Origin of the sequence: Roseibium album, assembly GCF_965233825.1 — a bacterium.
Classification (GTDB): domain Bacteria; phylum Pseudomonadota; class Alphaproteobacteria; order Rhizobiales; family Stappiaceae; genus Roseibium; species Roseibium album.
This window is the reverse complement of record NZ_OZ247583.1, coordinates 611,510-838,570: the sequence shown is the minus strand read 5'-3', so window position 1 is coordinate 838,570 and position 227,061 is coordinate 611,510. Positions and strand designations below refer to the sequence as shown.

213 protein-coding genes and 3 tRNA genes (2 of these 216 only partly in view) are annotated in these 227,061 nt (G+C 56.7%); 98 read left to right on the top strand and 118 right to left on the bottom strand.

Translation table 11 applies throughout. From position 1 onward, the window contains the following. From ACO6TI_RS03880 to ACO6TI_RS03870, 3 genes are all read right to left on the bottom strand, one after another. Nucleotides 1-978: the 5' portion of a dipeptide/oligopeptide/nickel ABC transporter permease/ATP-binding protein gene (locus ACO6TI_RS03880; protein WP_422384393.1), read on the bottom strand. The gene continues 960 nt to the left of window position 1, outside the view; only the first 978 of its 1,938 coding nucleotides appear in the window; the start codon lies at nt 976-978; its stop codon lies off the left edge, out of view. Then, nucleotides 978-1,922, bottom strand: a complete 945-nt coding sequence (locus tag ACO6TI_RS03875; protein ID WP_422384392.1) for an ABC transporter permease — start codon at nt 1,920-1,922, stop codon at nt 978-980. Before ACO6TI_RS03875 ends, ACO6TI_RS03880 begins: the two co-directional genes overlap by 1 nt. An 83-nt stretch (nt 1,923-2,005) precedes the next feature. Continuing rightward, nucleotides 2,006-3,565, bottom strand: a complete 1,560-nt coding sequence (locus ACO6TI_RS03870) for an ABC transporter substrate-binding protein (protein ID WP_055115626.1) — start codon at nt 3,563-3,565, stop codon at nt 2,006-2,008. 143 nt (nt 3,566-3,708) lie between these two features. On the opposite strand from ACO6TI_RS03870, the gene ACO6TI_RS03865 reads away from it, so the two are divergent. Then, nucleotides 3,709-4,950, top strand: a complete 1,242-nt coding sequence (locus ACO6TI_RS03865) for a Zn-dependent hydrolase (protein WP_422384391.1) — start codon at nt 3,709-3,711, stop codon at nt 4,948-4,950. Nucleotides 4,951-5,090: 140 nt separating this feature from the next. On the opposite strand, the gene ACO6TI_RS03860 is transcribed toward ACO6TI_RS03865, so the two are convergent. Further along, nucleotides 5,091-5,167, bottom strand: a tRNA-Arg gene (locus ACO6TI_RS03860). Between the two features lie 417 nt (nt 5,168-5,584). On the opposite strand from ACO6TI_RS03860, the gene ACO6TI_RS03855 reads away from it, so the two are divergent. Continuing rightward, entirely contained in the window at nt 5,585-6,403 is an 819-nt protein-coding gene (locus tag ACO6TI_RS03855) for a hypothetical protein (protein ID WP_422384390.1), read from the top strand. Between the two features lie 88 nt (nt 6,404-6,491). Beyond that, nucleotides 6,492-7,901: a M48 family metalloprotease gene (locus ACO6TI_RS03850; RefSeq protein WP_422385290.1), complete on the top strand. Its 1,410-nt coding sequence runs from the start codon at nt 6,492-6,494 to the stop codon at nt 7,899-7,901. Here the strand turns inward: ACO6TI_RS03850 and ACO6TI_RS03845 are convergent. Beyond that, nucleotides 7,882-8,967 (bottom strand): helix-turn-helix domain-containing protein, encoded by a 1,086-nt coding sequence (locus ACO6TI_RS03845; protein WP_422384389.1) that lies wholly within the window; start codon nt 8,965-8,967, stop codon nt 7,882-7,884. The genes ACO6TI_RS03850 and ACO6TI_RS03845 overlap by 20 nt on opposite strands. 155 nt (nt 8,968-9,122) lie before the next feature. Here ACO6TI_RS03845 and ACO6TI_RS03840 point away from each other — a divergent pair, with 155 nt between their 5' ends. Next, entirely contained in the window at nt 9,123-10,148 is a 1,026-nt protein-coding gene (locus tag ACO6TI_RS03840; RefSeq protein WP_422384388.1) for an alpha/beta hydrolase family protein, read from the top strand. A gap of 33 nt (nt 10,149-10,181) precedes the next feature. Here ACO6TI_RS03840 and ACO6TI_RS03835 read toward each other — a convergent pair whose 3' ends face one another. From ACO6TI_RS03835 to ACO6TI_RS03815, 5 genes are all read right to left on the bottom strand, one after another. Further along, nucleotides 10,182-11,045: an RNA polymerase factor sigma-32 gene (locus tag ACO6TI_RS03835; protein WP_055114970.1), complete on the bottom strand. Its 864-nt coding sequence runs from the start codon at nt 11,043-11,045 to the stop codon at nt 10,182-10,184. Nucleotides 11,046-11,271: 226 nt separating this feature from the next. After that, on the bottom strand, nt 11,272-11,868 hold the full coding sequence (locus ACO6TI_RS03830) for a CarD family transcriptional regulator (RefSeq protein WP_055114968.1): 597 nt from the start codon (nt 11,866-11,868) through the stop codon (nt 11,272-11,274). A 456-nt stretch (nt 11,869-12,324) separates the two neighbouring features. Further along, nucleotides 12,325-12,657, bottom strand: a complete 333-nt coding sequence (fdxA, locus tag ACO6TI_RS03825) for a ferredoxin FdxA (protein WP_055114965.1) — start codon at nt 12,655-12,657, stop codon at nt 12,325-12,327. Nucleotides 12,658-12,879: 222 nt separating this feature from the next. After that, entirely contained in the window at nt 12,880-13,245 is a 366-nt protein-coding gene (locus tag ACO6TI_RS03820; protein ID WP_055114963.1) for an RNA-binding S4 domain-containing protein, read from the bottom strand. Between the two features lie 47 nt (nt 13,246-13,292). Continuing rightward, nucleotides 13,293-16,526: a helicase-related protein gene (locus ACO6TI_RS03815; protein WP_422384387.1), complete on the bottom strand. Its 3,234-nt coding sequence runs from the start codon at nt 16,524-16,526 to the stop codon at nt 13,293-13,295. A gap of 794 nt (nt 16,527-17,320) precedes the next feature. Between ACO6TI_RS03815 and pyc the strand changes: the two genes are divergently transcribed. From pyc to ACO6TI_RS03800, 3 genes are all read left to right on the top strand, one after another. After that, on the top strand, nt 17,321-20,761 hold the full coding sequence (gene pyc / locus ACO6TI_RS03810; protein ID WP_422384386.1) for a pyruvate carboxylase: 3,441 nt from the start codon (nt 17,321-17,323) through the stop codon (nt 20,759-20,761). Between the two features lie 192 nt (nt 20,762-20,953). Continuing rightward, a complete protein-coding gene (locus tag ACO6TI_RS03805; protein WP_055114957.1) occupies nt 20,954-21,550 on the top strand; it encodes a cytochrome P460 family protein in 597 nt (198 codons plus the stop codon). A 147-nt stretch (nt 21,551-21,697) separates the two neighbouring features. After that, nucleotides 21,698-23,263, top strand: coding sequence for a DUF1254 domain-containing protein (locus ACO6TI_RS03800; protein WP_422384385.1), 1,566 nt, complete (start codon nt 21,698-21,700; stop codon nt 23,261-23,263). 31 nt (nt 23,264-23,294) lie between these two features. Here the strand turns inward: ACO6TI_RS03800 and ACO6TI_RS03795 are convergent, their stop codons facing one another. Next, nucleotides 23,295-24,050: a glutamine amidotransferase gene (locus tag ACO6TI_RS03795; protein WP_422384384.1), complete on the bottom strand. Its 756-nt coding sequence runs from the start codon at nt 24,048-24,050 to the stop codon at nt 23,295-23,297. Between the two features lie 106 nt (nt 24,051-24,156). After that, entirely contained in the window at nt 24,157-24,633 is a 477-nt protein-coding gene (locus ACO6TI_RS03790; protein ID WP_055114952.1) for a TerB family tellurite resistance protein, read from the bottom strand. A 309-nt stretch (nt 24,634-24,942) separates the two neighbouring features. Here ACO6TI_RS03790 and ACO6TI_RS03785 point away from each other — a divergent pair, with 309 nt between their 5' ends. The 6 genes from ACO6TI_RS03785 (at nt 24,943) to ACO6TI_RS03760 (ending at nt 35,300) form a co-directional block, all read left to right on the top strand. Then, on the top strand, nt 24,943-26,205 hold the full coding sequence (locus tag ACO6TI_RS03785) for an imelysin family protein (protein ID WP_196999417.1): 1,263 nt from the start codon (nt 24,943-24,945) through the stop codon (nt 26,203-26,205). An 86-nt stretch (nt 26,206-26,291) separates the two neighbouring features. Next, nucleotides 26,292-27,821, top strand: a complete 1,530-nt coding sequence (locus ACO6TI_RS03780; RefSeq protein WP_422384383.1) for a di-heme oxidoredictase family protein — start codon at nt 26,292-26,294, stop codon at nt 27,819-27,821. After that, nucleotides 27,821-28,894, top strand: coding sequence for an imelysin family protein (locus ACO6TI_RS03775; protein ID WP_422384382.1), 1,074 nt, complete (start codon nt 27,821-27,823; stop codon nt 28,892-28,894). The genes ACO6TI_RS03780 and ACO6TI_RS03775 overlap by 1 nt, the downstream gene beginning before the upstream one ends. Then, nucleotides 28,875-30,038, top strand: coding sequence for a DUF1513 domain-containing protein (locus ACO6TI_RS03770; RefSeq protein ID WP_422384381.1), 1,164 nt, complete (start codon nt 28,875-28,877; stop codon nt 30,036-30,038). Before ACO6TI_RS03775 ends, ACO6TI_RS03770 begins: the two co-directional genes overlap by 20 nt. Before the next feature lie 142 nt (nt 30,039-30,180). Next, nucleotides 30,181-33,069, top strand: a complete 2,889-nt coding sequence (locus ACO6TI_RS03765) for an AsmA family protein (RefSeq protein ID WP_422384380.1) — start codon at nt 30,181-30,183, stop codon at nt 33,067-33,069. A 206-nt stretch (nt 33,070-33,275) separates the two neighbouring features. Then, nucleotides 33,276-35,300 carry a prolyl oligopeptidase family serine peptidase gene (locus ACO6TI_RS03760; protein ID WP_422384379.1) on the top strand — a complete coding sequence of 675 codons (2,025 nt, stop codon included), beginning with the start codon at nt 33,276-33,278 and terminating at the stop codon, nt 35,298-35,300. A 49-nt stretch (nt 35,301-35,349) separates the two neighbouring features. Here the strand turns inward: ACO6TI_RS03760 and ACO6TI_RS03755 are convergent, their stop codons facing one another. From ACO6TI_RS03755 to ACO6TI_RS03745, 3 genes are all read right to left on the bottom strand, one after another. Further along, a complete protein-coding gene (locus ACO6TI_RS03755) occupies nt 35,350-36,408 on the bottom strand; it encodes an adenylate/guanylate cyclase domain-containing protein (RefSeq protein ID WP_055114939.1) in 1,059 nt (352 codons plus the stop codon). Then, nucleotides 36,405-36,773, bottom strand: a complete 369-nt coding sequence (locus tag ACO6TI_RS03750; protein ID WP_055114937.1) for a group I truncated hemoglobin — start codon at nt 36,771-36,773, stop codon at nt 36,405-36,407. The genes ACO6TI_RS03755 and ACO6TI_RS03750 overlap by 4 nt, the downstream gene beginning before the upstream one ends. Before the next feature lie 208 nt (nt 36,774-36,981). Continuing rightward, the gene (locus ACO6TI_RS03745; RefSeq protein WP_422384378.1) at nt 36,982-37,791 is read right to left on the bottom strand and encodes an alpha/beta fold hydrolase; all 810 of its coding nucleotides are present in this window, start codon (nt 37,789-37,791) and stop codon (nt 36,982-36,984) included. Between the two features lie 129 nt (nt 37,792-37,920). On the opposite strand from ACO6TI_RS03745, the gene ACO6TI_RS03740 reads away from it, so the two are divergent. Beyond that, nucleotides 37,921-38,163: an ArsR/SmtB family transcription factor gene (locus ACO6TI_RS03740; RefSeq protein ID WP_408008900.1), complete on the top strand. Its 243-nt coding sequence runs from the start codon at nt 37,921-37,923 to the stop codon at nt 38,161-38,163. Between the two features lie 78 nt (nt 38,164-38,241). On the opposite strand, the gene ACO6TI_RS03735 is transcribed toward ACO6TI_RS03740, so the two are convergent. The 11 genes from ACO6TI_RS03735 to phnG all read right to left on the bottom strand — a co-directional run bounded on the left by ACO6TI_RS03735 (nt 38,242) and on the right by phnG (nt 46,979). Beyond that, nucleotides 38,242-39,075 carry a hypothetical protein gene (locus tag ACO6TI_RS03735; RefSeq protein ID WP_144435953.1) on the bottom strand — a complete coding sequence of 278 codons (834 nt, stop codon included), beginning with the start codon at nt 39,073-39,075 and terminating at the stop codon, nt 38,242-38,244. Between the two features lie 235 nt (nt 39,076-39,310). Beyond that, nucleotides 39,311-39,895 carry a phosphonate metabolism protein/1,5-bisphosphokinase (PRPP-forming) PhnN gene (phnN, locus tag ACO6TI_RS03730; RefSeq protein WP_422384377.1) on the bottom strand — a complete coding sequence of 195 codons (585 nt, stop codon included), beginning with the start codon at nt 39,893-39,895 and terminating at the stop codon, nt 39,311-39,313. After that, nucleotides 39,888-41,033: an alpha-D-ribose 1-methylphosphonate 5-triphosphate diphosphatase gene (locus ACO6TI_RS03725; RefSeq protein ID WP_422384376.1), complete on the bottom strand. Its 1,146-nt coding sequence runs from the start codon at nt 41,031-41,033 to the stop codon at nt 39,888-39,890. The genes phnN and ACO6TI_RS03725 overlap by 8 nt, the downstream gene beginning before the upstream one ends. Further along, a complete protein-coding gene (locus ACO6TI_RS03720) occupies nt 41,030-41,779 on the bottom strand; it encodes a DUF1045 domain-containing protein (RefSeq protein WP_104702607.1) in 750 nt (249 codons plus the stop codon). The genes ACO6TI_RS03725 and ACO6TI_RS03720 overlap by 4 nt, the downstream gene beginning before the upstream one ends. Before the next feature lie 111 nt (nt 41,780-41,890). After that, entirely contained in the window at nt 41,891-42,595 is a 705-nt protein-coding gene (phnL, locus tag ACO6TI_RS03715) for a phosphonate C-P lyase system protein PhnL (protein ID WP_104702606.1), read from the bottom strand. 8 nt (nt 42,596-42,603) lie between these two features. Further along, nucleotides 42,604-43,392, bottom strand: coding sequence for a phosphonate C-P lyase system protein PhnK (gene phnK, locus ACO6TI_RS03710; protein WP_422384375.1), 789 nt, complete (start codon nt 43,390-43,392; stop codon nt 42,604-42,606). Beyond that, a complete protein-coding gene (locus tag ACO6TI_RS03705) occupies nt 43,392-44,318 on the bottom strand; it encodes an alpha-D-ribose 1-methylphosphonate 5-phosphate C-P-lyase PhnJ (protein WP_422384374.1) in 927 nt (308 codons plus the stop codon). The genes phnK and ACO6TI_RS03705 overlap by 1 nt, the downstream gene beginning before the upstream one ends. Beyond that, entirely contained in the window at nt 44,315-44,743 is a 429-nt protein-coding gene (gene fosX / locus ACO6TI_RS03700) for a FosX/FosE/FosI family fosfomycin resistance hydrolase (RefSeq protein ID WP_422384373.1), read from the bottom strand. The genes ACO6TI_RS03705 and fosX overlap by 4 nt, the downstream gene beginning before the upstream one ends. Then, nucleotides 44,740-45,861: a carbon-phosphorus lyase complex subunit PhnI gene (locus tag ACO6TI_RS03695; RefSeq protein ID WP_055114914.1), complete on the bottom strand. Its 1,122-nt coding sequence runs from the start codon at nt 45,859-45,861 to the stop codon at nt 44,740-44,742. The genes fosX and ACO6TI_RS03695 overlap by 4 nt, the downstream gene beginning before the upstream one ends. Nucleotides 45,862-45,864: 3 nt before the next feature. Beyond that, nucleotides 45,865-46,506, bottom strand: coding sequence for a phosphonate C-P lyase system protein PhnH (gene phnH / locus ACO6TI_RS03690; RefSeq protein WP_104702602.1), 642 nt, complete (start codon nt 46,504-46,506; stop codon nt 45,865-45,867). Next, nucleotides 46,506-46,979: a phosphonate C-P lyase system protein PhnG gene (gene phnG / locus ACO6TI_RS03685; protein ID WP_422384372.1), complete on the bottom strand. Its 474-nt coding sequence runs from the start codon at nt 46,977-46,979 to the stop codon at nt 46,506-46,508. The genes phnH and phnG overlap by 1 nt, the downstream gene beginning before the upstream one ends. A 130-nt stretch (nt 46,980-47,109) precedes the next feature. Between phnG and phnF the strand changes: the two genes are divergently transcribed. Next, nucleotides 47,110-47,850, top strand: coding sequence for a phosphonate metabolism transcriptional regulator PhnF (gene phnF, locus ACO6TI_RS03680; RefSeq protein WP_422384371.1), 741 nt, complete (start codon nt 47,110-47,112; stop codon nt 47,848-47,850). Nucleotides 47,851-47,905: 55 nt separating this feature from the next. Here the strand turns inward: phnF and ACO6TI_RS03675 are convergent, their stop codons facing one another. After that, on the bottom strand, nt 47,906-48,385 hold the full coding sequence (locus ACO6TI_RS03675) for an Lrp/AsnC family transcriptional regulator (RefSeq protein ID WP_055114908.1): 480 nt from the start codon (nt 48,383-48,385) through the stop codon (nt 47,906-47,908). Between the two features lie 142 nt (nt 48,386-48,527). On the opposite strand from ACO6TI_RS03675, the gene ACO6TI_RS03670 reads away from it, so the two are divergent. Next, nucleotides 48,528-49,544: a 1-aminocyclopropane-1-carboxylate deaminase gene (locus ACO6TI_RS03670; protein ID WP_055114906.1), complete on the top strand. Its 1,017-nt coding sequence runs from the start codon at nt 48,528-48,530 to the stop codon at nt 49,542-49,544. A 104-nt stretch (nt 49,545-49,648) separates the two neighbouring features. On the opposite strand, the gene ACO6TI_RS03665 is transcribed toward ACO6TI_RS03670, so the two are convergent. Next, a complete protein-coding gene (locus tag ACO6TI_RS03665; RefSeq protein WP_104702600.1) occupies nt 49,649-51,259 on the bottom strand; it encodes a BCCT family transporter in 1,611 nt (536 codons plus the stop codon). Nucleotides 51,260-51,481: 222 nt separating this feature from the next. Between ACO6TI_RS03665 and ACO6TI_RS03660 the strand changes: the two genes are divergently transcribed. The 9 genes from ACO6TI_RS03660 (at nt 51,482) to ACO6TI_RS03620 (ending at nt 61,109) form a co-directional block, all read left to right on the top strand. Continuing rightward, a complete protein-coding gene (locus ACO6TI_RS03660) occupies nt 51,482-52,249 on the top strand; it encodes an SDR family oxidoreductase (RefSeq protein ID WP_055114903.1) in 768 nt (255 codons plus the stop codon). Between the two features lie 332 nt (nt 52,250-52,581). Next, nucleotides 52,582-53,607, top strand: coding sequence for a LacI family DNA-binding transcriptional regulator (locus tag ACO6TI_RS03655; protein WP_422384370.1), 1,026 nt, complete (start codon nt 52,582-52,584; stop codon nt 53,605-53,607). A 228-nt stretch (nt 53,608-53,835) separates the two neighbouring features. Continuing rightward, the gene (locus ACO6TI_RS03650; protein ID WP_055114898.1) at nt 53,836-55,155 is read left to right on the top strand and encodes an ABC transporter substrate-binding protein; all 1,320 of its coding nucleotides are present in this window, start codon (nt 53,836-53,838) and stop codon (nt 55,153-55,155) included. Between the two features lie 135 nt (nt 55,156-55,290). After that, nucleotides 55,291-56,238, top strand: a complete 948-nt coding sequence (locus ACO6TI_RS03645) for a carbohydrate ABC transporter permease (protein ID WP_029062710.1) — start codon at nt 55,291-55,293, stop codon at nt 56,236-56,238. Beyond that, nucleotides 56,235-57,176, top strand: coding sequence for a carbohydrate ABC transporter permease (locus ACO6TI_RS03640; RefSeq protein ID WP_104702597.1), 942 nt, complete (start codon nt 56,235-56,237; stop codon nt 57,174-57,176). Before ACO6TI_RS03645 ends, ACO6TI_RS03640 begins: the two co-directional genes overlap by 4 nt. Then, on the top strand, nt 57,173-57,361 hold the full coding sequence (locus ACO6TI_RS03635; RefSeq protein WP_029062708.1) for a hypothetical protein: 189 nt from the start codon (nt 57,173-57,175) through the stop codon (nt 57,359-57,361). Before ACO6TI_RS03640 ends, ACO6TI_RS03635 begins: the two co-directional genes overlap by 4 nt. A gap of 13 nt (nt 57,362-57,374) precedes the next feature. Continuing rightward, nucleotides 57,375-58,472, top strand: a complete 1,098-nt coding sequence (locus ACO6TI_RS03630; RefSeq protein ID WP_422384369.1) for an ABC transporter ATP-binding protein — start codon at nt 57,375-57,377, stop codon at nt 58,470-58,472. After that, nucleotides 58,465-59,460, top strand: a complete 996-nt coding sequence (locus ACO6TI_RS03625) for an ABC transporter ATP-binding protein (RefSeq protein ID WP_055114893.1) — start codon at nt 58,465-58,467, stop codon at nt 59,458-59,460. Before ACO6TI_RS03630 ends, ACO6TI_RS03625 begins: the two co-directional genes overlap by 8 nt. A gap of 11 nt (nt 59,461-59,471) precedes the next feature. After that, nucleotides 59,472-61,109 carry a dihydroxyacetone kinase subunit DhaK gene (locus tag ACO6TI_RS03620; RefSeq protein ID WP_104702595.1) on the top strand — a complete coding sequence of 546 codons (1,638 nt, stop codon included), beginning with the start codon at nt 59,472-59,474 and terminating at the stop codon, nt 61,107-61,109. Nucleotides 61,110-61,235: 126 nt separating this feature from the next. Here the strand turns inward: ACO6TI_RS03620 and ACO6TI_RS03615 are convergent, their stop codons facing one another. The 3 genes from ACO6TI_RS03615 to ACO6TI_RS03605 all read right to left on the bottom strand — a co-directional run bounded on the left by ACO6TI_RS03615 (nt 61,236) and on the right by ACO6TI_RS03605 (nt 63,431). Continuing rightward, a complete protein-coding gene (locus ACO6TI_RS03615; protein WP_422384368.1) occupies nt 61,236-62,273 on the bottom strand; it encodes a zinc-binding dehydrogenase in 1,038 nt (345 codons plus the stop codon). 4 nt (nt 62,274-62,277) lie between these two features. Continuing rightward, nucleotides 62,278-62,688 carry a hypothetical protein gene (locus ACO6TI_RS03610; RefSeq protein ID WP_281926738.1) on the bottom strand — a complete coding sequence of 137 codons (411 nt, stop codon included), beginning with the start codon at nt 62,686-62,688 and terminating at the stop codon, nt 62,278-62,280. 203 nt (nt 62,689-62,891) lie between these two features. Beyond that, nucleotides 62,892-63,431 carry a Crp/Fnr family transcriptional regulator gene (locus ACO6TI_RS03605; RefSeq protein ID WP_104702592.1) on the bottom strand — a complete coding sequence of 180 codons (540 nt, stop codon included), beginning with the start codon at nt 63,429-63,431 and terminating at the stop codon, nt 62,892-62,894. A 233-nt stretch (nt 63,432-63,664) separates the two neighbouring features. Between ACO6TI_RS03605 and ACO6TI_RS03600 the strand changes: the two genes are divergently transcribed. Further along, the gene (locus ACO6TI_RS03600; RefSeq protein ID WP_055114884.1) at nt 63,665-64,399 is read left to right on the top strand and encodes a LamG-like jellyroll fold domain-containing protein; all 735 of its coding nucleotides are present in this window, start codon (nt 63,665-63,667) and stop codon (nt 64,397-64,399) included. Between the two features lie 29 nt (nt 64,400-64,428). Here the strand turns inward: ACO6TI_RS03600 and ACO6TI_RS03595 are convergent, their stop codons facing one another. From ACO6TI_RS03595 to ACO6TI_RS03555, 9 genes are all read right to left on the bottom strand, one after another. Continuing rightward, nucleotides 64,429-65,844 carry a pyridoxal phosphate-dependent decarboxylase family protein gene (locus ACO6TI_RS03595; protein WP_422385289.1) on the bottom strand — a complete coding sequence of 472 codons (1,416 nt, stop codon included), beginning with the start codon at nt 65,842-65,844 and terminating at the stop codon, nt 64,429-64,431. A gap of 1 nt (nt 65,845) precedes the next feature. Continuing rightward, entirely contained in the window at nt 65,846-66,925 is a 1,080-nt protein-coding gene (locus tag ACO6TI_RS03590) for a pyridoxal-phosphate dependent enzyme (RefSeq protein ID WP_196893640.1), read from the bottom strand. A gap of 169 nt (nt 66,926-67,094) precedes the next feature. After that, on the bottom strand, nt 67,095-68,666 hold the full coding sequence (locus ACO6TI_RS03585; RefSeq protein ID WP_422384367.1) for a winged helix-turn-helix domain-containing tetratricopeptide repeat protein: 1,572 nt from the start codon (nt 68,664-68,666) through the stop codon (nt 67,095-67,097). Between the two features lie 283 nt (nt 68,667-68,949). Further along, nucleotides 68,950-69,300 (bottom strand): hypothetical protein, encoded by a 351-nt coding sequence (locus tag ACO6TI_RS03580; RefSeq protein ID WP_422384366.1) that lies wholly within the window; start codon nt 69,298-69,300, stop codon nt 68,950-68,952. Between the two features lie 637 nt (nt 69,301-69,937). Beyond that, on the bottom strand, nt 69,938-71,173 hold the full coding sequence (locus ACO6TI_RS03575; protein WP_422384365.1) for an amidohydrolase family protein: 1,236 nt from the start codon (nt 71,171-71,173) through the stop codon (nt 69,938-69,940). Nucleotides 71,174-71,374: 201 nt separating this feature from the next. Further along, complete coding sequence (locus ACO6TI_RS03570) at nt 71,375-71,725, bottom strand: antibiotic biosynthesis monooxygenase (protein WP_422384364.1); 351 nt, start codon at nt 71,723-71,725, stop codon at nt 71,375-71,377. A gap of 32 nt (nt 71,726-71,757) precedes the next feature. After that, on the bottom strand, nt 71,758-71,928 hold the full coding sequence (locus tag ACO6TI_RS03565) for a hypothetical protein (protein ID WP_281926731.1): 171 nt from the start codon (nt 71,926-71,928) through the stop codon (nt 71,758-71,760). Further along, nucleotides 71,921-73,162 (bottom strand): MFS transporter, encoded by a 1,242-nt coding sequence (locus ACO6TI_RS03560; RefSeq protein WP_422384363.1) that lies wholly within the window; start codon nt 73,160-73,162, stop codon nt 71,921-71,923. The genes ACO6TI_RS03565 and ACO6TI_RS03560 overlap by 8 nt, the downstream gene beginning before the upstream one ends. Before the next feature lie 113 nt (nt 73,163-73,275). Continuing rightward, nucleotides 73,276-73,428 carry a DUF1127 domain-containing protein gene (locus ACO6TI_RS03555; protein WP_104702762.1) on the bottom strand — a complete coding sequence of 51 codons (153 nt, stop codon included), beginning with the start codon at nt 73,426-73,428 and terminating at the stop codon, nt 73,276-73,278. A gap of 159 nt (nt 73,429-73,587) precedes the next feature. Here ACO6TI_RS03555 and ACO6TI_RS03550 point away from each other — a divergent pair, with 159 nt between their 5' ends. Beyond that, a complete protein-coding gene (locus tag ACO6TI_RS03550) occupies nt 73,588-74,493 on the top strand; it encodes a LysR family transcriptional regulator (RefSeq protein ID WP_196893650.1) in 906 nt (301 codons plus the stop codon). 66 nt (nt 74,494-74,559) lie between these two features. Here the strand turns inward: ACO6TI_RS03550 and ACO6TI_RS03545 are convergent, their stop codons facing one another. Beyond that, nucleotides 74,560-76,125 (bottom strand): CHAD domain-containing protein, encoded by a 1,566-nt coding sequence (locus tag ACO6TI_RS03545; protein WP_422384362.1) that lies wholly within the window; start codon nt 76,123-76,125, stop codon nt 74,560-74,562. 214 nt (nt 76,126-76,339) lie between these two features. Here ACO6TI_RS03545 and ACO6TI_RS03540 point away from each other — a divergent pair. Next, nucleotides 76,340-76,424: transfer RNA gene (locus ACO6TI_RS03540), tRNA-Leu, on the top strand. A 214-nt stretch (nt 76,425-76,638) separates the two neighbouring features. Next, on the top strand, nt 76,639-77,604 hold the full coding sequence (gene speB / locus ACO6TI_RS03535) for an agmatinase (RefSeq protein ID WP_196999398.1): 966 nt from the start codon (nt 76,639-76,641) through the stop codon (nt 77,602-77,604). Between the two features lie 58 nt (nt 77,605-77,662). On the opposite strand, the gene ACO6TI_RS03530 is transcribed toward speB, so the two are convergent. Beyond that, nucleotides 77,663-78,280 carry a helix-turn-helix domain-containing protein gene (locus tag ACO6TI_RS03530; protein ID WP_208992640.1) on the bottom strand — a complete coding sequence of 206 codons (618 nt, stop codon included), beginning with the start codon at nt 78,278-78,280 and terminating at the stop codon, nt 77,663-77,665. 149 nt (nt 78,281-78,429) lie between these two features. Here ACO6TI_RS03530 and glyA point away from each other — a divergent pair, with 149 nt between their 5' ends. The 8 genes from glyA to ACO6TI_RS03490 all read left to right on the top strand — a co-directional run bounded on the left by glyA (nt 78,430) and on the right by ACO6TI_RS03490 (nt 88,919). Next, on the top strand, nt 78,430-79,689 hold the full coding sequence (glyA, locus tag ACO6TI_RS03525) for a serine hydroxymethyltransferase (protein ID WP_104702759.1): 1,260 nt from the start codon (nt 78,430-78,432) through the stop codon (nt 79,687-79,689). Between the two features lie 10 nt (nt 79,690-79,699). Beyond that, the gene (gene lpdA, locus ACO6TI_RS03520) at nt 79,700-81,094 is read left to right on the top strand and encodes a dihydrolipoyl dehydrogenase (RefSeq protein WP_422384361.1); all 1,395 of its coding nucleotides are present in this window, start codon (nt 79,700-79,702) and stop codon (nt 81,092-81,094) included. Nucleotides 81,095-81,215: 121 nt separating this feature from the next. Beyond that, nucleotides 81,216-82,589: an alanine/glycine:cation symporter family protein gene (locus tag ACO6TI_RS03515; RefSeq protein WP_422384360.1), complete on the top strand. Its 1,374-nt coding sequence runs from the start codon at nt 81,216-81,218 to the stop codon at nt 82,587-82,589. 66 nt (nt 82,590-82,655) lie between these two features. Beyond that, nucleotides 82,656-83,069 (top strand): universal stress protein, encoded by a 414-nt coding sequence (locus ACO6TI_RS03510; protein WP_029062685.1) that lies wholly within the window; start codon nt 82,656-82,658, stop codon nt 83,067-83,069. Between the two features lie 31 nt (nt 83,070-83,100). Then, nucleotides 83,101-84,198 (top strand): glycine cleavage system aminomethyltransferase GcvT, encoded by a 1,098-nt coding sequence (gene gcvT / locus ACO6TI_RS03505; protein ID WP_348316617.1) that lies wholly within the window; start codon nt 83,101-83,103, stop codon nt 84,196-84,198. A gap of 16 nt (nt 84,199-84,214) precedes the next feature. Beyond that, entirely contained in the window at nt 84,215-84,580 is a 366-nt protein-coding gene (gene gcvH, locus ACO6TI_RS03500; RefSeq protein WP_029062683.1) for a glycine cleavage system protein GcvH, read from the top strand. Nucleotides 84,581-84,593: 13 nt separating this feature from the next. Beyond that, nucleotides 84,594-87,449, top strand: a complete 2,856-nt coding sequence (gcvP, locus tag ACO6TI_RS03495) for an aminomethyl-transferring glycine dehydrogenase (protein ID WP_422384359.1) — start codon at nt 84,594-84,596, stop codon at nt 87,447-87,449. A 54-nt stretch (nt 87,450-87,503) separates the two neighbouring features. Beyond that, nucleotides 87,504-88,919 carry an L-serine ammonia-lyase gene (locus ACO6TI_RS03490; RefSeq protein ID WP_196893659.1) on the top strand — a complete coding sequence of 472 codons (1,416 nt, stop codon included), beginning with the start codon at nt 87,504-87,506 and terminating at the stop codon, nt 88,917-88,919. Nucleotides 88,920-88,962: 43 nt separating this feature from the next. Here ACO6TI_RS03490 and ACO6TI_RS03485 read toward each other — a convergent pair whose 3' ends face one another. Then, on the bottom strand, nt 88,963-90,468 hold the full coding sequence (locus ACO6TI_RS03485; protein WP_422384358.1) for a cellulose binding domain-containing protein: 1,506 nt from the start codon (nt 90,466-90,468) through the stop codon (nt 88,963-88,965). Nucleotides 90,469-90,866: 398 nt separating this feature from the next. Here ACO6TI_RS03485 and ACO6TI_RS03480 point away from each other — a divergent pair, with 398 nt between their 5' ends. Genes ACO6TI_RS03480 through ACO6TI_RS03465 form a run of 4 tightly spaced genes read left to right on the top strand, consistent with a single transcriptional unit; the run spans nt 90,867 to nt 92,704 of the window. Then, on the top strand, nt 90,867-91,445 hold the full coding sequence (locus ACO6TI_RS03480; protein ID WP_055114849.1) for a YqaA family protein: 579 nt from the start codon (nt 90,867-90,869) through the stop codon (nt 91,443-91,445). A gap of 14 nt (nt 91,446-91,459) precedes the next feature. Beyond that, nucleotides 91,460-91,984 (top strand): disulfide bond formation protein B, encoded by a 525-nt coding sequence (locus tag ACO6TI_RS03475; protein ID WP_055114848.1) that lies wholly within the window; start codon nt 91,460-91,462, stop codon nt 91,982-91,984. Then, complete coding sequence (locus ACO6TI_RS03470; RefSeq protein ID WP_055114846.1) at nt 91,981-92,235, top strand: hypothetical protein; 255 nt, start codon at nt 91,981-91,983, stop codon at nt 92,233-92,235. The genes ACO6TI_RS03475 and ACO6TI_RS03470 overlap by 4 nt, the downstream gene beginning before the upstream one ends. A 34-nt stretch (nt 92,236-92,269) precedes the next feature. After that, on the top strand, nt 92,270-92,704 hold the full coding sequence (locus ACO6TI_RS03465) for a metallopeptidase family protein (RefSeq protein ID WP_055114844.1): 435 nt from the start codon (nt 92,270-92,272) through the stop codon (nt 92,702-92,704). A 39-nt stretch (nt 92,705-92,743) separates the two neighbouring features. On the opposite strand, the gene ppa is transcribed toward ACO6TI_RS03465, so the two are convergent. Continuing rightward, nucleotides 92,744-93,283 carry an inorganic diphosphatase gene (ppa, locus tag ACO6TI_RS03460; RefSeq protein WP_055115606.1) on the bottom strand — a complete coding sequence of 180 codons (540 nt, stop codon included), beginning with the start codon at nt 93,281-93,283 and terminating at the stop codon, nt 92,744-92,746. 102 nt (nt 93,284-93,385) lie between these two features. Beyond that, on the bottom strand, nt 93,386-93,919 hold the full coding sequence (locus tag ACO6TI_RS03455; protein WP_055114841.1) for a GNAT family N-acetyltransferase: 534 nt from the start codon (nt 93,917-93,919) through the stop codon (nt 93,386-93,388). 547 nt (nt 93,920-94,466) lie between these two features. On the opposite strand from ACO6TI_RS03455, the gene ACO6TI_RS03450 reads away from it, so the two are divergent. Further along, nucleotides 94,467-94,856: a DUF2794 domain-containing protein gene (locus ACO6TI_RS03450; protein ID WP_055114839.1), complete on the top strand. Its 390-nt coding sequence runs from the start codon at nt 94,467-94,469 to the stop codon at nt 94,854-94,856. A gap of 74 nt (nt 94,857-94,930) precedes the next feature. On the opposite strand, the gene ACO6TI_RS03445 is transcribed toward ACO6TI_RS03450, so the two are convergent. The 4 genes from ACO6TI_RS03445 to ACO6TI_RS03430 all read right to left on the bottom strand — a co-directional run bounded on the left by ACO6TI_RS03445 (nt 94,931) and on the right by ACO6TI_RS03430 (nt 100,059). Continuing rightward, the gene (locus tag ACO6TI_RS03445; protein WP_029062672.1) at nt 94,931-95,668 is read right to left on the bottom strand and encodes a Bax inhibitor-1/YccA family protein; all 738 of its coding nucleotides are present in this window, start codon (nt 95,666-95,668) and stop codon (nt 94,931-94,933) included. A gap of 171 nt (nt 95,669-95,839) precedes the next feature. Beyond that, nucleotides 95,840-96,613: a hypothetical protein gene (locus ACO6TI_RS03440; RefSeq protein ID WP_055114837.1), complete on the bottom strand. Its 774-nt coding sequence runs from the start codon at nt 96,611-96,613 to the stop codon at nt 95,840-95,842. A 150-nt stretch (nt 96,614-96,763) separates the two neighbouring features. Continuing rightward, entirely contained in the window at nt 96,764-99,346 is a 2,583-nt protein-coding gene (locus ACO6TI_RS03435) for an ABC transporter permease (protein ID WP_082442494.1), read from the bottom strand. Next, the gene (locus ACO6TI_RS03430) at nt 99,343-100,059 is read right to left on the bottom strand and encodes an ABC transporter ATP-binding protein (RefSeq protein WP_104702755.1); all 717 of its coding nucleotides are present in this window, start codon (nt 100,057-100,059) and stop codon (nt 99,343-99,345) included. Before ACO6TI_RS03430 ends, ACO6TI_RS03435 begins: the two co-directional genes overlap by 4 nt. Nucleotides 100,060-100,204: 145 nt before the next feature. On the opposite strand from ACO6TI_RS03430, the gene ACO6TI_RS03425 reads away from it, so the two are divergent. The 3 genes from ACO6TI_RS03425 (at nt 100,205) to thpR (ending at nt 102,664) form a co-directional block, all read left to right on the top strand. Then, a complete protein-coding gene (locus tag ACO6TI_RS03425; protein WP_209013187.1) occupies nt 100,205-100,813 on the top strand; it encodes an arylesterase in 609 nt (202 codons plus the stop codon). Nucleotides 100,814-100,882: 69 nt separating this feature from the next. Then, nucleotides 100,883-101,935: an NADP(H)-dependent aldo-keto reductase gene (locus tag ACO6TI_RS03420; RefSeq protein ID WP_422384357.1), complete on the top strand. Its 1,053-nt coding sequence runs from the start codon at nt 100,883-100,885 to the stop codon at nt 101,933-101,935. Between the two features lie 192 nt (nt 101,936-102,127). Further along, nucleotides 102,128-102,664, top strand: a complete 537-nt coding sequence (gene thpR / locus ACO6TI_RS03415) for an RNA 2',3'-cyclic phosphodiesterase (protein ID WP_029062666.1) — start codon at nt 102,128-102,130, stop codon at nt 102,662-102,664. Here the strand turns inward: thpR and ACO6TI_RS03410 are convergent. Then, complete coding sequence (locus ACO6TI_RS03410; protein ID WP_422384356.1) at nt 102,646-103,833, bottom strand: glycosyltransferase family 4 protein; 1,188 nt, start codon at nt 103,831-103,833, stop codon at nt 102,646-102,648. The genes thpR and ACO6TI_RS03410 overlap by 19 nt on opposite strands. Nucleotides 103,834-103,916: 83 nt before the next feature. Between ACO6TI_RS03410 and ACO6TI_RS03405 the strand changes: the two genes are divergently transcribed. After that, a complete protein-coding gene (locus tag ACO6TI_RS03405) occupies nt 103,917-104,690 on the top strand; it encodes an alpha/beta hydrolase (protein WP_196893965.1) in 774 nt (257 codons plus the stop codon). A 9-nt stretch (nt 104,691-104,699) separates the two neighbouring features. Here ACO6TI_RS03405 and ACO6TI_RS03400 read toward each other — a convergent pair whose 3' ends face one another. Then, nucleotides 104,700-105,341: a DNA-3-methyladenine glycosylase family protein gene (locus tag ACO6TI_RS03400; RefSeq protein WP_422384355.1), complete on the bottom strand. Its 642-nt coding sequence runs from the start codon at nt 105,339-105,341 to the stop codon at nt 104,700-104,702. 107 nt (nt 105,342-105,448) lie between these two features. On the opposite strand from ACO6TI_RS03400, the gene gluQRS reads away from it, so the two are divergent. Further along, nucleotides 105,449-106,333, top strand: a complete 885-nt coding sequence (gene gluQRS / locus ACO6TI_RS03395; RefSeq protein WP_196878045.1) for a tRNA glutamyl-Q(34) synthetase GluQRS — start codon at nt 105,449-105,451, stop codon at nt 106,331-106,333. Between the two features lie 17 nt (nt 106,334-106,350). Here the strand turns inward: gluQRS and ACO6TI_RS03390 are convergent, their stop codons facing one another. Beyond that, on the bottom strand, nt 106,351-107,325 hold the full coding sequence (locus tag ACO6TI_RS03390) for an AEC family transporter (protein WP_422384354.1): 975 nt from the start codon (nt 107,323-107,325) through the stop codon (nt 106,351-106,353). Between the two features lie 213 nt (nt 107,326-107,538). On the opposite strand from ACO6TI_RS03390, the gene ACO6TI_RS03385 reads away from it, so the two are divergent. After that, nucleotides 107,539-108,699 (top strand): hybrid sensor histidine kinase/response regulator, encoded by a 1,161-nt coding sequence (locus ACO6TI_RS03385; protein ID WP_348316612.1) that lies wholly within the window; start codon nt 107,539-107,541, stop codon nt 108,697-108,699. Between the two features lie 84 nt (nt 108,700-108,783). Here ACO6TI_RS03385 and ACO6TI_RS03380 read toward each other — a convergent pair whose 3' ends face one another. Next, nucleotides 108,784-109,440, bottom strand: a complete 657-nt coding sequence (locus ACO6TI_RS03380; RefSeq protein WP_196999390.1) for a DsbA family protein — start codon at nt 109,438-109,440, stop codon at nt 108,784-108,786. A gap of 316 nt (nt 109,441-109,756) precedes the next feature. Here ACO6TI_RS03380 and ACO6TI_RS03375 point away from each other — a divergent pair, with 316 nt between their 5' ends. Then, nucleotides 109,757-110,407 (top strand): phosphatase PAP2 family protein, encoded by a 651-nt coding sequence (locus ACO6TI_RS03375; RefSeq protein WP_422384353.1) that lies wholly within the window; start codon nt 109,757-109,759, stop codon nt 110,405-110,407. A gap of 36 nt (nt 110,408-110,443) precedes the next feature. Here the strand turns inward: ACO6TI_RS03375 and ACO6TI_RS03370 are convergent, their stop codons facing one another. Both ACO6TI_RS03370 and ACO6TI_RS03365 read right to left on the bottom strand, forming a co-directional pair. Beyond that, nucleotides 110,444-110,734, bottom strand: a complete 291-nt coding sequence (locus ACO6TI_RS03370) for a hypothetical protein (RefSeq protein WP_196999389.1) — start codon at nt 110,732-110,734, stop codon at nt 110,444-110,446. Nucleotides 110,735-110,841: 107 nt separating this feature from the next. Beyond that, nucleotides 110,842-111,291 (bottom strand): low molecular weight protein-tyrosine-phosphatase, encoded by a 450-nt coding sequence (locus ACO6TI_RS03365; protein WP_196999388.1) that lies wholly within the window; start codon nt 111,289-111,291, stop codon nt 110,842-110,844. Between the two features lie 156 nt (nt 111,292-111,447). Between ACO6TI_RS03365 and ACO6TI_RS03360 the strand changes: the two genes are divergently transcribed. Next, nucleotides 111,448-111,744, top strand: a complete 297-nt coding sequence (locus ACO6TI_RS03360) for a 4a-hydroxytetrahydrobiopterin dehydratase (RefSeq protein ID WP_196999387.1) — start codon at nt 111,448-111,450, stop codon at nt 111,742-111,744. A gap of 20 nt (nt 111,745-111,764) precedes the next feature. Here the strand turns inward: ACO6TI_RS03360 and ACO6TI_RS03355 are convergent, their stop codons facing one another. Beyond that, nucleotides 111,765-111,992: a sulfurtransferase TusA family protein gene (locus tag ACO6TI_RS03355; protein ID WP_196999386.1), complete on the bottom strand. Its 228-nt coding sequence runs from the start codon at nt 111,990-111,992 to the stop codon at nt 111,765-111,767. 189 nt (nt 111,993-112,181) lie between these two features. Between ACO6TI_RS03355 and ACO6TI_RS03350 the strand changes: the two genes are divergently transcribed. The 4 genes from ACO6TI_RS03350 to ACO6TI_RS03335 all read left to right on the top strand — a co-directional run bounded on the left by ACO6TI_RS03350 (nt 112,182) and on the right by ACO6TI_RS03335 (nt 115,791). Next, nucleotides 112,182-112,991: a substrate-binding periplasmic protein gene (locus ACO6TI_RS03350; RefSeq protein WP_055114818.1), complete on the top strand. Its 810-nt coding sequence runs from the start codon at nt 112,182-112,184 to the stop codon at nt 112,989-112,991. A 117-nt stretch (nt 112,992-113,108) separates the two neighbouring features. Then, complete coding sequence (locus tag ACO6TI_RS03345; RefSeq protein ID WP_055115590.1) at nt 113,109-113,660, top strand: DUF924 family protein; 552 nt, start codon at nt 113,109-113,111, stop codon at nt 113,658-113,660. A 434-nt stretch (nt 113,661-114,094) separates the two neighbouring features. Continuing rightward, a complete protein-coding gene (locus ACO6TI_RS03340; protein ID WP_082442488.1) occupies nt 114,095-114,433 on the top strand; it encodes a P-II family nitrogen regulator in 339 nt (112 codons plus the stop codon). Between the two features lie 20 nt (nt 114,434-114,453). After that, nucleotides 114,454-115,791, top strand: coding sequence for an ammonium transporter (locus tag ACO6TI_RS03335; RefSeq protein ID WP_055114813.1), 1,338 nt, complete (start codon nt 114,454-114,456; stop codon nt 115,789-115,791). A gap of 118 nt (nt 115,792-115,909) precedes the next feature. Here the strand turns inward: ACO6TI_RS03335 and ACO6TI_RS03330 are convergent, their stop codons facing one another. Continuing rightward, entirely contained in the window at nt 115,910-117,025 is a 1,116-nt protein-coding gene (locus ACO6TI_RS03330; protein WP_158705414.1) for a methyl-accepting chemotaxis protein, read from the bottom strand. Nucleotides 117,026-117,347: 322 nt separating this feature from the next. On the opposite strand from ACO6TI_RS03330, the gene ACO6TI_RS03325 reads away from it, so the two are divergent. Beyond that, nucleotides 117,348-118,568 carry an ammonium transporter gene (locus ACO6TI_RS03325; protein ID WP_055114809.1) on the top strand — a complete coding sequence of 407 codons (1,221 nt, stop codon included), beginning with the start codon at nt 117,348-117,350 and terminating at the stop codon, nt 118,566-118,568. Nucleotides 118,569-118,613: 45 nt separating this feature from the next. Here the strand turns inward: ACO6TI_RS03325 and ACO6TI_RS03320 are convergent, their stop codons facing one another. The 18 genes from ACO6TI_RS03320 to ACO6TI_RS03235 form a co-directional block, all read right to left on the bottom strand. Next, a complete protein-coding gene (locus ACO6TI_RS03320; RefSeq protein ID WP_422384352.1) occupies nt 118,614-119,300 on the bottom strand; it encodes an HAD family hydrolase in 687 nt (228 codons plus the stop codon). Between the two features lie 41 nt (nt 119,301-119,341). Further along, complete coding sequence (locus ACO6TI_RS03315; protein ID WP_422384351.1) at nt 119,342-120,169, bottom strand: carbohydrate ABC transporter permease; 828 nt, start codon at nt 120,167-120,169, stop codon at nt 119,342-119,344. Between the two features lie 51 nt (nt 120,170-120,220). Beyond that, the gene (locus tag ACO6TI_RS03310) at nt 120,221-121,114 is read right to left on the bottom strand and encodes a cation diffusion facilitator family transporter (protein ID WP_108874342.1); all 894 of its coding nucleotides are present in this window, start codon (nt 121,112-121,114) and stop codon (nt 120,221-120,223) included. A gap of 132 nt (nt 121,115-121,246) precedes the next feature. Further along, nucleotides 121,247-122,017: a DUF1223 domain-containing protein gene (locus tag ACO6TI_RS03305; RefSeq protein ID WP_108874341.1), complete on the bottom strand. Its 771-nt coding sequence runs from the start codon at nt 122,015-122,017 to the stop codon at nt 121,247-121,249. Between the two features lie 128 nt (nt 122,018-122,145). Further along, a complete protein-coding gene (locus ACO6TI_RS03300) occupies nt 122,146-122,772 on the bottom strand; it encodes a DsbE family thiol:disulfide interchange protein (protein ID WP_082442486.1) in 627 nt (208 codons plus the stop codon). 5 nt (nt 122,773-122,777) lie between these two features. Further along, a complete protein-coding gene (ccmD, locus tag ACO6TI_RS03295) occupies nt 122,778-122,951 on the bottom strand; it encodes a heme exporter protein CcmD (RefSeq protein WP_104702561.1) in 174 nt (57 codons plus the stop codon). Between the two features lie 4 nt (nt 122,952-122,955). Continuing rightward, entirely contained in the window at nt 122,956-123,723 is a 768-nt protein-coding gene (locus ACO6TI_RS03290) for a heme ABC transporter permease (protein ID WP_055114800.1), read from the bottom strand. Between the two features lie 251 nt (nt 123,724-123,974). Further along, the gene (gene ccmB, locus ACO6TI_RS03285) at nt 123,975-124,646 is read right to left on the bottom strand and encodes a heme exporter protein CcmB (RefSeq protein ID WP_082442485.1); all 672 of its coding nucleotides are present in this window, start codon (nt 124,644-124,646) and stop codon (nt 123,975-123,977) included. Then, nucleotides 124,643-125,305 carry a heme ABC exporter ATP-binding protein CcmA gene (gene ccmA / locus ACO6TI_RS03280; RefSeq protein WP_422385288.1) on the bottom strand — a complete coding sequence of 221 codons (663 nt, stop codon included), beginning with the start codon at nt 125,303-125,305 and terminating at the stop codon, nt 124,643-124,645. The genes ccmB and ccmA overlap by 4 nt, the downstream gene beginning before the upstream one ends. A gap of 178 nt (nt 125,306-125,483) precedes the next feature. Continuing rightward, entirely contained in the window at nt 125,484-126,185 is a 702-nt protein-coding gene (locus ACO6TI_RS03275) for a hypothetical protein (protein ID WP_159100771.1), read from the bottom strand. Between the two features lie 416 nt (nt 126,186-126,601). Next, nucleotides 126,602-127,384, bottom strand: a complete 783-nt coding sequence (locus ACO6TI_RS03270; RefSeq protein WP_055114796.1) for a hypothetical protein — start codon at nt 127,382-127,384, stop codon at nt 126,602-126,604. A 160-nt stretch (nt 127,385-127,544) separates the two neighbouring features. After that, nucleotides 127,545-128,312, bottom strand: a complete 768-nt coding sequence (locus tag ACO6TI_RS03265) for a hypothetical protein (RefSeq protein ID WP_196900262.1) — start codon at nt 128,310-128,312, stop codon at nt 127,545-127,547. 64 nt (nt 128,313-128,376) lie between these two features. After that, nucleotides 128,377-129,300 carry an RDD family protein gene (locus ACO6TI_RS03260; RefSeq protein ID WP_422384350.1) on the bottom strand — a complete coding sequence of 308 codons (924 nt, stop codon included), beginning with the start codon at nt 129,298-129,300 and terminating at the stop codon, nt 128,377-128,379. Further along, nucleotides 129,297-130,295 (bottom strand): stage II sporulation protein M, encoded by a 999-nt coding sequence (locus ACO6TI_RS03255; RefSeq protein WP_055114790.1) that lies wholly within the window; start codon nt 130,293-130,295, stop codon nt 129,297-129,299. Before ACO6TI_RS03255 ends, ACO6TI_RS03260 begins: the two co-directional genes overlap by 4 nt. Beyond that, complete coding sequence (locus ACO6TI_RS03250; protein ID WP_422384349.1) at nt 130,295-131,530, bottom strand: DUF58 domain-containing protein; 1,236 nt, start codon at nt 131,528-131,530, stop codon at nt 130,295-130,297. The genes ACO6TI_RS03255 and ACO6TI_RS03250 overlap by 1 nt, the downstream gene beginning before the upstream one ends. A gap of 59 nt (nt 131,531-131,589) precedes the next feature. Further along, nucleotides 131,590-132,546, bottom strand: a complete 957-nt coding sequence (locus ACO6TI_RS03245; RefSeq protein ID WP_055114788.1) for an AAA family ATPase — start codon at nt 132,544-132,546, stop codon at nt 131,590-131,592. Next, nucleotides 132,536-133,870 (bottom strand): hypothetical protein, encoded by a 1,335-nt coding sequence (locus ACO6TI_RS03240; protein ID WP_422384348.1) that lies wholly within the window; start codon nt 133,868-133,870, stop codon nt 132,536-132,538. Before ACO6TI_RS03240 ends, ACO6TI_RS03245 begins: the two co-directional genes overlap by 11 nt. Continuing rightward, nucleotides 133,867-134,583, bottom strand: a complete 717-nt coding sequence (locus tag ACO6TI_RS03235) for a DUF4129 domain-containing protein (protein ID WP_104702556.1) — start codon at nt 134,581-134,583, stop codon at nt 133,867-133,869. The genes ACO6TI_RS03240 and ACO6TI_RS03235 overlap by 4 nt, the downstream gene beginning before the upstream one ends. A gap of 470 nt (nt 134,584-135,053) precedes the next feature. Between ACO6TI_RS03235 and acnA the strand changes: the two genes are divergently transcribed. The 4 genes from acnA to ACO6TI_RS03215 all read left to right on the top strand — a co-directional run bounded on the left by acnA (nt 135,054) and on the right by ACO6TI_RS03215 (nt 141,398). Next, entirely contained in the window at nt 135,054-137,729 is a 2,676-nt protein-coding gene (acnA, locus tag ACO6TI_RS03230) for an aconitate hydratase AcnA (protein ID WP_422384347.1), read from the top strand. Nucleotides 137,730-138,110: 381 nt separating this feature from the next. After that, complete coding sequence (locus ACO6TI_RS03225) at nt 138,111-139,712, top strand: DUF1963 domain-containing protein (RefSeq protein ID WP_422384346.1); 1,602 nt, start codon at nt 138,111-138,113, stop codon at nt 139,710-139,712. A gap of 43 nt (nt 139,713-139,755) precedes the next feature. Then, a complete protein-coding gene (locus ACO6TI_RS03220) occupies nt 139,756-140,295 on the top strand; it encodes a bleomycin resistance protein (protein ID WP_422384345.1) in 540 nt (179 codons plus the stop codon). Nucleotides 140,296-140,420: 125 nt separating this feature from the next. After that, nucleotides 140,421-141,398 (top strand): hypothetical protein, encoded by a 978-nt coding sequence (locus ACO6TI_RS03215; RefSeq protein WP_055114774.1) that lies wholly within the window; start codon nt 140,421-140,423, stop codon nt 141,396-141,398. A 156-nt stretch (nt 141,399-141,554) separates the two neighbouring features. Here ACO6TI_RS03215 and ACO6TI_RS03210 read toward each other — a convergent pair whose 3' ends face one another. Beyond that, complete coding sequence (locus ACO6TI_RS03210; protein ID WP_196900266.1) at nt 141,555-142,694, bottom strand: sirohydrochlorin chelatase; 1,140 nt, start codon at nt 142,692-142,694, stop codon at nt 141,555-141,557. Nucleotides 142,695-143,159: 465 nt separating this feature from the next. Between ACO6TI_RS03210 and ACO6TI_RS03205 the strand changes: the two genes are divergently transcribed. Beyond that, nucleotides 143,160-144,176, top strand: coding sequence for a hypothetical protein (locus ACO6TI_RS03205; protein ID WP_422384344.1), 1,017 nt, complete (start codon nt 143,160-143,162; stop codon nt 144,174-144,176). Nucleotides 144,177-144,217: 41 nt separating this feature from the next. Here the strand turns inward: ACO6TI_RS03205 and queF are convergent, their stop codons facing one another. The 4 genes from queF to queC form a co-directional block, all read right to left on the bottom strand. Next, the gene (queF, locus tag ACO6TI_RS03200) at nt 144,218-144,685 is read right to left on the bottom strand and encodes a preQ(1) synthase (protein ID WP_055114770.1); all 468 of its coding nucleotides are present in this window, start codon (nt 144,683-144,685) and stop codon (nt 144,218-144,220) included. Between the two features lie 88 nt (nt 144,686-144,773). Next, nucleotides 144,774-145,502: a 7-carboxy-7-deazaguanine synthase QueE gene (gene queE, locus ACO6TI_RS03195; RefSeq protein WP_422384343.1), complete on the bottom strand. Its 729-nt coding sequence runs from the start codon at nt 145,500-145,502 to the stop codon at nt 144,774-144,776. Beyond that, nucleotides 145,499-145,885, bottom strand: a complete 387-nt coding sequence (queD, locus tag ACO6TI_RS03190) for a 6-carboxytetrahydropterin synthase QueD (protein WP_422384342.1) — start codon at nt 145,883-145,885, stop codon at nt 145,499-145,501. Before queD ends, queE begins: the two co-directional genes overlap by 4 nt. Further along, nucleotides 145,878-146,567: a 7-cyano-7-deazaguanine synthase QueC gene (gene queC, locus ACO6TI_RS03185; protein ID WP_422384341.1), complete on the bottom strand. Its 690-nt coding sequence runs from the start codon at nt 146,565-146,567 to the stop codon at nt 145,878-145,880. The genes queD and queC overlap by 8 nt, the downstream gene beginning before the upstream one ends. Before the next feature lie 193 nt (nt 146,568-146,760). Between queC and ACO6TI_RS03180 the strand changes: the two genes are divergently transcribed. Both ACO6TI_RS03180 and ACO6TI_RS03175 read left to right on the top strand, forming a co-directional pair. After that, entirely contained in the window at nt 146,761-147,354 is a 594-nt protein-coding gene (locus ACO6TI_RS03180; protein WP_422384340.1) for a TetR/AcrR family transcriptional regulator, read from the top strand. Then, nucleotides 147,351-147,998 (top strand): hypothetical protein, encoded by a 648-nt coding sequence (locus ACO6TI_RS03175; RefSeq protein WP_422384339.1) that lies wholly within the window; start codon nt 147,351-147,353, stop codon nt 147,996-147,998. The genes ACO6TI_RS03180 and ACO6TI_RS03175 overlap by 4 nt, the downstream gene beginning before the upstream one ends. Before the next feature lie 41 nt (nt 147,999-148,039). Here ACO6TI_RS03175 and ACO6TI_RS03170 read toward each other — a convergent pair whose 3' ends face one another. Genes ACO6TI_RS03170 through ispG form a run of 3 tightly spaced genes read right to left on the bottom strand, consistent with a single transcriptional unit; the run spans nt 148,040 to nt 150,953 of the window. Continuing rightward, nucleotides 148,040-148,777, bottom strand: coding sequence for a DUF429 domain-containing protein (locus tag ACO6TI_RS03170; RefSeq protein WP_422384338.1), 738 nt, complete (start codon nt 148,775-148,777; stop codon nt 148,040-148,042). After that, the gene (gene pdxY / locus ACO6TI_RS03165; protein WP_196893969.1) at nt 148,770-149,669 is read right to left on the bottom strand and encodes a pyridoxal kinase; all 900 of its coding nucleotides are present in this window, start codon (nt 149,667-149,669) and stop codon (nt 148,770-148,772) included. Before pdxY ends, ACO6TI_RS03170 begins: the two co-directional genes overlap by 8 nt. Nucleotides 149,670-149,693: 24 nt before the next feature. Beyond that, on the bottom strand, nt 149,694-150,953 hold the full coding sequence (gene ispG / locus ACO6TI_RS03160) for a flavodoxin-dependent (E)-4-hydroxy-3-methylbut-2-enyl-diphosphate synthase (RefSeq protein WP_348316591.1): 1,260 nt from the start codon (nt 150,951-150,953) through the stop codon (nt 149,694-149,696). Nucleotides 150,954-151,147: 194 nt separating this feature from the next. Here ispG and ACO6TI_RS03155 point away from each other — a divergent pair, with 194 nt between their 5' ends. From ACO6TI_RS03155 to ACO6TI_RS03140, 4 genes are all read left to right on the top strand, one after another. Further along, a complete protein-coding gene (locus ACO6TI_RS03155) occupies nt 151,148-152,035 on the top strand; it encodes a hypothetical protein (protein WP_055114752.1) in 888 nt (295 codons plus the stop codon). Nucleotides 152,036-152,159: 124 nt separating this feature from the next. Further along, nucleotides 152,160-152,942: a 3-hydroxybutyrate dehydrogenase gene (locus ACO6TI_RS03150; RefSeq protein ID WP_055114750.1), complete on the top strand. Its 783-nt coding sequence runs from the start codon at nt 152,160-152,162 to the stop codon at nt 152,940-152,942. Nucleotides 152,943-152,983: 41 nt separating this feature from the next. Further along, nucleotides 152,984-153,997: a patatin-like phospholipase family protein gene (locus ACO6TI_RS03145; RefSeq protein ID WP_422384337.1), complete on the top strand. Its 1,014-nt coding sequence runs from the start codon at nt 152,984-152,986 to the stop codon at nt 153,995-153,997. 422 nt (nt 153,998-154,419) lie between these two features. Next, nucleotides 154,420-155,250, top strand: coding sequence for a pentapeptide repeat-containing protein (locus ACO6TI_RS03140; RefSeq protein ID WP_055114746.1), 831 nt, complete (start codon nt 154,420-154,422; stop codon nt 155,248-155,250). Nucleotides 155,251-155,684: 434 nt separating this feature from the next. Here the strand turns inward: ACO6TI_RS03140 and ACO6TI_RS03135 are convergent, their stop codons facing one another. Continuing rightward, nucleotides 155,685-156,485 carry a MipA/OmpV family protein gene (locus tag ACO6TI_RS03135; RefSeq protein WP_055114744.1) on the bottom strand — a complete coding sequence of 267 codons (801 nt, stop codon included), beginning with the start codon at nt 156,483-156,485 and terminating at the stop codon, nt 155,685-155,687. A gap of 239 nt (nt 156,486-156,724) precedes the next feature. Between ACO6TI_RS03135 and ACO6TI_RS03130 the strand changes: the two genes are divergently transcribed. After that, on the top strand, nt 156,725-157,021 hold the full coding sequence (locus ACO6TI_RS03130) for a YggT family protein (protein WP_055114741.1): 297 nt from the start codon (nt 156,725-156,727) through the stop codon (nt 157,019-157,021). An 80-nt stretch (nt 157,022-157,101) separates the two neighbouring features. Here ACO6TI_RS03130 and ACO6TI_RS03125 read toward each other — a convergent pair whose 3' ends face one another. The 4 genes from ACO6TI_RS03125 to ACO6TI_RS03110 all read right to left on the bottom strand — a co-directional run bounded on the left by ACO6TI_RS03125 (nt 157,102) and on the right by ACO6TI_RS03110 (nt 159,759). Further along, nucleotides 157,102-157,293, bottom strand: coding sequence for a Trm112 family protein (locus tag ACO6TI_RS03125; RefSeq protein WP_029062614.1), 192 nt, complete (start codon nt 157,291-157,293; stop codon nt 157,102-157,104). 39 nt (nt 157,294-157,332) lie between these two features. Further along, complete coding sequence (locus ACO6TI_RS03120; protein WP_055114738.1) at nt 157,333-158,010, bottom strand: LON peptidase substrate-binding domain-containing protein; 678 nt, start codon at nt 158,008-158,010, stop codon at nt 157,333-157,335. Nucleotides 158,011-158,097: 87 nt separating this feature from the next. Next, nucleotides 158,098-159,054: a thioredoxin gene (gene trxA, locus ACO6TI_RS03115; RefSeq protein ID WP_208992675.1), complete on the bottom strand. Its 957-nt coding sequence runs from the start codon at nt 159,052-159,054 to the stop codon at nt 158,098-158,100. Between the two features lie 183 nt (nt 159,055-159,237). Next, nucleotides 159,238-159,759 carry a prolyl-tRNA synthetase associated domain-containing protein gene (locus ACO6TI_RS03110; RefSeq protein WP_422384336.1) on the bottom strand — a complete coding sequence of 174 codons (522 nt, stop codon included), beginning with the start codon at nt 159,757-159,759 and terminating at the stop codon, nt 159,238-159,240. A gap of 242 nt (nt 159,760-160,001) precedes the next feature. On the opposite strand from ACO6TI_RS03110, the gene ACO6TI_RS03105 reads away from it, so the two are divergent. Then, nucleotides 160,002-160,076: transfer RNA gene (locus ACO6TI_RS03105), tRNA-Gly, on the top strand. Nucleotides 160,077-160,305: 229 nt separating this feature from the next. Further along, on the top strand, nt 160,306-160,632 hold the full coding sequence (locus tag ACO6TI_RS03100; RefSeq protein ID WP_422384335.1) for a Rap1a/Tai family immunity protein: 327 nt from the start codon (nt 160,306-160,308) through the stop codon (nt 160,630-160,632). A 248-nt stretch (nt 160,633-160,880) separates the two neighbouring features. On the opposite strand, the gene ACO6TI_RS03095 is transcribed toward ACO6TI_RS03100, so the two are convergent. The 8 genes from ACO6TI_RS03095 to ACO6TI_RS03060 form a co-directional block, all read right to left on the bottom strand. After that, complete coding sequence (locus ACO6TI_RS03095; RefSeq protein ID WP_422384334.1) at nt 160,881-161,045, bottom strand: hypothetical protein; 165 nt, start codon at nt 161,043-161,045, stop codon at nt 160,881-160,883. A 236-nt stretch (nt 161,046-161,281) separates the two neighbouring features. Next, nucleotides 161,282-161,599, bottom strand: a complete 318-nt coding sequence (locus ACO6TI_RS03090; RefSeq protein ID WP_422384333.1) for a DUF3223 domain-containing protein — start codon at nt 161,597-161,599, stop codon at nt 161,282-161,284. Between the two features lie 4 nt (nt 161,600-161,603). Then, nucleotides 161,604-162,869, bottom strand: coding sequence for a tyrosine-type recombinase/integrase (locus ACO6TI_RS03085; protein ID WP_422384332.1), 1,266 nt, complete (start codon nt 162,867-162,869; stop codon nt 161,604-161,606). Nucleotides 162,870-163,326: 457 nt separating this feature from the next. After that, a complete protein-coding gene (locus ACO6TI_RS03080; protein ID WP_422384331.1) occupies nt 163,327-165,447 on the bottom strand; it encodes a bifunctional DNA primase/polymerase in 2,121 nt (706 codons plus the stop codon). After that, nucleotides 165,440-165,652, bottom strand: coding sequence for a helix-turn-helix domain-containing protein (locus tag ACO6TI_RS03075; protein ID WP_422384330.1), 213 nt, complete (start codon nt 165,650-165,652; stop codon nt 165,440-165,442). The genes ACO6TI_RS03080 and ACO6TI_RS03075 overlap by 8 nt, the downstream gene beginning before the upstream one ends. Before the next feature lie 77 nt (nt 165,653-165,729). Further along, nucleotides 165,730-166,044 (bottom strand): hypothetical protein, encoded by a 315-nt coding sequence (locus tag ACO6TI_RS03070; protein WP_422384329.1) that lies wholly within the window; start codon nt 166,042-166,044, stop codon nt 165,730-165,732. Between the two features lie 535 nt (nt 166,045-166,579). Further along, the gene (locus tag ACO6TI_RS03065) at nt 166,580-166,750 is read right to left on the bottom strand and encodes a YegP family protein (RefSeq protein ID WP_422384328.1); all 171 of its coding nucleotides are present in this window, start codon (nt 166,748-166,750) and stop codon (nt 166,580-166,582) included. Between the two features lie 138 nt (nt 166,751-166,888). Beyond that, a complete protein-coding gene (locus tag ACO6TI_RS03060) occupies nt 166,889-167,143 on the bottom strand; it encodes a hypothetical protein (protein ID WP_422385358.1) in 255 nt (84 codons plus the stop codon). A gap of 161 nt (nt 167,144-167,304) precedes the next feature. On the opposite strand from ACO6TI_RS03060, the gene ACO6TI_RS03055 reads away from it, so the two are divergent. The 7 genes from ACO6TI_RS03055 to ACO6TI_RS03025 all read left to right on the top strand — a co-directional run bounded on the left by ACO6TI_RS03055 (nt 167,305) and on the right by ACO6TI_RS03025 (nt 176,337). Next, the gene (locus ACO6TI_RS03055) at nt 167,305-167,937 is read left to right on the top strand and encodes a restriction endonuclease subunit S (RefSeq protein WP_422384327.1); all 633 of its coding nucleotides are present in this window, start codon (nt 167,305-167,307) and stop codon (nt 167,935-167,937) included. 7 nt (nt 167,938-167,944) lie between these two features. Then, the gene (locus ACO6TI_RS03050; RefSeq protein ID WP_422384326.1) at nt 167,945-169,471 is read left to right on the top strand and encodes an N-6 DNA methylase; all 1,527 of its coding nucleotides are present in this window, start codon (nt 167,945-167,947) and stop codon (nt 169,469-169,471) included. After that, a complete protein-coding gene (locus tag ACO6TI_RS03045; protein ID WP_422384325.1) occupies nt 169,461-170,708 on the top strand; it encodes a hypothetical protein in 1,248 nt (415 codons plus the stop codon). Before ACO6TI_RS03050 ends, ACO6TI_RS03045 begins: the two co-directional genes overlap by 11 nt. Beyond that, entirely contained in the window at nt 170,705-173,674 is a 2,970-nt protein-coding gene (locus ACO6TI_RS03040; protein ID WP_422384324.1) for a type I restriction endonuclease subunit R, read from the top strand. Before ACO6TI_RS03045 ends, ACO6TI_RS03040 begins: the two co-directional genes overlap by 4 nt. Further along, nucleotides 173,671-174,411: a M48 family metallopeptidase gene (locus ACO6TI_RS03035; RefSeq protein WP_422384323.1), complete on the top strand. Its 741-nt coding sequence runs from the start codon at nt 173,671-173,673 to the stop codon at nt 174,409-174,411. Before ACO6TI_RS03040 ends, ACO6TI_RS03035 begins: the two co-directional genes overlap by 4 nt. Nucleotides 174,412-174,581: 170 nt before the next feature. Continuing rightward, the gene (locus ACO6TI_RS03030) at nt 174,582-175,484 is read left to right on the top strand and encodes a hypothetical protein (protein WP_422384322.1); all 903 of its coding nucleotides are present in this window, start codon (nt 174,582-174,584) and stop codon (nt 175,482-175,484) included. A gap of 376 nt (nt 175,485-175,860) precedes the next feature. Continuing rightward, nucleotides 175,861-176,337, top strand: a complete 477-nt coding sequence (locus tag ACO6TI_RS03025; RefSeq protein ID WP_422384321.1) for a hypothetical protein — start codon at nt 175,861-175,863, stop codon at nt 176,335-176,337. Nucleotides 176,338-176,647: 310 nt separating this feature from the next. Here the strand turns inward: ACO6TI_RS03025 and ACO6TI_RS03020 are convergent, their stop codons facing one another. The 4 genes from ACO6TI_RS03020 to ACO6TI_RS03005 all read right to left on the bottom strand — a co-directional run bounded on the left by ACO6TI_RS03020 (nt 176,648) and on the right by ACO6TI_RS03005 (nt 179,387). After that, nucleotides 176,648-177,034 (bottom strand): hypothetical protein, encoded by a 387-nt coding sequence (locus ACO6TI_RS03020; RefSeq protein WP_422384320.1) that lies wholly within the window; start codon nt 177,032-177,034, stop codon nt 176,648-176,650. Between the two features lie 3 nt (nt 177,035-177,037). Further along, nucleotides 177,038-178,069, bottom strand: a complete 1,032-nt coding sequence (locus tag ACO6TI_RS03015; protein WP_422384319.1) for an AAA family ATPase — start codon at nt 178,067-178,069, stop codon at nt 177,038-177,040. A gap of 771 nt (nt 178,070-178,840) precedes the next feature. Continuing rightward, nucleotides 178,841-179,044: a GDCCVxC domain-containing (seleno)protein gene (locus ACO6TI_RS03010; protein WP_082442528.1), complete on the bottom strand. Its 204-nt coding sequence runs from the start codon at nt 179,042-179,044 to the stop codon at nt 178,841-178,843. A gap of 19 nt (nt 179,045-179,063) precedes the next feature. Next, nucleotides 179,064-179,387 carry a hypothetical protein gene (locus ACO6TI_RS03005; protein WP_055114734.1) on the bottom strand — a complete coding sequence of 108 codons (324 nt, stop codon included), beginning with the start codon at nt 179,385-179,387 and terminating at the stop codon, nt 179,064-179,066. Between the two features lie 99 nt (nt 179,388-179,486). On the opposite strand from ACO6TI_RS03005, the gene ACO6TI_RS03000 reads away from it, so the two are divergent. Then, nucleotides 179,487-179,873, top strand: a complete 387-nt coding sequence (locus tag ACO6TI_RS03000; protein WP_055114732.1) for a MerR family transcriptional regulator — start codon at nt 179,487-179,489, stop codon at nt 179,871-179,873. A 214-nt stretch (nt 179,874-180,087) separates the two neighbouring features. After that, nucleotides 180,088-183,519 carry a peptidoglycan-binding protein gene (locus tag ACO6TI_RS02995; protein WP_422384318.1) on the top strand — a complete coding sequence of 1,144 codons (3,432 nt, stop codon included), beginning with the start codon at nt 180,088-180,090 and terminating at the stop codon, nt 183,517-183,519. 310 nt (nt 183,520-183,829) lie between these two features. Here ACO6TI_RS02995 and ACO6TI_RS02990 read toward each other — a convergent pair whose 3' ends face one another. The 3 genes from ACO6TI_RS02990 to ACO6TI_RS02980 form a co-directional block, all read right to left on the bottom strand. After that, the gene (locus tag ACO6TI_RS02990) at nt 183,830-187,297 is read right to left on the bottom strand and encodes a caspase family protein (protein ID WP_422384317.1); all 3,468 of its coding nucleotides are present in this window, start codon (nt 187,295-187,297) and stop codon (nt 183,830-183,832) included. A gap of 438 nt (nt 187,298-187,735) precedes the next feature. Beyond that, nucleotides 187,736-188,785 (bottom strand): Gfo/Idh/MocA family protein, encoded by a 1,050-nt coding sequence (locus ACO6TI_RS02985; RefSeq protein WP_422385287.1) that lies wholly within the window; start codon nt 188,783-188,785, stop codon nt 187,736-187,738. 90 nt (nt 188,786-188,875) lie between these two features. After that, nucleotides 188,876-189,661, bottom strand: a complete 786-nt coding sequence (locus tag ACO6TI_RS02980; protein ID WP_422384316.1) for a ThuA domain-containing protein — start codon at nt 189,659-189,661, stop codon at nt 188,876-188,878. 212 nt (nt 189,662-189,873) lie between these two features. On the opposite strand from ACO6TI_RS02980, the gene ACO6TI_RS02975 reads away from it, so the two are divergent. The 3 genes from ACO6TI_RS02975 to ACO6TI_RS02965 all read left to right on the top strand — a co-directional run bounded on the left by ACO6TI_RS02975 (nt 189,874) and on the right by ACO6TI_RS02965 (nt 191,456). Next, nucleotides 189,874-190,242: a hypothetical protein gene (locus ACO6TI_RS02975; RefSeq protein ID WP_055114727.1), complete on the top strand. Its 369-nt coding sequence runs from the start codon at nt 189,874-189,876 to the stop codon at nt 190,240-190,242. Continuing rightward, complete coding sequence (locus ACO6TI_RS02970; protein ID WP_104702536.1) at nt 190,242-190,802, top strand: TetR/AcrR family transcriptional regulator; 561 nt, start codon at nt 190,242-190,244, stop codon at nt 190,800-190,802. The genes ACO6TI_RS02975 and ACO6TI_RS02970 overlap by 1 nt, the downstream gene beginning before the upstream one ends. Before the next feature lie 147 nt (nt 190,803-190,949). Continuing rightward, nucleotides 190,950-191,456, top strand: a complete 507-nt coding sequence (locus ACO6TI_RS02965; RefSeq protein WP_029062601.1) for a hypothetical protein — start codon at nt 190,950-190,952, stop codon at nt 191,454-191,456. Here ACO6TI_RS02965 and ggt read toward each other — a convergent pair. Next, nucleotides 191,453-193,192 carry a gamma-glutamyltransferase gene (gene ggt, locus ACO6TI_RS02960; RefSeq protein ID WP_422384315.1) on the bottom strand — a complete coding sequence of 580 codons (1,740 nt, stop codon included), beginning with the start codon at nt 193,190-193,192 and terminating at the stop codon, nt 191,453-191,455. The two genes, ACO6TI_RS02965 and ggt, sit on opposite strands and share 4 nt — an antisense overlap. A 177-nt stretch (nt 193,193-193,369) precedes the next feature. Here ggt and ACO6TI_RS02955 point away from each other — a divergent pair, with 177 nt between their 5' ends. After that, entirely contained in the window at nt 193,370-193,738 is a 369-nt protein-coding gene (locus ACO6TI_RS02955; RefSeq protein ID WP_306359827.1) for a c-type cytochrome, read from the top strand. A gap of 10 nt (nt 193,739-193,748) precedes the next feature. Here ACO6TI_RS02955 and ACO6TI_RS02950 read toward each other — a convergent pair whose 3' ends face one another. Then, on the bottom strand, nt 193,749-194,720 hold the full coding sequence (locus ACO6TI_RS02950; RefSeq protein ID WP_055114723.1) for an endonuclease/exonuclease/phosphatase family protein: 972 nt from the start codon (nt 194,718-194,720) through the stop codon (nt 193,749-193,751). A gap of 95 nt (nt 194,721-194,815) precedes the next feature. Here ACO6TI_RS02950 and ACO6TI_RS02945 point away from each other — a divergent pair, with 95 nt between their 5' ends. Continuing rightward, a complete protein-coding gene (locus ACO6TI_RS02945; RefSeq protein WP_282045949.1) occupies nt 194,816-195,214 on the top strand; it encodes a YchJ family protein in 399 nt (132 codons plus the stop codon). Between the two features lie 213 nt (nt 195,215-195,427). Here the strand turns inward: ACO6TI_RS02945 and ACO6TI_RS02940 are convergent, their stop codons facing one another. After that, nucleotides 195,428-196,195, bottom strand: a complete 768-nt coding sequence (locus ACO6TI_RS02940; RefSeq protein WP_055114721.1) for an SDR family NAD(P)-dependent oxidoreductase — start codon at nt 196,193-196,195, stop codon at nt 195,428-195,430. Between the two features lie 131 nt (nt 196,196-196,326). Here ACO6TI_RS02940 and ACO6TI_RS02935 point away from each other — a divergent pair, with 131 nt between their 5' ends. Next, entirely contained in the window at nt 196,327-196,902 is a 576-nt protein-coding gene (locus ACO6TI_RS02935) for a TetR/AcrR family transcriptional regulator (RefSeq protein ID WP_422384314.1), read from the top strand. A 445-nt stretch (nt 196,903-197,347) separates the two neighbouring features. Here the strand turns inward: ACO6TI_RS02935 and ACO6TI_RS02930 are convergent, their stop codons facing one another. After that, nucleotides 197,348-198,040, bottom strand: a complete 693-nt coding sequence (locus tag ACO6TI_RS02930; protein ID WP_055114717.1) for a VPLPA-CTERM sorting domain-containing protein — start codon at nt 198,038-198,040, stop codon at nt 197,348-197,350. 838 nt (nt 198,041-198,878) lie between these two features. Here ACO6TI_RS02930 and ACO6TI_RS02925 point away from each other — a divergent pair. Then, the gene (locus tag ACO6TI_RS02925) at nt 198,879-200,171 is read left to right on the top strand and encodes an oligosaccharide flippase family protein (RefSeq protein ID WP_422384313.1); all 1,293 of its coding nucleotides are present in this window, start codon (nt 198,879-198,881) and stop codon (nt 200,169-200,171) included. Next, nucleotides 200,161-201,291 (top strand): GNAT family N-acetyltransferase, encoded by a 1,131-nt coding sequence (locus ACO6TI_RS02920; protein WP_422384312.1) that lies wholly within the window; start codon nt 200,161-200,163, stop codon nt 201,289-201,291. Before ACO6TI_RS02925 ends, ACO6TI_RS02920 begins: the two co-directional genes overlap by 11 nt. A 13-nt stretch (nt 201,292-201,304) precedes the next feature. Here the strand turns inward: ACO6TI_RS02920 and ACO6TI_RS02915 are convergent, their stop codons facing one another. The 3 genes from ACO6TI_RS02915 to ACO6TI_RS02905 all read right to left on the bottom strand — a co-directional run bounded on the left by ACO6TI_RS02915 (nt 201,305) and on the right by ACO6TI_RS02905 (nt 204,452). Further along, complete coding sequence (locus ACO6TI_RS02915) at nt 201,305-202,936, bottom strand: AMP-binding protein (RefSeq protein ID WP_422384311.1); 1,632 nt, start codon at nt 202,934-202,936, stop codon at nt 201,305-201,307. Between the two features lie 71 nt (nt 202,937-203,007). Further along, nucleotides 203,008-203,934: a site-specific tyrosine recombinase XerD gene (xerD, locus tag ACO6TI_RS02910; protein WP_196877804.1), complete on the bottom strand. Its 927-nt coding sequence runs from the start codon at nt 203,932-203,934 to the stop codon at nt 203,008-203,010. A gap of 374 nt (nt 203,935-204,308) precedes the next feature. Beyond that, nucleotides 204,309-204,452 (bottom strand): hypothetical protein, encoded by a 144-nt coding sequence (locus ACO6TI_RS02905; protein ID WP_172670721.1) that lies wholly within the window; start codon nt 204,450-204,452, stop codon nt 204,309-204,311. Between the two features lie 130 nt (nt 204,453-204,582). Here ACO6TI_RS02905 and ACO6TI_RS02900 point away from each other — a divergent pair, with 130 nt between their 5' ends. Genes ACO6TI_RS02900 through ACO6TI_RS02890 form a run of 3 tightly spaced genes read left to right on the top strand, consistent with a single transcriptional unit; the run spans nt 204,583 to nt 207,714 of the window. Then, a complete protein-coding gene (locus tag ACO6TI_RS02900; protein ID WP_196877803.1) occupies nt 204,583-205,230 on the top strand; it encodes a shikimate kinase in 648 nt (215 codons plus the stop codon). 31 nt (nt 205,231-205,261) lie between these two features. Beyond that, on the top strand, nt 205,262-206,404 hold the full coding sequence (gene aroB, locus ACO6TI_RS02895) for a 3-dehydroquinate synthase (RefSeq protein WP_422384310.1): 1,143 nt from the start codon (nt 205,262-205,264) through the stop codon (nt 206,402-206,404). Beyond that, nucleotides 206,401-207,714 carry an HlyC/CorC family transporter gene (locus ACO6TI_RS02890; RefSeq protein WP_104702527.1) on the top strand — a complete coding sequence of 438 codons (1,314 nt, stop codon included), beginning with the start codon at nt 206,401-206,403 and terminating at the stop codon, nt 207,712-207,714. Before aroB ends, ACO6TI_RS02890 begins: the two co-directional genes overlap by 4 nt. Before the next feature lie 9 nt (nt 207,715-207,723). Here the strand turns inward: ACO6TI_RS02890 and ACO6TI_RS02885 are convergent, their stop codons facing one another. Continuing rightward, nucleotides 207,724-208,026 carry a BolA family protein gene (locus ACO6TI_RS02885; RefSeq protein ID WP_055115567.1) on the bottom strand — a complete coding sequence of 101 codons (303 nt, stop codon included), beginning with the start codon at nt 208,024-208,026 and terminating at the stop codon, nt 207,724-207,726. 181 nt (nt 208,027-208,207) lie between these two features. Here ACO6TI_RS02885 and ACO6TI_RS02880 point away from each other — a divergent pair, with 181 nt between their 5' ends. From ACO6TI_RS02880 to ACO6TI_RS02865, 4 genes are all read left to right on the top strand, one after another. After that, the gene (locus ACO6TI_RS02880) at nt 208,208-208,798 is read left to right on the top strand and encodes a DnaJ domain-containing protein (RefSeq protein ID WP_055114702.1); all 591 of its coding nucleotides are present in this window, start codon (nt 208,208-208,210) and stop codon (nt 208,796-208,798) included. Between the two features lie 67 nt (nt 208,799-208,865). After that, nucleotides 208,866-209,852 (top strand): cobaltochelatase subunit CobS, encoded by a 987-nt coding sequence (cobS, locus tag ACO6TI_RS02875; protein ID WP_029062587.1) that lies wholly within the window; start codon nt 208,866-208,868, stop codon nt 209,850-209,852. Nucleotides 209,853-209,859: 7 nt separating this feature from the next. Next, nucleotides 209,860-211,764 (top strand): cobaltochelatase subunit CobT, encoded by a 1,905-nt coding sequence (gene cobT, locus ACO6TI_RS02870; protein WP_055114700.1) that lies wholly within the window; start codon nt 209,860-209,862, stop codon nt 211,762-211,764. Nucleotides 211,765-211,778: 14 nt separating this feature from the next. Then, nucleotides 211,779-212,819, top strand: coding sequence for an esterase-like activity of phytase family protein (locus tag ACO6TI_RS02865; RefSeq protein WP_422384309.1), 1,041 nt, complete (start codon nt 211,779-211,781; stop codon nt 212,817-212,819). A 146-nt stretch (nt 212,820-212,965) separates the two neighbouring features. Here ACO6TI_RS02865 and ACO6TI_RS02860 read toward each other — a convergent pair whose 3' ends face one another. Both ACO6TI_RS02860 and rpmB read right to left on the bottom strand, forming a co-directional pair. Then, the gene (locus tag ACO6TI_RS02860; protein ID WP_055114696.1) at nt 212,966-213,652 is read right to left on the bottom strand and encodes a queuosine precursor transporter; all 687 of its coding nucleotides are present in this window, start codon (nt 213,650-213,652) and stop codon (nt 212,966-212,968) included. 23 nt (nt 213,653-213,675) lie between these two features. Beyond that, entirely contained in the window at nt 213,676-213,972 is a 297-nt protein-coding gene (gene rpmB / locus ACO6TI_RS02855) for a 50S ribosomal protein L28 (RefSeq protein WP_029062583.1), read from the bottom strand. A 345-nt stretch (nt 213,973-214,317) separates the two neighbouring features. Between rpmB and ACO6TI_RS02850 the strand changes: the two genes are divergently transcribed. From ACO6TI_RS02850 to ACO6TI_RS02840, 3 genes are all read left to right on the top strand, one after another. Beyond that, nucleotides 214,318-215,148 (top strand): DUF3108 domain-containing protein, encoded by an 831-nt coding sequence (locus tag ACO6TI_RS02850; RefSeq protein ID WP_209000533.1) that lies wholly within the window; start codon nt 214,318-214,320, stop codon nt 215,146-215,148. Nucleotides 215,149-215,386: 238 nt separating this feature from the next. Next, nucleotides 215,387-216,346, top strand: coding sequence for an acetyl-CoA carboxylase carboxyltransferase subunit alpha (locus tag ACO6TI_RS02845; RefSeq protein ID WP_055115563.1), 960 nt, complete (start codon nt 215,387-215,389; stop codon nt 216,344-216,346). A gap of 356 nt (nt 216,347-216,702) precedes the next feature. Continuing rightward, a complete protein-coding gene (locus tag ACO6TI_RS02840) occupies nt 216,703-217,968 on the top strand; it encodes a L,D-transpeptidase family protein (RefSeq protein ID WP_422384308.1) in 1,266 nt (421 codons plus the stop codon). A 23-nt stretch (nt 217,969-217,991) separates the two neighbouring features. Here the strand turns inward: ACO6TI_RS02840 and ACO6TI_RS02835 are convergent, their stop codons facing one another. From ACO6TI_RS02835 to ACO6TI_RS02815, 5 genes are all read right to left on the bottom strand, one after another. Beyond that, entirely contained in the window at nt 217,992-218,591 is a 600-nt protein-coding gene (locus ACO6TI_RS02835; protein ID WP_422384307.1) for an HD domain-containing protein, read from the bottom strand. Between the two features lie 94 nt (nt 218,592-218,685). Further along, on the bottom strand, nt 218,686-220,167 hold the full coding sequence (gene iaaH, locus ACO6TI_RS02830) for an indoleacetamide hydrolase (protein WP_422384306.1): 1,482 nt from the start codon (nt 220,165-220,167) through the stop codon (nt 218,686-218,688). Between the two features lie 85 nt (nt 220,168-220,252). Beyond that, nucleotides 220,253-221,020 carry a response regulator transcription factor gene (locus tag ACO6TI_RS02825; RefSeq protein WP_422384305.1) on the bottom strand — a complete coding sequence of 256 codons (768 nt, stop codon included), beginning with the start codon at nt 221,018-221,020 and terminating at the stop codon, nt 220,253-220,255. Between the two features lie 84 nt (nt 221,021-221,104). Continuing rightward, a complete protein-coding gene (locus tag ACO6TI_RS02820) occupies nt 221,105-222,157 on the bottom strand; it encodes a MaoC family dehydratase (RefSeq protein ID WP_108874308.1) in 1,053 nt (350 codons plus the stop codon). Between the two features lie 472 nt (nt 222,158-222,629). Continuing rightward, nucleotides 222,630-224,402, bottom strand: a complete 1,773-nt coding sequence (locus ACO6TI_RS02815) for a caspase family protein (protein ID WP_422384304.1) — start codon at nt 224,400-224,402, stop codon at nt 222,630-222,632. A gap of 394 nt (nt 224,403-224,796) precedes the next feature. Here ACO6TI_RS02815 and ACO6TI_RS02810 point away from each other — a divergent pair, with 394 nt between their 5' ends. Beyond that, nucleotides 224,797-225,594, top strand: coding sequence for an ABC transporter ATP-binding protein (locus tag ACO6TI_RS02810; RefSeq protein ID WP_422384303.1), 798 nt, complete (start codon nt 224,797-224,799; stop codon nt 225,592-225,594). Continuing rightward, nucleotides 225,591-227,061 carry the 5' portion of a permease gene (locus ACO6TI_RS02805; RefSeq protein ID WP_422384302.1) on the top strand. 77 nt of this gene lie beyond the right edge of the window, so only the first 1,471 of its 1,548 coding nucleotides appear in the window; its start codon is at nt 225,591-225,593; its stop codon lies beyond the right edge, outside the window. Before ACO6TI_RS02810 ends, ACO6TI_RS02805 begins: the two co-directional genes overlap by 4 nt.

The following is a 227,061-nucleotide window of genomic DNA, read 5'->3' as shown; positions in this document are numbered from 1 at the left end:
GCGCACGTCCAGGATGTTTTCGTCACCGGACGGGGCAGGAACATCTGCAGGATTGCGCAAAACCGCGGTCCGTGCGACCGGTCTCGTCAGCGACCCCGCCCGCAAACGCGGGTCCAGGATGTCCCGGACGCCGTCACCGAGCAGGTTGATCGCCATCACGAGCACAAAAATCATAACCCCGGGGACGATAGATACATGCGGCGCGGTGAACAGGATCTTGCGTCCCTCGCCAAGCATGGAGCCGAGATCGGCCTGTGGTGGCTGTGCCCCGAGGCCAAGAAACGACAGTCCCGCCGTTTCGAGGATCATCCAGCCGACCGTTGTCGACATGGTAATGACGATAACCGGCAGCACATTCGGTAGGATTTCCACAAACAGGATCTGGGCCGGAGATTTTCCCGACAGTCGTGCGGCATCAACGAATTCCCTGCGGGACAGACCAAGGGTGATTCCCCGTATGTTTCGGGCGAAAAACGGGATGTTCACCAGGGCAATCGCGTAGAGCGCATTGAGCAATCCGGGCCCCAGCACGGCAACGATGGCAAGCGCGAGCAGGATATAGGGAAACGCCATCACCATATCGATACCGCGCATGATGACGGTGTCGGTGCGCCCGCCGGCATATCCCGCGACCAGTCCAAGAACCGACCCGAAGACCGCGGCGATGATCGTGGCGGAAACGCCCACCGCAAGTGAGACGCGAGTTCCCCAGATCAGCCGGGAGAGCAGGTCTCTTCCCAAATGATCGGTTCCAAGCAGATGGCCGGTGCTGAAAACGGGCAGCAAACGGTTTGCAGGGGCAGTCACGTCCGGGTTGAGCAAAGGCAGGACGGGTGCTGCCAGCGCCAGAAGACAGACGGCAATCAGGATGATGAGACCGGCTGTTGCCAGCGTGTTGTTGAGAAGCAGGGAAAGTGTTCCCGGCCGTGCTGACTTGCCGGCCTGCCGGCCTTTCCCGCTGATTGCCGCGTTCGTCATCAGCGCAACCTCGGATCGATCAGCGTCTGCACGACATCAGCAAGCAGATTGAACAGAACATAGGCTGCCGCGACGACAAGAACTCCGCCCTGAACAAGCAACAGATCGCGCGTGGCAATCGCCTTGACCAGCATGGAGCCGATGCCTGGCCACTGAAAGACCGTTTCGATATAGACCGCCCCCCCGATGACAAATCCTGCCTGAATCCCGATTACCGGAACGACGCTGACGAATGCCGACTTGAATGCATGTTTGCAGATGACCTTGCGTTCCGGGAGACCCTTGGCACGGGCGGTGCGGATGTAATCCTGCCTCAGGACTTCCAGCATCGCCGTCCGGGTGAGGCGCGCGACGACACCGGTCGCAACGACGGAAAGCGTCAGTGTAGGCAAGGTCAGGTGCTGAAAGAGATCAGGAAGGTCACCACCGCCGTAGATGGCGTACATGCCCGATGCCGGAAACAGACGAAGCTTTACGGCAAATACCAGGATCAGCAGCAGCCCCAGAAAGAAGGAAGGCGTCGAAATGCCCATGAGCACAAGAAGCGTGATGATCTTGTCGGCCCATCCGTACTGGCGCACCGCTGACACGATCCCGGCCAGAAGCCCGAAGACAGAACACAGAACCAGTGCGGTGCCGGCAAGGATCAGCGTTGCGGAAAACCGTTCCAGGACTTCATCGAGCACAGGCCTGTTCAGGCTGTAGGAGCGGCCGAGATCTCCCTGGAAGAGATTTCCAAGCCAGATGACGTATTGCTCGGGCAGGCTTTTGTCGAGCCCGAGGTCCCGGTTGAGTTTGGCAACATTTTCCGGAGTGGCATAGGACCCGAGAATGGCTGTGGCCGGGTCTCCCGGGATCATGGCCATGATCAGGAAAACGATGATCGTCAATCCGAAAAGGACCGGAATGGCGGCCAGAAGACGCTTGGCGATGTAGGCGCCCAATGCTCTTGCTCCCTAGCATGCCGGAACTGAGATGAACACGATTGTCCCGGCGGCTTTTCGTTCGCGCCGGGACAATCTCCTGTTTACTGCGGCTTCTTGACGTCCTGCAACATCAGGAAAAAGGACGGTTGCAGCTTGAAGTCTTCGACGGACGCCCTGGTGACAGCGTTCTGTTTCCAGTTGGCAACGAAAACCCAGGGAGCGTCTTCCCTGACGATTTCCTGCATTTCCTTGTAAAGAGCGGCGCGTTCGTTCTGATCGGTCACCTGACGGGCCTTGTCCAGAAGTTCGTCGACCTTTGCATTGGAATAATATCCGGAGTTGAAGCCGCCCTTGTCGGGAAATGCTTCCGTGCGAAGAGCCAGAAACGGCAGCGTGTCCGGGTCATTGGTCATCCAGGCCATTTCAGCCATGGCTGCCTTGCCCTCAAGGCCGGGATTCACCTTGCCCAGAAAGGTGTTCCATTCATAGGTTTCGATGTTGACGTTCATGCCGACGGCCTGAAGATCTGCCTGGATCGCCGTGCCCATAGCAACGGGATCCAGCATGCCGGAACCGCCTTCGGTGACGTAGAAGGTGATTTCCTCGCCGTTGTAGCCTGCTTCTTTCAGCAGTTCCTTCGCCTTTTCCGGATCATATGGATAGGGCTCGAGGCTTTCGTTATACGCCCAGGCGAAGGCCGGAGGCGTCGGGCCGGCGGCGACGTCTGCCGTGCCTTGAAGAATGTTGTCAACGAGCGCGGTCTTGTTGATTGCATAATTGGCGGCTTGCCGGGCTGCCCTGGTATCGAACGGAGCCTCCCTGGCATTCAGGATCAGGAACCAGACGTGGGGACCGGCCTGCTCAAGAACACTGAAACCCGCGTCCGACTTGAATTGCTGCAAACTGTCGGGCGGAACTTCAACCATGACATCCAGTCCACCGGACAGCATTTCGGCGATCCGCGTATTGGCATCCGTGATCGGGCGGTAGATCAGGGCTTCCAGGGCCGGGGCACCGTCCCAGTAGTCTTCATTCCTGACCGCCACGACCTTCGCATTTGCTTCCCATTCACCGAACTTGTAGGCGCCGGTGCCCGATGGGTTCCGACCGAAATCCTTGCCGTGTTTCCTGACCGCTTCCGGAGAAACGATCAGGCCGGTCGGGTAGGCGAGATTGGACAGGAACGGCGCATAGGGCGCATTCAGCTTGAAGGTTACGGTGGTGTCGTCTTCCGCGATCACGTCTTCGACCGCGGAGAAGAAAAACGACAAGGGGAAAGGGCCTGTGTCGTGGTATGGGTGTTCTTCATCCAGCATTCGGTCGAAATTGAACTTCACTGCCTCGGCGTTGAACGGTGTGCCGTCGTGGAAGGTGATGCCATCGCGCAGTTTGAAGGTATAGGCCTTGCCGTCTTCGGAGATCGTCCAGCTTTCGGCAAGTGACGGTTCGACTTCCAGCGTACCGTCCTTGTAGCGCGTCAGACCGTCATAGAGATTGACGAGGATACGGAAGTCGTTGACCGCCGTTACGGCCTGGGGGTCCAGCGATTTCGGTTCCGCGATCTGACCGACAACCAGAACATTGGGTGGAGTTTGCGCTTGTGTCTGAGGCGCAAATGCAAAAAAGGCCGAGGCAACTGCCGCAGCTAAAATCTTTTTCATGACCATTCCCCTCTTTGTGTCTTCATCTAATTAATCATGATTAATTGCATATTCGCAATAATTATTTCATATTAATTTTCATCCGGGGACTGACACACCGGGGAAAACAAGGCTTAAGCGCTGTAAATCAGGGAGAAATCCGAATGCCGCACCAAGGGCCCAGCATTCGTCCGGACCGCCTCAAGACCCTGCTCGATGGTGTGAACCGGTTCGGGTTCGATGTTGAAACCGGCGGATTCAACCGCCCGGGTTTTTCAGACGAGGACCTGGCCTGCCGGGCATGGTTCGGCGATGAAATGCGGAAAGACGGCCTGAGGGTCTGGTCCGACGGTGCGGGTAATCTCTTTGGTCGTTACGGCCCCGACGACGGGCCTTGCATCCTGGCAGGGTCGCATCTGGACACTGTGCCGAACGGTGGTGCATTTGACGGATCGCTTGGTGTCTGCGTTGCCCTGGAATGTGTCCGGACACTGAAGGACGCCGGTTTCGAACCGGCCACTGCAATCGAAGTTGTGGCGACCTCGGAGGAAGAAGGACGGTTTGGCGGCATGTTGGGATCACAGGCAATTGCGGGCCTGGCCACTGCTGACTGGATCGCCCGGGCCAGGGATGCAGACGGCGTCCGACTGGCAGATGCGATGACGTTGCAAGGCCTTGATCCTCGCGCCATCTTATCCGCGGCAAGACCGGCAGGGACGATCAGGGCGTTTCTTGAACTCCACATCGAACAGGGCCCTGTCCTTGAGCAGGACCAGGTATCGGTTGGAGTTTCAGACCAGGTATCCGGCGTCTGTTACCTTGAATACACGTTCAGCGGCATTGCCAATCATTCGGGAACAACACCGATGTCGATGCGTTCCGATGCCTTTGCAGGCCTTGCGGAACTGGCGCACCAGATCCCGCAGATCATCAAGCAGGCCGGAACCGACCAGACCCGCATCACAATCGGGCACGTTGTCCTGGAACCAAATCAGCCGCATACAATTCCTGGCAAGGCCCACTTTTCCATCATCCTTCGTGACACATCTGAAAGCGTCATGGGGATGTTACGTGACATGGTTCACGACCGAGCCCTCGATGTGGCTCGCAAGTCGGGGCTGAGCCTGAAGTCTGCCGAGCGAAGCTGGCTGCCGCCGGTACAACTTGATGCAGACCTTGCGAACCGGCTGGAAACCCTGGCCGGAAACATGGGACTTGCGACCAAGCGGATGCCTTCAGGTGCCGGTCACGATGCGCAAACCATGCAGAGCATCTGTCCTTCCGGGTTGATTTTCGTGCCAAGCCGCAATGGAATCAGCCATTCTCCGGGTGAGCACAGCGACTGGGTCGACATCGAAAGGGGTGCGAACCTGTTTCTGCAGGCGCTGATCGAGCTTGGCAAATAGACCGCCAAGCAGCTCCCTCAAGACTTGAAATCCGGATTGTCAACCAATCGTGACACAGGACAAGTTCGCGGTCCGGTGTCCGACACTGCACATGATGCAGCGCAGGAGCGATTTTCAAGTATCTGCAAACATTATGAAATTGGTGACCCCGACAGGATTCGAACCTGTGACCCTCAGATTAGGAATCTGATGCTCTATCCTGCTGAGCTACGGGGCCTGATCGGGGTCGATTAACATGATTTGCGCGACTTTGCGAGCCCCATTGAATGATAGGCAATCCGGAATGACACGGTGTTGCAAGATTGCTGCTCCGCCCTGGAGTTGAATGGAGGAGTGCACCGTTTCAGGGCTTTGTCTTGGACTTGCCTTATTCGCTGCTTAGCAACTGGATCAGTGCGAACCGTTCGCAGGTTGATGAGCCAGACCGATATCTGCCGACCGGCTGGCGGGAGCGAACGGCTTTGCCGGAAGATTGTGGCGGCCAGGCGTCGTTCGGACGTGAGGGGAATTGGTGACCGGTACATGCAGTTTATATTTTTTTCGGGAAGGTGCCGGCAACGGCGCTGTCATTTCCCGAAGCTGCGCGGTCATATCTTGCCTGTTCAGCCTGTTCAGCCTGTTCCTTGGTGTCGCAATGCCAGCAAAGGCTGACGGTGAATCCCTTCCCGTGTCCGGGACGTTTGGTATTGATGATGGCGTCGCATCCTGTGTCGACGATCAGGCAAATCTTGCCGAGATCGTCTCATGGGACAAGGAAGGTGTTTTTCAGGATGGGGAGGGGCGCAGCTTCATCGCCACCGATCTCCTGGTGCTCACGACCGGAGCCGAGCGCGCACCATCGGCAATCCGGCTCTCGGCCAAGAGCGGTACCCGTCTTACGGCGGTTCCAATCGACGAGCCGAACCGATGGGGCCTGATACCCTCATGGATCGTCATGCAAAATGGTGAAGATGCTGATCTTCTGCAGGTGCAGATACTCAAGGACGGTGGTGCGATCTTTGCACCCGACAGAGCATCGCCCTCTTGTGCTGACCTGCTGCGAAGCGCGGAAGAGTTCGCCAGGAAGTCCCACGCGGGGATTTGGCAAGGCCAGGCTGGCGCCGAGGTTTTCCAGACATCGGCGCCGAAATCCTTCGACGGCAGGGCGGGACAGTATGTGATCGCGCGTGGCCGCATAGTTTCGCTTGGAAAAACCCGCAGCACCCGCTATCTCAATTTCGGAAGACACTGGAAGTCCGATTTGACGGTGACGCTCAAATCCTCCGATGAAGACAGGTTCAACGAAGCTCTCGCCCTGTCCGGATGGCAGATCGAGGGTCTGGCCGGTCATGTCGTTGAAGTAAGAGGTGTCTTGCAGGAAAAAGACGGACCGTATATTGCGCTCCGGCATCCCGAGCAACTGGTGGTTCTCGAACGCAGAAGGGCAAAACGTGGCGGTCGATACAGCAACTGATTTCCGTCGCAAGCACCGCTTCGGCGCACTAGCTGCGGACCTTCGCGTCACCGCAGGCAACTGGCTGCGCGCTGTTTTCGTCGCCGGTTTGTCGCTGACCCTGGCGTCCTGCCAGCTTCTGGGTGATGGAACCAGCGTTGGCACTGTGACGCCGGGCACCTTGCGCCCGGGCCTGACCAACGATATCGGCGCGCGTGAACATCCTCGCGTCGTTGCCACCTATGGCGGGGTCTACAAGGATCCCGGCGCGGAACGGGCTGTCGCAAGTGTCGTCGGCCGCCTGGTGGCCGCCTCGGACGATCCGTCCCAGAGCTACAAGATCACGATCCTGAATTCCCCGGCAATCAATGCTTTCGCGCTGCCGGGAGGGTATCTTTATGTCACTCGCGGTCTGCTGGCGCTCGCGAACGACACCTCGGAAGTGGCCGCTGTTCTCGCGCATGAAATGGCGCATGTTACCGCCAACCACGCGATCAAGCGCCAGCAGCGGGCAGAAGCAAAGCAGCTTGCCAACAAGGTCCTGACGGATGTTGTTCAGGATTCCGAAGAGGCCCGGAAAGCGATCGTCTCGTCGCAATTGTCGTTCGCCAGGTTTAGCCAGGTTCAGGAACTGGAGGCGGATGCGATCGGGGTCAAGACGCTGGCCAAAGCAGATTTCGATCCCTATGCAGCAGCTCGTTTTCTGCGGTCCATGGCCGCCTATGCGCGTTATCAGTCCGCAGATTCGTCATCGTCCGGTGCGCCCGATTTTCTGTCGTCCCATCCATCGACCCCGGAGCGCCTGCAGATCGCAGTCCGGTCCGCCCGGCAGATTGGAGCGCCAGGTATCGGAGAACGTGATCGGGATCGATACCTGACCCAGATCAACGGCATGCTGTATGGCGACGATCCGCTTGAAGGTTTCGTGCGAGGGCGATCCTTCCTGCACAAGGCACTTGGAATCGGATTTACCGTACCAAAGGGCTATATTCTGGAAAACTCCACAGAGGCCGTGCTGGCAAGCAACGGCGACGGCACGGCGATCCGTTTCGACGGTGCCGATGTCAGCGGATACTCAAGCCTGGCGGACTACATGAATTCAGGCTGGATCAACGGGTTGCTTCCTGAAAGTGTCCGCGAGACGACCATCAACGGCCTTCCGGCTGTCACCGGCGCTGCAATCACCCAGGGCTGGTCCTTCCGAATTTCCGTCGTGCGTATTGGCCGGACGGGATACCGGTTCATTTTTGCGAGCAGGTCGCCAAACCAGGGCTTTGATGATGATTTTCGTGAAACAGTCGACAGTTTCCGGCAGCTGACGCCGACCGAACGGGCGCGCCTTCAGTCGCTGCGTATCAAGGTGGTCAAGACAAAGGCAGGCGACACGCCGCGCAAGCTGGCGATCGGAATGAGCGGTGTGGAACCGTCGCGAAGGCTGGAATTCTTCTCGATCCTGAACGACCTCAATCGAAACAAGGTCATTCCAGCAGGAACCGCGGTCAAGCTTGTGGTGGACTAGATGTCGTTCCCGGCTTGTCGGATGGAAGTCTGGCTGCCGGTTCAGCCTGGTAACTGGCGTCGACCTGAACCCAGGTGCTTGGTGTTTTCGCCGTTACCCGCGCAAACTCCCGGTTGAAGTTGGATTTCGTGTTGAATCCGCTATCCAGCATTGCGGTCGTGACAGATGCGCCCTCCCGAAGAAGGCTGCAGGCGTGCCGGATCCGGTACTTGTTGATGTAGCGCGATACGTTCTCACCTGTTGTCTTGTTTATCGCCGTTGAAAGCTCTTTTGCGGGAACCTGGAGGCGATGTGCGAGCATCGCCAGAGTCAGGCCTGGATCAAGGTAGAATTTTCTGACAACAAGCAGTTCATCGAGGCGCCTGACGAGGTCGATTTCCAATTCTGTGACCGGTTTCGCCGGTGCCTGCCCGATTTCATCCTCGCTCGATTTGTCCAAACAGGCAGGCGGCGTCCGCAGGTCCGGAGAAACGCTCAGCAATCCGATTGCCAGAAGCGAAGCAACCGAGCCGGCGCTGATGATTTTTGGGGCCCAACCCGGACTGCCGGTTTGAAATGCATAGCCGATGACAAGATCCGTCATGGCGGAAACCAGCAGCGCAATCGAAATCGCCATCCAGATCCGCTGGGGAACTGCACCGGATTCAAGTTTGACCAGCGGCAGTGCATCTTTATGCGCGTGCAGGCTGAGGAGAAGCGCCAAACCATAGCTCAGGAAGATCGCGGCAAGGACGATATCGAGGGTCACGGGCGCAAACAGGACGCAAAAGAAGACGAAAGCCGGGCCGAGCAGGTGTATCCAGTCGCGCGCCGGTGTGACCTGCCGAACCGAGGCGGACATGTAGGCGGCAAAGGCCAGTGGAGGGATTGTTGAAGCCAGGATTGGCTGCAGTTGGAAGGCGAAGTGCAGACCGTAATACTGGCCGGCAGCGACAACGAAGTTTTGCAGGGCGCACAACAGCAAGAGCGCGGAAAACAGCACAGGCCGGTTTCCTGCAAGAATTGCCTGGACGAACAGAAAGCCAAGCACGAGGGCAACGATCAACGGCAGGGGCAGAACAATCATCTTCGTCTCGGTTAATGCAATGACGAGACAACGCGATAGGACAAAAACAGGTTCGAGGCGACCTAAATCCGGTTTTAGGACGCCGGATCGAGAGGCGGGTGCCAGAAAAAGACCATCCAATCAGCCAAGCGCAGATCAAGAAAGGATGTTCGATCATGAAGCGTTTTCTCTTTGCCCTGTCTCTTTTGTCAGCAAGCGTTGCCAATGCCGATGAACAGGAGTTGGCCGGCTTTGACCGTTTCCCGGTATCCGCGACACACAGGCCGTCACTGATGCAGGGATCGATCTGGTATCCCGCAGGAACCAGAACCTATGCCGGTTTTATCGGCAAGAACCCGCTCTTCAAGGGTACCAAGGGAATGGTGGGAGCCGGTATGAAGAAAGGCCGCTATCCCGTTTTGTTGTTTTCCCATGGGTCCGGCGGCAACATGGATACCCTGTCCTGGATGTCGTCAGAGCTGGCCAAACGAGGCATCATCGTTGTTGGTGTCAATCATCCAGGATCAACTTCCGGAGATTCGTCACCACGCCGGTCCTTGCAACCTGCGGAGCGGGCAGCCGACCTCAGTGCTGCTCTCGATCACCTGCTGTCCGATCCATATTTTTCGCGGTTCATCGACGAGGAACGCATTGTTGCTGCAGGCTTCTCGCTCGGGGGTGCGAGCGCCCTCACACTGGCTGGAGTTACCTTTGATGCGAAGGCCTATGCGGAATATTGCAGTCGCTTCGAAGGAACCGCTCAGGATTGCCTGTTTTTCGCCAAGGGAGATGTGGACCTGGTCAGCATGGCGGACGGTCTGGAAGAAAGCGGTCTGGATACGCGTATCGCAGGCGTGATTGCTATTGACCCCGGTTTCACATACGCGGTCGACGACGACAGCCTGTTGGAGACTTCAATCCCCATTCAAGTGATAAGTCTGGGCAGGGAAAACCTGTGGCCGGCGACGGATGTCGGCGTGAATGGCAGCAATCTGCTCGGGAAACTGAAAAACGCGAACCACGTCACGCTGTCCCCGGCGCATCATTTCACGTTTCTGGCCGAATGCACGGAGCGGGGCGCCAAGTTGCTGAAAGAAGAGCAAGACGACCCGATCTGCGATGATCCCGCCGGTACCGACAGGGCAGCCATTCACGGGAGGATCGCCGATTCGATGAGCGCATTCGTGTTGCAGCTCAAATAAACTCCTGCGCCGCGGAGGGCTGAAAACAGCCGGTTATGTGCTGTAGACCGCCTTGTCGGGTTGTTCGGCAAGGAGAGCCGATTTCAGTTTCTCCATGGCGCGGCTTTCGATCTGGCGCACCCGCTCCTTGGAAATTCCAAGCTTTGCACCAAGGGACTCGAGTGTTGCACCGTCTTCGGAAAGGCGGCGCTCCCTGACAATTCTGAGTTCGCGCTCACTCAACACCCTGAGCGCCGAGCAAAGCCACTTGTGACGCCGCTCGGAATCGATGTTGCCGGTGACGATTTCGTCCGGCAGGGGCGCATCGGACACCAGGAAATCCTGCCGGTCGGCACTTGAGCCTTCGCTGTCGGCGACCGGTGCATTCAGGGATGTGTCGGGCCCCGACAGACGTGCGCTCATCAAGGCAACATCGGACTGCTTGACGCCGATTGCGTCGGCAACCTTCTGGTGCAGTTCGCTGTCCGTGAGCGGTGTCTGGTTGCTGGAGAGTTTCGCACGCAACCGGCGCAGATTGAAAAAGAGAGCTTTTTGCGAAGAGGACGTGCCGCCGCGAACGATCGACCAGTTGCGCAAAATGTAATCCTGTATTGAAGCCCGGATCCACCAGGTGGCATAAGTCGAAAAACGGACTTCCCGTTCCGGTTCAAACCGGGCGGCTGCTTCGAGCAGACCAACATGGCCTTCCTGGATCAGGTCGCCGAGCGACAATCCAAAGTTCCGGAACCGAGAGGCCACGGCAATCACGAGCCGCATGTGCGACAGCGACAGCTTTTCCAGTGCCTTCTCGTCCTTTTGCTCGCGCCAGCTTACCGCGAGCTCCCTTTCCTCTTCACGTGTGAGGTAAGGGGCTTTCATTGCCGCTTGAACCAGTTGCCGCTTTTCGTTTCCTGACATGATTGGCGCTCCGATGGGATCTCGGGAGAATTACGTACCGAAGCGTAGGTTAGATCACTTGGCAGGGGCAATGGCGCAGATTTTGTGCACTTCTGCGTGATTGCCGCGCGAGCGTAAACCCTTGTCTACATTGCCTGACGGGGTTTCGAGAGTAGCCCTGAACAAAAAAAGGCCCGGCAAATGGCCGGGCCTTTCAACTGTCAGTGACAGTAAAAACTGCTCGAAATCAAGCAGCTTCTTCCTTGTCTTCATCATCTTCTGCTTCCGCTTCGGCTTCAGCTGCTGCTGCAGCTTTCAAGCGACTCGGTGATTTCGCAAGGTTCTGTTCGATCTGTTTGACCGCTTCAGTTTCAGAACACTTGTTAACAGCAGCGATTTCGCGCGCCATCCGGTCGAGAGCCGCTTCATAAAGCTGCCGCTCGGAGTAGGACTGTTCCGGCTGACTGTCAGATCTGAAGAGATCCCGAACAACCTCGGAAATTGCATTCAGGTCGCCAGAATTGATCTTTGCTTCGTATTCCTGTGCACGGCGGCTCCACATTGTGCGCTTCACGCGCGGGCGGCCGCGAACCGTTTCCAGAGCTTTCTTGACTGCTGCCGGATCGCCGAGTTTGCGCATTCCCACCGATGCGATCTTTGCAACCGGAACGCGGAGGGTCATTTTGTCCTGCTCGAAAACGATGACGAGCAACTCCAAAGAGTGGCCCGCAACATTCTGCTCTTCGATCGCGGTAATCTGGCCGACACCGTGTGCCGGATAAACGATGTACTCGCCGGTCTTGAAACCTTGACGCTGCGCGGCCTTTTTGGGATTCGTTGCCATACTCGTATTCTCTCCTGCGCAGTTTTCGATCCGTTCGGACCGGTGTTGGACCGTTGAACGGTCACCTTAATTTTGCGACACGGCATCCTGCCGAGCGATCCGATATGGAACGCCTGTTGATATGCGGCGTGTCAGGGCTGGTCAGTCGTCGATTTCCACTATAGAACCTTGTTCAGTCGATAAGCGCTGTCGGGAGCCGACGCATCCGGTTTCCCAGGGATCCGGACCACGTTTTCGAAACTCCGTTTTGGGGGTTGTTCTCGTGGGTGACGACTGTTCCCTATATGTAACATACTTTTGTGGAAAATTAAAGTGTCGCGCTTTCGTGGTGCACAATCACCACAAAGCTGTGCCCGCCGATTATGTGCAGGGTATTGAAATTAATGGTCAAATATGATTCGCAATCGCCGGGATCACGCATGCGGCAGACCGCCGCATAGGTAATATCTGAACGAATCAAGTCGGTGGATTCGGTGAAAAATGCTCTTCAAACTTGTTTTCTTTACCGTCGAATTCCTCAGCAGTCGGCAACGGGTCTTTCTTCTCGGTAATGTTCGGCCATTTTTCCGAGTATTCCGCGTTTATCTCGATCCACTTCTCGAGGCCCGGTTCCGTGTCCGGTAGAATGGCTTCTGCCGGACACTCCGGTTCGCAGACACCGCAGTCGATACATTCATCCGGATTGATGACGAGAAAATTTTCGCCTTCATAGAAGCAATCCACCGGGCAGACTTCAACACAGTCCGTGTATTTGCATTTGATGCAATTGTCTGTGACGACGTAGGTCATCGGTATCCTCGCTGCGTGCCGGCGCGAATTTTCGTGGCTGTTGCGCCCCTCATTCGCCCGGCGGTCGTTTGCGTGCGGCACTTGCCTTTCGTGCGCACGAATTCATCCATAGATCGGTGTTGGGTATCGTTTTTGCTTGGCACACGCAAGCGCACAGGTTGACGCAATCCTTGCCGACAATAGAAAGTTATTCCGTTTTATCTTCAAATACCGGATTCAGCATCAACTTTCACTGCGAAACGCGTCCATCTTGCGCCGGTCGCGCTTGGTCGGCCGCCCGGCACCGGCCTCCCGTTGTCCAGGTGGCGGTGGTGGCGATTCCTTTTTGGGCGGCAGCGGAGGTGAAAGGTCTTCGTAGAGTTTGCGGGCTTCCTCGAACGGACCGCGCCGAGATCCGAGCCCGGCAATCTTCAGAACCAGAACCCTTCGTTCCAACGCGATGGTCAGCACGTCACCGATCCTGACGGTTTTGCTCGCGGATGAAATCTTGTCCCTGTTGATCCGTACGTGGCCGGTTGTCGCCAGTTTCTGGGCAAGGGACCGGGATTTGGTGACCCTGGCGTACCAGAGCCACTTGTCGATGCGCAGACTGCCACCGTCTGTTTCAGCGGCAGCTTGTGTGCGACCGGGGGAAATTACTTCTTGTCCTTGTTATCCATATCCGCCTTGAGGGCCATGAGAGCGGCAAATGGCGAATTCGGATCGATCGGTTTGTCCTTTGGCGGATTGTTGCGGCGGTTTCCGCCGTCAGATCCCCTGTTACCACCCTGATGGCCGCTCCGATTGCGGTTCGGTCCACCCTTTCCGCCACCTCCCTTGCCGTGGCGTTTTTCACCATGACCTCCTTTGGGACCATGTCCCTGGCCCTTGCGGTTGTCACCGCGCCGCTGATCCTGACGTCCACGTGGTCTCCGGTCCTGACGGCCCGGGCGCCAGATCTCGATCGTAACCGTTTCCATGTCGGCAGGTTCTGCTGCAGGCTCATCGGACGACGCGGCAATCGTGGCCTCGGAAGGGGCGGCTTCTGCGCCTTCAGTTTCTTCCTTACCGGTGTTGTCACCTGCCGGAGCAGAGGGCGCCGCGTCTTCGACGGGCTCCGTCGCTGCAATGGCGGGTGCCTCTTCCACAATGGTATCGCCGGTGGCACCTTCCGTCGGCATTGCCGCCGCTGTGTCGGAATTGACAGTTTCAGCAACACTCACAAGTTCTTCGGAGGAAGGCTCCGCATTCATTTCAACAGGTGTCGTATCGTCGGTTGAAGAGGTGGTTTCTTCGCCTGTCGCCCCGGTATCTGCTGCCAATTCTTCCGTGGCAGATGTGCTTTCACCCTTCGCTTCCGGTTCGACTGCAAGTGTTTCCGCAGCTTGGGAAGCGTCTGGTTTTGCGGTCACCGGACGTTGTATTTCCCTGCTTTCGACCCGATAACCAAGCGACTTCAAAACAGCGGAGAAATCGTCACCGGCGCAACCCAGCAAAGACGTCATGGCGACGGTCACCATGAAACCGCCGCCCTGTTCGATCGCACCTTCCGGCGGGCTAACTTCAGCATCCAGAGGCTTCCACGCGATCAACGGCCGGATCAGGTCGGCAAGACGCTCCAGTATGTCGACGCGGACGGCCCGGGGTCCGCACACACGGAAACCGACAACCTTGTACAGTGCCTTGTCGATGGTCTCATCAACCGGAATAGACGTTCGTCCGGACGCAGACAATTGCGGCAGTTCGGTCATGCCGTTCATATCCAGCGAACCGTGCTTCAAGGCCCAGAGCTGAGCAAGAAGCTGGCTTGGTGCCGGCTTCAAAAGAGCAGGAACAAAAATCGTATAGGCACCGAAACGGACGCCATGCTTGCGCAGCGACGCACGCATGTCCTGATCAAGCTGGCGAATTTCGTCAGCGGCGTCCTGGCGTTCGAGAATGCCGAGCCCCTCGACTATGCGAAAAGCAATGCCGCGGGCGAGCCCCTCGAGTCCTTCGCCGGATTTCAGGTCGACCAGCGGTTTCAGAAGTGTGTCGATCTGGGCTTTCACCCAAAGCTCAAGCCGGTTCTGCACGGTATCGCGCGCCGGTCCGGTCAGGTGCTCGTCTGCAAGCAGCAATGCTGTCGGTGTCAGCACGTCTTCGCCGGCGACCAGTTTGGCAACCGGTTCACCACGCCAACGGATCGCGGCTTCCGATGTCAGCACGAAATCGCTGTTTTCCGATTTGCCGAGTTTCTCGGCCCGGGATTCGATTTCGGTGGTCAGGGCCTTTTGTGCAGCGGCACGAACGGTCTTTCCGTCCGGGCCTTCAGCTGCCGCATCGGGTGCAAACCGGAAGCCAAGCAAATTTCCGATGTGCTGACCTTCTACGAGCACATCGCCACTCGAGGTAATTTCTGCTTCCAGCATTGCGTTCTCTCTCAAACGTCGCATCAATACACTAGTCCGCCGGTCCACGAAACGTTGCGTCAAGCGCTCGTGAAGGGCGTCTGATAGTTTGTCTTCAATGTTGCTCGTTTCACCCTGCCAGTGGGCCGGATCGGCCAGCCAGTCGGGGCGATTGGCAACATATGTCCAGGTCCGGATATGAGCAATCCGGTTGGCGAGAGTGTCGATATCACCATCTGTGCGGTCTGCGAAGGCCAATTGACGCGTGAACCAGTCATCCGCGATGCAGTTGTCCTGCATCAGATGGGTGTAAATGGTGTCCAGAAGCTCTGCATGGTTGGCCGGGGCGATCTTGCGATAGTCCGGCACCTGACACACATCCCATAACAATTCGATCGCTTTTTCACCCTTTGCCATGCCGGAAATTGCGGTGTCACGCAATAAAAGTTCAAGAGCGGTCACGTCATCACCCGTCGGTGCACGGGCGAGTCCTTGTTCCTGAGGCACCGTATCGAGGCTTTGCCGCAATGTGCGCACAGATGAAAAATCCAGCGAACTGTTGCGCCATTGCAGCACTTTCAGGCTGTCGAAGTGGTGGCTTTCAATCTGTTCGACAAGATTGTCGTCCAGCGGATCCACACGGCCGGTCACGCCGAAGGTCCCATCCTTTGTGTGCCGGCCCGCCCGTCCGGCAATCTGTCCCATTTCCGATGGAGTCAGCTGACGGTACTGGTAGCCGTCGTATTTGCGATTTCCGGCGAAGGCAATGTGCTGTACGTCGAGGTTGAGACCCATGCCAATCGCGTCGGTTGCAACGAGATGGTCGACGTCACCGTTCTGGAACAGTTCAACCTGGGCGTTGCGCGTGCGCGGGCTAAGCGAGCCAAGCACGACGGCGGCGCCACCGCGCTGTCGCCGGATCAATTCCGCAATCGAATAGACTTCATCTGACGAAAAGGCGACCACGGCAGACCGCGCCGGCAAGCGCGACACTTTTTTCGACCCGGCATATTCCAGGACGGACATGCGCGGGCGCGTGACGACATTTATGCCCGGGAGCAGCCTTTCCAGCAGCGGACGCGCAGTTGCAGCACCCAGAAGAAGCGTTTCCGATTTGCCGCGAAGGTTCAGGATGCGGTCGGTGAAGACATGTCCGCGGTCAAGATTACCGGCCAGCTGCACCTCATCGATCGCCACGAACTCCGTATCGAGATCGAGCGGCATGGCTTCGACGGTGGAAACCCAGAAACGGGGTTTTTCCGGAATGATCTTTTCTTCGCCGGTGATCAAGGCAACCGAGTCCGAACCGGAACGTTCGACGATCCGTCCGTAAACCTCGCGCGCAAGCAGGCGCAAAGGCAGTCCAATCAGGCCGGATGACTGCGCGAGCATGCGCTCTATGGCGAGATGGGTCTTTCCGGTGTTGGTGGGGCCAAGGACAGCCGTGACGGTGCGGGACCTGGCCGACGGTGGCAGCGGCAACGTTTGTGGGCGTGACATGGAATTGGTTTTGATCGGCTTTCTTCGGGCTCTGCGCCTATATCTAGTGCCGCGTGTCTAGCACAGGCCGGACGACAATGTCGCCATTTCTTTTGGTGAAATTCTATCGAATCATAGCAAACAAAATTCTTGTGGAGAACGACTCCAGAACAAACCGAAACCGAATCGCGGACTCCGGACGATTCAGGATTTGTTCCCTACAAGATATGGTCCGTGCGCTGATTTGCCCCACGAAATCCTGAATCTGGTCAAAGACTTGAGTCGCATCGCAAACAGCGTGCGGAAATTCCAGGAAACTGTGTCAAGGATTAATTTAATCTGAATCGGGTACGTGGCGCCGTCAATGTGCCGGTTAATAAACGGACACAGCAAGAACGAAACCCGGACGAATCGCTGACTCCCGAATGTTTCCTGTCTGTTCTTACAATATATGGTGTGTGATGACTTGCCGGACGCTAGTCGAAAAGCGACAAATCCTGTTTGCCTGAATGGTCGGCGTCAACCGCATCCCTCACCTGTTTCAAATCGGGTCACGGGATTCACTCTGTTTTTGAGATGAGAAATCTCTGAATCAGCTCCGAATTTTTGCACTGCAAATTTTTTATAAGTCTAGTTACACTCGTAACTTTCGGCAATTCGCACGCGTTTTCCATGAGTTACCCGTGCAGGCGCAAAAATATTTTCCAAGTTTAGAAAAGGACACCCTTTCTGCCCCTTTTCAAGTGCCTTCGACCAAAGTAGAAATCTTGCGCAAAATCGGCCTTGCTTTTGCGAAAAATTAGGGGAATGGGCTTTTGGCAATAACAAAAATTCTCGTTGCGAACCGGTCTGAAATCGCGATCCGGGTATTTCGTGCCGCCAATGAGTTGGGTCTGAAGACCGTCGCGATCTATGCCGAACAGGACAAACTGGCGCTTCATCGCTTCAAGGCGGACGAGGCGTATCAGGTCGGCAAGGGGCTTGGTCCGATCGAAGCCTATCTTTCCATCGACGAAATCATCCGTGTTGCCAGGCTTGCCGGTGCAGATGCCATTCATCCAGGTTACGGCCTGCTCTCGGAAAGTCCCGAATTCGTGGATGCCTGTGATGCTGCAGGCATCACTTTCATCGGCCCGAGGTCCGACACGATGCGGCGTCTCGGCAACAAGGTCGCTGCAAGAAACCTGGCGATCGAGGCCGGTGTCCCGGTGATGCCGGCGACCGACCCGCTTCCGGACGATATTGGTGATATCAAGCGACAAGCGCTCGAAATCGGATATCCGGTGATGCTGAAAGCGTCCTGGGGTGGCGGTGGCCGGGGAATGCGCGTCATCCCGGACGAGGCGACGCTCGAAAAAGAAGTTCTGGCCGCCAAACGCGAAGCAATGGCCGCCTTTGGCAAGGACGAAATCTATCTTGAAAAACTCGTGCAGCAGGCGCGTCACGTCGAAGTTCAGATCCTGGGCGATGGCGAGAACGTCGTGCATCTGTTTGAGCGGGACTGCTCCATCCAGCGTCGTCACCAAAAAGTCGTCGAGCGTGCACCGGCACCTTATCTGGAAGAAGCGAAACGCCAGGAGCTCTGCGAATACGGTCTGAAAATCGGCCGTGCGGTGAACTACCGGGGTGCGGGAACGGTCGAATTCCTGATGGATGCCGACACGGGTGCCGTTTACTTCATCGAGGTGAACCCGCGAGTTCAGGTGGAGCACACGGTCACAGAGGAAGTGACCGGCATCGATATCGTGCAGGCGCAGATCCATATAGCGGAAGGTGCCAGGATCGGCACACCGGAAAGCGGCGTTCCGGCGCAGGAGAACATTCGCCTCAACGGTCATGCACTTCAGTGCCGGATCACCACGGAAGACCCGGAACAGAACTTCATTCCGGACTATGGCCGGATCACCGCATATCGCGGCGCGACGGGCTTCGGCATTCGCCTGGACGGCGGTACCGCCTATTCGGGCGCGGTGATCACACGGTTTTATGACCCGCTTCTGGAAAAGGTCACGGCCTGGGCGCCGACGGCGGAAGACGCGCGCAAGCGCATGGACCGCGCCTTGCGGGAGTTCCGGATCCGCGGCGTGGCGACAAACCTTGTCTTCCTGGAGAACATCATTGATCACGATGATTTCCGGGCAAATAAATACACCACCCGTTTCATCGACGAGACTCCTTCGCTTTTCGAACAGACCAAGCGTCAGGACCGGGCAACCAAGTTGTTGACATACATCGCGGACGTTTCGGTCAACGGACATCCAGAGACCAAAAACCGGGCGCGTCCGCCCAAGGATGTGGCGCCCCCGACCATTCCGGATTTCGGCGACGACAAGCCCTCCGGCACACGGCAACTTCTCGATGAACTCGGTCCCAAGGGGTTCGCGGACTGGATGAAAGGCCAGAAACGGGCACTGATCACAGACACCACGATGCGTGATGGTCATCAGTCGCTGCTGGCAACACGCATGCGGACCCATGATATCGTCAATGTCGCCGATGCCTATGCCGTCGGCCTTCCGACGCTGTTTTCACTGGAATGCTGGGGGGGAGCGACCTTCGACGTCGCAATGCGGTTCCTGACCGAAAGTCCGTGGGAGCGGCTGCATCTCATCCGCGAGAAAGCACCGAACATTCTCCTTCAGATGCTGCTGCGCGGCTCCAACGGCGTCGGTTACACGAATTACCCTGACAACACCGTCAAGTTTTTCGTCAAGCAAGCCGCGGAAAATGGAATTGACCTGTTCCGTGTCTTTGATTGCCTCAACTGGGTTGAAAACATGCGCGTTTCGATGGACGCGGTTCAGGAAGCGAACAAGCTTTGCGAAGGCGTGCTTTGTTACACGGGCGACATGCTCGACAGTGCGCGGCCAAAATACGACCTGAAATATTATGTCGGCCTTGCCAAGGAGCTGGAAGCGGCGGGTGCGCACATTCTCGGTATCAAGGACATGGCAGGCCTTCTCAAGCCGGAGGCGGCACGGGTCCTGATCAAGACCCTGAAGGACGAGACGGATCTGCCGATCCACTTCCACACCCATGATACTTCCGGAATTGCGGCTGCAACTATTCTCGCCGCGGTCGAAGCAGGGGCCGATGCCGTCGACGCCGCGATGGACGCGCTTTCCGGATTGACGTCACAGCCCTGTCTCGGATCGATCGTGGAGGCCTTGCGTGGAAGCGAGCGTGACACGGGGCTCGATGCCAAGACGATCCGTCAGATATCCTTCTACTGGGAGGCTGTTCGGACGCAGTATCGCGCATTCGAAAGTGATCTGCGATTTGGTGCTTCGGAAGTGTACCTGCACGAAATGCCGGGCGGTCAATTCACCAACCTGAAAGAGCAGGCAAGATCGCTGGGGCTCGAAACCCGCTGGCATGAAGTTGCGCAGGCCTATGCAGACGTCAACATGATGTTTGGGGACATCGTCAAGGTGACACCGTCCTCAAAGGTGGTCGGCGACATGGCATTGATGATGGTCAGCCAGGGGCTTTCCGTCGAAGAAGTCGAGGATCCGGACAAGGATGTCGCCTTCCCGGACAGTGTCGTCAAGATGCTTCACGGCGATCTCGGCCAGTCGCCGGGTGGCTGGCCGGCCGCGTTGCAGGAAAAGGTGCTCAAGGGAAGTGCGCCCATCTCCGTTCGTCCGGGGTCGCTGCTGGAAGACGCCGATCTTGACGCGGAACGCAAGACTGCAGCGGCCGCGACGGGAGGTGATATCAACGACACGGATCTTGCGGCCTACCTGATGTACCCGAAGGTCTTTACCGATTTCGACAAGGCACAGCAGCAATACGGACCGACTTCGGTCCTGCCGACGCCGGTCTATTTTTACGGGCTGGAAGCAGGCCAAGAGGTTTTTGTCGATCTTGAGGCCGGCAAGACACTGGTCGTGCGGTGTCAGGCGATCGGGGAAACGGATGAAAAGGGCGAGAAGAAAGTATTCTTCGAGCTCAACGGGCAGCCACGTAATGTCAAGGTCCCGGACCGCGCTCACGGCGCAACCGGTGCCGCCGCGATGCGCAAGGCCGAAGACGGAAACGCCGCGCATGTCGGAGCGCCGATGCCGGGTGTCATTTCCACGGTTGCCATTGCGACCGGGCAGGACGTCAAGGCCGGTGACGTTCTCGTCTCCATCGAGGCCATGAAGATGGAAACAGCGCTTCATGCGGAGCGAGACGGTAAAGTCAAAGAAGTGCTGGTCACTCCTGGCGCTCAAATTGACGCAAAAGACCTTCTCGTGGTCTTCGAAAGCTGATCGAGAAAAGGTGAGCAGATCGCACATTGGTGCGATTTGCTTTCTAGTTACTTGTTATCAATTGCTAAAACAGTGCCGATCACGCCAAATCACGACTCATCACCATTCATGTGAGTTGTAAACATGCTCTCCAAAGCTTGAAGCTTCCGTGGCCACGTCTTTGAACAAAGGCGTAAGCTTAGGGAGAGAACAATGAGGAAGCTACCTGTTTGGCTGGGAGGTGCAATCGCATCCCTTGTTTTCACGACATCCGCTTATGCGGCTTGCGATGTAAACAAGCCGGGTTACGAGTTGACCGGCGATGAAGCCGAGGCGGTCTATGATTGTCTGAAGTCTGATCTGCAGGCCGGATACCAGAAGGGCTCGAAACGCTGGATACCGGAAGCGTTCGTGAAGGATTATCCGGGCTGGACCAAAGCAAGTGCATTTCCGGCAGCACCCGGCTTTCACGGTGGCAGGTTTCTGGTGACCTACGTGAATTCTATCGGTGCCGACGAGTATCTGAAGTACAAGCCGGAAAATGTTTCCATTCCGGCCGGAACTCAAATCGCCAAGGAATCCTTTGCGATCGATGACGACGGCAAGGTTACCAAGGGACCGCTGTTCCTCATGGAAAAGGTTGCGGCCGGAAAATCGCCCAAGACCGATGACTGGTACTACATGATGGTCGCGCCCAACGGATCGCCGCAAGCGGTCAACGTGTTCACCGCCTGCAGCGAGTGCCATCTTGAGAATTTCGGCGAGCAAGGCGGTCTTGGATATCCGGTAGAAGACGCCAGGATCAAATAGGCAGGGCCTGTTTCACGCAGTCGCAAGGGTGAGGCAAAGGATCTTGCCCTTGCAAGCTAACGTAGCGTTTTTATTGACTTCTGCGGGAAACTCTCCAGTCTCCGGGGTGAACACCTTTGTGTGTTCGCCTCGATCCGGGAGCCCGTCATGAAGAATTCCTTATTGTTTTTTACTGCGTTTGTTCTCCTTCAAGTCCAGTTTGGGCTGGCGTCTGAAAACAAAGTCGACCTTCCGAACTACAATACGCCGATCCCGGAAGACATCCTGACCCCGGATGAAGTGGAAACGCGCTTCGGTACCCTAAAATTCGTCGATGGACGACCGACACCCGAAACCAGTGCCCTGATGTTTGATACACTCGACTTCATGCGCGGTGTCGAGGTTTTTCTGAATTTCATACCCGCGACTTCCATAGAGGGTATCCGAAGAGGGATGGTCGAAGTCGGTGTCGATGCCGCAAACAAGTTTGCGGTGTTTGAGGATTTGATGGACTCAAATCCGTTGTTTCTGACCGGCAACACCGACACGGTCTATGGTTCGACCATTCTGGATCTGCAGCGCGACGGTCCGGTCGTCATCGAGATTCCGAAGGGTCAGGGGCCGACGACGGTCAATGATGCCTATTTCAGATTTGTTACCGACATGGGCGTGCCGGGCCCCGACAAGGGAGAGGGCGGGAAATACCTCATATTGCCGCCCGACTATGAGGGCGATCTTGCGCCGCCGGTCGGCGGATACAAGGCGGAGGTCGAGGGTGAAACCTACTTCGTTTCGAAATCGACCAGTTACATCAATTGGTTCATCGCCCGCGGGTTCCTTGTCGACGGCAAGACCGATGCGGCTGTCAAAGCCTATCGGACCGGCCTGAAGATCTACCCTCTTCGTGACAGATCCGCACCACCAGAGATGGAATTCATCAATGTTTCCAGGAAGGCGTTCAATACCATTCACGCCAATACGTTCGAGTTCTACAACGAACTGAATACGGTAATCCAGAAAGAGCCGATATCGGCATTCGATCCCGAACTGCGTGGTCTTGCGGCCGCGATCGGGATCGAAAAGGGCAAAGCCTTCGATCCTGATGAGCGTATGAAGCAAATTCTGACGGAAGCGGTCGCCATAGGAAATGCCACCGCCCGATCGATCTGGCTGAAACCACGCGACAAGACTGCCTATCTGTATGAAAACAGTGGCTGGTATACCGCTTTCATAGGCAGTAACTGGCAGTGGCTGCGTGACGAGGGAAACGGTGGACGGTATCTGGATGCCCGAACGATGTTCTTCTACATGGCAACCGTCAACACGCCGGCGATGGTTCTGAAGCTCCCGGGCAAAGGTTCGCAATACGCCCTGAATGTCACGGATAGCGAGGGGGAATTCCTGGATGGCTCCAAAACCTACTCGCTCACCATACCGGCCGACGTTCCTGCGAAAGACTTCTGGTCGGTCGTTATCTATGACCCTCAGACCCGCTCCGAGCTTCAGACCGGTCAGCCGTTCCCGAGCAAGAACAATCAACGTGATGATCTGGCCGTCAACGACGACGGATCAGTAACGCTTTACTTCGGTCCCGAAGCGCCGTCAGGGAAGCAGCAGAACTGGATCCAGACCATCGCGAACAAGGGATGGTTTGCCATCCTGCGTCTGTACGGACCGGAGGAACCCTGGTTCGAGAAAACCTGGCGGCCTGGAGAAATCGTTTCCGCAGACTAGATGCGCAGACCGGCAACCAGTTGGTGGCGGATCATTCCACCGCTCTCATCTGGGCGTGCATAACCGGCGCTTGTGCTGTCCCGATCCAGAGATCCAGAAAATCGTCGAGCCATTTCCTGACGGCAGGATCGTGGATGAAGCGGCCGGCGAAGTGATCGCGGCGTTGCTGAGCTCCGGGCAGTTCCATGCGCGGCGCTGCCTTTGTGGTCCATTTGACCATCATCTGGTGAGTCAATTCCGGATGAAACTGGATGCCGTAAGCGGCCGGTCCGACACGAATGGCCTGATTGGGGTACGTCGGGCCAGAAGCCAGCAATTCAGCTCCACCCGGACAGTCAAAACCTTCCCGGTGCCACTGATAAACCTTTTTCGGCCAGTCCATCATTGTTTTGCCGGTGCTTGTCGGCGACAAGGGGTAATAGCCGATCTCGACAAGTTCGTCCCTGTGACCGGCGACCGTGCCACCCAGGTGCCTGACCATCATCTGGGCCCCGAGACAGATACCGAGAAAAGGTTTTTCCTCCTTCAGCGGTACCTTGATCCAGTCAATTTCCTTGTGAACGAAAGCATCGGGATCGTTGGCGCTCATCGGACCACCAAATATCACAGCACCGGCATGCCCGGCCATGGTGTCAGGCAGCGTGTCACCGAAACGGGGTTTTCGGATATCCAGTGTGAAGCCGCGTTTGACAAGTTCCATTCCGACACGGCCGGGTGAGGAGGCTTCCTGGTGGAGGACAATGAGGACCTTGGGACAGTTACCGGCTGGAGCGCGTTCAAATCTCATAAGACAAATATGAGGGAGCCCGCCAAAAAAATCGACCCCCGCTCCAACAACTGTTCAATGAAATTTCCCCGGCTATCGATGCTCGCCCGGATTCGATACCGGATTGCTACTCGCTGTCCGTTTCTTCAGGTGCAGTTTGCGCAACCTTGTGCCGGAGCGTCATGCGATCTCGCGTTGAAACTCCCAGAAGTTCGGCGACACGCCAGATTGTATTGTCTTCAAACTCGTGGACGTGGCCGTCCGCGTAAACGATCTCCCACATCATCTCGACGATCGCGAGGCGCTCTGTCTCGTCGGCCGTCCGTTTCAATACGGACGTGAAACCATAAAGGTCGACGGCCTCTTCGTCTCGCTGCTTGGCAGCGGCGATCAGTTCCGTCGTTTCCTTGTCGGACAGGTCGTAGTGGCTTTGCAGGATCTCGCGAAGTTTCGTGCTTTCGCTTTCCTCGATGATGCCGTCGATATCGATCAGGTGAAACAACAGGGCAGCCGCAGCCAAACGCTTGTCGTCTTCTGCGAACTTCTTCTTGCCGTCGTCACCAAATGTGATTTCCCGGACAAAGCTTTTCAGCGCATTCAGCATGTCTTGGTTTTCCTGTTTCCGGCATCCCTGCTTGCCTTCCTTAAATAGCTATACCATTCCCACTTTGGCATCAAAGAGTTGTTGATACCTTTAATCGTGTCAGGTGGGAATTTAATCCGGTATTTTCGAGTCAACTTTTTGGAATCGTTCTAAACTATTGATTTTTCTTGATTTTAAACTTGACACTATGCTTCAGGAAATGGTTTGACCGACAGGCTGTCGACGCCCGCTGGCGTTGTTTAAATTTTTGTAATTGCAAAAACGGGGTGGCGTTCGCGGCCCCGATTGCATTGAAAAGGGGGTGGACCCATGAAATCACTCAAGTTTGGCCTGCTGACGGCTACGGCCCTGTTTGTCACGCCTGCAATGGCAGCGGCGCCGTCTGATGTCCTGTCGAATTACGGCGATATTGCCCAGGCGAGCTATGCCGATTCCCTTGCAACGGCAAAGACGCTGAAGGCTGCTATCGACAAGTTCCTCGATGAGCCGACCGAGGCAAACCTGGAAGACGCACGCTCTGCGTGGATCGAAGCGCGCAATCCCTACCAGCAGACTGAAGCCTACCGTTTCGGCAACGCGATCGTCGATGATTGGGAAGGCAAGGTAAATGCGTGGCCGCTCGACGAAGGTCTGATCGACTATGTTGACGCGTCCTATGGTGAAGATTCAGAAGAAAACCCGTTCTATGCGGCCAACCTGATTGCCAATCCGTCCCTCAAGGCCGGTGGCGAAACAATCGATGCGAGCAATATTACCGCGTCTTTGCTGGCCGACCAGCTTCAGGAAGCCGGTGAAGTCGAGGCCAACGTGGTCACCGGTTATCACGCTGTCGAATTCATGCTGTGGGGTCAGGATCTGAACGGCACCGACGCCGGGGCCGGTTCCCGTCCCGCGACGGACTTCGATCCGGCCAACTGCACCGGCGGGAATTGTGAGCGGCGGGTCCAATACCTGCGAGCAGTCACCGACCTTCTGATTTCCGATCTTGAAGAAATGGCAGCCGCCTGGGCGCCTGGCGGAGCGGCACGTGAAGAGCTGGCAGCCAAGGGAGAAAACGGTGGTCTTGCGACGATCCTGACCGGTATGGGTTCGCTTTCCTACGGTGAACTTGCCGGGGAACGCATCAAACTCGGCCTTCTGCTGCATGATCCGGAGGAAGAGCATGACTGCTTCGCCGACAACACCCACATGTCGCACCTCAATGATGTCGTCGGTATCCGAAACGTCTACTTCGGTTCGTATTCAAGCCCGCTTGGCAACGATGTTTCAGGTGCTTCGCTCGCTGACATTGTCGCGGCGAAGGATCCGGCACTTGCCGACGAGATGAAGGCAAAGCTCGACGCGACGCTGGCTGCTTTCGAGGTCATGAAGGCGCGGGCCGAAGGTGGTGAAGCCTATGACCAGATGATTGGTGAAGGCAACGACGAGGGCAACGCCGTTGTGCAGGCCGCCGTCGACGCTCTGGTCGATCAGACGGCGTCCATCGAACGCGTCGTAAAAGTGCTCGGTCTGGACGAAGTCGCGTTTGAAGGTTCCGACAGCCTTGACAACCCGGGCGCGGTTTTCGAATAAGCAAATCTCGTCAGGCGGCTCTCGGGCCGCCTGACGCTTTTCTATCTGCGAATTGGGGCTCGCAGGTCACAATCAGGATGCGATTTATGAGGCTGGCCCTTCGGTCGAACGCCGCCAAGAGCGCTGTTTTGTGTGTTTTTCTTGCAGTCAATCCTGTCGCTGCAGGGGATCCGTTTTCCCACCGCGACGACCTGTCGGAGAAAGACAGGGCCAGGATCGCGAACATACTCTCGGCGCCTGCCGATTTTGAAGCGCCCGAACCGTTCGAGCCGATGCAGGGCGGAGCCGGCACCTCTACCCGCCGCCCAAATCGGGATGCATTTTCGCACTCGAATGCCAACCTGACGTTCGAAGAGCAGCACGATTTCAAGGTCGGAAACGGGCTTTTCAAGAAACTCTGGACTTCTTCGCCCTCGTCGACACGCGCCTCAGACGGTCTTGGACCGCTCTACAATGCGCGCTCCTGTCAGGGTTGCCATCTGAAGGACGGCCGGGGCCGTCCGCCACGTCCGGGGGATGAAGCGGTTTCGCTGTTCCTGCGTCTTTCAATTCCGCCTCAGACGGAAGAACAGCAACTGGCCCTGGCGGCGCGGAAAATCCTGCGTGTTCCGGAACCGGTCTATGGCGGTCAGTTCCAGGCCTTTGCTGTGCAGGGCCTTCCCGGCGAAGGACGGTTCGATATCGGAACGCAAGACATCGAAGTTCACATGAATGGCGGTGAGACAGCCATTCTTCAAAAACCCGTCTACCAGATCCGCGATCTCGGATTTGGTGACATGCATCCCGACACCATGATTTCCCCCCGTGTTGCGCCGCCGATGATCGGGCTTGGCCTTCTTCAAGCCATCCACCCTGGCGACTTGGAGAGGCTTGCGGATCCGGAGGATCTCGATGGGGATGGCGTTTCAGGCAGGATCAGCCGCGTGCGTGATCCGGAAACCGATGAGTTCACCATTGGCCGGTTCGGCTGGAAGGCATCGAACCCCTCTATCCGGACCCAGACGGCGGGTGCATTTTCCGGCGATATCGGCATCAGCACGCCGGACCGGCCCGACAACTACGGCGATTGCACGGAATTGCAAACCGAATGCAGAGCCTTGCCGCATGGCGAGCAGGTGACGCTCGGCGTTTCCGAGGCCCCTGATCCTGTCATGGATCTTGTGACTTTCTATTCGGAAAACCTCGCAGTGCCGATGCGGCGCGATGTTGACGATCCGGTCGTCCTGAAGGGCAAGCAGGTCTTTTACGAAACGGGTTGCGCCAAATGCCATCAGCCAAAATATGTAACAGGAAGAAATGCCGCAAACCCGGCGCACAGGTTCCAGCTGATCTGGCCATATACGGACCTTCTTCTGCATGATATGGGCGAGGGTCTTGCTGACAATCGCCCTGTGGGTGATGCAAACGGACGGGAATGGCGGACGCCGCCGCTCTGGGGCATCGGCCTGACCGAGACGGTAAACAACCATACAAGGTTCCTGCACGACGGACGGGCACGCAATCTTCTGGAAGCCGTTCTGTGGCATGGCGGCGAAGCACAGGCGGCACGTGATACTGTTGTTGCAATGCCGCCGGAAAATCGACAGGCGCTGATCCGTTTCTTGGAGTCTCTTTGATGAAAAACCTGGTCCTGGGAATTGCTGCGATCCTTCTTGCGGTTCCATCGCAAGCAGCTGATTTCAACGCACCGCTTGAAAATATCATTTCGGGCTATTTTCGCCCGGCGGCAGCCGATTTTTCTGAAAGCGCCGGAAAACTGCCCAATGCCGTTTCAGCCATCTGCATCGAGGCAACCGAGGCAAACGTCCTTGGATTTCAAACCGCCTTTTCGGAAACCATACGTGATTTTTCACGCATTCAGTTTCTGAGGTTCGGTCCCCTCCTTGAAGACGACAGGCTAAGCCGCCTGTCTTTCCGGCCTGACCCGCGCGGCAGGGCGCAAAAGCAGATCAGAAAACTCTATGCGGCGGCGGACAACAGCATTTTGTCGCCTGTGCGCCTTGGCAAGAAAAGCGTCGCGGTTCAGAGCCTGACTGCACTGGAGCTGATTGCCTTCAACAAGGACACGGAAGTCGTCCTCGGAAATGACAGTGACAACAAGGACTACACGTGCGGGTACGCCCTCGCCATTGCGCAGAACGTTTCCAAGATTGCGCATGACACCTCGGCCGATTGGATCGACCCGGACGGTTACAGCAAAATTCTCCTGTCTGCCGGGCCGGACAATGACCGTTATCGTACTTCGAAGGAAGCCTTCGAGGACGTTTTCAATTCGCTGGCAACCGGTATCACGATTACCAAGGATCAGGATATTTTGCCGGCGATGGGAAAGTCGAAGGACAAAACAAAACCGAACCGGTTTCCCTTTTCACGCTCGGGCAATGCGGTAGTCTACCTCACGGGCGAGCTTGCCGGTATCAACGATGCGCTGTCCAGCATGGATCTGAAACCAATGATGTCATCCGACGATCAGTGGACACTGGATACGCTCGGTTTTGAATTCAAGAATGCCAGGAACTACCTGGATGCACTCAATCCGCCCTTGCGCAGGACATTCAGCGAGAACGATGGTTACAATCAGGTTGCTGCCCTGTTGATCACGCTTTCCTCGATCCAGGAGCTGATGACCCAGGGTGTCGCCGGTGGCCTGGGACTTGCCGGAGGGTTCAATGCCCTTGACGGCGACTGAACGACACTCGTTTTCGCGCCGCGGGTTCTTGACGGCGCTGGGCGGTATCGCAACGTTGCCTGCCTTTTCGCGGTCGCCACTGGCAGAAAGCCTGCTGGAGCGGAAAGACGGTGAAGATGCTGTACTTTTTGCCAGCGCCTACCGGAATTCCAATGGTGACTTCGGCATAGGACTGCTGGACGACTACGGACAGATCCTTGCCAGAATAACGCTCCCCGGACGTGGTCATGGTATTGCCGTTTCTCCGGACGGGCAGCGTTTTGTTGCCTTTGCACGGCGTCCCGGGACGTTCGCTCTGTTTGTGCAGCCTTTTCAGAACTCCGACCCTTCCGTGATTGTCTCCGAACCCGGCAGGCATTTTTATGGTCATGGCTGTTTTTCGGCCGATGGCCGTCTGCTTTATGCGGTGGAGAACGATTTTGGAGCCGTTCGCGGGGTTGTGGGCGTCTACGACGTGAGTGGCCACCTGCCGAAACGGATCGGTGAAATCAGTTCTTTTGGTCTTGGACCGCACGATATCGCGCTATCGTCCGACGGACGGACACTCGTGATTGCAAATGGCGGCATTGAAACGCACCCGAACATGGGTCGAGAGAAGCTCAATCTTGCCACCATGGCGCCCTCGATCGCCTTTGTTGATGTACAAACAGGCGATCTGGCAAGACAACATGAACTGGACAGGTCCCTGCATCAATTATCCTTGCGGCACATGGCCCTGGACGGAAAGGGGCGGGCCTGGGTCGGTGGCCAATATGAGGGGCCGGCATCTGATGCGCCGCCGCTCGTTGCCGTCTTCGCACCTGACGAAGCGCCCTATACGACAGAAATACCAGCGTCATTCACAGGCAATCTGAACAATTACATCGGGTCCGTAACCGCCAGCATTTCCGGCGATGTCATTGCCACATCCGCACCGCGTGGCGGCCAGACCCTATTCTGGGACGCAGGAACAGGCGGTTTCCTTGGCGCGCAGGCGATCCCCGATGGCTGCGGTGTCGCGCCCATCGATCAGGGCAGTTTTCTGATTTCTGACGGAAATGGCGGTTTGTCTTTCGTCAATGAACCGGACTTGCCAGCCGAGATCCTGGCGCGGCCCCCGGGCTTTTCGTGGGACAATCACTTGGTTGCCTTTTCCCAGGCGTGACGATTTCCGAGGAAGCTCTGCGCTCGACGGTTGCGAATTCGTATTGTTTCCTGCTTTTGTCAAATTCACAGTGCAGTGTGGGTGTGGACGAAGCTGCGATTGGTCTACATTAGGGCCGATTCGCGAAAGGAGACGCTCAAATATGCGACGGCTTTTGATCGGGTTGGGCAGTCTGGTGATCTTGCTGGTGACGATCGTTCTGGTCGTTCCGCTGTTCCTGCCCAAGGACGAAATCAAACGTCAGGTGGTTGAACAGGTGGACAAGCGACTTGGCTGGCGCGTCCGGCTTGACGGTCCCGTGTCGCTTTCCCTGTTTCCCGGGTTTGCTCTCGACGCACAGGATATCGGTGTCGCGGGAGAAGCCGGTGCCGACGGTATTGAATTTGCAAAGGCGGAACGAGTGGAGTTCGGTCTCGCCTGGGGTGGGTTGATAACGGGCAACATCCAGGTCACCGGCATTACTCTGGACAAGCCGGACATCTATCTTGAAGTGGGTCAAAACGGATCGACCAGCTGGGAACCGCGCCGGAATCTCGGTCTTGGCGAAGACCTTGCCGCCCAATCCGGACAAGCCGCTCAGGCTGATCAGACCTCGGCAACGCAAGCGCCCCAATCGGAGCCTGCGACCGCATCCGGAAACTACCTGAAAAGCATTGGTGTCGACAGTCTTACGATCAACGGTGGCATGCTCACCTACAAGGATCCGTCAACAAGCGAGCCGGTTCGGATCAGCAATCTGGATCTTGCACTCACTGCTCCGGATCTCGGCGGTGAGGTCGATCTGACTTCCAGTTTCGTGCTTCAGGACATACCGTTCAATGTCGCCGGTGGGCTGGATAATCCGCTGGGGCTGACATCCGGCGATCAGGTGCCGGTCAACCTGACGATTTCGACCGGTGAAAATTCCATCACAATGTCAGGTGAAACAGGGCTCAAGCCAACGCGCGCCGAACTGACCCTGAATGCCGCGGGACCATCATTGAAGTCGTTGGCAGCGCTCGCCGGTCAGAGCCTGGAGGCAGACCCGGGGGCCTATTCATTCGATGCCAGCATTTCAGGCTCGGAAGCGTCGATTTCCGTTGCCGATCTGCATCTTGTGCTCGGCCAGCTTTCGCTCGGTGGTGCGGCAGACGCGGATCTCGCAGGTCTCGTGCCGGAAGTGTCCGGCCGCATGGTGCTGAAGGATGGATCGATCAAGGACCTTCTTCTTCTGGCAGGCCAGGACTTGCCGGCAAGCGGAAAGCTGAGCGCCGATATGGCATTCGATACCGTCGGATTGACAGGCGCGGAACTGATTGCCGGTCTCGACATGAACGGGTCGATTTCGATTTCAGAGGGCGAAATTGGTGGCCTCGGCCTGTCCTCCACCGTTGGTGACCCGGAGGCGGACCGTCTGACCGACCTTGCGCTGGACGTGGATCTTCAGGGCCTTGAAAAACCGATCTCCCTTTCGGGCGCGCTTTCATGGCGGGGTGAAGCATTCAGCCTGACAGGCGAGGCCGATACCGCAAAGTTGCTTGGCGGAAACTCAGCACCTGTATCCGTTTCCCTGAAAGGGAACAGGGTTAGTGCGGGCTTTGCCGGACAGGTCGCAATGAGCGGCAATGTCGATGGCGCGGTCAATGTGGATACGGCTGATCTGCGTGGTTTGATGGGCTGGCTTGGTCAGCCGCTTGGTTCGGGGGGCGGGCTGAAAACCTTCAAGGCCTCCGGGATTTTCGGTATGCAGCCCGGTGCGGTTTCGTTCGAAGAAACCCGCTTTACACTTGATGAGACAAGCGGTGAAGCCAACGGGAGGATCGAACTTGGTGCCAAGCCGAAGGTGACGGCACGACTGGCGCTGCGCGAGCTGGTACTGGATCCGTATCTTAGTGACGGCTCCAGCACAGGAACCGGTGGCGGCTCTGGCGGGTCCGGGTCTTCAGGCAATGCAAGTGGCGGAAACGAAAGCAAAAAGCCGGCATCCGGATGGAACACGGATCCGATCGACTTCAAGGGTCTTCGGGCCGTCGATGCGGATTTCAAGGTCACGACGCGCGAGATTCGCTGGAACAAGATCAAGATCGACGAGAGTGCGCTTTCCACGACCATTCAAAACGGGGTTCTGACTGCGAACCTGGAAAAGCTGGCTCTATACGAAGGCGCGGGCAAGGGAACTGTCACGTTGAACGGAGCTTCGGAAACACCTGAAGTCGCCGCGCAGTTTTCGCTGAGCGGGCTCAATGCCTATCCCTTGCTGCGCGACGCGGCTGAATTTGAGTGGATTGAAGGCAGCACCTCGATCAATCTCAATGTGACGTCAAGCGGCGGATCGCAGCAAGCGCTGGTCCAGGGTTTGAACGGTTCGGCCGACTATGAATTCGTGGACGGAGCAATCAGGGGTATCAATATTCCGAAAATGGTGCGGGGTCTTTCTGTCGAAACATTGCTCGGCTGGCAGGAAAATCCCTCGGCGAAGACCGACTTCAGTACCCTCGGGGCTTCGTTTCAAATTGCCAACGGGATCGCCAAGACCGAAGATCTTGCCATGGTCGGGCCGTTGTTGCGTATGAACGGCAAGGGAACGACGGACTTGCCGCAGCAAAGCCTCAACTGGCGCGTGGAGCCAAATATCGTTCCGACCCTGGAAGGGCAACCGCCGATGCCGCGCCGGAAGGGCGAGGACAAGAAAATGGCTGGTCTCGGCGTTCCAATTGTCATCGAAGGGTCCTGGAATGACCCCCGGATCTATCCCGATATTGCCGGTATTCTGCAAAACCCGGAGGCGGCCTACAAGCAGCTTCAGGAAACGGGTGGCGAGCTGATCTCGATACTCCAGGGAAACAAGGACGCTCCGCAGGAGCTGGTTGATACGGCTAACGAGGTTATTCAACGCGCGACCGGTGGGCGGACCCAGATCGATGTCCAGAAGGTTATCGACGGCGATGTCGATGACGAAGAAGTGCTGAAAGCGGTTGAAGAGGGCTTCGGCCTTCCTCCCGGATTGCTTGGAAGTGTTCTGGGCAAGAAAAAGAAAGAAGACAGCAACTGACAGCGCGCGTCCTGCCGAGTCGGGCAAGGTGACCTGCCAGACAGGATGAGCGGTGCCATCGTCTTGCGAGACCGGTCGGCGAATCATGTTTCCGCGCTGCCTGAGCACTTGGGTCGCAAATCCCGACCTTGTGAAAATCAACAATAGTATTTGCGGTATAGTGTTGGACAAAGACACCACCTTTCGTTGTTGATTGGAGTATCGTCATGTCCATGCGGGGCACCGTTTCGCAGAAATTCATCCTCTTGTGTGTCACACTTTGTCTTGCGTTGCCGGCGCGAGAATCCTTCGCACAAGGCTCCTGGAGCCCCGAAACCAGCCTCAATGTAAAACGTCTTTCAGACCTCTCGTTTTCTCCCGACGATTCAAAGCTGCTTTACGGTGTGAACAGCGTCGATCTGGTCAAGGACGAATATCCGGTCGAATTCTTCGTGTCCGACACCGATGGTGGCAACGTGCGAACGTTGCTGGAGCGGTCTGCTGAAAAATCCGCGCCGCAGTGGTCACCGGACGGGCGCTTCGTTGCCTATCTGTCTACCGAAACGGGGATAAACAATATTTGGGTCGTCGAGGCCGCTGGGGGTGACGGCCAGCAGATTACCCGCGTTTCGCGGGATATTTCGAGTTTCAAATGGGCGCCAGACGGCAACTCAATTGCGTTTGTCATGGCAGATCCGGATTTGGTTCCGCCGGATGTGAAAGATTCAGATGTCTTCGTCAAAAATCACCTTTGGCTGCAAAAACTGAAGGGCGTCAAACCGGACGGAAACGTGATCAACCTGACGCGGGATGCAGAATTCTCGGTTAGCGAATGGGGCGGCAACTGGTCGTATGACTGGGCTCCCGACAGCCGCCGGATCGTGTTTGCGCATCAGGAACGACCCGGCCTCGACTACTGGACGAGGGCGCAGCTCTCAATTGCCGATGCCGGAACCGGGGAATTCAGTCGTATCGATGCAGGAAATGAGCACTGGAAATATTTTCCAAAGTTCTCGCCGGACGGCAAATGGATTGCATTCATAAACGCACCGGGCCCCTTCAAATGGTCTTTCCTTTGGGATATCAAACTTCTCCCGGTCGATGGCGGCGATATCATCAATCTCCCCAACAGCAAGAACCGGCTTCCGTTTCCGTGGGAGTGGGCGGCCGATTCCAAGAGCCTCTACTACATAGAGAATGACCGTGTCAGCTATTCCTTCTACGAGATGCCCATCGACGGATCCTCGTACTCGAAAGTGTTCGGATCTCCACGAGATCTGGATGTGCCGGGCCTCAATACCTATCTGACGTCATCCTTTGTCGACGTTAGTTCAGACGGACAGACACTCGCCTTCATCGGACAGACACACGCAAAACCCCCCGAGGCGTATGTCACCGATGTCGCCCAGTTCGATCCTTCAAGGGTCACGCAGGTGAACAGCGAGTTCGATGGGATCGGGGCACTCAGGACCGAGCTGATCGAGTGGACGTCGCTCGACACAACGCCTGTCGAGGGTCTTTTGAGCTATCCGGAGGACTACCGGGAAGGCGAGACATATCCATTGGTCGTGCAGATACACGGCGGTCCGAATGGCGTTGACTTCAACGAATACCTGCCGCTGATGAGATTCTTTGCGACGGCGTCCTATCTGGAACACGGGTATTTCGTTCTACGCATCAATTATCGCGGTACACTCGGATATGGCCGGAATTTCCGGGAAGACCTGATCGGCAATTTCGGTGGCCCGGACTTTCACGACGTCATGACGGGCGTAAACCACGTCATCGCCCAGGGATTGGCGGATCCCGAGAAGCTGTTCGTGATCGGCCAGAGCAATGGTGGTACGCTGACCAGCTGGATCATCACCCAGACCGACCGGTTCAGGTCTGCATGCCCGGTTGCCGGAGAAACGGACTATATCAGTCTGGAGGGCACCAACGGCTATTTTCAGACAAGCTGGTACCTGGGGGGCAGTTTCATCGACAATCTGCAGATGTTTCTGGATCGCTCACCGATCTTCCATGTGAAGAATGTGCAGACCCCTGTGCTCATTCAAGGCGGACTACTGGACGACAATGTTCCCTTTACGCAACTGGAGGAGTTTTATCGTGCGTTGAAGCGAGAGGGTGCGGATGCACATCTGGTCGGGTATCCGAAGTCGACCCACGACTACTACCCGCCAAAACTGTACCTGCGCCTGTTGCGCTCCTGTCTCGACTGGACCGAAAAACATCGCGAGGCCGCGGAATAGTGCCTCAAGATCAGGGCGTGGGCTTTACCTTCTGTCCGGCAGGGTCGCCTCAAAACCTGCCGGCTTTGCGGGCCAGTTCAATACCCGGGCTGATCCGCATCAGGCGCATTTCGCCGAAACTGCGTATTTCCTGTTTCCCGAGATCGTCAAGATGAAATTCCTCAACGAGGAATTCCTTCATCGAATCGGGGGCAACGACGCACATGGGATTGGCAAATGCCTGCAGGCGCGCGGCAAGGTTCACGGCTGATCCGAAAACGTCATATACGTATTTCTGGATGCCGACGACCGAGCCCACGGCTGACCCGGTGCCAAGGCCTATGCGTGCTTCCCACTTGTACTGGTGGCTCTGATTGCGACGTTCGAGATAGCGGATGAAGCGCACCGCACAATTTGCAACCGCCCGCATGTGGTCAGGAGAAGGTTCGGGCATCCCGGCGACCGCAAGATAGGCATCGCCGATGGTCTTGATCCGTTCGCAACCGAATTGTTCGGCAATCCGGTCGAACGCCGTGAAAATGTCGTTCAACTCGCCGAGTGTGACCGTGGGGTCATGATTGGTCGAAAAACGAGTGAAATCGACAAAATCCAGCATGACAACGGAGACGCTTTCGTAAAGCTGGGGCGTCACGACACCGAATGTCTTGAACTCCTCATAGACAGTGCGGGGCATGAGGTTCAGCAACAGGCGTTCCACGCGTTCCTTTTCCCGTTCCAGTTCGCGCGTGTTGCGCTCGACCATGGACGAGTAACTGTCGATCATCGACTCCAGTTCACGGATCCGGGTGATGTTCTGACATTCGACGACGAACAGGTCGTTTGTCTCTTCGTCCGCTCCGGAAATCGAAAGGGCGATGACCAGTGTGCGGCGTTTCAGCTTTACAGAGATCTCACCGGAATAGCGGCCGGTCTGGTCCAGCGCTGCGCGTACACCATCCATGTCGATATCATGAAGAACGTCCTGCAACGGAGACCCGGGATCGGGTTTTCCGAACCAGTCCGCGAAGGGGGCGTTGCTGAAAACGAACTGGAAGTCATCTCCCCGGACAACGGCGATACCAACGCCGATGGCGCGCAGAAGCTGTTGATTGATGGCCGTGATACTCATGAGCGGCCCGTCGAAAGAATACAGGTCCGGCGGGCTTCGATTTCCGAAATGACCGTGTCGATGTCCTGGGGCGTAAAGTCATGTTCCGCGAGCGTTTCGCTCAGGAGCCTGCTCACCTCATCGAAATCTTCGTGTGTCAGGTCAAGCGAGGCATGTGCTCTCCTGAGCCGCTCATCGGAATAGGAAACCGGACCACCGAGAAGAGATGAAATGAACTTGGTCTGATGATCAATCAATTTCGGCATGTCGATGTCGTCGAAGTAGTCGCCGACCTGATCGGAATCGAGAATTTTGTCATAAAAAGCCATTACAACGCGGCTTACGGATTTGAAGCCACCGTATTTGTCAAAAAGGGCCTTGGACATACCTGGGATACTCGATTAACAGCTGATTTCAATGCAGTAGAAACAGAGTAGGCGACTGCGGACTTAAAGAAAAGTTTTTTGGAAATTTCCCAATTAATTTTTTGATCCTGTGAATTTATTCAGAGCTTGGTTATATTTGTTTCACTTTGAAGAAAGTGACATTACGTCACTGTCTTCAGGTCAGCAGCGATCGATTTTGACGACCTTGTCAAACGCGCCCTGCCAACGATCCCAGCAAGGCTGCCGGCGCATCTTCATGCACCAGATGGGCAGCGTCCTCGATCGGCGTGAAGCTCTTGGCCTGCAGAAGGTCCTGAAGCTCGCGGCCTTGTGCCGGCGGAATGAAAGTGTCTCGCATTCCCCAGGTGAGGTGAACATCAAAATCGGTAGGACCGTAGCGTTTTTGCGCCTCTTCAATATTGGCGATATCAGCCTGCGCGATCTGGCGGTAGAACGCCGCCTCGCCAGCCTCTCCAGACCAGGGATCGAAATATATCCTGGTCGCCTCTTCCCGGAGCGGATAATGAGCTGCAGCCTGGATATAGGCCCGAAAAAGAGCTTCATGGGCATAGTCGGGCAAGCCTGCAAATGCGGGCTCGTGATTTGCAACATGGGCATAAAACGGCGACCCGGACGGCAGGACGGCAACCGCGTTCACGAGATGAAGCTTGCCGTAGTCAATGCCGTTGACGAAGTGTCCCCGCAAAGCGGCGAGGCCACCAAAATCATGGCCGATGACCTGCGGTCTTTTCAGTTCCCAGTGTCCGATCAACGCTTCCAGCAGGTCGCTTTGAACATATTCGGTGACATTCTGAGCTGCATTTTTTTCCGACAGACCGGTCCCGAGCATGTCGAAAAAATAGACCTTGTGGGTCTTTGCCAACCAGGGTGCGATTGCCCTCCAGGACTGGGCAGACCAGGGAAAACCATGCACAAGCACGATCGGGTCGCCCTCACCCAGCGAACCCCATGCTATGGACTGACCTTCAAAGGAAAATCGTTCGTTGAGATGCAGCATCGGTCTTTTCCTTCGCATTGACAATTAGCAAAATTGCTATATAACAATGTTATGTCGAATCGAGAAGACCAAGTCAAGGCACTTGCAAATGAGACCCGGATAGAAGTCCTGCGACTGCTGGACAGGCCCATGGAACACTTTGCACACCAGGAATCAGCGGATCCTGTAGAAACGGGGGTCTGTGTCCAGATGCTCGCGGAGCATTTCGGGATAAGCCAGCCGACGATGAGCCGGCACATCGAACTGCTGAAACGCGCCGGGTTCATCCGGGCGCAGCGCAAGCAAAAATGGACTTATTGTTCCAGGGACGAAACCGCGCTTGCAGACTATGCCAATTGGTTGAAATCGAGTCTGAACATCAGGACCGCATGAGAGCCCACGGCGAATGCCGGCCAGTGGGCCTCATGTTTACGGTCACCGACTGCGCGATGCGCTTGCCAGTTTGCGCGATCAGTACCAGAAACCTTCACGACGCCAGATCGTGAAGTGGCCCCGCACGGGAGGAGCGGGCGTTCCGCCGTCGATCGTGAATTCCCGTCCCCCGTTGATGCCTCTGCCGCCGGTCTGCCGCAGGATTACCCACTGGTTGCATTGAGGCCCACCGCTGGAACTCTGGCACATGTCTATCCGCGCCTTCTTGTCGTCGATCTGCTGCCAGACCCAGTCGACAAGGGCGACGTGACCGTTCCAGACCATGAAATCCAGCGGTTTGACTTCGCTGACTTCGTCGATGTTGATCTTGCAGACCCGTTCGGGATACTTCCGTGGCGAAACGCCGTAGTACTTGTCCCATTCCCCGACCCAGATCAGGAAATTGGCGACAAAGCCGATGCAGTCCATGCCAAAGAAACGATCCTGCACCATCTCCTGCAACGCGCCGCGATCCGACATCTTGTCGAAGTAGATTTTCTTGATCTTGCCCCTTTGCTCGACATCCTTGGAGCCATCCTTGTTGGCACGTCCGCAAACATCGACCTTGTACTTGTCAAGCAGGTCCTTGTGTTTCAGCATGAAATTCCAGATCTTGACGAAGGTCTGATCATTGCCCTGTCCCTTCAGCGCGAGGTCGATCGCACTTCCACCGACATGCCGGTTCAGGTTTTCACCGAATTCGTTCTTGATCCAGCGGAAGTTCTTGTAAAAACTGTGTGCGCTGTCGTTGCCCCCGTTTCCGCGGTCCTTGCAAAGATACTGGTTGAGCTTGACAGGTCCTGCGCTGGTCGGAAGACCGGGATTGGTAAGGCGGTTCACGTATTCAAACGGCAAATTAAAAGCTTCGGCCAAAATCACTCTCCATCAAAAAGGCGTTCTGATCGGACTGCTTGGGTCTGCTGCATCTGTTCACAACTGTGGAATTAGCCGGCTGTGAAACAACACATTTTTCAGAGGTTTCAATCGGCCTCTTGTAATATTTTCTCAATCAATGAACGGATCGTACCACAATCGCTGTCGAAGCGTTACAGGATACCTTGCAGAATATTTCAGATCCGAAGGATTGCGTCAGACAATGTGCGACGGGTCAGTCCTGAAGCGACAAGGCCACCATCATCCTCGATACGCTGTTCTCCACCGGTCCGGTGTTTTCGATGCGAACAAGGTTCGGTACGTTTTCAGGCTCGAGATCTGCTCTTTGCAAGCGTCTTTCGATGTCCTGCCTGCTTTCCCGGCCGCGCGCGGCCAGGCGCTCGGCGAGAACGGGGACAGGCGCCGTGATCAGGAGAACGATCGCGGTTTCGTATTTGTCCGCCGCTCTTTGCAGAACGCGGCGCGACCCGTTGGCGATCACCGTATCGCCTGCGCTGATGTGAGCGTCGTAGACTTCGGGGATGACATAGCCAAGTCCATGGGCTTCCCAGGAAAGGGCTGTTTCTTCATGGCTCACGAGCCGGTCGAATTGCGGACGTGTCAGCGTCTCGTGATCTTCCGCACCGGTATCTGCTTCGCGAGTGATGGCGCGCCGGGCAAAGTGAATATTCGCATGACCCTCGAGTTTTTCCCTGAGCGCGGACATCAGCGTGTCCTTGCCGGCACCACTCGGACCGACCACAAGAACCATTCTACCGGGGCCGAGTTTCGGCTTGTTTCCTGTATCTGCTTCAGGCAACCCGCCGTCCCTCGCGCCAGACACCGCGCACGATCGGAACATTGCCGACCAGTTTCACCTGGATAAGATCGGCGCGCAGTCCGCATTCCAATGCGCCCCGATCCGAAAGTCCGATGGATCTTGCGGGCGTTTCGGTCACCATCTTGACGGCCTGGGGCAAGGAAATTTTTTCGACTTCATTGGCAAGATGGAAAGCTGCCTGAATGAGGGACGCCGGAATATAGTCCGAGGAAAGCACATCCAGGTGACCTGCCTCCGCCAGTTCCTTTGCAGAAACGTTTCCGGAGTGGGACCCGCCGCGCACGACATTGGGAGCACCCATCAGAACAGCCATGCCCGCGTCGTGAGAGGCCTTTGCTGCTTCCCTCGTGGTCGGAAATTCCGCAATCCTGGTGTTCAGTTCGATCGCTTCGTCAACATGTTCCCTGGTGGCATCGTCGTGGCTCGCAATGGAAATGCCGCGAGCCCGCGCTATGGCAGAAAGGCGTTTGCGATTTTCCGGCGCAAGCGCGCAGGCACTTTCCTGCCGGTGCCTGATGAAATCTTCCATCTCGGTGTCGGAAAAGCCCTTTTTGCCCTGGAAATAAACCTTGTAGGCGTCCAGGGAAACGAACTGCCGCTGACCCGGCGTATGGTCCATCAGCGAAATCAGCCGGATACTGTCATCGTCCTCGAACACGCTGAAGGCGTTCATGACATCGGATGCGGAGACCTCACAGCGCAGATGAACGAAGTGATCCGCCCGCAGTCTGCCCTCTTTCTTGCCGGTCTCAATTGCGTCGGCGAGGATGCGCATGTCGCGATAGCGCAGATTTGCGTCCTGATCCATGCCGACACGCAGAGCATCAAAGACTGTGGTGATGCCGGAACAGGCGATCTGCGCGTCATGTGCCTGAACGGCAGCTACGGGGTTCCAGCGGACCATGGGCCGTGGTGCGTAATGTGTCTCAAGGTGATCGGTGTGCAGCTCGACGAGGCCCGGCAGGAGATAGTCCCCTTCGCAATCATGCCCGTTTGCGCTGGTGGGCGCGTCGATGGCATTGATCAGACCCGAGCCGGAAACCGAAAGAGAGCCATCTTTCACTTCATCGGCCAGAATGAGCCTGGCGTTCTTGAAGATTTTCAGATCCGTACTCATGCATTCTCCTTGCGGGTCAAAGGGGCGGCAAGGGACTCGGCCGTTTGCGCTGATGTGCTTCCGGTCAGCTCGAACACCGTGTGAACCTCGAATGGAGCGTTTCTCTCTGGCTCGACATAGAGAGCGAATGAGCTGCAAGTGCGTGACTGCCCCGTTACCGCTGCAAAGTAATTCCTGGCCGCCGCTGCCAGGACAGTGGCTTCGGCATCATTTTCCAGCTTGCTGGACAAGGTCATGTGGAAGCGGAATTCATCGAAGATGTATGGATAGCCCCAACCGGTCAGATAGGAATCCTGTTTTGGTGTCAGGCCACTTTTGCGGCGGCGCTCCAGATCAGCCCCGGAAAGCGGTGCTCGAAACCTCTCGAACCGATGCACGCACAAGGCTGCGAAGGCTGCGAGGTCCGGCTCGGCATTATCCGGTGTCAGGGCGAGAAACCTGCCGAGCCTGTTTACACTGAGAGCCTGGATCTCGAACGGTGCAAGGTCACCTGAAAAATCCCGGCAGGCCTCCAGAAGGGCAGACTCGCTCCGTTCGGGATCTAGATGGAACGGTGCCTTCAGCGTCCCGTGAAACCCGTAGCGACGCGGGCTGCTGGTCAGGTGCAGGAAACGTTCTCTGTCGATGCCGTCAAGCGCCGGCTGGCAGAGATCCGACCCGGAGAACGGGTCCCTTCCCAACCAGGTATTGCCGAGCTGCATCAAACGATCGTCTGCGTCGGCGGCAAAATAGATGGCGTAGCGCATATCAGAATCACGGTCGTTTTCGTGGTGGCCGGGAAGCCCGGCCTATAGGAGGGGGATGACCTTTCTGTGACAGTTTTCCCCCACCTGCAACTGTTTCCTTGGCCAAGAACGTCAGGCGGCCACTTCTGCGGCAAACCCGGTGACGTCGATGATGCGGTCGGCAATTTCCTCACGGACGTCCTGATCGTGAAGAATGCCGACCATCGCAACACCCTGTTCCTTTTTCTCCTGCACCAGGCGGACGACGACCGCCCGGTTGGCCGCGTCAAGCGAGGCAGTCGGTTCATCGAGCAGCAGAATCGGATAGTGGGCTATGAACCCGCGGGCGATGTTGACCCGCTGCTGCTCGCCGCCGGAGAAGGTCGCAGGAGGAAGGGTCCAGAGGCGCTCGGGAACGTTCAGCCGCGTCAGCAGCGAGCGCGCCTTTTCAACTGCTTCTTCTTCACTTGTGCCTTGTGCGACCAGCGGCTCTGCGACGACATCTTCTGCGGACACGCGCGGGATTGTCCGCAGAAACTGGCTGACATAGCCGATAGTATCCTCACGCAATTTCAGAATACGGCGGGGTTCGGCACCTGCGACGTTGATGATGTCGTCGCCGATGGTGACCAGGATCTGGCCCTGATCACAACGGTAGTTGCCGTAGATCATTTTCAGGATGGAACTCTTGCCAGCACCCGACGGGCCACCAAGCACGGCGCATTCTCCTGCATTGACCGAAAATTCGACCTTGTCGACGACGGGAATGACCGAGCCGCCCTGCAAGTGCATTGTGAAGGATTTGCCGACATTGTTGAGATAAAGACGGACGGGCATTTCAGACCTCACACCTGTAAAATCGAGGAAACGAGCAGTTGTGAATACGGCTCTCGCGGATCGTCCAGAACCTGGTCGGTCAGACCGGCCTCGATGACGTTGCCGTTTCGCATCACCATGATGCGGTGAGACAGCAGACGTGCAACTGCGAGATCATGCGTGACGATCACGACCGACAGGCCCAGATCGGCGACGAGGCGGCGCAGCAGATCGAGAAGGCGCGCCTGAACGGAGACGTCGAGACCTCCCGTCGGCTCATCCATGAAGACAAGCCGGGGGCGTGTCACCAGATTTCGGGCAATCTGCAGACGCTGGCGCATGCCGCCGGAAAACGAGCGGGGATCATCGTCGATCCGGTCGCTGTCGATTTCAACCCTGCCCAGCCAGTCGTCGGCAGTGGAACGAATGTTGCCGTAGTGCCTGTCGCCTACGGCCATCAGCCGTTCACCCACATTGGCGCCGGCAGACACATTCATGCGAAGTCCGTCGGCTGCGTTCTGGTGGACAAAGCCCCAGTCGGTGCGCATCAGGAGCCGGCGTTCGGCCTCCGAGAGCTGATAGAGGTTGCGCATGGAACCGTCACGCATGCGGTATTCAATGGCGCCTGCCGTCGGTGCCAGCCGCGTTGAAAGGCAGTTGAGCAGGGTTGTCTTGCCCGAACCGCTTTCACCGACAATGGCAAGCACTTCGCCCGGCCACAAATCGAACGAAACGTCGGCGCAACCGACCCGGTCGCCATAATAGCGGGTGACGTTGTGAACCTGCAGCAGCGGTTCGTCGGCTTGAAACAGGCTCATCAGGCCGTCTCCCCTTGAGTATTTCCGCCGATCTGGAGCGCTGCCGGATCGGCCGCCATCGGCCCTGCATGGCCGGCAGCCCGGCGTTCCTCGCAAAAATCACTGTCAGAGCAAACGAACATGCGTCCACCCCTGTCGTCCAGAATGACCTCGTCGAGGTAAACGTCTTCCGCTCCACAAAGGCCGCAGGGCTTGTCGAATTTCTGGACCTCAAATGGATAATCCTCAAAGTCGAGGCTCTTTACCTTGGTGTAGGGCGGAATGGCGTAGATGCGCTTTTCCCGCCCGGCCCCGTAAAGCTGAAGTGCCGCCATCTCGTCAATTTTCGGGTTGTCGAATTTGGGCGTCGGAGACGGGTCCATCACGTAACGGTCATTGACCTTTACGGGATAGGCATAGGTCGTGGCGATGTGACCGTTCTTGGCAATGTCCTCGTAGAGCTTCACATGCATGAGGCCGTAGTCTTCAAGGGCATGCATCTTGCGGGTTTCCGTCTCGCGCGGCTCCAGGAAGCGGAGCGGCTCGGGAATGGGAACCTGGAAGACAAGGATCTGGTCCTCTGTCAGGGTTTTTTCCGGGATGCGGTGACGGGTCTGGATGACGGTTGCCTCGGACGTTTCGTAGGTCGTCCTGATGCCTGCGGTCTTTTCGAAGAATCCCCGCAGTGAAACAGCATTGGTCGTGTCGTCGGAGCCCTGGTCGATCATTTTCAGACAATCGTCCCGGCCGAGGATAGACGCGGTGACCTGAACCCCGCCCGTACCCCAGCCATAGGGCATCGGCATTTCGCGGGAAGCAAAGGGCACCTGATAACCTGGTATCGCGATGCCTTTCAGGATCGCCCTGCGGATCATGCGCTTGGTCTGCTCGTCGAGGTAAGCGAAGTTGTATTCGCCCTGATCATAAATTTCAGCTGTGTCGTTCATTGTGTAGCCCTCCGCTTCTGGAGAATCCTGGAATAATTCTCCATCCGCATTTCCAGGGTTCCCGTGTGCAGCTCAAAGAGGTGATTGTCGTGGTCATAGAAGTAGATCGACCTGCCTTCACCATCGGTGCGATGGCGCGGCGGCTTGCATTCGAGGCCGAGCCTTCCGATAGCGTCCAGCCGGGTCTCGAATTCACTTTCCTGGATCTTGAAGGCGACATGATTGTAGCTGCGTTCGGGCAAGCTCGTTCCCTGCATGATCGCAATCCAGATATCGCCGACCAGAAAGAACTTTTCCGGTGACAGGGAGAAGGTATCCTCTCCGCTTGCATAAACTTCCCGGCCGTCCAGCACATCAGTCAGTATTTGCGACATCCTTTCGAGGTCGCTGACGATGAAGGTGATATGGCTGAGGCCGCTGCTCATTCCGCAGCCTCCCGGGAAGTTCCATCGCTTTCCGCGCTTGCGCGTTTCTCGAACCATTCGCCGCGCATGCGGCGGACGAGGTCGAGCTCGGCCTGGAAATCGACGTAATGCGGAAGTTTCAGGTGTTCGACAAAGCCTGTCGCCTGGATGTTGTCGGAGTGGGAGAGGACGAACTCGATGTCCTGTGCAGGCGCAGTCTGTTCTTCTCCCAGTTCCTGCCATCGCATCGAGCGGTCGACCATTGCCATGGACATGGCCTTCCGCTCAACCTGACCGAAAACAAGACCATAACCACGCGTGAAGGTGGGTGCCGCCTTTGCAGACCCCTGGAACTGGTTGACCATCTGGCACTCGGTGACCTTTATCGTGCCAAGCGTCACGGCGAAACCGAGTTCCTCCGCGTAAAATTCGACTTCAACCTCACCATAACGAATTTCACCTGCAAACGGGTGTGTTCGGCCATAGCCGCGCTGGGTCGAATAGGCGAGTGCGAGCAGAAAACCCTCGTCGCCCCGTGCAAGGTTCTGGAGGCGCAGGTCCCGATCAGCGGGGAAGGACAGCGGTTCGCGAGTCAGGTCGCCGACAGGTGCGTCCTCGTCGGTCAAGGGGTCCGGTTCCATCAGGCCCTCGTCGCCGAGAAGGTCGGTGACGCGCGGCACGGGTTCGTCGCGGGTTTCAGCTGTTTCAGCCTGAGGCGTACGTTCGTCGTCCTCTGCAGCGAGGGAGAAATCGAGCAGCCGGTGGCTGTAGTCGAATGTCGGACCAAGCACCTGTCCACCGGGCAGATCCTTGTATGTGGCAGATATTCGCCGCTCGACCAGCATTTTCGCAGTATCGACGGGTTGGCTGTAGCCGAAACGCGGCAACGTCGTCCGGTAAGCCCGCATCAGGAAGGCAGCTTCGATCAGGTCGCCTCGAGACTGCTTGATAGCGAGTGCGGCCAGCTTTTCGTCGTAAAGAGAGCCTTCGCCCATGACGCGGGCGACGGAATGGGAAAGCTGTTCGGCGATTTGTTCAAGGGTCAGCGCGGGGACTGAGGTGTCACCCCGGCGACGCTTGGCCAGCAGCTTGTGAGCGTTGCGGATGGCTTTCTCGCCACCTTTGACGGCAACATACATGGATCAGGTCTCCGTGAGCGTGACGCGGGTGGAACGGGGAAGTGCAGCGATCTCCGTTTTTCCGGCGAAGATCAGGTCAATGCCACGGGGAAACTGCCGGTTGTTGGAGATAACCTGATCCCAGAAGACCGGTGGGGTCGGACCTGTGCTGAAAGATGTCTTCGTCTTTATGCCGGGACCTTCCAGGGTAACGGTCCGGGCCTTGTCGAAAACCTGGCCCGTCAGGACGACCGTGGTTGACTGGTCAGGATACTCGGCTGAACCCTGGTTGAAACTTGCCAGCGAAATCATCGATTGCGGTTCACTGACAAGCGCAAAAGCCGCGTTGACGGGTTCCGGCAGGATCGAGGCACCGGTGTGGAAACGGAGAAACGCCTTCACGGCTTCCGACTGCATCAAGGCCCGGTCGAGCCAGACCGGCGTGTCGTAGTCGAACAGGGTCAGGGCGATCGCCGCGGCTACCGGTGTCAACGGCTCCGGCGGAGTGAGGTCTCCAACCTGGAGGGTCTGACGAGTGCCGGGTCTTGCCATGACATGCATGATGGTACGGAAACAGGCCTGGGCGTCGTGGACCGGATCGGTGAAACCGGCTGCGAGCGGAGTGTCATGGCCGTTATTGCCGCGTGGTGCTGCGGAGCTTTCCATCAGTTGTCTCCCCGGACCATAGTGAAGAAATTGACCCTGGTGGCCTCGGTTTCCTCCCGGACGGTTTCGGTCGTGGTCTCCTGAGCGGCAGCAAGCGGGGCGATGATCATCTCCTCGATCTGTTCTCGCGCATCGGCGCGTTGCCAGAGGGCGTCGATCACAGCTGATTGAAGCGCCTTTTCCTTGTTGCGACCAAGACTGTAGGCGCTGCCGGTTTCTCCGGATGCCAGACGAACGACGCAGCGGGTGACAGTGACTTCACCAAGATTGAACGGACTTCCGGTGCCGCCCATGCGGCCACGTACCATGACGAGGCCGGTCTCGGGCTGGCGCACCAATTCATAGGTCGGAGCATCCAGCTTCCGAAAATTTTCGGCAATGTCCGCAGGCGTTGCGGCCGCCAGGGTTGCCATGTTTTTCTGACGGGCGGAGTGTCCGTCCTCAGGCAGGTTTGTCGGGGTGGTTTCGGTCATGAGTCGCGCCTTCGGGTTGGCGATCATTGGAGAGAAAATCGAAATCGGGATTTTTCTATCGAGAATTTGTCTATTTGTCTATACAAATATTAGAGTTGACTCTTTGGTATCGAAATTTGATGACGAGCGCATGACAAACCACACCATTCTTGATCGCAGTGCAGGCATTGCCGTCTGGCGGCAAATCATGGAAACCCTGAAGGCTGAGATAGTCAGTGGTGCCTTCGAAGAAGGCAGCCGTCTGCCGCCGGAATCGGATCTTGCAAAGCGTTTCGGTGTGAACCGTCACACCGTGCGACGCGCCATTGCGGCGCTGACGTCGGAGGGTATCCTGAGGGCAGATCAGGGCCGCGGCACATTTGTTGCGTCCGCACCTCTCAGCTATCCGATCGGCCCGCGAACGCGTTTTTCGGAAATTGTTTCCGAACAGGACCGCGCTCCCAGTGGCCGCCTGATCGGGTCCGCGCTGGAAGAGGCAGATGCGCTTCTTGCCAACCAGCTCGGTATATCGCTCGGCACCATGCTGATCCGTCTGGAGACCCTTCGCGTGGCGGATGGCGTTCCGATAATCGTCGGTACAAACTGGTTCGAACGGTCACGTGTTCCCAATTTCGTCGCCGACTATGCCGAGACGGGATCGATTACAAAGGCGCTCGAACTGGCAGATATCGAGGATTATCGCCGCAAGGAGACCCGCATCACCTCGGAACTCGTGGAGGCAAAGGATGCGCAGCAACTCGGCATTCCGCTCGGACAGCCGGTTCTTGTGGTTGAAAGCGTCAATCTCGACATGACGGGCCGCCCGATCCAATACACGCGGGCGCGGGCCGCGGCGGACCGGATCCAGCTTGTCGTGAACGGGGACGTCTGAGAAATGGCCGCGGATATCTGAAAAGACCCGGTTCAATTGGCCAGGCTGGCGGATGTCAAAATGAAAGCGGGGCGTTGTCCGTAACTTCCTTCATGACGAAAAAGGTTCGCGTCTGGCGCACACCGGGCAACGCGATCAGCTTTTCCCCGTGTAGCCTGTTGAAGTCTGCCATGTCCTTGACCCTGATCTTCAGGAAGTAGTCAAAGTCGCCGGCAACCAGGTGGCAGTCCAGTACAAAATTCAATCTTCTGACAGCGTCTTCAAATTCCGCAAAGCTCTGCGGTGTCGATCGATCCAGAACAACGCCGACAATTACCAGGGCAGCCCGGTCCACCTGCTCCGGATTGACAATGGCACGCACCGAGCCGATGACGCCCTCATCGAACAGGCGCTGCGTGCGCCTGTGACAGGTTGCCGGACTGACATTTACCCGTTCGGCAAGGTCGGCATTCGAGAGCCTGCCGTCTTCCTGGAGGAATTTGACGATTTTCCTGTCGGTTCTGTCGAGAGAATGCAATGTGGAAGATTCTTTCATCCAATATAGATTGATAGAAACCATTTAGACAATCAAGGAAGATTTTCCGAATTATATCCGATCATTTTGCGAAAGTTTGAAAGCACCTTCCGAGTAGTTTCTGTCAGCCTTGTTTCATCTCAATTCCACAAGGAAGATCCCGATGAAGCTTGAACAATTCGAACGGTATCCATTGACTTTCGGACCTACGCCGATCGAGCATTTACCCCGTCTCACGGATGCACTTGGCGGCAAGGTCCAGATCTACGCAAAACGCGAGGATTGCAATTCCGGTCTCGCGTTTGGCGGCAACAAGCTCCGCAAACTTGAATACATCGTCCCGGATGCGATCGCCTCCGGTGCCGACACCCTGGTCTCGATCGGCGGCGTACAATCGAACCACACACGGATGGTTGCCGCCACTGCCGCGAAAATCGGCATGAAATGCGTCGTGGTTCAGGAAAAATGGGTGCCGCATTTCGATGCGGTCTACGACCGTGTCGGCAACATTCTCCTGACACGCCTGATGGGCGCGGATTCCAGGCTGGTTGAGGATGGGTTTGACATCGGGATCCGGAAAAGCTGGGAAGATGCCATGCAGTCAGTCCGCGATGCCGGAGGGACACCTTACGGCATTCCGGCCGGGGCATCCGTCCACAAGTATGGCGGCCTCGGATATGTGCACTTTGCCGAAGAAGTCAGGGCTCAGGAAGCCGAGCTCGGTTTCAAGTTCGACTATGTCATCGTGTGTGTTGTCACGGGATCGACCCAGGCCGGCATGATTGTCGGCTTCGCGGCTCAGGACAGGGCTGACAGGGTGATCGGTATCGATGCATCGGGAACGCTCGAGCAGACACGCGATCAGGTTCGCCGGATTGTCGACAACACTTCAGAACTCGTTGAACTGGGCCGCCCGGTGTCTGAAGAGGAAATCGTCATCAATCCCGACTATGCCTATCCCGCCTACGGCGTTCCTTCGGAAGAAACCAACGATGCAATTCGTCTGGCGGCGAAGACGGAAGCCATGATCACGGATCCGGTCTATGAGGGCAAGTCGATGCAGGGAATGATCGATCTAGTCGGAAAAGGCAGGTTTCCAGAAGGATCGCGGATTCTCTACGCGCATCTGGGAGGTGCGCCGGCGCTCAACGGTTACAGCTACTATTACAAGGACGGTTGAACCCCTGACAGTGCGTCGCCGGAACCGGAGCCGGAAGACTGTTCCGCTTGACGGAAGATCAGAAGGCGGCGGACAGGCAAGTGCCCGCCGCCTTCGTCAGCATTCTACATTTTCGCCCGCTCGGCTCTCAGGGCCAGCCACAGGCAATAGCACATGATCAGAACAACGACCGTGAACGGAATGCCGGTCGAGACCGCTGCTCCCTGGAGTGCAGACAGCCCGCCACCGAGCAGCAGCGCGATGGCGACCAAACCTTCCAGCGTGCACCAGAAAATGCGCTGAATAACAGGGGCATCCATTTTTCCGCCAGCCGTGATGGTGTCGATCACGAGCGAACCGGAGTCCGACGATGTCACGAAGAAGATGATGATCAGCAGCAACGAGATCGGTGCAACGATCTGGTAGAATGGCAGTTCCTTCAGGAAGCCGAAGAGAGCCCCTTCCGGCTTGTACGCCTCGATCACCGTTGCGCGGACACCTTCTGCGCCGCCTGCGTTCAGCATATCGATAGCCGCGCCGCCGAAGGTTGACATCCAAAGAGCGCACACTGCCGTCGGCGCGATCAAAGCGCACAGCACAAATTCACGCACTGTCCGGCCCCTTGAAATCCGGGCGATGAACATGCCTACGAACGGTGACCATGCAATCCACCACGCCCAGTAGAACGTGGTCCATCCGTGGAAGAAGCTCGTATCCTCTCGCCCGAACGGGTTCGATAGCGCCGGTAGCATCAAAATGTAGTCGGTCATGACAGAGAAGTAGCGCGAGATTGCGACACCGACTCCGGTCACGAGAATTACAAAGATGAACAGACCGACGGCCATGATCATGTTGATTTCAGACAGTCTCTTCACGCCGGCGTCCATGCCGAGCAAAACCGAACCCAAAGCGATCGCAGTAATGAAGATGATAAGCAGCACTGTCACCGTTGGGGTCGGTTCGATACCGAAAACTTCGTAAAGACCCGCGGCGACCTGTTGCGCGCCAAGACCCAGCGATGTGGTCAGGCCGAACAGTGTTGCGAAGACCGCAAGCGTATCGATCATATGGCCCCACCAGCCCCAGACACGTTCGCCCAGCAAGGGATAGAACGCCGAACGCAGGGTCAGCGGCAGCCCGAGATTGTAGCAGAAGATCGCCAGCGACAACCCGACTGCAGCGTAGATCGCCCAGCCTTCCAGGCCCCAGTGGTGGATCGTGCCGACGACGCCGGCATACTCGTTCCCCGGTTCGCTGATATCTACCCCGAGCGGACTTGCGGCGCCACTTTCGGCGAAGTTGTAGTAGACCGGTTCAAGGACGCCAAAGAACAGCAGTCCGATGCCGATGCCAGCCGCAAACATCATCGCGATCCAGCCGGCGTAGGAATAATCGGGTTTCGCGTCCTTGCCACCAATACGGACCGAGCCGACAGGCAGAACGATCAATGCGAGGCAAAAGAGGGTAATTGCGTTTACCGACAGCACGAGGAACCAGTCGAATGTGCTGGTCAGCCATGGTCGCAACCATCCAAAGAAAGATGCGGTAGCTTCCTGGTTCGCAAGCGCGATCAAAACGAATGCGGCAATCAGTATACTGGAGATCAGGAAGACAGGATTGTGCAGATCCAGACCGAAAGGCCGGATATTGTCCTGTCCAAGTTCGTATTCCGTCTCGAAGTCCCAGACCCGGGGATCCGGGTCCAGCATCTTCTTTGATTCAGACGAGTCTGACATATCCCCTCCATCATTTGCGTCCGCCCATCCTGCAGCGTTGCACAGAAACCGGGTCAGCGTCCATTGATTGTGCGAACTAATGTCGCATTGAATCTGTCGAATGCGTCACAGGGTATCGCAAGGGCGACGCGGCCTTGTATCCGCGTGACTTCCGGGCGTCGATTGACGCTTACTCCTGCCGACTTGATTTGGTCGGCAATCTTTTTGGAAAGGTGCAATCGCATGAGCAGGCGCGTTTTTGTATCGGCAGGTGCTGCGGGGATTGGCCGCGTTATTGCCGAGCGATTCCTGAGTGAAGGGGCGCAGGTCGCCATTTGCGACGCAGACCCGGCGGCGGTCGCAAATTTCCAGGCGGACTACCCGCAAGCGGTTTCCGCGGTCGCCGATGTCACCGCGGAAAACGAAATGGCCGGCTTCCTGGATGCTCTGGAAACCCAATGGGGTGGTGTCGATGTCGTGTGCGCGAATGCCGGAACGGGCGGCCCTGCCGGTGCGATCGAAACTCTTGACTACGAAGACTGGCAGAACTGCATCGCGGCTAACGTGCACGGTGCATTTCTCACCTGCCGCTGGGCTGCGCGCGTCATGAAGGCACAACGTTCCGGCCTGATAACGCTGACGTCATCCACGGCAGGTCTCATGGGGTATCCGATGCGGTCGCCCTATGCCGCGGCCAAGTGGGCAATCGTCGGATTGACGAAAACCCTTGCTATGGAGCTTGGGCCCTTCGGTATTCGCGTGAACGCAATTTGTCCGGGCGCCGTCGAGGGACCTCGCATGGACAGGGTTGTTGCCAAGGAAGCGGTGGCGCGTGACATGAGTGAGGACGAAGTGCGGGCACTTTATGTCACCGGTGTCTCAATGAAGACATGGGTCAATGCCGACGATGTCGCCAACTCGATATTGTTTCTTGCGTCAGATGCCGGAAGAAAGATCTCCGGCCAGATACTGGCCATAGACGGCCACACCGAGACGCTGGCTCCATCGTGAGTAACGCCTGCGAGCGGCGCACGCCCACCATGAGCGATAGGGGCCGAAGCGAAATTCCCAACCTGTTGCTCTCGATGTTCATCCCAAATCCGAAGGACAATCAAAACACCCGACGAGCCGGAATTCAGTTCAAAATCCGGTAATACGTCCGTATCCGTCAACGGCGACAAGATCCGTACTCTGCTGGCATAAAATTTACTCAAGCTTTGCAAGACACTACCGTAACCGGCTGAACTAGAACGGAAATCATGGACAACATTCCAAACGAACAACATTTTGATTGACGTATGTCAGTTTGGCACGACAGATTGGGTGTCACTGGGAGAAGAAATGTGAAGCCGACGGTTCATGATATTGCGCGCGAGGCGGGCGTCAGTCTCTCGACCGTTGACCGGGTACTGAACGGCCGGGCAGACGTGAGGCCCAAGAATGCGGAGCGCGTCAAGGCGGCGGTGAGGAAGCTCGGCTATGTCCGGGACACGAATGCCGCCAATCTTGCAAAGAAGCGGCGCTACAATTTCGTATTTGTGCTGCCGGAAGGGCCCAGCAGTTTTGTCGATACGGTCGCGGCGGCAGTTCGCGAGGCGGCGGATGCGCAAGTGACGGACCGGGCTGATGTCGAAGTGCGCTATGTCAATGCGGCCGACCCGCACGCAATCGTCAAATGTCTGAAATCACTTGATCTGGGTCAGCTCGACGGTGTTGCCATCATGGTGCCCGAAACGCCTCAGGTCAGGGACGCTGTCGCGCATATAAAAAGCGCGGGTGCCTATGTCGTCTCACTGGTCTCCGATCTGCCGAATTCCAGGTGTGATCATTTCATCGGCATAGACAATTTTTCGGCAGGCCAAACAGCGGGCGCGTTGCTCGGCAAGTTTCTGAGGAATGAAACCGGCAGCATTCTGGTGACAACCAATTCGATGGTGGCACGCGACAGCATCGAGCGCCGTTATGGTCTCGACGAGATTCTCTCCCGCGATTATCCCGGTCTTACGGCGCTGCCCACCATCGAGTTTCACGATGACACCAAGAGAATTCACGAAACTCTAGAGCGAGCCATTTCAGAGCATCCCGAACTCAGGGCCATCTATTCCATGGGATCGGGAAACACAGCGATGCTGGACGCTCTGCGTGATCACGCGGGCGAAAAGAACCTCGTTGTGGTTGCGCACGACCTGACCTCCGTAACCCGTCAGGCATTGGTCGACGGGGGCGTGGATGCGATCATCGTGCAGAATGTCGGACATCTCGCCAGGAGTACCCTGCGCGTGCTTCGGGCGAAATGCGATGACATCGAAATCTACGAAGCGCAGGAGCAAATTCGCATCGAAATCGTCATGCGGGAAAATCTCTACTAACCTGCATCGCGACGATATCCGACGCATTTTCACTTATTAATCGAATAAAATGAACCACTTGACCGAAGAGCTCGATGGATTCATCTGTCGGTTGCGTTCAAAAAGAAAGACGTATGTCAGTTTATTTGTTGACTTGACATACGTATGTCAAATAGGGTTGGCACGCACTTGGAGGAGTGCTGCCGCCCGGCCTGCGCCGGAGCGCGACCAAACGGGAGGAAATCAGCAATGAAATCTGCGAAACTTCTCGCGGCGACCGCATTTGTGGCGGCGAGCGGGCTTAACGTCTCTCTCGCGTCCGCCGACGAACTGACGTTGTGCTGGGCTGCATGGGATCCGGCCAATGCCCTTGTGGAATTGTCCAAGGAATTCGAGACCCAGTCCGGTCACACCATGAAATTCGAATTCGTGCCCTGGCCGAATTTTGCCGACCGCATGCTCAACGAGCTGAATTCGGGCGGCAAGCTCTGCGATCTCCTGATCGGCGACAGCCAGTGGATCGGCGGTGGTGCGGAAAACGGCCACTACGTCAAGCTGAACGAGTTCTTCGACAAGGAAGGCATCAGCATGGACGACTTCGCTCCGGCGACCGTCTATGCCTACTCGACCTGGCCGAAGGGAACGCCGAATTACTATGCGCTGCCGGCGATGGGGGACGCAAACGGCTGGTTCTATCGCAAGGACTGGTTCGCCAAGCCCGAAATTCAGGAAGCATTCAAGGCAGAGCACGGGCGTGACCTGGCGCCGCCAAAGACCCAGATGGAACTCCTGCAGGTTGCCAAGTTCTTCCAGGGTCGTGAAATTGACGGCCAGAAGCGCTATGGGGCTGCAATCTTCACCGAACGCGGTTCGGAAGGCATCACCATGGGTGCCACCAGCGCGATGTATCCGTTCGGCTTCAAATACGAAAACACGCCGGGCAAATATGACATGGAAGGTGCCGTGAATTCGGCGGATGCCGTCGCCGGTCTGGAGTTCTACAAGGAACTCTACAAGACCTCGACACCGCCGGGCTACACCGACAGCTACATGGAACAGTCACTTGATGCGTTCAAGTCGGGCCAGGTGGCCATGGCCATGAACTGGTTTGCCTTCTTCCCGGGCCTCTACGCGGATCCGGACACGGGAGGCGACAAGATCGGCTTCTTCGTCAATCCGGGTCAGCTCAAGGAAGCATCGACACTCGGCGGGCAAGGCATTTCGGTTGTTGCCTATTCCGACAAGCAGGATGCTGCGCTTGAATACATCAAGTGGTTCGCGCAACCCTCCGTTCAGAAAAAATGGTGGAGCCTCGGTGGGTATTCCTGTCATGTCAGCGTTTTGAACGATCCAAACTTTGCCGACAGCGCACCGTTTGCAGCCGACTTCCTGCTCGCCATGGACGGCGTCATGGATTTCTGGCAGGAGCCGGCCTATGCGGAACTTCTGCTGGCGATGCAAAAGCGCCTGCATGACTATGTCGTGGCCGACAAGGGAACGGCGCAGGAAGCCCTGGACAAGCTCATCGAAGACTGGACCGAGGTCTTCGAAGACGAAGGCAAGCTCTAGGACTGGGGCGCGCAGGCGACCGGCCGGCTGCCGGCCGGTCGCCTGCAGCCGAAACTCCGGCGGGCAATGCGTGGCGCACGCCGCCATATGAGAGCCGGCCGGGCTTTCCGGAAATTTTCTTCGAACGGGCAAAAGATGTCAGACACTCCTATCGATCGCGTGGCGAAAGCGACGCCGCCCTCTGTCGCGTCCAAAATTCGCGGCCTAAGCGATCGGGCCATCGCCTGGCTGTTCGTGTTGCCGACGATCTTTCTGCTGCTGGCGGTGAACATCTTCCCGCTCATCTGGACCATCAACCTGAGTTTCACGAATTTCCGCGCCAACCGGCCGAACCGGGAGGTCGATTACATCGGCCTGCGCAACTATGAGCGCATCCTGACCGACGAGGATATCTGGCTGACAATGCAGGCGACGGCGCATTTCCTGTTCTGGACCATATTCTTTCAGGTCCTGATCGGGTTCACGCTCGCATGGCTGATCAACCGCAAATTCAAGGGCAACGACCTTTGGACAACCCTGATCGTTCTGCCGATGATGCTATCTCCGGCGGTCGTCGGAAACTTCTGGACGTTCCTCTATCAGCCGCAGATCGGCTTGTTCAACTATGGCATTTCATTCCTGACCGGTATCGATCCGTCGTCGTTCCAGATGATCGGCGATGTCACGCTCGCGCCCTGGTCCATCGTGATCGTCGATACCTGGATGTGGACACCCTTCGTCATGCTGATATGCCTTGCCGGTCTCCGATCCATTCCCGACTACATCTATGAGGCCGCCGAGATAGACCGGGCCAGCCAGTGGCGGCAGTTCTGGACGATCACCATACCGATGGTGCTGCCCTTCCTGATGCTGGCCGTCCTGTTCCGGGGGATTGAAAACTTCAAGATGTTCGATCTGGTTGTTCAATTGACAGGCGGTGGTCCGGGATCGATCACCGAGCTGACGTCCATCAATCTGAAACGCGAAGCCTTCGAAAAGTGGCGCACGGGCTATGCATCCGCTTACGCGATCATATTGTTCGTGACGGTGTTCGGATTGGCGTCCATCTATGTCAAGGCGCTGAACAAGGTGAAGGAAAGATGAGCAGCTATTCCATTACCGAACCCTCGTCGCTGCAAAAATGGCTGGCAGGCACCCTGGTCGTGGCCTACGCCGTCATTACCCTGCTCCCGCTCGTGTGGATCCTGACAACGGGCTTCAAGTCGCCGGTCGATGCCATTGCGTATCCGCCAAAGATCCTGTTCGAACCTTCGCTTGAGGGTTACGTCAATCTCTTCACCACGCGCACGCGTGTCTCCCCAGAAACACTCGAGGCGCTGCCTCCGCCGGCAACATGGTATGAGGAAGTCGTGCGCAATCGCGACATGGTGATTGCGGGGCCCTCGCGTTACGGCGAGCGCTTTCTTAACTCGGTCATAATCGGTTTCGGATCGACCTTCCTGTCCGTTTTCCTCGGAACCCTGGCCGCTTATGCCTTTTCAAGGTTCAAGGTGCCGCTCAAGGACGATCTCCTGTTCTTTATCCTTTCCACCAGGATGATGCCGCCTATTGCCGTGGCAATCCCGATCTTCCTGATGTTCCGGACACTCGGGTTATCCGACACGCATCTGGGCATGATCCTGCTCTACACCGCGGTGAACATTTCGCTCGCTGTCTGGCTACTCAAGGGGTTCATGGACGAAATACCGCGCGAGTACGAGGAAGCGGCCCTGATCGATGGCTATACGCGGTTCCAGGCCTTCTACAAGGTGGTGCTGCCACAGGCAGCAACCGGGATCGCGTCGACCGCGATCTTCTGCCTGATCTTCTCCTGGAACGAATATGCATTTGCTGTGCTCCTGACCTCGGGAACGGCGCAAACGGCACCGCCATTCATTCCGACGATCATCGGTGTCGGCGGGCAGGACTGGCCTGCCGTTGCGGCTGGAGCAACGCTGTTCCTGGTGCCGGTCATGGTGTTCACAATCCTGCTTCGCAAGCATCTCCTGCGCGGCATTACCTTCGGAGCGGTGCGCAAATGAGCCAGTTCGTTCATGGATTGATGCGGTTCCGGCGCGGCCCCTGGGAAATGCTGGCCTCGGTTCTCATTGCAATCGGTGTCGTCATGCTGATGCAGCCGGTCGTGCTGTGGGCCTACACCTATTCCTTTATCGTCACGCTGACCGGCACGGTGATGTTCATCGTCGTCAGCCACTTTCCAGATTAGAGCACAACGCGTCATGGCCGAGATCGTAATCAAAAATCTCAGGAAGGAATTCGGTGATTTCACCGCCGTGCAGTCCTCCTCTTTCAAGATCGAGGACGGCGAATTCTTCATGCTGCTTGGACCGTCGGGATGCGGCAAGACAACCACGTTGCGCATGATCGCGGGCCTGGAACTTCCAACATCAGGCGAAATCTATATCGACAAGGAAGAAGTCGGACAGAAACCGGCAAGACAGCGGGATATCGCCTTCGTGTTCCAGATGTTTGCGCTTTATCCGCACATGAATGTAAGGCGCAACATCTCTTATCCGCTGATCAGTCAGGGTATGTCGACACGTCAGGTCAAGGACAAGGTCGCCGAAGTCTCACGGATTCTTGGAATCGAGGACATCCTCGACCGGCCTGTAAGCGGTCTTTCCGGCGGTGACAGGCAACGGGTCGCGCTTGGACGGGCAATTGTCCGCGAGCCGAAGGCCTTCATGATGGATGAACCGCTGGGGGCCCTGGATGCGGAGTTCCGCGAGCATATGGCCGAAGAGTTGCGGGCGCTGCACGACCGCATGGGGGCAACGACGGTTTATGTCACACACGACCAGCTCGAGGCGATGCAGATGGGAGACAAGATCGTCGTCATGAACCATGGCGTGATCGAACAATTCGGCACGCCGCAGGACATCTACGACAAGCCGGCAACAATGTTTGTCGCCGATTTCATCGGCTCACCATCCATGAATTTCCTCAGGTTCCATGGTGAAGTGCACGCAGGATCGTCGAATGTCCGGCTTCATCATGTTGACCTCGCCGTGCCCACCGTTCGTGAACCCTTCCAGGGGGATCTGGTCTACGGCATCAGGCCGGAGCACATCTCGCTTCGCGACGAGGGCGACAATCGCGGCGAAGTCGTTGCCGCCGAATATCTCGGAACCACCCAGATTATCACCGTGAAGACATCCGGAGGAAACCTCAAGGCCAGGATTGCGTCGGATCAACCGGCAAAGCCAGGCGAGACCGTCGCGCTCGAATTCAACGGAACCACTGCGACGCTGTTCGACAATCAATCGGGACGCGCCTTGCGGTCGGATCTCAACGAGGGGATCCTCTCCCATGTCTGAAGTGCGTTTGTCCAATCTTTCCAAGGCCTTTGGCGAAACGATCGCGGTCGACGACGTGACCATGACCATTCCCAACGGGGCTCTTGTTACACTGCTCGGGCCGACCGGTGCCGGAAAGACCACGATCCTGCGGCTGATTTCCGGATTGGAGCAGCCTGATAGTGGTGATGTTTCCATCGGTGGCCGCTCTGTTGTCGATGACACACCGGCTCAGCGCAATGTGGCGATGGTGTTCCAGCAATATTCGCTTTATCCGCATATGAGCGTGCAGGACAACCTTGCCTTTCCCTTGCGCTCACCGCTCCTGAAAACACCTGCTGAAGAGATCGAACGCAAGGTTTCAGAGATCGCCGAAGTTCTTCGCATTTCACACAAGATGAACAACAAGGCAACCGAGCTGTCCGGCGGGGAAATGCAGCGGGTTTCGATCGGCCGGGCCCTCGTACGGGAACCGACAATTTTCCTGATGGACGAACCGCTCAGCTCACTCGACGCCAAGCTGCGCTCGGATCTTCGCATCGAATTGAAGCGGATTCAGGAAAGCCTCGGAGCCACACTTCTCTACGTGACACATGACCAGATCGAGGCAATGACCATGTCGACCCATGTCGGAGTGCTTGACCATGGCCGGCTGGTGCAATTCGGGACGCCCCGGGAAATCTACGAGAATCCGGTCAATCTCTATGTCGCCGGGCGGCTCGGGCAACCGCGTATCAACGTGCTTCCGGCCGACATGTTCGCCGGGGCTCCGGCGGGCGCGGACAAGATGGGCCTTCGGCCCGAACACATCCAGCAGGGTGAGGGCAAGGGTTCGATGGTCAAGCGTATCGAACATCTGGGCGACCAGATACGCCTTCACCTGACGCTGGATGGCCATGACGTTGTCACGCTTTCCGAACCGCATTCGGATCTGGAACCCGGAGACACTGTCGCCATTCAACCTCGTAATCCGCTTTTCTTTGATGCAAGCGGCGTCCGTATCACCTGAGGAGAGGGAACATGAAGCAGTTCATCAACTCAAAGGAAACACTCGTCACGGAAGCCATTGACGGTGCTTTGCGAACAGCGGGCGGCCGGCTGGCCCGGCTTGACGGATACCCGCACATCAAGGTGGTCGTGCGGACCGACTGGGACAAGTCGAAAGTGGCCCTGGTGTCCGGTGGCGGTTCCGGTCACGAGCCCAGTCACGCGGGATTTGTCGGCCAGGGAATGCTGACGGCCGCGGTGTGCGGGGAAGTCTTCGCCTCACCCTCGGTCGATGCGGTTCTTGCTGGCATTCTTGCCGTGACAGGAAAGGCCGGGTGCCTGGTCATCGTCAAGAACTACACCGGGGACCGGCTGAATTTCGGCCTTGCGGTCGAGAGGGCCCGGGCCTTCGGCCTCAAGGTCAACATGGTGATCGTTGACGACGATGTCGCACTGCCGGACCTTCCTCAGGCCAGGGGCGTGGCGGGCACACTGTTCGTCCACAAGATTGCCGGTGCGCTTGCAGATCAGGGTGCTGACCTTGAGACCGTTACAGAGGCTGCGGGGCGGGTGATCTCGGGCGCTGTCTCGATCGGCATGTCCCTTGATACGTGCACGATCCCCGGATCACCGAAGGAAGACAGGATCAAGCCCGGCATGGCTGAACTCGGTCTTGGCATTCATGGCGAGGCCGGTGTCGAACAGGTCGCTTTTTCCAATGCAAAAACGGCGATGGCCATGGTTGTCGACCGGCTTGAGCCGACGCTTACACCAGGACCGCATGTGGCACTGCTGAACAATCTCGGTGGCACGACGCCGCTGGAAATGTCGGTGCTCGCCGAAGAACTCACGCACTCGCGCATAGGCGGGCAGATCCGCTGGCTGGTCGGCCCGGCATCCATGATGACTTCGCTCGACATGCATGGATTTTCAGTGTCCCTTCTTGCTGTCAGCAAGACCGAGGAGGCCTTGTTGCAGGCACCGGTCGCGCCCTGGGTCTGGCCGGGGTGTCTTGCGCTCGGACCGGTGTCCATCCTGCCGCTGCCGGACGGGTTGTCACCGATCCAGCCGCTGCCGTCCAACAACGACGCGACACGGAAATTCATCGAAAAGTGCTGCAATATCCTGATTGCGGCTGAAGCCGATCTCAACGCGCTTGATGCAAAGTCAGGTGACGGTGACACGGGCAGCACATTGGCGACGGCATCGCGCGCACTGATCACCGCGCTCGACCGTATGCCGCTCGCCGACCTGACGCAGCTTTACCGGGCGATCGGCCTGGAACTGAGCCAGACCATGGGCGGGTCTTCCGGCGTTCTTCTGGCGATTTTCTTCGCGGCAGCGGGTGATGCCTCTTCAAGCGGGCGGAACTCCATCGGTGCCTTGAAAGCGGGCCTCGACCGCATCATGCAGGTCGGTGGTGCCAAGCCGGGTGACCGGACCATGATCGACGCCCTGATGCCGGCGCTGAATGCACTGGAAAACGGTATCGAGGCAGCAGCCAGGGAAGCTCGACAAGGCGCGGATGCAACGTCTCGGATCACCAGGGCGCGTGCCGGCAGGGCGAGCTATGTTTCTGAAGCCAATCTGTCGGGTCACAATGATCCGGGCGCCGAGGCCGTTGCCCGTCTTCTGGAACAGCTTGCACAGGAACCTGCACTGATGCCCTGAACAGATTTGACCTCTGAAGACTGGAAAGGGCAGTGGACGCTCGCCGCAGTGTGGCGTGCCTTTCTGCCGAGGTTCGTCGCGGGTTTCAGGGCCGACTCCAGTGTCCGGCCAGGATACCTGCCCTGGTTAGACATCTTCCCAGAGAAGTACGACTTTCCCCGTTGCGTGGCCCGATGCAAGGTGTTCGAACCCGGAAATGATGTCTTTCATCGGCAATTCGCGGTCGATCACCGCGCGGATCTTCCCGCTGCCCACCTTTCCCATGACATGTGTAATGCCTGCCTCGCTGGGCTGCGCGATCGCCCAGGCGTATTTTCTCCCCTTCATGCCGTGCAATATCTTTCGGCCCAAAAGGGTACCGATTGCAGCCAACCCACCGCCAAATAGCCCGAACCTGTCCGTGTAGCGCATGGTCGGATGAATGAGTGAAACGTAACCACCACCGCTTTTCACAAGCGCCACCGTTCCTTTCTCGTATTTTCCACCCAGAGTGTCGTAGGCAAAATCGACGTCTTGAACGATCTCTCGATAGTCCTGATCCCTGTAGTTCACCACGACATCTGCGCCAAGCTCCTTGACCCACTCGACGTTTGACGGGCCGCATGTGGTTGAAACCTTCATGTCCAGAGATTTGGCCCACTGGATGGTGAAGCTGCCAATGCCGCCTGATCCGGCGTGTACGAACAGTGACTTCCCGGCAGCCGAACTCGGATCGAGATCCAGACGGCCGACAAGTGCGCTCCAGGTGGTCATGGCGACATAGGGAATGGCAGCCAGTTTTCCTGGCGGGATACCGGGCGGTGCATGCGTCAAGTTGGTTTCGCTTATGGCCGAGAACTGTGCGTGCGCGCCAATTTCCCTGAGGTCGGTAATTCCAACGACGAGGTCGCCGGTTTCGAATTTCGTGACTTCAGGACCGGAATCAACCACCTCTCCAACGACATCTCGTCCCGGGATGAACGGAAACTCCTCTCGTGCGACCAGGCGTCGAAGCCGAGCGCCGTATCCCTGAACCATTCGAAGATCAATCGGGTTCAGCGATGACGCAAGAATGCGTACAAGAACCTGCCGACCCTGCGGCTCGGGTATCGGCAGTTTTTCAAGCCGAAGAACCTTTTCGGGCGGCCCATAGTCGCGTGCAACCCATGCCTGCATCGTTGCCATGGATTTACAGCGCCTTCAGATCAGGTTTGAGAGTTGCCAGACCTGCAAGGCCGCAAACGGTACCAACAGCGTGGACCACCTCTGCCGAGAAATATGGCGCATGCAGTCCCCAGATTGGCCAGGCAAGCCACCAGCCTGCGTAGTAAAAGACCGCCATGAAGACAACGATCGCCCAGCTTTCAAGCCTGATGGCGTTGGCTCTTATGCCAACCCATGCCAAAAGCAGGTTGACCCCCAACGCCAGCATTGCGCCCCGGAACGCATGGTAGTTGGAGTGGGTGGGGCCGTCAGGCAGGGCAGTCGCCTGAAATTCAGGTGTCCAGGTGAATTGCAATGTGAACCAGAAGCTTGTGAAGCCAGCCAGAACGGCAAAAAGCAACAGGACCCGGCCTGTTGGAATTCTGGAACGCGTCATCTCGTTTCACTCGTCTCTTCACAATTCTTCTGTGTCGAAAGATCGCAAATGACCGAACTTCCGTTACTTGCCGTTTGGTGTTGATGGAATGCGGTTTGCATCAAATTCCGGAGGTGTCCAAACGCTCGGCCGTCGTCATCAAACGAACGTCCGCTCCTGAGAACAGGACTAGGAAATAACGTGTTTTTTTGCCTTAACGATTGTTAAGACTTTTCCAGTTTCCGGCGAATTCTGCTCAGAGAGACTGGTGTAATTCCGAGATACGATGCGATGTAGTGGAGCGGAACCGTGTTCAGGACCTCCGGTTCCCGTTCGATCAGGACCTGATACCGATCTTCGGGAGAATTGGAAATTCGGTCCGCAAAGAGGTCCTGATAATTCGCCATGCAGTGAACCATGACAGAATCGACGTACTCTCTGAAAGCCGGTGACTGCTCCATGAAATTCCGGAGATCCTGCTTTGTGCACACCCGCACGACAGATGGGGCAATCGTTTCAAGGCCGTATTTGCTCGGCAGTTCCTGATGAAAACTCTGCAGGGATGCGCAGAGTTCCTCCTGCAGGAAGAACTTCAGCGACACATCCTTGCCTTCGTCATTGTGCCAAAGACGCAGACATCCCGACTCGACGAAGTAAGCGTGGCGGCTGACGTCCCCCTGTTCCAAAACGCACTCTTTCTTCGTGAGGTTCCGGACCTTGCCGATGCATCGGAATGTGTCGCGAAGTTCAGGTGATATCTTCATTGCTTTGGACCGGACCCTGACGCTGGCAGATACATACGCTGTTTCGTTGAAAACGGTATCTTCATGTGCAGATGCATTTCAAGCGGTGTCCCGGTCTGGCAGCCACCATGCGGCAAGACGTGTTTTGAATGGTGTTCCGGCCGGGATCACGGGCGCTTAAGAATTTCATACTAGGCTTACCCTTAGTTCAAAGACCGATTGCCGATGCAGACCTGACCACCCGGGAGCAGAAAATGAGTAGAACAGCACTTGTAGCGGTCGTCGCCACAGCCTGTTGTGCTGTTCTGATTGCCGTGTGGCTGATCCCCGGGCAGAAAAGTGCTCACGTCACGGCACCGATCGAAGGCGCCTATGTACAACTGGGATTTGAAGGCACTGTCGACACGATCGGCGAAATCGATCTTCACCCTCAGTCGGTTGACGGCAAAGCCGTCTTTTCTGCCGGGAAGACGGGTCAGGCTTATTTTGCCCAGGGCGATGGCCGATACGTGGAAATCAAGACGCCGGACATGATCAGTCTTTCCGAGCGTGTCGACATATCATTCGACATCAAGGCGGAGGACTGGACCAATCCCTATGAAAAAAGCGCCCCGGTCAAAACCGTCGCTGTGGTCAGTGGCAAAAGCGGAGATCGCATCCGCCATGTCATCTTCAATCTTTCCAACGGCGAGGAACCTGTCCTGAGTGTCGCGATGGAGGACGTGACCGGTTCAAAGGCGCGGCTGGCGTCCGGTCCCGGCGCAATGACCTTGAACTGGCATCAGGTCAGGCTTGTTATCGACCGGACCAGCGAAAAAACACAGCTCTATCTGGACGGCGCCCTTGTCACGGAAACCGGCATTGTTCCGGCGGTCGTCAGCCATGGCATGGACCGGGTCAAGATCGGCACCTGGTACCGCCGGAACCAGGCCTTTCGGGGTTTGCTGGACAATTTCGTCATCCGGGATGCAATGCGTGACGGCGCCTGACGCCAGGACCTGACCTTATCGCCTTCCATTTACTCTTGCGAACCGGAAACCGCCTTCCACGCGTCCAGGATGACGTCGGCCACAAGATCGGCGTCGGCAGGCATTGTGGCATTGCAGATGACGGAGATACGCATGACCCATTCTTCACGCCAGCGAGCCCCTCCGACAAATATCGAACCTTCCGAACGAAGCGTTTCGATCACCGCTTCCGTCAATCTGTTCCTCTCGGGCAAGTCCAGTCCCGGCTCTCCGAAACTCACGATGACCTGGTTCAACACGACGTCGTTCACGATCCGTACACCGGTCGCCTGTTGCAGACGATCCGCAATCTGCCGGGCAATTCCGCAATGGCGGGCGATGATCTCCTCAACACCCTGTTTGCCGAGTGTCTTCAGCATTGCCCAGGTTGGCAGTCCTCGCGCACGACGCGAAAGCTCCGGCACGAGAAAACACGGGATCCGGTCATTGTTCTCGCCGGATGGCAGATAACTCGCATCGACGGACATGGCCCGTTCAAGGCTGTTCTTGTCACGGACAATCGCGTAACCGCAGTCAAATGGCGTTTGCAGCCATTTGTGCCCGTCGACCGCCCAGGAATCCGCACATTCCACACCCTTGGTGAGGTGCCTGTAGTGCGGATGTGCACGTGCCCATAACCCGAACGCACCATCGACATGCAGCCAGGCGTTTTTTTCTCCGGCAATCTCCTGAAGCTCGGAGAACGGATCGAATGCTCCGGTATTGATCTGGCCAGCCTGGGCGACAACGATCGCAGCGCCCCGATGATTGCGGATCTGACGAGCCAGCCCGACCGCGTCCATACGGCCCTGGCTATCGGTTTCGACGCGCTTGACCCGCCGACGCCCGAGGCCCAGGTAACCGAGGGCCGAAAACACGGAAGTGTGCGCGTCGTCACCGACAAATACAGTTATCGGCGGAGCACCGAAGAGGCCGTCATTGTCCGGGTCCCAGCCGATTTGTCTCAGAACAGCGCCGCGCGCTGCCGCGAGTGCGGTAAAATTTCCGACTGTCGCGCCGGTGACAAAACCGACGGCGGCATCGGCCGGGAGTCCCAGGATGTCCAGTAACCAGGTCGAGGCAACGCTCTCAATCGCGGCTGATGTGGGTGATGAGGCATGAAAGGCAGCATTCTGCCCCCATGCACTGCATAGCCAGTCGGCCGCTACACCGGCTGGTGCCGATCCTCCCAGCACCCACCCGAAGAACATGGGATGTGTCATCGGATTGAGACCCTGTTCGCCGCGATCTGCCAGGTCGTTTAAAACGTCGACGTCTTCGGAGCCGGCTTCGGGGAGGGGTTCTGAGAACACCTCAAGCATTTCCCGGTAGTTTCGCACCGGACCGCAAGGCGTGTCCGTGACGCGACCACGGTACGAGACCGCGCGGTCGAGCGCTGCGTGCAGGACCGAGAATTCATCGGACATGTCAGGCAAGGTGATATCCGGGTGTCGACATGGAGATCGCAACTTCTTCATCGGTCATGTCCTCGGGAATATCTTCAAACAGTGGCGTTGAAAGGTAGCGTTCGCCCGTGTCCGGCAGCATGCAGAGAACTGTTGACCCCTGTTCGCACTTCTGTGCAATTTCCATTGCAACGGCGAAGGACGCGCCGCCGGAAATCCCGGTCAGAATTCCCTCCTGGCTGGCAAGTTTTTTCGCCCATTGGACACCAACCATCCCCGGAACCGGGAGCAAATCATCGTAGTAGTGATTGTCGACAGCCTCTTGAAGCACGGCGGGTATGAAATCCGGGGTCCAGCCCTGGATGGGATGGGGTTCAAAGGCTGGATGGCTTGCTGTCGGTGATCCGTCTTCAGACCGGCTTTGAACCTGACCACTGCCGAGAAGTTGCGCATTTGCAGGTTCGGACAAGATGATCTTCGTCCCGGGACGCTCGACGCGTAACACGCGGCCGACACCTGTCACTGTTCCGCCGGTCCCGTATCCGGTTACGAAATAGTCCAGCCGTTGCCCTTCGAAATCCGCCATGATTTCCCGGGCGGTGGTCGATGCATGTATTTCTGCATTTGCTTCGGTCTCAAACTGGCGGGCCAGCAGCCATCCATGTTCTTCGGCCAGTTCCACCGCTTTGCGGTACATGCCGAAGCCTTTTTCCGCGCGCGGTGTCAGCACGACCCTGGCACCCAGGATGCGCATAAGGCGGCGGCGCTCGATGGAAAAACTGTCCGCCATTGTCACGACGAGCGGATACCCCTTTTGCGCACAGACAACGGCCAGTCCAATTCCTGTGTTTCCGCTCGTGGCTTCCACCACTGTCTGTCCAGGTTTCAGCATTCCACTGCGTTCGGCAGCTTCAATGATGTTAACAGCGAGGCGGTCTTTCACCGAACCGCCGGGATTTGCCGCCTCGAACTTGACGAACATGTCGATGCCCTTTGGCGCCAGGTTGTTTATCCGAACCGATGGTGTGTTTCCGATCGTGTCGAGGATGCTGTCATAGGTGTGTCCAACGCCCTGGGTCGTCCTGAGTGTCTTGCCGGTCATGTTTGTTCCTCTTGGTCGCATATATTGCTGTGGAGATACCCGCGAGGACAAATGTCCGCCGGGTAACAGCTTTACGCAGAGGAAGATTGCATGATTTGTGTCGGGGGTCCTGAGCAGGCCCTGAGGATTTCCTGAAGATATCGAACAAAATGCTGAGTAACCGCGGAATTCAAGGAATGCCGTGCGTCTTCAATGCTCCGGAAATCCGCTTTCGTACATCTGAGCTCGAAAACGGAAACGATCTGAAAAAGAGGTCCTGCGTCATGCTTTCCCGGTCCGCGCGTACCATGCTGGCCCAATCGGAGGCTTGAGTATGGTTTCCAGCAAGTTCGTTGAGAAAAAGCGCAATCACGCGGATAAGGTCGTGCGCGCCCGGTGCCCGGGCTGCCCGTTCACCCCATTCGGCAGCTTCCTGATCATGACCGTCAACAGACAGACTGAGGGCCCGGGTTCCGAGCATCGCATAGAGAAGAGGGTCAAGCGGGCTAAGCGTGCGTGCCTCGTCCGAGAGGCGCAGGCCATCGGTACTGGACCCCGAGATGGTTTCCGTCCATGCCCTTGCATAAAGACCTTGCGCAAAATTCGGGCTGAGGGAAGTTGACCGGGAAAGCCAACCCTTTGCGCCGTCGAGATCACCAATCAGCCAGAGAGACCGGCCCATGCTGAAATTTGCGAACGGATCCATGGGATCGATCTCGATCGCACGCTCAGCGGCCCTTCGTGCAGCGTCGACGGCAAATCCGCGGTTCGTTGAATAATGCATGAATGCCGTCTTGAAATGCGCAAAGGACAGTGCGGCGTGGGCACGCGCAAATCCCGGTTCCATGGCCACCGCTTTTTTGAACATGGAAACAGCCACTTCGTTTGCGGCCTCGTCAAAGCGGTAAAGCGACTGAAGTCCGAGGTGGTAGGTCGTCCAGGCGTCGATGCTGTCGGGAGAGCGGAGCCGCGCCTTGGATGCCTCGCTTAACGGGATCTGGACCTCGATGGCGAAGATGACTTCTGCAATGATTTTTTCACGGATTTCATGAACCGCGTCGAGCGCGGCATTCATTCGATCCGCCCAGATGACCTGGCCATCGATCGTGTCCGTCAGGACCACATTGACCATCAGTTGCCTGCCAAGCACTTCAACGCTTCCGGACAAGACGTAGCGAATGCCGAGACGCTCGCGAATATCCTCCGGGTTGAGGTCATCCGATCCGAATCTGAAGGAGGAACCGCGCGCGATCACCGAGATCCATCTCAGTCGAGCGATTGCGGCAATCAGTTCGTGTGGAATGGCTTCTCCGAGGGTCTGGGCAATCGGTTCGCCGCCCATTGCACCGAACTTCAGAACTGCAATCGACGGCCGCGGCGATGCTTTTTGCCAGGGCGGGACCCGCATGTCCTGAGCAGGTGCCGCCGGATCACCTGAGAAGGCTGCTTCCGATCGGACATCAAAAGGTGCGATCCATCGAAGACCGCGTCCGTGTATGGTCTTTATCATCTGCTGGCCCGCCCCCGAGTCGCCGACAGCAGATCGCGCCGATCTCACGCAGGTGGTCAACGCGGCGTCGGAGACCGCCCGGTCGTCCCACAAGACAGAGTTGATTTCCTGTTTGGTGACCAGCCTGTCGTGATTTTCCAGAAGCAGTTGCAACAGTCCGAGGGCGAGCGGCTCAATACTGACAGGCTCATGACCGCACCGAAGCTCCTGGCGCGTTGTGTCGAGCTCAAAATCACCAAAGCAATAAATCATGGCCCAGAGTATCAAATTTCGACGATGTGTAGAATTGGAGAGATGATTTGTTGTTCAGTACGTGTTCGCGATGCCGGATATTTCATCGATATTCGAATAGGAACGGTCTTGTACCAATGAAAAATCCGATCATCGGAAAAATCAGTGATTTTGCAAAGTCGCGAATTGAGGGAATCTGCCCACTGCGCCAAAAACATCCGGTGTCGAGCAAACCTGCAGCCTCGCAGCCCGTTTCAGCTTTGAATTTCCCCTGGAAAAGGCGGCGAGTTCATGCCGTTGGGCTTCAGTGCGGCCTGATCTCGAGTTGTTCGAAAGAAGCCGCAGCCAAGCCTTTGTGAAAATGTGCGAATGCCTTTATCGGCGTTACATTCTTTGGCTGGTTTTCTTTCAGGCTCTGCGTGATGAGGACAGTGCTGAAACCCATTTGATGTGTCAGGGGGTCCATTTGATCTGGCTGGTGGTGACACATGCCGACGGCCTTCCAATAGTCGGCGACCGTGCACTCCTGTAACCAGCCGTCGAAACACAATTGCGATCCGGCTGAATAATAAGTCCCGTTGTACTCACACGCTGCGAAGGCCGTGCCACCGGACAACGTGAACAGACCAGCTAAAAACAAGGACCGAAATTTCATTTCATTCTCCCATGATCTGACACACAAGAATAGCAAATAACCAATGACAATATTACGTTGCGTTTCAAATGGTATTTATACTGAGTATTCCCGGTTTTGGCGAGCCAGACAACACTCCGTAACAGACGGAGTGTTGCCCAGTGCGGTAAAGTTCGTCGAAAATACACTGTCTGCAGTATGCCTAAAACACCAATTTCTTGAAACAGAAACGATGATATCTGCTCGCATGTTGCCCAACATTACCCAATTGGGTAAGGCACTCCGCAAAACTCTCCGGAATTGAGGAAGTGGCTGTTTTTCCACGAAGATTCCCGAGTTTTCCTGTCAAATGGTTTCGGGATTTAGCACCGCTCCATTGAACATGGGATGCGGCTTGCTTTTGCCCGATACCAGGATGACGCTCCGGGTACCGGCGTGCTGAACGGACTTCGGTGTCGGGAAAACATCGTCGATCCTTTGGCGATCAACTCGAGTTGATCATTTCTTCAAATGGAAATTCTGAGGGACAGGACATCGACATGGCTTGGTGCAGCCGGTTTCCGGCAGTGCCCTCAATCTGATGCCAAGGTGCCTCATCTGAAGCGCCGGTACAGGATTGCGCACCAGCGCCTTGAACAGTTGGAACCCGGTCAGCAGGTCAGAGCGCGCCCGATGTCTTGACCGCGCGCCCTTCCTTCAGGATGAGCGGCATGTGGGCACCCTGATCGCAAAGCAGAGAAATGTCCTCAAGCGGGTTTCCATCCACCGCAACAAGGTCGGCAAAAGCACCGGGCGCTATGCAGCCGATCTGGCCTTCCATGCGCAGGACCCTGGCCGCATCCAGGGTCGCCGATCTAATCACGTCGGCCGTGGGTAGATGGCGGGCGCGCAGAATGAACTCGTCGGACTGATGCACGTGCATACCGCCCAGAAGATCCGATCCGTAGCCCATCACCACGCCCATCCTTTTCATTTTCGCAAGGCGTTCCAGGCCCTGTGTCCGCACGCCCTCGATTTTGGCAACCGACTCTGGCGGCAAGCCGAACGTTTGTCCTTCCTTGGCCAGATAGTCGTAGGTCACGTTCGTGGGAACGACGAACTGACCTTCCTGACCGATGCGGTTGATGGTTTCATCACTCATCAGGTTACCGTGTTCGATACAGGTCACGCCGCAGTCGAGAGCCCGGCGGATCGCATGATCGTCATAAAGGTGGGCTGCCACATAGGTTCCGAAGTTGCTGGCGACCTCAACGATTGCCTTAAGTTCGTCGACAGAGAACGTGAGGTAACCGATGGGATCGGACGGTGAGGAGACGCCGCCATCCGCCATGATCTTGATGAACTGGGCGCCGTTCTTGATTTCCTCCCGGGCCACCCGTTGCACTTCCGGCACTCCGTCGCAAATGCGTCCGGGGGAACCGAGACGCTCGGCATAGTAGCTGACATCGCGACTGTGATTTGGGCCACGGTAGTCTGTATGACCGCCTGACTGGGAGAGGGCCTTGCCGCAGATAACGAGCCTTGGTGCATCAATCAGGTTCTCGTCGGCGGCCTGTTTCAACCCGATATCCGCTCCTCCAAGGTCGCGCACGGTTGTGAAGCCCCGCATGAGCATGGATTTCATGATGCGCGCAGACTGAAGGGCAACCCAGGAGTTGGGAAGTTCGGCATTCCGACCGAGATCTGCAGTGGTTGCCACGACATGCACATGGCAGTCAATCAGGCCCGGAAGTACATAGCTCGACGCCAGGTCGACAACTTCTTCTGCATTGAATGTCAGGTCACGGCCAACGTCGGCAAAACGGCCGTTTTCGATAGCAATGTCCGTCGGATCGGATGGAGTATCCATCGTTCCATCGATAATCCGGGCATTCTTGACAAGCAGGGACTTCAACGCCGCTATCCTTTTCACGCAATTCCAACAGCGAAGTGCATTCGCCGCACACCGCCACAAACCCGATTTGCAGATAGCATCCTTCACAAGTCAAGCTTGTCCATCCGCGGGCAAAAAACAAGCTTGTGAGACCCAGGCCGTGATGCCTTTGATTGACAATTGCCGGATTCAAAGTGGGTTTGAATACGCGAAAACCGAACTTCACTCCGGTTCCCTTGCTGGAACAAACCAACCGGAACTCAAATCAATATGGCGTATCGAATGTTCCTCGATCAGGTCGTCGTAGCCTTCGGGCAGGAATGACTGCTGCCAGGTGTCTCCGAACCGCTGTTTCACGGATTCAATAGTGTCCCAGAGGGAAGCAAAAACGAGATAACCCTCATCCGGTGCAAAGCCCCGGCCAAAGAAATATCCGGCATTGCCGGGTTCGTGTCGAACGACATCTGCAGACGTTGTCGCAAATTTCCGCATCAGGGTTTCCGCGTGACCCTCCTTGATCTTGACTTGAAACAGTCGCAGGACCGGACCCTTGTCGGGCTGAGTTGCATCCATGAACTTCTCCTTGTTCAGGCGTTTCAGAGAGTTCAAAGAAACGCCAAGACTTGCAGAAGGTCCGCAAGACAAATGAAGCGAGTGACCGCCAGGTCCAGGAACAGCCTCTGGTAGGCATCGGCTGTCAGGGTCCAGAGGCAGTAGATGGCCGTCAGAACCACCGAACTCAAAATGACCCATAAAATCCAGGACCGGTCAGGCATTGCTCAAGGCTCTCCCGGGAACGGTTCCCTCATCTGCCAGCGAGCGTTCGTTGATCGGAAGATGAATCACCGCGGCGAGGACGCCGGATGCCACAACGCTCCACCACATGATGTCGTAATTGCCGGTGTGTTCGAACACGAGCCCGCCAAGCCAGGCGCCCAGAAAGCTCCCGATCTGGTGCATGAGAAATACAATGCCGACAAGCGTTGCCAGATACCGGGCGCCGAAGATCTGAGCGACGATTCCAGTGGTAAGCGGAACCGTTCCGAGCCAGGTAAAGCCCATCACGGCTGCAAACAGCAGTGTGGAAACATCGGACGGCGCCAATAAAACGAACACTGCCACGGCACCAGATCTCGCCAGGTAGAGGGCAACCAGGATCTTCTTCTTGCTGAGAATGTCACCCATTACACCGCAGACGAATGTTCCGGCGATATTCGTTGCGCCGATCGTGGCGAGTGCGGCGCCACCAAGCCAGGGCGCAAGATGCCTGTCCAGCAGGTAGGCAGGCAAATGAGTGCCGATGAATGCGAGTTGGAACCCGCAGACGAAAAAGCCGAGAACAAGCAGCACAAATCCACGATGTGACAGGGCTTCTCCAAGTGCGGATTTCAGCGTTTGATCGGCATTGGGTTCTACAGATCGTCCACTCAGGACCGGCGCCAGAACACAGATGACTGCCGCAACAAGCGCCAGGCTAACGAGTGCCGTGGGCCAGCTGAGTGAATCAATCAGGCTCAAGGTGACCGGAACCGACAGGAAGATGCCCAAAGATCCTCCAAGCGAGGCAATACCAAGGGCCGACGTGCGGCGCCCGGGTGGAAACCGTCGTCCTACCGCGCCCAGAACAACCGCGTAACTTGTGGCACTCAAGCCGACGCCGACGAGCACACCGAAGCCGAGCACCAGACCGAGAGATGTCGATGCGGCTGACGCGCAGACAAGTCCGCCAGCGTAAAGCATGCCGCCGACAAAAATCACCCTGGCGCTGCCGAACCGGTCGGCAATCATGCCGGCAAAGGGTTGCGCCACACCCCACATGAGGTTCTGCAGCGCGATCGCGAACCCGAAGGCTTCCCGGTCCACATCCGGAAGACTGCCGGCAATAGGATCAAGGAACAGGCCGAAGGAATGCCGCATGCCAAGAGCCACGAGCGCAATCAGCGATCCGGCGAGCAACACGAAGCGCGGATCGAACAGAAATCGCGCTGCCGGATTGGACGTTGCTGGCATATGAATTCTCCGATGTGTTGAGGGCGACAAAGGCGTTGCCAAGCTTGAGGATTGCTGTTTCCGCGCTGTCCAGGCACAGGTTGCCAACCGGGTTCCCGTGTCGCGGTATCGCTTCAGTCGCCATGATTTCGACGGCGTTCGTTAGTGCCCGCGTGGACGATGGACGGGATCTCGCTGCGATCGATTGCCAGATCCTTGAGGCCGGAGTCGCTGAGCAAATTCAGTTGTCTGCAGTCATGCCGTTTCTGACGCCAAACCCGGAACATCTCCGACCATGCGGACAGGAGCGTCCTGAACACGCTTGATTGCAATGCAGGACAGTCTTTCGATTCCTCGGCTATCTCTCTTTGCCACCAGTTTCGCGGAACAGAGAGATACTTGCGTTTCGCTTGTTATTGTTCAAAATGTAATATTGAATAACTGTTATGTCGAAAATCAATATCAGGAACACTGACCTCAATCTGCTGGTCGCATTTGATGCGCTTTACTCAGAGCGTAGTGTTACACGGGCAGCATCCAGGCTCTCCCTCACGCAACCAACCGTGTCCGGGATGCTGAAACGACTTCGGGAAACATTTGACGACGACCTCTTCGTGCGCACCTCTCACGGTATCGTGCCTACGCCGAGGGCTGATGGAATTGCATCAAGGGTTGCGGACCTTTTGGAAGAAATCGGCCTGCTACTTGTTTCGGACGATTTTGATCCCGGCAGGTCTTCCTTCACAGCCAGAATTTGTGGCAGCGACTATCTCCAGCACACGATTCTGGGATCCTTTACTGAAAAAGTGTTCCTGGCAGCGCCCCATGCTCGCGTGTCGATCCTTCCGAGACCAGCCGACGGAGTTGCCGGTCAACTGGAGAGAGGGGAAATCGATCTCATTTTGAGCGATCGCGAACTGGCGGTGCCTGACCTGCCTGCGCGTATCTTGTACAAGGATGGTTTTGTTTGTCTTTCGAGCTACGGGAACTTTGAGGAGGGTGAGGAAATTGCGCTGGATCTGCTTTGCAGTCTCGATCACGCTTTCGTCGATCCGACGGGTGGCAGTTTTCGCGGACCGATTGACGACACACTGGCGGCGGCTGGAAGAGAAAGGAATGTCGTGCTTGCAGTGCCGACCTTCGCGATGCTCCTGCAAATGATGAAATCAAAAAGTCTGCTGGCCTTTGTTCCTGGCCGGATCGCCGAAACTTTTGACCACGGTTTTTCGCGGATCAGGACCCCTTTGGAACTGCCCTACCTGGAAATTGTCGCAAGTTGGCATCCTCGCATGACGCGAGACCCCAAGCACAAGTGGCTTCGCGAAACGCTCGTATCGGTCGCAAATGCCTGACCCGGTCGATCGTGGGCCAGCCAATCTGATTTGCAGTCGGTCGCATTTCGTGTGCCGCCTTGCAGGTCAGACCCAGAAACGCGGCGTTTCTTGAGTGGCCTTCCAGTTGCCTTTGGCGTGTTGCCACATGGCCTGGCATTGAGCTTCGTGCCAACCGATGACAAAGCCGATGGCCTGGGTTGCGGCGAGTGCGTTCCTGCCGGTCACGTTGCATCTTTCAGGCAAGGATTCAGCCATTGCGACGTCATTGAGATATCCGAAAATATCCTGCAGTTTTTTCATCCGTTTCAAGAACGGTTTGACCGTGTCTGCGGAGTACAGGCTGTCGAAGAATTCAATGCCGTAACGCATTTTCTTCATAGCCTTGCGCATGTCGTGGCGCTCGGGAATGGTCAGGTCCTCCAACCGCTTGCCGTAGCCGACAACCTTCTTCCACTGCCTGGCGAGTGCCTTGCTCGAATAAGCCTCGATCGGCTGCGCCAGCAACGACGTCTGGTGAAAATTTTCCGGATCGAGCCAGCCGCGGCCTTCCGTGTAGGCTGCAAGATCCAGAATGAAACGATTGACCTCGGCAGATTTCAGATGATTGATCACGGAACTGCGCGTGTCTTTGTCGCGCGCGGCATGGAGCGCTTCCAGCAAAGCATCGAAAGACAGTATATCGGGTGCCTTGTCGACCAGCGGTTCGACAATCTCTTCGATCAGGACATCAATGTCACGGATCGAGCCGGCTTCCTTGGCGATCGTGCGTGCCATCCGGTCCAGCGGCGCGACTGTCGCAGGATTGAGGACCGGTTTGAACAGGCGAAAGGCGCTGCGCAGACGGCGCAGACCGACGCGAAGCTGATGCGGGCCTTCAGGATCTTCTGAGGCGAGAACGACAACGCGGTTTTCACAAATCTGCTTCAGGCAGGAGCGCAGCACATCGCGAAACGCCAGTTCCACGCTCGTTCCGCGCGTAAACTTTATCTTTTCGGCAAAGTAGGGGTCCGGCGTTTCAGATTTCTGGCCTTCGGCGAACCTGTACCCGCGTTCCGCCTTGCTGTAGGGCGAAAACCGGAAGGGAACATCCTTCAAGAGAGCCTTGGCGACCTCGTAGATCGCCTGGCTCGAACCCGACATCAGTTCCATCTCGAGTTCAACCAGAGGCTGACTGCCCTCACCGGCAAGAATGTTGCCGGTGTCGAAGGCAAGCTCGACGTGAGCGTCGTCGTTCTCCCGCTTCAACTGGCGGGTGGTTCGCTTCATGACCGTCTCGAAGCACTCCGACAAGGGCGCATCGCCGATAACCTTTGCAAGCATCTTGCTTACGTCCGGATCTTCGATCACCGAGAAATCCAGGGCGCGGCCCTTTACCGGGTGTTCCGCCTCGATCGGCGACGACAGGCCGGCAACAACTCCTGTTCCGATCTTGACCGTCTGAACCCAGCTGCGGCCTGACTTTCTTACCCTGAGAGAGATTTTTGCCTTGCGCAGAGACTGGTCCTGCGTGTCGAAATAAATCGACTGCAAGGTCTTGGTCACTGCGCGGCTGGCGGTGAAACCCTCAATGTTGCCCGCCCGTTTGATGGCGTCCTGGGCCGCCTGATCCAATTCAAGCTTAAGCTCGATTTCCCGTCCTGATTTGCTCATGATGCTTTTTCTAAACAAGCCCAAAACGCTTGTCCAGAAAAAGCGCACAATTTGCGCTTTTGTTCGCTGGCGAATGTTGCAAGAATTCCAAGGGGCCCTGAATTTCCACAACTCCTGATAAGCAATGGGTGGCTTGTGAATTCAGGTCTTGGACAGCGAGCTATTGCTTGCATCGCCGGAGTGACCATGATAGGCACCCTCTCCGGTGTCAGTTGCCCCTCTGGCGGAACTGGTAGACGCGCGGGATTCAAAATCCCGTTCCTTAGGGAGTGCCGGTTCGATTCCGGCGGGGGGCACCACAAATGTTGCGCTATCGCCTGCCGGCTGCCCGAGCACCATCATCTTTCTGGTATCCAAGCGCGGTTTTATCTTCAGGTGTTCGTCACTTCCGGTTTTTGCCTTCGGGAAATTGCCTGATGGCCGCGTAAACGCAGTTGTTTCCAAACGACCGGTTTTCCAGCAGTGTGTGTTGCCACCCTTGTTGGTGCAATGACACATGTTACGGAGTGCCTCATGTCAGGACATGGCTATGAATCCGGCCGTTTGAACCTGCCCTTTGTCGGTATCGCGACCTTTGGCAAAAGAGAATACGTTTCCGACTGGGACAAGATTTCTGCCGATGTTGCCGTGCTTGGAGCCCCCTTCGACTTCGGTTGCCAATTCCGGTCCGGTGCGCGGTTCGGTCCAAGGTCCGTGCGGGAGGCATCGACGCTGTTCAGTTTCGGGCATGCAGGCGCCTATGATCACGAGGATGACGCCACCTATCTCGGCGAGGAGGTCCGGATTGTCGATATCGGCGATGCCGACATCATTCACACCAAGACCGAGGAGAGCCACGCCAATATCGAATACGGTGTGAAAAAAATCCTCGACGCAGGTGCACTGCCGGTCGTGATCGGCGGGGATCATTCTGTCAACATTCCCTGCATCAATGCCTTTGAGGAGGATTGTGCGAAGAACGGGCCGATCCACGTAATTCAGATCGATGCCCATCTGGACTTCGTCGACGAGCGTCACGGGGTGACGGCAGGACACGGCAACCCGATGCGCAGAGCGATTGAAAAAGACTATGTCTCAGGGATGACACAGCTCGGTATTCGCAATGTGTCGTCAACAGCGAAAGAAGGCTATGCGGATGCACGCGCGCGGGGTTCGGACATTCTGTCTGTCCGCCAGGTTCGCAAGCTTGGGACAGATGCCGTTCTGGAGCGGATCCCGGCTGGTGTCCGCTACTACGTCACCATTGACATTGACGCCTTCTGCCCCTCAATCGCGCCGGGTACAGGTACACCGAGCCATGGTGGTTTTCTTTATTATGACGTTCTGGAAATCCTGCAGGGCCTGTCAAAACGGGGCGATGTCGCCGGTATCGATCTGGTAGAGGTCGCGCCGGACTATGATCCGAGCCAGAGCACGCAAATCCTGGCGGCGCAGGTCCTGTTGAACTTCATCGGGTTCATTTTCCACAACAAGACGTAAGTTTCCTACAGGAAACACCATCTGCAGCCCGGCCGTCCTGCGCGCCGGGCACTTCACCCTATTCCAGTGACACCCAGAGAACCTTGGCGTCTTCCTTGCCGGTGGAGACACAGCCATGACCCATGCCGCTGTCGTAGTAGACGCTGTCACCTTCCTTCATCGGCAAAGGCTTGTAATGCTCGGTGAAGAAAGTCAGTTCGCCACTGATTACAAACATGAATTCCTCGCCGCGGTGGCGGATCCAGGACTCGAATTCCGAGACGTCGCGGGCCTTGATCGTGCTGATATAGGGGAACATGCGCTTGCTGGTGAGCTCGGTGCACAGGAGTTCGTGAGAATAGGTCGGGGTGTCCTGGGATTCGCCCTGGCCTGCGAGGGTGACGTCTCTGCGACCGGAAATGTCACTCGGTCCCGACTGCACGAACAGTTGTGGGGTTTTCAGCTCCAGAGCCTTGGTCAACCGTCGGACAATGTCGAAGCTGGGCCGGGTCTGGTTGTTCTCGATCTTTGACAAGGTCGACCTGCCAATTCCCGCCGCCTTGCCGGCTTCTTCCAGCGTCCAGCCCTTTTTGAGACGAGCCTCACGGATCATTTTTCCAAGATGATCGGCATCAGGCGTGTTTGTGATGTCGTCCTCAGAGCTTTGTGAAACGGGATCCATGTCCGGCCTTTCCATTGTTTCTCCAGTAACTTGCATATTCTCGAAAAGGGGTCAAATTTCTCCTAAGCAAACTAATGTTGCAAATGTGTGAAAAGTTTCCTATAAGAAACACAAGATGCCGAAAGGGAAACAAGTAGCATTTCGGGAAACAGATGGAGGGAACCATGTTTCAGACAAATCTGGAAGACGCAGATCCGGTCATCGCCCGGTCGATCGATCGTGAAGCGAAGCGACAGGCGGATCAAATCGAACTGATCGCGTCTGAGAACATTGTTTCCAAGGCCGTTCTGCAGGCGCAGGGCTCGGTTCTGACCAACAAGTATGCCGAAGGCTATCCCTCGCGCCGTTATTACGGCGGTTGCGAATTCGTCGACGAAGTCGAGGTGGAAGCAATCGATCGGTTGAAACGACTTTTCGGTGCGCAGTTCGCGAACGTGCAGCCGCATTCCGGCGCGCAGGCCAACGGTGCCGTCAAGCTGGCTCTCCTGAAGCCAGGCGACACCATCCTGGGAATGTCGCTCGATGCAGGCGGGCATCTGACCCATGGTGCCAAGCCGGCGCAGTCCGGGAAATGGTTTCATCCGGTCCAGTACGGTCTGACGCCGGAAGGTGTGATCGACTATGACCAGGTGGCTGATCTTGCCCGCACCGAAAAGCCGCAGATGATTATCGCGGGCGCGTCAGCCTATTCGCGGGTTATCGATTTTGGCAAATTCCGCAAGATTGCGGACGAGGTCGGAGCCTGGCTGCTGGTGGACATGGCGCATATCGCCGGCCTGGTCGCGACCGGTCTGCATCCTTCGCCGATGACTCACGCACACGTTGTAACGTCGACCACTCATAAAACCTTGCGTGGTCCTCGTGGCGGAATTATCCTGACCAATGACGAGACCGTTGCGAAAAAGATCAACTCCGCAGTCTTTCCGGGTCTCCAGGGCGGTCCCCTGATGCACGTAATTGCAGCCAAGGCGGTGGCTTTTGGCGAAGCGCTGAAGCCTGAGTTCAATACCTATTGCCAGCGTGTCGTGGACAGCGCCCGGGCATTGTCCGACGTCATGATCGAACGCGGCTGCGCGATCGTTTCGGGTGGGACCGACAATCATCTGATGCTGGTCGACCTGCGTCCGAAAGGTGTCAAGGGCAATGCCGCCGAAGCGGCTCTGGAGCGTGCCGGAATCACCTGCAACAAAAACGGCGTTCCGGGTGATCCGGAAAAGCCGACGATCACCAGTGGTGTGCGGCTTGGCACGGCCGCAGGGTGTTCGCGCGGCTTCGGGCCCGAGGAATTCCGCCGGATCGGGCACCTGATCTCCGATGTTCTGGATGCTCTTGGCGAGGACCCGGAAGGCAACGCCGACGTTGAAGCTGCTACCCGTGCCGAGGTTCTTGCGATCTGCAAGAAATTTCCGATCTACGAAAGCTGAGGCTGCAAGGATGAAGCGTTTCGATCTAGTTGTCATCGGCGGAGGGCCGGGTGGATACGTAGCAGCCATTCGCGCTGCGCAACTGGGCATGTCGGTTGCGTGTGTGGAAGGGCGCGGTTCCCTGGGGGGAACCTGCCTCAATGTGGGGTGCATGCCTTCCAAGGCTCTTTTGACCTCTTCGGCGAAGTATGCCGAACTGAAACACTTGGCGGCGCACGGGATCGGCGTAGACGGCGCGACCCTTGATCTGGCTGCCATGATGGGCCGCAAGGACAAGATCGTCGGCGATCTGACCAAGGGTATCGCGTTCCTGTTCAAGAAGAATGGTGTTGAGCACGTCGAAGGCTGGGGTTCGGTCCCCGAACCGGGTGTCGTCAGGGTTTCTCGTGACGGCGGCGAAATGCTGCTTGCCGCCGGCAACATCCTGATCGCCACGGGTTCGGAGCCGGCACCTCTGCCGGGCGTCGAGATCGACGAAGTGAACATTCTCAGCAGCACGGGCGCCCTTGCGCTTGCCGATGTGCCTCGGCACCTGGTTGTTATCGGTGCCGGGGTTATCGGACTGGAACTTGGCCAGGTCTGGTCGCGGCTGGGTGCAAAAGTGACCGTCGTCGAATTTCTTGACCGTATCCTTCCGGGCAATGACGGTGAAATCGCCAAGCTGGCGCAACGAGCTCTGACGAAGCGTGGCCTGAAATTCCAACTGGGACGCAAGGTGACCGGTATCGAGGGTGGCGCCGACAGCCTGACACTCACACTCGAACGGGTCGGCAAGGAAACAACCGAAACGCTGGAAGCCGACAAGGTTCTCGTGGCAATCGGGCGTCGCCCGGTAACGCGCGGGCTGGGTCTCGACACGCTCGGTATCGCAACCGACGACCGGGGGTTCATCGAGATCGACGGTTCCTTCTCAACTTCCGTTCCCGGCATCTATGCGATTGGTGATTGTGTTCCAGGTCCGATGCTGGCGCACAAGGCCGAGGAAGACGGGATTGCCTGTGTCGAAACGCTCGCCGGGCAAAACGGGCACGTGGACTACAACACGGTTCCCGGAGTTGTTTACACGGATCCGGAAGTGGCGGCTGTCGGTGCGACGGAAGAGGCGCTGAAGGAAGCCGGCACCGACTATATATCCGGAAAATTCAATTTTATGGCCAATAGCCGAGCACGTTCGGCCGGTGAAACGGATGGCGCCGTCAAGGTGCTGGCAGCACCGGACGGGACGTTGCTGGGCGCGCATATCTGCGGTGCCCACGGCGGTGATCTGATTGCCGAGCTGGTTCTGGCCATGAGCAAAGGTGCACGTGTGGAGGAGGTCGCACGGACCTGCCATGCACACCCGGCACTCGGCGAAGCCGTCAAGGAAGCTTGCCTCGACGCGCTTGGCCGCGCAATCCACGCCTGACAATCGTCGGCTGGCGAACCTGATGGTCGAGCGTTTCGGCCGGACAAGAATTCCAACGCTCTCGGGCCTCTATGCCAACCGGCGTAGTTGAGAGCAAACCTAACGTACTGGGAGGAAAGCCATGGAAGCGTTAAGTAGTATTGTAGGCGAGATCAACAGTGTCGTATGGGGGCCGCTCATGCTGGTCCTCATCCTCGGTGTCGGTTTCTTCCTGCAGGTCGGTCTGAAATTCATGCCGATCCTGAAACTCGGCACAGGCTTCGGGCTGCTGTTCAAAGGCCGAACCGACCAGGGTGAGGGCCAGATCAGCCCGTTCAACGCTTTGATGACATCGCTTTCTGCAACCATCGGAACGGGTAACATTGCCGGTGTCGCAACTGCGATTTTCCTTGGTGGCCCGGGCGCGCTGTTCTGGATGTGGATGACCGCTCTTGTGGGCATGGCAACAAAGTACGCCGAGGCCGTGTGTGCGGTGAAGTATCGCGAGACCGACGAACTCGGAAACTTTGTCGGCGGCCCGATGTACTACATCAAGAACGGCCTTGCCGCGCATTGGCACTGGCTCGCATGGGCTTTCGCCCTCTTCGGCGCGATTGCTGCCTTCGGTATCGGCAACGGGGTGCAGGCCAATGGTGTTGCCCACGTGCTGGAAGCGAATTTCGGACTCAACACGTCGGTCACCGGCGTGATCCTGATGGTTCTGACTGCTGCCGTCATTCTGGGTGGCATCACCCGCATCGGTGCGGTCGCGGGCAAGCTCGTGCCGTTCATGGCGATCTGCTACATCGTTGCCGGGCTGCTGGTGCTTCTGATCAATATCGGTGCCATCGGCGAGACGCTCGGTCTTGTCTTCACATACGCCTTTACACCGTCCGCAGCTCAGGGCGGTTTTGCAGGTGCGGCTGTCTGGGCAGCGATCCGTTTTGGTGTCGCCCGCGGCGTGTTTTCCAACGAAGCAGGCCTTGGTTCTGCTCCGATCGCACACGCGGCAGCGTCGACAAAGGGACCGGTCAACCAGGGCCTCATCGCGATGCTGGGAACGTTCATCGACACCATCATCGTCTGCTCGATCACGGGCCTGGCGATCATTTCCTCGGGCGCATGGACAAGTGGAGAATCCGGTGCGGCGCTGACGTCGCTCGCCTTTGAGACCTCGCTGCCGGGTGTCGGTGGTTATCTCATCGCGATCGCTCTGTCGATCTTCGCCTTTACCACCATTTTGGGCTGGTCCTTCTATGGCGAGAAATGCGTGGGCTTCTTCTTCGGATACCGTGCGCTGGTGCCTTACCGCGTCCTGTGGATCGCGATGATCTACTTCGGCGCAACCGCGGATCTCGGGTTTATCTGGCTGCTGGCAGACACGCTCAATGCCATGATGGCGATCCCGAACCTGATCGCGCTGGCATTGCTCAGCCCGGTGGTCTTCGCGCTCACCAAGGAATTCTTCGCCACCGATGGTGCCAGTGAAGAAGGCGAAAAGAACGCCGCGGAATGAGCAACGGGCGGGAGGGCCGGTTCTCCGGCTCTCCTTCAATAGAATTCAGTTGTGTGGAGATGACAGATGACCACCAAAATTCTGCTGCCGATTGATCACACGGACGACCGGTCCTGGAAGAAAGCCCTGCCGACGGCATTGGAAATGGCGAAACTCTATGGTGCTGAACTGCATGCGGTTTCCGTTATTCCAGAAATAATCCAGTTGCCAAATCTGCCGCCCAACTACGGCTCGGGCGCAAAGGATTTCGTACACCAGAAACTGGCGGCGGTCCTTGAAGCGGGCGGTGCCGGTGATGTACCCATTCACATCGAACAAGGCAGCGTCTACCGCGAACTTCTCAAACTGGCTCACAAGGAAGGTTTCGACCATATCGTGATGGCTTCCGCAAAGGGCGATTTTCCGAACTATGAAATCGGTCCGAACCTTGCCCGTGTCGTGCGCAATGCGCATTGTACCGTTACGGTGGTGCGTGACTGACGCTGAAAGATAACAAGAAAGGACCGGCGCCATGGCTGACGCCCCCAAAAGAACCCCGCTCTACGACCTTCATGTCGAACTGGGCGGAAAAATGGTCGATTTCGCCGGCTGGGAAATGCCGGTGCAATATCCCCTTGGCATCATGGGGGAGCACAAACACTGCCGCGCAAAGGCGGCCCTGTTCGACGTCAGCCATATGGGCCAGGTGATCCTCAAAGGCGAGAATGTCGGTGCGAAACTGGAAGCCCTGTGTCCGCAGGCATTCTCGACACTGAAGGAAGGCAAGGCACGCTACGGCTTCTTTACCAATGAGAACGGCGGGATCATGGATGATCTGATCGTCTCAAATGCCGGTGACCATTTCTTCGTCGTCGTCAATGCCTCCATGCGTCATCAGGATATCCCGCATATGGCGAAGCATCTCGACGGCATCGAGGTGATCGAAATATTCGACCGGGCTTTGATCGCGGTACAAGGCCCCAAGGCCGAGGATGTCGTCGGAAACTTGTGTCCTGGTGTTCGGGACCTGAAATTCATGGAAACGATGATCGGTGCCATCAACGGCGTGGAGTGCCGGATCTCGCGTCTCGGTTACACCGGTGAAGACGGGTATGAGATTTCCATTCCGCAGGACGGTGCGGTCGAAGTCGCACGCGCTTTCCTTGCGGACGAAAACTGCGAACCCGCGGGCCTGGGTGCACGCGATTCCCTCAGGCTGGAGGCAGGGCTCTGCCTTTATGGCAATGACATCGACAATGAAACGTCGCCGATCGAGGCGTCGCTGATCTGGGCGATTCAGAAGCGCCGCCGTGAAGAAGGCGGTTTTCCGGGAGCCGACCGTATTCAGCGTGAAATTGCCGAAGGCACGTCGCGCAAACTCGTCGGCATCCGGCCGGAAGGCCGGGCACCGGCGCGACAAGGTGTCGAGGTTCAAAGCGAAGACGGCAAAGCCATCGGTGTCGTAACCTCGGGCGGATTCGGGCCGACGGCTGGCGGACCGGTCGCGATGGGCTATATCAGCACTGACTCGACAGAACCAGGAACGAGAGTCAACCTGATGATCAGGGGCAAGGCGCAACCTGCCCAAATCGTTTCGCTGCCCTTCGTGCAGCAAAATTACAAGCGCTAATCGGGGAGAGACCGACATGACCACTTATTATTCCGAAGAACACGAATGGATTGCCGTTGAAGGTGACATTGCCACTGTCGGCATTACCGCGCATGCGGCCGAGCAGCTAGGTGAAATCGTCTATGTCGAGCAGAAAGACGGCGGCGATACTTTTGAAAAGGGTGATGAAATCGGGGTTGTCGAGTCGGTCAAGGCCGCGTCTGAAATCTATGCTCCCGTCAACGGAGAGATTGTCGAGGCCAATGAAGCGCTCGCGGACAGCCCTGCGACACTGAACGAAAGCCCCGAGGGCGACGGCTGGCTCTACAAGATCAAACTGTCGAATACCGACCAGTTGAATGACCTGATGGATCTCGATGCCTACAAGGCCTTCATTGCCTAAAGGATAGCAACATATGGCTTTTGAACTTACCACTTACCAGGCTTACGACTTCGCGAATCGGCGGCATATCGGCCCCTCTCCGGCTGAAATGGCGGACATGCTGAAGCTGATCGGATTCGACAGTCTCGACGATCTGATCGACGCAACCGTGCCGCCCGCGATCCGTCAGAAGGAAGCGCTCGACTGGGGTGGGCCCGGTCTTTCAGAACGTGATGCGCTCTTTCACATGAAGGAAGTGGCCAGCAAGAACAAGGTCCTGACGTCACTGATCGGACAGGGCTACTCCGGGACGACGACACCAGCTCCGATCCTGCGCAACATTCTGGAAAATCCGGCCTGGTATACGGCTTACACGCCCTACCAGCCTGAAATCTCCCAGGGCCGCCTGGAGGCATTGCTGAACTTCCAGACCATGGTCTCGGACCTTACCGGTCTCGACATAGCCAATGCCTCGCTTCTGGACGAGTCGACAGCGGCCGCCGAAGCAATGACCATGGCCAAGCGCGCGGCGAAATCGAAGTCGAACATTTTCTTCGTCGACGAGAACTGCCATCCGCAAAATATCGCCGTGATCGAGACACGCGCCGAACCGCTCGGCATCGAGGTTGCCGTCGGCAACCCTGAGGACCTCGATCCTGCGACCGTGTTTGGCGCGATCTTCCAGTATCCGGGCACTTACGGGCATGTTCGTGATTTCACCGAGATCATCGGCAAGTTGCACGAAAACAAGGCGTTGGCGGTTGTTGCAGCCGACCCGCTCGCGCTTGCACTCCTGAAGTCTCCGGGCGAAATGGGCGCGGACATCGCTGTCGGATCGACCCAGCGGTTCGGTGTTCCGATGGGCTTTGGCGGTCCGCATGCCGCCTACATGTCCTGCAAGGACGCGCTGAAGCGCAGCATGCCGGGCCGGATCATCGGTGTTTCCGTCGATAGCCGCGGCAAGAAGGCCTACCGCCTCGCCCTGCAGACACGTGAGCAGCACATCCGCCGGGAAAAAGCCAACTCCAACGTCTGTACCGCTCAAGCGCTGCTTGCAGTCATCGCCTCCATGTATGCGGTCTATCACGGTCCTGACGGTATCAAGGCGATTGCCCAGTCCGTTCACCGGAAAACCTCGCGTATGGCAACCGGTCTGGAATCCATGGGCTTCAAGGTGGAACCGGCCGTCTTCTTCGACACAATCACAGTCGAGGTCGGAGCGCTTCAGGGTGTTGTCATGGACGCAGCGGTTGCCAATGGCATCAATCTGCGAAAAATCGGCGAAACCCGTGTCGGTATCTCGCTTGACGAGCAGACCCGACCAGCAACAATCGAGGCCGTGTGGCGCGCGTTCGGCGGAAACATGACGGATGACAGCGAGGCAAATCGCGACTACCGGCTGCCGCAGCATGCGCTTCGCGAAAGCGACTACCTGACGCATCCGATCTTCCACATGAACCGTGCCGAAGCGGAAATAACGCGTTACATGCGCCGTCTGGCGGACCGGGACCTTGCGCTCGACCGGTCGATGATCCCGCTCGGGTCATGCACAATGAAGCTGAATGCAACCATCGAGATGATCCCGGTCACCTGGCCGGAATTTTCCGACCTGCATCCGTTCGTTCCGGCCGATCAGGCGGTTGGCTATCACGAGATGATTGACGATCTGAACGACAAGCTCTGCCAGATCACAGGCTACGATGCGATCAGCCAGCAACCGAATTCCGGTGCGCAGGGCGAATATGCGGGCCTCTTGACGATCCGCAATTACCATTCCGCGCGTGGTGACAGCCATCGTGACATCTGCCTTATTCCGACATCCGCGCATGGCACCAATCCGGCGTCTGCGCAGATGGTCGGCTACAAGGTGGTTCCGGTGAAGTCCGACGAACAGGGCAATATCGACCTTGTCGATTTCCGCGAAAAGGCGGAACAGCATTCCGACAGTCTTGCTGCCTGCATGATCACCTATCCGTCCACGCACGGTGTGTTTGAGGAAACGGTACAGGAAGTCTGCCAGATCACTCACGATCACGGCGGTCAGGTCTATATTGACGGCGCGAACATGAATGCAATGGTCGGCCTGGCTCAGCCTGGCATGATCGGCGGCGATGTCAGCCACCTCAACCTGCACAAGACCTTCTGCATTCCACATGGCGGCGGCGGGCCGGGCATGGGCCCGATCGGGGTCAAGGCACATCTTGAACCCTACCTCCCGGGTCATCCGGAGTATGGCACCACGGTCGGACCCGTTTCTGCGGCTCCGTTCGGGTCGCCGTCGATCCTGCCGGTGAGCTGGGCCTATGTTCTGCTGATGGGCGGTTCTGGACTGACACAGGCAACCAAGGTTGCCATCCTGAATGCCAACTACATTGCCGAACGTCTGAAGGATGCCTACGAAATCCTCTATACGTCCGACACGGGCCGGGTTGCGCATGAGTGTATCCTTGATACGCGTCCGCTGGCCGACAGCGGCGGGGTCACCGTTGAGGACATCGCCAAACGTCTTGTCGACAGCGGTTTCCATGCGCCGACCATGTCGTGGCCTGTTGCAGGCACACTGATGGTAGAGCCGACGGAATCAGAGCCCAAAGCCGAACTGGACCGGTTCTGCGATGCGATGCTGTCAATCCGGGCGGAAGCCCAGGACATCATCGACGGCAAGATCGATGCGGAAAACAATCCCCTCAAGAATGCGCCGCATACCGTGGCCGATCTGGTCGGGGAATGGAACCGTCCGTACAGCCGTGAACAGGCGTGTTATCCAGCCGGTTCGCTCGATGTCGACAAGTACTGGTCGCCGGTCAATCGTGTCGACAACGCATACGGTGACCGTAACCTGGTCTGTACCTGTCCGCCGATGTCGGATTATGCGGAAGCAGCCGAATAAGAACCCGGATGCGCGGCACGACAATGTGCCGCGCGACTCCAAGAGCGAACCGCCATGTTTCTAAGTGTCTTTGACATTTTCAAGATCGGGATCGGACCGTCATCCTCCCATACAATGGGGCCGATGACGGCGGCGGTTGATTTTCTGAACCGCCTCACGGCAGGTGAAAACGGCAAGTTCGATCCTGCTGCGGTGGCAAGGATAATCGCCTCTCTTCACGGTTCGCTGGCCTTTACCGGCAAAGGTCACGCCTCGGACCGGGCCGTCATGCTTGGGCTTCTCGGATTTCGTCCAGACAAGGTCGATGCGGATCTGGCAGAAGAAAAACTGGCGGAACTGCAAGACACATGCGTTTTGAAAGTGTCGAAATGTGGCGAGGTCCGCTTCGATCCGGAAGCGGATCTTGTTTTCGACTACGGTCCGGCACTACCGCTTCACGCCAACGGTATGAAGTTGACGGCATTTGACCGGAACGGTGAAGTTCTGCTGGCCGATACCTACTATTCCATCGGTGGCGGTTTCGTGGTGACGGAAGCCGAGTTGCTCGCCGCGGAGAAGGCACCTGATGCCGACCTTCACGAGGAGAAGGAAGCCATCGGGTACCCGTATCCGTTCGGCTCTGCGGCCGAGATGTTGCAGATGGGCAGGGACTCCGGCCTGACCATTTCCCAGATGAAGCGGGCCAACGAGGAATCCGTACTTGGCGCAACGGTTCTGAATGAGAAGCTCGAGGCAATCTGGGGCGTCATGGAAAACTGCATCGCCCGGGGTTTGTCACTGGAAGGTATTTTGCCTGGAGGGCTCAGCGTCAAGCGGCGCGCCAGGGCAATCCATCGGCGCCTGCTCGAGCAGAGCGGCTCAAACAGCCAGCAACCCCATGCGATCAACGACTGGCTGTCCGTCTATGCCATGGCGGTGAATGAGGAAAACGCAGCCGGTGGCCAGGTGGTCACCTCGCCGACCAATGGTGCTGCCGGTGTCGTTCCCGCCGTCATCCGTTATTATCGCGATCATTGTGTCGACGCTTCGCGCGAAGGCATCGACACCTTTCTTCTGACGGCTGCGGCAATCGGTGGGCTCATCAAACACAACGCGTCCATCTCCGGAGCGGAATGCGGCTGCCAGGCCGAGGTCGGTTCGGCTTCCGCCATGGCGGCGGCAGGCTTGTGTGCCGCTCTGGGCGGCAGCAACGAGCAGATTGAAAATTCGGCGGAAATCGCATTGGAACACCATCTCGGCATGACTTGCGACCCGGTCCGGGGTCTTGTTCAGGTACCCTGTATCGAACGGAACGGAATGGGAGCCATCAAGGCGGTTTCGGCAGCTTCTCTTGCTCTTCACGGCGACGGCTCACATTTCATGCCGCTCGACAATTGCATCGAGACGATGCGCCAGACCGGGCAGGACATGCGGGACAAGTACAAGGAAACGTCTCTCGGCGGCCTTGCGGTCAATCTTCCCGAATGCTGAGTTTCTCCGGTCCGCATCAGATGCCCATGAACGGAATTCCATCCTAGAAGAGGAATTGTGCCTCCTCATTGAGCTGTGCGACGTCGAACCCGCCGGTCGTGGTGTTGAAACCGACCGTAATCGTTTCGCCGGCACCGATTCCGGCATTGTAACCTGCGTCATCGATCGAATAGCGGTCTCCTTCCTGAGAGTCCACGACTGCGTTCCAGATGTGCTGTATGTCCGACCCGAGCGTAAATTCAAGATCCCAGTCCGAGACGTCTTCGGTTCCCTCGTTGCTGACCACGATGTTGAGCGTTGCGCCGTGTCCCCAGTCATTGACGACCTGAAACTCCGCCGACAGGCCTGACGCAGGATCCACAGGGTCCGGATCAACCGGATCTGGGTCCACCGGATCAGGATCGACGGGATCAGGATCAACCGGGTCGGGTGCACTGCCATCCGGCAGGGCGTCGCCAAGAGGATCACCAAGAATGACCATGGACTGAAAATAGTTGATGACGTCCTGATGGGGCACGTCCAGGGCGCTCCATTGCGGCCAGTCGAACGTGTCATTCATGAATGGCTGCGTCTGGTCATGGCTGAGCACTGTCAGGTGGTTGACATCATGAGCCCGGGCACCATCACCATCCGGAAAGGTCAGGTCGCCGTGAACGCGGCCGTGCATCCAGCCGCCGTAGTGTGGTTCCATCTTCAGCGTGTTGATGAATGTCCCGACAAGTCCGTTTTGAATGAGGTAGTCCGCAAAACCCTCGTGACTGTTTGCCTCGACCATTGTCATGACATCGGCCGGATCGCCGAGCCGTGCCGTGCGCTGGATATCGGCCAGGAGTTGCGGGTCAAACGCATTGTCGCGGATCCAGCCAACCTTTGCTGCCTGCATCGCGTAGTAGAGGCCAACACCCTGCAAGTCCTGACCCCATGCCTGGTCATTGTTCGTGAGGTCTTTGTCGAAGGCCCATTGGCCGATTGTCTCCAGTTCCGCGTTCTGGTAGCCGAGAAAATTGCGCAATCCGTTGTAAGCCACGAGTGCTTCCGTGGTGATGGCCGTGCGCCCGCCATGGAGTTCATCGTGACCGGTGTGGCTGCTGCTGCCGTGGAAGTTGCCGAAAGAGGTAATATCGACATAGTCGCCCGGACCAGGTGATGGGTCGACGGGCGCCGGGTCCATAGGATCAGGCTCACCGGGGTCAGGTTCTTCTGGATCCGGGTCGACGGGTCCGGTTTCGACCGGCGTGCTGTCTATCGAAACACTGTCCGCATCTATGGATGTGTCTGTTCCCCGGGCCGTAAATCCGAATGTTGCCGTGTCACCCGCGGTCAGGCTGCTATTGTAAGAGACACCTTCGATGACATAGGTGTCATTGATGTGAGAAATGATGCGGGCATTCCAGATCGCGTCAATCTCGGCATCCAGCCGAAATGCAATGCGCCAACCGTTCGCTCCTTCTTGGGAAGACAGGGCCATTCGCCCCACAAACCCGTCTTGCCACTGATCACTGACGGTGTAATCAAGTGTCGCATCCGACGTCGCGTACTGGCTTGCCATCGAATTCCCCTCCTCAGCTTTGCTGGATGTCAATGAAATCGAACGTGTTTTTGTTCACTAAATACCTGGCTTTCTTTAGTAATTGATCAGTATATCTGTGGCGAAGGTGTGACAAATTGATGATCAATTGAAGGAGAAAGTCTGAATTTATGCAGTGTTTATTTTTTTAAACGCAAAACAAAGAATATTTATTTGAAAATGTTCACCAAAATATTGGATAATTCACTCAGAATTTGAACTTGTTTCCGAATATTCAACACGCTTGTTTCGGGGCCATGTTCTGAATTCGAGTCACTTGAGTGCCCAGGACGGGTGCGTTGGCCCTTCTTTCAAACCGGATTGCGAAAATGCGCACATCCATTGATGACATTTCAAGCGAGGGCGGCTAATGGAACGGAATGATCAGACGCCTTTATGACTGGACGTTGTCCCTTGCCGCCGGACCACGCGCACCCGCCGCGTTGGGATCCGTATCGTTCGTTGAAAGTTCCGTCTTTCCGATTCCACCCGATATCCTGCTGATCCCGATGGTGATTGCCCGCCGGGAAAAGGCCTGGTGGTACGCCTTGTTGTGCACGGTTGCGTCGGTCGCAGGTGGGGTGCTCGGATATCTGATCGGCATGTTCCTGTTTGAGCAGGTGGCCGTGCCGATCCTGTCCTTTTATGGCAAGATGGAAAAATTCGATGAATTCCGTGACGTATTCAATCACTGGGGTTGGTGGTTCGTCTTCATCGCCGGTCTGACACCGTTCCCCTATAAGGTGATAACGATAGCCTCCGGTGTTGCCGGTCTGAGCCTTCCGGTATTTGTTGTTGCGAGTATTGTTTCGAGGGGTTTGCGGTTTTTTGTCGTCGCCGGACTGCTTTATCTGTTCGGACCAGTGATCAAGGATTTCATCGAGAAGCGCCTTGGTCTCATGTTCACCCTCTTCGTGGTGTTGCTGGTCGGCGGCTTCATTTTGTTACGGTACATCTGAGTGAAGTGGAAACAATGACCCAATATCAATGGGCAAGAAATTTGGTTGGCCTCTCTCTGCTCGGCGGACTTGTCGTGATTGCGACTGCCTGGGGATTTCAGCTGATTGGCGGCTACGTGCCCTGCAAGCTTTGTCTTGAGCAACGTATTCCCTATTATGCCGGATTGCCGCTCACGGCCCTTGCGCTGATCCTGCTGTCACAGCAGCGGAACCGGCTTGCGATGCTGACGCTTCTGGCTGCAGCAGCGATTTTTGCCTACGGGGCTGGCCTGGGCGTTTATCAGGCCGGTGCGGAGTGGCAGTTCTGGGATGGCCCGAACGACTGCGGTGGCGGCAGTGCAGCGCCGGCTTCGGCTTCAAACATGCTGCAGGCATTGCAGTCCACGCGCGTCGTCAGCTGTACGGAAGCCAGTTGGCGGATGCTGGGTCTTTCCTTTGCAGGCTGGAACGCAGTTGCGTCCGCCGGGCTGGCAGCCCTTAGCCTGCTTGCCGTGTTTCTATTGAAACAGGGGAGAAACAAGGCCACTGTGAGCGTATGAGCAAAAACAAGGATTCCAAGGAACGGCAGCGCGAGGACGCTTTAAGATCACTCGACCGCGTCGGGGCTGAAAGTGAAACCATTGCCGGCTCGACATTTGTTCGAATGGCGGACCGCGCCAAGGGCCACATGAGTGCGGCCGACAAGAACGAAGACGACCAGATCGAGGTCTGGGGCACCCGGATAGGCCGCGGTGCAGGGCTGGTCTTTGCGATTGGACTGGTGATCTACCTCGTGGTGACCTACCTGTAGGCAAATAATCTCCTGAAGGATCAAGGCAGGCAACATGGCATCCGTCCGACCGATAAGCCGCAGTGGCTGGTCTGAACGCAAAGCTCCGGAACTGGCCGATTTCGAGCAGATGGCGAGCGAAGTCCTGGCAGGATTGCCGGACGACGTCCTGCTGCGCTGTGGTCATATCCAGATCAGTCTTGCCGACTATGCCCCGGACGACGTTCTGGACGCACTTTCAATCGAAGATCCGCATGATCTGCTGGGATTGTTCGAAGGGCAGGGTCTTGCGCAGGGTGGTGACATTGAGTGGAGCGGGCAGATGCCTAACCGTATCTGGCTGTTCCGCAGGCCTATCCTGGACTACTGGGCCGCCATGGACGATACATTGGGAGAGGTGGTTGCCCATGTATTGATCCATGAAATCGGACACCATTTCGGTCTGTCCGATCAGGACATGGAGCGCATCGAGGCTGCAACTGATCGTTAGGCAGCCTCGCGCGGGCCTTTGTCCAGGTTCTGTTGCAGTTTATTCTGCGGCTTCGACCTGAGCGCGCTCAATGGATTCCGCGATCAGTCTTTTCGCAACTTCAGCGCCTTCGACACCGGTGATCTTCACCCACTTGCCTGGCTCAAGATCCTTGTAATGCTCGAAGAAGTGCTTGACCTGATCGACAGTGATCTGTGGCAGGTCGGTGATGTCGAGCACCGCGTCGTAACGCTTGGTGACCTTGTGACCCGGAACCGCGATGATTTTCTCGTCCTGGCCCGACTCGTCTTCCATCAAGAGAACACCGATCGGACGACAGGACATGATCGCACCCGGCACGACAGGGCGCTGGTTGACGACGACCACGTCGATCGGGTCTCCATCGCCACACAATGTGTGCGGAACGAAACCGTAGTTGCCCGGGTAACGCATCGGGGTATAGAGAAACCGGTCGACATACATGGCGCCAGCGTCCTTATCCATCTCGTATTTGATCGGCTCGCCTCCGACGGGCACTTCAATGATGACATTGATGTCTTCAGGCGGGTTCTTGCCAATCGGCACGGCGTCGATACGCATCACAAACTCCTGTTGATCGTTGCTGCCGTCTATCGCAATCCCGCTGGCGAAGTTCAAGCCCTTTATTTTGCATTGCACCTAAATGCTGAGATGCAGGGCTCATCAATTGGCTTGCGGCCAGGCATAGATGGACAGCTCCATCCGGCGCCCTCCAAGCCGGTACCAGGATTTTGCCGTCAGCTTGCCACCGACTGCCCGGTAGAAGTTCCGGGCCGGCTGATTGTCGCTCAGGACCTGGACAGCAAGCCCGCGAAGTCTTTGGGAACGCAATGTTTTACGGACATTGCCGAAAAGTGTTCGGCCAAAGCCAAGACCCTGGTATTCAGGTTTGAGATACAATTCGTAGATCTCGCCTTCCATGCCGGTATCGAGCAGGCGACAGGGGCCGAAGGTGGCATAGCCGGCCGGGATGTCGGCAACGCAGAGAAGCTTTATGTCCACCCCACGTGCCAACGCGCCTCGCCACCATCCCGTGCCGCGGCGGGAGACCATTTTCTGAAGATCAACACCTTGCAGAAGGCCACGATACGCACCCAGCCAGGCCGCGCTGTGAATGTCTGCCAGCGCGTTGCAATCTGCGGCTCGAGCCGCACGAAGATCTATCAGGTCCGTGGTCATCCTGAGAAAAGGATACATCAAGAGAGGGATTGGAAAAGTGGCAATTGGTTGCAGAAACGCGAAAAATGAAACCAGTTCCCCAGGCTCACGGATAATCCGTCATTGCCGGTGAACAGGTCGACGGAATCGTACAGCCTGAACATGAAAAGGGCCGGCATATAGCCGGCCCTTCAGTTGCCCTGATGTTTGACTAAGTAAACCTGGTTGACCGGTAAGAACCCCGGGGGGCTGGGGGGCTAATGCATTCCGCGGTCCCTACCTGTCATACCCATCAGGGTATAATAGAAATATGGGGAGCTAATTTGACTTGCCAAGGGCTGCATTGCGGCGAAATCATGGAATTTTGATCATTCTTTCGGGGCAAACTTCCGTTACGTCCGTTTTTTGATTTTTACCCGCCAAAAGCGACTGCAAGCGGCGACATGGTCGCGAGCCTGAAAATGTTTCTGAGCCACCGGGCTTGCCATTCGACCCAAAGCCAACGCATCATGACAACAAGGTAAAGGCGGAAACTCTTTTATCGGGGTTCTTGAACGGCGCAGGTCGTGAACAGTAAGGAGGCGGAATGAGCGAAGCCGATGACAGCGCGTTTCAGCGCGGCGCGGGAACCAACCCGTCGCCGCTAAGCCAACCGGCTCTGTCTTCCAGATCTGTTGTAGCCTTCAACCGGCGAGAACTTGATACGATACTGCGCCTCTATGGCCTCATGGTCGCTGATGGGGAATGGCGCGATTATGCTATCGATCTCTTGAACGACCGGGCGGTTTTTTCGGTGTTTCGACGGTCCTCCGAGATGCCGCTCTATCGCATCGAAAAAGACCCGAAGCTTGCCCGCAAGCAGGGCGCATATTCCGTTGTTGCTCCGGGTGGCATGATCATGAAGCGCGGTCACGACCTGGCTCAGGTCCTGCGTGTTCTCGAGAAGAAAAAACATCTGCGCGTCGTCGACGCCTGATAACCCTGTTTGTTCAGGCATAAAAAAAGCCCGGCTTCTGCCGGGCTTTTCTGTTTATTTGTCTGATGGGCTGCTTAGTCGCGGTTGCCGAACAGCTGCAACAGCATCAGGAACATGTTGATGAAGTCGAGGTAGAGGCGCAGCGCGCCCATGACGGACTTCTTGGTTGCGACTTCACTGCTGTCGCCTTCGTAGTACATTTCCTTGATCTTCTGGGTGTCGTAGGCCGTCAGGCCGGCGAACACCAGAACACCGATCACGGAGATGGCGAACTGCATGGCGGACGATTGCAGGAAGATATTCACAATCATCGCAATGATGATGCCGAACAGGCCCATCATCAGGAACGATCCCCAACCGGTCAGGTCCTTCTTCGTGGTGTATCCGAACAGGCTCAGCGAGCCGAACGCGGCGGCAGTGATGAAGAACACGCGCGCAATCGATCCACCTGTATAAATCATGAAGATCGGTGCAAGCGAAACGCCCATCACGGCTGCATACACCAGGAACATTGTCCGGGCGGTCGATGCACTCATGGACTGGATGCGGAACGATAACCACATCACCATTCCCAAAGGTGCGAACAGAAGCACGAAATAGAGCGGACCGCTGAACAGGGTCTGTGCGAGGCCTGGGTTGCTCGACACCATCGCAAAGGTGCCAAGAGCAGCGAAACCGGTCAGTGCCAGGCCGATTGTCATGTAGTTGTAGACGCCCAGCATATAGGCGCGCAGGCCCTGATCGATGCCGGCCTCGGCGCGCGAGCCGGCAACGGTATAGGCGCCTTGATTTTGACGGTCAAAGGTCGACATGGTTGCGTGAATCCCCTTCTAGATCGTTTATTGCATGTACCATTACGTGCAGCACAACTCCCTCAACATATGGGAAAATGCGGACAGGAGCACAAGACAGGATTTGTGAAAAAATCTTAATCTACCTGCTCCAGACCGCATTATAAGCCATTATGCTTAAAAGAATGAAAGTTATTTCATCGCCTTTAGGCGGGATGCTATCTGCCTGTCGCAGTCACCGCCCGGATTTCGAACGATTTCTTCGGACGTAAAATCCAGAATTTCACGTTCCTTGTTGCGCATCTGTTCAACGGTTACGCCGGGCTTGAACCATTGAAGCACGGCATAGTCGCCTCCCGCGTCCGTCAGAAAGGCAATCGGCTTGCCACCTTCGGTGATGCCCATACGGCCGACCCGAACTTCCTCTATCGAAATTTCGCGCGCTTCACCGTCGATGGTGATCTTGTTCTTGCCGACATTCAGTTTCTTGAGCTTGGAGCCGCTGGTGCCGACCCAGTTGCCGAAAAAGCGCTTGCCTTTCTTCTCGACCGAAAGGCAGGAATTTTCAAAGTTGGGAATGGAGAGGCGTACCGCCGAGACTTCAACCGGTTCCTCACCCTTGGGGGCGAGCGTGTATTTCATTGCATTCTCGCCTGTCCGGTAAACGCGTATGCCAACAGGCGTATATCCTGAATCGCCCATGGTGCGGCTGAAGAAGTCGAACTGGTTTTCATCGTTTGTGCCTGCGCGGCGATAGAGCCAGCGTTTCGGCAAACCGTCCTCGAACACCAGCCAGTCACTGACGACGAGGCCCCGCGGGCCTTCCGGCGTGTTCAATTGCCAGACGCCGGTATGGAAAGGGCTCTCGGCGAGTGCCGGTGCCGAAAATGGAATCGTGGCCACAGCAGCAAGTGCTGCAGACCTGGCTAATAATTTCAGTACGAATTTTGTCGGAAATTCAAACATTGACCCTGCCCTTCTTTCGATCTCGTCCCGTTGATATCCGGATATCCAAGATCACAAGAGCATGCAAGCCGGACTTGCGAGAAGTTCGTCAGGAATGTTCGGTTTCTTCCGGCGCATTCCTGACTTCCTGCTTCGTCGACAGCGCGGTTGTCAGAGATTTCGGAGCACAGGCGCCGGCTTTTCACCCAAGATGCGCCAGGTGCCGATCAGACCGAAACCGACGGTCAGTACCAGGGCGACCACGGCTGCACCGGCGGCGGTGACGGGCATGAGAACAAATGAACCATCCATGATCTGCGTGATAACGAACCAGGCCGCCAGACCACCGGCGACAAGTGCAAAGACCGCGGTTGTCAGACCCAGGATCGCGTATTCAAGAGCATAGGCAAGTATCAGCCTCGGACGCGTTGCACCGAGCGTTTTCAGGATCACCGCGTCGTAGATCCTGCTTCTGTGCCCTGCCGCGAGTGCACCGGCAAGGACCAGGACGCTTGCGATCAGTGTGATCGAACTTGCGCCGCGGATCGCCCATGCGAGCTGGGATACAAGGTCATTGACCTGGGCAATCGCGTCCTTCACCCGAACCGCCGTGACTGTCGGAAATGTATTGGAAACGGATTTCAAAAGTTCGAGCTCGGCTTCTGTCGAAACGTCATCCTCCCAGCCGAGGGTCATCAGATGTGCATGCGGCGCGCCGGCAAATGTGTTGGGCGAGAACACCATCACGAAGTTGATCGAAAGGGACTGCCATTCGACATCCCGGAAATTGGCAATCTCGGCAGTGATTTCACGGCCGAGAACATTGAGGGTGATCTGATCGCCAATCTTGAGACCCAGCTCTGTTCCGGCTTCAGCATCAAACGAAAGAAGGGGCTTTCCGGAGTAGTCTTCAGGCCACCAGCTGCCTTCAACCAGCTTGGAGTTCGGCGGCACGGTGCCTTCGTAGGTGATGCCGCGATCGCCTCGCAGAACCCAGTCCGATCCTTCTTGCGCCGGTTCGAATTCATCAGCCGGAATACCGTTCAGACTGATGATCCGGCCGCGCAGCATGGGCACGCTCTGCAGTTCTCCGCCCGGCGCCTGATCCTTCAGCGCCTGCTCGAAGGCATCGCGTTCGTGGCTCTGGATGTCGACAAAAAAGAAGCTCGGAGCCCGGTCGGCCATGGTTGCCGTGAGTTCGCGGCGCAGATTTCCGTCAATGAGTGCCAGGGCCACAAGAAGCGACAGGCCGAGACCGAGAGAGAGCACCACAGAAGATGTCAGTGCGCCCGGGCGGTGGATATTTGCAATCGCCAGCCGCAATTCGGTCGATCGGACGCCGGGCAACCGGCGGGCGACAAACATGATGGCGCGGGCGACAGCCACGAGCAGAACAAACGCGCCGGCCGAGGCAATGATGTAGACGCTGGCGATAAACTTGTCGCTGGACAGGACGATTGCAATTCCCGCAAGCAGCAGCACCGTAACCGCCGTTGCCGTGAGATACCGCTTGCGCGGAAGCTTGGAGCCACCGGTCACAATGTCCCGGAACAATGCCGTTGGTGGAACGTCGTGGGCGCGGCCGAGCGGCCACAGGGCAAAAGCCAGGGCCGTCAGCAGACCATAGAGCAGTCCAAGTCCGAGCTCCGCCGGATAAATGCTTGCGGCGAGCTGGACGGGCAGCACACCGGAGAGTGCGGCGCCGGCAGCGAACGGTATCAATGCTCCGATCACCAGGCCGATCAAGATACCGATCATGGCGATGACCAGCGTCTGGACAAGGTAGATCCTGAAGACGAAGTCTCCGGTCGCGCCAAGACACTTGAAGCTGGCGATGACTTCCCGCTTGGTTTCAAGATAGGCACGGATCGCGTTGGCGACGCCAACCCCGCCAACGACCAGCGCCGTCAGCCCGACCAGCGTCAGAAATTGTGCGAAACGCCCGATGCTGCGTTGCAGACCGGGCGAGGCATTGGCACGTGAGCGGATTCTCCATGCGCTTTCGGGTGTCGCGTTCTTGGCCTGTTCGATGACGTTTCCGAGATCGTCGATGTCAGGCGCGGGGGACAATCGCACGCGATAGTGCCAGCGAACCAGGCTGCCGGGTTGCACAAGGTCGGTGTCGCCGATCGCGGCATCCGAAATCATTAACCTCGGACCGAATTCCATTCCGCCTGCAAGCTTGTCGGGTTCAGCCTCGATAACATCGGTAACGCGTACAGTCGTGCGACCCAGGGACAGTGTCTCGCCGACGGAAATGTCAAGCCGCGCCAGAAGAGCCAGGTCCGCAACGGCGCCCCAGACCCCGTCGCGTTTTGCGAGTGCATCGCCAAGCATCTGGCCTGAGGCAAGATCGAGCGAGCCGTATAGCGGGTAAGAATTGTCGACGGCCTTCAATTCGACGAGAGCCTGATCTCCCGTATCGGAACGCCGTGACATTGCCCGCAACGTGGCGACGCGAGATACGGATCCGAGCGTGTCCAGAAAGGCGGCTTCCTCCTCCCCGGCCTGCCGGTGAATCAGTGAAAAGGACAGGTCGCCACCGAGGATCGCCTGACCTTCGTTTGCAATGCCGTTGGTGAGGGACCGGGAGACCGAGGTTACGCCAGCAATGGCGGCGACACCAAGTGCTATGCAGGCGATGAAAATGTAAAAGCCTCGCAGTCCTCCCCGCAGCTCCCTCAAGGCGAAGCGCGTGGCCAGCCCGAAGGTCTGGTTGCTTCTCTGCATGTTCGCAGGAACGAAGCTGCTCATGCAGAAACCTCTTGCTGCTCACCCAATGCGTCGGATTGTGTTTCCTCGATCTCTCCGGAGCGGACCCTGATCATACGATCGCATCTTTCGGCAAGACCCGGATCATGTGTGACAAGCACCAGGGTTGTCCCACGTTCGCGCTGGGCATTGAACATCAGATCGACGATCTGGTTGCCTGTGCTCTCGTCAAGATTACCGGTCGGCTCGTCGGCGATCAGGATTTGAGGTTCGACGACGAGTGCGCGCGCGACAGCAACCCGTTGCTGCTCACCGCCGGACATTTGCGCTGGGTAGTGATGCATCCTGTGGCCGAGGCCGACGGCGTCCAATTCTGCTTTGGCTTTGTCAAAAGCCGATGCATCGCCAGCCAATTCAAGTGGCACCGCGACGTTTTCCAGCGCAGTCATGTTGGGAACGAGATGAAAAGACTGGAATATGATGCCGACATTGCGGCCACGGAACCGGGCGAGTTGATCCTCCGAAAGGGGGCCAAGTTCTGAACCGGCGACGACAACGGTGCCTTCATCTGACCGTTCAAGACCGGCCATCACCATCAGAAGTGTCGACTTGCCTGACCCGGACGGTCCAACAAGGCCAACAGACGTTCCCTTGGAAATGTCCAGGTCGATCCCTTTGAGGATATGTACCCTACCGGCACCTTCGCCGAGTGTAAGATGTACGCTCTTGAGAGAGATCGCCGGAGTATTTGTCATCATTAAACCTTTACAAGGGACATGATTAGCGTCTTCCTTATCAAAATCTGCCCTCGACAATTGGACGCTGTGCGACCATATGGGCCTGATGTGCCTGGTCTTCCAGTCCTGAAAGAGTTTTAGCGTGAACCAAATCCGTGTAGCCTTGTGTTTTCTGCTTTTTTGTTTGTCAACGACTGCGGTTCAATCCGCCGACCTGAAGCTTGTTGTCCTGGGAGACAGCCTGTCCGCCGGGTATCAACTCGCTCCCCAGGACGGATTTCCGGAGCAGCTGCAAAAGGCACTTGATGCAAGGGGTCTTTCGGTTGAAGTGGTCAATGCCGGTGTTTCGGGGGACACGACTTCCGGGGGACTGTCCCGCCTCGACTGGTCCGTGGGAACCGATGCCGATGCGGTGATTGTCGAGTTGGGGGCCAATGACGCGTTGCGCGGCATTCAGCCTGATATCACCCGCAACAACCTGAACGAGATCACGAGGCGATTGCGGGACCGCGGCATAGAAGTGCTGCTTGCCGGCATGCTTGCGCCCAGAAATCTCGGCCCGGAATATGCCGAGGCGTTCGATCCGATCTATTCTGATCTTGCTCAGGCACACGATGCGCTGCTTTACCCGTTCTTCCTGGAAGGGGTTGCGCTCAACCCGAACCTTAATCTATCCGATGGCATGCATCCCAACGCGGATGGGGTTGCGATCATTGTTGAGAATATCCTGCCGAAAGTGGAGGAGCTTTTGGCAAAAGCCTCGTCTTCCTGAGGGTTCTTTCCTGGCCACTCAGTTTTCTGGCATGCCGGATACCCTATTCAAAATTCGAAGGAATTCCTGATGGAACAGCGCCGTCTTGGCCGCACCGATGTGCAGGTGAGTACCCTTTGCCTTGGAACAATGACCTTTGGCGAACAAAATTCGGAAGCCGAAGGTCACGCGCAGATGGACTACGCCTTTGAAAAAGGTATCAATTTCCTTGACGCCGCCGAACTCTATCCCATCCCGGCTAAGAAGGAGACGCAAGGGCGGACAGAGCGGATCATCGGAACCTGGTTCAGAAATTCCGGCCATCGAGACCAGGTGGTCCTGGCAACCAAGGTTGTCGGCAGGACCGTCATGGACTGGTTCCGGGACAACAGAGAAAAAGGTGAGTTGAACCGGAAGCAGATCGAGTTTGCGGTCGACCGCAGTCTCAAGAACCTGCAGACAGATTACATTGATCTCTATCAGATCCACTGGCCGGACCGGAACGTTTCCGGTTTCGGCTCCAATCCGTCGCGCTGGCAGGATGCAGAAGCGGTTGAAGATGAAAACAGCATCCAGTCGACGCTGGAAATCATGGGTGATCTGGTCAAGGCGGGCAAGGTTCGGCATATCGGTGTTTCGAACGAAAGCGCCTGGGGAACGATGCGTTATGTCACGACCTCGGAACTTTACAATGTACCCAGGATCGCTTCCATCCAGAATGCCTACTCAATGGTAAACCGGACCTTCGAGACGGGTCTTGCCGAGGTGTCAAGACGGGAAAATGTCGGCCTGCTGGCCTATTCGTCACTGGCGCAGGGGTACCTTACCGGAAAGTACCGTGACGGAGCCTTGCCGACAGGCGCGCGCAAAACCCTTTTCAACAAAATGCAGCGCTACGAGCACCCTCGTACCTTCGAGGCAGTGGACGCGTATTGCGCTTTGGCGAAGGAAGCCGGTCTCGATCCGGCACAGATGGCAATTGCATTTGCAAAATCGCGCAGTTTCATGACATCCGTGATTATCGGAGCAACGCGGATGGAGCAGCTTGAAACGGATATTGCCGCTGCTGATCTGTCATTGAACGAAGACGTGCTTGGCAAAATCGATGCGATTCATCAGGAATTCGGCAACACGGCACCGTAAGAGATTGCTGCGCAAAATCTCTCAAGAGAATCACTTCCAGCCGATTTGCCAAATTGACCTTCGATCAATCAAGTTGGCCGACATCGCCCAATCCGAATTCCGATTCAGCGTCAAAAACTTATATTTTTGTCTTGCGATTTTCATGAAGTTGATTCCTCATGGCTTTTGTCAGCGACAGCGGAGGGAGTACCCATGCCGCGCCTATTTACAGGCCTTGAGATACCGTCCCAGACGGCGCTCTTGCTCTCAATGCTCCGGGGAGGCCTCCGGGGCGCTCGCTGGATTGATCCAGAGAACTATCACCTTACCTTGCGTTTTATCGGCGATATTGACGATCGAACTGCCGACGAGGTGGCGGCTGCACTCGACCGTGTCCGTCGTGAGCCTGTGGAAATCCGGCTGAACGGCCTCGGGTCGTTTGGCAATGGAAAGCCGCATGCGGTGTGGGCCCGGGTCGAACCAACGGCTCAACTGGCCGAGTTGCAAGCCGAACAGGAGCGGATCCTGCAGCGACTGCAACTCCCTCCCGAAAGGCGCAAGTACATTCCGCATGTGACCATCGCACGCTGCAAAACGTCGACCAACGAAGACGTTGCAAAGTGGCTCAGCGAACACGGAAATTTTCAGGCGGAACCCTTTGTTGCCGGGCGTTTCGTGCTGTTTTCGGCCAAGTCGAGTGTCGGAGGCGGCCCTTATCTGGTCGAGGAGGCCTACCCGCTCGCAGCGTGATCGAGGAGGCCGGCATAGACTGCAAGCGTCCTTGAACACATTGTCTCGACGGAAAAGTTCTGCCGGACATGGGCAAGAGCTCTCGATGTCATCGCCTGTCTTTCCTCAGGCAACTGGGTGAGAGCCGTTCTCATGACGTCAGCAAGTGCTGCTTCCTCTCCCGGCGCGACCCGCCAGCCGGTGCGTTGATCTTCTTCGACTTCCGGTGGGGCGAGCACGGTTTCGGGCACCGCGCCGTGATTTGACACTATCACGGGTATGCCTGCCGCCTGGGCTTCGACGGCCGCACGGCCAAAAGCCTCAGGTTCTACGGAGGCCACCACGGACAGATCTGACAACGCCAGCGCTGCCGGGACATCCGTGCAATGGCCCACGAGACGGACCTGATCCCCTAGTCCTCTGTCTGCAATCGTCTTCTTGAGTTCGGAGACATAACCGTCGCGTCCCTGTGCATCGCCCGCCAGGATGGCAATCGGCTCGTCGAAGCCCCATTCCTTCAGGATCGCCATCGCCTCGACAAGGACTTTCTGACCTTTCCAGGCTGTCAGACGGGCCATGTTCAGTACAATCGGATGTCCGGAGGGTATGCCCCAGCTGTCTTTCAGAGCCTGCTGCCTCAGTGCACTGACATTTTCGGGATTAAGGCCTTTCAGGTCGGACCCGCGCGGGATCACGGTAATCTTGTCACGGGCGAACGGATGACGGGTCCTGATCAGATTCGCGATAAAATTCGAATTGGCGATGACTGCGTCCCCGCGGGCCATAACCGAATTATAATACGCTTTCAGGGAATTCGACTGATTATAGGTGCCATGGTAAGTCGTCACGAATGGTGTACGCGTGCGCCTTGCCGCGCGAAGGGCGGACCATGCCGGTGCCCGGCTGCGTGCGTGAAGGATGTTTACCTGCCGCGCTTCTATCAAGTCAGCCAGACTGGCGGCGTTCTTCCAGAGTGTCCACGGGTTCTTTGACTTGACCGGCATCACCACATGTTCCGCGCCAGCCGCTTCCAGTTCGGCGACCAGTTGTCCGCCCTGGCTGACGACCAGTGCGGTGCCGCCGGCTTCGACGATTGCATTTGCAACATCAAGCGTCGTTCTTTCCGCACCGCCGGAGTTGAGATCCGGGATCACTTGCAACACGGTTGTTGCGGGAGGAAGTTGACTCAATTCGGATCTCCGGAGAGCTTTTCTAACTGGGGAAGCTGTGCCAAATGGCGGGTTGGGAAAAAAGAGTGAATGAGAGCCTTAGTATGGGTGTGCAGGAACCGCAATTCATCCAGGTCGGAAAAAGAGACAAGACGCGCAGTATTGCTGTGAACGTCGTTTCCGGCAAGGACCCGACACTGCTCTGGTTGTCCGGGTTCAAATCCGACATGACCGGCACCAAGGCCGAGGCTGTTGCGGAGTACGGGCAAAGCAGGGATCAGGCAGTGGTTCGCTTCGATTATTCCGGTCACGGCCGTTCCGGTGGCGACTTCGAGGATGCCTGCGTTTCCGACTGGCTGGAAGAGGCGGAAGCCGTCTTCGACAGGTTTTGCAAGCGGGACACCATCCTCATAGGATCGTCGATGGGCGGCTGGATTTCACTCCTGCTGGCGTTGAGCCGGAAGCCAACCGGCAGAATCAAGGGGCTCGTTCTGATCGCGCCGGCCGTTGACTTCACTGAAGAACTGATGTGGAAACAGCGCTTTACCGATGAGATTCGCGAGGCGATCCAACAGGATGGGCGCTGGTCGCAACCATCGGATTACGCCGACGAGCCTTACGTCATAACCGGAAAGCTGATCGAGGATGGCCGTCGTCACCTGCTCCTTGACCGGGACATTCATCTCGGTGTCCCGGTCACGATCATTCAGGGCGCACAGGATCCGGACGTCCCGGCAAGTCACGCGCAACGTCTGGTCGAGGCGCTTCCGCGAGAGGATGTGACCTTCAGCCTGGTTCCCGACGGAGATCACAGGCTGTCCCGGCCACAGGATATCGAATTGCTCCTGCGTTCGATCGGGGAAATGTCGGGAGACTGAATGGGAACCTCAGACCGGCAAGGTTTCCCGGCCCTGTTTCAGCACCCGATACCACGCCCAGAAGAGCCTTGCGGCGATGGCCCGGTTCGGCGCCCATCGCAAGGCGATGTCATCGAGCTCCTTCGGGGTCGGCTTTTCATCAAGATCGAACGCGTCGCGCACCGCTATTTGCAACGCAAGATCGCCGCTTGGAAATATGTCGGGGTGACCGGCGCAAAACAGGAGGAATATATCAGCGCTCCAGCGTCCGATACCCTTGATGGCGCATAGTTGCGCGTGTGCCTCGTCGGCGGGGCTCTCAGTAAGCCTGGCCAGGTCCAGCCCATTTTCACAGGCGGCTGCGACGGCGCGAAGGGTTCTGACCTTCGGACGGGACAAGCCCGCACCGGCCAGGTCTTCGTCACTGAAGGATGCCAATGCTTCAGCCGTCAAGGGAGTGACGAGCGCTTGAACCCGTTGAAAGATCGCTGTGGCGCTGGCAACAGAAACCTGCTGGGCCGTGATGATCTGCGCCAATCCTGCAAAGTTTGCCGCGCGTCTGCGCAATGGCAGTTCGCCCGCTTTGCCCGCGATCGGCTTCAGACGGGGATCATTAGCGATCAATTCCCTCAAACCTGCCTGAACATCGTCTTTCGTTGCAATCGGTTTCATCGTGTCACTCAAGTTTTCTGCTCTTGCACCGCCGGCCGGGAATGGTAGTTATACCGACGGTCATGGTTCATGACCTCGCCTGCGTCAACCCGGTCCCGTCTCTTCAAATGTCAAAGCCCGTATTCCGATTTGCGCCGTCGCCAAATGGCCATCTGCATATCGGTCACGCGCTTTCCGCATTGTTGAATGTCCGCGCTGCCGTGGCCTTCAATGGCCGCTTTCTGGTGCGGGTTGAGGATATTGACCAGACGCGATGCACACGGCAGCTGGAAAACGACATGTTCGAGGACCTCGCATGGCTTGGCCTGCCGCTGGAAGGACCGTTCCTGCGGCAATCGGAAGTCTTTCCCGAGTACCGTGCGTCCCTTGAACGACTGCAGGATATGGGGCTCGTGTACGCAGCCTATCTGACAAGAGCGGAAATCCGGCGTTTCGTGTCGGATTATGAAGCAACTGGAAAGGCATGGCCGAAAGATCCGGACGGGGCGCCCCTCTATCCGGGTGACAGCACGGTGCTTTCACCCGAAGAGGTGCAGACCCGCAAGGAGAGTGATGAGACCTTCGCTCTCCGGCTCGACATGAAAAAGGCGCTGAGCCGGGTCGGAGAAGATCTGACCTGGGAGGAGGCCGGAGCAGAAGGGCCGTCCCTGTTTCAGCCTTCACGGCAGGTTCCTGTCGATGCGGCTGCGTGGGGAGATGTCGTTTTGGCGCGCAAGGACACGCCCACAAGCTATCATCTGTCTGTTGTCGTCGATGATGCCCGGCAAGGGATTACGGACATACTGCGCGGCGAGGACCTCTATCACGCGACAAGCGTTCACAGGGTTCTTCAGGAACTGCTTGGCCTGCCACAGGCCCGCTACCGGCACCACCGGCTTGTTCTTGGACCGGATGGCCGCAAGCTTTCGAAATCCAGCCAGGATACAAGCCTGAGATCGTTGCGTGCGGCCGGATTGACTCACGCGGAACTTCGCAAGCGCATTGGTCTTTGAACGTTTCGGACTTTCCGCTAGCCGAGTTCGGGCCCGAACCACAAACCCAGGAACCAGATCCACAAGCTCGTGGTCACGATGGCGCTCAGGGTGGTCATCGTAATCGCATTGGCCGACATTGCATGGCCAGTGCCGTTGCGGTTTGCGAAAATGTAGGCATTCACACCCGTAGGACATCCTGCTGCAAGCGTGGCGGCGGCGATCCATAAAGGCGGCAACTGAAACAGGAAAGTGCCGGCCAGAAAAACAACTGCTGGCATGACGAATATCTTGATCGTTCCAAGAAGAAAGCCGGGCAAGACGTTTCCGCGAAGACCGTATTGAACAAGGCTCATGCCGAGCGAGAGCAGGGCAAGCGGAAGGGCCGTTGCCGCTATCCGGTCCAGGATGTCTTCGCCGATGTCCGGGATCGACAGGCCCGTTTGCCGCCAGGCAAATGCAAGGGTGATTGTGACGATCAGCGGATTGGCGATCACTTTCCGGCCGGCGTCCAGAAAGAGCCTGCCGATCGGTGGACTGGCTTCACCACTGTCGATGGCTGCAGTCCGTTCCATTGCAATCGCCATGACGACAGTCATGGTTGCCAGGTGAATCGAAATGATCAAAAGTACGGGGATCAGGCCCTTGTCTCCATAGACGGCCGAGACAACGGGCATTCCAACCAGCAACAGGTTGGCGTAGGACGCGGAAATGCCACCGATGGCGCCAGCCCGGGCTTCCCTGCCGAAACCTTTTCGGATGACCAGCGTTCCAAGGATCCAGGCTGCGCCCACTCCGAGAAAGTAACTTGCCCAAAGCGAGAGCGGAAATCCACCCGAGAGGTCGGCGTGGATCAGGGAGCGGAAGACGAGAACCGGCAACGCGACTATGAACACGAATTGGCCGAGTGCGTCGCCGATGGCCTGATCGAGAACCTGAAATCGTGCAAGGCAGTAACCGATACCGATCAGCAGGAAAACCGGTGCGACGATTGATAGGGTTTGTGCAAGCATCTGTAGTCGTGCCGGGATCTGAAGCGAAATCTGGACGGGTTGGGATCAAGACCGTGAAGTCAAATTGCGGTTGGCAATTGTTTTTAGGGGATTGGATCGCACGCCGCCAGCCTTCAAAGTGAAAAGGATAGAGGACGATGCGCTTTGCCGTCTAACTGGCAGAGGCAGCCGGGTATGTTCGATTGCCTCGTCCATCAGGAGGAAATGCGCCCAATGAAGGATCGTGAACAGGACAACGTCAGCCTCGCACTGTTGGCTCATGACCTCAGAACACCGCTATCCGCGATGCGGCTTACTGCCGAACTGATCGGCAACGGACCGCTCAACGAAGATCAGACTGAGAAACTGTCGATCCTCATAAAGTCGATCGATGCCTTGACGGCTCTAACCGGAGAACTGGTGGCAACGACTGATGCGGAGCCCGGATCCGGGCCCGTCTTTCAGCGTGTTTCCGATGTTGTTCAGGACTGCGCGGACCTTTTCCGGGTTGCGGCGGAGGAAAAGCGCCTTGACTTCGAGGTCCGGATCGAGGACCGGGCAAGCGGTATTGAGACCGGACATCCCGCTGAATTGCGCCGGGTCGTCGCTGCCCTGTTGGACAATGCCGTGAAATATACCGAAGAAGGCGCCGTCCGGATCTGCGTTGATCAGGTCGGAAACTCGGATTCAGGTGGATCTGATGCTGGCGGCCAGGATTGGGTCTTGATTTCCGTTGTCGATACCGGACCTGGAATCGGCGCCGAGGAGGCAGCCCATCTTTTCCAGCCATTCAGGCGTGGCCGACATGGCCTTGCCGCCGGTCCGGGGGCCGGACTTGGATTGTGGGGCGCCGATCGACAGTTGCACGCGCTTGGAGGTGAACTCGTGCTGGTCGATTCCAATATGGAAGGATGCAGGTTTGATATCCGCCTTCCTCTCAACAAGCGGAAGAAGGTTCCAACTTCCGAGGCGCGCATGGACCGGGGCTCACCGGAACTGGAACACTCTGTTGCGGTCAAGACCCATGTCCTGATCGTGGACGACAATGATACGAATTGCAGATTGCTTTCCGCACTTCTGGAATCCTTTGGATGCAGTTACGAGGTCGCGAAGTCGGGGGATCAGGCGCTCTCGCTTGTGAAAAGTAACCACTACGACCTTGTCCTGATGGATCTGAACATGCCTGGCAAGAACGGAATTGAAACTGCCAGGGAAATCAGAGCGGCTCCCGGTGGCTCGCTGCTGCCGCTTGTCGCGGTCAGTGCGGCTCTTGAAACGGTTGGCGAGGGCGAGTTGCGTGAAGCCGGATTTGTGGAGACCGTTTCCAAACCGATATTGCCGGCGGATCTTTATGCCGTTCTGGAACGGTCAATGCGGCGCACTGGTGCGGATTGATATGGAACTGTCTGCCAGGAAGTCATCACATGACCTGGAGGGACGGCGGGTCCGGCATCAAAAAGGTCCAATGCCCGTCCAGCCTCAAGACTGGGCAGCCTTTTCCAGGGCCTGCTCCATCCGATCGTCACCCCAGTAGAGGTCTCCGTTTTCCAGGACGAAACTGGGTGCACCGAAGATCCCGAGCTGTTCAGCTTCCGAAACCGCTGCTCTCAGCCCAATCTTGGTTCCGGATGATCTCGACTCCTCGAGCGCCTCTTTGACCGGGGCACCGGCTTCGAACAGAAGATCCACCATCAGACCTTCGTCCGAAATGTCCAGACCTTGACCGAATTGCGCCACATAGACTGCTCGCGTAAAAGCTCCGATCCAGGGCTGCTGACGACCACCATAGGCTATTCTGGACGCAAGCAGGCTGTGCTGGGGAAACGGAACGGGCATTGTGAACGGCAAGCCGTATCGTTCGCATTGCCTTTCCATGTCCTGCCACATGTATCGGCCCTTTGCCAGATACAGGTTGAACGGGGACGTGTCCCATCCCTGCTTCTTGAATATGGGTCCAAGCAGAAACGGGCGCCACGCAATGGCGACATTGCTGTCACTTGCCAGTGTCTGCACGCGCATTGCCGAAAGATAGCTGTAGGTCGAAGCGAACTCATACCAGAATTGCACAACAGGCCGCGGGTCAGGTCGCAGCGAGACTATTTTTGAATCTGCAGACTGATTGGACTGGCGGCTCATTGACACCTTGTGATACTCCGCAAACGCCTTTGTCTGAATCTTTCGGGGATTGGACAGGCGCGGCAGATACGTTAGATCATGAGTTCTCTAGTTGGTCTGAAAAACAAAAATGAAACAAACCGATCCTCTCAAGAATAGCCCGACGTCCGGCCTTCGCAAGTTGATAGGCTCTTGTCTCGCACGCCCTATGATTGCGGTCGGGTTGTATGTCTGTGCAGTATCACTGTTTTTCCTGATTTTTCCAAATGTCGATTTTTGGGCAAGCGGACTTTTTTATTCCGAGATATCCGGGTTCTGGGCCAGCAATGAACCATTTTTGCGCAAGGTCAGGCACCTGGGGCCGTTTCTTGTGCGCGTGATCGCCGTGTCATGCGTCGCGGTGTTCGTTCTAAAACTCCTCGTACCTGGCCGGCCACCGATCATGCCGTTGCGCCAGCCGGTCTTTCTCTTGTCGACACTCATTCTCGGACCGGGCATTCTCGTCAATGCGATCCTGAAGGATAACTGGGGGCGACCGAGACCGCGATATGTCGAGGAGTTCGGCGGCGATCTGCCTTATCAGCCCGTCTGGAAAATCACGGACTACTGCGACAGCAATTGTTCATTCGTCTCCGGCGAGGCCTCGGCGGCCATCTGGCTGACGTCCATAGCCTTTCTCGTTCCTGCAACCTGGCGCAAGGCAGCCCTCGCCTTCCTTCTGCCGCTTTGCCTGGTCCTGTCTGTCAACAGGGTCGCATTTGGCGGGCACTTCTTTTCAGATACGCTGATTTCCTGGGGGGTGACGCTGCTGTTGATACTTGCCGTCCATCATTTGCTCTACCAGCGGGTACCACCTGTTGTCAGCGACCGGAAGCTGGATGAATGGTTCACGGTAAAGGGGCGGCGCCTGCAACGGCGCGTGCATCGCCTGGTGCTGCGCGCCCGCGCCATGCTGCGCTCTCTCGTCCGCAAAATTTCAGACACCTAGCTTTCAGATAGCATTTCGCTGCGTAATTCACGGGGTTCAGGTCCGGTTTTCCGGATTGTGCGGATGCCTTGTGTCGCGTGGACGCGTCCTTTTCAGGATACGGGCGAAGCGGAGTGGGGATCTGTTTTCCACCCAGGAGATTGCATAGTTCAACGGGGGGGTCTCGCGGCGACGCTTGCGAAGATGTCGGGCAGCGGTGCGGCTTGTCCCGACAATGACGATCAGACCCAGCGCGAGCAGGGGCACGCCGGTTGGAATAGGAAGCCAGACCGTCGCCAGTCCAAGCAAAATCAAAACGGCGGCCAGTGACCACCAAAAGATTTTCATTTTTGTGCCGAGCTCAAAAAAACCTGAACGCCATACATACCGTGGGCAGCAAGAAGGATTTATGAAAGGGACATGTCAAAATCTGGCAGTCGCGTTCCACCTTGCGATCAGACAATACTGTCCAGAAATTCGACACAGCCTGACCGAATGAGACTGAACACGTCTTCGAAGCCTTCCGGGCCGCCGAAAAACGGATCGGGCACATCCATTGGGGGAGTGTTCAGCAACAGGCGAATTTCCGCGCTGGGCCGGCCGCTCATCGTTGCCAGCGTTTTGAGGTTGTTGCCGTCCATTGCAAGAATTGCGTCGAAGGTTTCAAAATCCGACTTGCGGACCTTGCGAGCACGTTGAGCCGAAATGTCAATGCCATGTCTGAATGCAATCTCGATTGACCGCTGATCCGGCGGATTGCCAACATGCCAGGGACCGGTCCCCGCGGAATCCACTTTGTACTGGCGGGCAAGCCCCGCATTGCCGATCAGGTCCTTGAATATCCCCTCGGCCAGTGGAGACCGGCATATGTTTCCTAGGCAGACAAACAAGACATTCCGGGTCAATTCGCTCTCCGCCGTTCAAACTTAGGACACCGTGCTGCCAGACCAGGGCAAATGCAATCCCGTAATTCAGGGTTTGTCGTCGCCTTCGCGCTGTCACCCATCTACAGTAACAACGCCTTCGGAGTCTTTGGGGGTTTCGAATCACAGGAGGATCAGATGGTTGAGCGACTGAAACCGGAAGACCGGGCCGCAGGTCTCAATTCATTGCCGGATTGGCATTTGTGCGAAGGACGGGAGGCAATCTTCAAATCCTTCAAGTTCAGGGATTTTCGGGAAGCGTTCGGCTTCATGACGCAGGTTGCGCTCGTTGCCGAGAAAATGAACCATCATCCCGAGTGGTCAAACGTCTACCGGACAGTTGATATCACGCTGGCAACCCACGACGTCGGCGGCCTGAGCGACCTGGACCTGGAACTGGCCCAAGAAATCAATCGTATTGCGTCACCTGCCTGAACTTTCGTTGACGCACATGGTCAGCCACCCTTTGACAACAGGAAACGGTGACCGAAATCGGTGCGTTCGCGCGCGAGAAGTGCGTGACCGTTTTCCTGGCAGAAGTGGGGAATATCTATTTCAGCCATAGGGTCGGTTGTGAGGACGACCAGATGGTCTCCCTCCGCTAGCCGGGTCATGGCCTTTCGAGTTTTGAGCGCCGGGAGGGGACATTTCAGTCCCTTCAAATCAAGTGTGGTTTCAGACACCAAGGATTTTCCATTAACTCTATGCTATATTACTTCAGGCCAAGTTATTTCAGATACGTATCATTTTCCAATCATTCAATCGGATTTAATGGTTCGCGACTAGAAAAAGTCTGATCGAATTTTTGAAGAGCCTGGGGATCCGGACATTGAATCCGTCAGGCGTAAACTGTTTGGCCTTTGGGGGCTCTAGTGAGCGTTGGGCGTTGGACAAAGCTGGTTGCGGTGACCTGGACTCTTCTGATTTCAGTGGCGCCGGTTCGGTCCGAACCAACTGAAATTCAAATCGTAACGCAAAGCTTTGCACCTCTCCAATGGGACAATGACGGCAATCCGGACGGCTATGTGACGAATTTCATGTTGACCGTGTTCGAAAGGGTCGGCGAGCGACATCAGGTGACAGTGGGGTCGTTTGAATTCATGCCCTGGAAAAGGGCGATGCTGACTGCCCAGACGACTCCGGGCGTCATGCTTTTTTCCCTGTCGCGCACGCCGGACCGCGAAGACAAATTCCTGTGGCTTGGAGAAGTTTCACCTTACGGCCAGTATCTCTACCAACTCGGAACAAAACCGAAGATCGATGTTGAAACGATCGCGGACCTGAAAGACCACGATGTGAAAATCGGTGTCCAGGATGGTGGAAACATGCACCACTATCTGACGGAGTTGGGCCTTGAAAAGTCCGGAAACCTTGTGCCGATTACCGATTACAAACAGGGGATAGAGATGCTTTATCTGGAAAGGATCGATCTTCTGCCACTCACGGGATTTCTTGCTGAAGCTTCCGCCTGCAAGCAGGGATATGACGGGTCCCTGCTGCAACCCGTCGTGTTCATAGAGGACCTGGCCAAACCGTTATGGGCCGTCTTCAGCAGGGGAACCGATCCGGCACTGACCGAAGCAGTTCGCGAGGAAATGTCCGTCTTGAAGAAAAGCGGTTATCTGGACGAAATCACCGAATTGCACAGCGCCAAGTGGCAGAAACTCGCCTGCGGAGACTAGTTGCAAGCCAGCGGCCCTGTCCCTGTCCTCAATTGAACAGAACAAAGAACTTGCTCATCAAGTTTCCGCGTGGTGGGAATAAGCAGTGCGATCAACAGCCCGAACGGAAAATTTGCAATGAGCGACAAGACGATAACGCCGTTGGATGTGCTTGATTTCTGGTGGCAGGCAGGACCTTCAAAGTGGTTTTCCGGCGACGCCAAATTTGACGTCAAGTGCCGTGACCGGTTCCAGAATGCTCTTGAAGCTGCAAAGACCGGTGCATTGGATCACTGGCGCGAGACCGCGGACGGGAGCCTTGCACTGCTGCTTCTGCTTGATCAGATGTCCCGGAACATCTACCGCGGAACTCCGGAAGCGTTTTCTTCGGATCCGATGGCTGTTTCCGTTGCGACGGAAGCGATGGAAAAGGGCTTTGACCGCGCCTTTCCGAAGGAAGCAAGAGGGTTCTTTTATCTGCCGTTCGAACATTCGGAAGACATGGCGCACCAGGAAAAGGCCGTCGATCTGGGCAGGTTGCTTGGTGACAAGGAATTCTATCACTACGCCCTGATCCACATGGATGTTATCCGCCGTTTTGGCCGTTTTCCTCATCGCAACAAGATCCTTGGCCGGGAGTCGACGCCAGACGAAGATGCCTTTCTCAAGGACGGTGGCTTCTCCGCCTGACAATGCGTCGCCGAACAGTTGCCTGATTGATCGGACCTGGTTACCGCCGGAATTGCCGGGCCCGCAGATCCAGGGGATCCCGGGCCCGTTTTTTGCCCAATCCCAGTTTGCATAAATATTAATCAACGCGATTTTTGCTGGTTATTTTTTAATCAGACCATCTGCCTGCAAATTCAGCGAACACACACGGGCAGCTTCCCTGACTCACTGTTTCTCTCATCAACTATCTGAAAAATAACAACTTTGTTTTCGCTATCGCAAAGTTGGCACGGTCCTTGATTATCAAGTCCCGACGCCCGTCCGGTTTTTCAGACCATGGCGTGCCAGCGACCTGAAACATCCTTCCAGAGGGGACAATAAACAGGCCAGGCACCGGGACAGGCTGCAAGGTTCCTTCGCAGGGAAGGGGCGAAAGAAGGGGAATGGTACGAGCAATGAAAACAGTGATGGCCATCATAAAGCCGTTCAAGCTCGACGAAGTGCGTGATGCCCTGACAAGCATCGGCATCCAGGGACTGACGGTGACCGAAGTAAAAGGCTATGGCCGCCAAAAGGGGCACACCGAAATTTACCGCGGTACGGAATATGCCGTGAGCTTCCTGCCGAAGCTGAAAATCGAAGTCGCAGTCGATACCTCAGCTGTCGAGAAGGTAGTCGACGTCATCTCCGGCGCGGCCAAAACAGGTCAGATCGGAGACGGGAAAATATTCGTTCATACGATCGATCAGGCTGTGCGCATTCGCACCGGCGAAACAGACGCCGAAGCTCTGTGATTTAGGTAAGGAAACGTATTATGAAAAGTATCGCTGCTAAGTGCGCGACAGCGCTTGCCGTGTTGAGCCTGTCGGCTCTCCCGGTTTTGGCTCAGGACGCGACGGCTGCACCGGAAACTCCGGCCGTTTCTCCGGAAGTCGCCTACATCTTCAACACGCTCTTGTTCCTCATTGGCGGCTTTCTCGTCATGTGGATGGCGGCAGGATTTGCCATGCTGGAGGCAGGTCTTGTCCGTTCCAAGAACGTTTCGATGCAATGCCTGAAGAACATCACACTCTATTCCATCGCGGGCATCATGTTCTGGGTCACAGGCTATAACCTGATGTACACCGGTGTCGACGGCGGTTTCATCGGGTCGCTCGGTCCGTACTCTTTTGATCCTGTCGGCGGTGATGCGCTCGATACAGGCTATTCCACCGCTTCCGACTGGTTCTTCCAGATGGTCTTCGTGGCCGCGACTGCCTCTATCGTATCGGGAACAGTTGCAGAGCGCGTAAAGCTGTGGCCCTTCCTGATCTTCACAGCGATCCTGACCGGTTTTCTCTACCCGATTTCCGGTTCCTGGCAATGGGGTGCCGGATGGCTGTCCGAGATGGGTTTTTCCGATTTTGCCGGATCCACGATCGTTCACTCCGTCGGTGGCTGGGCTGCGCTCTCCGGTGCCATCATTCTAGGTGCGCGTAAAGGCAAATATGGTGCGGATGGCACAGTTCATCCATTCCCGGGTTCATCCATGCCGCTCGCAACGCTTGGTACGTTTATCCTCTGGCTCGGCTGGTTCGGCTTTAACGGTGCTTCGCAGCTTGCGATGGGCTCCATCAGCGATGTGACCGATGTTTCACGCATCTTCGCCAATACCAACATGGCGGCTGCTGCCGGCGTAGTGGTTGCCGTCATCATGACCCAACTGCTTTACAAGAAAGTCGATGTTACCATGGCGCTGAACGGCGCACTCGCAGGCCTGGTTTCGATCACGGCAGAACCGCTTGCTCCGAGCATGTGGGCAACGCTCTTCATCGGTGGTGTCGGCGGTGCGATTGTTGTCCTTGCCGTTCCGGTGCTCGACAAGTTCAAGATCGACGATGTTGTTGGCGCTATCCCGGTTCACTTGCTGGCCGGTATCTGGGGAACCCTGATTGTTCCGTTGACGAATGGCGATGCATCCTACGGCACGCAGATCACCGGGATCGCTGCCTATGGTGCCTTCACCTTCGTGGCCAGCGGTATCGTCTGGTATGTCCTCAAGGTTACCATCGGCATACGGGTATCCGACGAAGAAGAAGCGCTTGGTCTCGACAAAGTCGAAATCGGTGTGGAGGCCTATCCGGAATTCGGAACGGGATCCCAGCGTCTTTGAGCCTTTCAGGACGCTGAATTAAAATCTCCCAGGCGGTCTATTGGCTCGGACCGCTAACTGGAAACCCGGGGGCGACCCCGGGTTTTTTTTGGGGGGCGCATGGAGGTACGAACGCCATTCAGGCCGGCTGTTGCAGTCGTTCGGCGACTTCCTGAACCGTTTCGGAAGCGCGCTGCGCGAGTTCGATGTTCCGGGCCGAGCCCTTGATAGCGTTTTCAGTGTCCTGACGGATCTTGTGAAGGTTCGTCGAAACTTCATCAAGCGCCATCGTTCTGTCAGTCATTTGTTTCGATGTTGCCTCGTTGCGACATGTCAGATCGCTCAGATAATGCTCAACTGATGAAATCTGTTCGAGACTGTTTGCACTTTGCGTATCGGAAAGCTGCAGTTTTTCTCTTGCGGTTTCGACAAGCTGGCGCGTTTCGGCAAGCGATCGCGTCATTTCCGAAAGGATCGTCGCAATCGATTCAACTGCCTTCTCGGTCGACCCGGCGAGTACCTTGACCTCGCCCGCTACGACAGCAAAACCCTTGCCGGCATCTCCGGCACGGGCCGCCTCGATTGTGGCGTTGAGAGCAAGGAGGTTGGTTTGCGCGGAGATCGACGAAATTTCCTGCGCGAGGGTTTCGATGTCGTTGAACTTGTGGGTGAGGTCGCTCGTTGCCGTGTTCAGATGACCGATCAATTCCGCGGCACCGATACAGGTCTGTGAAATTGACTGGATACCTTCACGGGCTTCGGTAATCTTGCCCCCTGCATTGACAAGATCTTGCGTACAGCTTTGCGCCTGGGTTCCGACGGAATGGAGATCCTCCTGGATCTGTTCCGCGGTGGAAATCAAGTCAGCAAGAAAGTCCGCCCGTTCCTTGCTCGCCGTGTTTACGGCCCGGGCGTTCTCGCCTATCTGGGAAACGACTGCCCAAGCTTCTTTGAGCTGTTCGATGTCGACATCGGTGGGCAAATCCCGATCATTGCCAGAAGAGAGGTGGATTACGTCCGTACTATCTCGAGGTTCGCTTTCATGATCAGTCGCTTCCTGCCCGGTCTTGTTTGCCGGATCCCTGGTTTTAAGTGTCAGATAGGCACTGACAAGCGAAACCAGAAACGGCACTACCGTTGAAAGAAGCGCCTGCCAGACAACCAGTTCGGCATTTCCGAAGATGGCATCCACCTGATTGATAATTGTCAGTATCGACCCGACGACAATCGCCGTTATCAAGGCTCGCTTGAACATTTGACTCAGCCTTCTCCTCGCAGCGGCAGCATGATCGGATAACATGGTTAATACTGTGAAAACCGGTCGATCGGCTTCCATTGTTATCGAGTGCATTGAGGCACCGATGCGTGAGGGAATCGTCGACGCATAAGAAGTGTTCAATTGATTATTTTTTATGCGATATAGACATAATCATATGCAGGCAAGATTGGTTTTATGTTCGCAAAACTGGCTGTTTTCAGCCCTTTTTTTCGGCATTTGCCTGTTTGGCATGCAAATTGAATTCCTCATGACCCAATAAGCAAAATCTAATGGCATTCTGCCTAACTGGGGGGCAATCATGAGTAATTCTGCTGTCGGTGGAGACGTCTTTTTCGTGCTGGTCGGAGCGATCCTCGTCTTCGCGATGCATGGCGGTTTCGCATTTCTCGAAGTCGGAACGGTGCGCCACAAAAACCAGGTCAATGCACTGGTCAAGATCCTGGTCGATTTCGCACTTTCAACGGTTGCCTATTTCTTCGTGGGCTATGCTTTTGCCTATGGCACGACGTTCTTCGTGAATGCGGCGACCCTTTCGGGAGGCGGAGGAGGATTTGAACTTCAGGGGCTAACGCTGGTGAAGTTCTTCTTTTTGACGACATTTGCAGCGGCGATACCAGCCATCATCTCCGGCGGAATTGCCGAACGAATGAAATTCTGGCCGCAATGTGCCGCAACTGTCGCGCTTGTCGGGATCGTTTATCCCCTGTTCGAAGGGGTTGTCTGGAACGGAAATTTCGGACTTCAGTCCTGGCTTGAGGCACAGTTCGGGGCTAGTTTCCACGATTTCGCCGGATCCGTCGTGGTGCATGGGGTTGGCGGATGGATTGCCCTTGCCGCCGTCATGCTCCTGGGTGCAAGACGCGGGCGATACGACCGAAACGGCCGCCCGATCGGTATTCCGCCGTCGTCCCTGCCTTGGCTTGCCCTGGGTTCCTGGATGTTGTGCGTCGGCTGGTTCGGCTTCAATGTCATGACGGCGGGAGCGCTGGAAGCGGCGTCCGGTCTGGTGGCGATCAACTCGCTGATGGCGATGGTCGGCGGCATTCTGGTTGCCCTGATTGTCGGCAAGAATGATCCCGGATTTGTTCACAACGGTGCGCTTGCCGGTCTCGTGGCGGTCTGTGCCGGTTCCGATATCATGCATCCGGTCGGCAGTCTGATCGTCGGGGGTGTCGCCGGCGCCATTTTCGTGACAGGGTTCGAATACTGCCAGAACAAACTGAAAATCGACGATGTTCTGGGCGTATGGCCCTTGCACGGGATCTGTGGCGCCTGGGGTGGCCTTGCGGCGGGTGTCTTCGGGCTGGAGGCCCTTGGTGGGCTTGGGGGCGTCTCGCTGATCTCGCAGATCATCGGAACACTGCTGGGTGTCGGCTATGCCGCGGGTGCCGGATTTGTTGTCTATGGCATTCTCAAGTCAACCATGGGACTGCGCCTGTCCGAAGAGGAAGAATATCAGGGCGCAGACCTGTCGATCCACAAGATCGGTGCCAATCCGGAAGCAGATCTGGGACGGTAAATCTGTGCCCCGGGGAGTGGTTTTGCCGCTCCCCGCATTCATCAATCACTCAGATGGGCTTTTTGAATTGAAAAGAAGCCCGGCCAGGTCATCATGGCTGTCGACCACCTTGTGGGCGCCCGCTTCCAGAAGCTGTTCCGTATGTCCTTGATGGCTGTGGCCACCGCCTACAAATCCCCAGACAGTCATGCCTGCCGCAAGACCGGCCTTAACGCCATTTGCGCTGTCTTCTATGACGAGGGCGGTTGCTGCATCCACTCCAAGCCTGCTTGCCGCATGCAGAAACAGATCCGGTGCGGGTTTGCCGTTGGCGACCTGCTCGCCTGAATAGATGTGAGGTTCAAAATAGGCATAGAGCCCGGTGTGCTGCAGTTTGTGGATCAGCCGTTGCAGGCGTGAGGAAGACGCCACCGCCCTTGGTCCCTCGTGAATATCGAGAAACTGTTTGATCCCGGCAATCTCGGAGAGTTCCCGGTCGATCCGTTCCATTGTGGCGGTGTCGAGTTCCGAGCCGAAGGATTCCGGCAAGGGACCCTTGCCGAGTGCACGGTGGTCGCGATCGAGCTCTGCCCAGAAATCGTCGCTGCCAAGGCCCTGGAACCTGTCCATGTACTCGTCAATCTCATAGTCAAGTCCAATCCTGGCCAGATGCTCGCGCTCAACACTGACGTAGATCTTTTCCGAATCGACAAGGACGCCGTCGCAATCAAACAGGATCGCTTCAAATGCCATACGGTAGTCGCCTTTTCCTTTTTTCGAGGCAGATGCCTGCATTAGTGAGAGCCGTCATACAGTCCTTTAACGACCTGTCTTTGAAACAAGATGACAAGAAGTGACGGTGGGATGACGGCCAATATCGCAAGCATCAGTCCAGGCAGACTTGCGCGTCCGAAAAACTGCATGCCCCTGACCAGGGTATAGGTTGCTTCTTCGGACGTGACGATCACCGGCCAAAGATACTGGTTCCAGCCGTTCACGAACAAAACAAGAAAGAGTGCTGCTGCGGTCGGGACCGACAACGGCAGAAGGATATCCTTGAAGAACTTCCAGCCTCCTGCACCGTCGAGCCGGGCAGATTCCAGCAGTGCGTCGGGGACCGTCAAAAGAAACTGCCTGAAAAACAGGGTTCCCAGCCCGGAAGCGACCAGTGGCAGGACAAGGCCGGTCCTTGTGTTGACCAGACCGAGGTCGGCGACGACGGCATAGGTGGGCAGAAACCGGGATTCCAGCGGCAGCATCAGCGTGAGCAGCAAAACGGCAAAAATCGCACTGGCAAACCTTATTCTGAAATAGACCAGGGCATAGGCCGCGAACAATGACGTCAGCACCTTCAAGGTAGCAAAGCCAAATCCGAGCAGGAAGGAGTTCCAAAGCATCGCCACGACGGTTACGTCCCCGGAAAAACCCGCGGTGGACGTGATGAAGCCGCCGTAGTTCTGCAGCAGAGCCGCGCCCGGATCGAGGCGCGGCATCATGGGGCTGCCGGGCGGATGTGTGGTTGCGGCAAAAAGCGAATAGACCGGCAGGCTCATGACGAGGGCGCCGGTGATCAGGATCAGATGGTCGGCCAACTGTGCGGTGCGCCTCTGCAAGCCCGGCATCAGAAATCTGTTCCTGTCAGTTTCATCATGTGCCCTTCATGAGAGGTTGCCCTAAACAACGACAATACCCGAGTGCTTGGCCTTGTATTCCGGTTCCACGTGAATGGTGACATGCGCACCGGGGACACCTTCGGTGATGGCTTCTTCTATCCTGTCGCAGATTTCGTGTGCCGACTCGACAGACATTGTCCCGGGAACCACGAGATGAAAATCGACAAAGGTCGACCGGCCTGCAATCCGGGTTCTCAGATCATGTGCCTCCAGTGCGCCTTCGCCATGTTCGGAAATCTGGATGCGGATTTTTTCAAGAACATCGGCCGAAACGGCTTCGTCCATCAGTCCGCCGACAGATTCCTTGACCAGTTCCCAACCTGACCAGAGAACCGTCAGTCCAACGAGCAGGGCCAGCGCTGGATCGAGGATATGCCAACCGGTCAAAAGCGCCAGGACGACGCCGACAAGCACACCGATGGAACTCAGCACATCCGTCATCAGATGCTTTCCATCGGCAACGAGCGCCGGGGATCTGGCATTTTTTCCGTAATGCATCAGATAACGCGCCCAGGCACCATTAATTACCGCAGCCAGCAGGTTCATGCCGATACCGACAGCCGAAAATTCCGGGTTGTCACCTTGTGTAAACCCGATCCACGCCGCCCTGAAAATGGAAATCGCGGCCAGCACAATCATGACGCCGACCAGAACGGCTGCAAAATATTCCGCCTTGTCGTGACCATAGGGGTGATTGCTGTCCGCAGGTTTTGAAGCGAACCAGATGGCAACGAGGGCGGCTATGGAGGAGGCAATGTTGACGGTGGTTTCCAGCGCGTCGGAAAGCAATGCGACCGAGTCGGTGAGCACGTAAGCGCCGGTTTTCAGCCCCAACACCAGGATGCCGATGAAAATGCTGATGACGGCAACCCGGATCCTGATCTTAAGGTCCATTCACTTCCCTGTCGCGCTGATCAAGCCGCGGCAAGGGGTATCAGTTTTTGCGCAGGTTACAAGGGAATGGAGGCGTTAATCCTGCACTTTCTGCAGAGAAAGCCAAAGATCATCAGCCTCCGAACACCGGCGTCAGAGACCGTCACGCCAATCCATCACGGCTGCTCCGATTATCTTGCCCGGGCCGTCGTGATCCTCGATCTGTACCAGGATCGCACAACGGGCATCGCCTTTCAGCATGAGCTTGGACTTCGGCATGCGGAAGGTTTCTTCTCCACCTTCCCAAACACCGATTGGCTGAAGATTGCGGACCACGTTGACATACTTGATCTTTCGGCCCGCGTTTTCACCACGCCCGATATCAACGGTTGCCTCGTCCTCGATCCGCAGAAAGTAAACCGTTGCCATTGCGCCTTCCGGCAGACTTCCATCCACCTTGGCCTGGACAACCATGTCGGAAATCTTCAGTTCGACATCGGCGGTGAAAGGTTCTGCGCGGTCGAGTGCGGCGCGAACATCCCTTTCCCTGCTGCCGACGACGTGCTCTTCGCCATTGATTACCATTTGCGGCGTATAGACCGACCTGTCGCCCCTTCGCGTGGCATAGGTGCGCTGTCGCTGCGAATGAACCGGACTGGCAAAGGTGTCTTTCCAGCCGAGATAGTCCCAGTAATCGACCGGCATCAGAACAGTCAGTACTTTCGGATCTTCTTCAACAAGCCGTTCTGCAAGCTGATCTGCAGGCGGACAGGAAGAGCAGCCCTGACTTGTGAAAAGTTCAATCACCTTCTGCGGCTGTGCATCGGCAGTCTGGACTGCTGCAATGACGCCTACTATTCCGGCTACGGCAATAAAGCTCTTTCGGAAAGCCTGCCGCGCTTTCCGATATGTGAGACCCACCATTTGGCTCGTTTCCTTTTTCGATTGCACGTAAAATATGCAACTTGGCTTTCAATCGCGAGTCACGAGCCGGTGACATTGGAGAGTATGGTCAATATTTCGCGGGAATGTGACTACAGCCGGTCCCTGCGTTACCGGCCTGCAGCAATCACCTTGTTCAACTCTGGCAGAAACACGTCCCGGTAGGAAGTCGGACTGAGCGGTCCGATGAACTTGTACCGGATTGTGCCTTCCTTATCGATGACGAAAGTCTCCGGCACACCGTATACACCCCAATCGATTGCGGCCCTGCCGGCGTTGTCAGCACCGATCCGGCTGTAGGGATTGCCAAGGCTGCCCAGAAAACGGCGGGCGTTTTCCGGTTTGTCCTTGTAGTTGATACCGAGAAGCTGGATGCCGTCGACCTTGGCGAGTTCTTCCAGCAGCGGATGCTCCTGCCGACAGGGGACGCACCAGGAGGCGAAAACGTTCACAACGGATATCTTGCCGAGCAGGTCTTTTCGGGAAAACCCCGGAACCGGAGTTCCGTCCCTGGAGATACCTTCAACAGCACTCAACGAGAAATCAGGTGCGGGCTTGTTTATCAACGCCGAAGGAATGGTCTGGGGGTCGTTGCCCATGGTGAGCTGAAACAGGAACAGGCCCGCAAGTGCAATGAACACGATCAACGGTAACAGGACAAAAACTGGAAAACCGCGTTTTTTTGCCGGTTTGTCGGAACTCTTTTCAGTCGCGAGGTCGGTGTCGGATGCACTCATCTTGGTTATCTGCTCTCGTGATCCCGCCGGGCACGGGATATGCCCTGCTCGGCCAGTTCCTTCAGGGCGCGTTCCTGGTTGGCCTTGTCAATCCTGACCCAGGCGACCAAGACAAGGACGGTCAGAATACACAGAGCGTATGAGGCAATGATGAAGCCGGCATGTGTTCCAAGTTCCATTGGTCTACTCCGCTGGCTGCGCCGTTGCGGCAGCAGTTCCCGGCCGGGATACGCTCGCCGCGCGCATGCGCAGGGCGCGCACGCGGCGGCGCAGGATTTCGTTTCGCATTGCCATCAGATGGAGGACGAAAAACAGGAGCGTGAATGCGACCGCCATGACCAGCAGCGGCCACAGAATATCCGGATGGATGGTTGGGCCATCCATGCGCACTACGCTCGCCGGCTGATGCAAGGTGTTCCACCAGTCGACAGAAAACTTGATTATCGGCAAGTTGAGCGCTCCGACAAGCGTCAGAATGGCAGCAGACTTGCCCGCCTTAATGGGGTCATCCATTGTCCGCCAGAGTGTCATCAGGCCGAGATACATGATCAAAAGGACCAGGACTGACGTCAGGCGCGCATCCCAGACCCAGTAGGTGCCCCACATCGGTTTGCCCCACAGCGAGCCGGTGACCAGCGCCATGAAGGTGAAGGCCGCGCCGATCGGAGCGGCGCTCTTGGCGGAAACATCCGCCAGCGGGTGCTTCCAGACGAGGGTGCCGATCGATGAGATCGACATAACCGTGTAGCACATCATGCAGAGCCAGGCGGCCGGTACATGGATGTACATGATCCGCACGGTGTTGCCCTGCTGATAGTCCTCCGGTGCCGTGAAGAAGGCCATGTACAGGCCGGCAGCAAATGCGAGGACACAAAAACCGATCAGCCAGGGCAGAACGACCTGCACCAGCCTCAAGAACCGCGTCGGATTTGCATAATCCCAAAATGCCATAGCGTCTTACTTACTTTACTCTCCCGCCGCCTTCAATGCACCCAAGCGTCGCAGATCGCATTGCGTTTGATCAAGAAGGGGTGAGGGCCTGTCCGAAACAGGGAACCCGTGCGAAAATCATCCAAACTGAATTGACGTCATCCTGCACGGGAATTCGTGACCCCCATGCATTGCCGGGCCGGACAGAAACAAGCGCCACCACCCGATTGGCCCGTTGGCAGGTTTCGTGTTCCCAGGTTCGTACAAAATTCCTAATCTGCCGAAAACCGCAAGGCGGCTGCCGACGCGATAGGACCAACAACAGCGGCGATCAGCGTAAGGGCACACAGGATCAGAAACGGTGTCAGGAAGGGAACCGGATCGTGTATGGCCGCGTCCGCCGAACTGACCCCGAAGATCAGAACCGGTATGGCAAGGGGGATCACCAGAACGGCAAGCAACAGGCCTCCCCTGCGCAATGACACGGTAAGGGATGCCCCGATAGCGCCGATCAATGTCAGGGCGGGCGTCCCCACCAGCAGTGTCAAAGTAACCGCACCCATGGATACCGGATCCAGATTGAGAAAGATTGCCAACAAGGGGGCCGCAACGACCAGCGGCAGCCCGGTTGCGATCCAGTGTGCCAGGCACTTGATCAGGATCACCAGTTCCAGAGGCCTGCCGGCCATCATCATCAGGTCCAGCGTGCCGTCCTCCCGATCGGCCTGAAACAGCCTGTCGAGCCCCAGAAGCGTTGCCAGGAGCGCGCCGATCCAAAGGATGGCAGGGCCAATGCGCGCCAGGAGGTTGAGGTCCGGGCCGACGCCGAACGGGATGACCGTAACGACGGCGAGGAAAAACAGGACGCCGACAAGAGCGCTGCCGCCGATGCGAACGGAGAGGCGCAGATCACGCTGAAACAAGGCCATCGCCCAACCCGTCATAGCAAGGCCTCCTGCGGAGCTTGTTCGGCGGGATCAGCAGCCTGAAGATGCAGTGTTTCGACACGGTCGAGCACCAATTCGGTGTGGGTGGCCGTGACGATCAGGCCGCCTGACGCGAGGTGATCGTTCATGATCCCGAGAAGTTGCTGTTCGGATGCCTTGTCGAGCGCGGAAGTCGGTTCGTCCATCAGCCAGACGGGACGCGGTGTGACCAGAAGGCGCGAGAGGGACAGCCGGCGCCTTTGCCCGGCCGACAGATATGCGGCAGGCAGGTGGGCCGTGTGGCCGATGCCAAGAGTTTCCAGGACCAGCGAGGGGGAAAGGGTCGAGCCGGTAAAGCCTTCACAAACGGATGCGGCGGCAAAGTTCTGCCAGAAACGCAGGTTCTCCAGAACGGACAAAGCCGGTTTGACCGCATCCTGATGGCCGAAATAGTGCGCCTGTTCCTGGGGGAGCCTGTCTGTCTCACCACCTTCCAGGCGGATCGTACCCGCGGCAAGTGGAACCAGCCCGGCAAGCGTGCGCAGCAGCGACGACTTGCCGATGCCGTTGGCGCCGGTCACGACCAGTGCCGAGCCTTGCGACAGGGAAAAGGAAAGGTCCTGAAACACCCGGCGCCCGCCGCGATCAATGGTCAGATTTTCGGCGATGAGTTTCAGAAGGCTGCTCCGCATGAATTTGAACGTTTGTCTTGTTAGTTCTGCGCGCAGATATCATGCAAGCAAATTCGGCAGCCTTAATCTTTATCAAGTCGATGGTGTTTCCCGCAGATGGTTGTCATCGGCGCGTGCCGGATCAGGTCTGAAGGAGTGCGGCGTGAGAGGCGCAGTGTCCCTGCTATTCAAAAACGGCTTCAATCTGATCGATACCTGCGCCTTCCTTGATTTCCCGAAGCCGGATGTAAATGAGGCTGGTGACGATACACAGGTAGCCGATCATGAGCGCGAACGCGACCAGGGAAGACGCGAATGACAGGATGGCGCCGAGGGTTTCTGATGCCAACGATGCGGTCAGCGTCACCAGAAACGTGAAAATCGAAATCGCGATCTGAATTGCGATGCTGCACAATCCTGCCAGGAAAATGGTTCCAAGAACCGGAAATCGATAGCCTCTTGTAAGCGCGATACTGCGCTTCAGACTTGAGAACCCGGCTTTCTCAACGACAGCAACGGCCGGCATGAGGGAGCAGGCCGCGACCGTCCAGAAGTAAACAACGAAAAAAACCGGAAATGTGAAGAACGTCAGGAGCGATGAAACTGAGCTTAAAACGGAGATTGAAACCCAGACCAAAAAGAGAGCTGCGCCCATCGCGATGGTCAGCAACGCAATAACCGGTGCAGCCGAGAGAGTTGGCTTGAAATAGCTCGAGGCCTTCACCGTTCGAAAAGACTTCGCGTCATATGCAAGCTTGTTCACGGCCGCGGCCGACACGGAAAAGGCTGCACACATCGCGAAAAGTGAAATCGCGAAGTAAGTCAACAAGACCGGCCAGTCGAATTGCGGTGCCTCTAGATCCAGCATTTGATTGTTGCCGATCATGAAACCAATCGGCAGGAAAAACAAAATCACTGGTACCGCTGATGCGACAATCACGTGAACAATGTTTTTCAGGAGAATAGAAAAACTCTCCCCGATCACGGTGCCTGTGCCAAGCGGCGGCCGTGGCTCAATCCCAGAGTTGACAGGTATATCCAAGTGTTGCGCTGAAGGGGCAGCTTTGGTCGGCTTGATGCTCGGAGTTCGCAATTTGGAGTTGCTCGCTAATGGTTGTTGGTCGCAGCATCTGCCGTGTTTCTGTTTTCCGCCTGATTTGCGCAAGGCGGTTCACATTCGAAGGTTTCTTTGAAGCAGAATTGGTTGTCCAGGTTTTAAACCGTGCCGGTCTGATCTTCCGTGACATTGTTGAACCATGGTTTTGGAGCGCTGCAAGACATCCACAGCGCTCCGGATCCACATCAATCGAAGACGGACGCGATCTGGTCGACGTTGACACCTTCCTTGATTTCGCGAAGACGAGCGTAAACCAGCGCAAGCAAGATACTCATGTAGCCGGCGCCAAGGGTCGACAGGCCGGCGAAGAGAATGACGCCGAGAACCAGTCCAATCGATCCGAACGAGGCAATGATGCCCACAGCAAAAAGTGCGACAAAACTGATGATCATGGACAGGATAAGCGCAAGGATGAGCGCACCGACAATCGGCCAGCGATACTCTTTTGTCAGCAACCGACTGCGTCCCATCGCACCGAATCCCACGCGCTCGATCACTATGACAGGCGCAATGACCGCAAACACGGCGTAGACCCAGAGGCCGGGGACGATCAACAGCATGAAGCCGATACCAACCAGGATTGTCACGGCGATCGTCATGATCGCGAGCGGCACCACGACGCTTATGGCAGGTCCAAGGTACCGGACGATCCGGATCGGGCGAGAGAGCTTGGCATCGTATGCCAACTGCACCAGCAGCGCCGTCGTGATGGAATAGACCACCATATTTATAACGATGGACAAAACACTGGCCACAGCGCTACCCGGGCCGCTGAAATCCTGAGCTTCCAGCCCAAGCGCCACATTAAAACCGGTCAGCAGGCCGGAGATCAGAAAGCCGATCAGTGTCGGAACAAATCCGATGATGATGACCTGGACGAAGTGCCCGAACAGGATCGAAAAACTTTCACCGATAATCGCGCCCACACCAAGGGGAACCCTGGGTTGGCCAAGGGATGCGTCAGTCATGCAATTGCTCCGTTCAGTTAAAAACGTAATTTCAAATGGGGCCCCGAAAAACCGCCAGGAGGCATCGGAAGGCGGCTCATGTTTTTGTACCCCGATACCCTAGTTCCAATGAATGCGAGCGACAAGCACTGGTCCGGAAACTGTTGTCGTCCCTGTTACATCAGTCGAACACCTCGGCGATCTGATCGACACTGACGCCTTCCTTGATCTCGCGCAGGCGGGCGTAGATCAGGGCGGTCAGGATGCTGAGAAGACCGGTGCCGACTGCCGTGAAGGTCGCGTACAGGAAAATGGATACGGCAAGAACACCGCTGGTCAGGGCGAAATCAGCGGCGAACAGTGCGACCACAATGACGACAAGTGCGCAAATCCATGCCAGGACCAGTGCGCCGACGATCGGCCAACGATAGTTCTTCGTCAGCTTTTCGCTCCGCCCAAGGCCCCTGAAGCCGAGCCGCTCGATGACGACGGCCGGTTCCATAACGGAAAAAACGGCGTAGACCCAAAGCCCGGGAATGATAAAGGCGAGGGCCGCAAGACCGATGAGCAAACCTACCACGATGCCTAGAATCGCGATCGGGATGACCGACGCCAGCGCAGGGCGGATGTATTTTGCAATCCTGATCGGCCGATTCAGTTTCGCGTCATAGGCGAGTTGAACTAGGAACGCGGTCGTCAGCGAATAGACGACGAGATCGACCAGACTTGTCAATGCACTGGCCGCGCCGGAAGGTTCGTCCGTTTCTCCGAGGCTCAGAAGTGCCTCGAACCCGACAAGGTATCCGGACAGGAGCACTCCCAGAAGACTTGGAACAAAGGCGATCAGAACAATAGGAACAATATTCCTGAACAGGATCGAAAAGCTGTCGCCGATAAGTGTTCCCACCCCAAGCGGAACAATAGATTCTGTGCTGTTCGTCTCGGTCATCGAAAGTCTCGCAAATAGCATCCAGGCGCTTTTCAGACACACATCCGGACGGATGTTTCAGGTCTCAAGTGTCCTCTCCATTGTTCGCGTAGTGCTTGTTTTCGCGGCGGTCACCGAACAGCTGGCGTTGTTCCAGATGTTCCCGCTGTGCCTTGTAGAACGCCTGAAGGAATCGAAGCCGGTCCGGGGGCGGTACCGGGTTGGCATAGCCGATCTTCTTGCGGATCTTTTCCACGATCGCGGCAATTGTCTTGTTTCGTTGCGCACCGCCATCGGACGTTGGTTGCGTGTTCTGTGCTCTCAGCAATCCTTCGAGCGTCTGCAGTTCGAATGCCCCGTAATGGTCGAGCTGGTGAGAGAGGAAGACAAATTCCTTGCGGTTCAGTGAAATCATGCGGGGTTCGCTCGCAAGGTCCTTCAGCAGAACCGGAACCGGCAAATGGATGACATGTGTGCCGGCCATCATATCGCCGAGCCGTCGTCGGTACCGGTCGAAGACCGGTATCAGCAGGCAAATCAATATCCATACAAGGGCGCCGAGAGAGGCCAGTGGAGAGGATGCATCCAGCATCAGGACAAGGGTTCCGGGCAAGAAGACCTCGGCTTCCTTCATCATGTTGCGCAAGACGAGTGCATGGGTCGTCAGGGGCCCGCCGTCATGAGAAACAACCTTGATTTTCAAGATGCGCTTGCCGAGCGTCTGACCATTCCAGACAAGTTCGGCAAGAACGTAGTAGGGAACGCGGATCAGAAAGAACAGCAGTGCACCGATCGCGATCATCGTCTGCGGGCTGGTGATGTTCAGCATCGCCAGCAGGATCATGATGGCGACCAACGCCATGAAGGTGATCGTTATATCCGTGATCTGGGCACCGAGGCGGACGCCAACACCTGCGATCGGCAAGGTCAGCGGCACGCCTTCCGGCGGCATCAACTCGTTCCGCGGCGGCCGGTTTTTCCTGTTCTTCTTTTTCAGACGCAGGATCATCTTTGCACCCGGCCTCCGAACACGAACCAGATAAGCCAGAGAGCACCGATGCCCCAGCCAATGATGAAGCGCATGTACATGTCCTGCACAAGCTGGCGTCCGAAGCCCTCCAGAAATGCTGCAACGAGCAGCATCAGCGCTGCGACGAGCGCGAGTTTCACGGCGTCCCGCCCGGCCCGGCGGAGGGATGCGACCCTTGATAGATCTCCTGGGAAGAGAAGAGCCGTTCCCAGCTTCAGTCCGCCTGCACACGCAATACAGATTGCAGAGAGTTCCGTGACGCCGTGGATCGACAGCCAGCCCGCAATGTCGGGTCCCAGGCCGCGATCGACATGGAGCGCATAGAAGGCACCCAGCATCAGTCCATTGTAGAATGTCAGGATGATCGCGGGAGCACAGGCAAAAACGCCAAGTCCGAAGACAAAAATTGCGATGCGGGTGTTGTGCGAGAAAAGATAGGTCGCAAATGCGCCAAGCCCGGACGAATTCGGGTCTTCATCATAGATGACCGCCCTGAGAGATTCGTACGTCGCGTCCGGACCCCGGCCGCCGGCCAGTTCGGTCGGCAAAAAGACATAGTACCAGTCCGGACTTTCGAAATAGAGAAGGTATCCGGCAAGCGCGCCGAGACCCATGCACAGAAAGCCGAGAACGAGGAACGGCCAGGACCGTCGCATGGCCTGCGGTGCGCTTTGAGCAAAGAACCGGTGAAATACGCCGCCGAGCCGCTCTTGCGGCGCGTAGACGCAAAGATAAGCGCGTGCCGTCAGGGCCTCCAGATACCCGAGCAGGGCCTTGTCGAGCGAGATTTCACGGGCAATCGAAAGCGATGTCGTCGCCTGTCGATAGAGCGAAGCCAGGTCCCGGGCTTCCGCGAAATCCATGTGCTGCAGGCCCCGTTGTTCAGCGGCCAGCACCAGGGTTTCAAGGCGTCGCCAGTCCGTTTCACGTTCCTTGCGGAACCGCGCCGAGCGCATGAGATCCTGATCTTTCATCAAATCATCTCCCGCGCCTTGATCTCGAGATAGGTCGAAATGAGACGTGCCGTCACGGTATTGGGTTTTGCGTCGACAATCGTGACACCCATGCGCGCGAGCCGTTCAAGCACCAGCCGGCGTTCGTTGATCGACTGGTTCGCGGCCACCAGCGTCGCAGCACCGTCAATGTCATCCGGTGCCGTTTCGATCAATGTTTCAAGTTCGGGATCGCGGATGGCAACAAAGATCAGCAGATGGCGCTTGGTGAGGATGCCGATGTTCTCGATCAGGAGTTCGGCCGATGTCGTATCGATAAAATCGGTGAAGACGATGATCAGGCTGCGCTTGGGAGTGCGGGCGTTCAATTCCGTCAATGCCAGGGTGTGGTTGGTTTCACGGCTGACATAGGAGAGCTCGGCAGTCCAGTTGCGCAAGCGGGCAAAGGCGTTGCGTCCCGGAGCCGGGGCGGAAAAGGTTCGCGGACGCACATCGTAGGAATAGTAGCCGACAAGGTCGCCGCCGATCGCGGCAGCCCAGGCGGTCGCGAGCGCCGCCGTGACCGCGTGATCGATTTTCGGCAACCCTCCGATTTCCTCGCGCATCAGATAGCCGTTGTCGAGCGCGATGATGACATGATGGTTGCGTTCGGCGCGCAGTTCCTTCGCGACAAGGGACCGGCGGCGCGCCGACCGTTTCCAGTCGATGGACTTGATGTCCATCCCGGGAACAAAATCCCGCAACTGGTGAAATTCCGATCCTTCACCGAGAGCCCGGTTTTCCTTGACGCCGTAAAGCGTCGACATGACCGTCGTCGTGATTTCCCCGGACTGGACCTGGCGGATGTTGGGCACGACCCGAAGTTCCGCCTGAAGATCGAGCCTTGGTACGAATTCAAGCAGTTTCAGTCGGGAGTCCCAAAAGAGCCAGAGATGATCGAGCTGCCAGACGCCACGCCGCACAGCGCGAAAAGGGACACTCGTTTCAAGCGTGTCATCCGGACCGGGGCGGAATTCAAATTCCTTCCGGCCGCTCAGTCCTTCTGGCCAGTCGAGCTTTGCGTTCAGGTTCGCACGTGCACGATCAAGACGCAGGTGCAGGGTTGCTGTTTCTCCAACAAAAATCTCCGGTGGAGCCTCGACCGTCAGATTTCCGGGCCGGCGAAGCGATGTGGCCATGTCGACCATGATCAGGAGCGCCAGCAGTATCCAGGGAAGGATTGCCAGATCACGCAAGGCTGTGCTGGCCACGATCATGATCAGGGAGATCAGCAACGTGGTGGCGGCAAGCGCGAGAAGTCTTTTGGACGGCCGGATCAGCGGGGTGCCTCGATCTGATTGAGAATGTTTTCCAGAACCTGGTCGGAACTTCGTCCTTCGATTTCCGCTGCCGGACCAAGCACGATGCGGTGGCGAAGGGCTGGGGTGAAGAGTCGCTTGACGTCGTCGGGAATGGCAAAGTCACGTCCGTTCAACGCCGCGGATGCTCGCGTTGCGCTGACCAGCGCGTCGGCCGCACGTGTCGATGCACCGTAGGCGATTTCCGAGTTCTCGCGGGTGGCCCGGACAAGACGGAGAATATAGGCCAGAATGTCGTCCTTGAGGATAATGCCATCGACAAGGGACCGAGTTTCGGCAAGCGCCGCGGCATCGAGGACTTTCGACAGGTTGGCCGTTTCCAATCCGGCTTCCAGAGGCTGGGCCGCATGCTGGCGCAGGATCGCCATTTCGATTGCCTCGGGCGGAAAGTCGATCACGAGCTTGAACAAGAACCGGTCGAGCTGGGCTTCCGGCAACGGGTAAGTGCCTTGCTGTTCGATCGGGTTCTGGGTCGCAACAACAATGAATTCGCTGCCGAGCGAGTGATCTGTTCCGTCAATACTGACCATCCGCTCGTTCATGGCCTGCAGCAGTGCCGCCTGCGTCTTGGGTGGCGCGCGATTGATTTCATCCGCCAGGAGAACCTGCGAAAACACCGGACCTTTTGTCAGGACAAAAGCGTTGGTCTGGAAATTGAAGATGGACGTTCCCAGAACATCGCCGGGCATCAGGTCCGGCGTGAACTGGATCCTGCCGAAATCCAGAGCAAGAGCAGCGGAGAAACTCCGGGCAAGCAACGTTTTCGCCGTACCCGGAGGTCCTTCGAGCAGGACGTGCCCGCGTGCAAACAGGGCGACCAGCAGCAGGTCGATGACTTCGTCCTGGCCGAGAACGGTTCTTCCGATCTCGGTCCTCAGGGCGTCCGTCCGTTGGCGTAGGACCTCAAGCGTCATGGGTGATTTGCTCCAAAACCTGTTCAAATTCGTCAATGAGGTGGATGGCTTCAACTGCGTGAGTGCGCACCGGCAGCTTTTGAATGCCGTCGAGGACCGAGCGGAGCCGGGCCGCTTCTGCAGGATGCTGACGATCCGCAAACTTCAGGAATTCATCCTCCTGCGCATAATGACCTGCGTGCGCAGGACCGAAAAGCGCCGATGCCACGGCAGAAATCCGGGCTGCCGCATATTCGCGAACCAGGGCACCGTCCTGTCCGGACAGACGCATCAACCTGGCTCTTGCCTCGATCGCAAGTGCCTTGGATGCGCCAGGTTCAGCGCGGTCGCGCAGCACAGGTCCGTAACGCAGGGCCGCGCGCCAGAGGAAGAGTGCCAGCAGCAATCCACCACCGAGCCAGAGGATGAGAAAGGGGGGGCCGAAAAAGCGTTGCAGATCGGCCCAGGTCCGTTCGCGCTCCGGTTCCTCGAATGGATCTCGCAGCCAGGAGGTTCGGCTGTAATCGATCACGATGTTACCCTCATCGGTCCGTGAGGACAGGAAATCGCGCGCGATCCGGGCGTTGTCGCCGAGACGAAGTCCGTGATTGTTCAGAAGGTCCGGATCGGACAGCACCAGCATGCTGGTGCGGCTTCCGTCGTCGTCCGGTTCCAGACCGGAAGGCAGAGGACACTCACCCAGGATCATGGCGTCCGAAGTACCGATTATTGGTGTGCAGCTTTCATTTCGGAACATCTGCGCAGCGTAAAGGCTGGCGCGCAATTCTTCGCCTTCGGTCGACCTGTAGCGGAATTCCGTAAACGGTGTTTTGCCAAAGACAATTTCAGGCGTGCTGCCACCGGTGACGTCACCGAGAGTTTTTGCAATCCCGTCCTTGCCGATCAGAATAAACGGGTGTGCCAGGCCCGTCAGTCGCATGCCGCTTCGCCATTTCGGCAGAACGAGGAGTGTCGGGACCTTCTGGGCCTTGGTCAGGATTGCCTCGGTCCCAAGGTCGTATTCGTCCGGCTGCAGCAGCAGTTCTTCTTTCGTTGCCGGCGAGGTGCGCGTCTCGTCCAGAGACGTGTCGTAGACCGGCAGCACCAGCAGATCGACCGTTGTCTGGTCAATCGGCCAGCCGCCGGAGAAATTATAGGCAGTCACGTCGTTTGACGCGAGCCAGACCTGCAATCCGTCCAGGCCTGCCGGAGAGCTGCGCAGTGTCTGCTGACGCTGTGTCAGGACATACCAGATCCCTGCGAGCACGATTATGCAAACAGCTGCGATCAACAGGATCTCGATGCGTGGCCCGCCGGAACGGGGCGTGGTGGTCGTGTCGCTCATACCGAACCTGTCCCGAGCAACTGGCGACAGGAAGAGACGTGCTCGCGGAATTCATCTTCCGAGACATCCCGTCCGCCGAATTGTACACGTTCGCTGTTCAATACGAGGTTCCGCAAAACCGACTGCTGCGGTTGTCCGAGCGGGATATGTCCGAGAGTGTCTCGTGCGGTCCAGCTGCGCTGCATGAGCACACCATTGGTCTTGGCAAGCGTAGCCAACACCTTCTGGGTCAGCAACACGAGTGCGCGCCGCCGGTCTGCCATCCGCAGGATGTCATTGAACGATCCAAGCTTCTCGGCCCACAGAGGGGCATTTTGTACTCCGCCCGAACGTTTGCTCTCCGGGTTGTCGGTGTCCCGTTTCAGAGAAACCGCGATGTTTCCGCCAAACCGCAGGAAAAGGTAGACGATCCCGGCCAGCACGAGAGCCGCTATCACGCCGAACGTCCAGCGAGTGCCGGTGCCGGATGACGTCCGGCCCTTGGCTTCCTGTTCCTGTGCGGATGGCTGTTGCTGCGTGTCCAGCTTCGGTGGCGGGGCGGTTGGATCAAAATAGGAAACATCTGAATCGATCCCCTGCAGCCGGATCGAACGGAGGTATTCCGTGCCCGATTCACCGATCTCCAATGGTTCCTGGACCGGTTCCTGGGCGCTGGTTTGAAATACGGACGCCACAAGGCTGAAAACGAATACAAACAGGAAAATACAGCGCATGGCCGATTTGATAGCCGGAACGGGTTAACGGTGCAATAATCAGGTGTCGCAATGATACCCCGATCTGTGGTTGCATCATCGTTGCAGTCCTGTCTTCGGCCCGCATCATCCCGAAGTGCGACGATCGGCGCCAAGTCATCGCCATTTCGGGTATGGAAAATTTTGTATACGTTTGTATATAAAAAGAAGCTGACTTCTTTGACCAAGGCTCCGGCCTTCACGGCTGATCACTTGCTGCGTCCTCCAGGACACGACAGGCACTCAATCGCTGGTGAACGGTGCCAAAGTTTTGTATAGGGGCAGCGAGGCGCGCGAAATTGTCGGCAAAGGCCGTTTGATCAACAAAAGAAGCGCTGCAATAATGCCCGGAACGGGCACATACGGTTCCTTCCCCGGAATCGCCTGAGATCATGACAGGCAGCTGGAAAGACGCGGTCCGGCTGTACGGACAGTGAAGGAGAGCACGTGCCGTGACCCAGTCCCTCGACAGTTTCAAATCCAGAAAGACGCTTCAGGTCGGCGACAAGACCTACACCTATTTTTCCATTCCCGAAGCGGAAAAGAACGGTCTGGAAGGTGTTTCCAGACTGCCCTTTTCGCTGAAAGTGGTCCTTGAGAACCTGCTGCGCTTCGAAGACGGGCGCACGGTGACAAAGGAAGATATTATCGCCTGCGCCGACTGGTTGAAGGAAAGGAAATCCACTCAGGAGATTTCCTACCGCCCGGCCCGCGTCCTGATGCAGGACTTTACCGGCGTGCCCGCCGTCGTCGATCTTGCCGCGATGCGCGACGCAGCCGTCAAACTCGGCGGGGATCCGGAAAAGGTGAACCCTCAGGTTCCCGTCGACCTCGTCATCGACCACTCGGTCATGGTCGATTATTTCGGTACCAAGGACGCGTTCAAGAAGAACGTCGATCTGGAATACGAGCGCAACCAGGAACGGTATGAATTCCTGCGCTGGGGCCAGTCTGCATTCGACAACTTCCGTGCGGTGCCCCCGGGAACCGGTATCTGTCACCAGGTCAACCTGGAATACCTGGCCCAGACTGTCTGGACCCGGGATGAAAACGGTGAAACTGTCGCCTACCCCGACACGCTGGTCGGGACTGACAGCCACACGACCATGGTGAATGGCCTGGCGGTTCTGGGCTGGGGTGTGGGCGGTATCGAGGCGGAAGCCGCCATGCTCGGCCAACCGATCTCCATGTTGATTCCGGAAGTCATCGGCTTCAAGCTGACCGGCGAACTGAATGAAGGCATCACCGCGACCGACCTTGTGCTGCGGGTTGTCGAAATGCTGCGCCAGAAGGGTGTCGTCGGCAAATTCGTCGAATTCTACGGTCCGGGTCTCGACAATCTCAGCCTCGAAGATGCGGCTACCATCGCCAACATGGCTCCCGAATATGGTGCGACCTGCGGTTTCTTCCCGGTGGACAAGGAAACGCTGAAATACCTGGCAGCCACCGGCCGCGACAAGGACCGCGTGGCGCTTGTTGAAGAATACTCCAGGGCGCAGGGCATGTTCCGCGCGGGTAGTGAAGCGCCGGAATTTACCGATACGCTGGAACTCGACATCAACACAGTGGTTCCAGCTGTTTCAGGACCCAAGCGCCCGCAGGACCGGATCAACCTCTCCGATGCCGCATCCGGCTTTGCCAAGACCATGGCGGACGAGTTCAAGAAGGCAGACGAGCTTTCGAAACGCGTCGCTGTCGAGGGCAAGGACTACGACATCGGCAATGGCGACGTCGTGATCGCCGCCATCACCTCCTGCACCAACACATCCAACCCCTCGGTCCTGATCGGGGCCGGTCTGGTCGCCCGAAACGCGTTGAAAAAAGGCCTCGACGTCAAACCCTGGGTGAAAACCTCCCTGGCGCCGGGGTCCCAGGTCGTGACCGATTACCTGGAAAAGGCAGGCCTGCAGAAAGACCTTGATGCGCTCGGTTTCGACCTTGCCGGCTACGGCTGCACCACCTGTATCGGCAACTCCGGCCCGTTGGATCCGGCGATTTCCGCCGCCGTCAACGACAACGACCTGATTGCCTGCTCGGTGCTGTCCGGCAACCGCAATTTCGAGGGCCGGGTGAACCCGGACGTGCGCGCCAACTACCTGGCCTCACCGCCGCTGGTCGTCGCCTATGCCATTGCCGGCAGCCTGAATGTCAACATCACCGAGGATCCACTCGGTGAGGACCAGGACGGCAATCCCGTTTACCTGAAAGACATCTGGCCGAGCACGGAAGAGATCACCGATCTCATCCGCGTCTCCATCACCGAGGAAATGTTCCGCGAGCGCTACGGCGATGTGTTCAAAGGCGATGAACACTGGCAGAACATCAAGGTAGAGGGTGGACTGACCTATACCTGGCCGGTCTCTTCGACCTACGTTCAGAACCCGCCTTATTTCGAAGGCATGACCATGGAGCCGAAACCTCTCGAAGACATTGAGAATGCGGCGGTCATGGGACTGTTCCTGGATTCCATCACCACCGACCATATCTCTCCGGCCGGTGCCATCAAGGCAGACAGCCCGGCGGGCCAGTATCTTTCCGAGCACCAGGTCGCGCGCAAGGACTTCAATTCCTATGGCTCGCGCCGCGGCAACCACCAGGTCATGATGCGCGGCACTTTCGCAAACATTCGCATCAAGAACCAGATGGTTCCGGGTGTCGAAGGCGGCGTCACCATGAAGGACGGCAAGAAGGAATGGATCTACGACGCCTGCATGGATTACAAGGACGCCGGCACCCCGCTGGTGATCTTCGCCGGCAAGGAATATGGAACAGGTTCCTCTCGTGACTGGGCAGCGAAGGGCACAAAACTTCTCGGCGTCCGGGCAGTGATCACCCAGTCCTTCGAGCGTATCCATCGGTCCAACCTAGTTGGCATGGGTGTCATCCCCCTCACCTTCAAGGAAGGCGAGAGCTGGCAATCTCACGGCATCAAGGGCACCGAGCGCGTCACCATCAAGGGCATCGCCGACATCAAACCGCGCCAGATGATGGATGTCGAGGTTACCTATGAGGACGGCACGACCAAGACGATCGAATGCCTGTGCCGCGTCGATACCGAGGACGAACTGGAATACATCAAGGCCGGGGGTATCCTGCAATATGTGCTGCGGAACCTGGTAGCGAGCTGACCAGAACCAGCCGGAAAGAGTGACTTGAGCGGGCCCTGCGGGGCCCGTTTTTGGTTTTTCCGGCATGGAAAGCCGGGCTCTTAAAATGCTTCTGATGCAATTTACCAAGGTTTAATGAATGTAAGCATAGATCGATCAGGATCTCGCTTCGCATTGGACTTTGGAATGCCTGAATATCTTCAAGATGAAGCCGGAATTATATTTATTTCAGGATTGGTACTAATATCGATTATTTTTGTTACTATTTTATGGCTTATTTTTTCAACTCTCTATAATCTTCTTCAAAAGAACAATCACAAGAAGCAGTTTGAGGCGGTCGCCATCGGGGCTGATCGTATCCAGAATGTGCTGGATGCCTCCGGTTACCGGGCAGGAGGCCGTATGAAACGGGTGGTTCATCAACCTGCGGAACGAAGAAACACTGTGGTTGAGGAAGGAGCCAATCGCGAGGGTGTTTACGACCGGGTTGGGCAGTCTGCACACGATGTCGGCCATGATGCTGCGTTGCCGACCGAAATTCTCGAAACAGTCTCGGTCGTATTGCGCCGTCAGGTGCCGATCCGTGCAGATGAGGCGCCGCGGTCCTGGTTTGGCGGGTTGCCGATGATGCCGGACAATGTGCCCTGGCCGAGATCCCTGTCGCGCGATCATCCGCAGCGAGGCGAAATTCCGCTGCATTTTCTGGCGCAACTGCGCTGTTCGGATTTCCCTGAAGATCTTTGGGGCGGCCTTGGTCCACGTGATGGCTGGCTATTGTTTTTCGTCGATCCGAACAGCAGTGGGCCGGAGGGCGACGGCGAAGGTTACAGGGTCATCCATACACAGTCGCTGGGAGTGGAGCGGGAACTGCCCCAAGACCTTGGCCCGGTGCATGACGGGACCTTTTCCGGTCCGAATTACGGGTATCTGGAAGGAATCGACGAGATTCCGAGAAGCTGGCGCCGCTGGCCCGTCGATTTCGTAACTGTTCCGAACCGTCTCCTGGAGGACGAAAACGGAGTTCAACGCGTGACGCCCGATCATTTCGCCGCAACGCTTTATGCCGGTCAGGAGGTGTCGGATGCGGAGCGTCCACCCGTACCCGACCCCTTCACCGAGCAGATGGCGCTTGCGATCCTGACCTCCATCAGGACCCGGCTTGGAAAACACCCGTTGAAGCCGGAGTGGAACGACGAGGTCATTGAAGGCCTGATGAACCCTGACGCGTTTGCGTCGCTCAAAAAGGATATTCCGGCGTTAAAACACACGCTCGAAGAGCTTCGGAATTCCCCGCAGGATGACGGTGATCCAGGCGACGAGAAAACAGAGACAAAAAGGGAGCATATCCGGAAGCTGGAAATGGAACTGGGATGCCAGAGCCGGCTGGCCGCTGTATTGGACCGTTATCCTTCGGCTGACTCGTTAAAAGACTATCGGGACGCCGTGGCTCGCGCCAATCACGCCTGGCGAATGGAGGCGGTCCGGGATCTTGAGAACATTATCGATCAGGTCAGTTCATCTGATCGCAATCGGGTGCTCGCCAAAGACGAATGGCCGGAAATTCAAAAATACCTGAAGCAAACCCGAACGAGCTATTTCAGGTTTCAGCGAAACAGCAACGGTGAGTTTTTCGCGTTCGAAAGGGAGATCTCACTTTGGGACTTTTACAACAAGAATTACGTTCAACTCTGGGAATTCGTTGCCGACTACTACGTTGATCCGGAATTTCGTAACAGTATTCCAACGAGCGTGTTGAAGGCGTTTGAGCCCTACTGGCGTAAGCTCTTCGACAGCCGCCCCCATCGTGTCGGTGGCGAGTTCGATGCATTGCAGTCCAATCCGAGTGCTGGACCAACAGACAGCCTGTTGCTTTTGCACCTTGCCGGTGACAATGCAATGAACTGGGTCTGGGGCGACGCGGGTATTGTCTATTTCCGCATTTCACCGCAAGATCTGGCAACAGGCAGATACGAGAACACCGGAGCCATGCTCGAGTGCTTCTAGCGCCGGGATTTCCCAAGGCTTCGCAACTTGCGGGTTTGGAACCATGACTGAAACCGGATCACCAGAGATTTCCCACATCGCCCCTGTGCTTCGGGTCAGCGATCTTACGGCTTCTCTTGCCTATTACCGCGACAATTTGCTGTTCGATGTCGTTTTCGAATGGGCTGACCAGGAAGGCCAGCCGGTGCGATATGCCGTGCTGGAACGTGGCAAGTCTGGCGTGCACCTGACACGAAGCGACAAACCAGGCGGCACGACGGCCTACTGTTTTGTCGATGGCGTCGACGGATTTTATGCGCTGGTAAAGGCGGCAGGCGCCAATATTACCGAAGACATCGCGAACCAGCCGTGGAACATGCGGGAATTTGAAACGGTTGATCCCGACGGCAACGTTCTGCTGTTTGGGGAGCATCTTGACCGGGTCGATGCGGCAGAGGCAGACAAGCCGGACGCAGCTTCCGGATCACCAGCCGAAAAAGAGGCCGATACTTCTCAGCACAGACACCTGTGGAACAGCTTCTGGTATCACGGAATTTTCCATCCCCATGACCACACTTCCCAGGACAGCCGCGAAAGCTCCTGAGCATTCAGGTGAGGGTCCGCACAATGGATTGGGACGAACTGTGACGTCCTCTCTTGTCGCAGAGGCCGGACATTGTCTAACCTAGGGTCATTGTCTGGATAACCTGCGAATGACAGGAGTTTTTTATGTGGGATTTTGATTTTCCCCGTGCCGTCGGTCTGATGGTGCGAACTTTTCCCTATCTTGTTTTCAGAATTGTCGTTTATGGCGGAATTGCCGTTGCATACGTGGTCGTGACGGGTTTCGGTGCCGGTATCGGTTATGGGCTAGGCTGGTTCGGTGGGCCGGACAGTCAGGCCGGGTTTGCCTTCTGGGGTGGCTTGATCGGTTTCGGGCTGACGGCGACAGCGATCTATCTGCTGCGCGAATATCTTCTTTATACGGTCAAGGCCGGGCACATTGCGGTCCTGGTCGAACTCATGGACGACAAGGACCTGCCGGACGGGCAAGGTCAGGTGGCGTATGGAGCGAAGGTGGTCAAGGAACGTTTCGTTCAGTCGAGCGCCCTCTTCGGTCTCGACCAGCTTGTGAAAGGTGTGATCCGGGCGATCAGCGGATTTGTCGAAAGCATTGCCTCCGTCCTGCCGATACCCGGACTGAACGGTCTTGTTTCCCTGTTCCGGGCATTCATGAAAGTTGCCGTCGGCTTTGTCGATGAGGTCATTCTGGCCCACGCAATCCGGACCCGATCAGACAACGCCTGGGCATCTGCGCGCGAGGCACTCGTCCTTTACGGACAAAACTACCAGCTGATGCTGAAGAACGCCGCGTTCATCGCGCTTTTCACCTATATCATTGCCATTCTGGTGTTTCTCTTCATGCTGGCGCCCGCTGCCGGACTTGTTTACCTGATGCCGGGATCCTGGAGCGCTGGCGGCCTCGTGTTTGCCATCATCTTCGCATGGGCAGTCAAGGCAGCCGTTCTGGAACCGCTCGCAATCACGCTGATGATGCAGGTCTTCTTTAAGGTGACGGCCGGTCAGACGCCGAACCCGGAATGGGATGCAAAACTTTCCCAGATGTCGGACAAGTTCGTCGAGATCAAGGACAAGGCGTTCTCCGGAGCAGCAGGTTCACCGGCACCCGGAGCACCGGCGGAGTAACATTCGGCGTTCCACCGTATCATGGTGTTGCAAATGCAGGATCCCCGCTCTGATCGGGGATTCGTTCCAGCGACCTTGTTTTCTGTTGCTGATGCACTGGGGGCAGAGCCGGGACCCAGATACAGCGGCTAATGGAATTTCAGGTTCAATCCAGGGTCAGGCGCTGGCGGAGGCCCCGGTGGGTTCGATGCGCAGAGCACGTTCCTCGTCGATGACTTCCTGGGGAAACTGGCTCATGAAGCAGCAGCACACACCCTGATCGATCATCGTGCGCGGACCGTTGGGGTGGCCGATATGCTTGTAGACCCCATGGCTATGCCCATGATGGTGGTGATGGCCGTGGCCATGGTCATGGTCATCGTGTGAATGACCGGCACCATGATCGTGGTGGTGATCATGATCGTGCCCATCCCCGTCCTTTGTTTCATCATCCAGCGGATCCCGGAATTCCGCATGGTGGTGGTGAACCTCGACCTCGCCTTTTGCCAGCCGGTCCTTGAAGGATGCCATCAGGTCCTGCGTCTCGACAATCGTACCGGTAGCGGCTTCCTCGATCCGTTCAGCAAACGTGTTGATGACGTGGTCCTGATCGGAAAGGTAATGCGCCTTGTAGAAGGTCACGTCAGGCACGGACGCTGCAACCCGATCGACATAGTTGTAGATCCGGTCGATCAGCTTGCCCGAAAACAGGAAATAGGGAGCGACGACGATCTTCTTGTAGCCGAGCTTCAGCGCCATCTCCAGACCGCGACCGACGGAGGGGAAGGTGACGCCGGAATACACGGTTTCCGACCAGCCGAAGCCCAGGTTCTCCGACACGATACGGGTCAGGCGTGCGGCTTCGGCATTGGCCAGCGTGTCGGATGTCCCGCGACCGACAACAACCAGCATCGTGTCATAGAGGTCGCCGTCGTGAACATGATCAACACCGAGTGCTTCCAGGATGCGGGCCTGGAATGCCGCAATCATCTGCGGATGAAGACCAAGTTCACGGCCATAGCGAACCGTGAGGCCTTCGTTCTTGTCCTGATAGGTTGTCAGCACGGACGGGATATCGTTCTTTGCGTGGGTGGCGGCAAACAGCATTCCCGGTACGGCGATGATCTCTGAAACGCCGGCATCGCGCAAGGCGTCCAGCCCCATGTGAATGTTGGGTGCCGAGTATTCCAGGAAGCCGTATTCGACCGGAATGTCCGGATACAGCCGTCGCACGCCTTTTGCCAGAAGAGCGAATTCTTCTTCGGCAGATTTCGCGCGGCTGCCGTGGCCGCAGATCATGATGCCCTTCTTGGACATGATTTCCCTTTCCGTTCCACTGGAGACGAAATCCCACATGCCGGAACCCGTGAGTTTCAGCCATACGGAGTTTGTACGTCATGAAGGAATATCTGACCGGTCTATTGCGACGTTTTTTGTTGCAAGACCGATTCCCTGCTGATGTCGAGCCATAGATATCGCGTCATGGTAGGCCGATGGAAGAGAAATTTATTCTTTTTGGAAGTTGCATTTTCACTCGCCTCTGAACCTGCACACAAAATGCCTGGCGCGCATCGGGACAAGGTGTTGCCGACCCCGAACTTCAGTCCCGGAGAGACCAGCGTTGCAGGAAATAGATCTGCTGCATGAATTCTATAACCGTGTGGAGAATGTTAGTGTGGATTACCAGAGGTGGTCGAGGCTGTTTCCTCAATCATGAGGGAATAGGATATCTGACGAGTTTGGGGGGCGGTTTTGAGACAAAGATCATTAACTTGCAGAACTTTGAGAAAATGGTTCGGACTGCCACTCGTGTTTCTTGCCGTGATTGCAGCAGGCGGCACCTCCACCGCGCTCGCCCAATCCACATTTCAGGTAAAACCTGACGGCGTGGTCGAAATCCTCCGGTCGAAAAAGACCATCGAAAACGAAGGCGCAAAGTACGGAAGTGTCAAAGTCGCCGCGGAAGTGGGTGAAAGCAAAGACAACGTCCTGATCTATTTCGCCCCCGACAATGGCGGGGCATTCACGGACACGGTTACCTACACCCTGGGCGGAGACACGCAAACGGCAACGGTTTCGGTCCAGGAGGACTATGGACCCTGGGGGAGCCAGGAAGTCTACACCGAATCCTTCAAGGCGGTGTTTATCCTGTTCATCCTGGCCGTTCTGGTCGAAAGCGGCCTGGCGCTATTGTTCCGGTGGCGCCCCTACATGCGGCATTTCAATACGTCCGCCTTGAACCCGCTGGTCGGGTTCGCCTTTTCCCTGTTGCTGGTCTGGAGCGTTTTCAAGCTCGATGTCGTAACCGACCTGTTCAATATCTACACACAACCATCCAAAATGCTGGATGGTCAGGTTATCGGATACATTCTGACAGCGATGATTGTTGCGGGAGGCAGCAAAGGTGTGAACAAGCTTCTTAGAACACTCGGCTTGAGATCACTGGATATTCCGGAAGAAGTAACGGGACCCCGAGACGAAACCAAGGCCTGGATATCAGTCAAGCTCACGAGGAAAAACGCAGTCGGGCCAGTGAGTGTTCTTTACGGTCCCAAAGATGCGATGTCCGTAATCGGAACAATTTCCGGAGACGGGGAACTGAGAGGGTTCAAGACACTTTTCTTCCGGGATTCGGCGAGATTCCCACAAAGCGGAGGCTTCACCGTCACTGCTGGTGAGACCTGCTCGGTAAAACTTCAGGGGTTCGACAAGGATGGCAACGCCATCGAAAACCCGCTTGAATGGGGACCGTACAAGATCGGTAAACGCGCCATTATCGACCTGGATATCACAATCTAGGGAGAGAATGTCGGGTCCAGCCTGGTCCATGCCTGGGAACTTCAGCCTCGCCCGCGATAAGACTGGACGCCCTGATCCGGGATCCAGACACCATCCGGTGCCGGACCGGTCTGATAAAAGACATCGATGGGGATGCCGCCGCGTGGATACCAATAGCCACCGATTCGCAGCCACTGCGGATCGAGCAGGTCGACCAGCCGCTTGCCTATGGAAACCGTGCAATCTTCGTGGAACGCACCGTGATTGCGAAACGAACCCAGAAACAGTTTCAACGATTTGCTCTCGACCAGAAATTCCTCCGGTACATAGTCGATCACCAGATGAGCGAAGTCGGGTGCGCCGGTGATCGGGCACAGCGAGGTAAATTCGGGGGCGACGAAACGCACCATGTATCCGGTGCCGGCCTGCGGGTTTGGCACCTTTTCCAGAACAGCCTCGTCCGGGTCACCTGGAAGATCCGTCGAGGCTCCCAGCTGGGTCAGGTTTTCGTAAATGCTTTTGTCGGACATGGTTTACTCCAGATAACGACATTATCCAGGCGCGCGAGATGCAGCTGGCATGGCTCCGCCGGGTTAGGTTTGAGAATGACGGCCTGACTCAAACCCCTCTCAGATTGCCCCAGATGAGTGTATGCAGCTGAGGGAGGACGGTCGCCGAATAAAGACGGTCGGTGGTGACCCGGTCGATAAGCCAGCGCATGCGGTCCATGATGCCGGCCATATCGATGACCCCGTCTTCCTGATCCGGTACCGGGGGTGTGTGATTGCCCGGTTGCAGGTAAAGCGATTGTTGCGGATAGCGCGAGGCGATTTCCCTGGCATAAGCGTAGTCGTTCTCGTCGAAAATCACTACCTTGAGGGCCAGTTGTGTCGACGGGCCTGCGGCTTCCACGCACTCGGCCAGTTTCTGCCAGTCGGTCACGATGCCGCTTGAGGGCGGTTTCGGGCTGAGAGTCAGGACGTCAAGATCCCTGAACCAGTCCCGCGCGATGCTTCCCTGGGTCTCCAGCGCGAACCGGTAACCTTCCTTGCGTCCGAGGTCGATCAGGCCGCCAAGCGGCTGGATGGCCGGATTGCCGCCGGATAGCGACACCGTCAAAGGGCAATGCCCGGACAGGATCTCCACCTGCATCATGATGGCGGCAGGTGTCATCGGATGCCAGTCGTCCCGATAGGCGCTGTCGACCGCATGGAGCGTGTCGCACCAGAGGCAGCGGTAATCGCAGCCGCCGGTACGGACGAAGACGGTGGGCTGACCGATCAGGGCACCTTCGCCCTGGATGGTCGGGCCGAAGATCTCGTTGACGCGAATGGTTTGCGTGTTCATCGGCGCGCCTCCACGGGGACATAGACCAGCGGCCGGTATTCGGCACAGGTCTTCGGTGTTTCCCTGACCCGCACGGCCATGGTTTCCGGCCATTCCACTTTGCACCAGTCAAACAGATGTTTCGCCAGGCGTTCGGCCGTCACGCAATCATCGCCGAGTACGTCGTTGAGATGCCGATGGTCGAGTGTGTCGTCAATGTAGGCTTTCAGAGCCTTCAGCTCATTGTAGTCCCGGACGAAACCGATGGTGTTCAGCTCATCGGAGGCCAGTTCCACCTCGACCACATAATTGTGACCGTGAAACCGGCTGCAGGGGTGATCCTCTCCAAGCCCGAGCAGCTGATGGGACGCGGAGAAATGAAACTCCTTGGTAATTTTATACATTGCAGGCCGCCTTCCAGAAGTCCGCGTCCGTGTATTCGGTCGGGTCGATGCCGCCTATCAGATGGAATGCCTCTCGCCGCTCGACACATGTACCGCAACGACCGCAGTGCTTTTCGCCGCCCTTGTAACAGGACCAGGTCTTGCGGTAGTCGACGCCGAGGCGCAGCCCTTCTGACGCAATGTCCGCCTTGCTGACATGGACATAAGGGGTAAACAGGCTGATCTCCGCATAGCCGTCGAGCGCGTGGCGCTGCATGGTCTCGAAGCTTGACGTGAAGGCCGGACGGCAATCGGGATAGATGAAGTGGTCACCGCCATGGACCGCGGTCGCGACGGCATCAGCGCCGCGCGAGGCAGCGATGCCGTAGGCAATGGTGAGCATGATCGCGTTGCGGTTCGGCACAACGGTAATTTTCATGGTGTCTTCGGCATAGTGGCCGTCCGGAACATCCAGATCATCGGTGAGCGCCGAACCGGTCAGCTGGCGGCCGATATTGGCAATGTCCATCAGGATATGCTCGGTATCGAGTTCATCGGCACAGGCTCTGGCGTAATCCAGTTCCTTCCTGTGTCGCTGGCCATAATCAAATGAGATCAGACCCGTGAGTTCGTGGTCCTGCGCCATTTTGTGCGCAAGTGTGACGGAATCCATTCCGCCGGAACAGATGACAAGTGCTTTCAACGATGTGGTCCCTTGTTTTCGCTAGCACCGGGTAGGCTGCGACCGGTGGCTCACCTCACATGAGCGGCGCGCGTTTTAGCAGGTTCTGGCGAAAAGGGAAGGGGCAGGCAGTTCGGGTTCGGAAAATCGGGCACTTGACATTTCTCTGCAAGTGTATAGGAATAATTTTCATGCAGTTGTAGAGAAACGTTAAATGGCCCGTCCCAAAAGTTACAATGTTGAAGAGGTTGTTGAACGCGTGGTCTACGCGTTCTGGCAACATGGCTATCAGGCTCTCGGTCTGAGAGAGCTTGAGCACCTTACCGGGCTCAACCAATTCGCGATCCGCAACGAGTTCGGTGGCAAGGAAGGGCTCTACCTGACCGCGCTGGAGCTTTACACCGAAAGGGCGATCTCTCATGCCATGCAGCCTGTGAGAGAAGGTGGCTTCCGGCAGATAAGCGTTTTCCTGACGTCGCTGGTGACGGACGGGTCGATGACGTCAAGCAAGTACGGTTGTCTGATCGTCAACACCGGTATTGAGAATGCCCGTGTTGGAAGTAAACGCCTCGAAGAGGCCGTCAGGCGGTATTGGCACGAGCTCGAAAGCAGCTTTCTTGTCTGCCTGCAAAACGCCATTGCAGCAAAAGAAATCGATCCGGACATTGATCCCGAACAGATTGCCAAGGGGCTGGTCTCCGCGGTCATGGGCGTGCACGCCCAAAACCGGCTGGATCAGAAGACCGACGCAGGAATACAGCTCGTCGATATCCTTTGCAGCCAATTGAAATCCATGGAGCTGTCATGACACGACAAGAACCGATGCTGGAAAGTGTAAAGGGTATCGATGGTCTTTGGACCATCCGGCGCGGAAACCTCCGCGCGACAGCGGCGCGTCTTTCTAACGGAGGTGTCTGCCTCTACAGTCCTGTCGAAAGCACCAGCATGGCGGTTGGGCACAAAGAGCCCGTGCGGTTTCTGTTCGCACCAAACCATTATCACAACAAGGCTATTCCCGAGCATGTCGAAGCTTTCGGGAATGCAGATCTCGTTTGCTCGGACGCAGCAAGACCCAGGCTTGAAAAAGTGACGGGGAGCCAATTCAGATCCCTGTCTGCGCTTTCGGAGGTCTTGCCGCAATCCGTTACGCTCGTCGAACCCGAAGGACTCAAGACCGGTGAAGTCTGGCTGGTTGTCCGACGTGGAAACGAGGTGGTGTGGGTTGTCACCGATGCCTTCTGCGGCATCAGGCAAAAGGGTGAGGACACAGCGCAGATCGGATTCCTGAAGACTTTTCCGAAATACGGGTTAAAGGACAAGGAGCGCTTCTCGAACTGGGTTCGTAATCGCCTGGGTGAAGAGGTTCCCAGTGTCGTCGTGCCCTGTCACGGAGAAATCGTGCGCGGTCCGGAGATCCGCAACGGGATCATGGCATTGCTGGATGGTCTTTAGGTGCTAAGCGCCGGACTGGAGCAAGGTTTGTAAAGTTAGCACTAAGCCCAGATCGCCATTTTGAGACCGCGGTCATCCCTTCGAGGGAATTCGGGAAACGGAGCGGCCAGGCCAAGGTGAATGCGTTCCGCGATCAGGCTGTTAGCTGCTGCATCCAGCAGATCGTCGCGGCCGCAGCCCTTTGGAGGCGGCTGGTCAAGGAACTCTTTCGGCAGACCGTTGCGAACGAGAAGGTCCCGTCGCTGGTCGAGGCCTTCCGGATTGGCGAGGCTCTTGACCTTTTTCGGCAGGCTCATTTCCCGCTCGCCGTTCAGCCGCCAGAAGGCGAGTTCCGGATGGACCTCGTAGATCCGTTTTTCCAGATCCGGCGTCATCAGGGCGTCAATCTCCCGGATCTTGGGAAACAGAAAGAAGCACTGTTTGGAGACTTTCCTGGGCGGCTCTGAGGTCATGAATGCCTTAGCACAAGCCATTTTGTAGTCTGTCTCGTAGACGGCAGCACGGGACGGAACGGCGAAGACGGATGACTGGCGGTCGCCAAGATGCATGCGTGCTGCCTTTTCGGGCCCTCGGCCGCCTGGTGAAATGAAGTCCGGCAGGCCGATGGGCATATCAACGGCGATAATGCCAAGGGAAGGACTGAAGTTCACGAGGGATTCGAAATCCGGGACGATTTCCAGACGGATTGAAGCCGGATCGGCCAGGTTTCGAATGACGGCGGCCCAGCCTGCCTTGCATCCGTCGACGCCGGCAAGCCAGATATCGTTGTCTTCAGGCACGGGCTTTTGTTTCGATCACGCGCCGCGAGGTCACCAGCGCCATAGCCCGAACGACTGACTGCTGTTCCTGAGCGAACATCAATTCATCCGCTCCTTTCTTGACGCTTCTTGCGACGAGTTCGAAGACCGAGGCGGAAGCGCGCTTCAAGGCTTCCTCGTCATTGAGGCCAGCGAGATGATTGGCCAGGAAAAGCCCTGCAATCAGGTCGCCCGTTCCATGGGGAGGGCTGTCAATAGCCGCGTGTTCAGCTGCGACGGCACCGCGTGGACCGACCAGCAAATTGGCGATGGCATTGCGGCGCATGGCCGGGGACGACGTTATCAAAACACGTTCGTTGCCGAGCGCGCGGGCGGCAGACAGGGCCTGTAGCTCTGTTTCGATGTCCCGTTTCGTCAGCCAGCCAAGCTCGAAGGCGTTCGGCGTGACGATATCTGCTAGTGGAACAAGGTCGTCACGGATCGATTGTGCGGTTGCCTTTGGAACGTAAAGACCGCCGCCGGAGGCACTGTGGTGGTCTCCGATAACCGGATCGCAAAGATAGGGCGCATCCGGGTTTGCCGCCTTGACGGCTTTCACCAGTGTGGCGATGGCCGCAGCCTGGTCCGCGTTGCCAAGATAACCGGTAAGAATGCCACCAACCTCGCCGAGTTTCGGCGACGTCGTCAGATCACCAATGATCGCGGCAAAGTCGGTTGATGACGCAACAATGCGAGTGCCCTTTCCGTGCCCCGGGTGCCACGGTAGGACGATTGTCGGCAGAAACCAGACGTCATGTCCGATCCGTTCCAGCGAAAAGGTCAGACCACGGCCGCTGATTCCACCCCTGACAACTTGAGAGGTGATCACCAGAAGCGGCTTTCTCGGTGGCTCGGCTACTCCCGGCTGCTGCATCATTCGGTTGATCCCTGATAGCGACTAGGCCGCGTCGGAAGAGGAATTGGCTCCGGTGCCATACCGTTTTTCAATATAGTTCAGAACCATCAGCTTGAACTCGTCGGCTATGCCTTCGCCGCGCAACGTCGCGACCTTCTCGCCATCGACGAAAACCGGCGCCGAAGGCGTTTCACCTGTACCCGGCAAGGAGATGCCGATGTCCGCGTGTTTGGATTCTCCCGGACCATTCACGATGCAGCCCATGACCGCGACGGTGAGGCCTTCAACACCTGGATACTGCTCGCGCCAGGCAGGCATGGAATCGCGGATATGATCCTGAATGTCGCTGGCTAATTCCTGGAACACGGTAGAAGTGGTTCGACCACAGCCCGGACAGGCTGCAACTACCGGAACAAAGGCCCTGAAACCCATAACCTGCAACAGTTCCTGGGCGACCTGAACTTCGCGGGTCCTGTCGCCGCCCGGCTCCGGCGTGAGCGAGACCCGGATCGTATCGCCGATACCCTGCTGCAGCAGGATACCCATGGAGGCAGCCGAGGAGACGATGCCCTTGGTGCCCATGCCTGCTTCCGTCAGACCGAGATGAAGGGCGTAGTCGCAACGCCGCCCGAGATCGGCATAAACGGCAATCAGATCCTGAACCTGGCTGACCTTGGCGGAAAGAATGATCTTGTCCCGGCCCATGCCGAGCGCTTCGGCACGTTCGGCCGACAGCAGGCCTGACTGGATGATGGCTTCACGCATAACGGCAGCTGCAGAAACGGGCGCTGCGCTTTTCGCGTTTTTGTCCATCAATCGCGTCAGCAGTTCCTGGTCGAGCGAGCCCCAGTTGACGCCGATACGCACCGCCTTGTCGTGCTTGAGTGCGAGGTCGATGATCTGGGAAAACTGTGTATCGCGCTTTGCCTTGAAGCCGACATTTCCCGGATTGATGCGGTACTTGTCCAGCGCTGCGGCACAATCGGGATAGTCGGTGAGCAGCTTGTGGCCGATATAATGAAAGTCGCCGACCAGCGGCACGAAAATGCCGATACGTTCCAGGCGCTCCTTGATGCGCGGAACCTGTTCGGCCGCCTCCGGACGGTCAACGGTGATGCGAACGATTTCCGAGCCGGCACGTGCCAGCGCGGCGACCTGGGCAACAGTCGAGTCTGCATCTGCCGTGTCTGTGTTGGTCATCGACTGAACGACGATCGGAGCATCGCCACCGACCTGGACGTTGCCTACCATGACACCGACGGATCTGCGGCGTGACAGGGGTTTTGCGAAATCATCAATCATGACTGGAGCCAACCGGTTTTACGCATGTGTCCACCATATGAGGGAATTTGGTCGAACTTTCCAGCGCTGGATCGGGGTCTGCGGCGAAAAAGGTCAGGTATTGGGGAATTGTCTGGCTGCAATGTTGCTGTGCCCTAGCGATTTTCAGAAGAATCTCTACTTTCGTGTTTGGCAAAGGATTACTGGGGTAGCTCATGTTCATCACCGTCCTGGAACGTTCAGTCTCCCTGGCGCAGCACAATATCGGGACGCTGTTCAAGACAGGTTGGGCCTATATCCTGCTCCTGCTGGCGCTCAATTTTGCGATAGGGTCTTCGTTGATGCCGGAAAGCGGGTTCTCGACGATGTCCTACATGACGGAGCCGGTGGCCAAGGCCGATGAAGGTGCGCTGCGCGCATTGGCTGCCATTGCAAATCTTCTCGTCGGCTTCTCGATCGCAATTGCCTATGTCCGGCGCATCCTGATTGGCGCCCGCGACTTTCCGGTCACATTCGGGAAACGAACGCTTCGTGTCATGTACTACCAGATCGTTCTGGGGCTGATCGGGTTTCTGTCACTTGTTCCTCTGATGATCGTTTCTTCGATAATTGCCGCCCTGACAGCGGGGTTTGGTCTTCTTTTGATGTTTCTGGCACCATTCATTGCACTGATGGTGGTTCAGAAACTGTCCGTGGTTCTTCCCGCGGCAGCTGTCGATGATCCCCTGACGCTCAGGGAGAGCTGGCGGGCAACGTCGGGCTTCGGTTGGGCGATGGCCTTTTCGGCACTCGTCATGAGTCTCCTGGCCGCTTTGCTGATCTTCGTCTGGGGGTTTCTCCTGAGCATGAGTGACGGGTTGTTGCCGGCAAGTGATCTTTGGCTGCAGATCCGATCTGCCATCTTTCCTATGGGGACGATGCTGATCTTCGTCTGGGTTTTCGCCAGCCTGCAGGCAACCTTCTACGGGTTGATCCGCGAGCGGTTTGCGAATGAACTTGGACTGAAGAAGGAGGACTTCCAGCAAGTGGATGCGCAAAGACAGATGGCGCGTGAGCGTGCAACCAAGGCGCTCGCCGGTGCCAAACGGATGAAGCGGGACTAGGAAAATGAGGCGCACCCGCCCTTTGACATGACGAGGCAATCACTTTTCCTCAATGTGATGTTGCGGTGCGGCGAAATCTGTTGAAGTGTTGCACCAGACAAATTCACTTCCTGGGAGATCCCGAATGCTTGCCAACAAAACTGCCGTCATTACCGGATCCACGTCCGGGATCGGACTAGGTTGTGCCCGTGCATTTGCAGAGCAAGGTGCAAACATTGTCATCAATGGTCTTGGCGATGCCGGCGAGATTGAAAAGACCCGCGCAGCGATCGAGGCGGATTTTGGCGTGCGTTGCAGCTATTCGTCTGCGAACATGCTGAATGGCGATGAGATTGCCGGCATGATTGCGGATGCCGAAAAGGAGTTCGGATCTGTTGATATCCTGGTGAACAATGCCGGTATCCAGTTTGTTTCTCCCGTGGATGAGTTCCCGGTTGAAAAATGGGATGCGATCATTGCGATCAACCTGTCCTCCGCCTTTCATGCCATCCGGGCCGCCCTGCCGGGAATGAAACAGCGTGGCTGGGGTCGAATTATCAATACGGCGTCCGCCCATGCGCTTGTCGCCTCGCCCTTCAAATCCGCCTATGTCGCCGCAAAGCACGGAATTGCGGGTCTTACCAAGACTGTCGCGCTCGAAGTCGCTGAACAGGGTGTGACCGTGAATGCGATCTGCCCGGGTTATGTCTGGACGCCGCTGGTGGAAGCACAGATTCCCGACACGATGAAAGCGCGCAACATGACAGAGGAGCAGGTCAAGAAGGAAGTCATGCTCAAGGCGCAGCCGACCAAGGAATTCGTGACGGTCGATCAGGTTGCCGGTTATGCCGTTTTCCTGTGCAGCGATACGGCCTCTGCCATCACCGGCTCCGTTCTGCCGATCGACGGCGGCTGGACGGCACAATAACCGAACGCGAAATCTTGCCGTAAAAAGGAAAGGTGTGTGCTGTGGCCGAACCCAAGAAGATTAACCTGGCTTTGCAGGGTGGCGGTGCGCATGGTGCCTTCACATGGGGGGTGCTGGACTGGTTTCTGCAAGACAGCCGCCTTTCCATCGATGCGATCACGGGGACGTCGGCCGGTGCCATGAATGCCGTGGTTCTCGCGAGCGGCATGGAAGCGGGCGGCGAGGAAGGCGCGCGCGCCAGCCTGGAAGCATTCTGGCGCGAGGTCAGCGAAGAAGCGCGGTTCAGCCCGATCCAGAGAACACCCCTTGACGTTCTACTCGGCAACTGGAGCCTTGATCATTCGCCGAGTTATCTTTTTTTCGATGTCGTGTCGCGGTTCGCATCGCCCTATGAATTCAATCCTCTCAACGTCAACCCGCTCAGGGATGTTGTCGAGAAAATGGTTGATTTCGACAAGGTGCACTGCTGTTCCGGCGTCCGGCTGTTCATTGCCGCGACCAATGTTTTTTCCGGCAAGATCCGGGTGTTCAGCGAAAAGGAAGTCACCCTTGACGCGGTGATGGCGTCTGCCTGTCTGCCGCAGCTTTACCAGGCGGTGGAAATCGATGGCGAGCCCTATTGGGACGGCGGCTACATGGGTAACCCACCGCTTTATCCGCTGTTTTATGAAACCGCGACTCCGGACGTCGTGCTCGTGCAGATCAATCCTCTGGAACGGCGCCAGGTACCGCGAACTGCCCGCGAGATCGTCAACAGGCTGAACGAGATTACTTTCAATTCCACGCTGCTGAGAGAACTCAGGGCCATCGACTTCGTGACCCGCTTGATCGAGGAAGGCAAGCTTTCGTCCGAGGAATACATGAAGGTGCACATGCACCGGATCTTTGCTCGGGAACTGAAGCCGCTCCAGGCGTCCTCCAAGCTCAATGCGGAATGGGCGTTTCTGATCGAGTTGCGCGATCTTGGCCGCCAGACCGCAAGAGAATGGCTGGACAACCATTACGACGACATTGGTGAGCGTTCATCGGTCGACCTCAGAGACGAGTTTGCCTGAGGATCCTGTTCGCGGTTCAGAGCCTGCGCGTTAACCTTCTCTTAGCCACGTTTGCAAGTGGCTTTGCAATTTGCAATGCATGAAAGATGAAGACTTTCTAAACAAGATCAGCATCTTGTGGTGAAGGCGAAGAATGCGACTAGATCTGGAAAATTATCCGCAAAAACCAATTGGCAAGCCTTTTGCGATGGAATTGGCACGCTGATTGTCAGGTAGTGCGTCGTCAGCGCCTTATGTGGACGGAAGAGGTGGGCAACTGCGACCCCGCTCGCTTCTTCCTCCCATAGGAGCCATGCCGGCAGGACTTGTTTTTCACGACATTTTTCTCATTTTCGACAATATACGTTTTCTGGACAGAAACTGTCCTTAAACTGCTGGTATTGGATACCTATCTTTAGAGAAGTCTGAAAAAAGGTTTTGGCATGAGCGACAGGTTTACGCATTTTCTGGCAGGCTTTTTGGGTGTCTTTGCATTGTGTTCATTGTCCACCGGAGCGCTTGCCGGTAGCGATGAAGAAAAAATGGCCGACATCAAGAAGAACGGCGGCTGCCCGCGCTGCGATCTGCGGCTGACAGAACTGAGGTTCCTGACCGTAGAGAATGTGAACTTCAACCGTGCCAACCTTCGTGAAACCGACTTGAAGGAAGCTGTTCTTCCCGGTGGCGACTTTCAAAATTCAGACTTGCGCCGCACGGAGGCGGAGCGTGCGGATTTCTCGGGAAGCAATTTTACGGGTTCGAACATGCGTTCCGCGGACCTGGAAAAAGCCAATTTTACCAATGCGATTCTTGAAGACGTCGACCTCAGGGACGCGGACCTGAACGCCAGCATCGCCAACAATGCCAATTTTGATGGAGCAGATCTTCGCGGCGCTGGTTTTATCAGATCCGTTGCGACCGGCGCATCCTTTGAGGGCGCAAAGATGGACGGGGTCAATCTGGAGCGTGTCGACCTTTCCGGCGCGAACTTCAAGAACGCCCGCATCCGGCAAGGCAAGCTGGATCGGATCAAGGCTGACGGCGCGGATTTCTCCGGTGCGGATTTCACCGGTGTCCGGCTGGTGAGTGCGGATCTTTCAAACGCCAATCTGACGAATGTTAATTTCGACGGCGCCTTGCTGCGGCGGACACGTCTTGTCGGAGCTGACTTGACCGGCGCCGATAACCTGGATCCGAGCCGTATTCTGGGTGCTTGCGGTGATGAAAACACCAAGCTGCCGCGCGGTATCGAATTGATCGAGTGTTCGTATTGAGACTTTCTCAGCTGGATCCGGGCCGCCTAGACGCCAGTGCTCTGTCGGTTCGCTATGAGCCAATGTCGAGGATTTGGACCAGCGGTTGCGAATGACTGCCGGTCTGCGCGCAGATTAACGGGTTTATTGGCTGATTCACGTATTAGCGGCACGAAGGCAATGCCGGGTTCGGCTCACGCATCCCGGACTGGGAAAACAACTTCGTGCTGACGTTAGGTCAGCAAGACACGTAACCCGCTTCATGGTTCCTGCCGTTGCCGATCGCCCGGGAAGCCTTGGAGTATAGTCGCTCCTCTGGCTGGACCAGAGGCTCCGACTGTCACACCGAACAAACGGGTCAGGCGAATTGTTAAACAGCCGTATTCCCGGTCGAGATATCTTGGAGCGAACCTCGCGGTCCGATTTGCCGATGGCGATCGTAGCAGCTTCAGCTCTTAAAAGATGTCGAATGCGAACCGGTAGCTGACGCCGACGCCAAGGCTGAACTGGTCCTTGCTGCCGGCTTCCGCGATCGGGCTGTCAGCCGCGTCGCCGATCAACCGGTCGTAAGTTCCGCGGATGTGCAGGCGAACGTCATCATTCCAGTCGTAACTGCCGCGCGCTGCGAGACCGACGCTCTTGAAACCCGCACCCGGGTCATATTGCGTCAGGCGGCCGCCGCTATTGGCAGCTTCCGTCGCAGTGACACCGAAATAGGTGTCCATATATTCTCCGGATGCGAAGCTGGCACGTGGACCGAAGCTGACTTCCCATTTGTCACTGGGGTAGATGATGCCGTCGAGACCAAGCTGGCCAACCTGGCCGGTGTGACCGTTGATGCCCTGACGGAGTTCGGCAAAGGCGCGGAAATGTTCGGTCCGGAAACCGCCGCCAAGCCCGAGTTCCAGCGCCCAGTCTACGGTACTTGTTCCGGTGAGGTCCGTGCTGTCGCTTGCCTTTCGCTCCCCGATGAAATTGAAGGAGGGAAAGAAGAAGACCCCCGACTTGCGGCGTCCGTCGACCACCTGTCCAAGACCTGGAAGATAAAAGCGGCCCACCGATATGATCGGCATCGGATAGATCAGGTAGGAATCAGCTGATTCATACCGTGGCTGTGCGATGGCGCCGATCCCCAGATCGACGACGAACTGCTTGTTGGCGTCCTGGGCGGAGATCTCTCCACTCTGTGCCAGAGCGGTTCCGGACACGGCGCCCAGTGAAAGAGCGAGCGCAACGCGTGACAAAGTCTTGAACATTAAGGCCACATCCATATGGAATTCATTGCCGGCAAGATAGCACGAAGCAGGCTTACTCAAAGCCTAAGGAATCCCGGTTTTGTCGAAGTGTTGCATTTCCGCACCGGATTCTTCTGGCGGAGAAAATGCGACAAGCGGTTACAAACAATTCCGCGTTCTTGAAAGTGCTGTCTTGCAGGCGCGCGGACTCGGGGCTACATGAGAAACGAGAAAGAACCTGAACGGCAACGGACCAGATCATGACCGCATTATTCAACGTCATCCTCATTGCGCTGGAACTCTATACCTACGTGATCATTGCCAGTGCGATCTTCTCCTGGCTCTACGCTTTCAACATTGTGAACTCGAGCAATCAGATCATCAATTCCATCGGCAGGGTCCTTTACAATCTGACCGAGCCTGCATTGCGGCCCATACGCAGGTTCATGCCCGATCTTGGCGGTATCGACATTTCACCCATTGTTCTGCTTCTGGGCATCATCTTTTTGCGCCAGATCATCATCATCAACATATTGCCGATGTTTAGCGGTTTCTGATCTTGCAATCTGCGTGGGTCAATCAAAAGCCCGGATCAGTCGATCCGGGCTTTGTTTGTGTCCAGACCTTGCGGAACCGGTCAGTCTTCCAGCTTGCGCGCCTCGTCCGGTAACATGATGGGGATGCCGTTGCGGATCGGATAGGCGAGTTTGGCAGATCTTGAGATGAGCTCCCTTGCCTCGGCGTCATATTCCAGGGTCGCCTTTGTCACCGGACAGACAAGCAACTCAAGCAGTTTCCTGTCGACTGGGCGTTCGCTCGTTTCGGTCATCTGAGTGTCTTTCAATTCGGATATTTGGTGCGTGGCGCCCTATTGAAGCGTCGAGCCGCCATCATTTTGCGACCTTGCCAGATCCATCTCCGTGATCGCAATGAGCGTTTCGGCGCGCGTCTTCAGGTCGCGGGCTTCCAGCAACGCCTGTTTTTCCTGAGGGCCGTATGGACACATCATGCAGAGCGCATTGACGAGAACCTCGGTTTCGGCTTCCGAAACGCTTTGCCAGTCAGCCTCGAGATTGTTGGCGTCCAGATAATCCCGCAAGGTTCTAAGCAGCCCGGTCCGGTCGACATCCTCTTCACCGTCACCACATCTGAGATCGGCCGCGAACGGCGCGAAATCACACTCGACTTCCCTGAAGGCGCTGTAGGTGCGCAGTTCCTTGCCGAGGGCGAACCGCGTAACACCTTGCAGCGTCACAAGATAGCGACCGTCCCCGGTTTCCTGGAAACTCGTGAGGCGGCCGACGCAGCCGACATCTGCCAGCACGGGCACATCCGGTTCCTGGCCCGGTGCTTCATGCGCAGGCTGCACCATGCCGACCAGGCGATTGCCGGAAAGCGCAGCATCCATCATGTCGAGATAGCGTTGCTCGAAGATGTTCAACGGCAATTGTGTCCTGGGCAGTAGCAATGCGCCGGAAAGGGGAAACACGGGCAAGACCGGTGGCAAGTCCGCGATCGTTTCATAAATGGCGTTTCCTGCCTGCATTTCCGCGCCTTCTTATTGTGTTTGTTTCGGCACCGGGGACCGATTGCACCGGTATCCCCCGTAAATGTGTGTCATTTCCGGCAATCGTCAAGAAAACAGGACTGCAGACAGCTTGCGGCGACCGTAATTGCTTGCCGGGTCCTTGAAGCCCCAGGCTTCGAAAAACTGCAGCAGTTGCATACGGGCGCCGTCCTCGTTCCATTCGCGGTCGTTCCGGACGATTTCGATCAGCTGATCAACAGCACCTTCCTTGTCACCCTTGCCGTTCAGCCCAAGAGCCAGGTCGAAGCGAGCCTGGTGATCGAGCGGGTTGCTGGCAATACGATTGTGAAACTCGGCAAGGTCACCGAGGGACGCGGCCTGCTCGGCGAGATCCAGCGCAGCCACGGCGGCAGTGTAGGCTTCGTCCGAACGCTTGTCTTCCGGCACCAGTTCTAGCGCCTGTTTGGCCCGTTCCAGTTCGTCCGCGCCGAGATAACACTGGGCAAGACCGGCCAACGCTTTCACATTTTCCGGTTCCATCTGCATCACGGCACCGAACAGCTGTGCGGCCTGGGCGAAGTCGTTCGCTGCCAGAAGTTCCGTGGCCTGTTCCAGGTAGGCGTCAGCCTCGTTCGCCGGGGCCGGTCCACCGAGTTTTTCGATGAAGGCCTTCACCTGGCTTTCCTGTTGTGCGCCCATGAAACCGTCCACCGGCTGACCGTCCTTGAAGGCGACCACGGCGGGAATCGACTGGATGCCCATCTGGCCGGCGATCTCCGGGTGATCGTCAATATTCATCTTTGCCAGCCTGACCGTGCCACCTGCCGCCTTCACCGCAGCTTCTATGATCGGCGTGAGCTGTTTGCAGGGGCCGCACCAGGGGGCCCAGAAATCGACAAGTACCGGTTGCTGGCGCGAGGCTTCGAGAACGTCGGCCATGAATGTCTGGGTGGTAACATCGAAAATGAGGTCGCCGCCGGTCGGACCGCTGCCACCCGTCGGGCCACCATTGCCGCCGTCGCCACCGAATCCACCGCCCTGACCGCCATAGCCGCCGCCCATGCTGGCCCCGAATCCGCCGCCAACCTGGCCACCGACGCTGTAGTTGCCGTTACTCATCTGCCCGCCTCATGCTTTCCGGCCGGCGCTTGCCGCGCTCCGGCCAATCTGGAACCCTAAACTGGTTGAATTTGCTCCTAACATGGAGCTGTCGCGCCGGAAATACAAACTCCGGCGTCGCGAAGATTAGTGTGCAGCATTCCTTGCCTGTTCACTGACCGCCAAAACCTGCGGATCATGTCCGCAAGCCTTTGCGAATTTCACCAGATCTTCTGCTCGGATCGTCGTGGTGGCATCGTTCTTCAGCGGATGATAGTTGAGAATGTCGTGCTGCATCATCGCGGCATCGAAAACCGGGGTGACCCGCAATGCCTCGCGGTCGTTCATCAGTGAAAACGGTGTGACCGATCCCGGTTCCACGCCGAGGATTTCCATCAAGAGATCCGCGTTGCCAAAGGAGACCCTGCCCTGGCCACCGATAATCTGATGAACCTTTTTCAGATCAATTTCCGCGTCATGCAGGACGACAATCAGAAACAGGCGGCTTTTCTTGTCCTTCACGAAAAGGTTCTTGGTGTGACCACCCGGGATCCGGTCATGAAGACCCCCGGATTCTGCAACGGTGAAAACCGGTTCGTGATCTACGGTCGAAACCCCGATATCGAGTTCCTTAAGGAAGGTCATCAGTTCGTCGCGTGTCGCTGGCATGTTTTTTTCCGGCAATTTGAGCTTTCCGGCTGTTTAACGCGATTACGGGTTGCGCCACAAGCTCAATCGCTGATGAAAAGCCGCATAAATCCGCGGATTTTACGATCCCGATTCACAGGACGTCCACAGAAAGGCAGCTCTCATAATTTCTTCAATTTCCTTGTTGCAATCCGTCCCGGCTTAGTCCATATACTGCGCCACCGACGCCGAGGCGGCCACCGCCGGAGCGCTCGTGACACTATGCGGGTGTAGCTCAGGGGTAGAGCACAACCTTGCCAAGGTTGGGGTCGTGGGTTCGAATCCCATCGCCCGCTCCAGATTTTTCTGAAAACAAAGCCGCGGATCTCCGCGGCTTTTGTTGTTTTTGGCCTTAGTTTCAAGTCGGTTGAGACAACGCCCAATTGGCCAAGGTTACCGCGCGGTTACAAGAAACCAGAACCGTTGAAGTATGAAATCGCGCCGTTCAATTAATCCGCAGTAGTATAATTGACCCTTGAGTCTCCTCGTGTTTCGATTCCCGTTTTAGCGAACGTGAGGAGCCTTAGAATGCGACGGTTTCAGTTGTTTTTGGCCGCGACATTATTCTCTTGCCCAGCCTGGGCTTTTGACCCGGGAATGCAGATGAGAGGAGCAAACTTTTCTGATGCGTGCACGCGTGCAACCGAAAGCTGGATAAGTTTTTGTAATGGCTACGTTCAAGCCACCGTTGACAGCCTGAGCGTGGGCGACGGAGTTTGTATCCCAAACGGAGCGACTCGAACCGACCTTGTAACGGCCGTGGAGCGTACAATCACTGCTTCTAGCCAACTCAAGTCAATCAACTCGTTTGAAGCGGTAAGGCTGGCGATGCGGCAAGCCTTTCCTTGCCCCTGATAATTTGTGATGGCGTTGACATGATATTTTTCATGCCGAATTTCGAAAGGACACACCGGGACGTACGCAAGCATATTGAGCGACGAGCGGTCCAGGCCTAAGCGGGTCCCCGGCAGCTGCTCAGATGGGACCCGCGCAAGGGGGGAGGGTTGAAGCAATTCCCCCGGAAAGCAGGGGCAAACAGTTGCGCGAGCGCCGATATTGCCGACGCTCGCGCTTCATCGAATTAGCTAAGTGGCGTTGTCAGCCTACCATTTTTGGTCGACGGCAACGTGGTCTTCGCACTCACATTGCCCGAATTCTTCAAACGCCCACTCGAGTTCCTCAGCGGCGAGGCGCATCAGTTCCGCTGCCTTTTCCAAAGGAAGCCATTTCTCCTTGTTGGTGCGCTTGTCTCTAACCAAGACCTTCATGGCGATCTCCTGTGCTGAACAGGACAGGAAAACACGGCGAGAATTCTGGCGCAATTATCTGCATAATATCAGTTAGTTAAGCTAAATATTGCAAGTGTCCTACGAGGCGTTCTCGTGGCGGCAGCGCGTAGGGGCGGCCACTGTAACTGGGCGGTAGCAAGGGCCGTAGGAAGTGGCCTCCGCCAGCGCGCGTACGGTGGGCAGGGCGCTGCGTACCTACCCACGCCCCACACTGCCTAAGCTACCGTGGCATTCGGATAGGCGGCGATGAACTTCTTGAAACTGAAGTCGAGAATTGAACCATCATCCAGTTCGGCAAAGAAGCACGGCGTGTTGCAGTGTCTGTGGTGCTTCCGCAGATATCGGACAACTTTTCTCGGTCCGATTTCTGCAATTTTATCTGGACGGCCCTTCAATATTGCATCGACGAACGCTGCGTCTTCGCCAACAATCTCGCTGCCGCCTTCTTCCTTGTGAAGGATCGCTTGGCAATGGCGGATAAAACCAGCCTTTGCTGGGAACGAAACCCCACCAACTGAAACAACAATGCCCATAATTTTAACTCCAACTTTGTTCGGTGAGTGTTTGAGTCCCGTAGGCCCTGTCCAGCGCCTCAATAGCAGCGCTGCCGTTTCGAACGGCTTGGGTGTAGTGGCCAAGCGTCACGGTCGGATTGGCATGACCGGCGATCTGCGCGACCAGTCCCACCTCAATTCCTTGCGCTTGCAGGGTGGAAATAAAGGAGTGGCGTGCGGAGTGTGGCGTCACGTAGGGAAGGTCAAGCTTCTTGAAGGCGGGAGCCCAATAGCGTTTCCGGAAATTCTGGTAGAGCAGCGGTCCGCCGCCTCCAAGACGCGGCTTCGGCCACTCCTGTAGCCTTCCAGGGCCAGGAAAGACGCGGTGAAGCTCCTTGCCCTTTCTTGGGCAGCGAACGCGCCAGTCGAGGAGCATCTCGCGTAAGGTGGCGCTCATGGGGACATCCCGTGTCCCAGCTTCAGTCTTGGTCATTTCCGTTAGCGAGCCGTCGCGTTCCTGGATGCGGCGAATGCAGATGACGCCACGCTCGAAGTCCACTTCGCTCCACAGGAGACCAAGTTGTTCTGATGGCCTGGTCCCGGCGAGAAAAGCGAACGCGTAATAGATGCCGTCACTTTCGTCACTCCTGGCGGCAGCAATCAGCTTGGCGATGTGGTCAGGCGTAAGAATGGTCTTCTTAGATTTCTGTCGGGCTCGGGGCAGCCCTGTAGGCATCGAAGGCGCGCGAATGCCAAAGTCTTCTTCTGCCAAAGATAGAATAGACCTGAGGTGCGACTTAGCCCTGTTCGCTGTGTAAGTCCCACACTGCTCGGTGATAGTCTTGTGCCATGCGCGGATCATCGCCGTGTTCAGGTCTGTCAGTTTTACATCGCCCAGAAGTTTGATGAAGCGCGCTCCCTTCGCCGCGACGCCGCTTTGAGTGAATGCCGCTCTCTCTTTCGGGGTACCAATGAGCAGTGGTCCACGGATCGCACCAACGACCACGACCTTGTATCCCACCAACGTCGAGGCTTTGACGCTGCCGTCCTTTGTCCCAAGCCAATGTTCGATAGCTTCTGCGACAGTTGGAGCTTTGCGCTCGTCAAAGAAGTTCCCCTCTGCCACTTTCAGCAAAAGGCTGTTTCTGAAGGCCTCTGCATCTTTCTTCCGATTGAAGGCGCGACGGCGGCGTTTGTGTACTTGCGGGTCCTGATACTCGCAGTACCATTGCGAATAGGCGGCGATAGTACCGTCTTTCAGCCTGCGACGCCGCGTTGTCGAAGTGATTGAGACATTGAAGTTTTTCATGTTCTTGCTCTTTCCAAATAAAAAAGCGAGGAGGAAAACACGGCGGCGTAACCCACACAAGTAATCGCCGGAGGTCTCAGAAGACGCTCTATGCGGCTTTGGCGGTAACCGCGCACGTAACCTCAGCTGTTGTTTGAATGGCGAAGCGGCGAGACGACGCGGCTTCGGAGTGCTTGGATTCCACGCTCAACGAGGTTGAAATCGCAGTTTAGGGAAGGGTGGCGGTAGTGACGCCAGTGGCGGCAGCAGGCAGCGCGCGCACCGGGCTGCGGGTGGTAGGGGGAGTATCCCTCCCCCTGCTGTGGCACAGGAGCGCCTCGACACCAAACGCCGTCACGGGCGTCACGCCGTCACGCCAAAATGGGCGGCTTTGCGTCTCCTGGATCGACGTGCCGAATGCGAACCTTGCGTCCTTTCCGGTCTTTGGGCAGAAACTCCACCACAATCCCGGCCTTCTTCATTGCAGGACGCATTCTGATGAGTTGGTTCGACAATTGAGAGGGCGATTTTGGCAGGCTTCTGTGATGCTTTGCATCTTCCTGCTCCATGATTTTACGAATAGACCGCCGACATAGTCCTCGTAGCCCAGTGGTCCAGCGACCCTCCGCAACGCCACAACAAGGGCGTTGTCATTGACTTGCTCGATGAAAAACTCATCTTGCGCGGCGGCTATCGCATCAACAATAGCTCCCGCTTCCTCGCCCAAACCGCCCTCGGCGGCGCTGATCCAACGGGCAGAATCCGCCATTCGGAGGTGGCGCGGTGGTTCAATGTCGTCAAACTCTCGCAGAGCATGTGCAACGGCATCATAAAGTGCCCCGAGAACACCCGGTAGCCGCCGATTGAATTCGGCACGAAGTTCATCCTCAGTCTTCCTCCCACCTTCAGACATCGGCGAAAGCTTGATCGGGATGGCCCTTTCCATCAGGTCAGGCCGACTAGCGTATCCTCCAATTCCGTTGATCATAAATGGTCGCGTATAGTTCATTACATAGAGGTCACCGTCCGTATAAAGCTTGCGGACGGCAATACCGCCACCGGTTGAAAGCGCACAAAGAGCGTCAGACATTTCCGCGCTCATACCCGACGCGTTGTCAAAACTGAGCAGACGATATTCCTGCGCCTGGATCATCAGATCCTGGGGCTTATCAGGCAGTCGCACTCGCATTGCCATATTCGGGTCGGTGATCCGTTTGATAACCTCGCAAAAGAAGCTCTTCCCCGACCCCTGTTCGCCTTCCACCAACAGGATGAAATACGGTCCAGTGGGCCTGAGTGCATTGATCAGGAAAGCCAAAAGCAGTCGATAATTCTGCTGGTCCAAGGCCAAAAAGTTTCGGAACCAATAGAGATCCTCGATGGAGCTGGATACCGGCAGCGGCAGTTCTCCGAAACCGGCACCTCGTACGAACTTATAGGAAACAGTGGATTCGATAGTCCATCCGTCCGGTTCGATCAAAACCGTGCTGCCGTCGTCGTGTCCCAAATCTATGGAAACCGCGCGACCGTCACCTGCAACACGCGCGAAAACAGGGTACGGCGGACCGTCGAACAACCCGATCGCTTCCAACGTCGCGATGGCTTCGTTCAACGGTTGGGATGCGATCGGCTTACCCAACGATTTGTAAGCAAGATTTCGAAGCCATAGTTTAACATTGCCCGAGGTCACCCGGTAGGCAATCGAAGGGCCGGTATGAGGCAACGTTGCCATGGCGACGTCTCTTGTGGCCTCATCCCGGAACAAAAACATCCCTTCCGCCAACGCCAAATTGACCATTTTTGCGGATTGAGTTTCAGCTTCCCCATCGGTATCGGCGAAGCCTTTTTCACGGGCAGACCGAATCCATTCTGGTAGCTCTTCCAACGTGTTGCCTGAATACCTTTCAGGTAGAAGTCCGACAAAAATATCTTCGATCTCCTCGTCCGTGGCCTCTGCACGAACAAGTATCGCGGCCAATGGTACACCCGCGTCGTGCGTTGCCTTTCCGGAAATCAGAACATTAGCGTTTTCGGAGCCAATGGTAGTTTTCAGCAATTTAATATGTCGATCGGTGATATCCGGAAGGTTGTCGAAATCAACCTCCAAAAGCGACTTTCCGTAGTCCTCATAGGGCTTACCGGTGTCCGGGTGGATGGACGGCGGCATCACAGTCATCTTGCCGCCGGCCAGAAAATCGATGTTGCCAAGTTCCCCTGCACCTTTGATGACTGTGGATTTTAGCGACCTTGGAGCCCGCACGAAAATCGTAGCCCCTTTCTTCCCTCGCTTACCAGCAAGCACTGCTCTCCGTTCGGAGCGGTTCAGTCCAAGAAACTGGAGTACAAGGTTCAAAAGCTGATCATCATCAACATCCAGGGCATCAAGAACTTTGTCGTTGCCCAAAGAACTGCCCAAGAGCAAACCGATATTTTTGTTTGCATAGGAACTTAGCCACTCTTTTTGCTTGTCCTCGCCAGGGATGCCTCCCAAGAGCCCCGTCCAACCGCTCGGAATCGGAGCTTTGCCATTGACTGGAACAACAGGGAGACCTCGACCCCAATACCGTCGCGCTTCGTTTTCAAAAATACCGTCAGACATTTTCGCCCCCAATCTTGGAGGCGTTGATCGCCGCGATGACTTCTGAAAGGCGAACGAGCTTGCGGCCGTTGAACGGCGCATAGGCTGGGATCGAACCAGCGTTCACCGCGCGCCGCAGCGCCCAGGTATGAACGCCAAGGGCCTTCGCAGCCTGCTGAATGGTAAGGAGAGATTCGATATGTATGAGATTAGTTGAATCGGGCACAGGTGCCTCCTTGTTGTTAAGAAGGCTGCCTAACTTTCACATTGATGCGGTTTGTGCACCGGAGTAAAATACTGGATTTATCTCCCTCGCCAAGCTCCTGCTGGAATTACGTCTCTATCCAAAGCGATACCTGCCCGCTCAAGAGCTTCAAATACATCCGCAATCGGTGAATAAAACTTATCAAAGTCTTCCTCGCCATCGTAGGAGTGCGCTGCCAACAATTCTTCCCGATTGGCGTTGAATTTGCGGACTAGGTCTTTTGCCACCGAGCCTTCGGGGTCCTTTCCTGGCCCACCTGGCATATCAATTACTGCCTTAGCAAGCGGCTCTATAGAAACGGTTTTATTCGAATAGGCGGCTACGGAGTATAAGAAGGCCATCATTTCCAACATGTCGTCACGCCATATACCTGGCGCTCCGCGTGGAGGCTTTCGACCAAGTAAAACTGCCGTAGCCTGGGCAACGCGAGCTTCTTCTGTACGATGGAGTTCATCGGAGTGACCGCGAACAATAGCCCTTAAAATTATCCGGAGGGTTCGTTCGGTTTGATCCAAAAGCAGCTCGGGCCTCGACTCTTTCATATCTTTTCTACCTGCTTAGCTACTCCTACCCCTCCCCATAGCATAACGACACCGCCGGTCCAGTTGCCGTTATGCACGTCACCACCGTCACGACGTGACGCTGTGCTGGCAGTGACGCACTATGCCATGCCGTATCTAACAGCTGAGGAGGGGGAGGTGTCAGGCTGCGGCCACGTGCACGCGCCCGCGTAGCTTCGCCGCAGTGTACGGCTGGGGTACTGGGGAACGGTAGGGCACGCGACGTACAGGGTATCTCACGTACGGCGGACGGCGAATAAAATGCGCTAAAACGGAAAAGCCCCGCGACTTAGATCGCGAGGCTTATGGTCGTATTGATTGACTGGCGTTAAGTCTGGTCGTGGACCTGTGCGAGGGGAGCAACCCTCTTTGCCGCGTCGACACCCGCCTGTGCGGACTGCTTGGAGGTATAGACCTCGGAGTGGCACAGGGTTTCGCCGTTGGCGGCCTTCAAGCGCCAGAAATATCCGCCTGCGTTCGCGCGAAGAATTTCAAACATGTTGATGGCCCTCCTTGGGCCGGAATTTTGACCCGTCCGAAGCGCCGAGTCATTGATCTTTAAGGAGGGGCCAGCTAGGATAATGTTCTTCAAGCATGCCTAGCGGGCTTCGGCCCAGGTATTCGGAAATCGGCTGGTTTACGAGACCAGTCGGTTTTCCATCCATTTAGCCTTCGGGGTCAGATACGGCCCCCTTGGCGGAAGTTCGTCGGGACTCGCCGACGGAACTTCAGGAAACCGAGTTCCATCCTTTACTTCAGCGATCCGGCCCTGATTGAGGCCGAAGAACGCTGCGATATCGTGATGGCGGTCGCCCCGATTGATCATTCCACGAATGAGCGCTGCATCGCGCTCGGTGATTTTGAGGCCACTCGGCCTCGCTCGTGATGCCATATAGTTCTCCATGTTTTTTGACGTCAGACTCTACGCTGACCCTTCCTATATGAGGGAGGTTTACGTTCATGTCAACAAAAAATCTAAAAAATATATTCCGTAGCACGCTACAGTTAGTCTATGTCTTGACATCGTAGCGCGCTACTGACAAATAGGTGTATATGAAAGAACATGTGGAATTAATCAGCCCAATTAGCTCCCGCGCACGTCTGATGGATATCGCGGAAGTCTTCTCTGGCGTTGGGGTGTCGCGCGAGGAAGCAGTGGCCCGTCCGGGCGAGCGGCTGCCAGTTATTGGAGTGCGCGACCTTCAGGACGGCGCAGTCGCTCAACGAGATGAACTGGATACCGTCGGATTTTCATCCCCCTCCAAAGCAATAACTTATGCTGTTCAGACTGACGACGTGCTCGTCACAGGGCGTGGGACACTGCTGAAATTCGGCCTTGTGGGGGATGAAACAGCAGGCGCCATCGCCAGTGCGAATATCATCGTTGTTCGCCCAGGATCCGATGTGATGGGCGGCGCCCTGTTCGCGATCCTGTCCAGCGAGGTGTTCCGTCCGAAGATCGAAGTTTTACGGCGCGGGGCGACCACGCTCTTGTCCCTGTCGCCGAAAGACCTCGCCAAGCTCGAAATCAATCTGCCGTCACGAGATGAACAGGAGCGCATTGCCGCCCTCGTTAAAGAGACGCAGATCGCCTATCGCACCGCCCTAGAGGCCGCCGACATCCGCCGCACGCTTGCGAGGCGTCTGATTGACGCGCGCCTGTTCGGCGGCAACCAGAACACTTGAGGGAAGTATGGCCAAGCTCACACGTACCGAACTGGAAAACCATCTCTGGAAGTCCGCCGACATCCTGCGCGGCTCCATCGATAGTTCCGACTACAAGATCTACATTTTCGGCTTTCTGTTTCTGAAACGGTTGTCTGATCGGTTTGAGGAAGAGACCAAGGAGGCGATCCGTCAGGGTCTGCCGGAAGAGGTCGCCTATAGCGATCCAGACGAGCATGAGTTCTTCCTGGTTGAACGCGCGCGCTGGTCATCCATCAAGAAGCTGACGACCGGCATTGGCGACCACCTCAACAAGGCGTGCGCGGCGATTGAGGACGCCAACCCCTCCATTGAAGGCGTGCTGGCCAATATCGACTTCAACTCTGAATCACGCCTCGGCGACGCCAAGAACCGCGAAGGCGTTCTGTCGCGCCTGATCGACCACTTCTCGCGCATCGACCTGTCCAACGCCTCTTTGTCCGAACCGGACATGCTGGGCCGCGCTTATGAATATCTGATCGACCGGTTCGCGGACGATGCGGGTAAGAAGGGCGGCGAGTTCTACACGCCCCACCACGTCGTGCGGCTGATTGTCGAATTGCTGGACCCCCAGCCGGGCATGCGTATCAGCGACCCCACCTGTGGTTCGGGCGGCATGCTGGTTCAGGTGGCCGAGCATGTGGCAAAGCTTGAAAGCAAGCGGCTGGGCGAAGCGCTCAACATCACGCTGCATGGGCAGGAAAAGAACCTTGGCACATGGGCAATCGCCAAGATGAACTTGCTGCTGCACGGGCTTCGTGATGCGCGGATTGAAAAGGGTGATACCATACGCAATCCGCGCCTGCTCGATCAGGACGGCAACCTGTTCCTGTATGATCGCGTCATCGCCAACCCGCCCTTCTCGCTCGACAGCTGGGGCGCAGACGATGTCAAAGGCGATACCGAGAAGAAGGGTTATAACCGCTTCATCTATGGCATCCCGCCCAAAAATATGGGCGATCTGGCCTTCGTTCAGCACATGGTGGCGACGCTCAACGCCAAGGGCGTATGCGGGGTGGTGATGCCGCATGGCGTGCTGTTCCGCGGCTCGGGCGATGGACGTATCCGCAAGGCGATGCTGGAGGCCGATCTGTTCGAGGCGATCATCGGCCTGCCCGAAAACCTCTTCGCTGGAACCGGCATCCCGGCGACCGTGTTGATCCTCAACAAGGCGAAAGCGCCCGAGCGCAAGGGCAAGGTGCTGTTCATCCACGGCGCGAAGGAGTTTGAGGAGCGGCCCAAGAAGAACATACTCGGCGAAAGCAACATCACGCGGATCGTTGATGCGTTTGAGGCGTGGAAAGATGAGGAGCGCTTCTGCCGTGTCGTCGACATGAAAGAGATCGCCGAGAATGATTTCAACCTCAACATCTCCCGTTACATCGACACGCTAGAGCCGGAAAAGCCGATCGATGTGCAGGCTGAACTCGCCAAGCTCTGGGACGCCGAGAAGGCGCGCGATGAAGCGACAGCCCGCATGAACGCCCTTCTCAAGGAGATGGGCTATGTCGGTTGAGGTGCCCAAGGGGTGGCGGGAAGGTCGATTGAAAGACCTTTGCGAGAGTGTCGAGCGACGGCTCGGAAACGGCGACAAGCTTGAAGTCTTGAGCGTCACAAAACGTGGCGTCGTCCCGCAATCGCAGACCTATGACAAGGTAATCGCGAGTGAGGACGTCTCTCGCTACCGGGTTATCGAGCCCGGTGAATTCGGGTTGGCTCCCATGGCGCTCTACTATGGTGCCATCGGTCGGTATCGCGGCGGCGCTCCGGGGATCATAAGCCCAGCATATAATGTATTTCGCCACACTGCGAATGCGGACCCCGACTATCTAGAAACACTCATTCGTATGCCACGCATGATCGCGAGATACGATACGTTGAGCCAAGGCGGAAATTTGGAAGGCAAGCGCAAGCTGACGCCCTATGACGCCTTCGAGACGGTCCAGATCGCCATTCCCCCACTCGCCGAACAGCGCGCGATTGCCGAGGTCCTGAGCTCGATGGAGGTGGCTATTGCCAAGACGGAGACAGTAATCAATCAACTAGTAGACACTAGAACCGAAATTGCTCGACTAGCCGGTTCAAACCCATCTAAGTCCTCAAAACAGCGCCTTAAAAATATTGCTAGTACAATCGAAGCGGGTGTCAGTGTAGGTGGCGAATTGCGCTCTCTCAAAGAGAGAGAATACGGTGTGCTAAGAACGAGCAGCGTGTCCAGCGGGACGTTTCGTCCTGATCAGATCAAGGTAATATCTGAAAGTGATTTAGATAGGGTATCGGTCAAACCAAAAGCGGATCATATCATTCTTAGCCGAGCTAATACGCCCGATCTGGTCGGGGCAAGTGCCTATGTCAGCTCAAATTACGAGAACGTGTATCTATCTGACAAACTTTGGCAAATTGACGTTTCAGATCGAAATCGAATTTGTGTCCGATGGCTTGCACTTGTCCTGAATTCCCCTAGGGTCAGGCAGCAAATGCGACTGCGAGCAAACGGCACAAGTGGCTCGATGCAAAACATCTCGAAATCAGCTTTATTAAGTATAAGCGTTTCGATCCCTACAATAGAATTCCAGAAACAAATTGGTGAGTTAGCTCAAAAGCTAGAAGCAAGATCCGCTTCGGAGCTCAATGCTCTTGGACAACTGAAGAAAACACACGTTTCCCTCGCCCAGGAACTCCTTTCGGGTCGCATACGCCTCCCGGAGAGCCTCATTGCGCGCCATCGTGGCGAAGCCGGGCAGGCCGCATGACTGGACCGAATGACCAGTTCGAGCGCGACTGGGTCGAGGAGCCGGCGGCGGACCTGCTGCGGGTGCTGTTCGACTTTAAGCCCCTGTCTCCTGAAGAGGTGCGGCGCCTGCGTGAGGGGCTTTCGACCGAGCCGGTTCTGACGGTACGTCTGGCCGAATGCCTGAAGCGCCTCAATCCATGGCTTGAGGAGGATGGCGTGCGCCGCGCGGTCGCCGCCGTCACGCGCGTTTCCGCTGTTGATGTGATGGAGGCCAATGAGGCCGCCTATACAGCGCTCACCTATGGCGTGACCGCCGCCCATACCGAAGGCGGCAGGCGGCAAGACCGCACTGTGCGGTTCTTCGATTTTGATGATCCCTCGGCCAACACGTTCGAGTTCGCTCGGCAGGTCGCGATCAAAGGCTCGCGACAGGAGATCATTCCCGACCTCATCGTTTACGTGAACGGCCTCCCGCTGGCGGTGATCGAGTGCAAATCGCCATCGCTGGCCGACCCGATGGGCGAGGCGATCCGCCAGTTCCGCCGCTATGAAAGCCGGGACGAGTTCTCAGGCCTTGGCGCACCGCGCCTGTTCGAGACGGCACAGATTTCCATCGCGCTCGCCCGCGACACGGCGAAATTCGGCACGACGCTGACCCCGGTGCGCCATTGGGCGGAGTGGAAGGACACCTATCCGCTGACGCTTGATGCGCTCTCCGCGCATCTGGGCCGGACGCCAACCGGGCAAGACACCTTGCTCGCCGGGCTTCTCTCTCCTGCCAATCTGCTCGATCTCGTCCGCAACTTCGTGATCTTTGAGACCATCGACGGGCGACGGATCAAGAAGATCGCGCGCTATCAGCAATTCGTCGCCGTCGGCAAGGCGATTGAGCGCATCCGCACCGCAGTCAACCCCCAACGCCGGGGCGGTGTCATCCATCATACCCAAGGTTCGGGCAAATCGCTGACCATGGTGTTTCTGGCGACCAAGCTCAGACGGCTGCCCGAGGCCGAGAACCCGACTCTCGTCATCGTTACGGACCGGACCGATCTTGATGACCAGATCACGGGGCAGTTCCAGCGCTCGGGCTTCGCCAACCCCATTCAGGCGGAAAGCGGGGAGGCGCTGCGCGAGGCTCTTTCGGGCGGGGCGGGGACGACCGTCCTGACGACCGTTCACAAGTTTCACAGCGCCGTGCCGAAGGGCGCGCCTGTCATTTCCAGGGCGCGAAACGTCTTCGTTATGGTTGATGAAGCACACCGGACCCAGTATGGCGCTCTGGCCGCCCGCATGCGCGCCGGGTTGCCCAATGCCTGCATGATCGCCTTCACCGGCACGCCTATCGACAAGAAAGACCGCAACACCCGCGAAGTCTTTGGCGATTACCTGCACCGCTATCTGATCGATCAGGCTGTGAAAGATGGCGCCACCGTTCCGATCTTTTACGAAATGCGCGACGCGCAATTGCGGATCGGCGGACGCGATCTTGAACGGGATATGCGGGTGGCCTTTCCCGAACTATCTGACGACGAGATTGAGAAGCTCAAACGCGGCATGCGGCTTCAGGAAAAACTGGCCGGAGCTGAGGTCCGCGTTGAGGCCATCGCCAAGGATATCCTCACGCACTACCGAAGCACCATCGAACCGAATGGTTTCAAGGCACAGATCGTGACGGTGAGCCGTGACGTCGCCGTAACCTATGTCGAGGCCTTAAGGAAGCTTGGCGCGCCCGAATGCGCGCTCATCATGTCCACGTCGAACAATGACAGCGCCCGGCTGCAAGCCCATCACCTGTCCAAGAGCGAGCGTGACACCTTGATTGGCCGCTTCAAGAAGCGCGACGATCCGCTGAAAATCCTGGTGGTGTGCGACATGTTGCTGACCGGCTTTGATGCGCCGATTGAGCAGGTTCTGTATCTCGATGCGCCGTTACGCGAGCATACGCTGTTGCAGGCCATTGCCCGCGTGAACCGTACCGCTGACGGCAAGACCTATGGGCTGGTCGTTGATTATTGGGGGGACAACCGGCGCATCGCGGATGCCCTGGATATGTTCTCCGACGAGGATGGCATCGCCAACGCGCTCCGCCCGCTGTCCGAGAAAATCCAGCTTCTTGAAAGTCGGCACAGAGCCGCGATCCGGCTTTTCGAAGGGTTTGACCGTCAAGACGATGCGGCATGCGTCGGCCTCCTGCGCCCCGATGACATCCGTGCCAAGTTCGAACTCGACTTCCTGCGCTTCGCCGAAGCTATGGACATGGTCTTGCCGGACCCGAAGGCCCTGGAAGATCCTTATCCGTCCGACCTGAAATGGCTATCGCGCATTCGCGTTCTTGCCCGTCGCACCTATCACGAGGAGCCGTTTGATCCCAAGGACTATGGCGCTAAGGTGGGAGAGATCATCACCAGCCATTTGTCTGTGTCAGGTGTCGAACAGTTGTTGGTGAAGTTCGACATTCTTGATCCGGCCTTTCGCCCGCATTTGGACAGCCTAGGGTCAAGCGACGCCAAAGCGGCCGAGATCGAGCACGCCATCCGCCAGGAAATCCACGTCCATCGCGACGAAAACCCTACCGCTTATGCCTCGCTCTGGGAACAGCTTGAGCGGATCGTCAACGACAGACGAGAAACGCGTGTCTCCGCTGCCAGCGCCTTGACCCATCTTGAAGCCATGGTCGGGCAAGCCGCAGAGCTTCGCGCGGGCGCGGGGGGTAGAAGCGATGGTCTTACAGGAACGGCTGCCGCTATCCTGCCTTTCATCGACGCTGATCTTCCCGAGGCCGAGCGCACCAAGAGCGCAGCTGGTATCACCAAGGCGCTCGAAGAGTACGCCGCGGTCGTCGACTGGCATCAAAAGGAGGACGTGCAACGGCAGATGCGCCGGTCCATCAAGGAGCAATTGCGAAACTTGGGAATGGATGCGAGCAAGGTCGGGTCTGCGACAGCGAAGATCATGGATGTCGCACGCGCGAGATATACGGGATGACGGACGCGGCGTGGCACTCCATCGTTTTTGGTGGTGAAACCTTCGCATTTCAGATCGAGCGGACCGCGCGCCGGAAAACCGTAGCGATATCTGTTGGCTTCGATGGAGTGCGCGTGCTCGCTCCCCCAGATCTCGACGATGATCACGTCCTTAGCATCGTTCGCAAGAAAGGGGCTTGGCTCCTTCGCAAACAGGCCGCATATCGGGAACTTGGTGGGCAGCCGGTTGCCAAGGAATTTGTAAGCGGCGAGACCTTCCACTATCTCGGCCGTCAGTATCGCTTGAAGCTCATTCCCGATGAAACCGCCCTCACCACCCGGGTTGCCGCGAGAGGTTCAACCCTTGTTGCACCAGTGCCATCAAATGAACACCCATCCGTTCAGCGCTCGGCTGTCCGTAGCGGGCTCAAGCGCTGGTATCGAGCACACGCAAACCAGCATTTTCCCGTGCGCGCGCGAATGATCGCAGAGACACTTGGCATCCCGACGCCGACCGTCACCGTCGTTGACCAGTCAAAGCGCTGGGGAAGTTGCGATGCCCGAGGGCACATCCGCCTGAATTGGCGCTTGGTGATGGCGCCAATGCCGTTGGTTGACTACGTTATCGCCCATGAGGCGTGTCACGTACTTGAGCACAACCATTCACGGCGGTTTTGGCGCTCGTTAGAAACGATCATGCCAGACTACGAGGATCGCCTGAGAAGACTTGACCGAGTGGGACACAAGTTCATTTGGTGACACCTGGCTCAGCCTTGCAACGGAAATTCGCATAAGATCGATTATGGCGCATTTGTATGCTTGAGTGATTTCCTAAATAATGTCTTTAATCGACCGAAATTCTAAAGCCTTAAGTGTCAGGTGGTGCTTTCAGAAACGTCAAGACGCGGAAGTTGATGAGGTATTTTTAGATGATTTCTTATTCTGATACTTCGCTCACCATCTCCGAAGCGTTAGAGACCAATTGCATTGTTTGGATCCACTCCCTCCCTGACAACGAGCTGGGCCCAACCCGGCGCATACTAGAAGACCTCGACGGACTCTCCATTGCTGACGGCTTTCAGCTTTTCGAGTTTTCAGTTGGTAACCGAGCAGAATTTGAGAATGTCCTAGGTAATTTGATATCCAATGCAGTGCAGGGGTGGCGGCCTATTCTCCACGTCGATGCTCATGGAACTGCCGAGGATGGTCTCCTGTTTGCCCCGAGCGGTGACCGTATGAGTTGGATTGAAATCATTGGATTACTTCGAGGTTTGAATATTGCTACGGCGAATAATCTCACCTGCGTTTTTGCGTTGTGTTTCGGGTTACATCTTTACAAACAGGTGAGCCTCATGGAACCGGTACCTGCTTATCTCTTTATTGCTCCACCATCAGAGGTAAGCGTTGGCTTTCTGGAGGCTCAAACATTTGCCTTCTACCGCGAAGTTAATCACACCAACAACGTAACTGCAGCTTTCACAAGTACTCTTAGCGAAAATATGGAATTGATCCATTGTCAGGGTCTATTTTTCCAATCGTTACTGCGTTACGTCTATAAATACTGCGCAGGTCGGGGACGCCGAGAACGCCAGGAACAGCTCGTAACTGCAATTTTAGAGCGTAACAAGATATCAGAGCCTACCAGCGCACACTTAAAACCAGTGCGACAGGCAATCCGGGAATCTTTGAAGCCGGGACAAGAGCTCATTGATCAGCTCGCGCCAAAGTTTTTGATCAACCGTGCTGCGGCTTTCGAATACACTGATTTGGATAAGGCGCTTCAGCATTCAAAAGAGTTTAGACAGAGCAATAAGGGCGCGTCTGCAAGTTAGTTGCGGTAATGTGTACCAACTAGGTCCTATACGTTCGCACAAGCTCCAATACGGACAGCCACAAATAATTTGAGTTGTCCGATACACCTTGGGGAGTTCTAAAGTGAAACTATTCAAAATTTCGGATGAAGATTGTGATTCGCTTGATCAGCAGCCGGAACCCTTCCCAGTCAGCAGGCGTATTGATCAAAAGGAAAAAACTGTGGCACCAGGTACTTTCACAGCTCCACTTTCAGAGGTCCCCTTTATGCCGACTGGGTTCTCCGCAGTAGGTTTTAAAAACACTGGCCCAATATCAGACCCTGTCATTTTACCGGCTCTGTAGCGCGAGTTTTCGAAAAACTCGTTCTGAGTTAGAAAGGACAAGGAGGTGGCAATGGATAGTGAAATCGCTAGGTTTATGATTGACGCGGCTAAGTTTGAGTTTTTTGTGGTCAATTTAGACCTACGTTTTGCCCACATCGACCCAGTGACTAATGTTGTTATGGGCGTAAACTGGGAACTGTTGGGGCAGGCAATGGAAGAAGTCTTCCCCTTTGATGAGTTCGAATTCTCGAACTCGGATTTTGAAATATTTAAACTGACCGTACCTCAAAAGCTCGTAGTTTCCGACCTAGGCGGCCTTAAGTGGGATAGCGAGGAAGTCGAGGTCTCGTCTTGGCAAGTATTGTTGGGGCGAAGTTACGCACAGCTGAGAAATAATGTCGCTCACGGAAATAAAGCTCAGCTTCCAGCATATTTTACGCGTGAGCGAACGGCAGAGTTCCTCATTGCAGGGAGAAGCCTAATTGATTTTATAGTTGAAGCGCTTAGTGGCGATAAATCGTGGAAAGGGCCGATCCAGTTTCGCTAGGCTAGTTTTATTAAGTCGCCAGTTGGTTGCGGTCACATCGGATATTGCGCTGTTTCAGAAAATTTCTTTTTCACCGGCGCGCCTTAAACTAAGCGATCAATTCCACCGCATGTTATCGCGGAGGTATCGCATACCGTTCATATTGAGAAACATTATGAATCGCAGCCATCGTCTGACGTTTTTTTCATATGTTTGTTTACTCGATATGATCAGTAGCTAGATCGCAAATTTTAAGTGGGCACAGTCGTTCGTCGCGACATTTAATAGTGTAGGCTAAGTGAACATAGTTAGCGTTGCTGCATAGTATCACTTAGCCTGCTCGAAATGCGTCACCTTTCTGCGAACGTGCAAGTGAAGTCTCTACGATCCGTTCGATCACGCGAGATCGGTCCTTCCATTTCATGACTAGCTTGCTCGGATCCATCCCAAATTCAGCAACAATATCTCTGAGCTGTTCTAGTGAGAGCAGCTCCAGCTCTTCGCGCAACAGAGACTCCCCTCTTTTGACCACTAGCACTGGATCAAGAATCGCCGCTGACCTTCGGTTTCTCGGGCGTTTGGAGGCTGGTTTGGGTCGCTTCTGCTCTAGCTGTTCCATTCCGAAAAGTTCATTCAGTTTAGCCTCAAACTCCGGGTCGCGATCGGCCGCGTCGGCTACTGTTTTCGCGAATTTAATCAGTTTGGTTCGCAGCTTCACAGTTCATCCTTCCAGCTTTGCGATGATCTCTTTGGCAAGCTTTTCATAGGCTTCAGCAGTACTGCGGTATCCATATTTCTGCTTGAGCGTGCGGGCATAAGTTACATGATCGGCCGCGGCGGCTATGTCATTCGCCTGTGGTATGATTGTTTTGAACACTGGAGCATCTTCTCCTGCCCGAAGATTGCGCAGGACGTTCGCATGGACAGAGGAATTGGCCTGAAACTTTGTCACCACGATACCCAAGGGCTCTATCATCTCGGCGATCTCTTCGGAAAACTCCCCAACGCGGGTGACAATCTGCGGAATGCCGTATGTAGACAGGATGTCCGGAATAGTTGGGATAATGTAACCGTGTGAGATTCGAAGTCCATTTAAAGTGATGATTCCTAGATTAGGCGGGCAATCCACAATCACAATATCATAATCATCAAGTCGAGCCTTGACCGCCCGCCAAAGCAATTCAATCGGGTTCACCGAGTAGAACTTGCCGCTGGGGGTTGAGGCGAGCTTATCTTGAACATCAATCAGGTCAAGACTGGACGGAAGCAGGTCTAGTGTCCGAACGCCGTTTACATCCGACACTTGCTTTTGCAGAGCCTTATCGAAATCAAACTGCTTGTTGTCGGGCTCAAGAGCGTCCTTGAATAAGCGGGCAAGCGTCCACCCGCTGTCGTTGAGTTCACGCCACTTCTTCTCCCCGATTAGCATCGTAGTAGCATTGGTTTGCGGATCGAGGTCGACAACGAGGACCCTTTTCTGAAACGTTGTCGCTAGCGTCTCAGCTACCGCAACTGTGGTCGTCGTTTTGCCAACCCCACCCTTGAGGTTGATTGTTGAAAATACGTGGGCCATTGGAACCTTTCTCTTACGTAACCAAGATCGTACTTGTGATCGACGGAATACTGGGCCGGATGCGAGCACTGCAATGGGTTTTGGGAAGCCAGCGTTACGTGATCGCCAGTTGGCGACGGCCTGTTTAGAAGTTTTGGCCATCTCGGCTATCTCATTGATGCCTACAAGTTCGTCATCCATTTAATTGCTGCCTGTGAACGCTGTACACATTGTGCTGTTTACAAAGTACACAGCTCTGTGTCAATTGCTTCTCTGAAAATGGAGCTCGGTATCACACAGATGTCGAAAATTGCTGCTTCCGCTCAGAGGGTGGTGGTGCAGTTCACGCAAGCGGAATGACGCTGTTTCTAGCAACGAAGTGGCTGCTATATTGAGGCGTGGAATGGCACTTCGTTGCACTAGGTAAGTCGATTCCGCACAGCTTTTGACGGCCCAATTCGACACCTGATTGACAACGTTTTAGCTTAGACGGCATAGACTGCGCGGATTTGCAATTTTTCGAAAAAAGGTCGTGCGGGTTACAGCGCGGTTACCATTCGGCATTCTATTAGGTTTCAGCAGAGTATGTTGCGTTTCAAATTGGTTCAACAGTCAGTGGTTATTGAATGCTAAGAGAGCTTGTATTCTGCAAGATTCCCATAGACTTGGACGCACTCGCATCGAACGCTTCGATAGCCTAATTTCTCGCTTGCCAAGGTTGGGGTCGTGGGTTCGAATCCCATCGCCCGCTCCAGATTTTCAGAAAGGCTCAGGACAACACCTGGGCCTTTTTTTGTTTTCAGGAACTTGGTTCAATTCGCCGCTTGCTGCGGCCTGTTCGCGTTTCCATAGCTCTTTACAAAGTGTTTGCGGAAGATGACGAACGCGCTCCCGTCCCGATGTGCGTAACCGGTTCGGTTCAAGGGTATTGCAGGCCACCGAGGTTTTCGAATCCGGGAGGCCGGATCGCTATCAACGACAGCAGTTCTCACCCGCCTGAATTGGCGGGCAAGGGACCGTTGCGAACGAACAGAAGACGCAACAGTCGCCTTTGTTCGGCTTGAGGATGCTTCCGCAAGATTTGCATTCGTAGAACCACTGGCATGCGTCTGTCGGCATTGTCTCAGTTTCCCTGTGTCCGCATTCCGGGCATGTCAGCGTGCTTTGAAGCTCCATACTTTCTTTTTCCATGTGCTCACATCTGTGTAATGAGAAATTCGTTGATCTGAGTTTCGTAAAAAACGATCACCCACGCTGCTGCGGTCACTGCCGTGCTGCCTGTCAGCCACCATTTGAGCCGCGAGACCGCGCCTTGACGAAGCGACAACCACCAGGACAATGCGGCAAAAAGCGTTGCAACGGCCAACACGTAGTAACTGGCCGCCGCTATCTTTCCGAAGATTACCAGCCAGCTTCCGCCAAAGCCGAGCAACATCATTGTCATGGGCAACACGCAGCAGGTGGCAACACCAAGTGCTGTGAAAGAGCTCAAGTAGCTGAATTCAATGTGCTTTCTCAAGCCGATTCCCCCAGGTGGCAGGCCGAAATGCGTTGCAGGCCGTAGTTTGTGCCTTTATAAATCCTGTAGCAACTACAGGATCAAGCGAGGAGATTTCACATGATTGCGATTGGCGAGGCCTCGCGGCGAAGCGGCGTCGGCATTGAGACAATTCGCTACTACGAGCGCGAGGGCGTCGTCCCCAGACCGGTGCGGGCTGCCAACAACAGGCGGCTTTACTCGGAAGATGATGTCGGGCGACTTCGCTTCCTAAAGAGATGCCGCGACCTCGGATTTCCGCTTGCCGATGCAAAGGCATTGCTGGAACTGTCGCACCGCGATGACGATGAATGCCAGTCTGTAAAGACAATAGCCGAGCGTCACACCGCCAAAGTCAGGGAGAAAATAGAGGAACTTCAAAGGCTCGAGGCGGCGTTGGCTGAACTTACCAGGAACTGCTCGGACGGGAATGTTTCATGCCCGATGCTGAACAGGCTCAGTCGCTAAACGATTGGGGTGCATCCCTACGCGCCCAATTCGCCGAATAGCAGTTTCTGGCCATAAACCGCCCCCGCAAAACCGGCAATGCCGCCTGCGGATGGCGTATTGCGCACGAATAAACAGATTTTGTGATTTTGATCATGTGACAGGTTGCAAGCGTAACTTTACAACTTGTCTACACGCAAATTTCAGTGCCTATCCGGATACCTCAGGGTCATACATGTTCAGATCATCGCTCGCCTGCTTCTTAACCCTTTTCTCCCTGCCGGCACTTGCAGATGTCTGGACGTTCGAAACGCCCTCGGAAAACATTCAATGCACCGTGGGTGAGGGCTTCGACGAAAACGAGCAGGCCCAGTCGGACATTACCTGTACGATCATTGACCGATCCGGACCGCCGGCCCTGCCGCGACCCAATGATTGCGCATCAGGTTGGGGGCATGTCTTCTCCATGCGTAACAGGGGACCTGTCCAAATGGAATGTGGTGCTCCGAGCCAGGATCGCGGCGGGTCAAGCAGGGCGGAGTACGGGGTCACGGGAGAGTTTGTCGGAATAACCTGTCACTCTTCCCGTCAGGGCCTGACCTGCACGAACCGCGACGGCAACGGTTTCTCGCTCGCAAAACGCCGGCAGGCGGTCTTTGGACCGAATGTGGGGCAGTCTGCGGGGCCAGGCTCACCCAAAACCATTTCGCGGGCGGCGGCCTACCTGCGGGATGAACAGATCGGCGTCGCCTGCGACGGACGTGGTGGTACCTTTGAACCGGGCGGGCTCATCGAACGCGATCTGACTGGAGACGGCAAGGACGATTTGCTCATCGATCATCGGGGGATCAGTTGCAACGGTTCGCCACGATCCAGTCTCGAGTGCGGCATGCAGGTCTGCTCGATGAGGATCTATGTGCGCGAAGGTCAGTTGCTGCAGCTCAAGGAAGACTTTCTCGGCATGCAGCCTTCTATCGGCAATGAGCAGGTTCCGGTCATTCGTGTTCTGGGTCATGGTGGCGGGCAAGCCGCGATCCGATGGACGGGATACGGGTTCGAGCGGCTGCAGCAACCGACTTCGGCCAGCAACGCGCGTCCTGCATACGATCCGAATGCCCGCTGGGGATCATATACCGGGCAGGGCATCCGGGAAGCATCGGTCACCAGCGGACCACAAAACCAGCTTCTCCTTGCCTGCGACCTGGGTGCGTCTCCCTTTGGCGCCGGAAGCTCTCTTTCGATCGAGATCGGCGGCGACAAGGCGCCGGCCGGTTCGACAGGGACGATGGCTTTCGATGGCGGGCAGCCGATACCGGTCCATTTCAATGCCGACAACTCGGTCCAGGTCGAAAACTCCAATGCAAGCATCGGTCAGTTCAATTTCATCGTCAGCAGTCTGAAGCGGCACAGCACTGTGCTGGTGAGCCTGCCGAACGGAAAACAGGCGCGCTTTTCGCTCCGGGGATCGAGCAGGGCGATCGGCAATTGTCCAGCGACGCCAACAGCGCGCGACTTGACGGCAGCCACCGCCGCAGCAGCGCGACCGGCTGCATCTTCAAACCAGGGAAGCGGCGGTTCCGACAACAAATTTGCTGACTACCCTCCCACGGCGATCCTCAATTCCGCAGCGAAGTTTCCGCAATTCAACGGACGCGACAATGCATTCAGGGACTATCGGACGAGACTGCGCGACGGCGTGAGCGCGGGAGTGAACTTTGCAGGGCACTATTCCTTTGTGACGATCGGCTGCGGCACCAGCTGCCGGTTCGCTTTCGTGGTCGATCTCAGATCTGGCGAAGTGTTTGACTTTCCTTACGGTGGCGAAGAGCAGTATCAGATGGATCTGCTGTTCTTTCGCGACAGCCGCCTTGTCAAGGTCCGCTGGAAAGGCAGCTGGGACGGCAACACCTGCAGCGAACGGGATCTGGCCGTTGAAGGCACGCGCTGGCGCGTTCTCGCAGAGCGAACAGTTCCGGCTGTGGACGATTTTTGTTTCTATGACCCGGAGGAAGTCGAAAATCGTGGCCAGTTCAATGATCGTGACGTGAGCGGCACAAGTTCCGACACCGGGCCTGTGACCCAACCTGCGCCAGTACTTCAGATCGAAAATGTCGCAAAGGACGCCAGTCCGGCGCCAGGCACAGGTCAGGGGTCTGCCCCTCAGACCATCGCCGGATCGGAAGGTTATGAGGAGGACCTGCGCAATCAAAACCAGTCTCATGAAAGATACCTGAAGATCCTCGGGTTCGATCCCGGGCCGGTCGATGGTGTCACTGACGCTTCGACAACAGCCGCGATCATTGCCTTTCAGCAGACGAACGGACTGGAGGTTCTCGGGCGGCTGTTACCGGAGCACATCGGACTGCTGGAGAGGCAAACAGAGGCGACGCTTATGGCGATGGCCGCACCGCCGAGCGATTCCGCCAAGGTTATCAGCAGGCTCCAGCAACCCTCAACCCAGGCAACGGCCTTGCCGAGTGCACTGGTGCCGGAGACAACGGGCACGCAAGCCAAGAAAACGAACTCTTCTCCCGGGCACTTTACTCGCACGGAAAAGAATGGATTTGTCTACTACAAGTTGGGAGCCTGTAAACATGAAAAAGGGTTGGCAATCACCCGTTACAGTTTCCTGGACAGTCCAGCAAAAGCGGAGCTTACGGATCTGTGTTTCGATCGAAAAGGGGGAGAAGTTCAGGCAGCTGAGCCGGTTTCCAATCTGACATTTGTAGAGAATCTCTCAAACATCGAATCTTTCGAAGTCATCAAACCGAACACACAATCCTTTCAGCGAACGAAGGTGTCGGCGCAACTCTACCGTCCCCATCTTGCGGATGATGAGTGGGCAGTTGAATCGGGAAGCTTCAGTTATCACTCGGCTGACTACAATTCTGCGATACGTCAAAGTGCTCAGCAGCATTCGGCCACCGGCTTTGTCTACAAGGACACCACACCGCTTAGCGGTGTTCAATTGGGGAACTATCAGATCACAATACATGTGACTGACATGTGGAGCCATCTGAACAGGGCAAGCGGTCTCAAGCGGAGCGGTGAAACACCAGTCGTCGTCTTGAGCGACGAAGCGGAAATTATCGGTCCAGTCAACGATGTTGTGGTTAAGGCTGACACCGAGGCGGACGGAACTGGCGATATGAACCTTCGTCTGGAAATAGCCGAAGATGGTCAGATAGAAGGTTCCGGGACATTTTATATGACAAATTCCCGTGCTGCGGGGCTCAATCCGACAGACTGGAAAATCGTGGACTGGAAGATCTCCAATATTGTCGGCTATTTCGTCGGCACGAGAGGCCAGGAATTTCGCGGCCTTGGCTTCATCACCGGCCAAACCGTGGACCAGGATGGATTCGTTCATAAATCATTCGGCTCAATTCTGATCCAAGGTTACGGGCCTCTCTACACAACTTCCACGGGAAGTGATCCAAAACAGAGCAATCAAAGCTCAAACAGTGGAACAAGTTCGGATCTTGAGATCGAAGAACAACTGAAAGCACTCGGCTTTGACCCCGGTCCGGTCGACGGTGTCGTGACCGAGGGAACGGTGACTGCCATCCATGCATTCCAGAAACAATTCGGCCTGCCGCAAAGCGATGAGTTACCATCGGAGCAGCTGATCGTTCTTGATGCGATGGTCAAAGCCCGCGGCAATTGAGGGTAAAAAAGCAACTCTGCCAGTTTGTGCGCGATTTTTGAAAATGTGTCGGCTGGACAGATCTGAACCGATAGCGGTTGGAATCTGATGAGTGTTCTTTTGAGGCACCCGACAAACCACGAATGTTGCGAGCCGGCTTTCCGGCGAGCGCAACCTCGGTTGAGAGAGCCGTTAATCGCACCCGGTCCAATTCGCAGGTTCGAGCGGAAAATCCTGGCTTACAACGCGTTTGTGCAAAATTAGTTTGTTGGTGCCCGGCGTTCTTGAGACGAGATTGTTTCCCCGGCATCGACTGGGGCTGGCATCGGTCTCAAATCCCTTGCAGGTAATTTGAAAGTCCACGCAGCGTGTTGGGCCCGAACAAGCCATCAATAGCTCCATTGTAGTGACCTGCATCTGCAAGAATGCGCTGGACCTGCTTGCGAAAGCCGTCGTCGAAACGTTGCGCGCGTTCCTCGACAACTGCAATGCGCAGGTCCTTGTCACCGCTCTTGAGAAGTGTCATGGCTTCTTCCGGGCTGAGTGAACTGATGTCCCGCTCGGCAGTGTCTGACGGAGGAATCTGACCTTCGCTCAGATCCTTGACTGATGCGTATCTGTTTCCGCCGAGATAAGCATGTACCCGCCTCATAAGGTCTTGATCGGATAACTGAAGCCGATTTCTTACGAAAGAGGCGGTGCCGTCCGCATAGATCGCGAATTGTGCGATGAGTTTTGCCGTATCGACCTGATAGACGAATGTTTGTGCAGGACGCGCACCAACGGCGAGAAAACGTCCATCGGGGCTCATGTCCAGGGAGCTGACTTCTGCATTGGGCAAGCGAAGTGTCCGGATTTTCCGCCGGTCTTCAATGTCCCAAATCTCGATCATTTGGCCCGATTCGGTGACGACAGCAGCTGTGCGGTCGTTCGCGGACAGGGCAAACCGGCCAATGTAACCCTCGAAGTCGCCGAAGCTTGCCAACAACCTTCCGTCCGTCGCTCGCCAGATTGCCAGCCTTGTACGCCAGCCCAGACCTTCCCCATTTTTGGCGCTGAGCAGTCCGATTATCCGGTCTCCGGCATTGGTGAACTCAATTGCCGTGGGGATATTGTCTTCCTGGTCCTGCGTCCAAAGCCGGGTCCCATCCTCCGGGTTGAAAAGAAGCAGATCGGCTCCGTCGAGTTTTCGAGATCCGAAATGGAGATCGACCGCAGCAATCTTGTCACCCTGTTTCGACACGGCAAACCTGTCCGCGCCAAGCGATCGGACAAAGGCCCCGGTATCGCCGTCCCACAATTTCAGGGCGTCCCGGTTGTAGCCGTTCAGTACCAGGTTGGAACCGGCGATGAATTGGAGATTATCGGCGCCGTAGGGTTGAGAACCATCCTTGTCCGGCAGAGGCGCAAGCCTCTTGTCGATGTCAAAACCTTCGGTTTCGAAAATCGCTATGTTGTCGCCTTTGCCGGCGACCGCAAGCCAGGGTTTGGTGGGATGCCAGTTCATCGCTCCCGCGCTTGCGAATGTGTTTTGCTCCCCGTTGTCGATAAATGCCGGTTCTCCGGATGCCCAGTTCCAGACACCGAATGCCCGGTATGCCTGCAACTGGAACTTGTCTTCGCCATCTGCCGGGGCTGGAACTCTTTTCTGGTAGGCGCTGTCGAGCCCCATTGCGAGCCTGCGCCCATCCGGACTGAATGCGACCGTCGAGACACTTGACGCCAGGCTTGGAATATCAGCGATCACGCGACCGGACGGCAATTCCAGCAATCTCAATCCGTATGGATAGGATATGGCGACTTTACCCAGGTCGCCGGAAAAACCAGGATTGCCTGTTTCAGCACCTTCCAGGAGCAATGTGTCAGACACCGACCCGTCTTCAATCCGCAGGAAGCGAATGTTCCTGTCACCAGATAAAACCGCAACTTGCTTGTCATCCTGCGAGATGCCCAGAACGCGATCTTCCCTGTCTTTCAGATTTCCAAAGCGGCGTAGCAAGCGCCCATCGGAAACGTTCCATTCTCCAACAAGGCTGTTTTGTTCCGCCAAGGTGGAGAATTCGGTTTGTGCGAAGATTGTCTTGCCGTCAGCGGAAAAATGCGGCGCTACCAGGTTCCGAGTGCCAACTTCCGTGACATCGATTTCGGAAACCGGACGGCCATTGCCTGCATCCACGACAGACCAGGCGTTTGGTTCGGTCCCGATTGCCATCAGCCTGGTTCCGTCAGGGCTGAACCTGACTATGTCGGTTCGTTTCCCGCCGGTTTTGCCCGTGAAAATACGCTTGCCATCGGAAACACGCCAGACCCCATAATCTGCACTTGTGTAGCTTGCCGCAGCAGCGACTTTTTTTCCGTCGGGGCTGAAAGTAACCGAGGCGACCCGTCCCAAAAGGTCATCGACATTCGACAGTTCACGCACGAGGGACAGATCATCTGATCTGAGCAATTCAATTCGTGAAACCCATGGCAGGTCGCCCCGCGTGAGTTCCGAGATGCCGATAGCCAAAAACTCGGAGTTTTCGCTGAAAGAAAGCGAGCCGGGTTCTCCGGAAATCACCTTCTGGCTCAGTACGGTCATTGTCTCGGTGTCATAGACCACCAGCATCTTCTTCTGATGCCCAAGAGGATTGGTGATCACGAGGCGGCTGCCATCCTTGCTGAGTACATGGAATCCGCCAACTGCCAGTGAAGACGGTCCTGCAGACAGGTCAATGGAAACGCCATCCGGCAGGTCAATTTCGGTTCCGCCCACGGCGAAACGCTCCAGTTCATCTGCAAGTTCGTCGCTGTTTTGGGAAGAATCCTGTTCCTGCGGCTCAATCGTTTCATTGCGGAGTTCCGTTGGTGCGGCGGCAATCAGGTCTTGCAAGAGCTTTTCAGCTGTACGCGCCGCTTCGGTGCCGGGGTGTTTCACGATGATTGCCGCAACCGCTGCGCGCCGCTCTTCGCCGCCAAGTGACAGCGCTTCATTCAGCTGAAGGCTTGCTTCGATGCCTCTGGGAACACAGTATTTTCCCAGGCAGGTGGAACCCAATACCTGATCGTAGTAAGCGGGTTGCTGGGCATGCCCGCCTTCACGATGCGCAAGTTCGAACGTCTTGATCTGCGCTTCGTTGATAGCGTCCTCTAGATACAATCCTTCGCGCAGCAGGGGGAGGAATGTTCGCGCGAATACCGAAAGGCGTTGTTCGTCCGGATCGGAGGATAACCTGTCCAGGGCAACTTGCTGAACACCGGCAGAAAAAACCACGAACATGCCGTCATTTGCGACCATCTGGGTCATGCCCCTTGCCATGGCCTGGGAACGTCGACCCTTTGGAGGTTTGAATGGATTGTTGCGGCAGGCGTCTATGATCGCGACGATCCTCACTTCCGCAGCCCGGAGTTCATCCAGCAACCCGTCTTCACCATTCATGAGAGGAATGGTTCTCGCTTTCAGGAACTTGTCGGTTGCTTGCGCAGGGGCATCCGTCGGTACCAGGAAGTTGGTGCTTCCGTCCGACCATCCGTGCCCGGAATAGACCAGAACCACTTCATCGCCAGGCAGTAGGCCCTCGACAAATATTTCGAAGGCTTCGAGGGTCTTTTCTTGCGTTTCGTTTCTTACGTGAGTGATCTTGTAATCATGGCCTGCGAGAAAGCTGGCGTATTCATCGGTCTCCGTTTGGGGGGTCTGCAGATCATCCACTTCGACATAATCGGAATTGGACAAGATAAACGCATGCTTGGTGATTTCGGCTTTCGCAGGCAAGGCTGCGAATGACAACAATGAAAAAAGCAAAAAAAAGCGCCGCATGTCAGAGCAACCTGTTGTCCCATTTCAATCGCCGTACTTTGGCAGAAATTGAAGGGACAGACCAGCGGATGGACCGGTGCGGTGTCTGTCCGCTGATTGCACCTGTCGTTCGCTTTGCATTTTGTTGACGATATGGGGGCGAAACCGGGCTGCATGTGAAGCAATTCCAGTTCCTTCAGTCATCTCCACTGAGCCAGAAAAGCCGGCATCTGCGAGACTTGCCCACCCCATAAACACGTTTCGTCTAAAATTAGAGGCAAACCTGAAGCCTCGTCTGAACGAAGCGTCAGGGTGAATGCGTTAGTCTTTGCATACATTGCATGGAAGCACGACGAAAGACTGGCGGACTTCCTGTGATGGTGCCTTGCTATAGTACCCACTTGTGCGGCGGAGCCCCCAGCTCCGCTGCAATTCATTTGGGGATTGCTTCAATGGCCTTCACTCGACCTTGAGAAAACGTCCGTTTTCGGCATCGGAGTGTTCAGCCGCGTCAAGTGCGGCCTGCAGGCGAGCGCCATGAACGAAATCGGGCTCCGGTGGTTCCCTGTCGCGAATGGCATCGACAAAGCGCTCGTACACAGTCGGCACCGGTTTTGCGACGACATCTTCCCAGCGGCCCTCGGTCAGGTTTTCATCCCTGCAGATACGCAAGCTTTCCTTGCGTTTTTCAAACAGAACTTCCAGTCCACCCCTGTCTCCATAAAGACGCAGGCGCAGGTCGTTGAGATGACCCGAGGCAAACCGGGTTGCACTGATGGTGCCGAGTGCACCATTCGCCAGTTCCGCCTGAAGCGTGAAGCTGTCATTGGCGTCAAGAGGATACTCGCCAATCCTGTTGCCCTTGGCCTTGTCGAAGGTCTTCAGGCGGCAGGACAGTTCGGAGACAGGGCTTCCGGCTGCAAAGGTGGTAAAATCGAGAATGTGGATGCCGACATCACCAAGTACGCCCTTGGAGCCGTGTTTCGTCGAAAGGCGCCAGAGCCATTGGCTTTCGGTGCGCCAGTCACCCCAGGCAGGTTGAGCGAGCCAGCTCTGAAGATAGGAAGCCTCGAAGTGCCGCAGAGCGCCTATGGCACCGCCTGCCACCAGTCCTGCCGCCGCTTGAAGAACGGCAACGTCCCGGTAGCTCAGATTGACCATGCCGACGAGATTGTTCTTTCTCGCAAGTGCAGCCATTTCATGAGCGTCGGCCGCATTGGTTGCAAGCGGTTTTTCACACAGGACATGCTTGCCGGCGTTCAGCAGCATAAGTGTTGTCGGGTGATGCGCAGCGTCCGGCGTCACGTTTGAAACAGCATCGAATTCACCCCAGCAAATCGCCTCTTCCAGATCCTGAAACTGTCGGGGAATGCCGAAACTTTCGCAAAACTCCGACAGTGGGTCGGGGCGCCGGTCGACGCCGGCGACAATTTCGACACCGGGACACTTCTGATAGGCGGTGGCATGGCTTTGGGCCATGTTTCCGGTGCCAAGGATCAGGATGCGGATCGGTTTTTCAGGGGAGGCCATTGGCAACTCCGTCGTCAATTGGATGTAGAGACCCGGAGAACATGGCTTCTGCTCCGGTGTGGCAGGTGATCAGCGAAACCCTTCTTCACCGTCGGAATGAAGTTTAGGGCCGCGTTCCTCGATCTTTTCGGGTGCTGTGTCGACCGGGACATTCGGGGCCGCATTCGGTTCGGCAATCCGGACCATCGGATTGAAGGCCCATTTGACGCCGTTTTTCAGCACTTTTTGCACCGTCGCGTCATGATAGGTCGGATAGGTCTCATGCCCGGGACGAAAATAGAAAATGTTGCCAGCGCCACGCTTGTAGGTCAGGCCGGACCGAAAGACCTCACCACCCTGGAACCAACTGATGAAGACGGTTTCGAGAGGTTCCGGCACCCCGAACGGTTCGCCGTACATTTCCTCCATATCGAGTTCGAAACTGTCCGGCAAGCCTTGCGTGATCGGATGATTTCGACTGGTGACCCAAAGTCGCTCGCGTTCACCGGCCTCGCGCCAGGTAAGATTGCACGGGCTGCCCATCAGGCGCTTGAAGGGTTTTGCGAAATGGGCCGAATGAAGGAACATCAAACCCATGCCCGACCAGACAGCGTCGCAAACGCGGTCGACGACGAGATCGGAGACATCGCCGTGGGCGGCGTGGCCCCACCAGACAAGAACGTCCGTTCGGGCAAGGCGTTCTTCGGTCAGTCCGTGCTCGGGTTCCTGGAGGGTCGCTGTTGTCGCCTCGATATCAGGATCCTCGTTGAGCGTGTCGGCGATACATTGATGCATGCCGTCCGGATAGGTCCGGGCAACAATCGCATTGTGCTGTTCATGGACGTTTTCGCCCCAGACGACGGTTCTGATCGGCATCGCCGTTTCTCCCGGTTCCATCAATGTTTCAGGAAGGACGCCTTGCTTATTCAAAGCGCTTTGGATAGCGCTATCATTCCATTTTTTGAGTGTCAATCTGTCTGTATCAATCCTCCGGGAAATGTTTGGCGATGCGTGACTGTGCGTCGCATGGCATGCGCTGCAGGTTTAGAATATACAAACCATAACATATGGTATGTTTGGAGATTGATATGAATACATTTCTCGCCCTGGCTGCCGGCTTGTCCGCGCTTACCTGCCTGATCCACACGTTCCTCGGAGGTCGGGAAATTGCCGTCCCCTTGCTCAACGCGGTTGATCTCGCACCGGTGCCTAAATATGTCAGCTACTACTGCTGGCATCTCGTGACCATCGCGCTTGCCGCAATCTCGCTGATGTTCGCGATCGCGGCGATCTATCCTGAAAGTTGGGAACTCGGATGGATGGCGACATTCTTGGCGGCATCATTCTGTATTCTCGGGTTGGTGCTTCCCCCAATGAAGAAACAGTCCTACAAAGCGATGCCGCAAGGCTGGCTGTTCCTGCCGATTGCGGTTTTCGGTGCGGCCGGTGGAGCCTGATGAGTTCAAGGAAACGCTTTGCAAAAAAGGACTGGCTGGACCTTGCTCTCTCGTGTCTTGCGCAAGAAGGCGGATCCGGGCTTACGGTCGAAGCCCTTTGCAACGCCGCCGCACGGACAAGGGGGTCGTTCTACCACCATTTTGCCGATCACGATGTTTTCCTCAAAGAGCTGTTTTCGGAGTGGAAACAGCGAAACACCCTTGATGTGGCGGATGCGATCATGCAGCAACCGCACGACAAACGCGCAAAGACCTTGTCGGATGTTGCCAACATGCTGGACCAGGACCTTGAAAGAGCGGTTCGACAATTTTCCCAGTCAAATTCCATTGCGAGGCGGATTGTCCAGGATGTCGACCGGATCAGAACCGAGTTTGTCGTGGGCCTTTACCGGGATGCGGGTCTGGAAGACAGCCTTGCAAGAGAAATTGCCCAACTCGAATATGCAGCTTATGTCGGCTCACAGATTGTCTGGCCCGACATGAATGCGCAGGACCGGATCCGTCTTGATCAACGCTTCGCCTCGATGGTAGCCAAAGCCTTCCGGCGGGATGCAAGCTGAGCTTCGGCGGACCGGCAACTGGGTACGATTTGTTCCGAAACAACGATCGAGTGAACACTGCGCTCACGCGAATGTGATCGCTAACCAATCTTCAACGGCTTTCTGTTAGTCAGTGACTGATCCGGACCACATGAAACGGCATCCGTCATGCACGCACTTCGCCAACCTATTACCGCAGTTGTCATTGTCTTCTGGTTTTTCTTCTGGCTGCTGAACGGCCTCGACAAGTTCTTCGCGCGCCAGAATGTCGGTTTCGTTCACTGGTGGGGGAATCACCGCGTTGAAAAATTCACCATGTATTTCGACAGGCTTGCGCTGGACCCGGCACTTGTCGAGGCAACGCTGATCTTTGCCGGACTTGTTGAATTCGGAGCGGCCGGCTTTTTTGTCTGGGCGGCAATCAAGCTCCTGCGGGGTGAGCCCGGCGTTGCCTATCGCACGGATCTGGCAATCACCGTTTCGATTGCCGTTTTTCTCGGTTTCACGATTTTCGACGTCATCGTGGGGGATCGGGCCGAACTGCTCGAGCACTCGACTTATATCGGGGTGCTCCTGGTGTCGTTTCTGGCGGTGTCGGCAGAAAGTTTCTTCCGGCACCTGAAAGATCTCGACAGCCAGAGCACCCTCAACAGGCACTATCCTCCCAAAGCCTAGTAACCTGCTGTCAGGGCGCCCTGACGCCTGGGGTCCGAATAACCGGCAAGCACGCCGCCGACATTCATGATCGACTGCGTCGACCCCATGGCGTTCTTGACGACGACCTTGTGTCCACGGTCTTCCAGAAGCTTGACTGTATCCGGTGAAACACCCTCTTCGATCCGAATTTCGTCTGGAAGCCACTGATTGTGGATCCTCGGCGCGACCGTCGCTTCGGCGATGTTCATCTTGTGGTCGACAATGTTCAGGACGATCTGCAACGTCGTTGTGATGATCCGGCTGCCGCCCGGTGAACCGGTTGCCAACAGAAACTTGCCGTCCTTGAACACCAGGGTCGGGCTCATGGATGACAAGGGTCGCTTGCCGGCCTCGACCGCGTTGGCCATACCGCCAATCAGGCCATAGGCGTTGGGAACGCCGGGCTTGGCGGAAAAGTCGTCGAGTTCATTGTTCAACAGGACACCGGTTCCGTCAGCTGTCAGGCCCGAACCATAAGAAAAGTTCAACGTGTAAGTGTTTGAAACTGCGTTCCCGTCCTTGTCGACGACCGAATAGTGCGTGGTTTCATTACTTTCATAGGGAAGCGGGTCCGCGGGTTTCACGTCTTCCGACGGTCTTGCAACATTCATTTGAATGGTTTTCGTCAATTCCGCGGCGTAGTCCGGCGAGGTCAATCCCTTGATAGGAACGCTGACATAGTCCGGATCCCCCAGATATTCCGACCTGTCCGCATAGGCCAGGCGCATGGCCTCGGACATGGCATGGATCGAGTCGGCCGAATTCGGACCGAATTCATTCATCGGAAAATTTTCCAGAATGTTCAGGATCTGCACAATGTGCACACCGCCGGACGACGGCGGTGGCATCGAAGCGATGTCATAGCCCCTGTAGTTTCCCGTCACAGGCTCGCGCCAGACCGGTTCATAATTCGCGAGATCTTCGACGGTCATGCTGCCACCGGCGTCCTGAACCTTCTTGGCAATCTTTTCGGCGACGTCACCCTTGTAAAAACCCTCTGCTCCCTGCTCGGAAATCAGCTGCAGCGTGCGGGCGAGATCCGCTTGCACAAGTGTTTCGCCCGGCAAATAGGGAATGGGGCCTGCCTTGAAGAAAATCTCCGCGGTAGCCGGATCCTTCGTCAGACGTTCTGCCCTGGCGCCAAGAGCGGAAGATAGACCCGGAGTTACCGTGATTCCGGAACCGGCAAGTTCGATCGACGGCGCGACCAACTCTGCCCAGGTTACGTTGCCGCTGCCGTATCTGGCAAAAGCGTCCGCAAATCCAGCGACGGTTCCGGGAACACCGATTGCCAGGCCGGAAAACCTCGACTTCTGCTTGTCGGGTTCGCCATCCGGTCCGAGGAACATGTCCCTGGAGGCGCCGGAGGGTGCCTTTTCGCGATAGTCGAGTGCCTGGGTTTCACCGCTTTCGGCCATGTGGATCATCATGAAACCACCGCCGCCAAGATTGCCGGCGCGCGGAAGCGTGACGGCGAGCGCGAAGCCGGTCGCGATGGCGGCATCCACGGCATTCCCACCCTGTTTGAGGATCTCGAGCCCGACAGAAGTGGCAACGGCTTCCTGGCTTGCAACCATGCCGTTCTGTGCCGTGACCGGATGAAACAGGTCAGTCAGGGCGTAGATGGGAGCATCCTGTGCGGTGACGGCAACAGGTGGCATGGCAAGCATGGCCGCTGCGACAGCGCAAACGACGGTTTTCAGACGACGTCCCATATCAATCTCCCTTGTTCGGAATTTCCGAAGTCTGTCTGACGGGCGCTAGAGAGGCAACAAAAAAGCGCGCGCAGGTTGTCGGTATTTTGCAAGTTTTGACTCACCGCAAGGTGAGTGCAACAGGAAACCGACACACTGCAATTCACGTCTTCATCAGAAGCGCAGGAGGGAGAATTCATGGTTCGGCAACAGGAAGCACCACAATCTTTTCTGGCCAAGGGTCATCGCGTTGGATTGCAGGGCATGATGGTGGCGGTTTTGTGCCTTTCCGGCGCTCTTAGCCCTGCGTTGGCCGCCGACGCGGCAGCCGGTAAGGCTCTCGCGCTTCAATGGTGTTCTGCGTGCCATCTTGTTGCCGAGGACCAGCCAATGGCGACAAGCGTTTCCCTTCCGAGTTTCTATGACATGGCGAAAGACCCGGACTGGACAGAGGCGACACTGGCGACATTCCTTGCCGACCCTCATCCCAAGATGCCGAACATGAGCCTGGGCAACAGGGAAATCGCGAACCTGGCGAAATACATCAGTTCGCTCGCGCCTGAGTGAACAATCCGGCCTATAGTTCGAATTCCGCACGCATCGCCGCGTGATAGGATCCAGCATATCCGTCATCACCCGCATCAAGGACCTCGTCGGGCAGTCCGCAGTTGAAGACCCGAACGTCAGCAGTCCTATCCGTCATTGCCCGGCTTGCAAGTATATGGTCGAGCGCCTGACCCCTGCCCTTGTGGATGACGGTTTGCCGCCGGTCGAGCGGCAACGAGGCGTCGAGTTGAAACAGTCGGCGGTTTTCGAATTCAGGTGACGCCGTGTCGTCCGGGTCGGCGCGCAGCAACCGCAACGTGCCTGTGTCGCCTGTCGCATTGAAATCGCCCGTCAAGACAACCCGGGCTTCTTCGTCTTCATCAAACAGCTTCTCGACCGAAAGGCGAAGCTCGAGGGCCTGAGCGGTCTGTTTCAGGACCGACAGCTGATAGCCTTCCGCCCAGGCTGAAGCACTTTTCCAGGAACGGTCCGGGTTCTTGCCGCCGCGGATCATCGCCGCGATCGGCGCGCGCAGATGAACCACGAAGAGGTGCAGGGGTTTTGCCGAACCGAAATCGACGACAGATTTCAGGATGGGACGTTCGAATGTGATGGCTTCGGGAGTTTCGTATGCCGGATCGGCTGTTGTCGGTTGCCAGAGCGGCGCGTTTGCGTGCTGTTGAAACAGGCTCTCATGCTCCGATATCGGATATCGCGACAACAAGACAAGATTGTGCTTGTCGCCGGGGCCCTTGCCGGGAGCGCGTTCGCTGGCAACTCGATGATAGGTCTCATAGGGAGTTCCCGCCAGCAGGCGTTCAAGCGCCGGAAACTGGCGATGGGAGGAACCCTTGATCTTTTGTGCGTTTACTTCCTGAAGGCAGAGAATGTCCGCTTCGAGTTCCATGATCCTTGGACGCAACGCGTCCAGCCGCGGCTTCAGCGCGGTGGCGTCATACCGGTCGAACCCGAATGATTCCATGTTGAATGTGGCAAGTTTCATGAATGATGCCCCCGGGAAATTCCTGTTCAGACGATAGCGGCAAGGCACGCCTGGTGGTAGACAGCGCAAGAATGACAGGAGAACCAGAGGCCGGGATGACGGAAAAAACATGCCCCTGCGGTGATGGCAAGTCCTTTGATGCCTGCTGCGGACCTTATCTCTCCCGGGCTTCGGTCCCTGTAACCGCCGAAGCCTTGATGAGGTCCCGTTACACAGCTTTTGTGCGTCAGGACATATCGTATCTGAGAGACACCCTTTGGCCGAAAAATCTGCGTGGTTTTGATGAGGTTGCCACTGCGAAATGGGCTGCTGAAAATCACTGGACCGGATTGACCGTTCTTGACGTGCAAAAGGGCGGGGCGGCAGATCGTGAAGGAACGGTGTTGTTCGAAGCAAGGTATCTGTCAGGTGGCAAACTGAATACGCACCGGGAATGTAGCCGCTTTCGGAAGAAAGCCGGCAACTGGTACTATGTCGAAGCGCTGGCACACTAGTGTGGTGTTTCCTTGTGAAGCAGAGCAACCGTCTTTCGGATTTGGTTGTCTTGTCTCACCGCATAGTTGTGAAGCTCTTGAAAATGAACCGTTCTTTCCGCGTGCATCTTTCCAGCGCACAGCCAAAACGAGGTGGATCAGCTTCAATCAGGGGTCCGGGCCCCACCGGAGCCACACGATGGGGGCAACTCCGGTAAGAATTTTTTCGATCGGCTAGTTCCGGCCCGCCATGACCCCGCCGTCGACATCCCAGATCGCACCGGTGACCCAACTGGCCTCGTCCGACAACAGAAAGTCGACAGTGGACGCGACGTCGTCAGCAGTTCCGATGCGACCAAGCGGGTGGAACGCATCAAATCCGTCCTTCAGTGTTTTTGAAATCTGTTCTTCGGGAATGAATGCGCCGTATATGGGCGTTTCCACAACCGCCGGAGCAACGGCGTTGACACGGATGCCCTGGTCCCCGAGCTCCATTGCCAGGTGTTGGGTGAAGGCATGCAGGCCGGCCTTGGCCATGGAATAGGCAGAAGATGGTGTGGCCTTGACGGCTTGATGCGCCCACATGGAGCCGAGATTGACGATTGCACCTTTTCCGGCACCTGCCATTTTGCGCACAATCGCTTGGGTGATCAGAAACGTGCCGCGATTAAAGGCGTTGTACAGATCAAAATCTTCGCCCGTGTGGTCCAGAAACGGTTTCGGACTGAAATATCCGGCCGCGTTGACCAGATATCCAATCGCTCCGTCAAGGTTCTCGATATTCCTTATGAGACCGTCCACATCCCGTGTGTCGGTTACATCTGCCTGCCAGATTTCAACTGGAACATTGTGACGGTTTTCGATGTCGGATTTCGCACCGGCAAGTTTTTCTGTGCTTCGACCTATCAGGATCAACGGAATGCCGCGTGCTGCCAGTCGGTGTGCAGTGGCCAGTCCCATGCCGGAGGTGCCACCTTGAATTATTGCGATTGAATCCATCATTTCCACATTCCTCACATTCGGCACGTTATTTTATCTACCTACTGATAGATAGATTTGATGATCGACATATCAGTGTTGCAAAGGGTTCTGTCAACCCCTATCTATCAGTTGGTAGATAAAGAGGTTGACCCGTGAACGCGCCGATTGCAGACACCGAAGCCAAAATTCTCGATCTGGCAGAGACCCTGATCCGTCAAAACGGATACAACGGGTTCAGTTTCCGCGATATCGCGTCCGGTGTCGGGGTGAAGAGTTCGAGCGTGCACTACTATTTTCCGACGAAAGCCGATCTCGGTGCCCGGGTTGCCAAGAGATACACGGACCAATTCATGGAGACGCTCGGTGATCCGGGATCACCGGAAATAACGGCCGAAGGACCGGTTGGAAGACTTAGTACCGTATTTGCCACCGCCCTGGGACAGGATGGGCAGATGTGTTTGTGTGGTGTCCTGGCTGCGGAATCTGCCGGATTGCCTGCAGCGGTTGTTGAAGAGGCAAGAACATTTTTCAACCGGACAGCCTTCTGGTTGAAAACCGGGCTGAAGAACAGCACTTTGGGTCGCGATTTTTCTGATACTGATCTCGAAAAACAGAGCTTTGCCATTCTGGCGCAACTCGAAGGTGCCATGTTGATAGCGCGCGTCCAGGGTCAACCAGGTTGGTTTGATGATCTGACATCAAAACTGTTTGCGGATATTACAAAATAACTTCTTGTGTAGAATGTATAGAAAAGATCTTGCGAGTTATTTTATCAGATTTACTAAATTCAAAAAATATATAAATCCACAGTTATGAATAATATTTAATTTGCATATGCCTTTGCGAAACAACATCTTTTGTTCAGACGCAACGTTGTTTAAGCGGAGGACTTCATTTGTTGAGATATGCAAACAAACACATGGATGAACTCAGGAAAGAGATCGAAATTCTGCTCAATCGCAGAGATATTGAGCCGTCCGAAAAAAGCAAGAAACTGGATCGGCTGGATCGATCCTATCAATTCTGGCGTCAGTTCGCCTAGGGATCGTTTCATTCGATAGGGAGCAACTGAGCAGCACGGCGCATCGAAATCAGATAGATTGCCAGGTTCAGTCGTTTCCAAAACACATGCGGCCCGCAAGGGCCGCACTTTTTTTGCCGCTGTGTCTTCGCTTAGGCCGATTTGCGGCGGCGGGCTGCAAATCCGAGCATTGCAACACCTACCGGAAGCAACAGTCCGGCTGCCGGGATCGGCACCGCGGTCAAATTCACCGTATCGATGAAGCCGCCAAGTGTGTTTTGTTTCCCGGTGGCTGCGAATGAGAGTGAATAGTCGCCTGCGGTGTCGACCTTGAACAGTGACTTTACAAGGGTCCAGACACCAACAGAAGTATCCGGAGATGCTCCCGGACCGGTTATGAAGCCGGACAAGAGACCATCGCTCACCGAATACTCGATGCCATTGGAACTCGCATCGTTGGTGCGTGGACTATACCAGAAGGAAAGCTCATAAGTTCCAACGCCGAGCGAAACTTCCTGTTCCATTGTCGAATTCGAGTTTGGCTTCGGGTGACTGTCCAGTTCGATATAATGCTGACCGGAATGAGCGTCGATGGAGCCCAAAGTCCGGTTCGTCTGAACCTCGATGCCGGCTCCGGCAGTGGTCTTCCAGCCACTGATCTCACTGAAAACGTCCCAGGACGAACCGGTTGTGGCGAGATTTGAAAGCTTGTTGCCTTTAACCAGTCCGGTTGGGTCCAGGGTGGTCGTGTCTTCAAAATCGCCGTTTACGATCATCGCATTCGCTGCATTTGCGCCAAGCAGGGCGGTCACGGCAACGGTCGCAGCCATTATCGATTTCATCATGGTAGTCACCTCAAATAACAAGCTGAATGCCGACGATGAAATTTGACCGCCAACGTGTGTCCTGAACACTCGCTTGTGTGCACATTGTCCGTTTTTTTGGTTCCCATAAGAGAACTTTAAGACTCTATAAACTTTTTTTATTTCGCGAGCAAGAAAGGACAAGGGATTCCGCCACGTAATTGAGAATTATGGTTAATTCGAATTTACCATCGGAATTTTCGGTTGAAAGAAAAAGATCCGGTCCCTGAGCTTGGCGGCGTCACAGGGACCGGATCGTAGGGCGGACCGTAGGGGAGGCAACCTTCCGAATCCGCGAAGATCAATCCAATTGAACAAACGACAATCCGTGTTTCATGATCCTGTTTGTCCAATAAATTGTTCCCTATTTGTTCTCATTCTTTCATGAATGTCAACGGATCATTTTGCAATCTGTTCTTCTCATTTGCAGCTGATCCGGAACAGGAACACGATATCTGCGGCCTTGCAGGAACATGGGTTCAGCAAGCCAAACCGGCCCTCGGTTTCGGAATTGGTCCATATCTGGACCTGGTGCCTGTGACGATGCCGCAGCGAAGTTCGGGTACACAGCCAGCCAAAGGGGTATCACGCATCTGTGAAGCTGATTCCGTGCCGGTCAATTCAAAGCCACGGAATATTAAGTCCCACATGTCACAAATACGGGGTGATTTTCTCAAGGACCCTGAACGTGCGATTTACCGCCCATTCCTGGACGAAGCGTTTTCAAGACGCCACCTGGTTTCAGGGGCTCGGTAAGAGCATAGACCAACTCGGATTCCTCAAACGTGGAAGTCCTTCAGGCCAACAGACGGCAGGACGCATGGCAGTGTCCACGTTTGCCGTGCGTGTCGGCGGCGCTGCGTTGGCCTATCTGTCACAGATTGTCCTGGCACGTCTCCTGGGCGCACATGACTACGGCATCTATTCGGTTGCCTGGACGGTCGTGATCATTCTGGGCGTGATGGCCTGTGGGGGGTTTTCGACATCGGCCAGCCGGTTCATTCCCCAGTACCGCCAAGCCGGAGATCTTGCCGCGCTGCGCGGTTTCCTGAAGGCGAGCCGCCTGATTGCATTTCTGATAGGCATTGGCGCAGCTGTGATTGGAATCGGACTGGTCCACCTTTTGCGTCCGGCAATAGACCCTTCCTACAATCAGCCACTCATAATCGTGTTTCTGGCCCTGCCGTTTTTCGCGTTTGGCCTCGTACAGGACGGGATTGCCCGCAGTTACGACTGGCCTTCACTCGCAATGCTCCCGACCTACATCTGGAGGCCGCTTGCCATCCTTTTACTGCTGGTGGCCGCGGTCTTCGCCGGTCGGCCGGCCTCCGCGGAAACAGCGGCGTTTGTTGCCGTCGCGGCGACCTTGCTCGTAGCAGGATACCAGTATTTTCATCTCAGAAAACGCCTGCCGCAGCAGATCCCGCCCGGTCCGTCAAGGGTCGAGCTGAAATCATGGGTCGTGGTTTCCCTGCCAATGCTGATGGTGGAAGGCTTTCTCCAACTGATCACCAGTGCCGACGTGATCATGGTCAGTTTCTTCCAAAGTCCGGATGAGGTCGCTGTATACTTTGCTGCGTCACGAACATTGGCCCTGGTGCATTTTGTCTATTTCGCTGTCAGGGCAGCATCGGCACACCGTTTTTCCGCCTATACGCACAATCAGGACCTGAAAGGTCTGGCAACCTATACCCGGCAGGCGACGCTCTGGACATTCTGGCCGTCTCTCTTGGCCGGTGCGGGTTTGCTGATTGTCGCCCCGCTGTTGCTGCGGCTATTCGGCAACGGTTTCGAAAGCGGTTATCCGTTGATCGCGCTCCTCATGATCGGCGTTCTGGCACGCGCGTCGGTCGGGCCGGCGGATTCATTGCTGTCCATGACCGGTCACCAGCGAACCTGCGCCGGCATATATGCCGTGACGTTTGTGTTCAACGTGCTGCTCAACCTGATATTCATACCACTGTTCGGGCTCGCCGGTGCCGCAATCGCGACCAGTTGCGCGATATTCCTTGAAGCGTCGGCGCTTGCCATTGCCGCGAAGCGGAAGCTGAATGTGACGACATTTGTTGTGCCCTTGATGTACTCGAGCGGAGGGCGCGCGGATGAAGACTGACGCCTCAGGCACATCAATGGTCGAAACTGTTTTCTTCGATCCGCTAGGCGAAAATACACCGGTCGAGGCCTGGCAGACCCTGTGCGATGAAGCAGTTGATCCGAACCCGTTTTTCAACCCTTCATTCCTGCAGCCGTTCCTGAGGAACATGAGTGCGCGGAATATCCGCTTGTTGGCCTTGAGAGAGAGACCGACTGGCCGCTGGTTGATGGCCGCTCCTATCCGACGATGTCCGGCCGGGCTCGTTCTTCCGGTTGCCATGGTCTGGACGACGGAATATTCCCCACTCGGAACGCCGCTAATGTCTCCGCAGGCCGACGATGAACAGATAAAGACATTCGTCAACACGGCTGCCGGCGGTGCCGGCATTTTGGCCGTTCCGTTCTTGCCAATGGCTTCAGGCGTTGCAATGCGGTTGACGAACCTGGAGAACATGAACGTTGCGAAGACAGCCCGGTTTGAACGGGCAAGCCATGCAGGCGGGGACGAAGGTGAAAAACAGCTGGAAGACGCCTTCAAAGGCAAGCGGCGCAAGGAAATGCGCCGTCTCCTTCGCCGGCTCGAGGATCACGGAACCGTCAACCTGTCGAGCGTTACCGGTGCCAGGACACTCGGGTGTTTCGAACAGTTTCTTGAGCTTGAAGCGTCCGGATGGAAGGGGCGGGAGGAAACCGCGCTGGGCAGCAATCCACAGACCGCGGCCTTTTCACGTGGCGTGATTGCTTCGTGCGCACATTCGGACAAAATCCGGATCGACGAACTGCGCGCAGGCGACAGTCTTATCGCGTCGCTCGTCTCATTTGTTGACGGCGGCTGTGTCTTTTCCTGGAAAATTGCGTTTGACGAGGGCTATGCGCGCTATTCGCCTGGTGCCCAGCTGGTTCTTTACACATTCCGGGAAAATCTGGCGCAATCCGGTTTCAGATATGCAGACTCCCTTGCGATCCCGGGACATTCGATGATCGAACCTCTCTGGCGTGGCCGCCTGGAGATTGGGACGCTGCTGCTGGCCAACCAGCCTCTGGGTGATCTGAAAAACAGTCTTTGCGCGGCTGATATGGCTTTCGAACAGAAACTCCGTCGGGTTGCTCGCACGGTCAGGGCGAAGCTGAAATCCTGATGCAAAAATCCGGTCAGACTGTTTCGGAGCGTGCCAGTTCGCGCAGTTTTCTGCGGATCACCTTGCCAGTGGTGGTCATGGGAAGGTCTTCGACAAATTCAATTTCACGCGGATATTCATGTGCTGACAAGCGGTCCCGGACAAAGCCCCTGATATTGTCCTCAAGCCCAACGCTCTCGGCATTGTCAGGCCGCAGGACAACGTAGGCCTTGACGATCTCGGTTCGCAGCGGATCGGGTTTGCCGACGACGGCGGCCAGCGCGACTGCCGGATGCTTGATCAGGCAGTCTTCTATTTCGCCAGGACCAATCCGGTAACTTGCAGACGTTATGATGTCATCGTCACGGCCGACAAAATGTACATAGCCATCCTCATCCATCAGGCCCTGGTCGCCGGTGATCATCCAGTCACCGATGAACTTTTCCTGCGTCGCCTCCGGCTTGTTCCAGTATTCCAGAAACATGACCGGGTCAGGTCTTCGTATGGCAATCTGGCCCAATGCCTCCGCCGGCAGCACGTTCCCACCGTCATCGATGATCGCGACGTCATGTCCAGGCGTTGCCTTTCCGATCGCGCCGGCTCTGGTAACACCAAGTGATGCTGCGGATCCCAGGACGGCGTTGCATTCTGTCTGTCCGTAGAACTCGTTGACATGGAAGCCGAATTCTTCCGCGAACCAATCGTAGGTTTCCCTGCCGAGGGACTCGCCGGCCGACCCGACGCTGCGCCAGCTCAACGTGAATCGTTTCGCCGGATTATCAACGGCACGGAGCATTTTCAGGGCTGTCGGCGGTATGAACGCGTTCCTTATCCCCTGGCTTTCCAGCAAGTGAAATGCAAACTCCGGGTCGAATTTCCGCGAAGCAAAAGAGACCACCGGAACGCCCAGTTTCAATGCCGGAAACAGCGCGTTCAACAGACCGCCCGCCCAGGCCCAGTCGGCAGGAGTCCAGAGGAGATCACCGGATCTGCCCAGAAAATTCTGGGAAAGTTCAATGCCCGGCATATGGCCAATCAGCACCCGGTGCCCGTGCAGCACGCCTTTGGGCTGGCCGGTCGTGCCGGACGTATAAATCATCAGGGCGGGGTCATCCGGGGTCGTTGCAAGTGTTTCAAATCGATCACTTGCCTTCTCGGCAAGAGCGTTGAACGACAGATCCTTCGAACCGGCTTCATCCACCGACACAACAAATTCCAGATTGGGCAGGTCGTTGCGTATTTCGTCGAGCTTTTCCAAACCCGCGGCATCGGTGACAAGGACCCTGGCGCCTGAATCGGATAATCTGTACCGCAGTGCATCCTGCCCGAAGAGGGCCGAGAGAGGCACCGCGATTGCACCGAGTTTATAGGCAGCCAAATGCGCAATAGCAGTCGGCGGGCATTGCGGCAAAAGCAGCGCAACGCGGTCACCAGGGCGAATTCCGAGAGACCTGAACGCGTTTGCAAGCCGATTGGCGACCCGGTTCAGCGCCTGATGTGTCCAATCTTCGGCGGTTCCGTTTGTATGGATATGCCGGATTGCAAGCCGCTGAGGATCGCTTGCAGCCCAAGCATCGCTGACCACACCCGCCACATTGTATGTATCAGGCAGCGACCACTGGAAGCGGGTTTTCAGCGTGTCATAATCGCCGGCAGGCTGCAGCATATTCCAGATCCGATGCTATTTTTTTAGGCAGGGACTTTAAGGCCCGGATTGCTGCAGTGCAATAGGGCGTCTTATTCGCGCTGCGCCAGCGGATGCGCGCTTTCAACCAGTTCGCGGAGGCGCTCGTCCAGAACATGCGTGTAGATCTGTGTCGTGGAGATGTCCGCGTGGCCCAGCAGTTGCTGAACAACACGCAGATCAGCGCCATTTTGAAGAAGATGAGATGCGAAGGCATGTCGAAGCACGTGCGGCGACACCTTGGTGGCATCCAGCCCGGCCTTGGTTGCGAGATCCTTCAGTTCACGGGCGAAATGCTGTCTGGTCAAGTGACCACTGTTTCCGTGCGAGGGAAACAACCAGGGGCTTTTCTCAAAGGCACCCTCGGCTGAACGAAGACCGACATAGTCTTTCATGGCGGCCTGTGCTGCATGCGACAAAGGCACGAGGCGTTCCTTGCCACCCTTGCCCTTGATTTCGATCAGTCGCGTGTCGCGCAAGGCGGCCCTGACGGGAAGTGCTACCAGTTCCGATACGCGCAGTCCTGTCGCATAGAGCACCTCGATCAACGTATACATCCGCTGGGCCCGAAGTCGTGCCGCTGCGCTGCGCTGAGGAGTTTCCGTCTCCACTCTCGCGCACTCGATCAACCTGTCGACTTCGTCCATCGACATGACCTTCGGCAAACTGCCGCGCTTTTTGGGAGCAGACAATGTGCGCGTAGGGTCGTCCTGGCGAATGCCTTCGGAATAGAGAAACTTGAAGAACTGCTTCAGGGCCGACAAGCGTCTGGCCTGGGAGGTTTCTGCAAAGCCTCGCCTGGTCAGATCACTCAGATAGGCGGAAACATCGCTGCTTTGGGCGACTGCGATCTTTTTTCCGCCGAGAAAGCCGGAAAAGTCCTCAAGGTCCCGCCGGTAACCGTCGAGCGTATTGTCTGCCGCCCCCCTTTCGGCGGCGAGCATTTCCAGAAAGTTCTCCAGGTCGAAGCCGGTTGCCATTTGTTCAGATCCTAGGTCACGCCTTCGCAATTGAGACTGAAACGGTGGAGGAGTTTTTGTCCGCAAGAACGGCCATTTTCAATTTGGACGCCCAAACATAAAATGGCTCAGTTCTTGGTTGGATCCGACCACCGACGGAATACCGGTTCTCACCATTCCTGACACTGCCGGAAGTGTAAGCTTGCAGGAAACTGTCCGGTTTTCAAGCGCTTGCAGCCCTGTTGTCCGGCAAATTCACACCATCGCAAGGCACGGCCAGAACCGCCTGGATCTGCCGGATCAGTCCGCTTTTACAAGGGCAGGCACACTTCGTGCTTCGTCTGGCGGAAGTTCCTTGTATCCGGCGCTTACAACTTCATTTGCGGGTGTGAGACCTAGCGTCCGAATCCGTCCTTTTTTACCCTGACGGTGATTTCCCGCTCACGCGGATCGACGAAATTTGCCAAGGCATAGATTGCGCCATAGCCAAGCGCGCCAAGCAGAATCAGCACAAGCAACAGGCGGGTCAGGGTCGGCAAATGTGATCTCCCGGGCGAATCGAATACCGGATTGTTTCAAAAACGCAGCGGCAAGCGCAAGGCTCGCAAAGAATTTCGTTGACGATGTTCCACGACGTGTCTTTTTTAGCGAATATGTTACAACGCAGCCATGACTGAAAACGACAAGACACGGGACTTGAACGTGCATACCGCAGGACTGAATGCAAAATCGGTAGATCCCGACCGGCTCGTCGCAGCGCTCGGTTCCCGGTCGATCGTGCTCGTCGGCATCATGGGATGCGGAAAATCAACAGTCGGCAAGCGGCTTGCGCAGCGACTCGGCCTTGAGTTCATCGATGCTGACTCCGAGATAGAACGCGCAGCCAACATGACGGTTTCCGAAATTTTTGCGGCACATGGCGAGCCTTATTTCCGCAGCGGTGAAGAGCGGGTTATCGCGAGGCTTCTCGGAGAAGGGCCCCAGGTTCTTGCGACGGGTGGCGGCGCATTCATGAGCGAAACGACCCGAACCGAGATTTCGGAACACGGTTTGTCGGTCTGGCTTAAAGTGGACTTTGATACAGTCATGGCGCGGGTCAGGCGGCGTGCAACCCGGCCTTTGCTCCAAAATGCGGATCCGGAAGGAACGATGCGTCAGTTGCTCGACGAGCGGGAGCCGGTTTATGCAACAGCAGCGCTGACGGTAACATCCAAGGATGTTCCCCACGATGCGGTCGTGGATCAGATCATTGTCGCCATGGCTGCTTATCTACTTCAACATGAGGACACATTGACCTCATCGACGCCTCATACCTGATTTCATACCCGACACTTGGACTTTCGACCACATGGCAGACACGATCGCGGCACCGGCCACATCAGACAGAAATACAGTGCGCGTTGACCTTGATACGCGCAGTTATGACATCAAGATCGGCCGGGGACTGATTGAGACAGCAGGTGCCGAAATAGTGTCTGTTCTGCCGGGGGCACGTCTTTGCGTGATTGCCGACAAAACCGTCGCCGGGCTGCATCTGGACGCCTTTTCAACCAGTCTGGACGCAGCAGGCATCGTGCACACCGTGCTGACGGTTCCTGCCGGCGAATCCACCAAGTGCTTTCGCGAGTTCGAACGGCTGTGCGATGACGTTCTGGCCACCCGCCTCGAACGCGGCGATGCAATTGTCGCGCTGGGTGGCGGCGTCGTCGGCGATCTGGCGGGGTTCGTGGCGTCCGCAACCCGTCGTGGAATGGCTTTCGTTCAGGTGCCGACCACATTGCTGGCGCAGGTGGACAGCTCGGTGGGCGGCAAGACCGGTATCAACTCGCGGCACGGCAAGAACCTGATCGGCGCCTTCTATCAACCGGTTCTCGTGCTGGCAGATACAGCAGTGCTCGACACGCTTCCAATACGAGATTTCCGGTCCGGTTACGCCGAGGTTGCCAAATACGGATTGTTGGGCGACGCGGATTTTTTCGATTGGCTGGAGGTCAACTGGAAAGCCATCTTTGCAGGTGGTCCGGAAAGAGATGAAGCCGTTGCACGATCCTGCCAGGCGAAAGCGGACATTGTTGCCGCCGATGAACTTGAAGCAGGCCAGCGTGCTCTTCTCAATCTCGGACACACTTTCGGTCATGCGCTTGAGTCGGCGGTTTCCTATGAAACCGAGCGCCTTGTACATGGTGAAGGCGTATCCATCGGCACAATGCTCGCTCACGAGTTCTCGGCGCGACTCGGCCTGATCGGTGAAGACACCGTAATGCGGGTACACAGGCATCTCACTGCTGTGGGACTTCCTGTCAGGTTACAAGACATACCGGGCCAGCTCCCTCGCGCCGAGACCTTCATGGATATCATTGCCCAGGACAAGAAAGTCAGCCGGGGTTCGCTGACTTTTATTTTGACGCGCGGGATCGGACATGCCTTCGTTGAAAAGGGTGTCGACCCCGCTATCGTAACTGAATTCCTCAAGGAGAAACTCGAACCATGATGGAATCGGCTCTTTGGCTGGCGATCGCCGCCATCTTCGTGCTCCTGTTCCTGTCAGGTTTCTTTTCCGGCTCGGAAACGGCGCTGACCGCGGCGTCCAGAGCCCGTATGCACCAGCTGGAGAAGACCGGAGACTGGCGCGCTCGCGTGGCCAGCCGCCTGATCGCCTCCCGTGAGCGGCTGATCGGCGCTCTTCTGCTAGGCAACAACCTCGTCAACATTCTCGCCTCAGCTCTGGCGACTACCGTATTCCTGTCGCTCTTCGGAGAGGCGGGGGTCGCCATCGCAACGCTTGTCATGACGGCACTCGTGCTGATTTTTGCCGAGGTCCTGCCCAAGACCTGGGCCATTTCCAATCCGGAACGCTTCGCTCTGATGGTAGCGCCCATCGTGCGCATCGTCGTGGCCGTCTTTGGCCCCGTAGTCGTCGGCGTGGAGTGGATTGTCCGTCATATCCTGAGGTTCGCCGGTGTTCAGATCGGCGCAGATGCATTCATATTGTCCGCCCACGATGAATTGCGCGGAGCGGTTGATCTTCAGCATATCGAAGGTGGCCTTGAAAAGGGTGAACGCGACCGTCTGGGCGGATTGCTGGATCTTGCCGAACTGGAAGTCTCCGACGTGATGGTCCACCGGACCAACATGCTGGCTTTGAATGCGGACGAGGATGCCGCGAAACTGGTCAACTCGGCGCTTGCGGCTCCCTATACACGCTTGCCGCTCTGGCGCGGCGAAAGTGACAACTTCGTCGGGGTTCTGCACGCAAAAGATCTGCTTAGGGCTCTCCATGCAGCAGGTGGGGATGCGGCAAAAATCAACATACTCGACATTGCATCCCCTACCTGGTTCGTTCCCGATACGACCAGCCTGCAGGATCAACTGAACGCGTTTTTGCGGCACAAGTCGCATTTCTCGCTCGTTGTCGACGAGTATGGCGAAGTGATGGGCCTGGTCACGCTTGAGGATATTCTGGAAGAAATCGTCGGCGAGATTGCCGACGAGCATGACCTTGAGCTTGAGGGTCTGCGTCCGCAGGCAGACGGCTCGGTGATCGTCGACGGGTCGGTTCCGATCAGGGATCTCAACCGTGCCGCGGACTGGAGCCTTCCGGACGACGAGGCAACGACAATCGCCGGACTGGTGATTCACGAAGCCAGAATGATCCCGGAAGAGCGCCAGATCTTCACGTTCCACGGCTTCCGCTTTACCGTGCTGCGGCGCGAAAAAAACCGGATCACGCGTCTGCGCATCATGCCGCTCGGTCAGGCGCGCGTCGCTACAAGCGGCGAATCGTCGCGGGTTCCTGCCTAGAAGCGATGATCAACCCTGTCCGGCCACGCGCGCTGCGCGCGGATCCGGCTCATCCGGTGTCCGGATTTCCAGAGCCAGCGCGTGGACGCTGTCGGCAAGTTCCTCGGCCAGAATTTCATGGATGGCCCGGTGACGGGCAACACGGTTCATGCCCTCAAAGGCTTTCGCGGAAATCTGCACCCTGAAATGTGTCTCGCCGCCTTCGCGCCAACCGCCGTGCCCCCTGTGGTTTTCGGACTCGTCGATCACATTCAGATAATCCGGTGAAAACTCTGCCGTCAGTTTGGCGGAAATCGTGTCTTTTGTGCTCATGATCCTCAACGTGTGACCGGAGTTTTCAAAGTCAAGTCTTTGCTGGCACAGTCGCGACTGATATGGTGTCGGGCTGTTTGAGACCTGAATGAATCGGAACCCGGAAATTAACTTTGGACACCGGGGAAATGCAACACCCAGCGGCTTGTCCGCGATCTGATAGAACTCGATATTCGACCGCATGAAACTGGAATCAAAACTCTTCGACAGTATTAGAGTGAAGCCCGACAAGGAGCGCGCGGCGCAGGACAAGCATCCTGTGTGCGAGCATCCGGGCTGCAAGCGTCCCGGTATGCACCGGGCGCCAAAGGGCCGCGACCGGGAAGGGGAATATTTCAATTTCTGCGTCGACCACGTACGCGAGTACAACAAGTCCTATAACTACTTCATGGGAATGGGTGACGATGACGTCCGGTCCTATCAAAAGGACAGCCTGACAGGTCACCGGCCTACCTGGCAGATGGGCGTCAACAAGCAGGCCGCCGATGGCCCCGACGGGTACGACCCGCGCGCCAATATGCGCAATAATGCACAGCAGCGCGCGGAACAGGTGCGCCGACCGCGCCAAAGAAAACTACTAACGCTTGAAAAACGTTCCCTGGATGTGCTCAATCTGCCTAACACAGCCCGTGGCGCCGAGATAAAAGCGCGCTATAAGGAGCTTGTAAAACTCAACCATCCGGACGCCAATGGCGGTGACCGATCTTCTGAAGACCGACTGCGGGAGATCATCCAGGCCTACAACGTCCTGAAAAAAGCCGGTTTCCTTTAAGCCTGCAGGGTCCTGCCGGCTTTTCCCAAATGATCCTGCCCGAATATTCCGGGGCAGCGGAGGACTGATGACTGAGACGACGACTGCGGCCATGGCCATGCCGGACACTGAAGTTTCTGTAGAAGAGGTTTTCGGATTCAAGTCCAGCCTCAAGGTACCGGCATTTTCCACGCCGTCCGAGCATGTGCCGGAGCGCGACGAGGATTATCTGTTCGACCGAGCAACAACGCTGGCGATCCTTGCGGGGTTCGCGCATAACCGGCGCGTTATGGTGACCGGTTATCACGGCACCGGTAAATCGACCCATATCGAGCAGGTTGCCGCCCGCCTGAACTGGCCCTGTATCCGCGTCAACCTCGACAGCCACATCTCGCGTATCGATCTTGTCGGCAAGGACGCCATCGTCATCAAGGACGGACAGCAGGTCACCGAATTCAAGGATGGTATCCTGCCCTGGGCGTACCAGCACAATGTCGCGCTTGTGTTCGATGAATATGACGCCGGACGACCGGACGTTATGTTCGTGATCCAGCGTATCCTGGAGTCTTCGGGCCGCCTGACATTGCTGGACCAGAGCCGCGTCATTCGGCCCCACGGTGCGTTCCGCCTGTTCTCGACGGCGAATACGGTCGGCCTCGGCGATACGTCCGGCCTCTATCACGGCACGCAGCAGATCAACCAGGCCCAGATGGACCGCTGGTCGATCGTGACCACGCTCAACTATCTGCCTCACGACAACGAGGTCGATATCGTCTTGTCCAAGGCCAAGCACTTCCAGACCGACGAAGGAAGAAACACCATCTCGAAGATGGTTCGCCTTGCAGATATGACCCGCAACGCTTTCGTCAATGGCGACCTGTCGACCGTGATGAGCCCGCGTACGGTCATCACCTGGGCGGAAAACGCCGAAATCTTCGGTGATGTCGGATTTGCCTTCCGCCTCACCTTCCTCAACAAGTGCGATGATATGGAACAGTCCCTTGTCGCTGAATTCTACCAGCGCTGTTTCGGGGAAGATCTGCCGGAATCCTCTGTCAATGTCGTGATGAGCTGAGAAACCCATGGCACCGCGCCCCGGTCACAATACACTTCCGGGCAACAAGCCCGCGCCGTCGACCGAACCTTTCAAGCAGTCGGTCAGCGGAACAATGCGGGCGATTGCCGGAGATGCGGAACTTGAGGTGGTGTTCTCAGGTGATCGCCCGGGACTGAGCGGTCAGACCGCCCGTCTGCCGGAGCCCTCTCGCAAGCTCAATGCGCGGGATGTCGCCGTTACACGGGGACTATCGGATTCCATGGCTCTTCGCATGGCCTGTCATGACAAGGCAGTGCACTCGAAAAACATGCCGCAGGGTTCTGATGCCAGAGCCATTTTCGAAGCCGTGGAGCAGGCGCGCTGCGAGGCGGTCGGCGCGCGGCGGATGCAGGGTGTTGCCGAGAACCTTGCCGTCATGCTGGACGACAGGTTCCGCAAGTCGGGAGCTCCGGACATTTCAAGCCGGGAGGAAGCTCCGCTTCAGGATGCCCTTTCCATGATCGTTCGCGAACGCCTGACCGGTGCACCTCCACCGGAGAGTGCGGCGAACCTGGTCGACATGTGGCGCGGCTGGGTCGAGGAGAAGGCTGGCGAGGAACTGGATCTGCTGAGGACCGAGGTTGAAGATCAGAATTCGTTCGCCTCGCGCCTCAGAGATGTTCTCAAATCGCTTGATATGGGCGATGAACTTGGCGATCAGGATCAGGACAGCGACCCTGATCAGAACGAAGACCAGGGCAACAACGAGGAAGCCGAAACCGGCGACGACGAAAACGACACCGGCGAACAGGAAGCCGCCCCGCAGGAGATGGAGCTTTCCGGCGAGGAGCAGGAAGCGGGGGAAACCGAAGCCGCTGACATCGATATGGAAGACTTCGCCGAACAGGACATGGCGGAGGATTCGGAAGAGCCGGGTGAGAACGACAGGCAGGACACGCCCTTTTCCAATCGTCCTGAAACGGATTACCGGGTATTCACACATCAGTTTGATGAAACGGTCACTGCTGAAGAATTGTGTGACACGGCTGAACTGGACCGGTTACGCGGTTTTCTCGACAAGCAGCTCACGCATCTCCAGGGCGCTGTCGCCCGCCTTGCGAACCGCCTGCAGCGCAAGCTGATGGCGCAGCAGAACCGCGCATGGGATTTCGACCTGGAAGAGGGACTGCTCGATACGGCACGGCTGACACGTGCAGTCACCGATCCGATGTCACCTCTTGCCTTCAAGCAGGAGCGCGATACCAACTTCCGAGATACCGTGGTCACCCTGCTGCTCGACAATTCCGGCTCCATGCGCGGGCGTCCGATCACGGTCGCCGCGACATGTGCTGATATCCTTGCGCGCACGCTGGAGCGCTGCGGCGTGAAAGTGGAAATCCTGGGCTTTACGACAAAGGCATGGAAAGGCGGTCAGTCGCGCGAGAGCTGGATCGGTGCGGGCAAACCGCCGACCCCTGGCCGGCTGAACGATCTGCGGCATATCATTTACAAGTCTGCAGACGCGCCATGGCGCCGGGCGCGGCGTAACCTCGGCCTCATGATGCGTGAAGGCCTCTTGAAGGAAAACATCGACGGTGAAGCGCTGTTGTGGGCGCATGACCGTCTGCTCGCCCGTCAGGAACAACGCCGCATCCTGATGATGATTTCCGACGGGGCGCCGGTGGATGATACGACCCTGTCGGTCAATCCGGGCAACTATCTGGAACGCCACCTGCGCTACGTTATCGAGGAAATCGAAACCCGGTCACCTGTCGAATTGATTGCGATCGGCATCGGGCATGATGTCACCCGCTACTACCGTCGGGCCGTGACGATCGTGGATGCGGAAGAACTGGCCGGTGCCATGACAGATCAGCTTGCGGATCTGTTCGACGACGAGGTCCAGCAGGATCATCAGAACCGCGGCAGGCGCCGCGGTGGCCGACGATAGGTTCTGAAGAGACCATGGCGCGTCGGTTGCCGAATTTCAGTTCCTGTTTTGCTCTGGTGCTGACTGCATTCGTTGCTGTGTGGGTTGCGGACACGCCTGTCGCCCTGGCGCAGGAGATCTTGAGTGAAGGTCGGTCTGTCAAGGCGCGGACGAAGATCATAGAGACGTTTCACATAGGTCATGACGACACAAAATTCGGAGCGCTGACATTTCTTGGTGGTCTGGAGCTTCTGGCCTCCGACAGGAAAATCGGCGGCCTTTCCGGACTTCTCAGCCTTGATGATGGCAACGCCTTTCTTGCGGTGACGGACAATGGCCACTGGGTCAGCGGTGCGATCAAGCAAACGACGGATGGCAAACCAGTTGATATCAGTGAAATCCGCTTTACCCCTCTATTGGGAACCGACGGCAAGACGCTTCAGGCCAGATGGGGTCATGACACGGAAGCGCTGACACTGTCGGAATCTGGTCTTTATGTCTCCGCGGAAACCAAGAATGCGATCTACCACTATCCCTGGCCGCTGATCACTGGCAAGGAGCGTATGATCGGCGAGGTCAATCTGCCGGACGAGATTCGCGCACTGCCTCGCAATACCGGCCTTGAATCGCTCGCCGCAGCACCGGATGACAGCGCGTTGACCGGCAAACTGATTGCCATTGCGGAATCGAGCCAGAGCGACGCCCACGACCTATCTGCCTATATCGTCGGGCCGAACGGCGTCGAACGTTTTTCCATCAAGCGGAGCAACCGTTTTGATGCGACCGACGCGGCCTTTCTGCCGGACGGTGACCTCATCCTCATGGAGCGGAGATTCAATCTGCGTGACCTGATCGGACTGCGTCTGAGACGCATTGACGGGGCGGCGATCAAACCCGGTGCCGTGCCTGAGGGCAAAGTCATCCTGGAAGCGGATTTCAAGTACCAGATCGACAATATGGAAGCCTTAGCCGTTCACCAGAATTCCAAAGGAGAGACGATCCTGACGCTTCTGTCGGACAATAACCGGTCGATCTTGCAGCGCACGGTTTTCCTGCGGTTCAGGCTGGAGGAATGATCCGACACCGGTTGGCAAACCAGCCGTATTTCGAAGCGTGAGTGGCAAAGAGTATAAAACAGCTATTCATTTTTGAAACTAGATAGCGACTCAATCAATTGATTTTAAATAAAAAAACAGCTTGAAGTGCCTTTTAAATTCAGCATCTACGCCGCTGTACCATTCGGCACAGGCCTGAAGATATTCAGGATGATCCTGTAGGGGGCCAGCAAGGCGAGGGCCACGAGGATCTTGACCATCAGGTCACCGACCGCGAGCGACATCCAGAGGAGAACCTCTGTTTCCCCGCCAATGCCGAGGAACGGGACCGGGAAGGCCAGCGAGCCGTCCTCCATGCCGAACAGGCTGTCGACAAAAGCAAAGCTTGCGGAAAAGGCGATGCCGAAGAACAGCAGCGTGTCGATGACGGAGCCGATCAGCGAGGACGCCATCGGTGCCTTCCACCACGTCAGGCGGCGCAGCTTGTCGAAGATCGTGACATCAAGCAGCTGGGCGACAAGAAACGCGGTGCCGGAAGCAATCAGGATGCGGGGGGTGGTGAAGGCCTCGTCGACAGCCCAGAAAATCATCGGAACGACAATTGCCAGGATGAAGCCGGAAACAACGACCTTGCGGGCCGCGACAGGGCCGAAACGTCGGTTGGTCAGATCCGTGACCAGAAACGCGATGGGGTACGTGAACGCACCCCAAGTGAGCGTATCGGCCAGGTTAATACCACCGACAACATGCTCGACCGGGAACTGCACCAGGTAATTGGAGGCTGCAACGACAAGCGCCATCGCGAGAATCGCGATGGCGTGATGGCCCGCAGAGAAGCTCCGGGTATCCGTCATTTCAATTGCCCCAAAGGGTTGGATCAAGCAGCGGCGGCGTCAGCCTGCTTGCGCTTGATGCTGACCTTGATCTTGCGGGCAGCGCCGGAGAGCTGGTCGTCGGATGCCTTCAGAAGGTATGCGTCCAGACCGCCACGGTGCTCAACAGAGCGCAGGGCGTGGGCGCTGACACGCAGCTTGAAGCTCTCGCCAAGGGATTCGCTCATCAAAGAGACGTTGCACAGGTTCGGCAGAAACCTGCGGCGGGACCTGTTGTTTGCGTGAGAGACGTTGTTGCCTGTCATCACATCTTTGCCGGAAAGTTCGCAACGGCGTGCCATGATATCACCTTTTGTTTTCGCGGCCGGGCCGTTACATGGAACCCGGCATGTCCAAACCGGAACCGGCGCGGACCTGAGGTCCGGCGACATCGTCTCCGGCATTTCTCGGAAAAAGTTGCCCCGCTATAATGGCAGCTCGCGCCAACGTCAAGACATCTCCTGCCCATTGGCATGATTCTGTGGTTTTATTTATGCCAAGTTCAGATGTTAACCTCTGAGTTACCATAATTTAGAATGATTGACTGCGTTCGGCAGGTGATTTTCATGCTAAGGTTGGCTTGGCGGAACATTGTTGGCGTGGGGGCGTTGTTCACTGCCGGAGGGGCAGTGCGGAGGTTTGTTAAAGTGATTGGTCTGACGTCATTCGGGCGCCTCGTCGTCCTCCCATTGCTGGCAGGTGCGCTGTTTGTCGCGCCTGCGGAAGCCAAAAAGAACGGTGTCGGCGGGGTTTATTCAATCTCTCTGGCCGGTTTCAAGATCGGGCGCGGCACGCTGTCGCTTGTCATGCAGGGGAACGCCTATTCGGCCAAGGTTACGGTCGCCCCTGCTGGGATAGGCACGTTGTTTTCGACCGGCAAGGGCGGTGCCGAAGCCTCGGGCTGGCTCGTCGGCTCCAAGGTCGTCCCGTCCAAGTACAGGATGGCGTCCCACGCGTCCAATCTCGATTTTTACGTCAATCTGAACCAGGGATCGCGCAATATCCGCTCCATGGAAGTTGCGCCGCAGTTCAAACCGAATCCGGAACGGGTCAAGATCACCAAGCGCCACAAACGCAACGCGATCGATCCGCTCAGCGCGGCCCTGATGCCCGTCAGACGGTCCAAGGACAGCTTCGGACCGAAGGCCTGTTCCCGTAAATTGCCGATTTTCGACGGCTGGACCCGTTTCGATATCAAACTGAGTTTTGAAGGCACAAAAGAAGTCTCCGGCAGGGGCTACGACGGAACCGTGGTTGTTTGCAAGGCGCGATGGGTACCCGTTGCCGGTCACCGTCCGTCGAAGGAATCCGTCAAGTACATGGCGAAGGCCAATATGGAAGTCTGGATTGCTCCTATGGGACGGGACAACGTTCTGGTCCCTTATCGTATCGCAATCGACACCAAGAATGGACGACTGCTGGTGGAAGCCAGCAAGCTTACGATAGACGGTGCCGGTAGCGATCAGGCTGCCAGGTAGTTCACACCTCAATCCTCGTGCGTGCGTGAATATGTTGCCGCGCGCACTTTCTCATGCTTCGGGAATGTTCTGGTATCTGGAATTGTCCGAGAGGTTCAGGCGGAGACTTGCGCCCTCTTGCGTCTCTTGATACAGCGCTCCACATTACGCCATCTGGGTGTGGAAACACCTTTGTAACAGATTTCCGGACCGGTCGATCAACAGCCGGCGGGTCGGGATGTTTCGGGTAAACAAGTACATGCACAGCTATCTGGAGTTCGAAAAACCCGTCGCGGATATTGAAGGCAAGATCCAGGAACTGCGGGCAATCGCAGCGGAAGATGGTGAAGCAGTCAATGTCGACGGCGAAATCGAGCGGCTCAACACCAAGTCCGCCCAGACCCTTCAGGACCTTTACTCCAAGCTGACCCCCTGGCAGAAAACGCTGGTTGCCCGGCACCCGGACCGGCCGCATGCGGTCGATTATGTCGCCGGACTTGTTGAAGATTTCACGCCTCTGGCCGGTGACCGCAAATTTGCCGAGGATCATGCGCTCATCGCCGGGATCGGGCGCTTTCGCGGTCAGTCTGTTGCCATTCTCGCCCAGGAGAAAGGCCACGACACCGAAACCAGGCTGAAGCATAATTTCGGCATGGTCCGTCCCGAGGGATACCGGAAAGCAGTCAGGATCATGGAACTGGCGGAACGCTTCGGTATTCCGCTGTTGAGCTTCGTCGACACGTCCGGTGCCTATCCGGGGCGCGGCGCTGAAGAGCGCGGCCAGTCCGAGGCAATTGCGCGGTCCACCGATATCGGTCTTGGTCTCGGTGTGCCGTCGGTCGCCGTTGTCATCGGGGAAGGCGGATCGGGAGGCGCGATCGCGATCGCGACCGCCAACAAGGTGCTCATGATGGAGCACGCCATTTATTCGGTCATTTCGCCGGAAGGCGCAGCTTCCATCCTGTGGCGGGACAGCGCCAAGGCGCAGGATGCTGCAACTGCGCTCAAAATCACGGCCCAGGACCTTAAGCAGCTTGGTGTGATCGACGACATTATCGTCGAGCCGGTGGGCGGTGCGCACCGTGCGCGCGAAATCGTGATCGATACTGCCGGCAAGTCAATCGAAGCCGCTCTTGAGGAATTGTCGGGCCTCGAACCGGAAGAAATCCGCAAGCAAAGGCGCGAAAAATTCGTCGCGATCGGGCGAACCCTTTCCTAGGGCTCCGGTTTCCAAATGCGTCAACAACAGACATCAGGTATCTCCTGAAGTGCCTTAATTCACGGGAATGTCAGAAGAATTACAGGTACGCTGGCAGATTTTGCGGCCGCGTTTGCCTTGCTGTGGCCAGATTCTGCCTGCATTCAGGCACATATGAGGCATTCAGGTGGTCGTCTGCCGAAGATATTTTTATTTATCACCGGAATTTGCTTCGCGAGGGCAGGCGGGTTTCAGTAACTTATCGTCAACTAACATTCCCTAGCCTTGCGCGGGGGCAAGACGCAGGAAACCTTGTCGAAGCTGACGCAAGCCATTTGCCGCAGCTTTTCGGTTTCCGATCAGTTTGGGAAAGTAACATGGTCTTTGGGCGCCTATCGAAATCGCCAGCCGGACTGTACCCGGGTTCACGCCGCAGGAGCGGCCGCGCGGCATCAAGGGCCGGCGCGCTGGTTTTGGCAGCCGGTGTTCTGGCCGCGTGTCAGGCCGACGAGTTCGGCGCCGGACCCAAGCATCTGCGTCCCGTCAGCGAATCCATCAAGCGCAAGATGACCGATCTCAACATGAGTTCGACGTCGCCGATCATGATCCGTATCTTCAAGGAAGAGTCCGAACTTGAAGTCTGGAAGCAGACCCGGACGGGTAAATTCAAGCTTCTGGACGAATTCGAGATCTGCAAGTGGTCCGGCAAACTCGGTCCGAAATTCAAGGAAGGCGACCGTCAGGCTCCGGAAGGTTTCTATGAGATCACGCCGGCGCTCATGAATCCGAATTCGAGCTACCATCTGGCTTTCAATCTCGGTTACCCGAACAAGTATGACCGCTCGCACGGGCGCACAGGGTCGCATCTGATGGTGCACGGCGCGTGCTCCTCGCGCGGGTGCTATGCCATGACCGATGAGCAGGTGGAAGACATCTACGCTCTCGCCCGCGAGAGCTTCAAGGGCGGACAGCGCTCTTTCCAGGTACAGGCATTTCCGTTTCGCATGACGCCGGAAAACATGGCGCGCCACCGCGACAACGATCATCTTGGCTACTGGAACATGTTGAAGACCGGCTATGACCATTTCGAGGTCACCAAGACGCCGCCAAAGGTCTCTGTTTGCGAAAAGAAATATGTCTTTGACGCGACAACACTGGTCGAGGGCGTTCCCTTCCGGGCCAGCGCCAAGTGCCCGGAATACCAGGTAAGCCCGCGCATTGCATCTGCCGTTGCCTCAAAGCAACGCAAGGACGACCAGAAATTCCAGCAGCTTGCTGCAAAGTTCGATTCGCGTGACGAACGTCAGCAGCGTTGGGAAAATCGCTCCAACCGCCTTGCGACGGCGCTCGGTGGCGGTACGGAGGAAACCGGTATCACGACGGCTGCGATTCCATCAGGCGAGCAATCGGCCGCGAATGAGGAAGCAACAGCCGCGGTCGCGGGCGCCGGTAACCCGGCAGCGCCGCAAGCAGATGCCACCGGTACTGCCGTTGAAACGGCGTTCGCGCCACAGAAGAAGTCCGGCGGCAGTGCGACTGGAAGGTTCTTGAAACGTTGGGTTCCGTTCGGACCGAAAGCGACCGAGGAAGAAGGTCTTGTCGGACCGATCACGACGGATGTGGTACCGGGCGCCAAGCCCTGACCTCAACGGTCGCGGCTGGATATTCAGATTGTAGGCAACCCATTTGAGACGCCTACCTGCAGGACGGCGGGATCATAAGCCTTGCGTGCGAAAACGTCCCTGACCAACGGCTCGAAACTTTCCAACGTATCGGTGGGGAATTCCGGATCGAAGGAACTCTGATCCCAGCGTTCGCAGAAATCGGAACATGCCTTGAAATGCACGTGATCCTTGAAACGGTCCCGTGCATTTTCGTCCCAGCCGTAGTGCCGGGCGTAATAAAGCATCTGGAAAATGCCGTGGTGTTCAACGACCCAGGCGACTTCGTCGCGCACGAAGGGGCGGATCACTTCTGCTGAAAACCGGTCATGGTTCTGCGGTGCAAGGCCGTCACCGATATCATGAAGAAGTGCGCCGATGATCCAGTCTATATCCGCGCCTTCCCGGCGTGCGCGCGTCGCGGCCTGAAGTCCATGGTCCATCCGCGTGATCTTGTATCCGGTCAGCGTGTCTTCACCCTGGCGGCGGAGCTCGGAAAGAATCCTTTCCGCCGTCATCGCAAGATACGGCTTTTCGGCCTGTTCAAGAAGCTGGTAGTCTTCTTTCGTACCGTCCTTCATCTGGGTGAACGAAACTGTTTTCACGGCGCACGCTCCTCTCGATTTCCGGGAGTGTGTGCCATGATTTTGGCAAAAGTCCAGACAGGAAACTCCAGATTTACCGTCTGGTCGCTTTTGGTCAACGCGGCGCCGGTGCAGGCATCTCGGGAAGAGCGGCTTCGATGGCAAGTCCGAGCGACAGCAGGTGACGGTCTGAATGGGCCGGGCCGTCAAGCTCGAGGCCGACCGGCAGTCCTTCAGAGGTGACGCCGATCGGCAAAGACAATCCCGGTATGCCGGCAATCGAACCGGGATCCGTGTTGCGAATGAATGTCTGGAACGTCGGAACATCCTCGCCGTTGAGGGAGACCGTCTGGTCGGATCCTGTAATCGACTGCGCTTCCAGCGGGGTTGTCGGGAATACGAGTGCATCGAGCTTGTTGGTCACAAAGACATCCGCATAGCCCGACTGGACGAGGGGGCGCAGGTCGTTCATGGCCATCCGGTAAACCTCCTCGGGTATCGCCTGGTTGCCGAGGACCAGGTTTTCGAACACGAATTTGACGTCCGGACTGGCCACCGCACCGGCAATATCATCCAGCGTGAGCCCGGTTCCGTATTGCTCCAGAAAGGCCGCGAGGTCTCGTTTGACTTCCCAAAGGGCGATCGGGAAGCCGGCTTTGCCTGCAAGGTCGAGTTCCGCGCTGATATCGACTTCGATCAGCGTGGCTCCGGACTTCTCCAGTTTGTCCAGGGCAGCCCTGAACACCCTTTCCGTTTCCGGCGACAGGTTTTCCGTCAGGCCCGAGGGTACGCCAAGCCGCACCGAGTTAAGCTCGACTGCAGGCAGTGTGCCCGGTGAACCCGTGATTACGGCGTCCAGGAGTGCAAGATCGCCGACGGTTCTTGCAATCGGTCCGGGTGTGTCGCGCGTGGACGAGATCGGGATGATACCGCCTGCCGGATATCGACCCGTCGTCGGGCGCAATCCGGCAACTCCATTGAGAGCTGCTGGAATGCGCACGGAGCCTCCAGTATCGGTTCCAAGCCCGGCAGAAGCCAGTCGCGCACCAATGGCGGCGCCCGTTCCTCCGCTCGACCCACCGGCAAAACGTTCCGGGTCGTAGGCATTCGCGACCGCTCCGAAGACCGCATTGTTGGATGTGATGCCGAAGGCAAGTTCGTGCAGATTGGTCTTACCAAGAAGGATTGCACCAGCGTCCCGGAGTTTTGCAAGCACGGGTGCATCTGTCGCCGGTATCCAGGCTTTCAGTGCCGGCGTTCCGCCGGTGGTCGGTAAACCCGCGGAGGCAATATTGTCCTTCACGACAAGGGGAACGCCGTGCAGCGGTCCAAGGTCGGCGCCGGCCTTTACTGCCTCATCGGCAGCCGTCGCTGCTGCCAGGGCTCCTTCGCTGTCGAGCGTGATGTAGACATTGCCGGCGTCGTCGCCCGTTCTTGCAATGAACGCATTCACGAGATCCGTGGCGGTGAGACTTTGAGCAGCAATTGCTTCGGCAACCTCCCGAGCGGACAATGTGGTGATGTCCTCGGTGGCCGAAGCAGGGCTGATGACAAGCGCAACCACAGCAGCCAGGCCGGCGGTGATATGCCTTTTCATGATCGTTCCCCTTCTTCCGGTAGGGGCAACAGCAAACGCTTAAACATGTCAGTCCGCATCCTCAAAAATGAGGAGAAGGTGAAATTTATTGCACAGGTGCGTTGAGGCTCACGATCAGGTTTGCGCGACTGGATGCGCCGGATTTCTGGAAAATCGACTTGAGATGCGACCGCACGGTCGTTACCGAAACGCCGAGAACCGTCGCGATCTCCCGATCCCGCCTTCCCTCAGCGAGCAGGCAGATCACATCCCGTTCCCTAGCCGTCAATCCGTGCTGTGACGCCCAATTGGCCACTCGGATACGCGGGTCCGTGTCGCGCAATTTTTCCGCGTCGGATCGCAGGTTACCGAGTGCCTTGCCGAATGCGGCTCCGATTGCATCGAGCAGTTCAAGATCCCGTTCCTGAAAGGTCTCGCGATTGCCACTTCGCCAGATGCGCAGGTCGCCGAGATGGCCGGAAGCCGAATAAGCGTGATAGTTCATGCCATGGTACAGCCCGTCCCGGGCCAGAAAATCGTTGTAGAATTCGGTGCGGTCGAATTGTTCCCTGGAGATGACCTGTTCTACGTGGGCGGCTCGCTGGCACATGCGGAATCTCGGTGTAATCGGATCGCAGTACTGGTAGTGACTTTCATACGCAGCAAGGTTGCTTTCGTCCATGTTCAGATAGACGCCGCCGGTGTCACCGTCGGATTTTGTCCAGACATAGGAGGCGAAATAGTCTGCCTCCAGCAGATCAAGCAGGCGCTCGCCGATCTGCGTTCTGAGTTTCCGCGCGTCCCGGATCGCGACCATGTCCTCCATGATGGCGAACAGCAGGCTGGTTTCCCTTCCAGAGAGCGTCGTCAGCATACCGGCCTCCTCTAGGTTATTCCCTCATGCAAGGTAACCGGGATATGGCTTGTCGTCACCTGGAAGAGGGATGGCCGTGTCCGCCTATTTCGGCATCAGAACCCAATAGTCGAAATCGAGGATGACATCTTCCAGGTATTTGCCGTCTCCATCTTTCAGCGGGAAGTCCTGGCAGGAACGGTTCCTGGCGGCGGTGAGCCGGAGGCGCAGCGCACCAACGTCCATCCGGCCCTCGATCTCGGACTTGTCGAGGACTTCCGACCAGGCGTAGACGGTGTCGCCGGAAAACAGCGGCGCGACATGACGCCCGCCGTTGATGCCCGAGATGTGAAAGGCATTGCCGAGCCCGTTGAATGACAGGGCCCTGGCCAGCGAAATCACGTGGCCGCCGTAAATCAGACGTTTGCCGAAACGGCCCTTGGATTCGGTATGCTGATTGAAATGCACCTTGGCCGTGTTCTGATAAAGACGAGTCGCCATCTGGTGTTCCGCCTCCTCGACGGTCATGCCGTCGACGTGATCAATCTTCTCGCCGATTGCGTAATCGCCATACCGAAACGCAGACCCCGACAGGTCGTTGTCCCAGTTCGCGCTGTCCAGCAGGGGAACCGCGGTGCCGAGCGCGTCCGGGTCGATCGCGGCGGGAAGGTCCGGAACGACCGGGTCGGGCGCAGGCGAACCGGGATCACGCTTGTTGACCATGACCCAGCGGACATAATCCAGCACTTCGGTTCCATTGGCGGTGTAGCCGGTCGAGCGGACATAGACGACACCGGTCCTGCCGTTGGAATTTTCCTTCTTGCCGATCACTTCCGACACGGTCGACAAGGTGTCGCCCGGGTAGACGGGTGCGAGAAAACGGCCACCTGCGTAACCGAGATTGGCAACGGCGTTCAGCGAGATATCCGGCACTGTCTTGCCGAAGACGATGTGAAAGGTCAGCAGATCGTCGACCGGAGCGTGGGCATAGCCAAGCGAACGCGCGAAGGCATCTGAAGACTGCACGGCAAAGCGGGATCCGTAGAGCGCGGTGTAGAGCGCCTGATCACCGCCTGTAACCGTGCGCGGCGTTGCGTGGCGGATTACCTGGCCGATCTCGAAGTCTTCAAAAAAATTACCGCGATTGGTCTTGCTCAACGGTTCCTCCCGGGGTGCGGTTCGTTGCCGTCGATTAGAGCCTATTGCAGCGCACACAGGCAAGTGCGACGTTTAGGGAAGGGGCAGGGAATGTGTGTGTCGTTGTTGTCGGGGTCGTTTCGAGGCGATGGCTGTGTACGAGCTGCCGATTGTGTTCGGTGGATTTGCGCCCGCATTGCCGGCATACGTTCCTTTGGGGCCTGGTGAGGCAAGCAGACCTTCAATACGGTCGACGCAAATTGACCTTAATGCGGACGAAGCGGCCAACCAGAAGAAGCATTGCCTGGTCATCGCGTTCTTTGCCGCTGCTTTCCAAAGTTATGTGTTGTTCAGATAGGCAGAAAACACTCGCGACGTGTCCCCGAACTGATAAACAAAATGATTTCGGTAGATCGCATTTTGTCTCTGTGGAACCGTCATCTGCGTAAGGGGAATGACCGATCAGCCCTGGTGGATCCAAGGGCAACCTCTATCAATCGATTTCAATGATGATGCCGGTGTGGACCACGTGGGCGTCCGCCCAACGGTTATTTGGAATCGGGGGTTCATTGAAAAACGCCGCCATCACCGCCTGGCCCTCGCCACTGTTGTTTGGCTGGCTTGGGAACCAAGGTATCCAGTCGGCAGGTTCGCCGGTCACCCAGCCCCAACCTCCGTCGGGTTCGCGCGCACCCTCCGTTTGATGTAAGCCGAAGGTTGGACCTACATAGGAATTGTCGCCGTGGTCCCGCCAGAATCGCTTGTCGTCCTTGACCAAACGAAAGACGAAGTCGTTTTCCTCGGGTGTCGTGAGTGTCGCCAGATGTCCACCACTTCGCTCGGCGAGCGCATTCGCCTCGTCGGATCTCGAACAGCACCATGTCAACACACCAACAAATAGACGATCTTCATAATATCCATAAACAAATTCTTTGCCTGCGAGCGCCGTTGCAGCTTTCAGAAGCCGCGGATCCGTCTCGAGAAGGGCCAAAGTCTTTGGGTCGTACCGTCGTGCATTGCTAGAAGACACGATCGGGACTGTACTTGTTTCAGCCACAACGAATTCGACGTTCAATGCATCTGCCGTCCCCGCGGTCACCACGCCCGTCGACGGCAGCCCCGCAGCCGCCTGGAAATCCGCGATCGCCCGGCGCGTTCGCGCCCCGATCACGCTATCCTCCGGACCCGCATCGTAGCCGCGCGCGTTTAGTGCCGCCTGCACCGCCCGCGCATCTTCCTTCGACAGCCCAAGCGACTGCTCGGCAAAGGCCGCCGTATCGCGCGCAACCGTGATCTGTCCGCTCTCGGCGACGACGCTCCCCGGCGCGCTTGCCAGCGCTGCCGCTGTCAACTCCTCGCGCGCAGCCAGCGCCAGGTCACGCATCGATCCCATCGGGAACCGCTTCAGGTAGATATCCCAGGCCCGCTCGGTGTTAATGGCCAGCGCCGCCTCGAAGATCGCCTCCTCCTGCGCCGCGGCGATGGCCGAACCCTCACCTCCTTCGCCAAGTTTCAAGTACACCTCCAGCGCTAAGTCGTTCGTCACCGTTGGTACCTGCTTGTCGTCTGTGTCGGACTTCACGTCGCGAATCACACGCTTCATCAGCGTAAGGATCTCGACGTTTTCGGTCGGCAGGTGCTTCGCCAGCGCCTGGGTGAACGGCGAGTTCCCAGAGGCGCCGTCATAGGCCACCTGCCCGGGCGAGGCTGCGAACATTAGCATCGAACCCTGGAAGCGCCCCGCCATCGGTGCGAGACCCCGGGTCGTAAGCGCCCGCGTCGGCGAGAAATTCTGGGTATAAAACTCGGTGGCAAGTGGATTGTCGCGACATGCGTCGATGAAGACCAGAGCGGCGCGCGCTCTTTCTTCGAGCATCTGCACGATCCGGTTGAGCGGTAGCGCCTCGCTCTGCACGTCGAAGGTACTTCGTAACGCGGCGTCTACACCCAACAGGTAATTCTGTCCCTCGAACTGCATGCCGTGGCCGGCGTAGTAAAAGAGAGTTACGTCTGCGCCCTCGGTCCTGTCGAGGAAGGCCGAGAACTCCGCCGCCAGCTCTGCCCGCGTCAGGTCGGCCGCCAGCGCGACATCAAAGCCCAGACCTTCGAGCGTATTGGCCACGAGGCGCGCATCGTTGACCGGATTGGCGAGCCGCCCCGCGTTGGCGTAGTCTGCGTTGCCGACGATGAAGGCCGTACGTTTTTCGGCAAGGGCTGGAAACGCTGCGAGCGACACCACACAAGCAAGAAGAAAAATCCGAAACATTGCTACCCTGCTGGCAATTTATCTGTTCATAACAATAAACATGACATGCATACCTATATCAGCAGCAAGCGACAAGCTTTGGACCATCGTCCAACGGCAAGACCGACATCAATTTGTTTGGACTAAACGACAGCTGTGCGTCCAAAATTTGGACGTTCAACAACTTGAAAACTATACCCGAAAGCTGTCATTCGTTGCAGAAGCAGCAAATTTATGGATGGGCGGGAAGCGGATGTTATGTGGAGATGTGATGTTCCCTTCTCGGAGGACCAATCCGGTTTCCTGAAACTCCTGTTCGTTCAGGGTGCTTCGATCCGCGAGACATGACCGGATTTTACCCTAGCGAAAGGTCCCCGCGGTAAACTGGCCGAAACATCATTCAGACGAGATACTGATGCCGTCCTCCAGCCCTGCCGCACTCGATATTCTCAATCTCAAAAAATACTTTGGCGAACCCGCCGTAAACGATCTTTCCCTGACAGTGCGTGAGGGAGAATTCTATGCCTTGCTGGGTCCGAACGGCGCGGGTAAAACGACGACGCTGAGGATGGTGGCGGGATTGCTCGAGGCTGATGCGGGCTCCGTCAAGATCTGTGGCATCGACGCTTTTTCCGACCCGATTGCCGCCAAGCATGTTCTGGCCTGGGTCCCGGACGAACCCATGGTTTACGACAAGCTGACACCGCTCGAATATCTTGAGTTTGTGGCAGGCCTCTGGAGCATGGAACCGGACCTTGCGCGTTTCAAGGCCGACACTCTGCTCGACTCGTTCGGACTTGCGGCTCATTCCAATGAACGCTGTGGCGGGTTCTCCAAGGGGATGCGTCAGAAAGTGGCGCTTGCCGGTGCCCTGATCCACGAACCGCGTCTGATAATCCTCGACGAGCCGCTCACCGGACTTGATGCAGGATCTGCTCGGCAGGTGAAGAAGGTGCTGTCCGGCCTTGTTGCGCAGGGTGTGTCGATCGTCATGACGACGCATATCCTTGAAGTCGCGGAGCGTATGGCTGACCGGATCGGGATTATCGCCCGCGGACAGCTCGTTGCCGAAGGCACGCTGGAAGAGTTGCGCGAACGAGCGAGCGCCGACGGCAATTCCCTGGAGGACATTTTCCTCAAAATCGTGGGCGGCGGCTCCGAAGGCGGCGCACAAACGGGCAAAGCAGATTACCCTGACGAGAAGGTGGCATGAGCGCACTCGCGGCACATTCCGCCCTGATACGTTTTTCAAGGCATGAATTGCGACTCGCCTGGCGTGACTGGGCCTGGATGTTTTCGGGCTGGCGCAACACCAGCCTGCGGCGCGCACTGATCGGCATGGGCGTGTTCTATGCGATCATGCATTTGATCGCGTACGCCGCGCTTTCGCCCTATTTTGCCACCGGGATCATGCTCAATCAGACCACGCAAGCAATGCTTTCGGTCACGGTCCTGCTTAGCTTCACCATGATGCTGTCGCAGGCGATGGAATCGGTAACGCGCGCGTTCTACGCCCGCGATGATCTCGACCTGATACTGTCTTCACCCGCGCCCTCCCGTGACCTGTTTCTTGTGCGCATCGTCATGATGGCTCTGACAAGCTGGGTGATGTCGGCACTTGTCATGTCTCCGTTCCTCAACGTTGCCGTGGTGCTTGGCGGGCAGCATTGGCTTGCGGGATATGTGGTTCTCTTTTCAGTATCGCTGAGCGCAACAGGAGCAGGTGTGTTGATCACGCTCGCGCTGTTTCGAACGGTGGGCGCGCAGCGTACGCGCCTCACTGCGCAAATACTGGCTGCCATTGTCGGTGCGGCCTTCCTGATCGGGATGCAGGTGGTTGCAATCCTGTCCTTCGGGTCGATCTCCCGGTTCACTCTCTTCGACCCGGCCTTTCTGGCGAACCATGCGCCGTCTGCCGGCTCCCCATGGTGGTTTCCCGCCCACGCTGTGGCCGGACAGACCAATGCCGTTATTCTGATCTTTGCAGCCTCCGTCCTGTTTTTTGCGATGGGAGCCTGGCTTGGCGCGGTTCAGTTTCGCCGCATTGTCGTGTTGGCACTCGGTGTCACGGAAAAGACCGCGCGCGGACGCGCATCCGAACGGGCCTTTCGCAGTTACTCGCCGTTCGGCGCGCTCGTTCACAAGGAGCTCAGTCTGATATTCCGCGACCCGTGGCTGGTTTCCCAGACACTGATGCAGGTTCTCTATCTTATCCCGCCGGCTGTCATGCTCTGGGTCAGTTTTGGCGAGAACACCGAGATTTCCGTGATTATCGCTCCCGTTATCGTTATGGCAGTCGGCCAGCTTGCCGGCGGCCTTGCCTGGCTGACCATCTCCGGTGAAGATGCCCCCGATCTGATCGCAACGGCCCCCATCTCCCTGTTTACACGCCTCTGGGCGAAAGTGTTGTCGGTCCTGACGCTTATCGCCACAATACTACTGCCGATTGCTCTGTGCCTGGCGCTCATATCGTTATGGGGGGCAGTGGTCACCTTTGCCGGCGCGATGATCGCAGCAGCAAGTGCAATCCTGGTTCAACTCTGGTTTCGATCTCAAGCCGAACGCACAACCTTCCGGCGCCGGCAGGTCGCTTCGAAGGCCTCGACGCTCGCGGAGGCCGGTGCGTCCATTTCCTGTGCGGCGGGCACGGCACTGATCGCGGCGGGGAGCCCGCTGGCGC

Excerpts from the sequence above, each read along its gene's own strand:
- ACO6TI_RS03870 (WP_055115626.1), bottom strand. The coding sequence starts at position 3,565 with ATGAAAAAGATTTTAGCTGCGGCAGTTGCCTCGGCCTTTTTTGCATTT.
- ACO6TI_RS03865 (WP_422384391.1), top strand. The coding sequence starts at position 3,709 with ATGCCGCACCAAGGGCCCAGCATTCGTCCGGACCGCCTCAAGACCCTG.
- ACO6TI_RS03855 (WP_422384390.1), top strand. The coding sequence starts at position 5,585 with ATGCCAGCAAAGGCTGACGGTGAATCCCTTCCCGTGTCCGGGACGTTT.
- ACO6TI_RS03845 (WP_422384389.1), bottom strand. The coding sequence starts at position 8,967 with ATGATTGTTCTGCCCCTGCCGTTGATCGTTGCCCTCGTGCTTGGCTTT.
- ACO6TI_RS03840 (WP_422384388.1), top strand. The coding sequence starts at position 9,123 with ATGAAGCGTTTTCTCTTTGCCCTGTCTCTTTTGTCAGCAAGCGTTGCC.
- ACO6TI_RS03835 (WP_055114970.1), bottom strand. The coding sequence starts at position 11,045 with ATGTCAGGAAACGAAAAGCGGCAACTGGTTCAAGCGGCAATGAAAGCC.
- ACO6TI_RS03830 (WP_055114968.1), bottom strand. The coding sequence starts at position 11,868 with ATGGCAACGAATCCCAAAAAGGCCGCGCAGCGTCAAGGTTTCAAGACC.
- fdxA (WP_055114965.1), bottom strand. The coding sequence starts at position 12,657 with ATGACCTACGTCGTCACAGACAATTGCATCAAATGCAAATACACGGAC.
- ACO6TI_RS03815 (WP_422384387.1), bottom strand. The coding sequence starts at position 16,526 with ATGTCACGCCCACAAACGTTGCCGCTGCCACCGTCGGCCAGGTCCCGC.
- ACO6TI_RS03805 (WP_055114957.1), top strand. The coding sequence starts at position 20,954 with ATGAGGAAGCTACCTGTTTGGCTGGGAGGTGCAATCGCATCCCTTGTT.
- ACO6TI_RS03800 (WP_422384385.1), top strand. The coding sequence starts at position 21,698 with ATGAAGAATTCCTTATTGTTTTTTACTGCGTTTGTTCTCCTTCAAGTC.
- ACO6TI_RS03795 (WP_422384384.1), bottom strand. The coding sequence starts at position 24,050 with ATGAGATTTGAACGCGCTCCAGCCGGTAACTGTCCCAAGGTCCTCATT.
- ACO6TI_RS03790 (WP_055114952.1), bottom strand. The coding sequence starts at position 24,633 with ATGCTGAATGCGCTGAAAAGCTTTGTCCGGGAAATCACATTTGGTGAC.
- ACO6TI_RS03785 (WP_196999417.1), top strand. The coding sequence starts at position 24,943 with ATGAAATCACTCAAGTTTGGCCTGCTGACGGCTACGGCCCTGTTTGTC.
- ACO6TI_RS03780 (WP_422384383.1), top strand. The coding sequence starts at position 26,292 with ATGAGGCTGGCCCTTCGGTCGAACGCCGCCAAGAGCGCTGTTTTGTGT.
- ACO6TI_RS03775 (WP_422384382.1), top strand. The coding sequence starts at position 27,821 with ATGAAAAACCTGGTCCTGGGAATTGCTGCGATCCTTCTTGCGGTTCCA.
- ACO6TI_RS03770 (WP_422384381.1), top strand. The coding sequence starts at position 28,875 with ATGCCCTTGACGGCGACTGAACGACACTCGTTTTCGCGCCGCGGGTTC.
- ACO6TI_RS03765 (WP_422384380.1), top strand. The coding sequence starts at position 30,181 with ATGCGACGGCTTTTGATCGGGTTGGGCAGTCTGGTGATCTTGCTGGTG.
- ACO6TI_RS03760 (WP_422384379.1), top strand. The coding sequence starts at position 33,276 with ATGTCCATGCGGGGCACCGTTTCGCAGAAATTCATCCTCTTGTGTGTC.
- ACO6TI_RS03755 (WP_055114939.1), bottom strand. The coding sequence starts at position 36,408 with ATGAGTATCACGGCCATCAATCAACAGCTTCTGCGCGCCATCGGCGTT.
- ACO6TI_RS03750 (WP_055114937.1), bottom strand. The coding sequence starts at position 36,773 with ATGTCCAAGGCCCTTTTTGACAAATACGGTGGCTTCAAATCCGTAAGC.
- ACO6TI_RS03745 (WP_422384378.1), bottom strand. The coding sequence starts at position 37,791 with ATGCTGCATCTCAACGAACGATTTTCCTTTGAAGGTCAGTCCATAGCA.
- ACO6TI_RS03740 (WP_408008900.1), top strand. The coding sequence starts at position 37,921 with ATGGAACACTTTGCACACCAGGAATCAGCGGATCCTGTAGAAACGGGG.
- ACO6TI_RS03725 (WP_422384376.1), bottom strand. The coding sequence starts at position 41,033 with ATGAGTACGGATCTGAAAATCTTCAAGAACGCCAGGCTCATTCTGGCC.
- ACO6TI_RS03720 (WP_104702607.1), bottom strand. The coding sequence starts at position 41,779 with ATGCGCTACGCCATCTATTTTGCCGCCGACGCAGACGATCGTTTGATG.
- phnL (WP_104702606.1), bottom strand. The coding sequence starts at position 42,595 with ATGCCCGTCCGTCTTTATCTCAACAATGTCGGCAAATCCTTCACAATG.
- phnK (WP_422384375.1), bottom strand. The coding sequence starts at position 43,392 with ATGAGCCTGTTTCAAGCCGACGAACCGCTGCTGCAGGTTCACAACGTC.
- ACO6TI_RS03705 (WP_422384374.1), bottom strand. The coding sequence starts at position 44,318 with ATGAACGACACAGCTGAAATTTATGATCAGGGCGAATACAACTTCGCT.
- fosX (WP_422384373.1), bottom strand. The coding sequence starts at position 44,743 with ATGAGCAGCGGCCTCAGCCATATCACCTTCATCGTCAGCGACCTCGAA.
- ACO6TI_RS03695 (WP_055114914.1), bottom strand. The coding sequence starts at position 45,861 with ATGTATGTTGCCGTCAAAGGTGGCGAGAAAGCCATCCGCAACGCTCAC.
- phnH (WP_104702602.1), bottom strand. The coding sequence starts at position 46,506 with ATGGAAAGCTCCGCAGCACCACGCGGCAATAACGGCCATGACACTCCG.
- phnG (WP_422384372.1), bottom strand. The coding sequence starts at position 46,979 with ATGACCGAAACCACCCCGACAAACCTGCCTGAGGACGGACACTCCGCC.
- phnF (WP_422384371.1), top strand. The coding sequence starts at position 47,110 with ATGACAAACCACACCATTCTTGATCGCAGTGCAGGCATTGCCGTCTGG.
- ACO6TI_RS03675 (WP_055114908.1), bottom strand. The coding sequence starts at position 48,385 with ATGAAAGAATCTTCCACATTGCATTCTCTCGACAGAACCGACAGGAAA.
- ACO6TI_RS03670 (WP_055114906.1), top strand. The coding sequence starts at position 48,528 with ATGAAGCTTGAACAATTCGAACGGTATCCATTGACTTTCGGACCTACG.
- ACO6TI_RS03665 (WP_104702600.1), bottom strand. The coding sequence starts at position 51,259 with ATGTCAGACTCGTCTGAATCAAAGAAGATGCTGGACCCGGATCCCCGG.
- ACO6TI_RS03660 (WP_055114903.1), top strand. The coding sequence starts at position 51,482 with ATGAGCAGGCGCGTTTTTGTATCGGCAGGTGCTGCGGGGATTGGCCGC.
- ACO6TI_RS03650 (WP_055114898.1), top strand. The coding sequence starts at position 53,836 with ATGAAATCTGCGAAACTTCTCGCGGCGACCGCATTTGTGGCGGCGAGC.
- ACO6TI_RS03645 (WP_029062710.1), top strand. The coding sequence starts at position 55,291 with ATGTCAGACACTCCTATCGATCGCGTGGCGAAAGCGACGCCGCCCTCT.
- ACO6TI_RS03640 (WP_104702597.1), top strand. The coding sequence starts at position 56,235 with ATGAGCAGCTATTCCATTACCGAACCCTCGTCGCTGCAAAAATGGCTG.
- ACO6TI_RS03635 (WP_029062708.1), top strand. The coding sequence starts at position 57,173 with ATGAGCCAGTTCGTTCATGGATTGATGCGGTTCCGGCGCGGCCCCTGG.
- ACO6TI_RS03630 (WP_422384369.1), top strand. The coding sequence starts at position 57,375 with ATGGCCGAGATCGTAATCAAAAATCTCAGGAAGGAATTCGGTGATTTC.
- ACO6TI_RS03625 (WP_055114893.1), top strand. The coding sequence starts at position 58,465 with ATGTCTGAAGTGCGTTTGTCCAATCTTTCCAAGGCCTTTGGCGAAACG.
- ACO6TI_RS03620 (WP_104702595.1), top strand. The coding sequence starts at position 59,472 with ATGAAGCAGTTCATCAACTCAAAGGAAACACTCGTCACGGAAGCCATT.
- ACO6TI_RS03615 (WP_422384368.1), bottom strand. The coding sequence starts at position 62,273 with ATGGCAACGATGCAGGCATGGGTTGCACGCGACTATGGGCCGCCCGAA.
- ACO6TI_RS03610 (WP_281926738.1), bottom strand. The coding sequence starts at position 62,688 with ATGACGCGTTCCAGAATTCCAACAGGCCGGGTCCTGTTGCTTTTTGCC.
- ACO6TI_RS03605 (WP_104702592.1), bottom strand. The coding sequence starts at position 63,431 with ATGAAGATATCACCTGAACTTCGCGACACATTCCGATGCATCGGCAAG.
- ACO6TI_RS03600 (WP_055114884.1), top strand. The coding sequence starts at position 63,665 with ATGAGTAGAACAGCACTTGTAGCGGTCGTCGCCACAGCCTGTTGTGCT.
- ACO6TI_RS03595 (WP_422385289.1), bottom strand. The coding sequence starts at position 65,844 with ATGTCCGATGAATTCTCGGTCCTGCACGCAGCGCTCGACCGCGCGGTC.
- ACO6TI_RS03590 (WP_196893640.1), bottom strand. The coding sequence starts at position 66,925 with ATGACCGGCAAGACACTCAGGACGACCCAGGGCGTTGGACACACCTAT.
- ACO6TI_RS03585 (WP_422384367.1), bottom strand. The coding sequence starts at position 68,666 with ATGATTTATTGCTTTGGTGATTTTGAGCTCGACACAACGCGCCAGGAG.
- ACO6TI_RS03580 (WP_422384366.1), bottom strand. The coding sequence starts at position 69,300 with ATGAAATTTCGGTCCTTGTTTTTAGCTGGTCTGTTCACGTTGTCCGGT.
- ACO6TI_RS03570 (WP_422384364.1), bottom strand. The coding sequence starts at position 71,725 with ATGGATGCAACTCAGCCCGACAAGGGTCCGGTCCTGCGACTGTTTCAA.
- ACO6TI_RS03565 (WP_281926731.1), bottom strand. The coding sequence starts at position 71,928 with ATGCCTGACCGGTCCTGGATTTTATGGGTCATTTTGAGTTCGGTGGTT.
- ACO6TI_RS03560 (WP_422384363.1), bottom strand. The coding sequence starts at position 73,162 with ATGCCAGCAACGTCCAATCCGGCAGCGCGATTTCTGTTCGATCCGCGC.
- ACO6TI_RS03555 (WP_104702762.1), bottom strand. The coding sequence starts at position 73,428 with ATGTTCCGGGTTTGGCGTCAGAAACGGCATGACTGCAGACAACTGAAT.
- ACO6TI_RS03550 (WP_196893650.1), top strand. The coding sequence starts at position 73,588 with ATGTCGAAAATCAATATCAGGAACACTGACCTCAATCTGCTGGTCGCA.
- ACO6TI_RS03545 (WP_422384362.1), bottom strand. The coding sequence starts at position 76,125 with ATGAGCAAATCAGGACGGGAAATCGAGCTTAAGCTTGAATTGGATCAG.
- speB (WP_196999398.1), top strand. The coding sequence starts at position 76,639 with ATGTCAGGACATGGCTATGAATCCGGCCGTTTGAACCTGCCCTTTGTC.
- ACO6TI_RS03530 (WP_208992640.1), bottom strand. The coding sequence starts at position 78,280 with ATGGAAAGGCCGGACATGGATCCCGTTTCACAAAGCTCTGAGGACGAC.
- glyA (WP_104702759.1), top strand. The coding sequence starts at position 78,430 with ATGTTTCAGACAAATCTGGAAGACGCAGATCCGGTCATCGCCCGGTCG.
- lpdA (WP_422384361.1), top strand. The coding sequence starts at position 79,700 with ATGAAGCGTTTCGATCTAGTTGTCATCGGCGGAGGGCCGGGTGGATAC.
- ACO6TI_RS03515 (WP_422384360.1), top strand. The coding sequence starts at position 81,216 with ATGGAAGCGTTAAGTAGTATTGTAGGCGAGATCAACAGTGTCGTATGG.
- ACO6TI_RS03510 (WP_029062685.1), top strand. The coding sequence starts at position 82,656 with ATGACCACCAAAATTCTGCTGCCGATTGATCACACGGACGACCGGTCC.
- gcvT (WP_348316617.1), top strand. The coding sequence starts at position 83,101 with ATGGCTGACGCCCCCAAAAGAACCCCGCTCTACGACCTTCATGTCGAA.
- gcvH (WP_029062683.1), top strand. The coding sequence starts at position 84,215 with ATGACCACTTATTATTCCGAAGAACACGAATGGATTGCCGTTGAAGGT.
- gcvP (WP_422384359.1), top strand. The coding sequence starts at position 84,594 with ATGGCTTTTGAACTTACCACTTACCAGGCTTACGACTTCGCGAATCGG.
- ACO6TI_RS03490 (WP_196893659.1), top strand. The coding sequence starts at position 87,504 with ATGTTTCTAAGTGTCTTTGACATTTTCAAGATCGGGATCGGACCGTCA.
- ACO6TI_RS03485 (WP_422384358.1), bottom strand. The coding sequence starts at position 90,468 with ATGGCAAGCCAGTACGCGACGTCGGATGCGACACTTGATTACACCGTC.
- ACO6TI_RS03480 (WP_055114849.1), top strand. The coding sequence starts at position 90,867 with ATGATCAGACGCCTTTATGACTGGACGTTGTCCCTTGCCGCCGGACCA.
- ACO6TI_RS03475 (WP_055114848.1), top strand. The coding sequence starts at position 91,460 with ATGACCCAATATCAATGGGCAAGAAATTTGGTTGGCCTCTCTCTGCTC.
- ACO6TI_RS03470 (WP_055114846.1), top strand. The coding sequence starts at position 91,981 with ATGAGCAAAAACAAGGATTCCAAGGAACGGCAGCGCGAGGACGCTTTA.
- ACO6TI_RS03465 (WP_055114844.1), top strand. The coding sequence starts at position 92,270 with ATGGCATCCGTCCGACCGATAAGCCGCAGTGGCTGGTCTGAACGCAAA.
- ppa (WP_055115606.1), bottom strand. The coding sequence starts at position 93,283 with ATGCGTATCGACGCCGTGCCGATTGGCAAGAACCCGCCTGAAGACATC.
- ACO6TI_RS03455 (WP_055114841.1), bottom strand. The coding sequence starts at position 93,919 with ATGTATCCTTTTCTCAGGATGACCACGGACCTGATAGATCTTCGTGCG.
- ACO6TI_RS03450 (WP_055114839.1), top strand. The coding sequence starts at position 94,467 with ATGAGCGAAGCCGATGACAGCGCGTTTCAGCGCGGCGCGGGAACCAAC.
- ACO6TI_RS03445 (WP_029062672.1), bottom strand. The coding sequence starts at position 95,668 with ATGTCGACCTTTGACCGTCAAAATCAAGGCGCCTATACCGTTGCCGGC.
- ACO6TI_RS03440 (WP_055114837.1), bottom strand. The coding sequence starts at position 96,613 with ATGTTTGAATTTCCGACAAAATTCGTACTGAAATTATTAGCCAGGTCT.
- ACO6TI_RS03435 (WP_082442494.1), bottom strand. The coding sequence starts at position 99,346 with ATGAGCAGCTTCGTTCCTGCGAACATGCAGAGAAGCAACCAGACCTTC.
- ACO6TI_RS03430 (WP_104702755.1), bottom strand. The coding sequence starts at position 100,059 with ATGACAAATACTCCGGCGATCTCTCTCAAGAGCGTACATCTTACACTC.
- ACO6TI_RS03420 (WP_422384357.1), top strand. The coding sequence starts at position 100,883 with ATGGAACAGCGCCGTCTTGGCCGCACCGATGTGCAGGTGAGTACCCTT.
- thpR (WP_029062666.1), top strand. The coding sequence starts at position 102,128 with ATGCCGCGCCTATTTACAGGCCTTGAGATACCGTCCCAGACGGCGCTC.
- ACO6TI_RS03405 (WP_196893965.1), top strand. The coding sequence starts at position 103,917 with ATGGGTGTGCAGGAACCGCAATTCATCCAGGTCGGAAAAAGAGACAAG.
- ACO6TI_RS03400 (WP_422384355.1), bottom strand. The coding sequence starts at position 105,341 with ATGAAACCGATTGCAACGAAAGACGATGTTCAGGCAGGTTTGAGGGAA.
- gluQRS (WP_196878045.1), top strand. The coding sequence starts at position 105,449 with ATGTCAAAGCCCGTATTCCGATTTGCGCCGTCGCCAAATGGCCATCTG.
- ACO6TI_RS03390 (WP_422384354.1), bottom strand. The coding sequence starts at position 107,325 with ATGCTTGCACAAACCCTATCAATCGTCGCACCGGTTTTCCTGCTGATC.
- ACO6TI_RS03385 (WP_348316612.1), top strand. The coding sequence starts at position 107,539 with ATGAAGGATCGTGAACAGGACAACGTCAGCCTCGCACTGTTGGCTCAT.
- ACO6TI_RS03380 (WP_196999390.1), bottom strand. The coding sequence starts at position 109,440 with ATGAGCCGCCAGTCCAATCAGTCTGCAGATTCAAAAATAGTCTCGCTG.
- ACO6TI_RS03370 (WP_196999389.1), bottom strand. The coding sequence starts at position 110,734 with ATGAAAATCTTTTGGTGGTCACTGGCCGCCGTTTTGATTTTGCTTGGA.
- ACO6TI_RS03360 (WP_196999387.1), top strand. The coding sequence starts at position 111,448 with ATGGTTGAGCGACTGAAACCGGAAGACCGGGCCGCAGGTCTCAATTCA.
- ACO6TI_RS03345 (WP_055115590.1), top strand. The coding sequence starts at position 113,109 with ATGAGCGACAAGACGATAACGCCGTTGGATGTGCTTGATTTCTGGTGG.
- ACO6TI_RS03340 (WP_082442488.1), top strand. The coding sequence starts at position 114,095 with ATGAAAACAGTGATGGCCATCATAAAGCCGTTCAAGCTCGACGAAGTG.
- ACO6TI_RS03335 (WP_055114813.1), top strand. The coding sequence starts at position 114,454 with ATGAAAAGTATCGCTGCTAAGTGCGCGACAGCGCTTGCCGTGTTGAGC.
- ACO6TI_RS03330 (WP_158705414.1), bottom strand. The coding sequence starts at position 117,025 with ATGTTCAAGCGAGCCTTGATAACGGCGATTGTCGTCGGGTCGATACTG.
- ACO6TI_RS03325 (WP_055114809.1), top strand. The coding sequence starts at position 117,348 with ATGAGTAATTCTGCTGTCGGTGGAGACGTCTTTTTCGTGCTGGTCGGA.
- ACO6TI_RS03320 (WP_422384352.1), bottom strand. The coding sequence starts at position 119,300 with ATGGCATTTGAAGCGATCCTGTTTGATTGCGACGGCGTCCTTGTCGAT.
- ACO6TI_RS03315 (WP_422384351.1), bottom strand. The coding sequence starts at position 120,169 with ATGCCGGGCTTGCAGAGGCGCACCGCACAGTTGGCCGACCATCTGATC.
- ACO6TI_RS03310 (WP_108874342.1), bottom strand. The coding sequence starts at position 121,114 with ATGGACCTTAAGATCAGGATCCGGGTTGCCGTCATCAGCATTTTCATC.
- ACO6TI_RS03305 (WP_108874341.1), bottom strand. The coding sequence starts at position 122,017 with ATGGTGGGTCTCACATATCGGAAAGCGCGGCAGGCTTTCCGAAAGAGC.
- ACO6TI_RS03300 (WP_082442486.1), bottom strand. The coding sequence starts at position 122,772 with ATGAGTGCATCCGACACCGACCTCGCGACTGAAAAGAGTTCCGACAAA.
- ccmD (WP_104702561.1), bottom strand. The coding sequence starts at position 122,951 with ATGGAACTTGGAACACATGCCGGCTTCATCATTGCCTCATACGCTCTG.
- ACO6TI_RS03290 (WP_055114800.1), bottom strand. The coding sequence starts at position 123,723 with ATGGCATTTTGGGATTATGCAAATCCGACGCGGTTCTTGAGGCTGGTG.
- ccmB (WP_082442485.1), bottom strand. The coding sequence starts at position 124,646 with ATGACGGGTTGGGCGATGGCCTTGTTTCAGCGTGATCTGCGCCTCTCC.
- ACO6TI_RS03275 (WP_159100771.1), bottom strand. The coding sequence starts at position 126,185 with ATGATCGGCAACAATCAAATGCTGGATCTAGAGGCACCGCAATTCGAC.
- ACO6TI_RS03270 (WP_055114796.1), bottom strand. The coding sequence starts at position 127,384 with ATGACTGACGCATCCCTTGGCCAACCCAGGGTTCCCCTTGGTGTGGGC.
- ACO6TI_RS03265 (WP_196900262.1), bottom strand. The coding sequence starts at position 128,312 with ATGACCGAGACGAACAGCACAGAATCTATTGTTCCGCTTGGGGTGGGA.
- ACO6TI_RS03260 (WP_422384350.1), bottom strand. The coding sequence starts at position 129,300 with ATGATCCTGCGTCTGAAAAAGAAGAACAGGAAAAACCGGCCGCCGCGG.
- ACO6TI_RS03255 (WP_055114790.1), bottom strand. The coding sequence starts at position 130,295 with ATGAAAGATCAGGATCTCATGCGCTCGGCGCGGTTCCGCAAGGAACGT.
- ACO6TI_RS03250 (WP_422384349.1), bottom strand. The coding sequence starts at position 131,530 with ATGATCGTGGCCAGCACAGCCTTGCGTGATCTGGCAATCCTTCCCTGG.
- ACO6TI_RS03245 (WP_055114788.1), bottom strand. The coding sequence starts at position 132,546 with ATGACGCTTGAGGTCCTACGCCAACGGACGGACGCCCTGAGGACCGAG.
- ACO6TI_RS03240 (WP_422384348.1), bottom strand. The coding sequence starts at position 133,870 with ATGAGCGACACGACCACCACGCCCCGTTCCGGCGGGCCACGCATCGAG.
- ACO6TI_RS03235 (WP_104702556.1), bottom strand. The coding sequence starts at position 134,583 with ATGCGCTGTATTTTCCTGTTTGTATTCGTTTTCAGCCTTGTGGCGTCC.
- ACO6TI_RS03225 (WP_422384346.1), top strand. The coding sequence starts at position 138,111 with ATGAAACGGGTGGTTCATCAACCTGCGGAACGAAGAAACACTGTGGTT.
- ACO6TI_RS03220 (WP_422384345.1), top strand. The coding sequence starts at position 139,756 with ATGACTGAAACCGGATCACCAGAGATTTCCCACATCGCCCCTGTGCTT.
- ACO6TI_RS03215 (WP_055114774.1), top strand. The coding sequence starts at position 140,421 with ATGTGGGATTTTGATTTTCCCCGTGCCGTCGGTCTGATGGTGCGAACT.
- ACO6TI_RS03210 (WP_196900266.1), bottom strand. The coding sequence starts at position 142,694 with ATGTCCAAGAAGGGCATCATGATCTGCGGCCACGGCAGCCGCGCGAAA.
- queF (WP_055114770.1), bottom strand. The coding sequence starts at position 144,685 with ATGTCCGACAAAAGCATTTACGAAAACCTGACCCAGCTGGGAGCCTCG.
- queE (WP_422384343.1), bottom strand. The coding sequence starts at position 145,502 with ATGAACACGCAAACCATTCGCGTCAACGAGATCTTCGGCCCGACCATC.
- queD (WP_422384342.1), bottom strand. The coding sequence starts at position 145,885 with ATGTATAAAATTACCAAGGAGTTTCATTTCTCCGCGTCCCATCAGCTG.
- ACO6TI_RS03180 (WP_422384340.1), top strand. The coding sequence starts at position 146,761 with ATGGCCCGTCCCAAAAGTTACAATGTTGAAGAGGTTGTTGAACGCGTG.
- ACO6TI_RS03175 (WP_422384339.1), top strand. The coding sequence starts at position 147,351 with ATGACACGACAAGAACCGATGCTGGAAAGTGTAAAGGGTATCGATGGT.
- pdxY (WP_196893969.1), bottom strand. The coding sequence starts at position 149,669 with ATGCAGCAGCCGGGAGTAGCCGAGCCACCGAGAAAGCCGCTTCTGGTG.
- ispG (WP_348316591.1), bottom strand. The coding sequence starts at position 150,953 with ATGATTGATGATTTCGCAAAACCCCTGTCACGCCGCAGATCCGTCGGT.
- ACO6TI_RS03155 (WP_055114752.1), top strand. The coding sequence starts at position 151,148 with ATGTTCATCACCGTCCTGGAACGTTCAGTCTCCCTGGCGCAGCACAAT.
- ACO6TI_RS03150 (WP_055114750.1), top strand. The coding sequence starts at position 152,160 with ATGCTTGCCAACAAAACTGCCGTCATTACCGGATCCACGTCCGGGATC.
- ACO6TI_RS03140 (WP_055114746.1), top strand. The coding sequence starts at position 154,420 with ATGAGCGACAGGTTTACGCATTTTCTGGCAGGCTTTTTGGGTGTCTTT.
- ACO6TI_RS03135 (WP_055114744.1), bottom strand. The coding sequence starts at position 156,485 with ATGTTCAAGACTTTGTCACGCGTTGCGCTCGCTCTTTCACTGGGCGCC.
- ACO6TI_RS03130 (WP_055114741.1), top strand. The coding sequence starts at position 156,725 with ATGACCGCATTATTCAACGTCATCCTCATTGCGCTGGAACTCTATACC.
- ACO6TI_RS03125 (WP_029062614.1), bottom strand. The coding sequence starts at position 157,293 with ATGACCGAAACGAGCGAACGCCCAGTCGACAGGAAACTGCTTGAGTTG.
- ACO6TI_RS03120 (WP_055114738.1), bottom strand. The coding sequence starts at position 158,010 with ATGCAGGCAGGAAACGCCATTTATGAAACGATCGCGGACTTGCCACCG.
- trxA (WP_208992675.1), bottom strand. The coding sequence starts at position 159,054 with ATGGGCGGCGGCTATGGCGGTCAGGGCGGTGGATTCGGTGGCGACGGC.
- ACO6TI_RS03110 (WP_422384336.1), bottom strand. The coding sequence starts at position 159,759 with ATGCCAGCGACACGCGACGAACTGATGACCTTCCTTAAGGAACTCGAT.
- ACO6TI_RS03100 (WP_422384335.1), top strand. The coding sequence starts at position 160,306 with ATGCGACGGTTTCAGTTGTTTTTGGCCGCGACATTATTCTCTTGCCCA.
- ACO6TI_RS03095 (WP_422384334.1), bottom strand. The coding sequence starts at position 161,045 with ATGAAGGTCTTGGTTAGAGACAAGCGCACCAACAAGGAGAAATGGCTT.
- ACO6TI_RS03090 (WP_422384333.1), bottom strand. The coding sequence starts at position 161,599 with ATGGGCATTGTTGTTTCAGTTGGTGGGGTTTCGTTCCCAGCAAAGGCT.
- ACO6TI_RS03085 (WP_422384332.1), bottom strand. The coding sequence starts at position 162,869 with ATGAAAAACTTCAATGTCTCAATCACTTCGACAACGCGGCGTCGCAGG.
- ACO6TI_RS03080 (WP_422384331.1), bottom strand. The coding sequence starts at position 165,447 with ATGTCTGACGGTATTTTTGAAAACGAAGCGCGACGGTATTGGGGTCGA.
- ACO6TI_RS03070 (WP_422384329.1), bottom strand. The coding sequence starts at position 166,044 with ATGTTGGAAATGATGGCCTTCTTATACTCCGTAGCCGCCTATTCGAAT.
- ACO6TI_RS03065 (WP_422384328.1), bottom strand. The coding sequence starts at position 166,750 with ATGTTTGAAATTCTTCGCGCGAACGCAGGCGGATATTTCTGGCGCTTG.
- ACO6TI_RS03060 (WP_422385358.1), bottom strand. The coding sequence starts at position 167,143 with ATGGCATCACGAGCGAGGCCGAGTGGCCTCAAAATCACCGAGCGCGAT.
- ACO6TI_RS03055 (WP_422384327.1), top strand. The coding sequence starts at position 167,305 with ATGAAAGAACATGTGGAATTAATCAGCCCAATTAGCTCCCGCGCACGT.
- ACO6TI_RS03050 (WP_422384326.1), top strand. The coding sequence starts at position 167,945 with ATGGCCAAGCTCACACGTACCGAACTGGAAAACCATCTCTGGAAGTCC.
- ACO6TI_RS03045 (WP_422384325.1), top strand. The coding sequence starts at position 169,461 with ATGTCGGTTGAGGTGCCCAAGGGGTGGCGGGAAGGTCGATTGAAAGAC.
- ACO6TI_RS03040 (WP_422384324.1), top strand. The coding sequence starts at position 170,705 with ATGACTGGACCGAATGACCAGTTCGAGCGCGACTGGGTCGAGGAGCCG.
- ACO6TI_RS03035 (WP_422384323.1), top strand. The coding sequence starts at position 173,671 with ATGACGGACGCGGCGTGGCACTCCATCGTTTTTGGTGGTGAAACCTTC.
- ACO6TI_RS03030 (WP_422384322.1), top strand. The coding sequence starts at position 174,582 with ATGATTTCTTATTCTGATACTTCGCTCACCATCTCCGAAGCGTTAGAG.
- ACO6TI_RS03025 (WP_422384321.1), top strand. The coding sequence starts at position 175,861 with ATGGATAGTGAAATCGCTAGGTTTATGATTGACGCGGCTAAGTTTGAG.
- ACO6TI_RS03015 (WP_422384319.1), bottom strand. The coding sequence starts at position 178,069 with ATGGATGACGAACTTGTAGGCATCAATGAGATAGCCGAGATGGCCAAA.
- ACO6TI_RS03010 (WP_082442528.1), bottom strand. The coding sequence starts at position 179,044 with ATGGAGCTTCAAAGCACGCTGACATGCCCGGAATGCGGACACAGGGAA.
- ACO6TI_RS03000 (WP_055114732.1), top strand. The coding sequence starts at position 179,487 with ATGATTGCGATTGGCGAGGCCTCGCGGCGAAGCGGCGTCGGCATTGAG.
- ACO6TI_RS02995 (WP_422384318.1), top strand. The coding sequence starts at position 180,088 with ATGTTCAGATCATCGCTCGCCTGCTTCTTAACCCTTTTCTCCCTGCCG.
- ACO6TI_RS02990 (WP_422384317.1), bottom strand. The coding sequence starts at position 187,297 with ATGCGGCGCTTTTTTTTGCTTTTTTCATTGTTGTCATTCGCAGCCTTG.
- ACO6TI_RS02980 (WP_422384316.1), bottom strand. The coding sequence starts at position 189,661 with ATGCCGATCAGAACCGTCGTCTGGGGCGAAAACGTCCATGAACAGCAC.
- ACO6TI_RS02975 (WP_055114727.1), top strand. The coding sequence starts at position 189,874 with ATGAATACATTTCTCGCCCTGGCTGCCGGCTTGTCCGCGCTTACCTGC.
- ACO6TI_RS02970 (WP_104702536.1), top strand. The coding sequence starts at position 190,242 with ATGAGTTCAAGGAAACGCTTTGCAAAAAAGGACTGGCTGGACCTTGCT.
- ACO6TI_RS02965 (WP_029062601.1), top strand. The coding sequence starts at position 190,950 with ATGCACGCACTTCGCCAACCTATTACCGCAGTTGTCATTGTCTTCTGG.
- ggt (WP_422384315.1), bottom strand. The coding sequence starts at position 193,192 with ATGGGACGTCGTCTGAAAACCGTCGTTTGCGCTGTCGCAGCGGCCATG.
- ACO6TI_RS02955 (WP_306359827.1), top strand. The coding sequence starts at position 193,370 with ATGGTTCGGCAACAGGAAGCACCACAATCTTTTCTGGCCAAGGGTCAT.
- ACO6TI_RS02950 (WP_055114723.1), bottom strand. The coding sequence starts at position 194,720 with ATGAAACTTGCCACATTCAACATGGAATCATTCGGGTTCGACCGGTAT.
- ACO6TI_RS02945 (WP_282045949.1), top strand. The coding sequence starts at position 194,816 with ATGACGGAAAAAACATGCCCCTGCGGTGATGGCAAGTCCTTTGATGCC.
- ACO6TI_RS02940 (WP_055114721.1), bottom strand. The coding sequence starts at position 196,195 with ATGATGGATTCAATCGCAATAATTCAAGGTGGCACCTCCGGCATGGGA.
- ACO6TI_RS02930 (WP_055114717.1), bottom strand. The coding sequence starts at position 198,040 with ATGATGAAATCGATAATGGCTGCGACCGTTGCCGTGACCGCCCTGCTT.
- ACO6TI_RS02925 (WP_422384313.1), top strand. The coding sequence starts at position 198,879 with ATGGCAGTGTCCACGTTTGCCGTGCGTGTCGGCGGCGCTGCGTTGGCC.
- ACO6TI_RS02920 (WP_422384312.1), top strand. The coding sequence starts at position 200,161 with ATGAAGACTGACGCCTCAGGCACATCAATGGTCGAAACTGTTTTCTTC.
- ACO6TI_RS02915 (WP_422384311.1), bottom strand. The coding sequence starts at position 202,936 with ATGCTGCAGCCTGCCGGCGATTATGACACGCTGAAAACCCGCTTCCAG.
- xerD (WP_196877804.1), bottom strand. The coding sequence starts at position 203,934 with ATGGCAACCGGCTTCGACCTGGAGAACTTTCTGGAAATGCTCGCCGCC.
- ACO6TI_RS02900 (WP_196877803.1), top strand. The coding sequence starts at position 204,583 with ATGACTGAAAACGACAAGACACGGGACTTGAACGTGCATACCGCAGGA.
- aroB (WP_422384310.1), top strand. The coding sequence starts at position 205,262 with ATGGCAGACACGATCGCGGCACCGGCCACATCAGACAGAAATACAGTG.
- ACO6TI_RS02890 (WP_104702527.1), top strand. The coding sequence starts at position 206,401 with ATGATGGAATCGGCTCTTTGGCTGGCGATCGCCGCCATCTTCGTGCTC.
- ACO6TI_RS02885 (WP_055115567.1), bottom strand. The coding sequence starts at position 208,026 with ATGAGCACAAAAGACACGATTTCCGCCAAACTGACGGCAGAGTTTTCA.
- ACO6TI_RS02880 (WP_055114702.1), top strand. The coding sequence starts at position 208,208 with ATGAAACTGGAATCAAAACTCTTCGACAGTATTAGAGTGAAGCCCGAC.
- cobS (WP_029062587.1), top strand. The coding sequence starts at position 208,866 with ATGACTGAGACGACGACTGCGGCCATGGCCATGCCGGACACTGAAGTT.
- cobT (WP_055114700.1), top strand. The coding sequence starts at position 209,860 with ATGGCACCGCGCCCCGGTCACAATACACTTCCGGGCAACAAGCCCGCG.
- ACO6TI_RS02865 (WP_422384309.1), top strand. The coding sequence starts at position 211,779 with ATGGCGCGTCGGTTGCCGAATTTCAGTTCCTGTTTTGCTCTGGTGCTG.
- ACO6TI_RS02860 (WP_055114696.1), bottom strand. The coding sequence starts at position 213,652 with ATGACGGATACCCGGAGCTTCTCTGCGGGCCATCACGCCATCGCGATT.
- rpmB (WP_029062583.1), bottom strand. The coding sequence starts at position 213,972 with ATGGCACGCCGTTGCGAACTTTCCGGCAAAGATGTGATGACAGGCAAC.
- ACO6TI_RS02845 (WP_055115563.1), top strand. The coding sequence starts at position 215,387 with ATGCACAGCTATCTGGAGTTCGAAAAACCCGTCGCGGATATTGAAGGC.
- ACO6TI_RS02840 (WP_422384308.1), top strand. The coding sequence starts at position 216,703 with ATGGTCTTTGGGCGCCTATCGAAATCGCCAGCCGGACTGTACCCGGGT.
- iaaH (WP_422384306.1), bottom strand. The coding sequence starts at position 220,167 with ATGAAAAGGCATATCACCGCCGGCCTGGCTGCTGTGGTTGCGCTTGTC.
- ACO6TI_RS02825 (WP_422384305.1), bottom strand. The coding sequence starts at position 221,020 with ATGCTGACGACGCTCTCTGGAAGGGAAACCAGCCTGCTGTTCGCCATC.
- ACO6TI_RS02815 (WP_422384304.1), bottom strand. The coding sequence starts at position 224,402 with ATGTTTCGGATTTTTCTTCTTGCTTGTGTGGTGTCGCTCGCAGCGTTT.
- ACO6TI_RS02810 (WP_422384303.1), top strand. The coding sequence starts at position 224,797 with ATGCCGTCCTCCAGCCCTGCCGCACTCGATATTCTCAATCTCAAAAAA.